The sequence below is a fragment of the Sorangium sp. So ce1153 genome, from assembly GCF_051521595.1.
Taxonomy (GTDB): Bacteria; Myxococcota_A; Polyangia; order Polyangiales; family Polyangiaceae; genus Sorangium.
Genome location: NZ_CP150361.1, coordinates 9,607,851 through 9,837,033, shown reverse-complemented (window position 1 = coordinate 9,837,033; position 229,183 = coordinate 9,607,851). Strand labels below are relative to the sequence as shown.

188 protein-coding genes and 12 tRNA genes (1 of these 200 running past the window's edge) are annotated in these 229,183 nt (G+C 72.2%); 103 read left to right on the top strand and 97 right to left on the bottom strand.

Translation table 11 applies throughout. The features are described from left to right. On the top strand, positions 1-1,539 hold the 3' portion of the coding sequence (locus WME85_RS35425) for a hypothetical protein (protein WP_437827515.1). Its footprint begins 357 nt before the window's first position; 1,539 of the gene's 1,896 nt are visible here — the last part of the coding sequence; its start codon lies beyond the left edge, outside the window; the stop codon is at positions 1,537-1,539. A gap of 79 nt (positions 1,540-1,618) precedes the next feature. Here WME85_RS35425 and WME85_RS35420 read toward each other — a convergent pair whose 3' ends face one another. Both WME85_RS35420 and WME85_RS35415 read right to left on the bottom strand, forming a co-directional pair. Beyond that, complete coding sequence (locus WME85_RS35420) at positions 1,619-2,425, bottom strand: helix-turn-helix domain-containing protein (protein WP_437827514.1); 807 nt, start codon at positions 2,423-2,425, stop codon at positions 1,619-1,621. A 498-nt stretch (positions 2,426-2,923) separates the two neighbouring features. Further along, positions 2,924-4,612 (bottom strand): acyl-CoA dehydrogenase family protein, encoded by a 1,689-nt coding sequence (locus tag WME85_RS35415; protein WP_437827513.1) that lies wholly within the window; start codon positions 4,610-4,612, stop codon positions 2,924-2,926. A 297-nt stretch (positions 4,613-4,909) separates the two neighbouring features. Between WME85_RS35415 and WME85_RS35410 the strand changes: the two genes are divergently transcribed. From WME85_RS35410 to WME85_RS35370, 9 genes are all read left to right on the top strand, one after another. Next, complete coding sequence (locus WME85_RS35410) at positions 4,910-5,389, top strand: RrF2 family transcriptional regulator (protein ID WP_437303466.1); 480 nt, start codon at positions 4,910-4,912, stop codon at positions 5,387-5,389. A 10-nt stretch (positions 5,390-5,399) separates the two neighbouring features. Next, the gene (gene cysK, locus WME85_RS35405; RefSeq protein ID WP_437827512.1) at positions 5,400-6,458 is read left to right on the top strand and encodes a cysteine synthase A; all 1,059 of its coding nucleotides are present in this window, start codon (positions 5,400-5,402) and stop codon (positions 6,456-6,458) included. After that, the gene (locus tag WME85_RS35400) at positions 6,455-7,363 is read left to right on the top strand and encodes a HesA/MoeB/ThiF family protein (protein WP_437827511.1); all 909 of its coding nucleotides are present in this window, start codon (positions 6,455-6,457) and stop codon (positions 7,361-7,363) included. Before cysK ends, WME85_RS35400 begins: the two co-directional genes overlap by 4 nt. After that, positions 7,356-7,634 carry a MoaD/ThiS family protein gene (locus WME85_RS35395; RefSeq protein WP_437303463.1) on the top strand — a complete coding sequence of 93 codons (279 nt, stop codon included), beginning with the start codon at positions 7,356-7,358 and terminating at the stop codon, positions 7,632-7,634. The genes WME85_RS35400 and WME85_RS35395 overlap by 8 nt, the downstream gene beginning before the upstream one ends. 1 nt (position 7,635) lies before the next feature. Continuing rightward, on the top strand, positions 7,636-7,971 hold the full coding sequence (locus WME85_RS35390) for a hypothetical protein (protein WP_437827510.1): 336 nt from the start codon (positions 7,636-7,638) through the stop codon (positions 7,969-7,971). Further along, a complete protein-coding gene (locus WME85_RS35385) occupies positions 7,968-8,918 on the top strand; it encodes a PLP-dependent cysteine synthase family protein (protein ID WP_437827509.1) in 951 nt (316 codons plus the stop codon). The genes WME85_RS35390 and WME85_RS35385 overlap by 4 nt, the downstream gene beginning before the upstream one ends. Next, positions 8,912-9,484: a Mov34/MPN/PAD-1 family protein gene (locus WME85_RS35380; protein ID WP_437827508.1), complete on the top strand. Its 573-nt coding sequence runs from the start codon at positions 8,912-8,914 to the stop codon at positions 9,482-9,484. Before WME85_RS35385 ends, WME85_RS35380 begins: the two co-directional genes overlap by 7 nt. A gap of 127 nt (positions 9,485-9,611) precedes the next feature. Then, positions 9,612-11,354: a sulfate adenylyltransferase gene (sat, locus tag WME85_RS35375; RefSeq protein ID WP_437827507.1), complete on the top strand. Its 1,743-nt coding sequence runs from the start codon at positions 9,612-9,614 to the stop codon at positions 11,352-11,354. A gap of 64 nt (positions 11,355-11,418) precedes the next feature. Then, the gene (locus tag WME85_RS35370) at positions 11,419-12,792 is read left to right on the top strand and encodes a hypothetical protein (protein ID WP_437827506.1); all 1,374 of its coding nucleotides are present in this window, start codon (positions 11,419-11,421) and stop codon (positions 12,790-12,792) included. A gap of 160 nt (positions 12,793-12,952) precedes the next feature. Here WME85_RS35370 and WME85_RS35365 read toward each other — a convergent pair whose 3' ends face one another. The 5 genes from WME85_RS35365 to WME85_RS35345 all read right to left on the bottom strand — a co-directional run bounded on the left by WME85_RS35365 (position 12,953) and on the right by WME85_RS35345 (position 19,793). Continuing rightward, positions 12,953-14,926, bottom strand: a complete 1,974-nt coding sequence (locus tag WME85_RS35365; RefSeq protein ID WP_437827505.1) for a serine/threonine protein kinase — start codon at positions 14,924-14,926, stop codon at positions 12,953-12,955. 465 nt (positions 14,927-15,391) lie between these two features. Beyond that, entirely contained in the window at positions 15,392-15,715 is a 324-nt protein-coding gene (trxA, locus tag WME85_RS35360) for a thioredoxin family protein (RefSeq protein WP_437303456.1), read from the bottom strand. A gap of 166 nt (positions 15,716-15,881) precedes the next feature. After that, positions 15,882-16,322, bottom strand: coding sequence for an Rrf2 family transcriptional regulator (locus WME85_RS35355; protein WP_437827504.1), 441 nt, complete (start codon positions 16,320-16,322; stop codon positions 15,882-15,884). A gap of 127 nt (positions 16,323-16,449) precedes the next feature. Further along, the gene (locus WME85_RS35350) at positions 16,450-18,189 is read right to left on the bottom strand and encodes a hypothetical protein (RefSeq protein ID WP_437827503.1); all 1,740 of its coding nucleotides are present in this window, start codon (positions 18,187-18,189) and stop codon (positions 16,450-16,452) included. 149 nt (positions 18,190-18,338) lie between these two features. Beyond that, positions 18,339-19,793, bottom strand: coding sequence for a PLP-dependent aminotransferase family protein (locus tag WME85_RS35345; protein ID WP_437827502.1), 1,455 nt, complete (start codon positions 19,791-19,793; stop codon positions 18,339-18,341). Positions 19,794-19,947: 154 nt separating this feature from the next. Here WME85_RS35345 and yedA point away from each other — a divergent pair, with 154 nt between their 5' ends. Both yedA and WME85_RS35335 read left to right on the top strand, forming a co-directional pair. After that, positions 19,948-21,144 (top strand): drug/metabolite exporter YedA, encoded by a 1,197-nt coding sequence (yedA, locus tag WME85_RS35340; protein ID WP_437827501.1) that lies wholly within the window; start codon positions 19,948-19,950, stop codon positions 21,142-21,144. A 187-nt stretch (positions 21,145-21,331) separates the two neighbouring features. Next, positions 21,332-22,387, top strand: a complete 1,056-nt coding sequence (locus WME85_RS35335) for an SMP-30/gluconolactonase/LRE family protein (protein ID WP_437827500.1) — start codon at positions 21,332-21,334, stop codon at positions 22,385-22,387. 34 nt (positions 22,388-22,421) lie between these two features. On the opposite strand, the gene WME85_RS35330 is transcribed toward WME85_RS35335, so the two are convergent. Next, positions 22,422-22,709 (bottom strand): hypothetical protein, encoded by a 288-nt coding sequence (locus WME85_RS35330; RefSeq protein ID WP_437303450.1) that lies wholly within the window; start codon positions 22,707-22,709, stop codon positions 22,422-22,424. 414 nt (positions 22,710-23,123) lie between these two features. Here WME85_RS35330 and WME85_RS35325 point away from each other — a divergent pair, with 414 nt between their 5' ends. The 3 genes from WME85_RS35325 to WME85_RS35315 all read left to right on the top strand — a co-directional run bounded on the left by WME85_RS35325 (position 23,124) and on the right by WME85_RS35315 (position 28,635). Then, positions 23,124-25,376 (top strand): hypothetical protein, encoded by a 2,253-nt coding sequence (locus WME85_RS35325; protein WP_437827499.1) that lies wholly within the window; start codon positions 23,124-23,126, stop codon positions 25,374-25,376. A gap of 92 nt (positions 25,377-25,468) precedes the next feature. Further along, positions 25,469-26,218 (top strand): glutathione S-transferase family protein, encoded by a 750-nt coding sequence (locus WME85_RS35320; RefSeq protein ID WP_437827498.1) that lies wholly within the window; start codon positions 25,469-25,471, stop codon positions 26,216-26,218. 71 nt (positions 26,219-26,289) lie between these two features. Continuing rightward, positions 26,290-28,635, top strand: coding sequence for a M20/M25/M40 family metallo-hydrolase (locus tag WME85_RS35315; RefSeq protein WP_437827497.1), 2,346 nt, complete (start codon positions 26,290-26,292; stop codon positions 28,633-28,635). 122 nt (positions 28,636-28,757) lie between these two features. Here WME85_RS35315 and WME85_RS35310 read toward each other — a convergent pair whose 3' ends face one another. The 4 genes from WME85_RS35310 to WME85_RS35295 form a co-directional block, all read right to left on the bottom strand. Continuing rightward, positions 28,758-29,624 (bottom strand): fibro-slime domain-containing protein, encoded by an 867-nt coding sequence (locus WME85_RS35310; protein WP_437827496.1) that lies wholly within the window; start codon positions 29,622-29,624, stop codon positions 28,758-28,760. 189 nt (positions 29,625-29,813) lie between these two features. Continuing rightward, positions 29,814-30,878, bottom strand: a complete 1,065-nt coding sequence (locus tag WME85_RS35305; protein WP_437827495.1) for a 1-aminocyclopropane-1-carboxylate deaminase/D-cysteine desulfhydrase — start codon at positions 30,876-30,878, stop codon at positions 29,814-29,816. Positions 30,879-30,936: 58 nt separating this feature from the next. Continuing rightward, positions 30,937-31,398 (bottom strand): PaaI family thioesterase, encoded by a 462-nt coding sequence (locus WME85_RS35300; RefSeq protein ID WP_437303444.1) that lies wholly within the window; start codon positions 31,396-31,398, stop codon positions 30,937-30,939. Positions 31,399-31,465: 67 nt separating this feature from the next. After that, positions 31,466-33,091 carry a long-chain fatty acid--CoA ligase gene (locus tag WME85_RS35295; protein WP_437827494.1) on the bottom strand — a complete coding sequence of 542 codons (1,626 nt, stop codon included), beginning with the start codon at positions 33,089-33,091 and terminating at the stop codon, positions 31,466-31,468. 341 nt (positions 33,092-33,432) lie between these two features. Between WME85_RS35295 and WME85_RS35290 the strand changes: the two genes are divergently transcribed. Then, positions 33,433-34,344 carry a glutathione S-transferase family protein gene (locus WME85_RS35290; RefSeq protein ID WP_437827493.1) on the top strand — a complete coding sequence of 304 codons (912 nt, stop codon included), beginning with the start codon at positions 33,433-33,435 and terminating at the stop codon, positions 34,342-34,344. Between the two features lie 173 nt (positions 34,345-34,517). Here WME85_RS35290 and WME85_RS35285 read toward each other — a convergent pair whose 3' ends face one another. After that, the gene (locus WME85_RS35285) at positions 34,518-35,204 is read right to left on the bottom strand and encodes a hypothetical protein (RefSeq protein ID WP_437827492.1); all 687 of its coding nucleotides are present in this window, start codon (positions 35,202-35,204) and stop codon (positions 34,518-34,520) included. Between the two features lie 299 nt (positions 35,205-35,503). Here WME85_RS35285 and WME85_RS35280 point away from each other — a divergent pair, with 299 nt between their 5' ends. From WME85_RS35280 to WME85_RS35225, 12 genes are all read left to right on the top strand, one after another. Further along, the gene (locus tag WME85_RS35280; RefSeq protein WP_437827491.1) at positions 35,504-36,202 is read left to right on the top strand and encodes a RibD family protein; all 699 of its coding nucleotides are present in this window, start codon (positions 35,504-35,506) and stop codon (positions 36,200-36,202) included. Beyond that, positions 36,186-37,217, top strand: coding sequence for a zinc-binding dehydrogenase (locus WME85_RS35275; protein WP_437827490.1), 1,032 nt, complete (start codon positions 36,186-36,188; stop codon positions 37,215-37,217). The genes WME85_RS35280 and WME85_RS35275 overlap by 17 nt, the downstream gene beginning before the upstream one ends. A gap of 201 nt (positions 37,218-37,418) precedes the next feature. Next, positions 37,419-37,817 (top strand): 6-pyruvoyl trahydropterin synthase family protein, encoded by a 399-nt coding sequence (locus WME85_RS35270; RefSeq protein ID WP_436622083.1) that lies wholly within the window; start codon positions 37,419-37,421, stop codon positions 37,815-37,817. A 753-nt stretch (positions 37,818-38,570) separates the two neighbouring features. Continuing rightward, positions 38,571-41,120: a nitrite reductase large subunit NirB gene (gene nirB, locus WME85_RS35265; RefSeq protein WP_437827489.1), complete on the top strand. Its 2,550-nt coding sequence runs from the start codon at positions 38,571-38,573 to the stop codon at positions 41,118-41,120. A gap of 103 nt (positions 41,121-41,223) precedes the next feature. Continuing rightward, positions 41,224-41,646, top strand: a complete 423-nt coding sequence (locus tag WME85_RS35260; RefSeq protein ID WP_437827488.1) for a Rieske (2Fe-2S) protein — start codon at positions 41,224-41,226, stop codon at positions 41,644-41,646. Beyond that, the gene (locus tag WME85_RS35255; RefSeq protein ID WP_437827487.1) at positions 41,643-42,407 is read left to right on the top strand and encodes an HPP family protein; all 765 of its coding nucleotides are present in this window, start codon (positions 41,643-41,645) and stop codon (positions 42,405-42,407) included. Before WME85_RS35260 ends, WME85_RS35255 begins: the two co-directional genes overlap by 4 nt. Further along, positions 42,404-43,528 (top strand): MFS transporter, encoded by a 1,125-nt coding sequence (locus WME85_RS35250; RefSeq protein ID WP_437827486.1) that lies wholly within the window; start codon positions 42,404-42,406, stop codon positions 43,526-43,528. Before WME85_RS35255 ends, WME85_RS35250 begins: the two co-directional genes overlap by 4 nt. 25 nt (positions 43,529-43,553) lie before the next feature. Continuing rightward, positions 43,554-45,779 (top strand): molybdopterin oxidoreductase family protein, encoded by a 2,226-nt coding sequence (locus WME85_RS35245; RefSeq protein ID WP_437827485.1) that lies wholly within the window; start codon positions 43,554-43,556, stop codon positions 45,777-45,779. Next, positions 45,776-46,474 (top strand): 4Fe-4S dicluster domain-containing protein, encoded by a 699-nt coding sequence (locus tag WME85_RS35240; RefSeq protein ID WP_437827484.1) that lies wholly within the window; start codon positions 45,776-45,778, stop codon positions 46,472-46,474. Before WME85_RS35245 ends, WME85_RS35240 begins: the two co-directional genes overlap by 4 nt. Beyond that, the gene (locus tag WME85_RS35235; RefSeq protein ID WP_437827483.1) at positions 46,471-46,998 is read left to right on the top strand and encodes a ubiquinol-cytochrome c reductase iron-sulfur subunit; all 528 of its coding nucleotides are present in this window, start codon (positions 46,471-46,473) and stop codon (positions 46,996-46,998) included. The genes WME85_RS35240 and WME85_RS35235 overlap by 4 nt, the downstream gene beginning before the upstream one ends. A gap of 64 nt (positions 46,999-47,062) precedes the next feature. Beyond that, positions 47,063-47,278, top strand: coding sequence for a DUF6755 family protein (locus WME85_RS35230; RefSeq protein WP_437827482.1), 216 nt, complete (start codon positions 47,063-47,065; stop codon positions 47,276-47,278). Positions 47,279-47,371: 93 nt separating this feature from the next. After that, the gene (locus WME85_RS35225; protein WP_437827481.1) at positions 47,372-48,439 is read left to right on the top strand and encodes a glycosyltransferase family 4 protein; all 1,068 of its coding nucleotides are present in this window, start codon (positions 47,372-47,374) and stop codon (positions 48,437-48,439) included. Between the two features lie 4 nt (positions 48,440-48,443). Here WME85_RS35225 and WME85_RS35220 read toward each other — a convergent pair whose 3' ends face one another. Both WME85_RS35220 and WME85_RS35215 read right to left on the bottom strand, forming a co-directional pair. Next, positions 48,444-48,974: a hypothetical protein gene (locus WME85_RS35220; protein ID WP_437827480.1), complete on the bottom strand. Its 531-nt coding sequence runs from the start codon at positions 48,972-48,974 to the stop codon at positions 48,444-48,446. A gap of 347 nt (positions 48,975-49,321) precedes the next feature. Continuing rightward, positions 49,322-50,200 (bottom strand): 1-acyl-sn-glycerol-3-phosphate acyltransferase, encoded by an 879-nt coding sequence (locus tag WME85_RS35215; RefSeq protein WP_437827479.1) that lies wholly within the window; start codon positions 50,198-50,200, stop codon positions 49,322-49,324. Between the two features lie 315 nt (positions 50,201-50,515). Between WME85_RS35215 and WME85_RS35210 the strand changes: the two genes are divergently transcribed. After that, positions 50,516-51,994 (top strand): cytochrome P450, encoded by a 1,479-nt coding sequence (locus WME85_RS35210; RefSeq protein WP_437827478.1) that lies wholly within the window; start codon positions 50,516-50,518, stop codon positions 51,992-51,994. 61 nt (positions 51,995-52,055) lie between these two features. Here WME85_RS35210 and tpx read toward each other — a convergent pair whose 3' ends face one another. The 7 genes from tpx to WME85_RS35175 all read right to left on the bottom strand — a co-directional run bounded on the left by tpx (position 52,056) and on the right by WME85_RS35175 (position 60,394). Beyond that, positions 52,056-52,550, bottom strand: coding sequence for a thiol peroxidase (tpx, locus tag WME85_RS35205; protein WP_437827477.1), 495 nt, complete (start codon positions 52,548-52,550; stop codon positions 52,056-52,058). A 173-nt stretch (positions 52,551-52,723) separates the two neighbouring features. Then, the gene (locus tag WME85_RS35200) at positions 52,724-53,095 is read right to left on the bottom strand and encodes a hypothetical protein (RefSeq protein WP_437827476.1); all 372 of its coding nucleotides are present in this window, start codon (positions 53,093-53,095) and stop codon (positions 52,724-52,726) included. Positions 53,096-53,600: 505 nt separating this feature from the next. Continuing rightward, positions 53,601-54,881, bottom strand: a complete 1,281-nt coding sequence (locus WME85_RS35195) for an SGNH/GDSL hydrolase family protein (protein ID WP_437827475.1) — start codon at positions 54,879-54,881, stop codon at positions 53,601-53,603. Positions 54,882-55,309: 428 nt separating this feature from the next. Further along, complete coding sequence (locus WME85_RS35190; RefSeq protein WP_437827474.1) at positions 55,310-56,908, bottom strand: hypothetical protein; 1,599 nt, start codon at positions 56,906-56,908, stop codon at positions 55,310-55,312. A 332-nt stretch (positions 56,909-57,240) separates the two neighbouring features. Beyond that, positions 57,241-58,575: an endo-1,4-beta-glucanase gene (locus WME85_RS35185; RefSeq protein ID WP_437827473.1), complete on the bottom strand. Its 1,335-nt coding sequence runs from the start codon at positions 58,573-58,575 to the stop codon at positions 57,241-57,243. 157 nt (positions 58,576-58,732) lie between these two features. Beyond that, entirely contained in the window at positions 58,733-59,272 is a 540-nt protein-coding gene (locus tag WME85_RS35180; RefSeq protein ID WP_437827472.1) for a hypothetical protein, read from the bottom strand. Positions 59,273-59,317: 45 nt separating this feature from the next. After that, on the bottom strand, positions 59,318-60,394 hold the full coding sequence (locus WME85_RS35175; RefSeq protein ID WP_437827471.1) for a hypothetical protein: 1,077 nt from the start codon (positions 60,392-60,394) through the stop codon (positions 59,318-59,320). A gap of 500 nt (positions 60,395-60,894) precedes the next feature. Here WME85_RS35175 and WME85_RS35170 point away from each other — a divergent pair, with 500 nt between their 5' ends. After that, complete coding sequence (locus WME85_RS35170) at positions 60,895-62,319, top strand: peptide MFS transporter (protein ID WP_437827470.1); 1,425 nt, start codon at positions 60,895-60,897, stop codon at positions 62,317-62,319. Positions 62,320-62,381: 62 nt separating this feature from the next. On the opposite strand, the gene speD is transcribed toward WME85_RS35170, so the two are convergent. The 4 genes from speD to WME85_RS35150 form a co-directional block, all read right to left on the bottom strand. Continuing rightward, on the bottom strand, positions 62,382-62,741 hold the full coding sequence (gene speD / locus WME85_RS35165; RefSeq protein ID WP_437303415.1) for an S-adenosylmethionine decarboxylase: 360 nt from the start codon (positions 62,739-62,741) through the stop codon (positions 62,382-62,384). Positions 62,742-63,163: 422 nt separating this feature from the next. Beyond that, complete coding sequence (locus WME85_RS35160; protein WP_437827469.1) at positions 63,164-63,880, bottom strand: hypothetical protein; 717 nt, start codon at positions 63,878-63,880, stop codon at positions 63,164-63,166. Between the two features lie 198 nt (positions 63,881-64,078). Further along, positions 64,079-64,543 (bottom strand): PaaI family thioesterase, encoded by a 465-nt coding sequence (locus WME85_RS35155; RefSeq protein WP_436622108.1) that lies wholly within the window; start codon positions 64,541-64,543, stop codon positions 64,079-64,081. Further along, on the bottom strand, positions 64,540-67,470 hold the full coding sequence (locus WME85_RS35150) for a 2-oxoglutarate dehydrogenase E1 component (RefSeq protein WP_437827468.1): 2,931 nt from the start codon (positions 67,468-67,470) through the stop codon (positions 64,540-64,542). The genes WME85_RS35155 and WME85_RS35150 overlap by 4 nt, the downstream gene beginning before the upstream one ends. Before the next feature lie 143 nt (positions 67,471-67,613). On the opposite strand from WME85_RS35150, the gene WME85_RS35145 reads away from it, so the two are divergent. After that, entirely contained in the window at positions 67,614-69,263 is a 1,650-nt protein-coding gene (locus WME85_RS35145; protein ID WP_437827467.1) for a glucose-6-phosphate isomerase, read from the top strand. A gap of 87 nt (positions 69,264-69,350) precedes the next feature. Here WME85_RS35145 and WME85_RS35140 read toward each other — a convergent pair whose 3' ends face one another. The 3 genes from WME85_RS35140 to WME85_RS35130 form a co-directional block, all read right to left on the bottom strand. Then, positions 69,351-70,052, bottom strand: coding sequence for a hypothetical protein (locus WME85_RS35140; RefSeq protein ID WP_437827466.1), 702 nt, complete (start codon positions 70,050-70,052; stop codon positions 69,351-69,353). Between the two features lie 46 nt (positions 70,053-70,098). Beyond that, on the bottom strand, positions 70,099-70,650 hold the full coding sequence (locus WME85_RS35135) for a hypothetical protein (protein ID WP_437827465.1): 552 nt from the start codon (positions 70,648-70,650) through the stop codon (positions 70,099-70,101). 405 nt (positions 70,651-71,055) lie between these two features. Beyond that, entirely contained in the window at positions 71,056-72,438 is a 1,383-nt protein-coding gene (locus WME85_RS35130) for a S41 family peptidase (RefSeq protein WP_437827464.1), read from the bottom strand. Between the two features lie 11 nt (positions 72,439-72,449). Here WME85_RS35130 and WME85_RS35125 point away from each other — a divergent pair, with 11 nt between their 5' ends. Then, positions 72,450-72,647, top strand: a complete 198-nt coding sequence (locus WME85_RS35125; protein ID WP_437827463.1) for a hypothetical protein — start codon at positions 72,450-72,452, stop codon at positions 72,645-72,647. Between the two features lie 58 nt (positions 72,648-72,705). Here the strand turns inward: WME85_RS35125 and WME85_RS35120 are convergent, their stop codons facing one another. The 6 genes from WME85_RS35120 to WME85_RS35095 form a co-directional block, all read right to left on the bottom strand. After that, entirely contained in the window at positions 72,706-74,121 is a 1,416-nt protein-coding gene (locus WME85_RS35120) for a hypothetical protein (protein WP_437827462.1), read from the bottom strand. Between the two features lie 432 nt (positions 74,122-74,553). Next, a complete protein-coding gene (locus WME85_RS35115; protein ID WP_437827461.1) occupies positions 74,554-76,191 on the bottom strand; it encodes a hypothetical protein in 1,638 nt (545 codons plus the stop codon). An 87-nt stretch (positions 76,192-76,278) separates the two neighbouring features. Beyond that, complete coding sequence (locus WME85_RS35110; protein ID WP_437827460.1) at positions 76,279-76,914, bottom strand: hypothetical protein; 636 nt, start codon at positions 76,912-76,914, stop codon at positions 76,279-76,281. Between the two features lie 238 nt (positions 76,915-77,152). Further along, complete coding sequence (locus WME85_RS35105) at positions 77,153-78,775, bottom strand: hypothetical protein (RefSeq protein ID WP_437827459.1); 1,623 nt, start codon at positions 78,773-78,775, stop codon at positions 77,153-77,155. Between the two features lie 324 nt (positions 78,776-79,099). Then, positions 79,100-80,083 (bottom strand): tetratricopeptide repeat protein, encoded by a 984-nt coding sequence (locus WME85_RS35100; protein WP_437827458.1) that lies wholly within the window; start codon positions 80,081-80,083, stop codon positions 79,100-79,102. Between the two features lie 10 nt (positions 80,084-80,093). Then, on the bottom strand, positions 80,094-81,752 hold the full coding sequence (locus tag WME85_RS35095) for a serine/threonine-protein kinase (protein ID WP_437827457.1): 1,659 nt from the start codon (positions 81,750-81,752) through the stop codon (positions 80,094-80,096). A gap of 495 nt (positions 81,753-82,247) precedes the next feature. Between WME85_RS35095 and WME85_RS35090 the strand changes: the two genes are divergently transcribed. Continuing rightward, the gene (locus tag WME85_RS35090) at positions 82,248-82,895 is read left to right on the top strand and encodes an FmdE family protein (RefSeq protein ID WP_437827456.1); all 648 of its coding nucleotides are present in this window, start codon (positions 82,248-82,250) and stop codon (positions 82,893-82,895) included. Between the two features lie 104 nt (positions 82,896-82,999). Here WME85_RS35090 and WME85_RS35085 read toward each other — a convergent pair whose 3' ends face one another. The 4 genes from WME85_RS35085 to WME85_RS35070 form a co-directional block, all read right to left on the bottom strand. Then, positions 83,000-83,983 (bottom strand): ATPase, encoded by a 984-nt coding sequence (locus WME85_RS35085; protein ID WP_437827455.1) that lies wholly within the window; start codon positions 83,981-83,983, stop codon positions 83,000-83,002. 853 nt (positions 83,984-84,836) lie between these two features. Further along, the gene (locus WME85_RS35080) at positions 84,837-86,393 is read right to left on the bottom strand and encodes a hypothetical protein (RefSeq protein ID WP_437827454.1); all 1,557 of its coding nucleotides are present in this window, start codon (positions 86,391-86,393) and stop codon (positions 84,837-84,839) included. A gap of 37 nt (positions 86,394-86,430) precedes the next feature. Next, positions 86,431-88,071 carry a hypothetical protein gene (locus WME85_RS35075; protein ID WP_437827453.1) on the bottom strand — a complete coding sequence of 547 codons (1,641 nt, stop codon included), beginning with the start codon at positions 88,069-88,071 and terminating at the stop codon, positions 86,431-86,433. Positions 88,072-88,091: 20 nt separating this feature from the next. Next, positions 88,092-89,195: a hypothetical protein gene (locus WME85_RS35070; protein WP_437827452.1), complete on the bottom strand. Its 1,104-nt coding sequence runs from the start codon at positions 89,193-89,195 to the stop codon at positions 88,092-88,094. Positions 89,196-89,417: 222 nt separating this feature from the next. Between WME85_RS35070 and WME85_RS35065 the strand changes: the two genes are divergently transcribed. From WME85_RS35065 to WME85_RS35035, 7 genes are all read left to right on the top strand, one after another. Continuing rightward, positions 89,418-90,467, top strand: a complete 1,050-nt coding sequence (locus tag WME85_RS35065) for an RNA polymerase sigma factor (RefSeq protein WP_437827451.1) — start codon at positions 89,418-89,420, stop codon at positions 90,465-90,467. Positions 90,468-90,586: 119 nt separating this feature from the next. Continuing rightward, a complete protein-coding gene (locus WME85_RS35060; RefSeq protein WP_437827450.1) occupies positions 90,587-91,483 on the top strand; it encodes a helix-turn-helix transcriptional regulator in 897 nt (298 codons plus the stop codon). Beyond that, positions 91,476-92,108 (top strand): RNA polymerase sigma factor, encoded by a 633-nt coding sequence (locus WME85_RS35055; protein ID WP_437827449.1) that lies wholly within the window; start codon positions 91,476-91,478, stop codon positions 92,106-92,108. The genes WME85_RS35060 and WME85_RS35055 overlap by 8 nt, the downstream gene beginning before the upstream one ends. A gap of 127 nt (positions 92,109-92,235) precedes the next feature. Further along, positions 92,236-92,778, top strand: coding sequence for a sigma-70 family RNA polymerase sigma factor (locus WME85_RS35050; RefSeq protein ID WP_437827448.1), 543 nt, complete (start codon positions 92,236-92,238; stop codon positions 92,776-92,778). A gap of 1,532 nt (positions 92,779-94,310) precedes the next feature. Further along, a complete protein-coding gene (locus tag WME85_RS35045; RefSeq protein ID WP_437509718.1) occupies positions 94,311-94,712 on the top strand; it encodes a hypothetical protein in 402 nt (133 codons plus the stop codon). Then, positions 94,675-95,130: an HNH endonuclease gene (locus tag WME85_RS35040; RefSeq protein WP_437827447.1), complete on the top strand. Its 456-nt coding sequence runs from the start codon at positions 94,675-94,677 to the stop codon at positions 95,128-95,130. The genes WME85_RS35045 and WME85_RS35040 overlap by 38 nt, the downstream gene beginning before the upstream one ends. Positions 95,131-95,612: 482 nt before the next feature. Further along, positions 95,613-95,753 (top strand): hypothetical protein, encoded by a 141-nt coding sequence (locus WME85_RS35035; protein WP_437827446.1) that lies wholly within the window; start codon positions 95,613-95,615, stop codon positions 95,751-95,753. Between the two features lie 162 nt (positions 95,754-95,915). Here the strand turns inward: WME85_RS35035 and WME85_RS35030 are convergent, their stop codons facing one another. The 8 genes from WME85_RS35030 to WME85_RS34995 all read right to left on the bottom strand — a co-directional run bounded on the left by WME85_RS35030 (position 95,916) and on the right by WME85_RS34995 (position 106,615). Then, positions 95,916-96,251, bottom strand: a complete 336-nt coding sequence (locus WME85_RS35030) for a hypothetical protein (RefSeq protein WP_437827445.1) — start codon at positions 96,249-96,251, stop codon at positions 95,916-95,918. A gap of 162 nt (positions 96,252-96,413) precedes the next feature. Continuing rightward, positions 96,414-96,950 (bottom strand): hypothetical protein, encoded by a 537-nt coding sequence (locus WME85_RS35025; protein ID WP_437827444.1) that lies wholly within the window; start codon positions 96,948-96,950, stop codon positions 96,414-96,416. A 345-nt stretch (positions 96,951-97,295) separates the two neighbouring features. Continuing rightward, positions 97,296-99,329 carry a M13 family metallopeptidase gene (locus WME85_RS35020; protein ID WP_437827443.1) on the bottom strand — a complete coding sequence of 678 codons (2,034 nt, stop codon included), beginning with the start codon at positions 99,327-99,329 and terminating at the stop codon, positions 97,296-97,298. 205 nt (positions 99,330-99,534) lie between these two features. Continuing rightward, on the bottom strand, positions 99,535-99,879 hold the full coding sequence (locus tag WME85_RS35015; protein ID WP_437827442.1) for a hypothetical protein: 345 nt from the start codon (positions 99,877-99,879) through the stop codon (positions 99,535-99,537). Positions 99,880-99,916: 37 nt separating this feature from the next. Then, positions 99,917-101,845, bottom strand: a complete 1,929-nt coding sequence (locus tag WME85_RS35010) for an ABC transporter ATP-binding protein (protein ID WP_437827441.1) — start codon at positions 101,843-101,845, stop codon at positions 99,917-99,919. A 53-nt stretch (positions 101,846-101,898) separates the two neighbouring features. Further along, entirely contained in the window at positions 101,899-103,632 is a 1,734-nt protein-coding gene (locus WME85_RS35005; protein WP_437827440.1) for an ABC transporter ATP-binding protein, read from the bottom strand. Then, entirely contained in the window at positions 103,626-104,240 is a 615-nt protein-coding gene (locus WME85_RS35000; protein WP_437303394.1) for a TetR/AcrR family transcriptional regulator, read from the bottom strand. The genes WME85_RS35005 and WME85_RS35000 overlap by 7 nt, the downstream gene beginning before the upstream one ends. A 92-nt stretch (positions 104,241-104,332) precedes the next feature. Further along, positions 104,333-106,615, bottom strand: coding sequence for a membrane dipeptidase (locus WME85_RS34995; RefSeq protein WP_437827439.1), 2,283 nt, complete (start codon positions 106,613-106,615; stop codon positions 104,333-104,335). Positions 106,616-106,921: 306 nt separating this feature from the next. Between WME85_RS34995 and WME85_RS34990 the strand changes: the two genes are divergently transcribed. Next, positions 106,922-108,007, top strand: a complete 1,086-nt coding sequence (locus WME85_RS34990; protein ID WP_437827438.1) for an AraC family transcriptional regulator ligand-binding domain-containing protein — start codon at positions 106,922-106,924, stop codon at positions 108,005-108,007. Positions 108,008-108,107: 100 nt separating this feature from the next. Then, on the top strand, positions 108,108-109,715 hold the full coding sequence (locus WME85_RS34985) for an ABC-F family ATP-binding cassette domain-containing protein (RefSeq protein WP_437303390.1): 1,608 nt from the start codon (positions 108,108-108,110) through the stop codon (positions 109,713-109,715). A 31-nt stretch (positions 109,716-109,746) separates the two neighbouring features. Here the strand turns inward: WME85_RS34985 and WME85_RS34980 are convergent, their stop codons facing one another. From WME85_RS34980 to WME85_RS34965, 4 genes are all read right to left on the bottom strand, one after another. Next, entirely contained in the window at positions 109,747-110,718 is a 972-nt protein-coding gene (locus WME85_RS34980) for an N-acetyltransferase family protein (RefSeq protein ID WP_437827437.1), read from the bottom strand. Between the two features lie 181 nt (positions 110,719-110,899). Next, the gene (locus tag WME85_RS34975) at positions 110,900-111,613 is read right to left on the bottom strand and encodes an HAD family hydrolase (protein ID WP_437827436.1); all 714 of its coding nucleotides are present in this window, start codon (positions 111,611-111,613) and stop codon (positions 110,900-110,902) included. Positions 111,614-111,653: 40 nt separating this feature from the next. After that, positions 111,654-112,601: an aldo/keto reductase gene (locus WME85_RS34970; protein ID WP_437827435.1), complete on the bottom strand. Its 948-nt coding sequence runs from the start codon at positions 112,599-112,601 to the stop codon at positions 111,654-111,656. Positions 112,602-112,618: 17 nt separating this feature from the next. Further along, on the bottom strand, positions 112,619-113,866 hold the full coding sequence (locus WME85_RS34965) for an MFS transporter (RefSeq protein WP_437827434.1): 1,248 nt from the start codon (positions 113,864-113,866) through the stop codon (positions 112,619-112,621). A gap of 241 nt (positions 113,867-114,107) precedes the next feature. Between WME85_RS34965 and WME85_RS34960 the strand changes: the two genes are divergently transcribed. Next, positions 114,108-114,917 (top strand): class I SAM-dependent methyltransferase, encoded by an 810-nt coding sequence (locus tag WME85_RS34960; protein ID WP_437827433.1) that lies wholly within the window; start codon positions 114,108-114,110, stop codon positions 114,915-114,917. A gap of 86 nt (positions 114,918-115,003) precedes the next feature. Here WME85_RS34960 and WME85_RS34955 read toward each other — a convergent pair whose 3' ends face one another. The 4 genes from WME85_RS34955 to WME85_RS34940 form a co-directional block, all read right to left on the bottom strand. Beyond that, positions 115,004-117,367: a hypothetical protein gene (locus WME85_RS34955; protein WP_437827432.1), complete on the bottom strand. Its 2,364-nt coding sequence runs from the start codon at positions 117,365-117,367 to the stop codon at positions 115,004-115,006. Positions 117,368-117,838: 471 nt separating this feature from the next. Beyond that, complete coding sequence (locus WME85_RS34950; protein ID WP_437303383.1) at positions 117,839-118,015, bottom strand: hypothetical protein; 177 nt, start codon at positions 118,013-118,015, stop codon at positions 117,839-117,841. A 40-nt stretch (positions 118,016-118,055) separates the two neighbouring features. Next, a complete protein-coding gene (locus tag WME85_RS34945) occupies positions 118,056-118,337 on the bottom strand; it encodes a hypothetical protein (RefSeq protein ID WP_437827431.1) in 282 nt (93 codons plus the stop codon). Continuing rightward, on the bottom strand, positions 118,334-118,936 hold the full coding sequence (locus WME85_RS34940; protein ID WP_437827430.1) for a hypothetical protein: 603 nt from the start codon (positions 118,934-118,936) through the stop codon (positions 118,334-118,336). Before WME85_RS34940 ends, WME85_RS34945 begins: the two co-directional genes overlap by 4 nt. Before the next feature lie 41 nt (positions 118,937-118,977). On the opposite strand from WME85_RS34940, the gene WME85_RS34935 reads away from it, so the two are divergent. The 3 genes from WME85_RS34935 (at position 118,978) to WME85_RS34925 (ending at position 123,061) form a co-directional block, all read left to right on the top strand. Further along, positions 118,978-120,636, top strand: coding sequence for a Ppx/GppA phosphatase family protein (locus WME85_RS34935; RefSeq protein WP_437827429.1), 1,659 nt, complete (start codon positions 118,978-118,980; stop codon positions 120,634-120,636). A gap of 251 nt (positions 120,637-120,887) precedes the next feature. Continuing rightward, positions 120,888-122,378, top strand: a complete 1,491-nt coding sequence (locus WME85_RS34930) for a hypothetical protein (RefSeq protein WP_437827428.1) — start codon at positions 120,888-120,890, stop codon at positions 122,376-122,378. Between the two features lie 269 nt (positions 122,379-122,647). Further along, entirely contained in the window at positions 122,648-123,061 is a 414-nt protein-coding gene (locus tag WME85_RS34925) for a hypothetical protein (protein ID WP_437827427.1), read from the top strand. Between the two features lie 84 nt (positions 123,062-123,145). Here the strand turns inward: WME85_RS34925 and WME85_RS34920 are convergent, their stop codons facing one another. Then, a complete protein-coding gene (locus WME85_RS34920; RefSeq protein WP_437827426.1) occupies positions 123,146-124,867 on the bottom strand; it encodes an NAD-dependent malic enzyme in 1,722 nt (573 codons plus the stop codon). Positions 124,868-124,896: 29 nt separating this feature from the next. On the opposite strand from WME85_RS34920, the gene WME85_RS34915 reads away from it, so the two are divergent. The 17 genes from WME85_RS34915 to WME85_RS34835 all read left to right on the top strand — a co-directional run bounded on the left by WME85_RS34915 (position 124,897) and on the right by WME85_RS34835 (position 133,745). After that, a complete protein-coding gene (locus WME85_RS34915) occupies positions 124,897-126,156 on the top strand; it encodes a protoporphyrinogen/coproporphyrinogen oxidase (RefSeq protein WP_437827425.1) in 1,260 nt (419 codons plus the stop codon). Positions 126,157-126,416: 260 nt separating this feature from the next. Next, positions 126,417-126,593: a hypothetical protein gene (locus tag WME85_RS34910; RefSeq protein WP_437827424.1), complete on the top strand. Its 177-nt coding sequence runs from the start codon at positions 126,417-126,419 to the stop codon at positions 126,591-126,593. A 701-nt stretch (positions 126,594-127,294) separates the two neighbouring features. Next, a tRNA-Lys gene (locus tag WME85_RS34905) sits at positions 127,295-127,368 on the top strand. Positions 127,369-127,544: 176 nt separating this feature from the next. Then, a tRNA-Asn gene (locus tag WME85_RS34900) sits at positions 127,545-127,616 on the top strand. A 101-nt stretch (positions 127,617-127,717) separates the two neighbouring features. Beyond that, positions 127,718-127,790 (top strand) — tRNA-Pro (locus WME85_RS34895). A 12-nt stretch (positions 127,791-127,802) separates the two neighbouring features. Further along, a tRNA-His gene (locus tag WME85_RS34890) sits at positions 127,803-127,877 on the top strand. A gap of 103 nt (positions 127,878-127,980) precedes the next feature. Further along, positions 127,981-129,660 carry a TROVE domain-containing protein gene (locus WME85_RS34885; RefSeq protein ID WP_437827423.1) on the top strand — a complete coding sequence of 560 codons (1,680 nt, stop codon included), beginning with the start codon at positions 127,981-127,983 and terminating at the stop codon, positions 129,658-129,660. 66 nt (positions 129,661-129,726) lie between these two features. After that, positions 129,727-129,850 (top strand) — tRNA-OTHER (locus tag WME85_RS34880). A 7-nt stretch (positions 129,851-129,857) separates the two neighbouring features. After that, positions 129,858-129,929: transfer RNA gene (locus tag WME85_RS34875), tRNA-Asp, on the top strand. Between the two features lie 186 nt (positions 129,930-130,115). Beyond that, positions 130,116-130,187: transfer RNA gene (locus WME85_RS34870), tRNA-Ala, on the top strand. Positions 130,188-130,372: 185 nt separating this feature from the next. Further along, positions 130,373-130,443, top strand: a tRNA-Gly gene (locus tag WME85_RS34865). Between the two features lie 22 nt (positions 130,444-130,465). Then, positions 130,466-130,539, top strand: a tRNA-Glu gene (locus WME85_RS34860). A gap of 93 nt (positions 130,540-130,632) precedes the next feature. Next, positions 130,633-130,706 (top strand) — tRNA-Pro (locus tag WME85_RS34855). A gap of 15 nt (positions 130,707-130,721) precedes the next feature. Beyond that, positions 130,722-130,803: transfer RNA gene (locus WME85_RS34850), tRNA-Leu, on the top strand. A gap of 4 nt (positions 130,804-130,807) precedes the next feature. Beyond that, positions 130,808-130,880: transfer RNA gene (locus WME85_RS34845), tRNA-Leu, on the top strand. Between the two features lie 116 nt (positions 130,881-130,996). Beyond that, positions 130,997-131,482: an HNH endonuclease gene (locus WME85_RS34840; protein WP_437303375.1), complete on the top strand. Its 486-nt coding sequence runs from the start codon at positions 130,997-130,999 to the stop codon at positions 131,480-131,482. A 124-nt stretch (positions 131,483-131,606) separates the two neighbouring features. Then, the gene (locus WME85_RS34835; protein ID WP_437827422.1) at positions 131,607-133,745 is read left to right on the top strand and encodes a protein kinase domain-containing protein; all 2,139 of its coding nucleotides are present in this window, start codon (positions 131,607-131,609) and stop codon (positions 133,743-133,745) included. Here WME85_RS34835 and WME85_RS34830 read toward each other — a convergent pair. The 5 genes from WME85_RS34830 to WME85_RS34810 all read right to left on the bottom strand — a co-directional run bounded on the left by WME85_RS34830 (position 133,742) and on the right by WME85_RS34810 (position 139,537). Next, the gene (locus WME85_RS34830) at positions 133,742-134,650 is read right to left on the bottom strand and encodes an IS630 family transposase (protein WP_437842383.1); all 909 of its coding nucleotides are present in this window, start codon (positions 134,648-134,650) and stop codon (positions 133,742-133,744) included. The two genes, WME85_RS34835 and WME85_RS34830, sit on opposite strands and share 4 nt — an antisense overlap. Beyond that, positions 134,545-134,874 carry a helix-turn-helix domain-containing protein gene (locus WME85_RS34825; RefSeq protein WP_437826894.1) on the bottom strand — a complete coding sequence of 110 codons (330 nt, stop codon included), beginning with the start codon at positions 134,872-134,874 and terminating at the stop codon, positions 134,545-134,547. Before WME85_RS34825 ends, WME85_RS34830 begins: the two co-directional genes overlap by 106 nt. A gap of 53 nt (positions 134,875-134,927) precedes the next feature. Continuing rightward, a complete protein-coding gene (locus WME85_RS34820; protein WP_437827421.1) occupies positions 134,928-135,503 on the bottom strand; it encodes an HPF/RaiA family ribosome-associated protein in 576 nt (191 codons plus the stop codon). Between the two features lie 1,234 nt (positions 135,504-136,737). Continuing rightward, positions 136,738-137,784 (bottom strand): hypothetical protein, encoded by a 1,047-nt coding sequence (locus WME85_RS34815; protein WP_437827420.1) that lies wholly within the window; start codon positions 137,782-137,784, stop codon positions 136,738-136,740. Between the two features lie 64 nt (positions 137,785-137,848). Continuing rightward, positions 137,849-139,537, bottom strand: coding sequence for a DUF4215 domain-containing protein (locus tag WME85_RS34810; RefSeq protein WP_437827419.1), 1,689 nt, complete (start codon positions 139,535-139,537; stop codon positions 137,849-137,851). A gap of 262 nt (positions 139,538-139,799) precedes the next feature. Here WME85_RS34810 and WME85_RS34805 point away from each other — a divergent pair, with 262 nt between their 5' ends. After that, the gene (locus tag WME85_RS34805; protein WP_437827418.1) at positions 139,800-140,768 is read left to right on the top strand and encodes an ornithine cyclodeaminase family protein; all 969 of its coding nucleotides are present in this window, start codon (positions 139,800-139,802) and stop codon (positions 140,766-140,768) included. A 21-nt stretch (positions 140,769-140,789) separates the two neighbouring features. Here WME85_RS34805 and WME85_RS34800 read toward each other — a convergent pair whose 3' ends face one another. The 4 genes from WME85_RS34800 to WME85_RS34785 all read right to left on the bottom strand — a co-directional run bounded on the left by WME85_RS34800 (position 140,790) and on the right by WME85_RS34785 (position 146,301). Further along, positions 140,790-142,022: a formylglycine-generating enzyme family protein gene (locus WME85_RS34800; RefSeq protein WP_437827417.1), complete on the bottom strand. Its 1,233-nt coding sequence runs from the start codon at positions 142,020-142,022 to the stop codon at positions 140,790-140,792. Between the two features lie 452 nt (positions 142,023-142,474). After that, positions 142,475-143,356 carry a hypothetical protein gene (locus WME85_RS34795; RefSeq protein ID WP_437827416.1) on the bottom strand — a complete coding sequence of 294 codons (882 nt, stop codon included), beginning with the start codon at positions 143,354-143,356 and terminating at the stop codon, positions 142,475-142,477. Between the two features lie 303 nt (positions 143,357-143,659). After that, positions 143,660-144,742: a hypothetical protein gene (locus WME85_RS34790; RefSeq protein WP_437827415.1), complete on the bottom strand. Its 1,083-nt coding sequence runs from the start codon at positions 144,740-144,742 to the stop codon at positions 143,660-143,662. Further along, complete coding sequence (locus tag WME85_RS34785) at positions 144,739-146,301, bottom strand: protein kinase domain-containing protein (RefSeq protein ID WP_437827414.1); 1,563 nt, start codon at positions 146,299-146,301, stop codon at positions 144,739-144,741. The genes WME85_RS34790 and WME85_RS34785 overlap by 4 nt, the downstream gene beginning before the upstream one ends. A 402-nt stretch (positions 146,302-146,703) precedes the next feature. On the opposite strand from WME85_RS34785, the gene WME85_RS34780 reads away from it, so the two are divergent. Together WME85_RS34780 and WME85_RS34775 are read left to right on the top strand one after the other, a co-directional pair. Beyond that, positions 146,704-146,967 (top strand): hypothetical protein, encoded by a 264-nt coding sequence (locus WME85_RS34780; RefSeq protein ID WP_437827413.1) that lies wholly within the window; start codon positions 146,704-146,706, stop codon positions 146,965-146,967. 132 nt (positions 146,968-147,099) lie between these two features. Further along, complete coding sequence (locus WME85_RS34775; RefSeq protein WP_437827412.1) at positions 147,100-147,513, top strand: hypothetical protein; 414 nt, start codon at positions 147,100-147,102, stop codon at positions 147,511-147,513. Here the strand turns inward: WME85_RS34775 and WME85_RS34770 are convergent. Together WME85_RS34770 and WME85_RS34765 are read right to left on the bottom strand one after the other, a co-directional pair. Beyond that, the gene (locus tag WME85_RS34770; protein WP_437827411.1) at positions 147,497-147,625 is read right to left on the bottom strand and encodes a hypothetical protein; all 129 of its coding nucleotides are present in this window, start codon (positions 147,623-147,625) and stop codon (positions 147,497-147,499) included. The two genes, WME85_RS34775 and WME85_RS34770, sit on opposite strands and share 17 nt — an antisense overlap. Before the next feature lie 168 nt (positions 147,626-147,793). Then, positions 147,794-148,681 carry a formylglycine-generating enzyme family protein gene (locus WME85_RS34765; RefSeq protein WP_437827410.1) on the bottom strand — a complete coding sequence of 296 codons (888 nt, stop codon included), beginning with the start codon at positions 148,679-148,681 and terminating at the stop codon, positions 147,794-147,796. Positions 148,682-149,545: 864 nt separating this feature from the next. Here WME85_RS34765 and WME85_RS34760 point away from each other — a divergent pair. The 4 genes from WME85_RS34760 to WME85_RS34745 all read left to right on the top strand — a co-directional run bounded on the left by WME85_RS34760 (position 149,546) and on the right by WME85_RS34745 (position 152,443). Further along, positions 149,546-150,049, top strand: coding sequence for a hypothetical protein (locus tag WME85_RS34760; RefSeq protein ID WP_437827409.1), 504 nt, complete (start codon positions 149,546-149,548; stop codon positions 150,047-150,049). Positions 150,050-150,103: 54 nt separating this feature from the next. Further along, positions 150,104-150,394, top strand: coding sequence for a DUF4351 domain-containing protein (locus WME85_RS34755; protein WP_437827408.1), 291 nt, complete (start codon positions 150,104-150,106; stop codon positions 150,392-150,394). Positions 150,395-151,214: 820 nt separating this feature from the next. Beyond that, complete coding sequence (locus WME85_RS34750; protein WP_437827407.1) at positions 151,215-151,652, top strand: hypothetical protein; 438 nt, start codon at positions 151,215-151,217, stop codon at positions 151,650-151,652. A 287-nt stretch (positions 151,653-151,939) separates the two neighbouring features. Next, positions 151,940-152,443 carry a hypothetical protein gene (locus WME85_RS34745; protein WP_437827406.1) on the top strand — a complete coding sequence of 168 codons (504 nt, stop codon included), beginning with the start codon at positions 151,940-151,942 and terminating at the stop codon, positions 152,441-152,443. 85 nt (positions 152,444-152,528) lie between these two features. Here WME85_RS34745 and urtE read toward each other — a convergent pair whose 3' ends face one another. From urtE to urtA, 5 genes are all read right to left on the bottom strand, one after another. Then, entirely contained in the window at positions 152,529-153,230 is a 702-nt protein-coding gene (gene urtE, locus WME85_RS34740) for an urea ABC transporter ATP-binding subunit UrtE (RefSeq protein ID WP_437827405.1), read from the bottom strand. 5 nt (positions 153,231-153,235) lie between these two features. After that, positions 153,236-154,093: an urea ABC transporter ATP-binding protein UrtD gene (urtD, locus tag WME85_RS34735; RefSeq protein ID WP_437827404.1), complete on the bottom strand. Its 858-nt coding sequence runs from the start codon at positions 154,091-154,093 to the stop codon at positions 153,236-153,238. A gap of 17 nt (positions 154,094-154,110) precedes the next feature. Next, positions 154,111-155,277, bottom strand: coding sequence for an urea ABC transporter permease subunit UrtC (gene urtC / locus WME85_RS34730; protein ID WP_437827403.1), 1,167 nt, complete (start codon positions 155,275-155,277; stop codon positions 154,111-154,113). Positions 155,278-155,290: 13 nt separating this feature from the next. Beyond that, a complete protein-coding gene (urtB, locus tag WME85_RS34725; protein WP_437660682.1) occupies positions 155,291-156,187 on the bottom strand; it encodes an urea ABC transporter permease subunit UrtB in 897 nt (298 codons plus the stop codon). 216 nt (positions 156,188-156,403) lie between these two features. Further along, entirely contained in the window at positions 156,404-157,714 is a 1,311-nt protein-coding gene (urtA, locus tag WME85_RS34720) for an urea ABC transporter substrate-binding protein (protein WP_437827402.1), read from the bottom strand. An 821-nt stretch (positions 157,715-158,535) separates the two neighbouring features. Between urtA and WME85_RS34715 the strand changes: the two genes are divergently transcribed. After that, the gene (locus WME85_RS34715; RefSeq protein WP_437827401.1) at positions 158,536-159,303 is read left to right on the top strand and encodes a hypothetical protein; all 768 of its coding nucleotides are present in this window, start codon (positions 158,536-158,538) and stop codon (positions 159,301-159,303) included. A gap of 461 nt (positions 159,304-159,764) precedes the next feature. Beyond that, positions 159,765-160,292: a hypothetical protein gene (locus WME85_RS34710; protein ID WP_437827400.1), complete on the top strand. Its 528-nt coding sequence runs from the start codon at positions 159,765-159,767 to the stop codon at positions 160,290-160,292. Positions 160,293-160,425: 133 nt separating this feature from the next. Here WME85_RS34710 and WME85_RS34705 read toward each other — a convergent pair whose 3' ends face one another. Genes WME85_RS34705 through WME85_RS34695 form a run of 3 tightly spaced genes read right to left on the bottom strand, consistent with a single transcriptional unit; the run spans position 160,426 to position 165,135 of the window. Beyond that, positions 160,426-162,228, bottom strand: a complete 1,803-nt coding sequence (locus WME85_RS34705; protein ID WP_437827399.1) for a hypothetical protein — start codon at positions 162,226-162,228, stop codon at positions 160,426-160,428. A gap of 1 nt (position 162,229) precedes the next feature. Further along, entirely contained in the window at positions 162,230-163,384 is a 1,155-nt protein-coding gene (locus tag WME85_RS34700; RefSeq protein WP_437827398.1) for a tetratricopeptide repeat protein, read from the bottom strand. A 29-nt stretch (positions 163,385-163,413) separates the two neighbouring features. Continuing rightward, positions 163,414-165,135, bottom strand: a complete 1,722-nt coding sequence (locus WME85_RS34695; protein WP_437827397.1) for a protein kinase domain-containing protein — start codon at positions 165,133-165,135, stop codon at positions 163,414-163,416. Between the two features lie 397 nt (positions 165,136-165,532). Between WME85_RS34695 and WME85_RS34690 the strand changes: the two genes are divergently transcribed. The 3 genes from WME85_RS34690 to WME85_RS34680 all read left to right on the top strand — a co-directional run bounded on the left by WME85_RS34690 (position 165,533) and on the right by WME85_RS34680 (position 169,129). Then, positions 165,533-166,468, top strand: a complete 936-nt coding sequence (locus WME85_RS34690) for an ATP-binding cassette domain-containing protein (protein WP_437827396.1) — start codon at positions 165,533-165,535, stop codon at positions 166,466-166,468. Further along, positions 166,468-167,520: an ABC transporter permease gene (locus WME85_RS34685; protein ID WP_437827395.1), complete on the top strand. Its 1,053-nt coding sequence runs from the start codon at positions 166,468-166,470 to the stop codon at positions 167,518-167,520. The genes WME85_RS34690 and WME85_RS34685 overlap by 1 nt, the downstream gene beginning before the upstream one ends. A gap of 250 nt (positions 167,521-167,770) precedes the next feature. Beyond that, complete coding sequence (locus WME85_RS34680; protein ID WP_437827394.1) at positions 167,771-169,129, top strand: LLM class flavin-dependent oxidoreductase; 1,359 nt, start codon at positions 167,771-167,773, stop codon at positions 169,127-169,129. 88 nt (positions 169,130-169,217) lie between these two features. On the opposite strand, the gene WME85_RS34675 is transcribed toward WME85_RS34680, so the two are convergent. Beyond that, positions 169,218-169,877 carry a TetR/AcrR family transcriptional regulator gene (locus WME85_RS34675; RefSeq protein WP_437827393.1) on the bottom strand — a complete coding sequence of 220 codons (660 nt, stop codon included), beginning with the start codon at positions 169,875-169,877 and terminating at the stop codon, positions 169,218-169,220. Positions 169,878-169,924: 47 nt separating this feature from the next. Here WME85_RS34675 and WME85_RS34670 point away from each other — a divergent pair, with 47 nt between their 5' ends. Both WME85_RS34670 and WME85_RS34665 read left to right on the top strand, forming a co-directional pair. Then, positions 169,925-170,806, top strand: a complete 882-nt coding sequence (locus WME85_RS34670) for a CPBP family intramembrane glutamic endopeptidase (protein ID WP_437827392.1) — start codon at positions 169,925-169,927, stop codon at positions 170,804-170,806. A 139-nt stretch (positions 170,807-170,945) separates the two neighbouring features. Continuing rightward, a complete protein-coding gene (locus WME85_RS34665) occupies positions 170,946-172,640 on the top strand; it encodes an AAA family ATPase (protein ID WP_437827391.1) in 1,695 nt (564 codons plus the stop codon). A gap of 79 nt (positions 172,641-172,719) precedes the next feature. Here the strand turns inward: WME85_RS34665 and WME85_RS34660 are convergent, their stop codons facing one another. The 4 genes from WME85_RS34660 to WME85_RS34645 form a co-directional block, all read right to left on the bottom strand. Beyond that, positions 172,720-173,088 (bottom strand): VOC family protein, encoded by a 369-nt coding sequence (locus tag WME85_RS34660; protein WP_437827390.1) that lies wholly within the window; start codon positions 173,086-173,088, stop codon positions 172,720-172,722. Positions 173,089-173,108: 20 nt separating this feature from the next. Further along, entirely contained in the window at positions 173,109-174,416 is a 1,308-nt protein-coding gene (gene lysA, locus WME85_RS34655) for a diaminopimelate decarboxylase (RefSeq protein ID WP_437827389.1), read from the bottom strand. Positions 174,417-174,537: 121 nt separating this feature from the next. After that, complete coding sequence (locus tag WME85_RS34650; RefSeq protein WP_437827388.1) at positions 174,538-176,085, bottom strand: phospholipase D-like domain-containing protein; 1,548 nt, start codon at positions 176,083-176,085, stop codon at positions 174,538-174,540. Between the two features lie 238 nt (positions 176,086-176,323). Further along, entirely contained in the window at positions 176,324-176,545 is a 222-nt protein-coding gene (locus WME85_RS34645; RefSeq protein ID WP_437303350.1) for a hypothetical protein, read from the bottom strand. A 930-nt stretch (positions 176,546-177,475) separates the two neighbouring features. Between WME85_RS34645 and WME85_RS34640 the strand changes: the two genes are divergently transcribed. Continuing rightward, a complete protein-coding gene (locus WME85_RS34640; RefSeq protein ID WP_437827387.1) occupies positions 177,476-179,620 on the top strand; it encodes a protein kinase domain-containing protein in 2,145 nt (714 codons plus the stop codon). Positions 179,621-179,634: 14 nt separating this feature from the next. Next, positions 179,635-180,621: a tetratricopeptide repeat protein gene (locus tag WME85_RS34635; RefSeq protein ID WP_437827386.1), complete on the top strand. Its 987-nt coding sequence runs from the start codon at positions 179,635-179,637 to the stop codon at positions 180,619-180,621. 279 nt (positions 180,622-180,900) lie between these two features. On the opposite strand, the gene WME85_RS34630 is transcribed toward WME85_RS34635, so the two are convergent. Beyond that, complete coding sequence (locus WME85_RS34630; RefSeq protein WP_437827385.1) at positions 180,901-181,899, bottom strand: hypothetical protein; 999 nt, start codon at positions 181,897-181,899, stop codon at positions 180,901-180,903. A gap of 530 nt (positions 181,900-182,429) precedes the next feature. On the opposite strand from WME85_RS34630, the gene WME85_RS34625 reads away from it, so the two are divergent. Further along, positions 182,430-183,362, top strand: a complete 933-nt coding sequence (locus WME85_RS34625; protein WP_437827384.1) for a class I SAM-dependent methyltransferase — start codon at positions 182,430-182,432, stop codon at positions 183,360-183,362. Positions 183,363-183,424: 62 nt separating this feature from the next. Here the strand turns inward: WME85_RS34625 and WME85_RS34620 are convergent, their stop codons facing one another. Next, positions 183,425-184,795: a sigma-54 interaction domain-containing protein gene (locus WME85_RS34620; RefSeq protein ID WP_437827383.1), complete on the bottom strand. Its 1,371-nt coding sequence runs from the start codon at positions 184,793-184,795 to the stop codon at positions 183,425-183,427. A 165-nt stretch (positions 184,796-184,960) separates the two neighbouring features. Between WME85_RS34620 and WME85_RS34615 the strand changes: the two genes are divergently transcribed. From WME85_RS34615 to WME85_RS34605, 3 genes are all read left to right on the top strand, one after another. Beyond that, a complete protein-coding gene (locus WME85_RS34615; RefSeq protein ID WP_437827382.1) occupies positions 184,961-185,260 on the top strand; it encodes a 4Fe-4S dicluster domain-containing protein in 300 nt (99 codons plus the stop codon). Positions 185,261-185,410: 150 nt separating this feature from the next. After that, positions 185,411-185,623, top strand: coding sequence for an alpha/beta hydrolase family protein (locus WME85_RS34610; RefSeq protein WP_437827381.1), 213 nt, complete (start codon positions 185,411-185,413; stop codon positions 185,621-185,623). A gap of 43 nt (positions 185,624-185,666) precedes the next feature. After that, positions 185,667-186,344 (top strand): hypothetical protein, encoded by a 678-nt coding sequence (locus WME85_RS34605; protein WP_437827380.1) that lies wholly within the window; start codon positions 185,667-185,669, stop codon positions 186,342-186,344. Between the two features lie 54 nt (positions 186,345-186,398). On the opposite strand, the gene WME85_RS34600 is transcribed toward WME85_RS34605, so the two are convergent. Both WME85_RS34600 and WME85_RS34595 read right to left on the bottom strand, forming a co-directional pair. After that, on the bottom strand, positions 186,399-187,721 hold the full coding sequence (locus WME85_RS34600; RefSeq protein ID WP_437827379.1) for a restriction endonuclease subunit S: 1,323 nt from the start codon (positions 187,719-187,721) through the stop codon (positions 186,399-186,401). Further along, positions 187,718-189,181, bottom strand: a complete 1,464-nt coding sequence (locus tag WME85_RS34595; protein WP_437827378.1) for an N-6 DNA methylase — start codon at positions 189,179-189,181, stop codon at positions 187,718-187,720. Before WME85_RS34595 ends, WME85_RS34600 begins: the two co-directional genes overlap by 4 nt. Positions 189,182-189,345: 164 nt before the next feature. On the opposite strand from WME85_RS34595, the gene WME85_RS34590 reads away from it, so the two are divergent. The 4 genes from WME85_RS34590 to WME85_RS34575 all read left to right on the top strand — a co-directional run bounded on the left by WME85_RS34590 (position 189,346) and on the right by WME85_RS34575 (position 192,644). Beyond that, positions 189,346-189,981, top strand: coding sequence for a hypothetical protein (locus tag WME85_RS34590; RefSeq protein ID WP_437619100.1), 636 nt, complete (start codon positions 189,346-189,348; stop codon positions 189,979-189,981). Continuing rightward, positions 189,978-190,817 carry a DUF4159 domain-containing protein gene (locus WME85_RS34585; RefSeq protein WP_437827377.1) on the top strand — a complete coding sequence of 280 codons (840 nt, stop codon included), beginning with the start codon at positions 189,978-189,980 and terminating at the stop codon, positions 190,815-190,817. Before WME85_RS34590 ends, WME85_RS34585 begins: the two co-directional genes overlap by 4 nt. A gap of 7 nt (positions 190,818-190,824) precedes the next feature. Continuing rightward, the gene (locus WME85_RS34580) at positions 190,825-191,244 is read left to right on the top strand and encodes a hypothetical protein (protein WP_437827376.1); all 420 of its coding nucleotides are present in this window, start codon (positions 190,825-190,827) and stop codon (positions 191,242-191,244) included. A gap of 419 nt (positions 191,245-191,663) precedes the next feature. Then, complete coding sequence (locus WME85_RS34575; protein WP_437827375.1) at positions 191,664-192,644, top strand: hypothetical protein; 981 nt, start codon at positions 191,664-191,666, stop codon at positions 192,642-192,644. 211 nt (positions 192,645-192,855) lie between these two features. On the opposite strand, the gene WME85_RS34570 is transcribed toward WME85_RS34575, so the two are convergent. Then, positions 192,856-194,589 carry a PAS domain-containing protein gene (locus tag WME85_RS34570; RefSeq protein WP_437827374.1) on the bottom strand — a complete coding sequence of 578 codons (1,734 nt, stop codon included), beginning with the start codon at positions 194,587-194,589 and terminating at the stop codon, positions 192,856-192,858. Positions 194,590-194,626: 37 nt separating this feature from the next. On the opposite strand from WME85_RS34570, the gene WME85_RS34565 reads away from it, so the two are divergent. Beyond that, entirely contained in the window at positions 194,627-197,026 is a 2,400-nt protein-coding gene (locus WME85_RS34565; protein WP_437827373.1) for a glutamine amidotransferase, read from the top strand. Between the two features lie 78 nt (positions 197,027-197,104). Here WME85_RS34565 and WME85_RS34560 read toward each other — a convergent pair whose 3' ends face one another. The 6 genes from WME85_RS34560 to WME85_RS34535 form a co-directional block, all read right to left on the bottom strand. Continuing rightward, positions 197,105-198,172, bottom strand: a complete 1,068-nt coding sequence (locus WME85_RS34560; protein WP_437827372.1) for an SMP-30/gluconolactonase/LRE family protein — start codon at positions 198,170-198,172, stop codon at positions 197,105-197,107. Between the two features lie 598 nt (positions 198,173-198,770). Next, a complete protein-coding gene (gene sigJ, locus WME85_RS34555) occupies positions 198,771-199,727 on the bottom strand; it encodes an RNA polymerase sigma factor SigJ (protein ID WP_437827371.1) in 957 nt (318 codons plus the stop codon). A gap of 120 nt (positions 199,728-199,847) precedes the next feature. Then, complete coding sequence (locus WME85_RS34550) at positions 199,848-201,401, bottom strand: hypothetical protein (protein ID WP_437827370.1); 1,554 nt, start codon at positions 201,399-201,401, stop codon at positions 199,848-199,850. Positions 201,402-201,533: 132 nt separating this feature from the next. Further along, on the bottom strand, positions 201,534-202,640 hold the full coding sequence (locus WME85_RS34545) for an ABC transporter substrate-binding protein (RefSeq protein WP_437827369.1): 1,107 nt from the start codon (positions 202,638-202,640) through the stop codon (positions 201,534-201,536). Further along, positions 202,640-203,422 carry an ABC transporter permease gene (locus WME85_RS34540; protein ID WP_437303329.1) on the bottom strand — a complete coding sequence of 261 codons (783 nt, stop codon included), beginning with the start codon at positions 203,420-203,422 and terminating at the stop codon, positions 202,640-202,642. The genes WME85_RS34545 and WME85_RS34540 overlap by 1 nt, the downstream gene beginning before the upstream one ends. Positions 203,423-203,830: 408 nt before the next feature. After that, complete coding sequence (locus WME85_RS34535) at positions 203,831-203,962, bottom strand: hypothetical protein (protein WP_437303328.1); 132 nt, start codon at positions 203,960-203,962, stop codon at positions 203,831-203,833. Positions 203,963-204,555: 593 nt separating this feature from the next. Here WME85_RS34535 and WME85_RS34530 point away from each other — a divergent pair. The 6 genes from WME85_RS34530 (at position 204,556) to WME85_RS34505 (ending at position 209,925) form a co-directional block, all read left to right on the top strand. Next, the gene (locus WME85_RS34530) at positions 204,556-205,221 is read left to right on the top strand and encodes a hypothetical protein (protein ID WP_437827368.1); all 666 of its coding nucleotides are present in this window, start codon (positions 204,556-204,558) and stop codon (positions 205,219-205,221) included. Between the two features lie 65 nt (positions 205,222-205,286). After that, positions 205,287-205,934, top strand: a complete 648-nt coding sequence (locus WME85_RS34525) for an HAD family hydrolase (RefSeq protein WP_437827367.1) — start codon at positions 205,287-205,289, stop codon at positions 205,932-205,934. 154 nt (positions 205,935-206,088) lie between these two features. Next, entirely contained in the window at positions 206,089-207,072 is a 984-nt protein-coding gene (locus WME85_RS34520; RefSeq protein ID WP_437827366.1) for a hypothetical protein, read from the top strand. A gap of 294 nt (positions 207,073-207,366) precedes the next feature. Beyond that, positions 207,367-207,864, top strand: coding sequence for an RNA polymerase sigma factor (locus WME85_RS34515; protein WP_437500107.1), 498 nt, complete (start codon positions 207,367-207,369; stop codon positions 207,862-207,864). Continuing rightward, complete coding sequence (locus WME85_RS34510) at positions 207,861-208,628, top strand: hypothetical protein (protein ID WP_437827365.1); 768 nt, start codon at positions 207,861-207,863, stop codon at positions 208,626-208,628. Before WME85_RS34515 ends, WME85_RS34510 begins: the two co-directional genes overlap by 4 nt. 73 nt (positions 208,629-208,701) lie before the next feature. After that, positions 208,702-209,925, top strand: a complete 1,224-nt coding sequence (locus WME85_RS34505; RefSeq protein ID WP_437827364.1) for a glycosyl hydrolase family 8 — start codon at positions 208,702-208,704, stop codon at positions 209,923-209,925. A gap of 143 nt (positions 209,926-210,068) precedes the next feature. Here WME85_RS34505 and WME85_RS34500 read toward each other — a convergent pair whose 3' ends face one another. Further along, positions 210,069-210,842, bottom strand: a complete 774-nt coding sequence (locus WME85_RS34500) for a class I SAM-dependent methyltransferase (protein ID WP_437827363.1) — start codon at positions 210,840-210,842, stop codon at positions 210,069-210,071. A 62-nt stretch (positions 210,843-210,904) separates the two neighbouring features. Next, positions 210,905-211,348, bottom strand: a complete 444-nt coding sequence (locus WME85_RS34495) for a hypothetical protein (RefSeq protein ID WP_437827362.1) — start codon at positions 211,346-211,348, stop codon at positions 210,905-210,907. Between the two features lie 210 nt (positions 211,349-211,558). Between WME85_RS34495 and WME85_RS34490 the strand changes: the two genes are divergently transcribed. Then, a complete protein-coding gene (locus tag WME85_RS34490; RefSeq protein WP_437827361.1) occupies positions 211,559-212,728 on the top strand; it encodes a metallophosphoesterase in 1,170 nt (389 codons plus the stop codon). Positions 212,729-212,847: 119 nt separating this feature from the next. Here WME85_RS34490 and plsY read toward each other — a convergent pair whose 3' ends face one another. Further along, positions 212,848-213,498, bottom strand: a complete 651-nt coding sequence (gene plsY, locus WME85_RS34485; protein WP_437827360.1) for a glycerol-3-phosphate 1-O-acyltransferase PlsY — start codon at positions 213,496-213,498, stop codon at positions 212,848-212,850. Positions 213,499-213,629: 131 nt separating this feature from the next. On the opposite strand from plsY, the gene WME85_RS34480 reads away from it, so the two are divergent. The 5 genes from WME85_RS34480 (at position 213,630) to WME85_RS34460 (ending at position 220,753) form a co-directional block, all read left to right on the top strand. After that, a complete protein-coding gene (locus WME85_RS34480) occupies positions 213,630-214,907 on the top strand; it encodes a patatin-like phospholipase family protein (protein WP_437827359.1) in 1,278 nt (425 codons plus the stop codon). A 249-nt stretch (positions 214,908-215,156) separates the two neighbouring features. Next, positions 215,157-217,313 carry an SUMF1/EgtB/PvdO family nonheme iron enzyme gene (locus WME85_RS34475; protein WP_437827358.1) on the top strand — a complete coding sequence of 719 codons (2,157 nt, stop codon included), beginning with the start codon at positions 215,157-215,159 and terminating at the stop codon, positions 217,311-217,313. A gap of 368 nt (positions 217,314-217,681) precedes the next feature. Next, positions 217,682-218,398, top strand: coding sequence for an STAS domain-containing protein (locus WME85_RS34470; RefSeq protein ID WP_437303316.1), 717 nt, complete (start codon positions 217,682-217,684; stop codon positions 218,396-218,398). Between the two features lie 135 nt (positions 218,399-218,533). Beyond that, on the top strand, positions 218,534-219,724 hold the full coding sequence (locus tag WME85_RS34465) for an oxygenase MpaB family protein (protein WP_437827357.1): 1,191 nt from the start codon (positions 218,534-218,536) through the stop codon (positions 219,722-219,724). A 126-nt stretch (positions 219,725-219,850) separates the two neighbouring features. Further along, positions 219,851-220,753, top strand: coding sequence for a hypothetical protein (locus tag WME85_RS34460; protein WP_437827356.1), 903 nt, complete (start codon positions 219,851-219,853; stop codon positions 220,751-220,753). A gap of 142 nt (positions 220,754-220,895) precedes the next feature. Here WME85_RS34460 and WME85_RS34455 read toward each other — a convergent pair whose 3' ends face one another. Then, positions 220,896-221,711 (bottom strand): alpha/beta fold hydrolase, encoded by an 816-nt coding sequence (locus WME85_RS34455; protein WP_437827355.1) that lies wholly within the window; start codon positions 221,709-221,711, stop codon positions 220,896-220,898. A gap of 176 nt (positions 221,712-221,887) precedes the next feature. Between WME85_RS34455 and WME85_RS34450 the strand changes: the two genes are divergently transcribed. Further along, positions 221,888-222,397, top strand: a complete 510-nt coding sequence (locus tag WME85_RS34450) for a MarR family winged helix-turn-helix transcriptional regulator (protein WP_437827354.1) — start codon at positions 221,888-221,890, stop codon at positions 222,395-222,397. Positions 222,398-222,556: 159 nt separating this feature from the next. On the opposite strand, the gene WME85_RS34445 is transcribed toward WME85_RS34450, so the two are convergent. Beyond that, on the bottom strand, positions 222,557-223,303 hold the full coding sequence (locus tag WME85_RS34445) for an alpha/beta fold hydrolase (RefSeq protein WP_437827353.1): 747 nt from the start codon (positions 223,301-223,303) through the stop codon (positions 222,557-222,559). A gap of 98 nt (positions 223,304-223,401) precedes the next feature. Between WME85_RS34445 and pgm the strand changes: the two genes are divergently transcribed. Both pgm and WME85_RS34435 read left to right on the top strand, forming a co-directional pair. Next, on the top strand, positions 223,402-225,048 hold the full coding sequence (gene pgm / locus WME85_RS34440; protein ID WP_437827352.1) for a phosphoglucomutase (alpha-D-glucose-1,6-bisphosphate-dependent): 1,647 nt from the start codon (positions 223,402-223,404) through the stop codon (positions 225,046-225,048). Positions 225,049-225,369: 321 nt separating this feature from the next. Further along, positions 225,370-227,763 (top strand): pyridoxal-dependent decarboxylase, encoded by a 2,394-nt coding sequence (locus WME85_RS34435; protein WP_437827351.1) that lies wholly within the window; start codon positions 225,370-225,372, stop codon positions 227,761-227,763. 149 nt (positions 227,764-227,912) lie between these two features. Here WME85_RS34435 and WME85_RS34430 read toward each other — a convergent pair whose 3' ends face one another. Beyond that, positions 227,913-228,899, bottom strand: coding sequence for a hypothetical protein (locus tag WME85_RS34430; RefSeq protein WP_437827350.1), 987 nt, complete (start codon positions 228,897-228,899; stop codon positions 227,913-227,915). Between the last annotated feature and the right edge of the window lie 284 nt (positions 228,900-229,183).

Here is a 229,183-nt window from a genome sequence, read left to right as displayed (position 1 = left end):
GCGGCGGAGGATCCCGTCCGGGTGGGCGACGCGATGGACACGCGCCTCACCTGGACCTTCGGCGACGACGACCTGCTCCACGACACGGGCCAGACAACGCCGATCTCGCCGAACCCGAGCATCGGCGACCGGAAGCAATACCGGCTCTTCTTCGACAACCTGAACTCCCGGTTCAGCGGGCGCGAGAACCTGACGCACCTCGCGCTCTACCGGCGGATGCCGGGGTTCATCCGCGGGCTGGACACCGAGGCCTCGCTCGTCCTGCGGATCGACATCGCGGCGCTGTCCAGGAACACCAACAACGTCAATCAGGCGCTCTACGACGCCGGCTCGTTCATCCGCGCCTTCTATCACACGGACGGCAGGGTCGACGGGAAGACCGGGGTGGGCGTCACGCTCTGGCCCCTCGACACCGATCGCTTCCGCCTCGGCTACCTCTACGACATCTCGTGGGGCGGCACGAACGCGTCGATCAACCAGTCCATCTTCCCGCGCATCATCGGCAGCGCGCCCGGCGCCAAGGTCCAGTACGACACCGAGCGATTCAGCGTGTATGCGGGGCTCAAGATCGCCAGCCTGACCCAGACGCAGCGGGTGCTCCTCTCCGGGACGAGCGAGGTCGACCAGATCAGCATCGCGCAGACGAACTACGGTGTCCTCGTCGGCGGCGGCGCCGAGCTCCACCCCTACGTGCACGCCGACCTCGGCGCCGGCTACTTCCAGCAGGGCAGGTTCGACTGGCCCGACGTCGCGGGCGAGCCGGTCTACACCTACGGCGCCTCGGCCCGCATCGTCGCCCACAAGAAGGGCGAGCCGATCCCGCAGTCGGTCGACTTCCTGCTCTACCGCAACGACCCGAACCGGCCGCAGATCATCTTCAAGCCCGAGACGTACACGCCGGGCAACACGACGTGGGCGGTGAGCCTCGAGGCGTCGAACCTCTTTCAGAACCTCAAGGACTTCGAGTCCGCGGGCGCGACCACCCACCAGGCGGCCCGCGCCGGGGCCGTCCAGGGGGTCATCAAGTCAGGGTACGCGCGCGCGAGCCTCACCGGCATCTACCGCGATCTGCCGTTCGTGCTGCGCAACCAGCCGAGCTTCATCCCGTTCCAGACGATCCCTGACGTCCGCGGCGCCTCGACGGCCGACGAGCTGTTCTTCGCCCTGGCCGCCGACTACTACATCGCTTCCGCGCGGCTCACCCCCGGTATCGGCGCGGGGCTCCAGTTTCCCGCCTCGTTCCGGACGACCTCCTTCGACGCCTACAGCGCGCCGATCGCCCGCACCGTGGTCGTGCGCGAGCAGGGCAACCTCTCGATCCTCCCTTACGACACGTCCGCTGTCCCCATCGTCCAGGCCCGCGTGAGCCTCAAGTGGGATATCAGCAAGATCCTCTCCGCGGTCGCGTGGGCCCAGTACGTGCGCGACAACAACGGCACCTTCATGCAGCGCGACCCGTCCGAAGGCACGGTGGCGCTGCGCACCTTCGTGAACCCGGACTTCTTCGGCCTCGGCACGAGCGTCCAGGCCCGCTTCTGACGCGGCGGCCGCCGCTGCGCCCCCGTACCCGCGCCGTCACGCAGCGCGCCGTCACGCCCTGCGCCGCCGCGCTGCGCGCTCATCGCGGCTGGAACGCCTTGAAGGCCGACACGGCCCGCTGCGTGGTGCTCACCGTCTCGACGATGCGGAAGCCGCCGCGCAGGTAGAAGCCCTCGAAGTGGAGGACGCTCTCCCCCTCGGCGGGCTCGATCTCCCAGTAACGCGAGAGCTCCTTCGACGTGCCGAGCACCGCGATCCGCCGCCACCCGGACGGGATCATGCCAGTCCACTCCGGCCCGCGCTTCTCCGTCAGCTCGAAGTCGTCGCGGCTGTGCTTCACCCGGAAGCTCGCGTCCGGGCCCGAGCCGATGCGCGCGTCGAGCATGCCCCCGGGCGGCCCCTTGGCCTCCTGATCTTGCCGCCGCGGCCCGCGCTTGCTCACGCGGTAGCCCGCGACCGAGTGCGGATCGAGGTAGTAGGTGCCCCCCTCCTTGGTCGCGCGCAGCCGCCCCGCGTAGATCGCCTGGCGCACGGCGCTCTCCGAGATGCCGAGCTGCTGCGCCGCCTCCGGCACCGTCACCGTGTAGCGCGCCCGCGGCGTGGCCGGCGCGGAGTCGGGCGGCAGCCGCTTGCGCGCCACGCAGTCGAGCATCACGTGGAACGCCGGATCGCGGTACACGTCGGCGGTCGCGACGCTCCGGCCCGCGACCGAGGTCCTGTCCAGCAGCGGGTTCTCCGGGCCGAGGACGAGGTCGGTCAGCTCGGCCTCGGACACGGACGGATCCCTGGCCGCGGTCAGCACCCGGCACAGGAACGTCCCGAGCTCGCCGGTCGGCGTCGCGAACTCGACCGTCTCGCCGGACAGCAGCGTGTATTGCGTCTTCATCTCGCCCCTTCGAAGCTCGTCTCGTGCGCTCTCCCGCGCCGCGCGCCGCACGCGTGCCCGGGGCCACGCGAGCCCGATCCGTCCAGAAGCCGGACGAAGTCCCTGGATGGCGCCGCTCCCGGCGCCCGCAGGCGGATCTCACCCCATCGGGGTCGCCGCGCCGGCGGAGCCCGCCTCATGGACAGGACCGCCCGCGCGTCGCCCCTCGGGCACGCGTTCAGCGCCGCAGCTACGTATTACTGTATGCCCGTTCAGTCAGTTTGCGTCTAGTGCCTTCGCGCCCTGGTAGGACAAAACCCGTCCCGCACTGCGGCGGTTCGCTGTCCGCAACTATCTGAAACGACTCATTTATTCTGTGCGCTTAGAACGCGAGGAACCCGCGGAAAAATCGTCGACCCCCGCAAACCGGTGCGATCCAGGGCGCCGGAGCCGGCGCGGTGCCCGGGCTCGCAGGGAGACCCACGAGGGGGCTGTTCAGTGCCCGGGGGCACGGTCTGTTCAGGGGGCGGGCTTCTGCCGCGTCTCGGCGAGGGCCTGGATCGTGTCGGGGTCGTGGTCGCGGATGAGGTCCACGCCGTTGCGCGCGAACTGGACCGCCGCGGCCAGCGCGGTCCGGCTGCGCTCGCGGTCGATGGCCCACGCCGCGTGCCGCACGAGCAGCGCGAGCTGCAGCGCCCGGCCCAGCGTGATCGCCACCCTCCGGGCGCCCGCCTCGAGGCCGTCGCGGTCGGTGGCGGACATCTCCTTGATCCACGCGCGCGCGTGGGACACGGCGCGCGACGCGGCGGTCTCCGCCTCGGCGAGCTTCGGCTCGACCACGCCGGTGAGGAGGCGCGCCACCTCGGCCGCGAGGATGTCGAGCGAGCTGTCCTTCAGGATCACCCGCAGCGCGTCGAGCGAGAGCACGTTCGTCGTGCCCTCCCAGATCGTGAGGACCTGCGCGTCCCGGAGCAGCCGCGGCAGCCCCGTGTCCTCCACGTAGCCGGCCCCGCCGAACGCCTCGAGCACCTCGCTCAGCACCGACACCGCCTGCTTGGCCGTCGTCAGCTTCGTGATCGGGATGATCAGCCGCAGGAGCTTCGCCTCCGACTCGGTGAGCGACCCCGTCTCCTCGCGCCCGAGCAGCTCGATCGCGCGGAAGGTCAGGTGGAAGGCGCCCTCGAACTCGGCCTGGAGCTCGGCGAGCGTGTCCATGTGCAGCGGCTTCTCCGCGAGCGGCGTGCCGAACTGGACCCGGCGCTGGGCGTAGGAGCGCGCCAGCGCGAGCCCCCGCCGCATCCCCGCGATCGCGCTGACGGCGTTCCAGGTGCGGGTGACGTTGAGCATCGGCGCGATCGACCGGACGCCGTTCGACAGGCCCGCGACCGGCGTCGCCAGGGCGCCCTCGAGCGCGATCTCGGCGGTCGGGACCTTGCGGGTGCCGAGCTTGTCCTTCAGCCGGTTGAGCACGATGCCCTCGCGGCGCCCGTCGTCGCCGGCGAGCTCCAGGTAGAACAGCGCGAGCCCGCGGCTGCCCTCCGGGTTGCCCTCGGGGCGCGCGAGCGCGAGCGCCATCTCGGACGTGGCCGACGAGGCGAACCACTTCGTCCCGTAGAGCCGGTAGGCCCCGTCCGGCCCCGGCCGCGCCACGGTCTCGGTCCGCCCCACGTCCGAGCCGCCGGCGCGCTCCGTCATCCACTGGCCCGACGTCCAGGCGGCGGCGGGGTCGCGGCTCGTCAGCCGGGGCACCGCGCGGTCGATGAGCGCGCGGTTGCCGCTCGCGAGGAGCGTCCGCGCGGCGCCGTCGGTCATCGCGAGCGGGCAGGTGTACACGTCGCTCGACGCGTCGAAGAGGTACGCCAGCGCGAACTGGTGGACGCGCGAGAACGCGCCGTGCGCCCGCTCGTACGCCGCGGCGACCACCCCGTGCTCGCAGGCGATGCGGGCCGCCTCCTTCCAGAGCTGCGTCACCTCGACGTGGTCGACGCGCTGGCCCCAGGCGTCCCACGACGTGAGCTTCGGCTCGTTGGGGCGGTCCGCGATCTGCAAGCGGTAGAGGTGGCCGCCGGCGAGCTCGCCCATCTCCCGCAGCGAGGGCGTGATCGACGCGGCCACCTCGCGCGGCAGCGCGCGCGAGAGATAGGACCGCAGCACGCGATCGTCGTCGTACTGGTTCCCGAGCGTGGGGGGGTCTTGATAGAAAGCCACCGGCCGACTCCTAGGTTGTGCGCCGCAGCCCGAACGATGCGACGCGGACGCGCCGATCCGCGCTCCGCGCGCCCCCATGCGGGGGCGCGCGGCGACTCGCAGCCTCGATAAACTCGAAGCTACTGAACCCGTCCCATCCGGTTCAACAGGAAGCCGAAGCTGCGTCGCGGCGACGCAGCGATCGGTGAACCTCTGCTGTCAATTTCAGCGCGATCGCCGCTTTCTGTGCGGTATCCGCGTGCCTTGTCGCACGAAAAGAAGCGCAAGTCGCTCTATGTGCGGTTCTTGACTTCTCCGATGTACCAATGCATATGGCTGCCGGTGAAGCTCTCGAACAAGGGTCGCTACGGTGTGCGCGCATTGTTCGATATCGCCTTCCACAACGACGGGCGGCCGACCCAGATCCGGGAGATCTCGGAGCGCGAGCTCATCCCGGCGCGCTTCCTCGAGCAGATCTTCCAGGATCTGAAGAAGGCCGGGCTCATCAGCTCGAAGCGGGGGCCGCGCGGCGGCTACCACCTCGCGCGGCCCGCGAGCGAGATCAGCCTGGGGGACGTCGTCCGCGCCCTCGAGGGGCCGGTCGCGGTGATCGCGCCCGACGACGAAGGCAATCCGGAGAGCTCGCCGCTCGACCCGCCCACGGCCGTGTTCCACGATCTCGCGAGCGCGATCGAGCGCTGTTTCGACTCGGTGTCGATCGCCGACGTCTGCGAGCGCGGCGTCGAGCTCGGCGTGCGCCGCAAGGGGCGGCCGGAGCGATCGACCTACGTGATCTGAGCCGACAACCATGAGAAGCCCCGACCGAGCCGCCCCGTCCCCCGGCGTCCCCCGCGCAACCGCGGAGGACGCGGTCCAGCTGCCGCCGCTGCCGTCGCACCCGCGCGTCGTCGACAGCGTGCTCGACCTCGTGGGCGACACGCCGCTCTTCGAGATCCGGCGCGTCGACGCGGCGACGCCCCGGGGGCGCGTGTTCGGCAAGGCCGAGCAGCACAACCCGGGCGGCTCGCTGAAGGACCGGATCTGCCTCGCGATGGTCGAGGGCGCCGAGGCGCGCGGGCTGCTTGGCGCGGGCGCGGGCGGCGTCGTCATCGAGCCGACGTCGGGGAACACCGGCATCGGGCTCGCGATCGTGTGCGCGGCCAAGGGGTACCGGTGCATCCTGACGATGCCGGCGAGCATGAGCCTCGAGCGGCGCCAGCTCCTCGAGGCCTACGGCGCGGAGGTCGTGCTGACCGAGCCCGAGCTGCAGATGGAGGGCGCAATCGACAAGGCCCGCGAGCTCGCGGCCGAGATCCCGGGCGCGATCATCCTCAGCCAGTTCGACAACCCCGACAACCCGCGGGTCCACGCGGAGACGACGGCGCGGGAGATCCTCCACGCGATGGCCGGCCTCGACGCGCCCGGGCAGCCCGGCCCCCGGCAGTCGCTGGCGATCGACGCGTTCGTCGCCGGCGTGGGGACGGGCGGCTCGGTGAGCGGGGTCGGGCGCGTGCTCAAGCGGCTGCGCGCCGCGACGCGCGTCATCGCGGTCGAGCCCGAGTCGTGCGCGACGATCTCGCGCGGCGAGCGCGGGCCGACGAAGATCCAGGGGCTCGCCGCCGGCTTCGTCCCCGACAACTACGATCGGCGCGTGGTCGACGAGGTGCGCACGGTCAGCGATCGCGACGCGTACGAGACGAAGGTGGCGCTCGCCCGGCAAGAGGGGCTGCTCGTCGGCATCAGCGCGGGCGCCGCGGTGCGGGTGGCGCTCGACGTCGCCCGCGAGCTCGGCCCGGACGCGAACGTGGTGACCGTCCTCTGCGACACGGGCGAGCGGTACTTCAGCCTGGACGAGTACTTCCGATGAGCGGCGGCGACGGCGAGACGGTCCGCGGGTGCGTGCTCCTCGTCGGCGCGGGGGGGATCGGCGGGCCCGCCGCGCTCGCGCTGGCCGCGGGCGGCGTGCGCGAGCTCCGGGTCGCCGACGACGACGAGGTCGAGCTCACCAACCTGCACCGGCAGATCCTGTTCGACGACGACGACATCGGCCGCCCGAAGCTCGACGCCTTCACCGAGGCGCTGCGCCGCCGTTTCCCGAAGGTCCGCGTCGATCGCCGGTTCGGCCGGTTCACGCCGAGCTCGGCGGCGGCCCTGATGCCGGGCGTCTCGGTCGTCGTCGACGCGACCGACAACTTCGCGTCGCGGTTCCTGATCGCCGACGTGTGCCGCCTCACCATGACGCCGGTCGTGCACGCGGCGGCGGTGCGCTGGCGCGCGACGGTGATGGCGGTCGCGGCGGGCGGGGGGCCTTGCTACCGCTGCCTGTTCGAGGACCTGCCGACCGGCGAGGCGCCGGATTGCGCTACGGCCGGGGTGGCGGGCCCTGTGTGCGGCGTCGCGGGCGCGATCGCGGCGGATCGGGCGCTCGCGATCCTGAAGGGCGACACCTCGATCTTCGGCCGGATCGCGACCTACGACGGCCTCACCGACGCGCTGCGGAGCGTGCCCGTCGCCGCGCGGTCCGCCTGCGCCCTGTGCGGCGCTCGCGCCGCGATCGCGACCATCGACGCATCCCGTTACGTGAACTCGTGTGCTGCACAAGGGGACAGCGAGAGCGGCTCCCCGACCCACGTTGAAGGGGACAGCGAGAGCGGCTCCCCGACCCACGTTGAAGGGGACCGCGCAAGCGGATCCCCGACGTACGTTGATGAACGGAGCCGCGAGAGCGGCTCCCCGATCCACCTCAACACTGGAGAGCAAGACCATGGCTGACACCGCGACCGTCCGCATCCCGACCCCGCTCCGCACCCTCACCGGCGGACAGGACGAGGTCAAAGCCGCCGGCGGCACCGTCGGCGAGCTCATCGAGAACCTCGAGAAGAGCTACCCCGGCATCCGCGACCGACTCCTCGACGACAAGGGGGTGCGGCGCTTCGTGAACATCTTCGTCGGCGACGAGGACATCCGCTTCCTCGACGGGCTGAAGACGCCGGTGAAGGGCGGCGACCAGGTCGCGATCGTCCCCGCGATCGCCGGGGGCTGAGGTGGACGACCCGCGCTATCTCCGCCAGGTGCTGCTCGCGGAGATCGGTCCAGAGGGGCAGGCGAGGCTCGGGGCGGCGACGGCGCGCGTGCTGGGCGACGGCGGCGGCGCCCTGCCGCTCGCGTACGAGGTGGCGGAGCGCTACGCGCGCGGCGCCGGCTTCGGCGCGCTCGCGGCGGGCGCGATCGACCTCGCCGCGCTCGCGCCCGCCGACCTCGTGACCTCGCCGCCGGCGCGGGCGGTGCTCGCCGGCGCGCGCGCGGCGCTCGCCGAGATGCGCGCCGCGCTCGGCCTGGGCGGCGCGCGGCCGGGGCGCGCGGGGGAGGGCGGCCCGTGAGGCACGCGCTCGTCCGCTCCCGCCGGATGGCGTCGGTCGTCGACGCCGTGGGCGACACGCCGCTCGTGCGCCTCTCGCGCATCGGCCGCGAGACGCCGTCGGTCGAGGTCTACGCCAAGCTCGAGTTCACGAACCCCGGCGGCTCCGTGAAGGACCGCGCCGCCCTGCGGATGATGAGCCGCGCGGCCGCGGACGGCCGCCTGACGAGCCAGAAGACGCTCATCGACTCGACGAGCGGCAACACCGGCGTCGCCTACTCCCTCTTCGGCGCGGCGATGGGCTTCAAGGTGGCGCTCGTCATGCCGTCGAACGTGTCCAAGGCGCGCAAGGACATCGCGCGCGCGTTCGGCACGGAGCTCATCTTCAGCGACCCGATGGAGGGCTCCGACGGCGCGATCCGCCTCGTGCGCGAGCTGGTCCAGAAGGACCCGGAGAAGTACTTCTACCCGGACCAGTACTCGAACGAGGACAACCCGCTCGCCCACTACCACGGCACGGCGCGGGAGATCCTCGACGCTGTCGGCGACAGGATCACGCACTTCGTGGCCGGGGTCGGCACGAGCGGCACCATCGTCGGGACGAGCCGGCGGCTCCGGGAGCACCACCGGCCGATCCGCTGCGTCGCGGTGGAGCCCGAGGACGCGCTCCACGGGCTGGAGGGGCTCAAGCACCTGCCGAGCTCCCTGGTCCCCGCCATCCACGACGCGGCCGCCTACCACGAGACGATGCGGATCTCGACGGAGCAGGGCTGGGACATGTCCGATCGCCTCGCGCGCGAGGAGGCGCTGCACGTGGGGCACTCGGGCGGCGCGGCCGTCTTCGCGGCCTTCGAGATCGCGAGGCGCCTGCACAGCGAACAGCAGGGCGGGTGCGTCGTGGCGATTGTCCCGGACCGGGGCGACCGCTATTTTGCGCCCATGAAATGGGAGAAACGTTACGTATGGTGATGTCTTCCCACCCGTGGACCGCCGGCGGGGTCGTCCTCAAGGCGAGCGTGCTCGCGGCGGTCGAGGCCGAGGCGCTCGCGGGCTACGCGCGCGACGAGGAGGCCTGCGGCTACCTGAAGGGGCCCGCGGGCGAGCCGCTGCTCTGCGACGAGCACGTCCGGATGGAGAACATCGCGAACAAGCTCCACGCGGTCGACCCGGAGCGGTATTTCCGGACGGCGCGGACGTTCTTCGACTTCAACGGCAAGCGCTTCTCCGATGCCGTCGACAAGAGCGCGGCGGAGGGGCGCCCGGTGAAGGTGCTCTATCACTCCCACCTCGACGCGGGCGCCTACTTCAGCCCGACCGACGCCGCCATGATGAGCGGCGGCGAGCCGCCGGCCGAGGAAGGGGGCCAGATCGTGATGGGGCCCGGGCCGGCGTTCCCGCTCGCGTTCCTCGTCACGAGCGTGCGCGGCGGCTCGGGCGAGGGGCGCCCCGAGGGGGCGCCGCGCGTCGCCGAGCACCGCCTCTTCGTGTGGGACGGCGCCGCGTTCGTCGCGTCGACGTTCGACGTCGTCGATTGATCTCATCGCGCCGAGGCCCGCGTCGTTCGCCCTCGCGCTGCCCGCGTCCGCTTGCAGGGGTTCCGCACCCGAGGCCCAGAGAGGCCGAATCCGTAGTCGTCACTTGATCATCGAAGGAGTTGCCTAAATGTCAGGTTTTGTTGTCTGGTTCACCGGTCTGAGCGGCGCAGGCAAGAGCACGCTCGCGGCGATGCTCTCGGCCGAGCTCCGCGCCCGCTCCGTCCACGTGGAGGTGCTCGACGGCGACGAGGTGCGCACGAACCTCTCGAAGGGCCTCGGGTTCTCCAAGGAGGACCGCGATACGAACATCCGGCGGATCGGATACGTGGCGAAGCTCATCGCCCGGTCGGGCGCTTGCGCGATGACCGCAGCCATCAGCCCTTACAAGGCGATCCGCGACGAGCAGCGGGCCCAGACGCCCCGCTTCGTCGAGGTGTTCTGCTCCTGCACGATCCCGGTGCTCACCGAGCGCGACGCGAAGGGCCTCTACAAGAAGGCGCTCGCGGGCGAGATCAAGAACTTCACGGGCATCGACGACCCGTACGAGGCGCCCGAGAACCCCGAGGTGGTCGTCCACACCGACAAGGAGACCAAGGAGGAGAGCCTCGCGAAGATCCTCGCGAAGCTCGAGGAGCTCGGGTACGTCCCGCGCCGCGGCGCCGCTGTCGCGGTGTCCGGCGCCGCCGCCGCGGGGGCGGCCGCGGCGGGCCGCGGGCTCATCGCGCCGCACGGCGGCGAGCTCGTGAACCGGTGGGTCGAGGGCGCGGAGAAGGCGTCGCTCGCGGAGCGGGCGAAGGGGCTGCCGGTCATCGAGCTCGACGAGCGCACGGAGAGCGACGTCGAGATGATCGCGGTCGGCGCGTTCTCGCCGCTGCGCGGCTTCATGAACTCGAAGGACTACCTGCGCGTCGTGCGCGAGATGCGGCTCGAGAACGGCCTGCCGTGGTCGATGCCGATCACGCTCGCCGTCTCGGAGCAGGCGGCGGAGGGGCTCCGCGTGGGCGCCGAGGCGGCGCTCCGCACGCGCGACGGCCGCATCGTCGCGGTCATCGAGGTGAGCGACAAGTGGCGGCCGAACAAGGAGCTCGAGGCGCAGGAGGTCTTCCGGACGACCGAGACGAAGCACCCGGGCGTCGCGTACCTGATGAGCACGGGGCCCGTGTACGTCGGCGGCGAGATCCGCGTGCTCGAGCGGCCGGTCGAGTCGCCGTACCCGGCGTACCACCGGGATCCGGCGGTGACGCGGGCGTACTTCGCCGAGAAGGGGTGGCGCCGCATCGTCGGGTTCCAGACGCGCAACCCGATCCACCGGGCGCACGAGTACATCACCAAGACGGCGCTGGAGATCTGCGACGGGCTGATGATCCACCCGCTCGTCGGCGCGACCAAGTCGGACGACATCCCGGCGGACGTCCGGATGCGCTGTTACGAGGAGCTCATCGCGAAGTACTATGTGAAGGACCGCGTGCTCCTCTCGATCTACCCGGCGGCGATGCGCTACGCGGGCCCGCGCGAGGCGATCTTCCACGCGCTCGCGCGCAAGAACTACGGCTGCTCGCACTTCATCGTGGGGCGTGACCACGCCGGCGTCGGCAGCTATTACGGCACGTACGACGCGCAGGAGATCTTCAATGTCTTCAGCCCCGGCGAGCTCGGCATCACCACGCTCAACTTCGAGAACGCGTTCTACTCGACCGTTGTCGGAGCGATGGCGACGGCGAAGACGGCGCCGGGCGACGCGTCGACGCAGGTCAACCTGTCCGGGACGAAGGTGCGCGAGCTGCTCCAGAAGGGCGAGCTGCCGCCGCCGGAGTTCTCCCGCCCGGAGGTCGCGCGCATCCTCATCGACGCGATGCGCGGCTCGTCGTAGCGCTCCCGGCCTGAGGGCAGCGGCGCGCGGGGTCGCCGAGGGGGGCCGCCGCGCGGCTCCAGGCATGGCGCGCCTCGCGCGTACCGCGGCCCTCACGCTGCTGGCCGCGCTCGCCGGGCTCTCCGCTGGGGCGCCGGCGCGCGCGGACCTCAGCGACGACGCCGCGCGCGTGGCGCGGATGTGGTCGCTCTCCGGCGCGCGCGTCGCGCGCCTGCCCCCCCTCTTCATCGAGCACGGACGCACCAGGCTGGTCGCGATCACCCCGCCGCCCGCCGGCACCTCCGGCGCTGCCGGCATACCCGGCGTGGCCGGCATACCCGGCGCTGCCGGCGCAAAGGCCGACGAGTGCCTCACGGCCGCATTTATCGCGCCCCGCATCGTGGAGTTCACGCTGGAGACCTCGCCCCTCGCGGGCGACGTCTCGGCCCTCGAGGGCCTCGTTCAGCGGCTGCGCGGCCGGGATCCCGACGAGGAGCGGCGCGTCCACAGCGTCGGCGGGGCCGCGGTGATCACGCGGTGCGGGCCCGCGCGCGAGGAGCTTGGCCGCGTCGCGGTCGAGGTGCTCTCGCCGCGCGGCGCCTTCGACGTCGTCGTCGCCTCGTCGAGCGCGCCGCCCGAGCGCATCGAGGCGATCCTGCCGGAGCGCGCGTTCGGGCCCGAGGCGCCGCGCGGCGACCCGGGGCGGCCAGCCGAGCCCGGTCCGCTCGATGCCCGGGTCGCGCGGGCAGCGCGCCGCGCGCGGGCGGAAGGGGCGCTCCGCGTCGTGCCGACCGAGATGAGCTCCTCGGTGGTCGGGACGGGGCAGTTCTCGGTCAAGCTCGCCGAGGGGTGTCACCGGATCGATCTGATGGCCGAGGTGCCGAGCGCCACGGTGCGCCGCGCGACCGACCTCGACGCCGAGGCGCGCGAGGCGGGCACGGGGAGGCAGCTCGACCGCGACAGGTCCGACGCGCCCGATGGGCGGCTCGACTTCTGCCTTGGCGAGCCGGGCGTCGTGGAGGTGCCGTTCCTCGGGGCCGCGGGCCCGGTGAAGGTCGTGCTGTCCGACGCGCACTGGCCGCTGCCCCCGTTCGTGCCGGGGCACTTCGGCGCGCGCGCCCGGGGCAACCTGGCCGCGGCGCTGCACCGCCGCCACGCGCCCGCGCCCCGCGCGCAGCCGATCGCCGAGGCGGTCGGCGCGCAGGGCGACACGCTGGTCCCGGTCCAGGTCGAGCCGGGCCGCTGCTACTTCGCCGCCGCGGGGCTGGTCCGGGGCGAGCTGCGCGCGCTGCGGCTCTCCGTCGAGCTGGGCGACCACGCCGGCCGCGACGACGCCGGCGACGGCGGCGAGGGCGCCGGCGTGGCCTTCTGCTCCGACCTCGAGGAGAGCGCCGCGCTCCGCGTCGGCGCGCGGGGCAACTCGGCGGTCTGGGTGCTCGCGGTCTGGCCGATGGACTGACGCCAGCGCGAAGAAGCGAGAGATGTGAACCACAGAGGCACAGAGGGCACAGAGGAGAGAGAAGAAGGGAGCAGAAGTTCTCTCCTCTCTCCCCTCTGTGCCCTCTGTGCCTCTGTGGTTGATTTTCTTTGTTTGCTCGAGTCTCGCCCCGCGCGCTCTCTCACCCCGCGTCGCGCCGCCCTCTCGGCCGGCGCTCGGGGATCGGCTCCGACCTGGGGCCGGGCACGGCGCCCGACTGGGCCCGCTCCGGCAGGAGCTGGCGGAGCTGCCAGGCCTGCAGGCACGCGCGCCGCTCCGCGTCCCGCAGCGCGTGCTGGTGCTGGCCCATCATGAACGCCGGCACGACCAGCATGAACAGGGTCGTCAGCGTCAGCGCCGTCATCGTCGGGATCCTCGAGTGCTCGACGGCCTGGGGCAGGATGATCATCGCCCCGTCCGTGAACTCGTACGAGGGGGGCAGGAGGCCCGAGTACTCGATCCACGCGGCGGCCAGCACCGCGGCGCAGCCGGTCACGACCACGGCGACGCGGTACGCCGTCCGGTACGTGAACGAGTTGCCGTACGTGAAGATGACGAGGAGCATCGGCATGAAGAGCAGCGGCCCGAAGCCGCGCCCGATGCACAGGAAGCTCAGCACGTTGAAGACGAACCCGCCGTAGGCGTACCACTCCGCCGCCGGGCGGTGGACGACGCGCGCGGCGACGCACTTCATCAGCGCCGCCAGGGCGGTGAAGACCAGGATGCAGGCGAAGACCTGCCACTCGCGGATGCCAAGCCACACCGCGGCCACGAGCGTCGCGATCGCCGTCGCGAGCAGCTCGGCGCGGATGCCCGCGTGCAGCTGCAGGCGGTGTCGCGCCGCGGCGGCCGCGTCCAGCTCGGCGAGCACCTCCTGCGGCATCTCGCGCGGCGGCTCGGTCAGGATGCGCCGGAGCGTCTCCAGGGCGCGATCGTTCGACGGGTCGAGGGCGAGCGCCTGGCCGACCTCGCTGAGCAGCGTCTTGCGGGCGCTCTCGGCCTCCTTCCCGCCGTCGAGCGCCTTCGCGATCTTCTCCTCGGCCATGCCCGCGTGCCGCGCGGCGAGGCCGCGGCGCAGCTCGACGTCCTTGTCGCCGTCGAGGAACCGCTCGACCGCCTCGTAGAGCGCGCGCGCCGTCGGGTAGCGCTCGGCCGGCTCGCGCCGCGTCGCCTTCACGCAGATGGCGTCGAGCTCCGGGGGCACCTCCCGCTCGGGCGCGCGCACCGACGCCCGGGCGTCGGCGCCGTGGATGAGCGAGTCGAGCATCTCGTTGCGGTCCTTCTTCGGGTGCAGCGGCTTCAGCGTGAGCAGCTCGAAGAGGATGGCCCCGAGCGAGTAGACGTCGCTGCGCGCGTCGAGCGTGTCGACGCAGCCCTGCGCCTGCTCCGGCGACATGTAGCCGAGGGTCCCGAGCACGTCGCCCGGGATGGTCCTCGTGCTCATCGGATCTTCCCCCATGTCGATGGTCTGGAGCGGCGTGTCGATGAGCTTGGCGACGCCCCAGTCGAGCAGGTACACCTCGCCGAAGTCGCCGAGCATGATGTTGGCGGGCTTGAGGTCGCGGTGCAGCACGCCGCGGGAGTGCGCGAAGTCCACGGCGATGCAGATGGACGAGAACGCGGTGAGCAGCTTGCGGCGCGAGAAGCTCTGGAGCGCCGCCGCGTCGCCCTCGCGCAGCTCGTTCAGGATCCTCGCCAGCGTGAGGCCCCGGAGGCGCTTCATCGTGAAGTAGGCCGAGCCCTTGGCGTCCACGCCGAGGTCGTAGACGGGCACGATCGAGGGGTGCTCGAGCTGGCCCTGCACCCGGGCCTCGCGGAGGAACCGGTGGTGGAGCGTCGTGTCGCCCTGGTGCTCCGCGCGGATGACCTTCATGGCCACGTCGCGGCCGATGCGGCGGTCCCTGCAGAAGTGGACCTCCCCCATCCCGCCGACGCCGAGCAGCGAGCGCACCTCGTAGCGGGGTCCGTCGCTGGCGATGTCGGACAGCTCCGCCCGGGCGCGGCCGGGGTTCACCGGCGTGGGGCTCTGTCCGAGCGAATCTCCGCCCTTTCCGCGAGATTTTCGCATCTCGGGGAGCTGCTCGAGCGTCTCGAAATCGTCGTCGAACAGAGCCATGGCCTTCGGGAAGCCAGGCTCAGTCGCGCCGTGCCAGCAAAACCCCACACCGGCAGGGCTCCGCGGGCGCCCCCCGGACCGTCTACTGACGGTCACGAGCTGCGCTGCGGATCGCTGGGCTTCCTTGAGGGAAGGATCTCGTATCGGGTGGTGATGTCAACGGGGTGCTGCGTCCGTGCATGACAGCGGGCGAGCCGTGCGGCTCGGCGTCCGATCTCGCCCAGCCGGGGTGAAGGCGTGTGAATCGCGTGAAATGAAGGTCGATGTCGGGCGCTCGGCGACGCGCGGCGCACGTGCAGAGGGCTGTGCGGCGCGCCGTCGGTGTGCCTCAGCACAGGGATCATGCATGTCGGGAGATCGCCGCGCGCCGTGCGCCGTTATCGACGAGCCGCGGAGTCGGCGTGGGCGCCGCGCCGCGGGAGAGCTCCGCGAGGCCCCGACGAGGGCGCGGCACGCTCGCCGCGCTCAGCGTCCGACGAGCGCGAGCAGCGTCTTCTTGTTCGTCAGGCCGACGTGCCGCCCGAGCGGCGCGCCGTTCTGGAAGGCGACCACCGTCGGCAGCCCGCGGATCTCGAACTGCTTCGCGGCCGCGGGCGACTCGTCGACGTCGAGCTTGACCACCTTGACCTGGCCCGCCGTCTCCGTCGCGATCTCCTCGACGATCGGCGCGAGCCGCTTGCAGGGGGCGCACCAGGACGCGGAGAAGTCGACGAGCACCGGCGTGTCCGTCTCCAGGACCTCTCGAGCGAAACTCAGATCGTTGACCTCGATGACGTTCTTGCTGCCCATGGCGCTGTCCTTTCAGTGCATCTCGGGGATGAGCGGCGCTGGTCGCGATGCCCCGGCTCGGCGCCGGCCTGCTCTTCACAGCCACGCTCGCATCAACTGTTATAGGTACGGTTTCAGTTTGCGCCAGGGGAGGGGGGCGCCTCCGCCCGGGCCGAGCCCGGCGCGATCAGTCGGCCCTGGAGGGCGCCGGGCGGCCGAGGTGCTGCGCCCGGAGCGCGATGTCCGCGACGGTCTTGTGCGCGAGGCCGCGGAGCAGCCCCTCGTTGGCCGCCTCGGCGACCTCGTCGAACGCCCGCTGGATCCCGGCGCCGATCGGGCACTTCGCGTTCGGCTCGCACGGGCTCGGCGCGATGGCGCCCTCCGGCTCCACGGCGGCGTACACCTCGCTCAGCCGGATCGCCTTCGCGGGCCTGGCCAGGCGGTAGCCGCCGGCGCGGCCCTCCCGCGCCTCGATGAGCCCGGCCTGCGACAGCCGGGCGAGGATGCGCCGCAGGAACGCCGGGTTCGTGTTGATGCTCGCCGAGAGCGCGTCGCTCGCGCAGCTCTCGCCGGTCTGCGCGAGCAGCGCGAGGGCGTGCGTGGCGATGGCGAAGCGACCCGAGGACATCGAAGGGCTCCTCGCGGATATCTGAGTGTTCCGGGGGTTCCCGTGTCAAGGCGCCGGGCGCGGGCCATCGCCGCCGCTGGTGTCTTCCTCGCCGGGCCGGGCGCTCCTCAGGGCGCCCTGGCGCTCCTCAGGGCGCCCTGGCGGACGTCCGGGTCAGCACGAGCGCCTCCCCCTTGCCCGCCGCGAGCCGGAGCTCGATCGAGGCGGGGATGGGCGCCGGGCCGGCGCAGCGGCTGTCGGAGACGACGTGGCGCGCGCGCGCGAGCGAGCTCTCCCCCGTCGAGGTGTCGACCAGCCGCAGGTCGACGCCGGCGCCCTCGGCGTCGAGCGCCGCGATGACCTCGGCGCACGTGTTGGCCGGGATCTGGAGGGGGAGGATCTTCAGGCGCGCCGCGTCGAGCGCCACGGCCTGCGCCCCGGCGGCCGACGCGGCGCCGGTCGCGCCCGTCGCGCTCATGCGACCGAGCAGCCGCGCGGCGGCGAGCGGGTGGGCCACGAGCGCCGGCGGGGCCTCGGGTTCCTTGCGGACCTCGACCGCGAAGGGGCCAGGCTGCGCCATCGACTCGACGTCGACCCGGGCGGGGCCGCCGCTGCCGCAGGTGAAGAGCGTCGCCTGGGCGCCGCCTCGGGCGCGGCCGAGCAGCGCGTGGGCGTCGCTCCAGAGCTCCGCGAGCACGTCGGCGAGCGGCTTGCCGGCGAGCACGTCGATCCGGGCGCAGCCGGCCGGCAGCTCGATCGGCAGCGTCGTCCGGCTGCCGAGCCGCGCGGCCCCGGTCGACACGCGCGGCGCGCCGTAGCCGCGGCTCGCGAGCGCGCGGCCGTGCGCCGCCCTCACCTCGGCGAGATCGCGGCCCTCGGTCACGCGCTCGATCGGCGTGGCCCCGGAGATCTCCGCCTCGGCCCCCGGCTGCGCGCGGCCGACGACCACGGCCACGAGGCCCTGCGTGCCGCGCGAGCGGATCGCGATCGACAGCTCGATCGAGGCCGTCGAGCAGAGGAGCAGGGTGCGATCCTGGCCCCGCTCCCGGGCGCGCGCGACGATCCTGCCGGTCTCGTCCTCGGCGACCACCTCGAGCGAGGCGACCTCGTCGCTCGGCGAGACGAGCACGTCGACGCAGCGGCCGCCGTCGAGGGTGACGCCGATCCGGCTCGCCGTCCGCGAGCCCACGGGGAGCGCGACGCGCCGGACGTCCTCCCAGCGCGCGCCGATCGCGCCGCGGTGCGCCCTGACCTTCGCCTCCAGGCCCGGCCACGACTCGAGCCGGCCGCTCTCGTCGCCGGCCCTGCCGCGGGCGCCGACGGCGCGGGCGACGGCGTCCGCCGCCTTTTCCGGGACGCCCTGCACGCCGACGCTCACCGCCCCGGCGCCCGACATGACGCGCGCCATGACGTAGAGCCGCCGCGGGTGCGGCGGGCAGACGAGGATGGAGGCGCGCGCGTCGGCGGCCTCGTCCGTGGAGAAGGCGCTGCCGTCGTCCTCGAAGGCGAACAGGTCGACGTCGCCGATCGTCGGCGACACGCGCGCCATCGCGAGCATGCACTCGCCCGCGGGCACCTCGACGAAGGCGCCGAGGCGATCGCCCTCGGACAGCATGTCCGCGCCGACGACCCGGAGCGGGCCCGCGCCGGCCTGGGCGGCGCGCCCGGCGTCCCGGCCGAGCAGGGAGCCGCCGTCGATGCGGTCCGGCAGCGGGCGCAGCACCTCGGGCGCCGGCGCGCCCGACGAGGCGGTCGCCCCGGCGCGGCAGGCGGGCGCGGCGGCGAGCAGGGCCGCGAGCGCCCAGCCCGCGCGGGCGGGCGACGGGCGGGGCGCGGAGGGCAGCGGGGGCGCGGGCGAGGGGAGGGACGCGGGGTGTCGGGGACGCAAGGTCGTGGGCTCGTCGGGGCGCTCGCTCGTCGGGGCGCTCTCCAGAGAGACGAGGTTTTACTTCAGCGCGGGTACGGCATCCAGGGCGCGCCCGTCGCCGCCCGTCGCCGCCCGTCGCCGCGCCGCCACGCCGCCGCCCGCCGCCCGCGTCACGCCTCGGTCGCCTCGGCGCAGATCCGCCCGAGCGTCCGGACCGCGTGCTCGATGAGGTCGGTGAACGGGTAGCCGCAGTTCACCCGGATGTAGTTCGAGAACCGGTGCTTGGCCGAGAAGATGGGCCCCGGGGCGACGCTGATGCCGTGCTCGAGCGCGCGCTCGTTCACCTCCAGCGCGCTCGCGCCCGGCGGCAGCTCGACCCAGAGCACGAAGCCGCCCGCGGGGCGCGAGACCCGGGTGCCGGAGGGGAAGTGCTCGGCGATCGCCTCGCTCATGCGCGCGACCTGGGCGGCGAGGCGGCGCCGGAGCGTCCGCAGGTGGTGGTCGTACCCGCCGTTCTCGAGGAACTCGGCGATCGCCATCTGCGGCAGCGTCGCGCACGCGACGCTCTGCCCGAACTTGAGCTGCTCGACCTCGTCGCGGAAGCGGCCGGGGGCCGTCCAGCCGACCCGGTAGCCCGGGGCCATCGTCTTCGAGAACGACGAGCAGAGCATCACGAGGCCCTTGCGATCGAACGCCTTGGCCGGGCGGGGGCGGACGTCGCCGAAGTGCACGTCGCCGTAGATGTCGTCCTCGATGAGCGGGATCTCGCGGCGCGCGAGCATCGCGACGAGCCGCTCCTTCGCCTCGTCGGGCATGGCGCTGCCGAGGGGGTTGTTGAAGTTCGGGATCGCGAGGCACGCCTTGATGCGGTGGCGGCCCAGCATCTCCTCGAGGACGTCGAGGTCCATGCCCGTGCGGGGGTTCGACGGGACCTCGAGCGCCTTGATGCCGAGGCTCTCGATGAGCTGGAGGAGCCCGTAGTACGCCGGCGACTCCAGCGCGACCGTGTCGCCGCGGCGCGCGACCGCGCGCAGGCACAGGTGGAGCGCCTCCATGGCGCCGACGGTGGTCACGATGTCGTCGGCGGAGAGCGCGACGCCCCACTCGACCGAGCGCCGGGAGATCTGCCGCCGCAGCGCCGGCAGGCCGGGCGGCGGGTCGTACGAGACGCCCGCGCCGCCCGCGCTCCGCGCGATCGCGCTGAGGATGCGGTTCAGCTTCTCGGTCGGCAGGAGCTCGGGGCTCGGGCACGCGGCGCCGAACGGGACGATGTGCGGATCGCGCGTGGCCCGGTACACCTTCGTGACCAGGGCCTTCACGCTGACGCGCGTGGCGGTGCTGCAGGCGCGCGCGGCCCGCGGCTCGGGCAGCACCGAGACGCGGCGGGCGCGGACGTAGTGCCCCGACTGCGGGCGCGCCTCGACGAGCCCGCGGTTCTCGAGCTGCAGGTACGCCTGCAGCACCGTCGCGACGCTGACGCCCTGCTGCCGGCTGAGCCGCCGCACCGACGGGATCCGGTCGCCCGGCCGCAGCGTGCCGCGCGCGATCAGGTCGGCGATGTGCGCGGCCACGCGATCGTAGAGGTGGGCATCGTCCTGCGGCTCGAGGGTCGCCTGCGCGTACACGAGGGAGAGTGTACAGCCGGGCGACCGCTGCGGTACCGGTACAGCGGGGGCGCGTGAGGACCAGCACAGTCGCCGATTCCCGCAACTGTACCGGCCTCAATCCGGAAGAGACTGCCTCTGTGCCGGTCGCCCGCCAGGGCGCAAGCTCCGGCACATGAAATTGACCTCACTTGTTCCGGAGGCGCCGTCGCGCTTCCGAGAGGCGGCGCGGATCGAGCTGGGAAAGGGGGGGCTGTGGACGCACCGGCTCCGGGGAGGCCCGCTCCTCCTGAGCTGTACCTCCGGCTCGGTCTGGATCACGCGCGAGGGAGCGCCGGACGACGTGGTGCTGGAGGCGGGGGCCAGCTACGGCGGCGACGGGCGAGGGCTGCTCGTGGTGGAGGCGCTCGAGCCGGCGCAGATCGCGGTGGACGCGGGCGGGGCGGGGAAGGCGCTGCGGGCGGCGCTCGAGAGGGCGCGGGGGAGCTGGCTCGTGCTCCTCTCGCTGGCGGCGCTCTACGTCGTCTGGGGGTCGACGTACCTGGCCGTCTCGGTGGCGCTCGAGACGCTGCCGCCGTTCCTGCTGGCGGGGGTGCGCTTCGTGACCGGGGGCGCGCTGCTCTACGGGGTGCTCCGGCTGCGCGGCGTCCCCCGGCCGACGCTGCGGCAGTGGGGGGCGGCCGCGAAGGTCGGGGTGCTGCTGCTCGTCGGCGGCAACGGGCTGGTCGTTGTCTCGCAGCAGTGGGTGAGCTCGGGCGTCGCCGCCGTCGTCGTGTCCACGATGCCGCTCTGGCTGGCGCTGTTCACCACCGTGCGGGCCGCGCGGGGCGGCGCGAGCGCCGGCGCCCGGGCGCCGGCGCCGGAGGTCTCGCGCGGCGAGTGGGTGGGGCTCCTGGTCGGCTTCGCGGGCGCGGCGCTGCTCCACCTCGGCGGCGCCCTCCACGCGGAGCACGCCGGCGCGCTGCTCATCGTGCTGGCCCCCGTCGCCTGGGCGCTCGGCTCGCTGTACAGCCGCACGGCGTCCCTGCCCGAGGGCCCGATGGCGGTGGCGGCGGAGATGCTGTCCGGCGGCGCGGTGATGCTCGGGATCAGCGCGCTCTCGGGCGAGCAGCTGGCCGCGGCGCCTTCCTCGCGGTCGCTCCTCGCGCTCGCCTATCTCGTCGTGTTCGGCTCGATCGTGGGCCTCAGCGCTTATACATTCCTGCTCAGGAACACGCGCCCGGCGATCGCGACGAGCTACGCCTATGTGAACCCGATCGTCGCCATCGCGCTCGGCGTCGCGCTCGGCGGCGAGCGCGCCTCCGCGGCGACGTGGGCGGCGGCCGCCATCATCGGCGCCGGCGTTGTCATTGTCTCGAAGTCACGCCACTAGAGCGGCGCTCACCCGCACAGGAGACGGGCCCAGATCGGCGTTTTCGGCGCGCAGGCGTACTCCAGTACGCCGAGCACCGAAAACGTCGAGGTGGGCCCGTATCCGAAGCGGGTGATCCTGGCGCGCGCCGTCCACTGTAGGCAATGCGGGGGGCGCCGTGTAGTGTGCGCGGCCAGGAGGCGAGTAGATGAAGAGAGGTTTCCGGCTGCTCGGATGGGCGCTGCTCCTCCCGGGCGCGACCTCGTCGTGCGGCGGCGACATCGGCGGCGACGCGGCCGTCGCCACGGCGTCGTCGGGCGACGGCGGCGGCGGCGCGAGCGCGGTGACGAGCGTGAGCTCGGGCGGCGGCGAGGGCGGCGGCGCGACGGGCGTGGGCAGCGGGGGAGCCGGCGCGGGCCCGACGGGCGAGTGCGCGCAGCTCGCGCCCGGACCCCTCGCGCCGACCCTGGTCACCGACGTGTTCGACGGCAGCGCGGACTTCGCGTTCGATGGCCGGGGCCACCTCGTCGCCAAGCAGGGGCCGAACCTCATTCGCTACGACGCCACGGGACAGACGTCGAACTTCGCGTCTCTGCCGGGCACCGTGCTCGGGCTGAGGTACCGGCCCGACGGGACCCTCGTGGCCGCGCGGCCGGATCAAGGGGCCGTCGCCCAGATCTCGACCACCGGCATCGTCGACGACTACGTGGAAGCCCTCCAGGCGCCGAACGGCCTCTCCGCGGACACGGACGGCAACGTCTGGGCGACCGAGCGCGCCGGCAACCGGGTGATCCGCCTCGCCCCGGACGCGACGGTCGAGGTGATCGCGAGCGGCGAGCCCGAGGTGAGCCAGCCGAGCGGCGTCGTCTTCGACCCGGCGCGGAAGGTCGTCTTCTATACGAACTCCGCCGCCGGCGAGATCCGCAGGATCGATCTCGCGATCGCGGGCGCGCTGCCGGTGCTCGTGAGCACGGTGCCGTCGGCCGTGCTCGACGGGCTCGTCCTCGATACGTGCGGTCACCTCTACACGATCGACAGCAAGGACCGGGGCCTCTACCGCGTGCAGCTCGACGCCGGCGGCGCGGCCCTGGGAGAGCCGGAGCTCCTGGCCACGTTCCCGACCTCGGTCGCCAATGCGCAGTTCGGATCGGGCCCCGGCTTCAATGCAAAGACCCTTTATGTCGGCGGCGCGGCCGGAGCCATCCACGCTGTTGCCCTCGGCATCGTCGGCGCGCCCGTCCCCGCGCCGCCAGAAGCGCCATGATGAGCGCTCCCCGGCGGCGCAGCGGGACGCGGGCTCAGCCGGCGCCCTCGGTCGCGGCGACCTCGCCCTTCTTGAGCTTCCCTTGAAGCTCGCCGAGCTTCCCGGCGGTCCGCTCGAGGGCGCGCGCGGTGTTCTCGAGCGCGGTCCGCCCATACCCGATGGCCACCTCTGCCCAGGAGGTGCCCAGCGCGCGCAGCGTCTCGACGAGCGGCGGCTTGGCCGCCGGCTTCGAGGCGCCCGCGTCGACCTGCTCCGCCGGGGCGGCGCTCCCATTCACGCTGTTCGCGGCCTTCGGCTCGGTGATGCTCTGGGTCTCACTCATGATCTACCTCCCACCTTCGTTATGTCCCCCCGCGATGCACGCGGGCGTACAGAGATGATGAATCGGACGATGAATCGGACGATGGCCCCCCGCGCCCCGCGCGTCGCCCGCTCCCACGGGCTCGCGAGACGCGATGTGCACTGGAGCGCGGAGGCCTCGTGCGCGATCGTGCCAGGGGACGAGGCCGGTTTTGCGGCTTCGTCGGAGGCACAAACGCGTCGCCACGACACTGCGACGCAACGCGTTAACTGTCAAGACCGGATGTCGATTTTGTTGCAGTCGTTTTTCACTCGGTTGTTTGATGAGGACGCTGCGGCGGCCATCGCGTTCGCTCGGCAGGTCAAAGAAGGGAGTTTCCCTATGTCGCTCGCGCGCTCGAACAAGGCGGCGCCTTCAAGGCTCTTCGGGCTTCTCATGGTGCTGTTGCTGCTCGTGGTCCCGTCGCTTTCGCTGGGGCAGCCGGCGGCCGAGCCGACGGGAGCGCCAGCCGCGGGCGCGGCGCCCGCGGCGCCCGCGGCCAAACAGGGCACGACGGCCCCGGCCCGCGGGGCCGCGCTGCCGCCGGACTCGTGGGCCGGCCAGCTGGAGATGCTCTCGCGCTGGGTCGAGGAGCGCGGCGCCGCGGGGGAGTGCGCCGAGCGCTGTTACGCCCTCGACCGGCTGCGCATCACCGGCGCGGTGGGCGAGGGGCCGCTCCAGTTCGAGCTCTCGGGCGGCGTGCTCGCCGACGGCCCGGTGGCCGTGCCGCTCTTCGGGCCGCCGGAGCACGTCCGCATCGAGGCCGTGCTCGACGACGGCAGGCCCGCGTCGCGCCGCGAGGCCGCGCCGATCAGCTTCGAGGAGGGCCATTACTACCTCTGGACCGCGGCGCGCCGCTTCGTGCTCCGGGGCACGCTGTCGCTCGAGGGCGACCTCACGCTCCTCGTGGCGGGCCCGCTCAACTCGTTCGAGGCCGACGTGACCGGCGGCACGGTCGCGGAGGGCGCGCGGCTCTCGGGGCTCTCGGGGGCGACGCTCCACTTCAGCCCCGACGGGGGCGCAGCGGCAGAGAGCGCGGGGCCCACGGTCTTCCAGCTCTCGCGCGCGGTGCGCGTGGGGCGCGAGATCGGCTTCGAGTACCGGCTCATCATGCGGTCGGGCAGCGATCTCGGCGTCGTGCGCCTGCCGCTCGCGTTCGGGGAGAAGGTGCTCGACGTCTCGGGCGCGAGCGGCTTCCGGACCGAGGGCAGCGAGCTCGTGCTGCCCACCTCGGGCCGCAGCGCGGAGATGAAGATCACGGGCACGCTCCCGAAGGTCGGCGCCTTCTCGCCCGATCCGCGCTCCGCCTACGAGTGGTGGCTGTTCGAGTCCGACGCGGAGCACCGGCTCACCGTGAAGGGCGACGCGCGCCAGGTCGACGCGGCCGAGTCGCCGATCCCGCGGACCCAGGCGACGTCGCGGCTCCTGCTCGTGCAGCGGGGCCAGCGCGTCGAGGTCGACGTCGAGCCGCTCGCGGGGGTCGAGGTGCTCGCCGCGGTGGTGCGCGAGCACCGCCGCACCCTGGTCCTGACCGAGCGCGGGGACCTCGTGGCCGACGACTCGCTGAGCTACGAGAACAACGGCATCGATTACCTGACCTACGCGCCCGGCGGGCGGCCGATCTACCTCGCCACCGACGGGAAGGCGCAGCGGATCATGCACCAGGGCGCGGCGGCGGAGGAGGTCCTCGTCCCCCTGCAGACGGGGAGCCACATGATCCAGGTGCAGTCGCTGGCGCAGGCGTCGGTGCGGCCGCTCGGCGGATCGATGGAGCTGCCGATGCCGAGCTACCCGCTCACCGCGAGCCAGCTCCAGCTCACGGTCGGGCTGCCCGAGCGCGTGCTGCCGCTCGCGCTGCTCGGCGGCGACCGGCCGGTGTGGTTCGCGGACAGTGGCGACGCCGTCGCCGTGGTGATCGGCTTCGTGGCGGCGTGGATCGCCGTCCGCCCCGGCGCGGCGACGAGCCGCGGTCGGCGGCGCGCGCTGCGGGTGCTGGGCGGGCTGGTCATGGCGGGCCTGTGGTTCGTGGCGCCCGCGACGTTCGTGGCGCTCCTCGTCGGGATCGCGACGGCGTCGGTGGCGTGGCTCGTGGGGCGGCTCTTCCGGGGCACGAGCCGCGCTGTCGCGATGGTGGTGCTGCTCGGCATGGGCGGCCTGGCGCTGCTGATCGGGCTCTTCGCTGTCTCGGCGGGGCGCTACCAGGGGGAGCGCTGGGACTACGCGGAGAACGCCGCGTCGGCGCCCTCGTCCACGCGCAGGGCCAAGGACGACGACCAGGCCAAGGGAGGCGGCTCCCTCGCCCCCGGCGGCGCCGTGCTGGAGGGGGTGACGCCGGTCGCGCTGGGGCTCCCGAGCTACGCGCGGAACCTGCACGTGAGCCGCGAGCTGGTCACGCGGGACCGCGCGTTCCGCCCCGTGCTCGTCTACACGACGTCCTCGGCGCTCGTGCCGCTCGCGCTCCTGTGGCTGGCGGGGGTGGCGGTCCTCCTCAACGCGCACCGCGCGGCGCTCATGGAGCTCTACCGGCGCGCGGCCACGCGCCTCGCGCGCAGGCCCGAGGACGGCCACGACATCGACCGGCGCGGGGGCGGCGGCAGGTCCCACGGCAGCGGGCGGCCCGCGGCAGAGCCCCAGGGGCCGCTCGGCTGACGCTGGAGCGCGGCGCCGGCCGGCAGGCACGGAGCCCCGGCGCCGCTCAGCTGATTTCTTCCTGACAGAGACGCCGGGACGGAGAGCAACTCATGACCGACAAGAACCCCCCGCTCACGCTGTGCGAGCTCGCCGATCCAGGCGTCCCCGGGCTGGAGAGCTACTCGCCGTTCTGCCTGAAGGTGCACCGCGCCCTGAAGGCGGCCGGGCTGCCGTACGCGCGCCGCCACGGCACGCACCCGGGCGTGTTCAAGCGGTACAACCCCGCCGGGAAGGTGCCGGTGCTGCTCATCGGCGACGAGCCGATCAGCGACTCGACCGAGATCCTGCGGCGCATCGAGGCGATGGCGCCGGGGACGCTCATGAGCGGCGACCGCGCGGCGCAGGCCGAGGCGTGGCTCTGGGAGGAGTTCGCCGACGCGAGCCTCGGCGGCTTCGTGACCGCGGCCCGGTGGGCCGACGAGCGCAACTGGCCGACGTTCAGGAAGGTCTTCTTCGGCGAGCTGCCAGCCCCGGTGCGCGCGGTCCTGCCCGTGGTCGTGCGCCGGCGGCTCATCCGCAGGCTCGTGACGCGCGAGGTCTGGGACGAGGGCGCCGAGCGCTGCTGGTCGCGGCTCGAGGCGCTGCTCGACGAGCTCGAGGTGCGCGCGCCGCGCGACGGGTTCTGGGTCGGCGGCGCGCTCTCGGTCGCGGACCTCTCGCTCTTCGCTCACCTGCGCAGCCTCCGCATCGACCTGACGCCGTGGCAGCAGGGCGCGGTCCGCCGCCGCGCGGCGCTGAGCGCGTACCTCGACCGGGTGGACGCGCGCACGTCCGGCGGGGCCGCCGCGCGCGCGGCGTGAGCGAGCAGGGCGCGCGGCGCGGACGAGCGAGCCGCGCGCTACGCGCCGTCGATCGGTGATACCACCCGGGCATGAGGTGGTCGCCTCGTCTCCTCGTGGCCGTCGCGCTCCTCGCGCTCGTCGCGCTGCGCATCGCCCAGCTGAGCCCTCCCGCCGTCGTACCGGCCAGCGCCCCGCCCGAGGTGTTCTCGGCCGAGCGGGCCAGGGAGCACCTCGCGCGCATCGCCGCGGAGCCGCGCCCGACCGGCTCCGCGGCGCACCGGCGGGCGCGCGACTACCTGCTCGCGGAGCTCTCGAAGCTCGGCGTGGAGCCCGAGATCCAGAGCACCTCGGTGCTCAGCAGGCAGTGGGGCCTGCCGTACGACGCCGCCCACGTCGAGAACATCGTGGCGCGGCTGCCGGGCGCGGACAGCACCCGGGCGGTCGCGCTCGTCGCGCACTACGACTCGGTGCCCGGCAGCCCCGGGGCCGCCGACGACGGCAGCGGGGTGGCGGCGCTGCTGGAGACGCTGCGCGCGCTGCGGAGCGGGGCCCCGCTCCGCAACGACGTGCTGCTCCTGTTCACGGACGCGGAGGAGGGCGGCATCCTCGGGGGCAAGGCGTTCATGGACGAGCACCCGCGGCGCGGCGAGGTGGGGATCGCGCTCAACTTCGACGCCCGCGGGGCCGGCGGCGTGGTCGCGATGTTCGACACCGGGCCCGGGGACGCCTGGCCCGTCCGCGAGCTCGCCCGCGCCGCGCCCTACCCGGTGGCGTCGTCGCTCTTCCCCGAGGTCGCGCGGCGCATGGGCCACAGCACCGATCTCAGCGTGTTCAAGCGGGCCGGGATCCCCGGGCTGAACTTCGCCTTCAGCGACGGCGCCGCGCACTACCACGCGCCGTCCGACACCGTGAGCAACCTCGATCTCCGGAGCGTGCAGCACGCCGGCGACTACGCGCTGTCGCTCGCGCGGCGCTTCGGCGCGCTCGACCTCGGGCGCCGGGGCGGCGAAGACGCCGTGTATTTCAACACCTGGGGCGCCCACCTCGTGTCGCACCCGACCAGCTGGGTGCCCGCGATCGCCGCGCTGATCGCCTGCCTCTTCGCGGGCGTGGCGGCGGCGGCGCGGCGGCGGCAGGAGGCCTCGCTGGGCCGGATCGTCGCGGGATCGCTGGGTTTTCTGGCGCTGCTGCTCGGCGTGTCCGCCGCGGCGGGCGGGCTCGCGTGGGCGCTGCGGCGCGCGCACCCGGTGCTGCGGGCGATGCCGTTCGAGCCGTACAACGCGCCCGCATACAGGCTCGCGATCGCGCTCGTCGCGCTCGCGGCCGCCTCGGCGGGCTACCGGCTGCTCCGCAGGCGCCTCGGGGCCTGTGAGGTCGCGCTCGGCGCGCTGCTCGTCTGGCTGCTGCTCCTGGCGGCGGCGAGCCTCGCCATGCCGGGCGCGAGCTTCTACTTCGCCTGGCCGCTCGCGTCCGCCTTGGTGGGCCTCGCGGCGGTGACGATCCGGCGCGGCGGCGCGCCGCCCACGCAGCTCCCCACGTCGCCGCCCACGCAGCTTCCCACGTCGCCTCCGACGTTGCCTCCCACGTTGACCGACGCCGCGCTCCTCGTGGCCGCCGCGGCGCCGGCGGTCGCGGTGGCCGTGCCCGGCCCATACCTGCTCTTCGTGGCGCTGGGGCTGCCGGCGGCGGCGGCGCCGGCCCTCGCCGTCGCGCTCGTCTTCGGGCTGTTCCTTCCGCACGCCGAGTTCCTCGGGGGCGGCCGCTCGCGGTCGCTCGCGCTCGCCTTCGGGGCGCCGGCGGTCGCGGCGCTCGCCGTCGCCTGCGCGACAGGCGGCTTCACCGAGGCGCGGCCCCGGCCGGCGAGCCTCGCTTATGCGCTCGACGCGGCCGCCGGCGAGGCGCACTGGCTCTCGGCCGACCGGGACCTCGATCCCTGGACCGCCGCGTACTTCCCGGAGGACCGCGTGCAGGCGCCCTCGTTCGCGGTGCCGTACGTGCGCCTGGCCCACCAGAGCGAGGCGCCGGCCCTCGCCCTGCCGCCGCCCTCGCTCACGGTGCTCGGCGACGCGACGGGCGGCGGCGTGCGGTCGCTCCGGCTGCGCCTCGCGTCGGCCCGGGGAGCACCCTGGCTGTTCGCCGAGGTGGCGTCCCCCACGGCGGTGATCCGCGCGGTGGTGGACGGGCGGAGCGTGGAAGAGTCGGCCCGCGGGGCGGGGCGGAACCAGCGCTGGGGTTTCACCTACATGGGCTTGCCGCCGGAAGGCATCGAGTGGTCGCTGGAGGTCGAGGACGCGGGGCCGATCGAGATTCGGCTGATGGACCAGACCTACGAGCTCCCGCGCGAGCTCGCGCCCGGGCCGCGGCCGAGGGAGATCATGGGGGCGCCGTACCGGCTCGCGGATTCGACGTTCGTGAGCGGGTCGTTCTGGCTTTAGCCCCGCGCCGCGGCGTCGTCCTCGGGCTCACGAGCGAGAGAGAGAAAGCACCACAGAGGGCACAGAGGGAGAAAAGTAATCTCTGTGGCTCTGTGCCTCAAATCCTTCCGAGGAGCGCGCGATCAGTCGACGAAGATGGGCTCGCAGTTCGTGAACGCGAGCGTCGACTGGATCGTGAAGTTCGACGCATCCGTGTGCCGCTCGGCGTGGAAGAAGTCGAGCGGATACTCCTGGCCGGGCGCGATCCCGAGCGCGGTGGCCATCGCATCGAGGTCGAGTCGGTCCTCTTGCGGGCTGTGGAGGCCGCCGAGATCGATGGCGAGCCGGTTGTTGATGAACACCCAGAGATCGTCGTCGCCGGAGAACCGGAACACCTCGCCGCCTTTATAAACGAACTTCATGTGGAGCTCGAACGTGAAGTGGAAGTTGTGCTCCCTCCCCTCGTTCCCGAAGCCCTCCCCATCGACGGGGAAGAAGGCCCGGTTGTCGTAGGTGGCAATGCCGTTCCCGTTGACCGTGGGCGTGATGGTGAACTGGATCGGCATGTTCACGCCGTCGACGTCGCGGTACCACTGATCGAACTCGGCCGGCCCGGTCGTGTGCTCGGTGCCGCCCCGGTGCGCATAGACGGGCTTCTGATCCGGGCCCAGCTCGCGCTCGACGATGCCCTTCAGGCCCTGGCCCGTGAACGTCTCGAAGTCGGGGTGCCCATCGCCGCCGTTGTAGGCGCGGAAGTCGCGCACGATCCCCGTGAGGTTCGTGTCGCACCCGCTGCCGCTGCCCGCGCCCGCGCCCGCGCCCGCGCCCGGCCCCCCCGTCACGCCGCTGCCGATGTCGTCGCCGCCCGTCGGCGTGCCCGCGCCAGCCCCGGCGCCGGAGCCGGAGCCGGAGCCGCTCGACTCGCCGTCGCTGCCGCCACAGGCGACCCCGGCCAGGACCAGCATCATTGCGAGCGGAGCACACCAATTCGATTGCAGCGGCTGAAGCATGCGAAGACTCCTTCTGAGCGTGACTGAGCGTGAGTTGCGCGCGCGAGGCGCCAGGGCAGCCAAAGCAAACAGCCGCCGAGGGCGCAAGTGAGAAAGCGATCCTATCCCGTCGCAATGTGGAGGCGACGTACAAATTCATCTCCGTGCGACAGCAGCAGCACGCTATCGACACGGCGATATGTAGGTTTCTTATCGAGAACCGCCGCCGCAGTGGGCGCCCAGGCGCCGCGACAGCTCGGGCGGGAGGCGCTCGCAGAAGCCTTCCGGCCTGGGCAACGGCTCGCGCCGCGCTGTGTGCCAGAACAGCACCGGGCCGAGCCGGCGAGCCCGCGCGTCCTTCATGAGCGCCGCCATGGCCTTGCCGGTATAGACCGGCTCCAGCGAGATGCCCTCGGCCGCGAGCGCCTCGCACGCGGCGAGCGACTCGGGCGTGGGCGAGCCGTAGCCGCGGCCCAGATGGCCGTGGACGACGTCGATCGGCGCGGCGGGCGGCACGGGCGCGACGCCCGCGCGCGCCAGGAACGCGCGGAGCTCGGCCGTGAGGGCGCGCAGACGGAGGCGCGAGGCGAGGAGGCGCTCGACCACGGCGACGGCGACGACCCGCGAGCGCAGGCCGCCGAGCGCGAGGCCGACAGCGAGCCCGACGGCGGTGCCGCCGGAGCCGAGCGCGACATAGACGCGCGAAGGCTCAGGGAGCTCGCCGGCCCGGACCTGCGCGCACAGCTCCAGCGCCGCGCGCACGGCGCCCACCATGCCGAGCGCCGACGTGCCGCCGAGCGGGACGATCGCGGCGCCGTCGCCGTCCCGCGCGCGGAGCGGCAGGAAGAGCGACGGGCGCGCGAGCGCGAGCGCGAGCCGCGAGCGATAGAAGCGGATCGAGGCCGGTCCCGAGGCGATGAACGCGAGGTTGTCGACGACGCTCCGCGAGAGGTCGGTCCAGAACAGGTGCGCGTGCACGCGCCGGCCGAGCCGCTCCGCCGCGACGACGAGCGCCGCCACGTTGCCCGAGCCGATACCGCCCGCCGCGGACCACGCCGCCGCGGTCGACAGGGGGGGCGCGGCGAGCAGGTAGTCGAGCTTCCGCATCTTCATCCCGCCGTGGCGGGGCTCGCACAGGTCGTCGCGCTTGATGCCCAGGAAATCGAGGCCCAGCGCGGCTGCGAGCCGCGGCAGCGACGCGACAGGCGAGGGCCCGACGACCCAGCCGAGGCGGGGGATGCGGTCGATCATCCGGAGGGCGGCGACGTCGTCCAACGAGGCACCTCGCGTAGGCGGCGGTCAGCGGTCAGCGGTCAGCGGTCAGCGCTCGGCGTCAGCCCGGCGCGCCGGGGCGCTGCCCCGCGAGCACCGCGTCCGGCTCCAGCACGAGGAGGCGCACGCGCCCCGTGGCGCAGAGCCGGCCCTCCTCGTCGTGCACCGAGGCCTCCCACACCTGCGTGCGCCGGCCGCGGTCGAGCGGCCGCGCCGTGGCGCGGAGCCGCCCCGACCGGACCGCGCGCAGGAAGCTCGTGTGGTTCTCGAGCCCGACGACCGAGCGGCCCGCCGGCAACGCGTGGAGCGCCGCGCCGATCGACGCCAGCGTCTCGACGATGCCGGCGTGGACGCCGCCGTGCACGACGCCGTAGGCCTGCCGGTGCTGCGGCCCGATGTCGAGCTCGGCCTCCACCTCGTCGCGCGTGGCGCGGATCAGCCGCAGACCCATGGCGTTGATCCAGCCGTCGATGCCGGCGGCGTTGAGCGCGGCGGCGAAGTCCTCGGGGTCCCCTTCGGCCATGGAGGCAGCGTAGTACACGCGCCGCCGGGATCGCCCGGCGATTTCTCCCCCGGCGCGCGCGGGCGCGTCAGCCGGAGGGCTTCCCCGTGAGGAGATCGGCGAACTCCTCGCGCAGCTTCGACTTCAGGAACTTGCCGGTCGAGGTGCGCGGGATCCGCTCGACGAAGAGGTACTCGTCCGGGAGCCAGAACTTCGCGAACCGGGGCTCGAGGTGGGCGCGGAGCTCGTCCTTCGACGCCGTCTGCCCCTGCCGCAGCACGACGGCCGCGAGCGGGCGCTCGCTCCAGACCGGGTGGCGCGCCGCGAACACGGCGGCCTCGAGGACCGCGGGGTGGCTCATCAGCGCGTTCTCGAGCGCCACCGAGCTGATCCACTCGCCGCCCGACTTGATCACGTCCTTCGAGCGATCCGTGATGCGCATGTACCCCTCGCCGTCGATCGTCACGACGTCGCCGGTCTTGAACCAGCCGTCCTTCGTGAAGCGATCCTCGCCCTCGTCGCCGAAGTACGACGAGGCGACCCAGGGGCCCCGCACCTCGAGCTCGCCCATGCTCTGGCCGTCCCAGGGCAGCGGCTCGTCGTCCAGGCCGACGTGGCGCTGGTCGATGAAGGGGACCGGGTAGCCCTGCGACGCGCGCGTGTCGAGCGAGTCGGCGGCCGGGCCGAGGCTCGCCCGGACGTGCGCGATGGTGCCGAGCGGGTTCGTCTCCGTCATGCCCCACGCGTGCGTGACCGTGAGCCCGTGGCGCGCGCGGAAGCCGTCGAGGAGCGACGGGGGCGCCGCCGCGCCGCCGATCACCATCGAGCGCATCGCCGAGAGATCCCAGCGCCCCGGGTGCTCGTCGAGGAGCGCGAGGATGCCGAGCCAGATCGTGGGGACGCCGGCGGCGAACGTGACGCGCTCCCTGGCCATGAGGTCGAGCAGCGACGCGGGGTCGAGGTGCGGGCCGGGGAGGACGATCCTGGCGCCCGCCGCGACCGCCGAGTACGGCATGCCCCAGGCCATCGCGTGGAACATGGGCACGACCGGCAGGACCACGTCGCGCTCGCGGAAGCCGAGCGTGTCGTGCATGCACGAGACGAGCGTGTGGAGGACGATCGAGCGGTGGCTGTAGAGGACGCCCTTCGGGTTGCCCGTCGTGCCGGACGTGTAGCAGAGCATGGCGGCGGCGCGCTCATCGAGCGCCGGGAAGTCGAAGTGATCCGGCTCGGGCGCGAGCAGCGCCTCGTAGTCGAGGCCGTCGCCCTCCACGGGCCCGTCGTCCCCGACGACGATGACGCGCCGGATACAGCGGACCTGCGGCGCGAACTTGCGGTAGAGCGGGAGCAGCGAGCGGTCGACGACGAGGACCTTGTCCTCGGCGTGCGAGGCGATGTACCCGAGCTCGCTCGGGTGGAGGCGCAGGTTGAGGGTGTGGACGACCGCGCCCATCGCGGGCACGCCGAGGTAGAGCTCGAGGTGCCGCGCGTGGTTCCAGCAGAGCGTCGCCACGCGGTCGCCCGCGCCGACGCCGAGCCGCGTGAGCGCGTGCGCGAGCTTCGCGGCGCGGCGGTGCAGATCGGCGTAGGTCGAGCGGGAGGAGGTCCTGTCCGGGTTCTGCGTCACGATCTCGCAGCGACCGTGGTACGTCCTCGCCCGCTCGAGGAAGTGCGTCAGCGTCAGCGGATAATCCATCATGCGGCCGGCGAGCATGGGTGGTGCCTCCTTACTCCCGCGGTGAGCGGGATCGATCCGATCGGTGAGGAGGGCGCTCCGAGGACGCCGCGACGCGCGGCGCTGCCCCCCGGGGGCGTAGGCTAGCGGCTCGCGGGCGGCGCGGCGCGGGGGAACGGAGCGGCGCGCCGGCCGTCGGATCGACCGGGCGCGGCGCTCGACGGGGCGGCGACGCTGGCGCCGCGGTGGGCCGACCGGCCCGGCCGTCGGGCGCTGGTGAGGGACGGCGGCGGGCGATCGCAAGATCCTCCAAGAACGGCGCGGGCGCGCTCCCCAAGATGGCCGTCGACCCGAGGAGGTCACAGCAAGGGAGATCGTCCATGGTCGAGCTCATTCTTCACCACTATCCACTGTCGCTCTTCGCGGAGAAGATCCGCCGGATCTTCGCGTACAAGAAGATGGCGTGGCGTTCGGTCGAGCAGCCGATGATGGCGCCGAAGCCGGATCTGACGCCGCTCACCGGCGGGTACCGGCGGATCCCGGTCCTGCAGATCGGCGCCGACATCTACTGTGACACGGCGTGCATCGCGCGGCGGCTGGAGCAGCTCCAGCCGGACCCCGCCTGCCTCCCGGCGGACCAGGCCGGCGTGGCCGCGCTGATCGAGGACTGGGCGGACCACCGGTTCATGTCGCAGGTCGTGCCGCCGGTGGTCGTCGAGCTGCTCGCCGTCCTGCCGCCCGGCATCCTGATCGACCGCGCGGCGATGTCGCCGGCGATGAGCGAGGACGTGGTCCGCCGGGCGGCGCCGCACGCCCTGGGCCAGGCGCGGCTCTCGCTCGATCGGCTGGAGAGCCAGCTCCACGGCCGGCCCTTCCTGCTGGGCGACGCGTTCTCGATCGCGGACGCGGCGTGCTTTCACCCGGTCTGGTTCCTGAGGCGGAGCGCCCGGCTCTCGGCCGAGATCGAGGCGCGGCCGGCGCTCGCGGCGTGGTTCGCGCGCGTCGAGGGCTTCGGCCCGGGCGACGTTCGGCCGATGACCGCCGCCGAGGCGCTCGCGATCGCCCGCGCGTCCGAGCCGGCGGACGTCGCCGGCGGGGAGAGCGCCGCCGGGGAGGAGCTCCGGCCGGGAGACGCCGTGACGATCACGGCCGACGACTACGGTCCCGAGGAGAGCCGCGGCGTCGTCGCGCGGCTCTCGGCCTCCGAGATCACGGTCCGGCGCCGCGATCCGGCCGTGGGGGAGATCGCGCTGCACTTTCCGCGCGCGGGATATCGCATCAGGAAGCAGTGATCCGCGCGGAGCGGCCACGCCGCGCGCCGGGCCTGCTCGCTGCCCCGGTCGCCCGCCGGGCGTGAGCCCGTCGCGGCGCACCTCCATGTCGACGATGGCGCTGTGCTTCAAGGGTCGAGGCAACGAAACGCGTCCTGATGAGCGGTGAAGCCGCGACCCCGGCAGACCGCCGGCTACTGCGGCTTCGGCGCGGCGCGCCTGAACGCGCGCATGTGGAAGCGCCGCTGTTCCTCGGGATAGATGTGCTCCTGGCCGACAGGACAAGCGCGGCGCGACAGGCACCCTCCGGTCATGCAGGACGCGTCCGGGCCCGCGTCGAGGTGGCGGACGCAGGCGGCGACATCGTAGCTGCCAGGGGAGAACGCGGAGACGGGGCAGGCGCTCAGGCAGGGCCTGTCGGCGCAGGAGGCGCAGGGGCTCGGCGCGTCCTCTCGCGGCGGGAGCGAGAGCCGCTCCGTGAAGACGAGCGCAGCGCGGTAGCCGTGCCACAGGCCGAAGCGCGGGTGGATGAGGATGCCGAGGGGCGACGGATAGACAGGCTCGGCGCGCTGCGCCCAGCGCTGGAATGGCCAGTAGGGAGGGCCGGTGAACGGGAAGAGCGCGGCCGCGCCGAGCTCCGCCGCGAGCGCGGAGACCACGGCGGAGGTCCAGTCGTCGAGCGCGAGATCGGGGGCCTCCTCCCGGGCGCGCGAGAACGCGCGCCACATCGACGGCCCCGCGTTGCCGAGCAACACGAGCGTCCCCGCCGCGAGGTCCCCGGCCGGCGGGACGGCGTCGTCGTCGCGAGGGTGGAACCCGCCGCGCAGCGGGATGCCCGCGCGCTCGCAGCGCGCCGAGAGCTCAGGCCAGTCGAGGGGCATGGCCGCGCGATTAGAGCGCCAGGCGCGGCGCGGCAAGCGAGCGCTGGGCCGGGGGCATCCGGTCTCCCCCGAGCCGCTCCCCATGGGCTGTTCGCGCGGAGCCGTTCGCGTCGGGCCGCTCTCCCCGAGCCATCTGCGCCGAGCCGCTCGCGCGCTCTCCTCCCCTGGCCGGGCGTTCTGATCTAGAGTGCCGGCGTGGCCCGGAGGCTCCGTTGCCGGCTCGGGACGACGACGCAGTCCCCCCTCGCCCGCGCGGCGCGCGCGCCCGTCCGCGCCGCGCCGGCGCACGCGAGCGCGCCATGAGCGCGCCGCGACCGCTCGTCACGCTCCACTTCGCCCAGACGCTCGACGGACGCATCGCGACCCCGGGCGAGCGCGTCGGGCTCAGCACGCCCGCTGGCATCGCGCACGCCCACCGGGCTCGCGCGGACCACGACGCGGTGCTCGTCGGCATCCGCACCGTCGTCATCGACGACCCCCTCCTCACCGTGCGCGCATGCGCAGGGCCCCAGCCCTTGCGCGTGGTCCTGGCGAGCGCCCTCGGCGTGCCCGAGGGGGCGCGCCTGCTGACGTCGCCCGGCCACCCATCGTCAGGCGAGCCGCCAGGCGGGCGCGTGCTCGTCATCGGCGCCGCAGGCCGCGCGCCGGACGCGGCGCGGGCGCGACTCGAGGAGCGCGGCGCGGAGGTCGTCATCGTGCCCGCGAACGACAGCGGCCGCGTCTCGCTGCCGCACGCGCTCGCCGAGCTCCACGCGCGCGGCGTCCGGCGGCTGCTCGTCGAGGGCGGCGGCATGGTGCTCACGTCGTTCCTGCGCGCGCGGCTCGCCGACCGCGCCGAGGTCGAGATCGCGCCGCGCCTCTTCGGCGACACGGCGATCCCCGCGGTCGGCGCGCTGGGCGAGGCGCCGCTCGCGTCGGCGATCGACCTGCGCGAGGCAGCCGTCGAGCTGCTGGGGGGCAACCTGCTGCTGCGAGGAGACATTGGCTACCCCGACTGACGCCGCCGCGCCGCCCGCGAGAGAGCTCTGGTTCGTCCGCCCCGGCGCCGTCGAGGTGCGGCCAGGCGCCCCGCCGCGCGCGCCCGAGGGCGGCGAGATCGTCGCGCGCGCGGTCGCCTCGGGCGTCAGTCAGGGGACGGAGCTCCTGCTGTTCCGCGGCGAGGGGCCGACGCCTTTCGATCCGTCGCTCGACGCGCCAGGCGCGCCAACCTACCCGCGCCGCTACGGCTACGCGTGGGTGGGCGAGGTCGTCGCCCGCGGCGAAGGGGCGGCGCTCGCGCTCGGCGACCGCGTCTTCGCGCTGGCGCCGCACGGCGACGTGCACCTGCTCGGGCCGGGCGCGGCGCGCGCCCTGCCCCGCGCGATCCCGGGCGAGCGCGCGGTGCTGGCCGCGAACCTCGAGACGGCGATCACGTGCGTGTGGGACGCGGGGATCGGGCTCGGAGACGCGGTGGTGGTGCTCGGCGGCGGGATCGTCGGGCTGCTCGTCGTGGCGCTCGCGCGGCGCGCGGGCGCGGAGGTCCGGCTGGTCGAGCCGAGCGAGCGGCGGCGTCAGGCCGGCCTCGCGCTCGGCGCCGCCGCGGCGACCCGGCCGGAGGACGACCGGCCGCGCGGCGACGCGGACGTCGTGATCGCCGCGACGGGCGACCCGAGCGAGCTCGACCGCGCGATCGCGCACGCGGGGCGCGACGCGACGGTGACCGTCGCGTCGTTCTACGGGGCGCGCACGAGCCCGGTCGCGCTCGGCGCGGAGTTCCACCGCCGCCGGCTGCGCCTCCGCGCGAGCCAGGTCTCGACGATCCCGCCCGAGCGCGCGCCCCGCTGGGACCACGCGCGGCGGTTCGCGCTCGTCCGCGCGCTGCTGGAGGACCCCGCGCTCGACGCGCTGCTGGACCCGCCCGTCCCGTTCGACGCGGCGCCGTCGGCCTACGCCGAGCTCGCGGCCGAGCCCGGCGCGCGGCTGCAGACGGTCTTCCAGTACGGATCGGGATCGGCTACGCGAGGGGCGACCTAGCGCGGTGAGCGGCCGCGCCGGGGACAACGAACCGGAACGAGAAAACCGCCAAGACCGCCAAGATCGCCATGCGCGCCATGAGTAGAAAATTTCATTCCTCTTGGCGTCCTTGGACTCCTTGGCGGTTCATCTCCCTGCTCGTCTCAGCACCGCTTGGCGGTTCATCTCCTCCTCGTCTCAGCACCGCTCCAGAGGCCTGACATGTTCCTCCTCGGCGTCAGCGATCACGTGATGATCGCCCACAGCTTCTCCGATCCGTTCTTCGGCCCGGCGACCCGGATGCACGGCGCGACGTACGCCGTCGAGGTCGAGATCCGCGCCAAGGCGCTCGGGCCGCACCACGTGGTCATGGACATCGGCGCGCTGCACGCGTCGCTGCGCCGGGCGCTCGACACGATCGACTACCAGAACCTCGACGAGCACCAGGCATTCCCCGGGCGCACCTCGACGACCGAACGCGTGGCCGAGCACGTGGCCGGGCTCCTCGCCGCGGACATCGCGAAGCTCCCCGAAGATGAGGCGCCCGTCGCCGGCGCGACGCTGAGGGTGCTCGTGCGCGAGTCGCCCACGGCGTACGCGGGCTTCGAGCGCGACCTGTAGCGGCCTCCCGCCGCTCGGGCTCGGCTGTCCCGCCGGCTGCGCGAGCGGCGCGCTGACGCGCGCCCACAAGGAGCACAGTCGGCTCCCGCCTCCACAACAAGGCTGCGCCGCGCCCACAACGAGGCTGCGCCGCGCTCACAACGAGGCTGCGCCGCGCTCACAACGAGGCTGCGCCGCGCTCACAACGAGGCTGCGCCGCGCTCACAACAAGGCTGCGCCGCGCCCACAACAAGGCTGCGCCGCGCTTATTCCTCCGTCACGAAGTCCTCGCAGATGTCGTTCGCTCCGGCTGCGCCGCGCTCACAGCAAGGCTGCGCCGCGCCCACAACAAGGCTGCGCCGCGCTTATTCCTCTGTCACGACGCCGTCGCAGACGTCGTTCGCTCCGGCGCCTGTCGCGCTCGCCAGGCATCCGCGCGGTTTCTCACGGCGCGATCGGGGCTCGCCTGATTCGTCACGACACCCGGAACCAGACGTCTGCCTGATTCCGTCTCCTGGGCCACAAGGACGCTGTGCATGAAGGCTGGCGCACAAAGCTGGAGCGACTGATGCATCCAGGATGCATCTGTAGATCCATGGCGAAAAGCGGCTGAGCGCTCTTTGCCCATGCTCTGGGCAGCGATGGAGCGCTGTCTCCGGGGCGCGGACCGGCGCGCGCGCCTGCCCGGTGGACGACCGGGCTCGGCGGCATGTCGGGCCCGCGCGCGCAGCTGTCCGCAGTCAGTGGCTGTCTGGATAAGGAGGAGTGAGTCTCATGAGGAATGCATCGGGACCTGCCGCGCGCGAGGGCGGCACCACCAGCACGAGCGGGCGAGAGGTCCCACTACAGGAAAGAAAGCGGCTCGTGGTGATCGGCAACGGGATGGCCGGCGCGCGGCTCGTGGAGGAGATCCTGGCGCGCGGGGGCAAGGATCGCTTCGAGATCGTCATGTTCGGCGACGAGCCCTACGGCAATTACAACCGCATCCTGCTGTCGAACGTCCTCGCCGGGACCCAGGACCCGGAGGACATCTTCATCAACCCGCTGTCCTGGTACGAGGAGAACGACATCCGCCTCCACGCCGGCGTCCGGGTCACCTCGATCGACCGCGACAGCAAGGTCGTCCGCGGGGCGTCGGGCGTCGTCGAGGCCTACGACAAGCTCGTCATCGCCACCGGGAGCAGCGCCTTCGTCCCGAGGATCGACGGCCTGCTGCGCGAGGGCGGGGGCTACAAGGAAGGCGCGTTCGTGTTCAGGACGCTCGACGACTGCAGCGGCATCATCGAGCGCGCGGGGCGGTCGCGGCGGGCGGCCGTGATCGGCGGCGGGCTCCTCGGCCTCGAGGCAGCGCGCGGCCTGCTCGGGCTCGGCCTGGAGGTCCACGTGGTGCACCTGATGAAGCACCTCATGGAGGTGCAGCTCGACGCGGCCGGGGGCGCCGTCCTCCAGCGCGCCCTGGAGGGCATGGGGCTCACCATCCATCTGGAGCGGTCCACCCGGGAGATCCTCGGCCAGGAGCGGGTCGAGGGGCTCCGCTTCGAGGACGGGAGCGAGCTCGCGTGCGATCTCGTGGTGATCTCCGCCGGCATCCGGCCGAACGTGCAGCTCGCGCGCGACGCGGGGCTCACCGTCGAGCGGGGGATCGTCGTGGGAGACGACCTCTGCTCGCCCGATGACCCGGACATCCACGCGCTCGGCGAGTGCGTCCAGCACCGCGGGCGCACCTACGGGCTCGTCGCCCCGCTCTGGGAGCAGGCGCAGGTCCTCGCCGATCGCCTCGCCGGGCGCAGGCCCGACGCGGCCTACGTGGGCTCGAAGGTCTCGACCAAGCTCAAGGTGATGGGCGTCGACCTCGTGGTCATGGGGGAGCAGAGCGCCGCGGACGACACGGCGGAGGAGGTCGCCTACGTCGAGCAGGCGCGGGGGATCTACCGGAAGCTCGTGATCCGGGGCGGGACGCTCGCCGGCGCCATCCTGCTCGGCGAGGGGGCGACCGGCGGCGGCCGGCTGCTCCAGATCTTCGAGCGGGGGCTCGAGGTCCCCGACAACCGCGCGGAGCTCCTCTTCCCCGGCTTCGCCGGCGGCGGCGCGGGCGCGGGCGAGCCCAGCATGGCGGACCTGCCGGACGAGGCGCAGGTGTGCAACTGCAACGGCGTCTCGAAAGGCCAGATCGCCGCGGCGGCGCGGGGCGGCTGCCGCACGCTCCGGCAGGCGTGCCAGGCGACGCGCGCCGGCACCGGCTGCGGGGCGTGCAAGCCCCAGGTGCAGGCCGTCCTCGAGCTCGTCCTCGGCGACGGCGCGATGGAGGACCCCTCGGTCCACTACTACGTGCCCGGCGTGCCCCACGCGAAGCCGGAGCTCATCCGGCTCGTGAAGGAGCGCGGCCTGCGCAGCGTCTCGTCGGTGTTCCGGGAGCTCGCGGGCGGGAAAGAGGACATCGCGAGCAAGCCGGGGCTGGCCTCGCTGCTCAAGGGCATCTGGGGGAAGGAGTACGAGGACGAGCGCGACGCGCGCTTCATCAACGACCGCGTGCACGCGAACATCCAGCGAGACGGGACGTTCAGCGTCATCCCGCGCATCTACGGCGGCGTCACGTCGCCGGCCCAGCTCCGGAAGATCGCCGACGTGGCCGAGCGCTACGACGCGAAGATGGTGAAGATCACCGGCGGCCAGCGGATCGACATCCTCGGCATCGCGAAGGACAGGCTGCCGGACGTGTGGCGCGACCTCGGCATGCCGTCCGGTCACGCTTACACGAAGGGATTCCGCACCTGCAAGACGTGCGTCGGCAGCGAGTTCTGCCGGTACGGGGTGGGGGACAGCACGTCGCTCGGCATCGCGATCGAGCGGCGATTCCAGGGCTTCGAGGCGCCCCACAAGCTGAAGCTCGCCACCGCCGGGTGCCCTCGCAACTGCTCGGAGGCGACGACCAAGGACGTGGGCGCCGTCGCCATCGAGGGCGGCAGGTGGGAGATCTACGTGGGAGGCGGGGCGGGCTCGCGCGTGAGGAAGGGAGACCTGCTCTGCGTGGTGGATACGCACGAGGAGGTCATCCGGTACGCGGGCCGCTTCATGCAGTATTACCGCGAGCAGGCCAGGTACATGGAGCGCTCGTATGATTTCGTCGATCGAGTCGGTATCGAAAAGGTGCGGCGGGTGATCGTGGACGACGCCGAGGGGATCGCGGCGCGCCTCGACGCGGAGGTCGAGGCCTCGGTCGAGGCGTATGTCGACCCCTGGAGCGAGGCGGAGAGCCCGATCCACCCGTCCCAGTTCACGACCCTGCTCCCGCCGCCGGGCAGCGCGCCCGCGCAGGTGGAGTAGGGCGGAAGCGATGGAGAGGAGCGCCGGGAACAGGTAGAGCGTCCCGGCGGAGATGAGGAGTTTTCTCCTGCCGGCGCGCGCCGGCAGGAGAGGAGGTTCTGTGATGAGCGACATCGCGCTGGATGAGAAGACTGTCTTCAACCTTGGCCCGCTGACCCAGATCCCCGTGGGCGAGGGGCGGGCATTCCACGTCGGCGGCCGCGAGGTGGCCGTGTTCCGGACGCGCGCTGGCGAGCTGTTCGCCGTGCAGGCGCGCTGCCCCCACAAGGGGGGGCCGCTCGCGGACGGGATCCTCGGGGGGAAGGACATCCAGTGCCCCCTGCACGGGATCGCCTTCGACCTCTCGACCGGCCGCCCGATCGGGGCCGAGTGCAGCGCGCTCGCGCGCTTCCGGGTGGAGCTGAGCGCGTCGGAGGAGGTCCTCCTCCACGCTTCGCGCCCCGGCGTCGACCTGCCGCAGTGGCCCTGCGGGGGGCCACCTCCGCTCCCGCAGCTGCGGAGCGAGCGCGGGGCCCGCGGCGAATGAGGGGCGAGAGCGACAGCCGAGCCGCGCCGCCGCCGGCGGAGCCGTGGGGCGAGGGGCGCGGCTACGGCCCGATCTCGCCGCAGCACCCGATCGGCGGCGAGATGTCGGACGTCGCGCGCGGGATCTTCTCGCGCCTGCGGCTGCCGCGGCTCCTGCAGCGCTACGCCGAGGTGCCGGTGCTCGCGGTTTTCAGCTGCGTGAACGGGTTCGTGAGCATCGGCCTCATGGCGGCCCTCGCCGCGGTGACCAAGGCGCCGCTCGTGTTCCCGTCGCTCGGGCCGACCGCCTTCCTGTTCTTCTACACGCCGAGGGCCGCCTCGGCCGCGCCGCGCAACACCCTCATCGGGCACAGCATCGCCATCGCGGTCGCCTACGTCAGCCTGCTCCTCACGGGGCTGACGGACGCCGGCCCGGCGATCTCCGGCGGCGTGACCCTCCCGCGCGCCCTGGCCGCGGCGCTCTCGCTGGGGCTCACGGCCGGCCTCATGGTGCTCGCCCGCGCGCCCCACCCGCCCGCGGGCGCCACGACGCTCATCGTGTCGCTGGGCATCGTCGACCGGCCGCCGATGCTGCTCGTGCTCCTCGGGGGCGTCGCCCTGCTCACGCTGCAGGCCATCGTCATCAACCGCCTCGCGGGCATCGACTACCCGCTCTGGGCGCCGCGGCAGGCGCGCGCGGCGGCCAGAGCTGCGGATGACGCGCCGCCGCACCTCGCCGAGGAGCAGGCGCGCGCGGCGGCGGCCATGGAGGCGCAGCGATGAGCGCCGAGCTCGCCGGCTCCCGCGCGGCGCCTGCCCGCCCCCGCGAAGGCGCGAGCGCGCCGCTGCGCGCCCCGCTCGTCCACCTGGGCGCGGTCCGCAACGGGGTCGTCGCCACCGCCGCGCTCGCGGGGCTCATCGTCGTGGGCAGCCGCGATCTCGCGGACTTCGACTCCGCGCTCGTGGGCTACACCTTCGCTTGCCTCTTCATGACCTTCGGGGTCGTGTACCGGTACTCCGTCTGGCTCAGCAAGCCGCCGACCCGGATGTACTGGGTCCGCGGCTTCCAGGTGCTCTTCTCGCCGCGCCGCTGGCCGCGGCTCCGCCGCCCGACCCTCATCGTCAAGGCGCTCTGGTCGAAGATCATCGCGCAGGACTTCATCCTGCGGCGCGGCCTGACGCGGTGGATCGCGCACATGCTCATCGCGTGGGGCTGCACGCTGGCCGCGGCCGTGACGTTCCCGCTGGTGTTCGGCTGGCTTCACTTCGAGTCCGGCAGGGCCGGCGCGGGCGCGACCTACCGCGTCGTCGTCTTCGGCTTCCCGGTGTCCGAGATCCCGGTCCATGGAGTCGTGGGGTGGGCGGTCTTCCACGCGCTCATCGTCAGCGGGTTCATGGTCGTCCCCGGGGTGATGCTCGCCATGTTCCGCCGCACGCGGGAGAGCGGCGCGGTGGCGGTCCAGCGCTTCGAGCGCGACCTCCTGCCGCTCCTCCTGCTCTTCGCCGTGAGCGTGAGCGGACTCTTGCTCTGGGTGAGCTACACGTGGCTGCACGGGTATTTCTACGGCGCGCTCGCCCAGCTCCACGCGCTGACGGTGATCGTGACGCTCCTCTACTTGCCCTTCGGCAAGCTCTTCCACGTGTTCCAGCGCCCCGCGTCGGTGGGCGTCACGTTCTACAAGGAGGCCGGCGACAGGGGCGAGAAGGCGACCTGCCCGGTCACGGGCGAGGCGTTCGCGGCGAAGCTCCAGACCGACGACCTCAAGGAGGTGCTCGGGGAGGTGGGGTTCGATTACGCGCCGCGGTCGGGGACCGGCGCCGCGTGGAGCGAGGTCTCGCCGCGCGGGCGGCGGATGCTCATCGGCCGCGCGCACAACCGGGCCCGAGGCGGGCGCTTCTCGTGAGCGACAGGACGGGAGGAGACAGCACATGACGCACCTGAGACTGCCCATCGCCGAGTACATCCGCGAGTACGGACCGCACGTCTCCGACTCGCCCGTGACCGGGTGGGGGCCGAAGCCCGAGCCCGACAGGCTGGTCGAGACACACTGCTGCTTCTGCGGGATGCAGTGCGGCGTGAAGCTGCAAGTCAAGGACAACCGGGTCATCGGCCTGGAGCCGTGGGAGGAGTTCCCGTTCAACGAGGGGCGGCTCTGTCCGAAGGGCGTCAAGCGGTACATGCAGACGCACCACCCCGACCGCCTGACCGATCCGCTGATCCGGCAGGGGAGCGGGTTCCGGAAGGCGAGCTGGGACGAGGCGCTCGATCTCGTGGCGTCGAGGGCGCGCGCGATCCAGGGGAGGGCCGGCAAGGACGCCTTCGCGATGCTGAGCGGGGTGTCGCTCAGCAACGAGAAGAGCTACCTCGCGGGCAAGTTCGCGCGCCTCGCGCTCGGCACCGCCAACATCGATTACAACGGCCGGTTCTGCATGGTCTCCGCGGGCGCGGGGAACAAGAAGGCGTTCGGGATCGATCGCACGGCGAACGGCTGGGACGACATCCCCGACGCGGAGGTCGTGCTGCTCGCGGGCACCAACGTGAGCGAGTGCTTCCCGACGCTGACGCACTACATCTGGAGGGCGCGCGACCGCGGGGCGAAGCTCATCGTCGTCGACCCGCGCGAGACGCCCATCGGCCGCACGGCGGACTACCATGTTCCGCTGCGCCCGGGGACCGACAGCGCGCTCAACCAGGCGCTGCTCCACGAGCTCGTCGAGAACGGCTGGGTCGACCGGGAGTTCGTCGAGCAGCGCTGCGCCGGGTGGGCCGAGCTCCGCGCCTCGGTGGAGCGCTGCACGCCGGAGTGGGCCGCGGAGATCTGCGGCGTCCCGGCGGCGCTCATCCGCGAGGTCGCCGCGGCGTGGGGGCAGGCGAAGACGAGCTTCCTCCTGCACGCGCGCGGCGTGGAGCAGCACACGAAGGGCGTCGAGAACGTCCTCAGCCTGATCAACCTCGTGCTCGCCACCGGCAGGATCGGCCGCAAGGGCTGCGGCTACGGGACCATCACGGGGCAGGGGAACGGGCAGGGCGGGCGCGAGCACGGGCACAAGTGCGATCAGCTCCCCGGCAACCGCGATATCGAGAACCCCGAGCACCGCGAGCACATCTGCCGTGTCTGGGGGATCACCGACGCCGAGCTGCCGCGCAAGGGCAAGACCACGGTCGAGATCTTCGAGGCGATCCACGCGGGCGAGATCCGCGGGCTCCTCAACATCTGCTTCAACCCGATGGTCAGCCACCCCGACACCAACTTCGCGCGCGAGGCGCTCGAGAAGCTCGATTTCTTCTGCGTCATCGATTTCTTCATGAGCGAGACGGCCCGCTACGCGGACGTCGTGCTGCCCGGCTCGCTGCACGAGGAGGAAGAGGGCACCTCGACCACGGCGGAGGCCCGCGTGGTGCGCATCCGCGCCGCGGTGGACCCGCCGGGCAACGCGCGCCGGGACACGTGGATACTCCTCGAGCTCGCGCGGCGGCTCGGGAGGGGGGAGCATTTCGCGTTCTCGAGCAGCGAGGACGTCTTCAACGAGCTGCGCCGCGCGAGCGCGGGGGGGACCGCCGATTACGCCGGCATCACGTACGAGCGCATCGAGCGGGAGATGGGGGTGTTCTGGCCCTGCCCGTCGGAGGGGCACCCGGGGACACCGCGGCTGTTCGAGGACGGCAGGAGCTACCATCCGGACGGCAGGTTCAAGCTGATCCCGACGCCCTACCGCCCGAGCGCGGAGGTGCCCGACGTTGATTACCCGCTGTACATGACGTCGGGCCGGAGCGTGTTTCATTATCTCAGCGGGACGCAGACGCGGCGGATCAAGTTCCTCGTCGAGAAGAGCCCCGGCCCGGTCTGCGAGATGCACCCGGCGCTCGCGGCGGAGCTCCGCCTCGTGGACCGGCAGCTGGTCACGGTCGAGACCCGCCGCGGCGGGATCACGGTGCCGCTGCGGATCGTCGAGACGATCCGCCCGGACACGGTGTTCCTGCCGTACCACTGGCCCGAGGAGCTCGCCGCCAACCAGCTCACGGTCCGGGCGCTCGATCCCGTGAGCAAGATGCCGGAGTTCAAGGTCGCGGCGTGCCGGGTGCGCGCGGCGACCCGCGCGGAAGCCGATCGGGCGCGGTCGCTGTTCGCCGAGCTGCAACTGGAGGCCTCATGAGCGCTGTGGTGCGTGATTTCTTCATCGATTTTCAGCGGTGCATCGGCTGCCAGGCGTGCGCCGCGGCGTGCTCGGAGTGCCACACGCACCGCGGGCTGCCGATGGTGCACGTGGACCTCGTGGCGCCGGGCGTGTCGATGCAGACCGCGCCGATGGTCTGCATGCACTGCGCCGACCCGACGTGCGCGTCGGTCTGTCCGGCCGACGCCATCAAGGTGGATGAGAACGGGATCGTTCACTCGAGCCTGAAGCCCCGGTGCATCTCGTGCGGGAACTGCGAGCTGGCGTGTCCTTTCGGGGTCCCGATCATCAAGGCGGGGATCCAGCAGATGCAGAAATGCGACATGTGCTTCGACCGGACGAGCGCCGGGAAGAAGCCGATGTGCGCGACGGTCTGCCCCACGGGCGCGCTGTTCTACGGGACGCGCGAGGAGATGGCGCGGCAGCGGCCGGCGAGCAAGGCGATCAACCGCTGGCGGTTCGGCGAGCAGCGGATCACGACGCGCGTGCACGTGATGGTGCCGCACGAGGTGGACGAGATGGCGGTCGAGCTGCCCGCCTTCGACGAGGGCGGCGGCCCCGCGGCGCTCGCGACCGCCTTCGCGGCGAGCGCGGCCGGCGCGGCCAGCGCAGGTGGAGGGCGCGCGGCCGAGGCGGGCGGCGCGGGGGCGGGGGAGGAGGCGGAGTTCCTGTGAAGGGCGCGGACGATCTGCCGAAGTGGCGAGAGGACTTCCCTTACGAGTCGGAGGGCGACGACCACGTGACCCGCCGCGATTTCGCGCGCTTCCTCGTGCTGGTGAGCGGCGGGCTCGCGACCGGCAACGCCCTCGTGTACCTGCGCGCGCGCCGGCCGCCCGCGGAGCCGCGCGCGCGCGTGGAGATCGCGCGCGTCGACGACCTCGCGCCCGGGAGCGCCGCGGTCTTCCGCTACCCGGACGAGGCGACGCCGGCGCTGCTGATCCGCCGGGAGGACGGCGAGCTGGTCGCGTTCGAGCAGAAGTGCACCCACCTCGGCTGCCCTGTCGCCTACGAGCGGGGCGGCGGCGAGGGCGGGGAGGAGCACCTCCGGTGCTACTGCCACAACGGCCGCTTCGACGCGGCCTCGGGCGAGGGCACGTCCGGTCCGCCGCGCGACATGCGGCCGCTCGGGCGCATCGCGCTGGAGATAGAGGACGGCAAGGTGTTCGCGGTGGGGCTCTCGCCGCGGCGCGAGGGGTGAGGGGAGGAGAGCGATGCCGATCCCTGGACCGAGACATGATCTTCGCCCGGGCGCGAAGGGCGCCATGAGCGCGAGGCTGCTCGTCGTCGCGATGCTCTGCGCGTTCCAGTACTGGGTCCTCACGTCCACGGTCGAGGCGTACAACGGCGGTGATCGCGACATCCCGCTGCCCGCGCTCGCGACCTCGCTGGTGTGCTTCGCGCTGGGGGCCGGCCTGGTCGCGGCGGGGGAGCTGTCGGCCCCGCGCGCGCGTGGTAGACGATCGCCTCCCGGCGCGTGACGCCCCGGCGCGGCGCGCGCGGCTCCAGGTGCGCGCGCGGGGCCGGGGGGCCGCGCGCGGCTCCGGGCGGGGTCCGTGGTACTGGGCTGACGCATGCGCATCGCCTGGATCGTCTACGGCGCCCTCGACCAGATCACGGGCGGTTACATCTACGATCGGCTCGTCGTCGAGCGGCTGCGCGCGCGGGGCGACGCCGTGGAGGTCGTGTCGCTCGATCCGGCGCCGCTGTCGCGCGCGCTGGCCGGGCTCGCGCTCGCGCGGCGCCTCGCCCGGGTCGACCCCGACGTCGTCGTCGGCGACGAGCTCTGCTTCCCGGAGCTCGGGCCCGCGTTCGCCGCGCTGCCGCGCCGGATCGCGCGCGTGCTCCTCGTGCACCACCTGAGCGCGTGGGAGCTGCCGCCCGGCGGCGCCACGTTGACCCGCGCGGCGCTCGCGCTCCAGGAGACCGCGGCGCTGCGGCTGTGCGACGCGCACCTCGCGACGAGCGCGACGACCGCGGCGCGGCTCCGGCGCGAGCACGGGGTCGAGCGGGTCGACGTGGCGCCGCCGGGCGCGGACCGGCTCCCCCTGCGCCCCCGCGCGGGCGGCGCAGGCCGGCGCGGCGGCGCGCTGCGGCTCACGTTCGTGGGGAGCTTCATCCCGCGCAAGGGCCTGCTCGAGCTCCTCGCCGCGTTCGAGCGGATCGGCAGCCCGCGCGCCACGCTCGCGCTCGTCGGCGACGCGGCGCGCGACCCGGCCTATGCCGGGCGGGTGCGCGCCGCGATCGCCGGCTCCGCCTTCCTGCGGGCGCGCGTCGTGGTCCCCGGCGTGCTCGGCGACGACGCGCTCGCGGACGAGCTCGCGGCGACGGACGCGCTGGTCCTGCCGTCGCTCCTCGAGGGCTACGGCATGGTGCTCACCGAGGCGGTCCGCGCCGGCGTGCCGGTGCTCGCCGCCCGCGCCGGTGCGATCGCCGAGGTGGTCGAGGACGGCGCCGAGGCGCTGCTCTGGGACGACGGCGAGGGCCTCGTGCGGTCGCTCTCCCGCTTCCTCGAGGACGGGGCGCTGCGCGCCAGCATGAGCCGCGCCGCGGTGGCCCGCTCCGCGGCGCTGCCGACGTGGGACGGCGCCGCGACCGCGGTGCGCGCGGCGCTCTCGCGGGCGGCGGGGCCGCGGCGCTGAGCCGTCATTCCTCCCCGCCGGCGGGGGCGCGCAGCACGCAGCGCTTGGCGCGGACGAACGCGTCGAACCGGGCCTCCTGCAGGCCGTCCGCGTCGACCGTCCGGTCCTTCAGGAGGCACGCCTCCACGGAGAGCTCCCCTTCATACGGGTCCTTCTCGCGCGTCGTCTTGTGGTTCAGCTGGCAGACCCCGTTGAGCCCGTCGTCCCCGAGATGGACGGACACATTCCAGGCCTCCTGGGTCACGCCGGGAGATGCGCGGAGGATGATCCCCCAGAAGCCCTTCTTCTCCCGGATGGGGTCGTTGAAGATCATCACCTCGAACTCGTCGTCTTTTATCCCACAATCCGTGTACCAGCTGCGCTGGTGGTCCTCGTCGAAAGCGACCGCTGTCTCCCCGTTATTGCCCGTGTCGAGGAAGAACTGCGTCGCTCCCAGCGTGAGCACGGCTCTGCCAGCGACCAGCGGCGGCTCGAAGTCGCTGCCGCACCCGAGCGATCCGAGCAACAGCGCGGCAGCGAGCGGTGTTCTGAGCATGGGTATCCTCAGTCATGAGGATCCTGCCTGGCCGATCCACAAGTCAATCATCAAATCGACAGCTTTGGCCCTTTTGAAGCGGTAAATAGACCACGTCGGAGGGAATGCTGCAGGCCTGAGGCGGGGTGGAGCTCGCCTCTCGGGTCGTCACGATTTCATGAACCCTCGGAATCGGAGCGAGAATCAGATCAGGGTGTGGCAATTCGATCGCTCTCAAGGGAATGTCTGGTCGCTGCCCATCCATGGAGTTTTCCGGCCCGATGTGCGCTGGACCCATGGCTCCGCCCCTCCACGCCGCCGCCGCCCTCCGGCGCAGCGTCATCCTCCCCACCGCAGGCGGCCGCCGCCTACCTGCCGAGGATCGCCGCCGCCTCGTCCTGGAGCCGCCGCGTGAGCCCCGCGTCGTCGTCCCCCCCGCCCGCGACCGCCGCCGCGTCCCGCGCCTCCCCGAGCCGCACCCGCACCTCGACGTCGTCGAAGCCGGGCAGCGCGATCTGCAGGAGCGGCGCCAGCGTGGTGATCCCGCGGCGCTCGGCCCACCGCGTGATCGGCAGCCGCTTCGCCCGCGCCGAGTGTACCCCCGCGACGACCGCCACCGCGACGCGCCCCCCCGCCGCCGCCGCCGCGCGCAGCAGCGCCCCGGCGCTCGGGTGCCACGCCCCGAGCAGCGCCTCGCCCGCGCCTGCGAACGCCGGATCCGCCTCGATGCGCCCGGCGGGGAAGTGGAGCAGCGCGCCGCCGCCGCGCAGGTGCCGCAGGGCGCGGCGCACGCCGGCGGTCCGCGCCGCGAGCGCGCGCCCGCCGCCGCCCTCGTCGATCGGCACGAAGAGCAGCCGCTGGCTGACCTGGGGCAGCGCGCGCAGGAACCGCCGCTCGGCCGCCACGATCATGAGGTCGCTCCGGCCGAGGGCCGCCATCAGCGCGAGCGCGTCGTAGGCGCCCGGGTGGTTGGACACGACGAGCAGCGCCCCGCGCGGGGGCGGGGCGGCGTCGGCCGTCCAGCGCGCGCCGAACCCGGCGAGCGCCTCCCGCGCCGCCACGTGGATCCCCGCCTCGCCGGTGCGCTGGTCGAAGCGCGCGAGCACGCGCCCGAGCGGCAGCGAGGGGACGGCGAACGCCGCGCGCCCTGCCCGCCGCACCCACGCCGGCGCGCCGCCCAGGCCGAGCGCCGCGACCATCTCCTCGCCGGACAAGCGCGCCAGCTCCCTCTCCAGCGGCCCTGCCATGCCCGCCGTCTCTACCTGCGCCGAGGCCGCCACGCCAGCGCCGTCGCGCGGCCCGGCCGCCCGGTCGCCCGGTCGGCGATGACGCGCGCGGTGGCCATCCGCCCGCGGTCGCGCGCCGTGCGCGCACGGGTCCTCCGCGCGACCGGGCGCGACGTCGCGGCGCCGGTGCCGGACCGCGGCGCAGCGCGGCCCAGCGCGCGGATGCGTGGTTGTTCAGCGAACCTGGCGAGTCCCCTGCTGCGTTGGGGGGTCTGCGTTGGGGGGTCTGCGTTGGGGGGTTTGCGTCGGGGCACGCCGGCTCTGTATGAAGAGAGAATGAAGCCCACCTGCCCAGCTCATGATGAAGCCACCCGCCGCAGCGCCGGGGCTGCGCGTCCGCGGCGGACCTTCGCGGACCTCCCGGGGCCCCGGGGGCTGCCCGTGATCGGCAATCTGCACGAGCTCCACGCCGACCGCTGGCACCTGGAGTTCGAGCGGTGGTGGCGCGCCTTCGGGGACGTGTTCGTCGTGCGGATGGGCCGCCAGCCGATCCTCGTCGTGGCCGAGGGCGAGCTCGTCCGCGACGTGCTTCAGCGCCGCCCCGCGGTGTTCCGGCGGACGCGGGCCATCGAGGACGTGTCGCGCGAGGCGGACATGGTCGGGCTGTTCTCGGCGGACGGCGAGGCGTGGAGGAAGCAGCGGCAGCTCATCAATCCGACGCTCCACGCGCGGCACGTCGAGGGGTTCTTCCCGAGCATCTGCGAGATCACGGGCCGGCTGCGCGATCTGTGGTCGCGCGCGGCCGACGAGCGCGCCGCGCGCGACGTCCTCGGCGATCTCATGCGCTACTCGGTCGACGTCACCTCCACCATCGCGTTCGGCCGCGACCTCAACACGCTCCGCGGCGGGCCCGATGCGCTCCAGGAGCACCTCCAGCGCGTCTTTCTCGGCCTGAACCGAAGGATCCTCGCGCCGCTGCCCTACTGGAGGTACCTCGGCCTGCCCGCCGACCGCGCCTACGATCGCGCCCTGCTCGCGGTGAAGCGGCTCATCCTCGAGCTCGTGGCCGCCGCCCGGCGCGAGCTCGAGGGCGGCGCGGGCGGCGTGGACCGGCCCGCGCGCCCGCGAACGCTGCTGGACCTCATGATCGTGGCGCGCGACGGCGAGAACCCGAGGGCGCACCTCTCGGACGCCGAGGTCTACGCGAACGTCCTCACGATGCTGCTCGCGGGCGAGGACACGACCGCGAACACCCTCGCGTGGATCCTCTATTACCTGGGTTCGCGCCCCGACGTGCAGGCGCGCGCCCGCGAGGAGGCCGACCGCGTGCTCGGCGGCGGGCTGATCCCGACGCTCGAGCAGAGCAAGCGCCTGGAGTACACGGGCGCCGTCACCCAGGAGACGTTGCGCCTGCGCTCCGCGGCGCCGCTGCTCTACCTCGAGGCGAACCACGACACGGTGGTCGGCGACGTGGCGGTGCCCGCCGGCGCCGGCGTCGTGGTGCTCACCCGCGCGACCGGGCGGAAGCCCGAGTACTTCGGCGATCCGGAGTCGTTCCGCCCCGAGCGCTGGCTCGGCGGCGCGCCCCCGACGCTGCCCCACGAGCCGCGGATGGCGCTCGCCTTCGGCAGCGGGCCGCGCGTCTGCCCGGGCCGCTCGTTGGCGCTCCTCGAGTGCGCCGTGACGGTGGGCATGGTGCTCCGGAGCTTCACGGTGCAGCTCGCGGATCACACAGCGCCGGTGCGGGAACGGATGGCGTTCGCGATGCAGCCGGAGGGGCTGCGCATCCGGTTCACGAAGCGCGCGTGCGCGTGAGGCGCGGGCGCCGGCTCACCGCGCGTTCACGCGGGCGCGCGCGCAGGACGTGGGCGCCGGCTCACTGCACCTTGGCGAGGGCCGCGTCGTAGTCGGGCTCCTGCGCGATCTCCGGGACGAGCTCGGCGTGGAGCACCTTGTTCTGCTCGTCGAGCACGAGGACCGAGCGCGCGAGCAGGCCCGCGAGCGGCCCGTCCACCAGCTTGACCCCGTATCTGTCGGCGAAGTCGCCCCGGAACGTCGAGAGGCTCTCCGCGTTCTTGATGCCCTCGGCCCCGCAGAAGCGGGCGTGGGCGAACGGCAGGTCCGCCGAGATGTTGAGCACCGTCACGCCCGGGAGCTTCTCGGCGCGCTCGTGGAACGTGCGCACGGACTTCGCGCAGACCCCGGTATCCACGCTCGGGAAGATGTTGAGGATCTTCTTGCCTGAGTAGGAAGAGAGCTTGCCTTCCGACAGGTCGCTCTTCACGAGCTGGAAATCGGGGGCAGTCGAGCCGACGGCCGGCAGCTCGCCGGCGGTGTGGACGGGGTTTCCCTTGAACTTGGTCTGGGCCATGAACGCATCCTCCTCTGTGAAGCCGCGCTGGTCGTACGCGCGCCGAGGGCGGATGCCAAGCCGATCTGTACAGCGCCGCCGGAGAGAGGCTCGCCTTGGCCGGCCGCGTGGGCGGAGCGCTGTCGGGGGATCTTCCGTGGTCCGCGCGCGAGCGGGGCTCGCGCGCGGGACAATCAGCTCAGGGGCGAGCGGCTCACCAGGGGAAACGGCTCGACCTCGGCGTCGTCGGGGTTCATCGAGTCCCTGCTGTACCCCATCTCCTGTTCGGCCGTCGTGATGATGAAGGGACCCCCGAGCTCCTCGGGATCCACCATGTCTTCATAGTCTTCCGTTGTGTCGCCCTTGCCTGATGTCGCCGAGGCGAGATACTGCTCGGCGATCTGCTCGGCGAACTCGTCCACCACCTCCGTCGGGCCGTCGCCCGGGTCGGGGATGAACGCATCGCGGTCGTCCTTGCGAGACGCGCTCTGGCGCGCTGCCTCCACGAAATCCTGTCCGTGGCTCCTGCTCGTGGCCCGCTGGGAGCCGTCTTGCTTGGTCTGCATCGATGATCTCCTCGCTCGGCGGCGCGCTCCCACGCGTTTTCAGCGTCGCCGCCCGTCCGGTGTTCTGATACCGAGAGATGCACCGCGTGTACCAAGGCTGGATCGCGTGCATGTCACGCGCCCTGGCGAGAGGATCTGATCGGAGTCCGTTCGCCGTGGCGCTTGCGCTGTACCGGACGTGCGTCGGGTGTAGCGCCGTGCCACAGCCGGAGAGACACGCCGGTGCCACGGCGCCCCGGCGCCGCGCCATGATCCCCGGCGCCGCGCGCAGGGCGATGCCGCGGCGCCGCGCCATGATCCCCGGCGCCGCGCGCAGGGCGATGCCGCGGCGCTTCGCCCCGTCGTGCCCCGGACTCGAGCTCCGATGTCGCCGGGCGGCTCTCCGACGGAGCCGTTCGGCACAGGGGTTCGACGGAAGGTCCTCGCAGGAAAACCAGGATGACCTGGGCGCGGGCGCGGGCGGTGCGGCGCAGCAGCGATGCCGCTGCGCCTCGCCGCCGCGCTGCTACCAGCCGAGCTCTTCGCTGATCGCCTCCGAGAGCTGCGCGGCCATCTTCTCGTTCGTCTTCTTGCTCGGGTGGTAGTCGCAGCCGAGCCCATCCTGCTCCCCGTTGTGCTGGGGGAACTCGAGCAAGCGGACCCGATCGTCGCCGCTGGCCGCGCGATCCTCGATCACCTCGCCGATGTAGCTCCGTGCCCTGGTGAGCGCCTCGGCGCCCTCCGGGTACGAGTCGCTGAGCATGGGCCCGATGGTGCAGAAGATGAACGCCTCCGGGTAGTTCTCCCTGACCGTCTCGACGAGGCCCGCGTAGGCGTTCGTGAACGGCGCACGGAACTCGGCGTCGCCCGGGACGTTGATGCTGAAGTCGTTCGTACCCAGGTTGATCACCACGACCTGCGGCACCCAGGACGAGAAGTCCCATGCGGGCTGCGGCTCGTCGGCGATCGTCCGGCCGTAGATCTCCGGCATGGTGTCGGCCACCTCGTCGTCATAGTTCCGGACCACGCCCCTGCCGGACCAGGCGACGATCGTGGTGTCCGCCTCGAGCAGCCTGCCTGTCAGCGCGCTGTAGGCGAGGTAGTTGTTCTCCGTGTCGCTCGTGAAGGGGCAGGTCTCGTCCGCGCCATCGATGCCGTAGCCGGCCGAGATCGAGTCGCCGATCACCTCGATCCGCCGCTCGGGCGCTGCCGGGACGGGCAGGAGCTCCTCGCCTTGCTGCGGCACGAACTCGAGGAACTGCGTCACGCCGACCAGCGCCTCGGTCCGGCGGTGGAGCAGGAGCTCGTGCTCGCCGTCGTCCAGCCCGTCCGCGACCGTGTAGAGCTCCTTCTGGTTGTTGACCTTGAGGACGCCCCTGGGCTCCCCGTCGATCACCACCTGGAAGAAGTTGGACTGCTCCGGGGTCGACGCGTCGTTGAAGCGGGCGCTGAGCGATGTCCCCGAGAAGCGCGTGACGATCGCGCTGCCAGGCCAGGAGAAGCGGGGGCCTTCAGGCTTCGTCGTGTCGAAGCGCCCGATGAAGCGGATGGTGTCGCCCGACGGGTTGCCCCCGCCGGTGCCGCTCGCGGTCGATGTCGTCGCGCCCGCGCCGCCCTCGCCGGCGCCGCCCGCGCCGCCTTCACCAGCGCCGCCGGAGCCCGAGGCGCTGGTCGCGGTCGATGAGCCGCCGCCGGTGCTCGTCGTGGCGCCCGAGTCGTCGTCACCGCAGCCGGTCATCAGCGCCGACGAGGCGATGCAGAGCGCGAAAGCGAGCCTGGGGAGATTGGAATAAGCTTCTGTTCTCATGGCGCGCGAGGATGCTGCAGGTCCGTGGCGCAGACAACGCCAATCTTCGCCTGCGAGCCGGCGAAGACGCCGCGACGCGGGCGTCGGCGTCCGTGCACGCGGCCAAAGCATCTTCCGGGAAACGTCGCTCTCGGACCTTCGGATTCAGCGCATCTTCAACGTGGCACGTGGCACGCGGCGCCCCATTGTCGCTCCGCGGGGCGTGGCCGCGCGCCACGCCGCGCGTCGGGCTCGCCGCTGCGCGAGGCGTCGCCGGTGCTGTGGTCGTCGCTGCAGCGGGAGCGCTCCGGGGGCCGAGGTGGTCGGCGGGGCAGCCGGAGGGTGTGATCGGTGCAGGATGAAAGGGCGCGCGGGGCGGGCGCGTCGCCCCGCGCGGGCTCAGTCGGGAGGCCGTTTCCCGCGCGGCGGCTCGATCGGCGCTGAGCGGTTCAGTTCCAGGTCCGGTTCTGGCGCTGGTGCTCGGAGCGACCGCTGTCGTCTGCCTGGGAGCGATCGCGGTCCTGCGAGGCGCGCACTTCGTCGCGCTCGTGGGTCCGTGTCGAGTACCCCTGCGGCAGCTCATCGCCCATGAAGCGGCCGAACCCCGGCCGTCGCTCCGGCTGGTTGTACAGGTCGTCTCGCCCGGCGCGCTCATGGCCCTGGCCGTGGCCTTCGCGCTCGTCGCTCCGGCCCTGATAGCCGCGGTGCTCGTCCCGACCGCGCTGGTCGCCGCGCTCGTCGCCCCGGCCGTAATGGCCAGGGTTCTGGTGCTCGTCGCCGCCACGATAGCCGTGGTACTGGCTCTCTCCCCGGCCGTAGCCGCGATTCTGGCCCTCGCGGCCCTGGTGCTCGTCCTGCCGCCCGAAGCTGCGGCCCTGGTAGTCCTCGCGTCCCTGCTGGTAGCCGCGGCCCTGGTGCTCGTCCTGCCGCCCGTAGCCGCGGTACTGGCCCTCGCGGCCCTGGTAGTCCTCGCGTCCCTGCTGATAGCCGCGGCCCTGGTGCTCGTCCTGCCGCCCGAAGCTGCGGCCCTGGTAGTCCTCGCGTCCCTGCTGGTAGCCGCGGCCCTGGTGCTCGTCCTGCCGCCCGAAGCTACGGCCCTGGTAGTCCTCGCGGCCCTGCTGGTAGCCGCGGCCCTGGTGCTCGTCCTGCCGTCCGTAGCCGCGGTACTGGCCCTCGCGGCCCTGGTAGTCGTCGCGGCCCTGGTAGCCGCGGCCCTGGCCCTCGTGGCTGCGGCCCGGGTACTCGTCCTGTCGCCCGTAGCCGCGGTACTGGTTCTCGAAGCCCTGGTATTCGTGGCGCCCCTGGCCGCGCTGCTGGCCCTCGTCCTCGCGGCCATAGGTGTCGCGCCCGTAGGAGCCGCGGCCCTGGCCCTCTTCCGGCCCGGTGAACCCGCGGTTCACGTCGCGGCCGTAATAACCGCGGTTCTCTTCGCGTCCTCGCTGCGCCGAGCCGAACCCTCTGCGCTCGTCGTCCGCGCCCCGCCCGGCGAAGTGATTGCCGCGCCCGCCGCTCTGCTCCCAGGAGGGGCTGTCCTGCCCGTAGGCGCGGCTCTCCTCGTGCTCGCGGTAGCCGCGCCCGCCGAAGCCGCCTTGCTCCTGCCCGCGCCCGCCGAAGCCGCCTTGCTCCTGCCCGCGCCCGCCGAAGCCGCCTTGCTCCTGCCCGCGCCCGCCGAAGCCGCCTTGCTCCTGCCCGCGCCCGCCGAAGCCGCCTTGCTCCTGCCCGCGCCCGCCGAAGCTGCCGCGGTAGTCCTGTCCTTGCTGGCCGCCCGCCTGCCACTGGCCCCTGCCTTCGCGCCCCTGCCGGCCAACCTGCGGCTGGCCGTACTGCGGCTCCTGGCCGAGCTCGCCCTGCCGGCTGCCGCCGCTCTGGTTCGCGTAGTTGCCGCGGCTGTACGACCCTCGTTCGAACGCGTCGCGCTCCTCGTCGTGACCGCGGTAGCCGCGCTGGTCGTTGTTCCCGGGAAAGCGCCCGTGCTCTTCCCGGTGACGCGAGTCGTCGCGCGTCCCCTCGTCGCGGAAGTCTCGGTTCTCGTAGCGATCTCTTGCCATGTCGCTCTCCCTCCGGGTGCTGGTGAACAACCCTCGACGGCTCACACAGGCGAGGCACCTCCGTGAGCGGTGGGCTCACTTGCCCAGCAACCGACGTGCCCAGAGGGGACCACAAGGAACCAGAGTGGAAGAGGCGCCCGGCGTCCTGAGCGAGGCCGCCGCCGCGTCAGTCGAGCGCGCCCTCATGGGCCAATGCGCCACACGCTGGGGCAACCTGTCACGCAAGCGCGGCCGATCCCGTCCAGGACGAGATTGCACGCTGAACGACAGATGAGCTCGTGTTGGACGGCAGAATCTGCGGGGCGCCGCGGACAGCGGCGCTCGCCCGGCGGTCAGTACCGCGTCTCGCAGGGGTGCTTGTCGGCGAACGCCTTCACGGCGGTCTTGTTGGACGACCAGCGGAAGTTCGCATCGGTGACCGACCAGGAGAGCGCGCCCGCATACCCGATGTCGTAGAGGTCGCTCACGAACTTGTCGTAGCCCACGTCCATCTCCGACATGTTGACGGGGAACTCGCCCATGACGACCGGCTTGTCCGTGAGGCCGTACTCGGAGAGGGGCTTGTTGTACGGGAAGTAGTCGTTGACCCACCCGTACATGTGGACCTGGTAGAAATCGACGTCGGCGTGGGTCCACGCCTGGCCCCACTTGATCGCGGCGCTGCCGACGCTCACGGGGGCGCCGGTCTCGCCCCTCAGCACGGCGGCCGACTCCTTGGCGAGCGCCTCCATCTGCTGGTGCGTGACGAGATCGAACTTGCTGGCGTCGCCCTCGAACGCCGGGTCGCCGCCGTACAGGCTCGGCCCGGTCATCGCCCACTCGGGCTCGTTGATGACGTCCCAGGCCAGCATGCGGCTCCGGTGCGGGCTCGACGCGACCGCCTGCGCGACGGGCCGGACCACGTTCTCGATCAGCTTGGCGCGCCGGGCCGGGTCCGCGACGAGGGGCCCCATGCTCACGGCCGTCAGGCCGCTCGGCGGATTGTGCGTCGCCTTGTAGAAGCCGTCGAAGGAGAACAGCGTGAACATCACGTTGACCTGCGCCTGATCCGCGAGCTCGAGCGCCGCCAGGATGTCCTGCGTCGAGGTACCCCCGAGCCCGGTCGGATTGCCCTGCCCGTCGAAGGCGATCTGGTCCCCGTAGAAGCGCGGGTAGATCCACCAGCGGATCACGTCCACGCCGCTGGCGCGCATGTCCTGCAGGTCGGCGAGCACCTGGCCCTTCTTGCCCGAGATGCCCGACTGGCTCCACCTGGACTGGCCGCCGAAATCAGCGCCGAAGTCGCGCCAGGCGTAGTTCACGCCGTACATGAAGCGGAGGCGGCAGTCGATCTGGACCCCGCCCTCGAAGGGACAGGCGTCCTCCCCGGCCCCGGCGCAGGTGTCCGGCGTCCCCGTGCCCGTCGTGGCGCCGCTGCCGGCGCCGGTCGTGACGTCGCCGCCGCTGCCGGTCGTCGCGCCGCCGCCGCCGGTGCCGGCGCCGGTCGTGACGCCGCCGCTGCCGGTCGTGACGCCGCCGCTGCCGGCAGGGCCGCCGCTGCTGGCAGAGCCGCCGTCTCCCGTGCCGCCGCCCGCGCCGTCCAGGCCGGCGTCGTCAGACCCGTCGCCACAGCCGATTCCAGCTGCGGAGAGCTGGAGGACCCCGACAAGAAGAAGCCAATTGCGCATGCGCCGAGTATCGCCAGAAACGCGCTGACAGGCCAGCGCGATCTCTTAAGCGGTTCAGTGACTCACCGCGCAACGTTCTGCTCTTGCTACAAGATCCTTGTCAGGGCGGCCTCGAGAGATCAGCTGCTCTCCTCCATGTCTCGCTCCTCACCGTGCCTTACCGGGACGGCCCGCGCGGCCTCGGGTGAATCCCCATGTACGCCGCCGCACTCTTCGCCGCCGGGTCGTCCGGATAGCGCTCGATGAGGTCCTCCGCGAAGCTGCGGGCCTCGCCGATCCGGTCCATGCGCACGAGCGCGCGCACGCGGAGCTGGCCCCGCTCGGCGGCGCGCGGGCTCTCCCCGAGCTCGCGCGACGCCGCGTCGTCGAGCCGGAGCACCTCCGCGGGATCGCTCGTCAGCGCGGCGCGCATACGGTCGATGACGCGGGCTTCGGGATCGTTGTCCGCCGCCGCTTCCGACTCGGGTGCTGCGGCGCTCGCGGGGGCAGGGGTGGGCGGCGGGGTGGGGGGCACCACCGGTGGCTCATCGCGCTCCTGCGGGATGGCCTCTTCGCCCGGCTCCGCGCTCGCGGGCCGAGCCCGCGGGGCGGGGCGCTCGTCGCGACCCAGGACGAGGAAGGCCGCCGCGGCGATCGCGGCGAGGGGCAGGCCGATGATCAGGGCGCGGCGAGTGCCGGACGATCGGTGGGCGTCCACGGCGGCCAACCTAGCGCGCCGGGGCCGCCAGCGGAAGATAGCCCCTCACCGGAAGGCGCCGATGCCGAACGACATGCACGGTTCGCCGTCGCGCGCCGAGAACGCCGCGAACTGCTTCTCCGGCGGGTACATGTACCCGAACAGCGTGCACATCTCGTTGTCCCCGAGGCCGAACGTGAGGGCGTGCCCGGACGTGTTCTTGAACCGGCACGCGTACCGGAGGGAGTCGCCCTCCTCGAGCGCGATCGCCCGCCGGTAGACCTCGATGTCGCTCTCCAGGTCGAACGCGCCGCCCTCGTAGACGCGCGCCTCGCCGCCGCCGTCCGCGCGGACGACGTCCACGTCGAAGGCCTCGGCGTAGCGGTGGGTATGGGGCATCAGAGAGACGATGTTCCCGCCGAACGTCGAGCACGTCGCGCCGACGGTCCGCGTGGCGCGCGGCGGGACGAGGAAGTCATTGACGTTCATGACGAACGGCACGAGCTCCTCGGCGCGCTCCGCGAGCGGCATGGTGAAGAAGTCGTAAGCGAGCTCGACGACCTCGGGCTCGGCCGAGGCGTTGAGCAGGTGGACGCTCGTCGCGATCTCGCGGGACGTATCGAGGGTGAACCCCATCCCCGGCGGGAAGACCAGCGTCTCGTCGCCGACGACCTGGGTGGAGCTCGCGAAGAGCACGTCCGGGATGACCGCCGGCAGCGCGCCAAAGGGGTCGTCGGCGCCCGGGTGGCAATCTGGATACGGGTTCGGACCGAACGCCGGATTGACCGGCTTGGCGATCACGTTGCTGTGGTGCAGCCCGGCCGTCGTGTAGACGCGCGCCGCGTGGACGGTCCTGTTCACGAGGGCAGGGAAGGGCCAGGAGAGGCAGAAGGTCACCTCCTCACCGGGCGAAAGGGTCCGCGGCGGCGCGATGATCCTGAACCCGCTGCGTGGCGGCTCCGGCAGCGCGAGCCGGGTGGGCGGCGCGCCGAAGGCGACGACGTTGTCCCGGTCGATGCGCTCCTCCGGCTCGTACCGGGCGGCGGGATGGACGCACCGCCCGCGATAGAGCTCCTCGCCGGGGGCGCACGCCGCGGGCGGCGAGGGCTCGACTCCGGCGCAGGCGGAGAGGAGCGGAATCAAGACGAGGCACCTCGAACGTGCTCTGTCCCCGAGGACGGAGCGGGTCATTGGATGTTGCATCACAGACCATCTGCGACCGGCGGCGCCTCACCGGAAGCCTCGACTGTCGATCTCCCCATTCCGGGGATGACCTCGCGCGACCAGGGCAGAGCTCGCCATCCCGCCGCGCGCTCGGCACAGCGCGCGGGCCCGGCCCGTCCAGGCGCCGGCGGCGGCCCGCGCCCGCGTCGCCCAGGCGAGCGCCGCGTGGGGCGCGGCGGCGCGAGACGGCGCCGCGCGGCGGGCCTTCTGCCTCGGCGCCGGCCGCCGCGGACGCCGGTGGTCCGCGTGGCCGCCCACGCCGACACCCTGTTCGCCCGGGTCGACGCTGTGCGCAAACAGCGCGTGACGTGAGCGTCGCGGATCGTCTAGCATTGCGCCGACGAGGGGCAGCGTGCCCCACGATCTCCTGCATCGCCCGACGACCACGCAGCGTGGTCCCAGCTCGTGGAGACATAGCATTGAGCGAGCAAGCAACCGAGCCGGCCCTCCCAGTCACCGCTTTCGAGAGGCGCTTCAAGCACCCGCCGGGGCTCGTGATCCTCTTCTTCGCGGAGATGTGGGAGCGCTTTTCCTATTACGGCATGCGCGGCCTCCTCAAGCTGTACATGGCGAACTACCTGTTCGTCGCCGCGCGAGAGGCGTACCAGGGGTGCCGCCAGCACGCGCCGCCGTGCGACCTCGTCCCGGGCAACCCGGACACGGTGTTCGCCTGGGAGTTCATCCGGGGCCTCCTTCCGGCCGCGCCCGCCGAGCAGGCGTCCGTGCTTTACGGCCTTTACACAGGGCTCGTTTACCTCACGCCTTTCTTTGGCGGCATCCTCGCCGACAGGGTGTGGGGCCAGCGCAAGACGGTGGTGATCGGCGGCGCCCTGATGGCCATCGGACACTTCGTCATGGCGTTCGAGAACTCGTTCTTTCTCGCGCTGCTCCTGCTCATCCTCGGCAATGGCGCGTTCAAGCCCAACATCTCGACCCAGGTCGGCAGCCTGTACCCGAAGGGTGATCCGCGCCGCGACGGCGCCTTCACCATCTTCTACATGGGCATCAACCTCGGCGCCTTCATCTGCAACTTCGTCTGCGGCACGCTGGCCGCCGTCTACGGCTGGCACTACGGCTTCGCCGCCGCGGGCGTCGGGATGTGCCTTGGGCTCGTCGTCTACATCATGGGCCAGAAGTACCTCGCCAAGGACAACCTGACCAAGGCGGCGGAGGGCGTCGGCGAGCAGAAGCAGCCGCTCACGAGCGACGAGTGGAAGCGCGTCGGCGCGCTCGTGGCGCTCTGCGCCCTCAACATCGTCTTCTGGGCGGTCTACGAGCAGCAGGGCAACACGATGCAGACCTGGGCCGACGAGAAGACAATGTGGCCGAGCGTCCTCGGGTTCCAGATCCCCTCCACGTGGTTCCAGTCGGTGAACCCGCTCTGCATCATCCTGTTCGCCCCGCTCCTCGACATCTTCTGGCGCTGGCAGGCGAAGCGGGGCTCGGAGCCGACCAGCGTGTCGAAGATGGCGATCGGCTGCACCATCCTCGGGCTCTCGTTCGTCGTGATGATCCTCGGCGCGCAGGCGGTCGGCGACGGCAAGGGCAGCCTGTTCTGGCCGGTCTTCTGCACGCTGCTGCTCACGATCGGCGAGCTCTACCTGTCGCCCATCGGCCTGTCGCTCGTGACCAAGGTCTCGCCGGTGCGGATCGTGTCGATGATGATGGGCATGTGGTTCGTCTCGAGCTTCTTCGGCAACACGCTGAGCGGCTACATCGGCATCTTCTACACGCGCTGGCCGAAGGAGATGTTCTTCCTGCTCCTCACCGTCCTCGGCGTCGGCGCCGGCGCCGCGATGTTCGCGTTCAACAAGCCGCTCCGCCGGGTCATCGGCAGCCACTGAGCCACTGACAGAGACGCGCCGCCCCTCGCGGCGGCGCCCCGGGGAGGGGGCGCGCCGCCGCGTCAGGGCGCCCGCGCGCCGCCGGGGTCGACGATGCGCTCGTCGAGGGTGGCGAGCCGCCCTCCGGGCAGCGCGTCGCCGATGGCGGCCACGGCGCGGCGGACGCTCTCCAGCGTGCTGCACGACGCCACGTCGACGAAGAGCCGCCCCGACTCGGGCCAGGAGTGCAGCGCCACGTGCGACTCGCCCACGACGGCGCACGCGGTGATGCCCTGCGGCGAGAAGGGGACCACCGCCATCTCGAGCAGGGTGAACGGCCCGGCGGCGACGGCCGCCTCGAGCGCCCCGCGGAGCGCGGTGGGGCTGTTCAGGAAGTCGGAGGGACAGCCTTCGAAGAGGGCGAGCGCGATGAACAGCTGCATCGGTGGGCAGGCGCTGGCGGCGATCCGCGCCGCAGGCGGCGGCGTAGGGTAGCCGAGGCCGTGCGTCGCGGGACCGGAATCGGGAGGGCCAGAGGAGGCTGCCCGGGTCCAGGGCGAGGGGCGGCGGTCCGGGGGGATCCGAGCCGAGCGCGCCGGCGGGTGGTTCCGCGCGGCGGGGGCGGGCGGGCGCTCGGCCATCCGCCAAGACGGGGACCGAGAGCTTGCGCATAAGACACCACCCGGCATGTCTCCCTTCGGGCCACGCCAGCTGGGACGTCTCGTCGCGCGCCACACAAGGCGCGCCTGGGACCTCGAGCCTTCTGAAACCTTGTGGCCCCTCGGTCGGTGCTCGCCGCGCCCGCCCGCCCCCGCCGCGCGGAACCACCCGCCGGCGCTCGCGTCTTCTGGAGGGGGGCCCTCGCTCAGCGCCGCGCGACCGGGAAGACCTCGCGCACGCGCTGCCCGCCGACATCGAAGCGCCCCTGGAGCCCCGCGAACACGAAGGTGTTCACGCGCCTCCCTGGCACCTCGCGGGCGCTGATCGACCCCGCGGCGTTCTCCCAGAGGAAGAGGTTGAGCCCGCCGCCGAGCGACGGCCCGAGCGCGACGCTGTCGGACATGCGGACGTCGAGCATCGCCTGGAGGCGCGCGAGCTCGATCCCGTGCGTCACCGTGTCGCTCTCCCGCCCCGGCGCCGCGGTCCACAGGGCCCGGTAACCACCGCCCAGCGAGATCACCGGATCGACGCGCTCGAACGGCGCGAGGTGGAAGCTCGCCTCCGCGCCCACCGTCATGCCGCGCACGTCGGTCCCGCGCTGCTCCGAGCCCCGCGCCATGTACTGCTCGTAGCTCGACGTCAGCCCGAGGCCGACCCCCGGGACCGCACGGTAGCCGAGCGCCACGCCCACGCCCGCGCCAGGGCCCGACAGGTCGCGCAAGCGCCGCTCGCTCCCGATGTCGCCGAACCCCTGCGCGTACCCGACGCTGACCCCGATCTCGAGCGCGTTGCCCGGCGCCCTCAACGGAGAGCGCAGGTAGCTCGGCGGGACCTCGCCCTCGTAGTCCTGCGCGGAGGCGACGCTCGCGCAGAGCACGGCGATCGCCCCCGCGGCGACCGCGACCCCGGTGTTTGCCTTCATTGCGGATTCTCCTCGCTTCGCGGCGTCACGAGGACGGCGGGATCCCGCGATCCACGCCGGGAACGCCGCTCGCCGGGGCGCGAGCATCGCGTGTGCCACGGAGGCGGCGAGCAACGCCTTCCCGGTCGCGGACGGGCCGCCAGCGCCGCGCGCCGGCCAGCATACGCCAGCCGGCGCCTACCAGCGGTGGAACGGCGCCTACCAGCGGTGGAAGGCCGGGTGCCCTTCCTTGACGGCCACGAACGTCCCGCGGCACGTCGCCGTGACCCGGCCACCGGCCTCCAGGGTCGCCTCGACGACGACGCGATCCCCCTCGGTCTCCGCCACCTGCGCCCGCAGGTGAACCGGGCCGAGCGGCGTCGGCTTCTTCAGCTTCACGTGGAAGTCCGCCGTCACCGTGCACGGCGGGGCGTCGGCCCCGCGCGCCTGCATGAGGTGGTAGGCCGCGGTCCAGTTCGAGTGGCAGTCGAGCAGCGCCCCGATGATGCCGCCGTTGAGCATCCCGGGGAACGCCTCGTGGTGCGGCTCCGGCGTGAAGTCGCAGACCACCGCGTCACCCTCGACGCGGCTCTTCAGCCGGAGCCCCCGGTCGTTCGCCGGACCGCACCCGAAGCAGCGATTGTGCGGCGCGTACCTGTCCTGCAGGCTCGCCGCTTCGCTCAAAGCTTGCCCCCGACGAACGCCTCATCCATCAGCATCTTCTGCTCGAGCAGGTGGCTCGCCCGCGAGCCGGTCGCCGGGCTCGAGCTCGGCGCGCGGCTCACGCACGAGAGCGGGAGCCTGTCGCCGATGCGCTGCCGGAGCACCGCGAGGATGTAGTACCAGGACCCGTAGTTGCGCGGCTCCTCCTGCACCCACACGAGCGGCGTGCCGTCCTTGTAGGGCGCGAGCGCCTCGACGATCTCCTCGTTCAGCGGGAACAGCTGCTCGAGCCGCAGGATCGCCACGTCCTTGAGCCCGCGCGTCTCCCGCGCGATCGCGAGGTCGTAGTACACCTTGCCCGAGCAGAGCAGGATCCGCTTCACGTCGGAAGGATCGACCCCGCTCGTGTCGGGCAGCACGCGCTGGAACTTGCCCTCGGCGAGATCCTGGATCGTCGACACGGGCCGGTGCGGCCCCTTCGACGTCGCCGGGACGCGCAGCAGGCTCTTCGGCGTCGCGATGATGAGCGGCTTGCGCCAGGGCCGGTGCACCTGCCGCCTGAGCACGTGGAACAGCTGCGCGGGCGTCGTCAGGTTGCACACCTGGATGTTGTCCTCGGCGCTGTTCTGCAGGCAGCGCTCGATGCGCGCGCTCGAGTGCTCGGGGCCCTGGCCCTCGTAGCCGTGCGGCAGGAAGAGCACGATGCCGCTCAGCCGGTGCCACTTGTCCTCGCTCGACGTGAGGAACTGGTCGACGATGACCTGCGCGCCGTTCAGGAAGTCGCCGAACTGCGCCTCCCAGATGACGAGCCCGTCGGGGTAGTCGAGGCTGTAGCCGAAGTCGAAGCCGAGCACCCCCGCCTCGCTGAGCGGGCTGTTGTACGCCTCGAAGCGCGCCGGCCCCTCGGCCACGCGCGACAGCGGCGCGTAGCGCGCGCCCGTGTCCACGTCGCGCAGCACCGCGTGCCGGTGGCTGAAGGTGCCGCGCTGCACGTCCTGCCCGGAGAGCCGCACCGGCGTCTTCTCCGAGAGCAGCGACGCGTAGGCGAGCATCTCGCCCGTGCCCCAGTCGAACGGCTCGCCGGCGACGAGCCGCTCGTGCCGCTGCTTGAGCGTCGGCAGCACCTTCGGGTGCGCCTTGAAGCCCTCGGGCAGCTCGAGGAGCTTCTCGGACAGCGCGATGAGCTTCTCGGCCGGCACGCTCGTCGGCACGTCGGGCGTCGCCTGGTCGGCGCCGCCGCGGTAGTGCGACCACACGCCGCCCATCGAGTAGAGCACCGGCGCGAAGCCCTTCTGCTTCACCTCGTCGAGCGCGGCGGCGAGCGCCTCGCGGCGCCGCACCACGATCTCCTCGGCCTTCTCCTCGGTGACCTGCCCGAGCTCCATGAGGCGCCGGACGTACACCTGCCGGACCGTCGGCTTCTTGTCGATCGCGGCGTACATCCGCGGCTGCGTGTAGCGCGGCTCGTCGCCCTCGTTGTGGCCGTACCGCCGGTAGCAGTACATGTCGATGACCACGTCCGAGCCGAAGCGCGTGCGGTAGTCGATCGCGAGCTGCGCGACGTGCGCGACCGCCTCCGGGTCCTCGCCGTTCACGTGGAATACGGGGACCTTGAGCATGCGCGTGATGTCGGAGGCGTAGCGGGTCGAGCGCCCCTCCATCGGATCGGTCGTGAACCCGACCTGGTTGTTCACGATGACGTGCACCGTGCCGCTGGTCGTGTAGCCGGGCAGCTTCATCATGTTGAGCGTCTCGGCGACGACGCCCTGCCCGATGAACGCCGCGTCGCCGTGGATGAGCAGCGGCATCACGCGGCGGCGCGCGTCCTCGGTGCCGTCGGCGAGCCGCCGGTCCTGCTTCGCGCGGACGCGCCCCTGCACGACGGGGTTCACGAACTCGAGGTGGCTCGGGTTGAACGTGAGCGTGAGGTGGACGTTGCGCCCGTTCTCGAGCGTCCGATCGGTCGAGTAGCCGAGGTGGTACTTGACGTCGCCGCTGCCGAGGTGGCGCTCCGCGTCCTTGTCCTCGAAGGCCGCGAAGATCTCGCGCAGGCTCTTGTCCATGATGTTCGCGAGGACGTTGAGCCGGCCGCGGTGCGCCATGCCGACCACGATCTCGTCGACCTCGTGCCCGCCCGCGCGCTCGATGATGAGGTCGAGCAGCGGGATGAGGCTCTCGGCGCCCTCGAGCGAGAAGCGCTTCGTCCCCGCCTCGTAGGACTTGTGGATGAACTGCTCGAAGATCTCGGCGTCGGAGAGCTTCGTCAGGATCCGGAGCTGCTTCTGGCGGTCGAGCGTCAGGCGGTTGCGCGTCGACTCCATCTGCTGCTGGAGCCACTGGCGCGCCTCGGGCTCCTCGATGAACGTGAACTCGACGCCGATCGAGCGGCAGTACGTCTCCTCGAGCCGGCGGATGATCTCGCGCAGCGTGAGGACGGGCGGCACGCCGGCGAGGTCGGTCGTCGGGAAGGCCAGGTCGAGGTCCTCGACGCGGAGCCCGAAGTTCGTGAGGTCGAGCTCGGGCGGCGTGGCGGGCGGCAAGCCGAGCGGGTCGACGTGCGCGAAGAGGTGGCCCCGCACGCGGTACGCGTTCACGAGGGCGTAGACGCGCGCCTTGAGCGCCGCCTCCGCGAGCACCTTGAGATCGCGCGACGTCTCGGTCGAGGTCGGGTGCTCGCTCAGCGTCTGGGCGAACGCGGCCTCCAGCGTCTTCGTGGCCTCGCCGTTCGTCTTCTTGCCGTTGCCGTTCCCGGGCGCGGCCGACGGCCGCAGCACCTGGGCCTGCAAGGTCGGCAGCGGGGCCGGAGCGGGCAGCCTGCCGGGCGCGGCGCCGCCGTTCTTGCCCTCGAAGAACGAGCGCCAGCCGGGGTCTACCGACTCCGGGTTCTCGAGGTACTGGGCATAGAGCTCCTCGACGAGCCCTGCATTGATTCCGAAATCAAGCTGCATCGTGGTCGGCGTGCAAATAACGCGTGTCGGGGCGGCACGCTAGAGTCGTTTTCCGATGACTCCGGCGCATGGGGCAGAACATCGCGCGGACAAGGGGTTCGAGCGCCTGGAGAAACGGTAGGGAGAAGCGGTAGAAGGGGGCCATGGATCAAGACCGCGCAACCCGGGGGCCAGGACCGGCGCCCGCCGGCATCCCCTTCGACCGTTTCCGGGACCACCTCTTCCACGACGCAAACCTGGGTCTCTGGCTGGACGTGAGCCGGATCCGCTTCCAGGACGGCTTCTTCGCCGCGATGGAGCCGCGGATGCAGGCCGCGCTCGCCGAGATGGCGGCGCTCGAGGGCGGGAGCATCGCGAACCCCGACGAGGACCGCCGGGTCGGCCATTACTGGCTGCGCGCGCCGGAGCTCGCGCCCGAGGCCGCGCTCCGCGCCGCCATCGAGGCGACGACAGCGCGCATCCTCAGCTTCGCCGCGGACGTCCACGCGGCGCGGGTGCGGCCGGAGCGGGCTGCCCGCTTCCGCAAGGTGCTCGTTGTCGGGATCGGCGGCTCGGCGCTCGGGCCTCAGTTCGTCGCCTCGGCGCTCGGAACGCCGGCTGATCGAATGCAGCCGTATTTCTTCGACAACACGGATCCCGACGGGATCGATCGCACGCTGGACGCGATCGGCGACGACCTCGGCGCGACGCTCGCGGTGATCATCTCCAAGTCGGGCGGAACGAAGGAGACGCGCAACGGGATGCTCGAGCTCGAGGCGGCGTACAGGCGGCTCGGGCTCTCGCTCGGCGCGCACGCTGTCGCGGTGACGGGGGAGGGGAGCGAGCTCGACAAGTTCGCGGTGAAGCACGGCTTCCTGGCCCGCTTTCCGATGTGGGACTGGGTCGGCGGGCGGACGAGCGAGCTCTCGGCGGTCGGCCTGCTGCCGGCGGCGCTCCAGGGGCTGTCGATCACGGAGATGCTGCAGGGGGCGCGCGAGATCGACGAGGTCACGCGCTCGAAGGAGGTGCTCCGGAACCCGGCGGCGCTGCTCGCGCTCGCCTGGTACTCGGCGACGGGCGGCGCGGGCCGGAAGGACATGGTGCTGCTGCCGTACAAGGACCGGCTCGAGCTCTTCTCCCGCTACCTCCAGCAGCTCGTGATGGAGTCGCTCGGCAAGCGGCTCGATCTCCAGGGCAAGGAGGTCTTCCAGGGGATCGCCGTCTACGGCAACAAGGGCTCGACCGATCAGCACGCGTACGTGCAGCAGCTCCGCGACGGGCTCGACAACTTCTTCGTCACGTTCATCGAGGTGCTCCGCGATCGCGCGCCGTCGCGCGGCGCGATCGAGGTCGACCCCGGCGTCACGACGGGCGACTACCTCTCTGGCTTCCTCCAGGGGACGCGCAAGGCGCTGACCGAGAGCGGGCGCGAGTCGATCTCGATCACGATCGAGACGGTCGACGCGCGCGCCGTCGGCATGCTGATCGCGCTCTACGAGCGCGCGGTCGGCCTGTACGCGTCGCTCGTCGGCATCAACGCGTACCACCAGCCCGGGGTCGAGGCCGGCAAGAAGGCGGCGCAGCAGGTGCTGGACCTCCAGGCCCGCGTGCTCGCGGCGCTCGGCGCGGGGCGGCAGTCCGCGGCGCGGGCGCTGTCGCTCGACGAGATCGCGCGCGCGGCGGGCACGGACGACGTCGAGACGGTCTTCTGGATCCTGCGCCACCTCGCGGCGAACCCGGATCGCGGCGTCGTCCGGGAGGTGCCGCAGGGCGGCTCGCCGTTCGACGCGACGTACCGGTCCACGAGGAAGTGAGCCGCACGGCCACCACCGCACGGCGGCGCGGTGGTGGCCATGAGGTGAGGTCGCGGGGTGGGCCCTGCGATCGCGGTCCGCTTCTGCTCAGAAGCGGACGCGGAGGGCCCCGCCCGTCGGGCCCACGACGATCTCGGGGTCGTGGAGCGACGCCGTGCGCGGGATGTCGTCGCGCACCCAGACCTTCTGGTTGGCGACGAGGCCCGCGACGAGCAGCGCGAACCCCGTGACCTGCGTGAGCCCGTCGAGGAGCACGAAGGTGCCGGCCACCTGACCGTCGTCGTCGGAGAAGTCGACGTCCTCGCCCGTGGCGAGCGTGATGAACGGGCCGCCCACGGGCACGAGCAGCGGCGAGTAGCTGACGCTCCCGCTCTCTCCCTCGCTGAGGATGGTCCCGGCCGTCAGCGCCGAGAGCGCCCACGCGCTGCCGAGGACGATGGACCCCGCGACGATCAGCCGGCGGCTCATCTGCGTCTCCAGGCGGTAGCCGTCCGGCCGCTCGCCCTCTTCCTTGAACGGCAGCGTCCGCGGCATGCCGTAGATGACGGCCGGCACATACGGCGCGTAGCCCGGCGGCGGCGCGTAACCCGGCGGCGGCGCGGCGTGACCTGGTGGCGGCGCGTAGCCCGGCGGCGCGGCGTAGCCTGGCGGCGGCGCGTAGCCCGGCGGCGGCGCGGCGTGAGCTGGTGGCGGCGCGGGCGAAGGGGCGCTCTCCGCGGCCGCCGGCGCCGCGAGCGCGAGCGCGCCGAGGAGCGCGGCCATCGAATGGACAGTGCGGATCGCGGTCACGTGCGTCTCCCTTCGGGGTGAGCGCTCCCGGCGCGGGCGCGCCGGCTCAGAATCGCCATCGGAGCTCGGCGGACGACGCGCCGATCGAGAGGGTGGGCGCGCGCAGCGAGGCGGCTTCAGCGTCGCGCGCGCTACGCGCGCCGACCGGGAACTGACGCTGCAGGTAGACCTCCTCGTGGGCGAAGCCGGCGACGTACAGGAGGAGCCCGCCGACCTGGGCCACCGCGTCCATCGTGAGCCAGAACAGGGCCGAGCCCTCGGCGCCTTCCAGCGTCGTCGCCGCGAGCATCGGGCCGACGAACGGGATGAACAGCGGCCCGAACTGGTCGAAGTCCTCGTCCCCGAGGGTCGCGATGCTCGCCACCGTGAACGAGAGCGCATACGGGACGCCGAACGTGACGAGCCCCGCCCCGACGAGCGTGCGGTCCGCCCTGGTCTTGAACCCGTAGCCGCGCGGGACCGGATCCCCCTCCACGTACTCGATGGTCCGCGGGTTGGCCCACGGCGGGAGCGGCGGCGGCAGGTAATAGCCGTGCGGAAAGGGCATCTGCGCGCCGCCCGGCGGCGTCTGGGACGCGTCCGGAGGCGTCTGGGACAAGCCCGGAGGCGTCGCGGGATCGCCGGGAGGCGCCGGGGACGCGCCGGGAGGCGCCTGGGACGCGCCAGGAGGCGCCGGGGACGCGCCAGGAGGCGCCTGGGGCGCGCCAGGAGGCGCCGGGGACGGGCCCGGCGCCGCAGGAGGCGCAACCTGGTTGCCGGATGCAGCCTTCGGTCGGACGGCCGGCGCCTGCGCGGCCGCGGGCGCGGCCATCCCGAGCAGCACGGCGATCGACGCGACGGCCGGCGCGCGGCGGGCGCGCGGCGAGGCGGCGCGGCGAGGCGGCGCGGTACTCCCTTCCAATTGCCTGTGCGGCATGCTGGCTCCCGTCGCGCTCACGGCGACTCCAAGGAACTGCGGGTGCTTCGGTGCAGCGAGGCCAGGATACGCGGACCGTTCACGAACTCAACGCCGCGCGCACGATGCCCGCGCGCCGCGGCGAGGCGCGCTCGCGGGCCAGCCGCGCCGCGCCAGCGCGGCCGCGTCGCCCGCAGGGTCGGCGCCGTCGAGCCGCACGTCGGGCTCGAACCCGCGCAGCTCGGCGAAGTCGCCGAGCGGGTCGCGAAACGCCCGGGTGCCGAGCGAGACCGTGACGCCAGAGCGCGGGAGCCGGAAGAGCGCGACCTCGCCGACGCTCATGCCGCCGCGGGTGTTCTGCCCGACCACGAGCGCGCCGGGGATCTGGCGGACCAGCGCGAGCAGCATCTCGCACGCCGACGCACAGCCGCGGTCGACCAGGAACACGGCGCGGCCCTCGAGCGGCCCCGCCGCCTGCCCGCGCACCACGGCGCCGCGGGTCGTGAGCTCGGCGCGCGGCGCTGCGGAGCCCGGGCGCGCCCGCAGCGCCCCGGCGAGGCGCTCCAGCGCGGCGAGGTGCTCGACGAAGCGCGGCCGCGCCGCCTCCGGGACGTCGCCGCGGGCGAGCCGCCGCCGGACGCTGTTCGCGCGCCCCTCCGCCGCGGCGACGGAGATGACCTCGCGCTCGTCGAGCGCGCAGAGGGGCGCGTCGGTCAGCGCGAGCGCGAAGCGCTCGGCGAAGCGGTAGTCGCCGCCGGCGTTGCCGCGCAGGTCCACGACGAAGGCGGGCGCGCGCCGGAGCTCGGCCGCGAGCGCGGGCAGGGCCGCGAGCGCCGCGGCGGCGGCGCTGTCGAAGGTGCGGATGGCGAGCACCGGGACGCCGTCGCGGCCGCGCGTGAGCTCGACGGGCGGGCCGTGGCCAGGGCGGCGCGGCGGCGCGGTCCATCGCGGGAGGCCTGGCAGAGCCGCCACCGCCACGGCGGCCGCGCGCGGGGAGGCGAGCGGGCGCTCGCCGTCGCCCTCGCCGCGCGCGAAGCGGCGCCGCGAGGGGGCGGTCAACCGGAGCGGGACGCGACCGCCGTGGCCGAACGCGAGGTGGCCGTCGGGCGCCCCGAACAGCTCGCGGAGGAGCCGCGCGAGCTCCTCGGGCCGCCACGCCGCGCGGCCGCGGAGCGCGCCCTCGGCCCGGGCGATCGCGCGCGGCGAGGGCGACGGCGAGCGCCCGTCGAGTCCCGCGTACGCTTGCTCGAAGGCGTAGCGCGCGACGTGGAGATCGCGGAGCGCCTCGGCCGCGGACACGGTCCGCGGCCCGCGATCGAGGTCGGTGTCCGGGATGCGCAGGCTCCGCAGCGGCGCGGGGTCGTGCGCGGGGGCGCGCGCTGGCGCCGGCGCGCACGCGAGCGAGGCGAAGGAGAGCGCCGCGATGAGCGGCGCGGCGACCGCGCCGGCCGGGGCGCGGCGCCGCCGATCGGGCGAGCTTCTGGCGAGCATCGCGCGCGAGGGTGCGATGGCGCGCGCCGCCCGCGCAAGCGGCGCCGCCCGGGCTGGTGAAGGCGGCCACCGCATCGCACCGAGATCCAGGGCAGCGATACCCCGACCTGAACGACGTCATCGGCGTGACGATCCGTTACCTCGGCACGCTGGAGCGCAGGCGCGACCAGGCCCTCACCGCGGCGATCGCCGCCGAGGCGCTGCGCTGACGCGCGGCGCCCGCGCTCCTGCTGCTGGCTCGCGTCCCGGCGGCGGGCGCGATCGCGATCAGGGCGCGTCCGCGAGTCGCGAGACGAACCCGCGCGGCCCTGCGCCCGCGTCGCCGCCGAGCAGGTCGCCGAGGTGCAGATCGAGCGTCCCCGTCACGTTCCCCGCGACGACCAGGGGGCCGCCGGCGGCCCCGGCGGTCGCGGCGACCTGCAGGTCGGCGGTGTCCCCTTCGAGCTTGGACGCCGAGACGAGGTGGCCGGCCGCGTCGAGCTTCATCAAGAACCCTGCCTGCTTCCCTGCCGGGGCCGCGAGCTTCATGGCGCTCCCCAGGTCGAGCTCGCCCGAGAACAGCCCGGTGACGTGGATCGAGCCCGCCCCGTCCACCGTCACGCTGGAGGCCCTCTGGGCCGTCGACGCGTCGCCGAACCCGCGGCTCCACACCGCCCCGTGCTCCGAGACGCGCGCGACGAAGACGTTGTCCGTGTTGCCCGCGTCGGGCATCCGCGGGCAGGCCTCGCCGAGATCGAGGGGCCCGGCATAGTTGCCGACGAGGACGAGATCGCCGTCCGGGAGCTGCGCGACCCCGCGGGGCTCGACGCGCTGGTCTCCCTCGACCCGCAACGTCGTGACCTGCTGCGGAGCGCCGTCGTCCAGCGCGTAGCGCGCGACGAAGAGCCCGTGCCCCTCCGCGGTGCGGGACGGGTCCTCTCCGACCGCGACGGCTCCGTTCGCGGCGTTGTAGCTGCCCACGACGGTCAGGGACCCCGCCGTCGCGCTGGCGACGAGCGCCCTGACGGACACGGCCGCCGGGGCGCCGAGGTTGAGGTCCCACTTGCACGCGCCGCTCTCCGGATCGAGCGCGGCGATCAGCGAGGCTCCCTCCGCGACCGTGCGCCGGATGACGCACGGGCCGTAGCTCCTGCCCTTGCCCGCCGATTCGACGGCGAGGACGACCGCGCCGGAGGTCGCCGCGAGGCCGCGCGGGGTGGTGCCCCCATCGAAATCGACGCTCCACGCCCAGGTGCATTGACCCGCTGAATCCAGCGCTGCCACGAAGCTGGGACGGTGGCTGACCCCGCCCTGAGGGCCGACATGGCACTCTGCCCCGGAGAGCCGCACGCTGGCGGTCGACTCCCCCGCCACGAACGCGACTCCCGGACTGACAGCCAGGTGCGTGCCCCGGACGCCGGACGCCGAGGCCGGGAGCTCGCTCTCGCGCGCCCCGCTCGCGCTCCACCTCGCGACGGTGAACGAGGATGTCGCGGTGAGCGAGGCTGTGTCGTTGACGAGGGCCGTCACCCCATCATCCAGCGCCGCTATGCCGCCCACGCTCGCGCCGACCGTGTCGCCCCAGAGGCCCGACGGCTCGACGAGCGCTGCCCCCTCTGCCTCGTTGCAGGACGGATTCCCCCCTCCCGCGCCCGAGCTGACCGCGCTGACCGCGGACGCGCCGCCCGCGGATGAGCCGCTCAAGGGCGAGCCGCCCGAGGACGAGGACGCGCCAGCATCCGCCTCTATCGGATCTTCCTGACCGACCTCGAGGCCAATGAGGTCGTTGCAACCTCCGGCGGCGGCGCACAGCCCAGCGCAGCACACGGTTAGGACCTTCGTGAGAGGGGGATTCATGGCGGCGCCGTCTCCGCCGTCTCTATTGCACGGAGTGGTCCTGCCCGCCATGAGGCCAGCGCCAGCGCAATGGCTGGTCCTCCTCGACACGCAACGCAGGGGGCCCGAGCTCGATCCCGAGAGCGCGGCGGGCGCCCCGAGCACGACTCCGTTGCTGCAGACGACGTCTGTAGGAAACACGGTGGTTGCGTCCCGACAACCCGATCCACCCTTGAAGTCGACTGCGGGGCTCAGGCGAGCGGCCTCAGGGGTCCGGCGGCTCCGGGGCGCGAACGCGGTTCAGCGCACGCCCGAGAGCCTCACGATGAAGCCGTGCGACCCCCGAGCGCCGTCGTCGCCGCCGCCGAGCGGCTCGTCGAGCCCGAGGTCGAGCGTCCCCGTCACCTCGCCGGCGACGTAGAGCGGCGCGCCGGGAGCCCTGCCGGTCGCGACGCCCCTCAGGGCGACGGCGCCGTTGCCCTGGAACCTCGCCGCCGAGACGAGGTTGCCTCGCGAGTCCAGCCTCATCAGGAAGCCCGCCCTGCGCTCCGCCACGAGCGTGCCGGCGCTCCCCAGCGCGATCGCCCCCTCGAAGTGTCCCGTGACGTAGATGGAGCCAGCGTCGTCCACCGCCACGGCGGTCGCGGTCTGGTCGGCGCTCGCGTCGCCGAACCCGCGGCTCCACACCACGCCGGACTCCGAGACCCGCGCGATGAAGAAATTCTCCGTGTCGCCCGCGTCGGGCAGCCCGGGGCATCCTTCCCCGAAGCCGAGGGTCTCGCGGTACATGCCGGCGATGACGACATCGCCGCCCGGGAGCAGCGCGGCCCCGTGCGTCGGCACGTACTGGTCTCCCTTGGCGCTCAGCGTCGTGACCTCCTGCCTCGCGCCGTCGCTCGACACGAAGCGCGCGATGAAGACGTCGCGTCCCTGCGAGGCGAAGGGGGTGTCCCCGCCGAACGAGACCTCGCCGCTGCGCGCGTCATAGTCGCCCACCACGGCCGTCAGCCTCGATCCTGGCCTCGAGTCCGCGGCGAGCGCCTTGACCGTCACGGACTCTCGCGGCCCGAGGATATGCTTCCACTTGCACGCGCCGTCCTCCGGGAAGACCGCGGCGACGAGCGTCGAGCTCGTCGGGAGATCGTCGAGCTTGCAGGGGCCGAAGGTCGTGCTCTTTTCCGTGGAGTCGAAATCGACGGCGAAGATGACCGCCTCGGACGTCGTCGCGAGATCGCGCGCCGTGATGCCGTGGTCGGAATCGAGGCCCCACGCCCACGCGCAGCGGCCGCTCGCGTCGAGCGCGGCCACGAAGCCGAGCGTGTTGCTGGTGCCCAGCAAGGGCGGGCCGACGCGGCACCCCAGCACCCCGCCAGGCAGATCGACGGCCCCCTGGGCCTCGCCGGCCACGTAGGTGAAGTCCTTTCCGACAGCCAGGTGCGAGCCCCAGACGTTGTTCGCCGACAGGCCGTATCCGCTGTCGCGCGTCCCACCTTCGCTCCACTTCGCGACGGAGAAGCGATAGCGCCCGTCGTCGAGGGTGTCGGTGAAGACGGCCGCCACCGCGTCGTCCAGCGACGCGAGGTCGCCCACGTCGAAGCCGACGGTCTCGCCCCAGGCGCCGGACGGCGTGACGATGGCTCCGCCAGCCTCGCTGCACAACGGACCCCCGCCGCCGCTGCCCCCGCCGCCGTCGCCCCCGGCGCCCTCACCGCCGGCGCCCGAGCCTCCTGCGCCCGCGCCGCCGACGCCCGACGCCGAGGCCGCATCCGCGCCGCCGGAGCCCCCCGCGCCGGCGTCGCCCGAGGAGGAGGTCGCGCCCGACGCCGAGGCCGCGCCCGCGCCCGCGCCCGTCTGCGATGGATCCAGCTCGCCGACCTCGAGCCCGATGATCGCGTTGCAGCCTCCCGCGGCGGCGGCGAACAGGCCGGCGCAGGACACGGCGGACCGAATCTTACCGAGCTCGCGTTTCATCACGTCGACTCTCCGTTGCGTGGCACTCTCGAGGCCGCCATCGAGCGCGCGGGCTCAGTGGCACTTCCTGAGGTACTCAGGATAGAGGACGATGAACTGGCAGGTGGTGGTGCAGCTGCCGAACGAGGTCCGGCGCCCGCAATCGACGTCGGCCTGGAACACATTGGACGCGGCGCTGCAGAGAGGGAGAATGTTGGAGCAGGTGACCGCCGGGAATTCCCTCTCCTCCGCGCCGCTGCAGTCGTAATCGAAGCCGCCCCCCGGCGAGATCGGCGTGCCGTAGAACGTGCTGGCCTGGCCGGGGTGGACCAGGGGATTGTCGTCGTTGCAATCGTTGCCGCCCTCGCACGCCTTCGACCGATAGCCGTCGTCGTCGGCGTCGCAGTCGACGGGACCGCCGCCGCCGGAGCCGGAGGCCGACGAGCTGGCGCTGGAGCTCGCCGCCGCGCCGCCGTCGCCGCCGGTGCTGGCGCTGGAGCTCGCCGCCGCGCCGCCTTCGCCGCCGGTGCTGGCGCTGGAGCTCGCCGCCGCGCCGCCTTCGCCACCGCCGCCAGCGCTGGCGGTAGAGCCCGCCTCGCCGCCGCCCGAGCTCGCCGCGTCCGACGACGAAGCGGCGCTCGCCGAGGACGCGCTGGAGCTCGCGGTGCCCCCGCCAGCGCTCGATGCGCTCGCCTCTCCGGTGAAGGTCACGTCGGGGAATCCGCACCCGGCGCCGGCGCTCAGGGCGGCCGCCACCGCGGGGAGAGCCAGGCAGAAAACGGGATGAAGCGATCGCATCGTTGGATGGAATGCCACCGTTCTCACCGGCGTCAACCGGCGGCTCGCGCCGCGGCGCGGCGAACAGGTCGCAGCGCCTGCGGCGTCGTATGGAAATGTCGTGGGATCCTGGCCAGGCACGCCGGATCGCGGCGAGGGCCGAGCGCCGCGGTCACTGCATGCCGGCGACGCGCGCGATGAACCCTTCTCCCGTGTCCTCGGTGGAGTGATCGCTGGGCACGAGATAGAAGGTCTGCGTCAGCTCACCTGCGACGTAGAGCGGATCGCGGAGGGTCGGCCCCGGCGCGATCGCCCACGCCCAGACCATCCCCTCGCCGACGAGCTCGGAGGCCGAGAGGACGTTGCCGCGGTCGCTGAGCACGAGCAGAAAGCTCGCGATCTCGTCCTCCGGGGCGCTGAGCTTCATGCGGCCCCCCAGGTCGATCGTGCCCTCGAGCGTCCCTGTCGCGTAGATCGAGCCCTCCTCATCCACCGCCACGCTGATGACCAGCTGATCATCCACGTCGTCGCCGAAGCCTCGGCTCCAGACCAGGCCGCCCCTGTCGACGCGCAGGAGGAAGGTGTTCCCCGTCCCCAGCGTCCCGGATGCGGGCGGCGTCCCTGCCGACGGCAGCGACGGGCATTCATCCTCGAAATCCAGGGACGGCCCCAGGTAGGTCCCGCCGATCACGACGTCGCCGCCCGGGAGCAACGCCGCCCCGCGCCGCGCCGCCGCCTGGAACCCCGGCGCGTTGATCGTGATGACGTCGCTCAGGTTCCCGTCGGCCAGCCGGACGCGCGCGATGAAGAGATCGCTCTCCTGGGAGGTGGGGAGCGGCCTCCCCTGCATCAGGATGGGGCCGCTCGGCGCCTTGTAATCGCCGATCACCAGCGCCTCCCTCGACTCGGTATCGATGAGGACCGACGCGATGTGCACGGCGTCCAGCGTCCCGAGCGAGCGGCTCCACTGGCACCTCCCGGCCGTGTTGAACGCGATGAGCTCCGCGGAGGTCTTCGCGTTGTCGGTGCCGAACGCGCAGTCGTCGGTGCTCGCGACGGTCCGCCCGGACAGCGCCGCAGCGAAGACGATCTGCTCGGGGGTCGCCGCCAGGCCGAGCGGGGAGCTGTTGGACTCGGTGTCGACGCTCCACGCCCACGCGCACGCGCCCTTCTCGTCGAGCGCCATCAGGAAGGTCGGCGTGGGGGAGCTGTCGGCCCTCGCGGTGATCGCGCACTCGTCGGCCAGCACGGGCACCTCGACGCCTGGCACGCCCGCGCCGGTGACGTAGGTCATCTCTGACGTGATGGCCACGTGCTCGCCGTGAAACCTGCCCGCCAGCTCGCTCGTCTCCATCGAAGACTCCCTGTCGAGGGTCCCGGAGTCGCTCCACCGCACGACGGAGAAAGTCTTCTCCTTGTTGACGAGGGCCGTCACCGCGCCCGCCCGCGTCTTGATGTCGATGACCTGCTGGCCGGCCAGCGCGCCCCACTCGCTCGAAGGGGCGCGGGCGGCCCCTTCGCGCACGTAGCTGCAGAGGGCCTCCTCGCCACCGCCGCCGCCGGCGCCCCCGCCTCCCGTATGGCCGCCCGCGGTGCCCGTGCCCCCTGTGCCCGCGCCGCCCTCGCCGCCCGCCGAGATGCTCGACACGCTCGACACGGTCGCGCCCCCGCCCCCGGTCGATTCATCGAGCTCGCCGATCTCGAGCCCGATGATCGTCGTGCAGCCTCCCGCGGAAGCGGCGGCGAGCAGCGCGGCGCCGCAGAGGGCCCGAGCGCTCCCGAGATCGCGCTTCATCACTTCGGCTCCCCGCCGCGCGGCGACCCCGCGGCCGCCACCCAAAGATCGCTCCCACCGGACCTGCGGTGTCCACTCATGTCGTCGCTCCGGGGGCCGAAGAGGTCTGGGCGCATCCGTCGATGAAACCCGCCGCTCTCCCCGGCGTCAACGGCCCGCCGGAGCGCGCGGCGCGCGCGCTGGTCAATCTGTGAGGCGCCGTGGTCGCGTGTCGTGAGCTCTGTGCGCCGGGGCGGTGAGCTCGTGCCGCTCGCCGAGATCGAGCTCGGCCTCGATCGTCCGCGTCGAGCGCCGCGGAGCCCTCCGTCGGGCGCCGCGGAGCCCTCAGAAGACCAGCGTGGCCACGGCGCCGCCCGGCACCACGCCGAGCGTCGCCCGCGGGGCCGAGGACGCCGGCGCCGACGAGGGCGCCGTGAAGACGAGCACCGCGCCGGCGCCCAGCGCCGCCGCCCCGACGACGAACGCGACCGTCGAGATCGTCCCCGCGGTCGCGCCCTGCTCCTGCAGCCGGATCCCCTCCGCCGAGCAGACGTTGGCCTCGTTGCAGTGGTCGTCCGCGTCGCCCATCTTGCCGATCGCGCGCAGCCCGAACACGGCGCCGACGCCGATCCCGACCGCGCCGACGCCGGCGCTGATCCAGCCGGCCGTGCGCCACCCGGAGCTCCCCGCCTCGCGCGGGCCCTCCTTCGGCGGGAGCCCAGGCCCCGCGCTCCCGCCGGCCGCGGGCGCCTCCGGCGCGACGAGCAGCTCGGCCTGCGCGCCCTCGGCGAGCTGCAGCGTGAACGTCTTCTGCTTGCGGCCCGGCGCCGACGCCGTCACCTGGACCTCGCCCGGGTCCACGGGCAGCGGCGAGCCCAGCGAGCCCGCGCCGACCGGGATCCCCGCGCGCTGCACGGCCGTGTCCGGCGGCGCGCCGGGCGCGAGCCGGATGGTGAGCCTCGGGACGCGGCCCTCCAGCGCCGTCGCGCGCGCCTGCGCGATCGGCCGCCGGTCGTCGCTCGCCGGCAGATCGCGCGCGAGCTGCCGGAAGATCGACCACGAGGTCGCGACCCTGCCGCGCTTCTCCTCGCAGTCGGCGAGGTTGAGCAGCGCCCCGGGCGCCGGATCGAGCTCGTAGCTCTCCCGGAACTTCGGGCACGCGGTCTCGTAGTCCTTCGCCTGGAGCGCCGCCCTGCCTGCGTCGAAGAGCGCCTCCGCGGCCGCAGGGTCGCGCGCCTGCGCGGAGGCGTCGGGGCAGGCGAGGAGCACGGCTCCCCCCAGGGCGAGCACCTCGGCCGGGAATCGTCTACGCGAGCTCGATCTACGCATCCGTGCGACCTCAACGTCTCCTGTTGAACGGGTCCTCCGCGGGCGGCGGCGGGGTCGCCGGCGGCGTCGCGGTCGGCGCCTTCGCCGGCGGCGCGCTCGCGGGCGGCCGCGCCCTGGTCACCACGGCCGGCCTCGAGGTGGGCGCGGACGCGCTCGCGGGCGCGGAGGGCGGCGAAGGCGTGGACGGCGCGGAAGCGCTCGCCGGCGGCGCGCTCGCGGGCGCGGACGGCGCGATCGCCGGGACCGCATCGCCGGACGGCGCCCCGGCCCCGGGCGAGGCCGCGTGGCCGGGCGGCTCCGGCGTCGCGGCGGCGATCGAGGGGGCGATCGAGGGGGCGTGCGGCTCGGCCTCGACCGTGGCGGCGTGCGTCGCGTCCTCGGAGCCCGCGGCGCCGTCGTGCCCGCGCTGCCACCACACGAGCGCGACCAGCGCACCCACGGCCAGCGCGCCGGCGGCGGCGAGGAGCGCGCCCGTCATCGTCGAGCGCGGCACGGCGCGCTCCCCGCCGGTCGAGCGCTCCACGACCGGCGAGACCGTGCCGGCGCTGGCGGCGCCGCCGCCGGACGCGCCGCTGCCGGGCGCGCTGCCGATGGCGGTGCCCGCCGTGGTGAACTCCGTGCCGCCCGGCCCGCTCCCGGGGCCTCGGACCTGCACCGACACGCGCCCGGACTCCGACTGCGCGGACTGGCGCCCGGGCGGCTCCGAGGACGCGGAGACGCGCCCGGGATCGCTGAACGTGAACGCGCGCCCGGCCTCCGAGGACGAGCCCGGGGGCGCGTCGAGCCCGGCGCCGCCCCGCGCCTGGCGGAGCGCGCGCTGCATCGCGCGGGCGTTCGGCCAGCGCCTGTCGGGCTCGAACGCGAGGGCCACGTCGATGACGCCGGCGACCGGGGGCGGCAGGGAGGGCAGGACGCTCCCCACGGGGGGCGCGGGCTGGGTCATGGCCGCGAGCAGGAGCAGCGGGAGCGTCTCGGCCTCGTGCACGTAGCGCCCCGAGAGGAGCTGGAACATCGTGCTCCCGACGGCCCAGAGGTCGGTGCGCGCGTCGACCCTGTCCCACTGCCCTCTCGCCTGCTCCGGCGGCATGAACTGCGGCGTGCCCATCAGGCTGCCGGCGCGCGTGGACGCGTTCGTCGGGCCGGAGAGCTCGCGCAGCCGCGCGATGCCGAAGTCGAGCACCTTGAGCTGGCCCTGGCGCGTGAGGAACAGGTTGTCGGGCTTGAGGTCGCGGTGGACGATCCCGCGCTCGTGCGCCACGGCGAGCACGTCGAGCAGGTCGTCCACGATGCCGAGCACCTCGCCGACGCCGAGCATGCCGGCCGGCTCGCGCGCGCGGCGCGCCTCGACCGTCTCGCCCTCGAGCAGCTCCATCACCAGGAACACCGAGCCGTCGTCGGTGACGTCGTCGTCGAGCACGCGGACGATGCCCGGGTGATCCACCCGGTTGGCGACGTAGCCCTCGCGCAGGAAGCGCGAGCGCGCTTCTTCGTCCCCGGACAGCTCGCGGCGGAGCATCTTCACCGCGCCGCGCATCCCGTTGCGGTGCGTGCCGGCGTAGACCACCGCCATCCCGCCGAAGCCGAGCAGGCGGTCCAGGCGCCATTTGCCGCGCAGGACCTGGCCCACCAGCGCCTCTGGCCGGAAGCCCTCAGGGTCGACTCGGGTCATCGGCGAGGACCATTCCCTGGACTGGCCACATGGGGCATCGCCTCGCCAGCGGGGCCCGCGGAGCCGGCGAGGCCAGCGCGGCTCGAGGGGCAGGGATGGCTGACGGGAGCGCAAGGCATGACGGGCGCATGTTACCGCGGTCTGGCGCGGCGGGGCGTGAAACCGTCCAAGGTCGGCGCAAGGCACGCGCGTGCCCGCGCCGGGATCCGGCGGTGCGGGGCGCGGAGCGTGGTGAGGGGAGCGCGGTGCGGGGCGCGGGGCGCGGTGCGGGGAGCGCGGTGCGGGGCGCGGGGCGCGGTGCGGGGCGTGGTGCGGGGAACGGCGCGGCGCGCGGTGCGGGGAACGGGCGGTGCGCGGCACGGAACGCGGTGCGGGGATCGGGCGGCGCGGGGAACGGCGCGCGGTGCGGGGAACGGCGCGGCGCGCGGGCCGAACGCTCTTGACGTCGCGCGCGAACGGGGACACTCCGCCTGCTTCCCGGAGCATCGAGCGAGCATGCGCAAGACGGTGAGCCACGCGGCGTTGATCCTCCTCGCCGCCATCTCTTCGGCCCGGTGCGGCGGGGCGAGCCCCGGCGAGGGCGCCCCTCACCCCGCGGGGCCCTCGGGTCACGCGCAGGGGGCCGCGCAGCACGCGCACGGGCCCGCTAGGCACGACCACGGGCGCGCGCCGGGCCCGCCGTCCGCGGACGCTCAGGACGAGGAGCTGCGCGCGGTCGCCGCGATCCACGGCGGGGCGGGGCCGTGGGCGGTCGCCGGCTACCGCATGGGGCGGTATGCGCTCGCGAAGCTCGGGCTGCCGGCGAGGAGCTTCGACCTCGAGGTGGTGCACCACAGCCCGCGGAGCGTGCAGTTCTCCTGCATCGCGGACGGCGCCGCCGCGGCCACGGGGGCCAGCCTCGGGAAGCTCAACCTCAGCCTTGTCGAGGCGAGCGAGGCCGGCATCGAGACCACGTACCGCCGCAGGTCGACCGGGCAGGCCGTGACCCTGCGCCCGTCGGCGGTCTTCCGCGCGCGCTTCCGCGACGTGCCGAGAGAGCGGCTGGCGGAGGCTGGCAAAGAGGTCCTCTCCTTGCCAGACGCCGAGGTGTTCGAGGAAGTGCCGGCGCGCGTCGCCAGCCCGCCGCCCGGCTCGACGGAGTGACGCGCCCCTCCCGCGGGCGGGAGGGGGCGCTCGATGGGCGATCTCGACGCTTCGGGACGAGCCAATCGCCCCCTCCTTGACGCGCCCGCTGCGGCCTGGGGCGATTACTCCTCGTCCTCGTCCTCGTCCTCGTCCTCGCCCTCGCCCTCGTTCGGCTCGCCTTCTTCCGCTGCGCCCTCCTCCGACGCGTCGCCTTCCGGCGCGCCGTCCTCCGCGGCGGCCTCGCTGTCCTCCTCATCCCCATCTCCGGTGGACGCGGCGCCGCGGGAGACGGGGAAGGGCGCATAGTCCTTCATCTTGTCGGTGCCAGCGTACCAGTACTCCGCGGCGGCGCGCAGCCTCCGCTCGGCGTGCACGACGAGCGTGTACGCGGCGTCGCGGAGTTTGCGCGAGCGCTGCGCCTCGGGAGAGAGCGTCTTGTCGGCGAGCATGCGCGCGAGCAGCGGCGAGAGCTCGCGGAGGCGGGCCGCCGCGTCGGCCTCGCCGCGAGGCGCCTTGTGGAGGGCCTCCGCGTGCTCTGAGCAGAGCAAGAGGAGGTCGGAGACGTCCTGAACCAGATCCGCGTCGCCGCTGCCTGCGCGGATCGCCATGAGCCGCTTTTGCGCTTCGGGGCTCTTCTTGAAGCGGAGATCGAAGAAGCGGAGGAGCGTTTGCCTGTGCAGGGCGGCCTCGGCGGCCGGCCCCTTGAACATCGCGACGGCCTGTTCTTGACGCTGCTGCGCGGCTTGCCAGCGCGATTGCGTGGCGCGCAGGAGCTCGATCTTGTCGCGGAGCGCGTGGATCTCCTCGCGTGTGAGCGCGGGCTCGTCCTCGGGGAACGGGGTGCGGACGAGATCGGCCGCGTCGCGCTCGGCGGCGAGCTGGATGCGGCTCGACCAGATGACGCGTCGAGCGAGCTTGCCTGGAAAAACCACGGTGTTGTCGCCGAGCGACTCGGCCTCTCGGAGGAGCTCGGCCTCGCGGGCAGCGCTCAGCGCGTACGCTGCTGCTCTCGTCGAGGAGCGAGGCGCGCCCTGTGTCTCGCGCGCGGCGCGCTTGCTTGCGGCCTTGTTGGTCCTGGACGACGTGGTGGTGGATGCCTTTGCCATGGTAAAAATACGCCTCCTTGTCGGGGCCAGTGCCCCTCGGAATGAGGGGCCTGAGGATCGGCGAGGGTATCGGCGCACAAGGCATTGGCCAGAGGAGAGCACGAGTCGGTCACGTCGCGAGGGAGGCGCTGGCGCCGAGGGTTGGGAGAGGCGGTGTCCCGCGGCATCGAGGGGAGCGGTGTGGCGGCGCCGCGGGCAGCGGGCCGCGGAGCTGGCGGAGGGGGCGCACGAGGGAGGAAGAGCTGCGCAGCCACCATGAAAGGCGCGCGAGACGACGCTGAGGCGACGCAGGAGACCCACCGGGGCTGCGCAGGAGCCGGACGATGGCGACGAAGGACACCGACAGGGGTGCGCAGGAGGGGCGCGGGGGCCGCGCAGGACTGGGCCGAGTGTAGCGTAGGACACCAACGGGATGGCGCAGGAGGGCCGAGAGGGCCGCGCAGGAGGCGCCAGGGCTTGCGCAGGAGGCCGTCGGGGCTTGCGCAGGAGGCCGTCGGGGCTTGCGTAGCAGGACCGATGGGCTGCGCAGGAGGGCCGACGGCCCGGCCGATGGGCTGCGCAGGAGGGCCGACGGCGCTGAACAGGAGGCCGGGTCGGGCGCCGTTCGCCCCCTCGGAGGTGAGTGCCCCGGCCGTGCGGAGCGGTCCGCGCACCAGCCTCGGGGTAGTGGTCAAATTTGAACATGAAGGCGGGAAGGCGGGAAGAAAACTTTAATAACCTTCCCGCCTTCCCGCCTTCATGTGGACTCTCTCCGGGCAAAGTTGACCACTACCAGCCTCGGCACCGGCGTCACCAAGCCAGTCGGTGCGCGCATCGACTGGGCGAGCCTGCTCCGTAGCGTTCTGCGTCGACCCTATTCAGGGAACCGAAGCGTCTCGACGGCGATGCCGTCCTCCCCCGTGATCGCGTCGCCAGTCCATTCCCAGCTCGTGCCGCCCGGGCCCGGCTGCCCGATCTCGAAGGTGACCCCCTCCAGCGTGAGCTGGTCCTCGTCGAGGTAGGCGATGCCGATCGAGTCCCCGCCGCGCCCGGGGCCGCCGTAGCCGCCGTCGCCTCCGGGGCCGCCGCTGCCACCCTGGCAGGACCACATGCCGTCCTCCGAGGCGCCTCCTGGAGCGCCTCGGCCGGCTTTGCCGCCTTCCTCCGGCTCCCCGCCGTCGCCGCCGTAGCCCCCGTCGTTGCTGATGATGAAGCTGTCGCGCACCGTCACCTTCGCGTGGAGCGCCAGGATCCCGATGCTCGGCTGGGCGTTCCCGCCCGCTCGGCCGCCCCGCCCCCCGCAACCGCCCGCGCCTCCGGAGCCGCCGCCGGCGCCGCCCTGGGTGGCCACGCCGCACACCGCGAGCCAACCGCGACGCCCGCCGCCCCCGCCGCCGCCTTGGCCCGGCATCCCCGGGGCGCCGTCGCCGGCCCAATCGCCGTGCCATCCGCTCTCATCGACCCGCCCGCGGCCCTTGCCCGGTGCGCCGACGGCGCCCCACATGCCGCTGCTGCCGGTGGTGCCGCTGCTGCAACCCCCGTCTGCCCGGCTGCCACGTCCTCCTTTCCCCTCGTGCTGTGGGTTCGGCTCGGGTACGGGCTCGCCGTCCTCCCCATCTCCGGCGCCGTCGGCGAGCCCGTCACCTCCCTTGCCACCGACGCTCGGGATCCCTCCCTCGCAGGAGTTCACCGCCCGAGCCCCACCCGGGACCGTCGCTGCGGAGCACGCGTCTCCCCCATACTGCCCATCCGGTCCTTCCGCTGCCCGGCCCGGCCAGTTGTCCCCATCGTGGCCCCCCAGTCCGTAGTCCGATTCGATCCAGCTTCCGACGATCTCCACCGCGGTGCCCGACCGAGCGATCATCCCGATATGAATTTGGCTGCGGATGAACATGTGATCGATGACCGAGACCCCGTCCGCTGCCCCCGTGTCGCCGGCGCGGGCCGGCTCGACGATCAGCGCGATCTGCCCGGCCGAGTGGGGAATGAGCTTGCTCATGCCCTGCGACACGGTTTGAATCTCCGTCACCCGTTCCCATTCCAACGTGCTGAAGCCTCCGTAAATATCCACCCCGGAGGGCAGCGTGAGGGACTCGTCGAAAGCATCGTTGTTGGCGAACACGCGACCGCGTCCGGTGCGCGCAAGCTCGATGCCGCGCTGGATGGAACGAACCGGCCTGTCCTTCGTGCCGGGGTTCGCGTCGTCGCCTCCGAAGAACGGATTGTGGACGAACACGCCGCAGCCATCGACCGCCTTGCCGTTCGCAAGGTGCTCCAGGCAGACGGACTCGGGGATCGGATCGCCTTCACACGTCGAGCGGCCGTCACACGGCGGCGCGCCGTTCGGGTCCTCCACCCCCGGTGCGGTCCCGCAGCCGGCCGAGGCGAGTGGCAGAGCAACGACGAGGAGGATCGCGGAATTCAGGTTCATGGGCATCCCTCGATGGCCGCGTGTCGCGCGGCGCGATTCAATGGATCGGCTCGCCTGCCGCGGGGAAGGCGACCAGCTGACCTTGTGGACCGGTTTCGCCTTTGCCCACCTCGTCCTCCGGGCCGGCGTTACCCGCGAGGCCGCCTGCACCGGCGTCTCCGGGAACAATCGTGGTTCCGGGCCTGAGGGCGAAGTTGGGCACGACGTAGGCGATGCCGACGGAGGCGCCTCCCAGCCCGCCGCCCGCGTCGCCTCCGCGACCCCCATTACCTCCCCAGCCGCCATCGCACGCTTTCCACATACCCTCATGACCATAACCCAAGCCCCCGTGCGCGCCGGACTGCCCAGCACCGCCTAGTTGGCCCGTTCCGCCGACGCCGCCCTGGCCGCCTTTGCCTGTGAGCACGTCGGTGTTGGCGACGGTCAGGTCCGTGCCCTCCAGCGCGACGATACCGATGCTCGCGCCGCCATAGCCGCCGCCATAGCCTCCCTTGCCGCCGCAGCCCCCGCTTCCCCCCGAGCCGCCGGCTGCACCACTTTGGGGGCGGCTTGCCGGACACGCAAAATTGAGCCCGCGCGACTTGCTGCCGCCACCGCCGCCGCCGCCATAGCCGACGCCGCCCTTCGTCCCGTCCTTACCACGGACACCGGTCCAGCCATCGTCGCTGAGGAAGCCTGGACCCAGGGCGCCATCCGCACGACCACCGTCGGCGCCGTTCGCGCCATCGCCCCCGTCCTCGCATCGCGTTTGATCCGCGCCGAGCCCCGCGTGGCTGTCGCGATCGGGATCCTCCGCGAGCGCCGGCTGTCCCGGTGCGCCATCGCTGCCCACGTCGAGTCCGCCGTCACCGCCGTAGCCGCCCGTCGACTCGATGCCGTCGCCGCACCTGGTGACCACCGGACGGGCGCCCTCGGCAGCGTCCACTGTACATGCGTTCGCGCCGTTGTTACCTACGACGCCGTCCGTCGCCCGGTCGGCGTCCGCGTCCTCTCCCGGCTCCCCGTCCTTGCCGTCGCCCGCGACGATCACGCTGTCCTGCACGATCGCCGTGGCCCCCGTGCTCAAAATCACCGCGATCGACGACTTGCCATCGGGCGCCGAGGCGTCCGCCGCCACGACGTGCACGCCGGCGATCACCGACGCCGCGTTGTGCCCCGCGAGCGCCGTATCCTCCACCCCGAGGACCCGCAGCGGGATCCCCCCCGGCGGAGCGATGACCGTCGGGTGATCCGGCCCGCCGAATGACCCGTCGTACGGCCAATCCCCGCCGTCACACTGGCGCCCGCCCCAGAGGTCCACGCCCGAGTGCAGCGTGATCTCCTCCTCGAACAACGCGCCGCACGCGTACACGCGCCGGGTCGGCTCCTCGCCGTGGCTTCTCCCGTGCGCGGCGAGCCCGATCGCGTGTTGCAAGGTCTTCACCGGCGCGTCCTTCGTGCCGGGGCTGTTATCGTCACCCGACAATGGGTTGACGAACACCCCGCACTCGTCGAGCGCCGGCGCCGTGCCAGGCTCTCCCTCGCACGGACCGGGCGGAGGCACCGGATCGGGTTCGCACGCCTCCACCTCCCAGCAAGGGTCGGAGTACGGGCACCCTGTCAGCGTGCTCGCGCCGCACAGGCAGATCGCAAGCGCGACGACATACCTCGCGACGTGCCGGCCTTTCTTCGAACGCATCGTCTCGGCCCCCGATGTCCTCACCACAGCCCCTCGATCATCACGCCGATCTCTCGCCCGGTCGCCACGGGCGAGGCGTGGATCCGATCCTGAGCGGGCGTGAGCCCCAGGAAGGAGAAGTCCGTGAAGAACGACGCGGCGGTTGCCGCCCCGATGACACCGCCGGCGATGAGCATGGCCGTGCCCACGCCCGCGGACAGGTTCCGCTCGTCTCGGAGGTGGAGCAGGTCAGCGCACGCCGGGCGGTCCGCCGCTTGCCAGCACCTGGACCCGCTCGCCGCCGCACCGCCGTTGAGCCCGTCGCGCCGTTCGCTCAGATCGCCGTCAAGACTGGTGGCCCGGATCATGAGCAGGCTGCCCGCGGACAGGGTGGCCGTCGTGACGGCGATCCCGGCGATTCGCAGCGTCGTCGGCCACGACGCCGGCTGCCCGGGAGCCTGCGGGCGCAAAGCGGGCGATGCGCTCGCGGTTTTCGGTACCGCGGGCGCGCCCTCCTTGGCGCTGCTCACGGACGCGTTCGGCAACTGTATCGTCATGGTCGGCTCCGTCGCCGCCTGCGCGTCCAGCGTCTGGGATCCTTCCTCACGGCCCGGTGCTCGGGCCCGCACCATGTGCTTCCCAGGCTCGAAGAACAGCGTGTAGGTCCGCCTGGGATGGCCGATGGGCTTGCCGTCGATGAGCACCTCGGCATCCGGCGGATCCACCGACAGATAGAGCGTCGCGACGAAGGGAACGGCCTTGGCCAGTCCGTCCGCGAATCCTTTTTGCTGTTCAGGAGAAAGGGCCTTGCGCCGCTCAAGGCTCCAAGCCAGGTGCTCCGCTGCGTCACGAAACTTGCGTAACTTGAGCTCGCAAAGGCCCAGCTCTCCAGCGACCTCAGCAGATTCTCTCTCTGTAACCGATGTCGAGTCGATCGCCTCGAAAGCCGCCTTGTAGACCGCGTGTGCCTCGGTCCATTTTCCCGATGCCCGAGCTCGTCGGGCGCGGCGAAGATGGTCCTTTACGATCGAGTCGTCATTTCGTGCGGGGACCGGATTGCGGTCCTCCGCACGAACCGGATTCGTGGTGCCGATCGCGACGCCAAGCGTCAGGCAACTCCAGAGTGATTGCGCAACGAAACGCATGCACGACAGTACTTACGCCAGCCGTGGCGCGTCAACGGCGCTGAAACCGGCATGACCTGGACGATGGGATGAGAAAAACCCCGCCCGAACAGGGAATGCGGCCATCGCTGCTCGTGCAGTCGCGCACCTCGCGGGCCCACATGTCGCACTTTTTCCGACCGACCCTGGAGCCGCCCTGCATTTTCTTGAAGCCCTGCAGACGGCTCAGGTGTTCTACCGGGTATGGGCGAGCCAGGCAGCACCCCGACCGGCTTCGAGTTCTTCCGGCGCCTCGCGCGGCGTTTCGGGGTCCCTGCGCGGCACGCGGAGGACCTCGCGCAGGACGCCTTGCTGCGTGGACTCGAAGCGGATCTGCGGGTCGAGGCCCGAGCGTCCTACGGTGCCACCATCGTCCTGAACCAGGCGCGGAACCACGTCCGGAACGAACGCCGTCGGGGGGAAGTCCTTACCTCGTTCGACGACCACGACTTTCGGGCGGAGTGCCCGACTCCGGAAGAGATGCTCCGCAGGCAGCAGCGGGAGGAGCTCATCCGCGACCTGATCAACCAGGTCGACCCCAGGTACCGCGACGTCTTGATCAAGCACGCGATCGAGGAGGTGCCGCTCGTCGAGATCGCCTCCGAGCTGGGGCTCAAACCGAAGACGCTGAGGACACGCTACCGCCGAGCGCTCGAGGACCTCGCCGCGGCCGTGGAACGCTGGAGGGCGCGGCAACGCTCGCACGGATGGGACGACGCTGCATGCGTCCCGTTCGCCTTCGATCTGCGCGGCCGCGAGGGGTGGCTGAGCAAGATCGGCCGCCTGGGCATCAAGATCGTGGTGCAGGGGGCAGTCGTCGTGCTGACCGGCGCCGTCATCGCGACGTTGCCGGACTCGTTCACCCCGGAGTCGTGGTTGCGGGCGGCGGTGGTGCGCGCTCCTGCGCCCGCACCGGCCGTGGCGGAGATCGTGCAGCCACCGGCCCAACTCCCGATGCGCGCGGCGGCCGCGACGGACGCGCAGGAGACCGCGCAGCCGGCGCAGGACCGAGACGCCCGAGTGCCTGTTCCGTCAGCCGCGCCGGTTCGTCGTACCTCGCTCCCCGTCCGCGCCGTGGTCCCAGCCGTCAGCGAGCGCGAGCAGAGCCTCATCGGCGAGGCCCGAAGGGCCATCGAGGCCCATAGCGCAGTCGCAGATGCGGAGGCGCGACGATTGCTCGAGACGCATGCACGGGAGTTCCCGCAAGGGCAGCTCGCTGCGGAGCGTGAAGCGCTCCTGATACAAATTCGCTGAGTCGTCGGCTGTCCATCGACCGCCAAGCAAGCGGTGAGGACGGCGCTGTCGTCGGGCGGCACAAGGCCGAGATCCGCCTTGCGCCGGACAGGATTGCTCACGTCGAGGAGGAGAAACTCATGGAGGACATGCTAGCCGCGATGTGGCTCGTCTCGCCGCTCGGGCTCGCGATGATATCCTGCGTCGCGCTCGGTTACGCGATCACGGCGCGCGAAGCGCTGGGACGCGAACGCGGGCTTCGCGAGGCGCGCGAGCACGCGCATGATGACGAGACGTCGGCCCTCACCGATGCGAAGGAGCAGGCAGCGGAGGAGCGGGACCGATACCGGCGCCTTCTGGATTGTCATGTCGACGCCGCCCTCGCAGAGCTGACCGACGCTCGCGCGCGCCCGGTCCCCTGGCCAGGCAGGGTCCTCGAGTCGTTCTGCGCGACGATTCCTTCGTGGAAGCGAAAACTGGCCGAGAGCACGGGGCTGGAGCCGAGGGAGGTGGAGCGGCTGCTGCGGAGCGACCTGTCGATCACGACCGGCCTCGCGCGGCAGCTGGAAGCCTTCACGGGCGCGCCGGCGCGGTACTGGGAGCGCCTGTGGCGGTTGCACGACGACTACCGGGCGGACGCAGAGGAGACCGTGGTGATCCAGCTCGGCGAGCCCGTCACCAAGCGCGAGAGCTCGGCGCGTCCCGCGTCGTCACCGGCGCCGAGCCCGATGTCGCCGACTCCGCCCACGATACCTCCTCGCGCGCTCGACGTTCCTCCGCCCGTGGTCACGTCTCCCGAGCTTGCGGCCAAGAGCCCCCGGGCGAAGCTCCCGCCGCCTCCACAGCCGCGGCTGCGGTCGCCGCTGCCTGCTCGCGCCGAGGCGGGCGCCCAACTCGCGCGTCGCGCTGCCACGCTGACGAGCTTCCCGCTACGGCGCGACGAAGGTGGGTCCAGTCCGGGACGCGGATCGGATTGGGAGGACGTTGAGCGCTCGTCGCTGAACACGACACTTCCAGGAGTAGGGAGCCATGGGTGAGCGCGGCCGCCCCTCGCGTTCAGAGGAGATGGGCAAGCGATCGGGGACACGCGTCTCATTCGAAGCCATCGTGCGAAACAGTTCCATCATCAGGGACAACCTGCGCCGGCTCAAGGTTCCAGAGTGCGATCGTTCAGACGTGATGCAGGAGATTCTTCTCTCTGCTTGGCGAACCGTCGAGGCTGGCGGGTTTTATGTGAGCGAGCGCCTGTCGGCAACGAAGGCGGTGAGGCACTGGCTGTTCGTCGTCACATTGCACCACACGACGCACTACAGGGAACACCAGCACCAGTGGGAGAAAGGCCGCGCCTCGTACAAGCATCCGGCGATGGATGGCTACATGCCGCCGCCATCCGAACAGGTGGAGGCGCGGCTGAGCCTCCGCGGCTTGGAGCGGCTCGATCCGTGTCTGCGCGACGCTGTGGCGGATTCCGCTTTGGGGTACACTGCTGAGGAGATAGCGGCGGAGTATGGCCAGAACCCCAACACGATTCAGCATCGCTTGGAGCGTGGAAGAAAGCAACTGCGAAGAGCGCTCCGCTTGAAGGATGCTCCGACGCTGCTCGCCCTCAGGAGCATGCTGGCGAGGATCGCACCGCTCCGGCCGCTGAACAGCTACGGCTGACGCCTCCGTTTGGTAGCGGACCATCTGCGGGGAAGACCGCTGACCGGTGCCGCACAGGTGCGCCGGCGAGCCATCATCATAGGACGGGAGACTGCCCCGGGGGGTGAAGTTATGTGTCAACCGCCGGATGAAGACGAGCGCGCTGCCGCGTATGCGCGCCTGTTTTGCCCGACGCTGGTTCGTGCCGCTGCGCTGGCTGGGGAGGCTGGGGGTACCACTGTGCCATCGTGGCGACGTCGCAGGTCAAGTCTGGCTCCACGCCTGGGAGAGCTGGCCCAGGTTCGATCCGAAGCGCGGCAGGCCGGAACGCTGGTTGAACGCGATCACTGTACACGCTGCCTCGCACTACCACGAGCGGGCGAAGCGCCGCAGGGAGGAGTTGGTCGATTTGATCGAAGTGCTCGATCCAGCGCCGGACGCTGCTGTTTTGATGGAGTGCGACAACACCAGGACCAGCACCATCGACGCAGTGGACGAGCTCGATCCGGAGCTGCGCTTTGTGCTCGTAGCACACGACCTGAACGGAGTCTCTATGGCCAAGATAGCCGAAGACGCAGGGCTCCCTCTCTCTACGCTCTACAAGCGACGTACAAAGGCCATCGATGTGCTACGTGACGCCATTAGGCTTCGGGAAGCCAGGGAAATGTCCACGTACGGAGTGACGTGTTAATGAGCGTCAAAGGCCTGGTGGTGCACTTCCGGCACGACCTGGACGACCGTGAGGCAGAGCGAATGACTGATCCTCTCGTGATGCTCAAAGGGGTCACCAAGGTGTCGCCTATCGGAGCAGGCACCGCCGGCGGGTCAAGCGAGAGCTGCTCGACAACGTCCTCGCGCTTCTGGGCGAAGAATAGGCGCCGAGCTCGGCGCGTGCGCCACTGAGCTCGCGTCGGAGCAGCGGGCCGGGCCATGACGGAACCCGCCGACCTGTGCGATCGGCCCCCACGTCTCTGCCGTAGTAGGCGTCGAACTCGCGCTCGAGTGCTGCGCCCGCCAGCGCGACGCGCCCGTGCTCCGCCCGTGGCCAGCGCTCTGCCTCGGGCGCGTCGATTCCTTCGAGCACGCGGACGGTCGAAAGGGGGCAGGACAGGTGTGCTTGCCCGCCTGCCTGGCTGGTTGCCCGTTCGGCGTTATCCCCGAGTGAACCGAGCCGCTCCGGCGGGGGGGAGGTCTCCCATCGGTGCGGGCTCGATCTCGTCGCCGGCCGCCGGCGGCAGGACGAGCAGCCGACCGATCGCCTCCTAAATGACGTCTGCGCCTACCTCATCCTCAAGGGAGACGGCGCGGCTCAGGATGCTGGCGAGTGAGACGAGTGGCGCGGAGCTCGCCCAGGCACTGACCAAGATCGACGACCGCGACATGATGTCGCTCCAGTGGAGAGCCTCCTACCGTGCGGTAGCGGTCCCAGAACCCACGTACGCCTGCCTCGGGACAACCTGGGACTCGCTTGCCGATAGCACGGCTAGAACGGGCCGGCCGGTCCCCCTTCCGGTGCGGGAGGCATCCCCTGCAGGAAGTCCCGGCGGTACACGCTCTTGACACGGTACGCGATTTCAGATGGCGTCGCAGATCCGGGGAGCCATGGAGGTAGCCGACGGTGATGCAATGACCGGAGCGATGCCGGATGTATGGCACGGGCTGGTCCAGCAAAGGCTTGGCGGCGATGAATGGAACGTCAATGAAACGGTCGTCATGTTGTCAATCTTCGCGGACGTCCTCGACTCCAAGCATGACGACGCCGCCCGTACCCTCCACAGAACGGCCCAACGGGAAACGATCGCGCTTGGCGACCCTGGAGAGCCTCGACCGCGACGCCGCCCTCGGCCCACCAGGCAGTAGGATCCGAGGGGTTGCCGATGCCCCGCCCCCGCCGGGTCTCCGCAGCGGCGGCCTATCTTCGGAGATGCGCAGATAGGTCGCGGAAGTCGCTGCCTATTCACGGGAATACGTGGATATGCTGCGGAGCGTCGCGACCTATTCGCGGGAATACGGAGTTTGGCCGCGGCGCCTCGCCGCCTACATTCTATAACCCGCCGCTAGGCCCTGCGACGCAACTGATTGCGACGTTGGGCAGACGATGGTACCGATCATGGCACGGCAGAGGAGACTGGCCGGCTGCGCGTCGGCGCTGCCTTGCACCGCCGAGCTTGCTTGCCTCGACGGCTCATCGTAAACTAGGACATGGCCGTTCAAGCCGTTACCGTGAACCTGCCCGAGCCGCTGTACGAGCGCCTGGCTCGCCGCGCGCAAACGACGCAACGAACCGTCGAGGCCGAGCTCGTCGATGCGGTGGCAACCTCCCTCCCTGACGAGCCCGATGGGCTGCCGGCCGACATGGCGGAGGCCATCGCCGCGCTGCACTTGCTAGGTGACGAGGATCTATGGCGGGCCGCCAGGCAGAGCCTCGCCCCGGAGAAGGCCGCGGATCTCGAGGAGCTGCACATCAAGCGCCAGAGTGAAGGGCTCTCCGCGTCGGACATCGAGGCGCTCGCGACGCTCATGAAGGAGTACAGGCGGATCATGCTGGTTCGTTCCCGATCTGCCGCGCTGCTCAAACAGCGAGGTCATGACGTCTCGGGGCTTCACCAAGGACATGAGCCGTAGCTACATCGGGAGGGCGCTGCGTGAGCAGGTCGCCAGTGAGGCGCGCCATCGCTGCGGCTACTGCCTGACCTCGGCGCGTATCGTCGGCACGCCGATGGAGATCGACCACATTATCCCTGAGTCGCTGGGCGGAGCTACGGCCAGGGAAAACCTCTGGCTCGCATGCTCGATGTGCAACGATCACAAGGGCAATCGAATCGCTGCTCCCGACCCGTACACCGGGGAAGTCGTGCGTCTCTTCAACCCACGACAGCAGACCTGGCTGGATCATTCCAGCTGGAGCACGGAGGGATCTCTGATCATCGGCAAGACGCCAACTGGCCGAGCCACGATCGCTGCGGTTCGCCTGAACCGCGCCGAGGTCGTGGAAGCCCGGCGAGGCTGGGTCATTGTGGGTTGGCATCCGCCCGATGATTGAACCATGAAGCTGCCCAACCAGCCGCTGCTGCCGGCAGCGCTGCGCGCCGCGGCAGACCGGCAGGGCGTTAGGCCGCTTACGCCCCGGAGTGCTCGACCTCCTTGTCTCTGCTGCAGCGAGCAGCCGCCCGATGGTCTCGTGGGCGATGCGAGCCGCCTCGACGTCGCCCGCGGCTAGCGCCGCCCGCATGCCTTCCGCGAGCTGGCTGAGCAGCACCGTCCGCGGGTCCGCCGGTTTCGTCCGCGATTCGTCCGGCTCACGAGGCTTCGCGCACTTAGCCGCCATCGACGGCATCGTTGCCTCTCCCGACTCATGCGGAAACCTACGCGATCCATGCGGATCCCCACCCTCGGCGGGCGTTTCGATTCCCGGCGCCTCGGATCGACGACGGCGACCTCCCGGCGGCGGTAGGCCTTCTCGTGGTACTTCCTCGCCTGGTGGACGGCGATGCCGATCAGCCAGCGCTGAAGGATGCGTCTCGGATGCAGCCCGGGCTCCGGCCGGTACCGTCCCTCGCGGTCGGCTACGGGCACGCCGCACCGGGCCAGCAGCTCGCGCGGGACGGGTACCCCTACGTCACCATCCGCCTGGTGAGCGACGCCGCGACGTGGGTCGTGATCTGACGAGCTCATCAACCAGGAGTGAGCAGGGGCCACGACGAGAAGGTGCCCGCGTGAGAGCCAGTTATCAGGATAGCTGCGGAGCAGCAGGCAGATGGATCGGGCGCGGTGGCGGCCTTCGGCGAGGGGCGCCACCGAAAGCACGATCGCTGCGGCACGGGAGCGTCAACGATCGAGGTTCGCGAGCACGGCCGGCGTGGCCCACGCGAGGAGATGGCCAGCCTGGTCGCGGTAGCTCGGCGACCCAGACGCGGAGGACGACGGCGCGGGAAACACGCCGAAGCGCGCGTCGAAGCGCGTATCGCCGGTGAACGCCGGGTGCGGCGGGAACGCCCCGAACACCGGCTGCGCGAGGGCGCGATCGCAGACGACCTGATCGGGCACCGCGAGCGGAGCGCTCACGACGACGGCACGAAAGAACGTCGGGGCGGTGAGGAGCGTGGTGCCGCCGATGGCGAGATCAACCGGCGTCTGCGCGGACACGCCGTCGGAGCGTGTCAAGGAGAGCGCGACGAGGTGATTCTGCAGCGGCGGCAAATCGATAGTGGATCCGTACTTTGTACGTTATGTCGACTGCCGGTCGTTGGCGGATAATCCTTGACAGGTCGGAATGGCTTTGCGCGGGCTATCCTCGACGTGCCGTTCGTCAAAGGCGAGTGAGGCTCACCGGCACGGGAAGTCGTCGAAGTGGCCGCAAACGGATAGGTTGGTGCGGCCAGCGCCTACGGATAGATCCCACGCGATCGCCGAAGGCCTACCGACGTATGGCTCGATCGTGAGCGTGCCGGTGAGGGGATCGAGCTCGAAGCCCATGCCGGCCTGCGCCATGCCGTGCGGCGTCTCGACACCGAGCGTAAACGTTCCCGGTTGCCCGTCCCACCTCAGGAGCCCGAGCACGAGCACACCGTCCGCGTTGGCCGGCGGGTCCCCACAGCCGGAGCCCTCCGGCCAGATCTCCACGAAGAGCGTCGAGCTGGCGGGCTCGTCGTCGCAATCGATGCGGCTGTAGGTCCGATCCGGCGGCACCGTCCGACCGGGTGATGAGGACGAGCTGCTGGTGTCGCTGCTTCCGGCGCCTGATGCTGACGTTCCGCCGTCGCCGCCGCCGTCGCTCGCGCCATGGCCCTCTTCGGGAACGATGACGCTGCTGTCGCAAGCGCTCGCGAAGAGGAGCGCACCCAGGAGGACCACCCACACCATGCGGGCGATGCTAACACGCGCGAACGATCTCAGCGAGCGTCGCCCCACAGGCTGTGGCTGTGGAGTGAAGGCGGCGCCATTGATGCGTGGATAAATCCGGAGGCGGTGGATCGCATTAGAAAATGTTCTGTCACCTACAGCATGGCTGTACGAGACGCGAGCAGCAGTGAGCGCAGCCGCAGCGCGGCCGGCAGGCGTCGCAGGCGTCGTAGCCGGGGTCGAGAGGGAGCAGGTCGGAGACTTGGCGGCGAGCAACTGGACGTCCGTCGATTACGCGCCCATCGGTGAACTTGCTCGGGCCCTCTACGAGGCAACGCTGCGTCTTGGGTACCTGGCTCCGGCGTCTCACCAGATCTTCACGCGGCTCTCCGGCGCCAGGTACAGCTTGTCGCCTTCCTTGACCCCGAATGCGGTGTAGAACTCCGGCACGTTGGAGACGATGCCATTGCAGCGGTACTCGCTGGGCGAGTGCGGATCCGTCTTCAGACGGTTCAGCAGCTCCTCGTCGCGGTACTTGCGCGCCCACACCTGCGCCCAGCCCATGAAGAAGCGCTGGTCGCCGGTCAGGCCGTCGATTTCCACGGCCGGCTCGCCGCCCTGCGTGAGCTGCCAGGCCTTGTATGCGATCGACAGGCCGCCGAGGTCGCCGATGTTCTCGCCGATGGTCAGCGCACCCTGCACGCACTGGTCGGGCAGGGGGCAGAACTTGTCGTACTGCGCGATCAGCGCCTGGGTGCGGTCCTCGAAGGCCTTGCGATCGGCGTCCGTCCACCATGACAGCAGGTTCCCGTCGCCGTTGTACTTGGAGCCCTGATCGTCGAAGCCGTGGCCGATCTCGTGGCCGATCACGCCGCCGATGCCGCCGTAGTTCACCGCGTCGTCCGCCGCCATGTTGAAGAACGGCGGCCGCAGGATCGCGGCGGGGAACACGATCTCGTTCAGGCTCGCGTTGTAGTAGGCATTGACCGTCTGCGGCGTCATCATCCACTCCTCGCGGTCCACCGGCTTGCCGAGCTTCTCGGCTTGGCGCTCGTACTCGACCTCGTTGGAGCGCATGACATTGCCGACCAGGTCGTCGCCCTTGACGGTAAGCTTCGAGTAGTCCTTCCACTTTCTCGGATAGCCGATCTTGGCCGTGAACTTGGACAGCTTCTCCAGCGCCTTGGCCTTCGTGTCCTCGCTCATCCAGTCGAGGCTCTTGATGCTCGTCTCGTAGGCCTTCAGCAGGTTCTTGACCAGCACCTCCATGCGCGCCTTGGCTTCCGGCGGGAAGTGCTTGGCGACATAGATCTTCCCCACCACCTCGCCGAGCGCGCCTTCCGTGCTCTCGACCGCGCGCTTCCAGCGCGGACGGTCTTCCGGGATTCCGCGAAGGGTCCTGGAATAGAAAGCGAAGTTCTCGTCGACGTAGGCTTTGGACAGGTACGGCGCAAACGACGATACCAGGCCGAACTTCAGGTAAGCCTTGATCGTGTCCAGGCTCTGGCCCTTCAGCTGCTCCGCCATCGCGGTGAAGGCGCTGGGCTGCATCACGATCACGGCCCTCGTGGTGACGCCGGCCTCCCTGGCGAAGGCGGCGAAGTCGAAGCCGGGGGTCAGCTCGTTGAGCCTCGCCACTTCGTACTTGTTGTAGGTCTTGTCGTCGTCGCGCGACTCGACTCGTGTCCAGTGCTTCTGCGCCAGCTGGGTCTCCATCGCCAGGATTGCCTCGGCGTTGGCGGCGGCCCTCTCGTCGCCGATCATACCCAGCATCTTCTCGACGTACGCGCGGTAGGCGGCGCGCAGCTTGGAGAAATTCTCATCCTGGGACAGGTAGTAATCGCGGTCCGGCAAGCCGATCTGCGCGGACTGAAAGAAGTACACCGTGTACTGCGTCGAGTCCTTGGCGTCTTGGGCGATGTAGCCGGAGAACGGGTGGCGCGCGCCGATCTTGCCCAGGTGCGCGAGAAGCGCCGGCAACTCGGCCGTGTCCTTGACGGCATCGATGCGGGCGAGCTCCGCCTCCAGCGGCTTCAAGCCCAGCTCCTCGGCCTTGGCCTCATCCATGAAGGCCGTGTAGAAATCGCCGATCTTCTGCTCGTCCGAGCCGTCCGCCTTGTTCTTCTTGGCGGCCGATTCCTCGATGATCGCCTTGAGCTCCGCTTCAGCGTCGTCGTCGAGCTTGGTGAAGGCGCCGTAGCTCGACTTGTCGGCCGGGATCTCGGTCCTGGCCAGCCAGCTGCCGTTGACGTGTCGGAACAGGTCGTCCTGCGGGCGCACCGCCGGGTCGAAGTTCTCCTTGATAATGCCGGAAACCAGCGGCTCGGGCGGCTCGGCCTGCGTGCTGTCGCAGCCGACGAGCGTGAGGACGCAAACCGCGCCCGCGATGAGCTTCTTCATGAATCGGACTCCCTGCGCATGAATGAGTGCAATCAGGGTACCGCGAACCGGCCCAGCTTAGCTGGTCATAACAACGCGAGGGCAGCGGGAAATTCAACCAGTACAGGTTCTGAAACCACCCGCATGGGTCACTATGGACGAAAGCGAAGTATGGACTGAATGAATTTTCAAGATGCTCTGGCTTTCGGGTGGAGAGCGCCCGGACTCAGCGGTAGGCGGTAGCTTCGAGCGGCGCGAGCGTCAGCCCGGTGACCACGTGATTGCTTTCACCGATCCCCTTGGTCGACACCTGGCAAGCCACCACGCGTCCGAGCGTCGGCGCGACGTTCGGCCTGCGTCGTCGATGGTCACCGAGGTGATGGCTGTGAAAGTTCTCCCGCGTCAGTCCCATCGGAATCCCCCACGGCGACCAGACGATGCCGGTCGTCCGATCGAGCACGATCCAATCCGACTCTTCCCAGCCGCCGAAGAACGTCGGTCGTTCGAGCGACTGAACGACGACTTCGTTTCCGACCGGGATCGGTGCGAGGAACGGTAGCTCGATGTACATGGCCCGACTCTACCGCAGTCTGAACGCCGAGAGCCACTTAGCCCTCGAGCTTCGCGCCGCTCTCGGTGAGCTGGGTCCGGTACAACGCGTGGTAGGCGCCACCCGCGGCGAGGAGCTCCGCGTGCGTGCCGCGCTCGACGATGCGCCCTGCGTTCATCACGAGGATCATGTCGGCGTCGCGGATCGTCGAGAGGCGATGCGCGATCACGAAGCTCGTGCGCTGGGCGCGCAGCGCGGCCATCGCGCGCTGGACGAGCACCTCGGTCCGGGTGTCGACCGAGGAGGTCGCCTCGTCGAGGATCAGGATGGCCGGGTTCGCGAGGAACGCGCGCGCGATCGTGATGAGCTGCTTCTCACCGGCGCTCAGGTTGCCCGACTCCTCGTTGATGACCGTGTCGTAACCGGCGGGCAGGGCGCGCACGAAGCGGTCGACGTGCGCCGCGCGCGCTGCCTCCTGGATGTCGGCCTCGGTCGCGGCCGCGTTGCCGAACGCGATGTTGTCGCGGATCGTGCCCGAGAACAGCCATGTATCCTGCAGCACCATACCGAGCTTCGCGCGCAGCTCGTGGCGAGGCAAGCGCGCGATATCGACGCCGTCGATCAGGATCCGACCGCCTTCGAGCTCGTAAAACCGCATCAAGAGGTTCACGAGCGTGGTCTTGCCGGCGCCGGTCGGGCCGACGATCGCGACCGTCTGGCCTGGCGTGATCGTGAGGTCGAGGTCCTCGATCAGGGGCTCGTCGGGCTTGTAGCGGAAGGTGACGTGCTCGAACCGGACCTCGCCGGTGACCTTCGGCAGGGCCGCGGGCGGGGTGGCGTCGGGCGACTGGCCCTGTTCGTCGAGCAGCTCGAACACCCGCTCCGCGGAGGCAACACCCGATTGGAGGACGTTCGTTACGGACGCGAGCTGGCCGAGCTGCTGAGAGAACTGGCGCGAGTACTGGATGAACGCTTGCACGCTGCCGAGCAGCATCGCGCCCGACGCGACGCGCAGGCCGCCGACGACGGCGATCGCGACGTAGGTCAGGTTCCCGACGAAATTGACCGCCGGCATGATGGTGCTGGACATGAACTGCGCGCGGAAGCTGGTCTCGAACAGCTCCTGGTTCGTGGACTGGAAGCGCGCCTCGACGTCGCGGCGTCGCCCGAGCACGTTGACGAGCGAGTGGCCGGTGAACGCCTCCTCGATCTGGCCGTTGAGCACGCCGACATGCGCCCACTGCGCGACGAACTTCGCCTGCGCGCGCTTCGCGACCGCCGCGGTCGTGAGCACCGAGAGCGGCACGGTGAAGAGCGTGATCACCGCGAGCACCGGCGAGATCACGACGAGCATGACGACGATGCCGACGAGCGTCAGCGCGCCGTTCATGATCTGCGTCAGCGTCTGCTGCAGGCCCTGCGCGATGTTGTCGATGTCGTTGGTGACGCGGCTCAAGAGCTCGCCGTGCGGGCGGCCGTCGAAGTAGGCGAGCGGCAAGCGGGCGAGCTTGTCCTGCGCCTCGGTGCGGAGCTGCCGCACGGTGCGCTGCACGACCTCGTTGAGCAGGTAGCCCTGCAGCCAGGCGAACAGCGACGCGCCGGTGTACAGCGCCATCACGAACAGGAGCAGCTCGGCGAGCTCGCGGAGCTGGATTCCGCGCCCGGGGACGACGTCCATGTGGCCCACGAGCTCGGCGAGCCGCGCCTCTCCGGAGCGCTGGAGCTCCGCGACGGCCTCGGCCTTCGTGGCGGCCGCCGGGAGGCGAGCGCCGATCACGCCGGAGAAGATGATGTCGGTCGCATGGCCGAGCAGCTTCGGGCCGGCCAGGCCGAGGCCGACGCTGAGCAGCGAGCACGCGATCACGACCGCGAGGCGCGCGCGCTCGGGGGCGAGGCGGCCGAGGAGGCGCCGCGCGGAAGGCGCGAACTGCTTCGCCTTCTGCGGCGGCGCCGCCCCCATGCCGCCGAAGGGGCGGCGCTGCATCATCGGGGAGCGCGCCCCCTCGGGGGCGGCGGGCCGGGGACCAGCAGGGCGCGCGCTCACGCGGCCACCGCCGCGTCGCGCTGCGAGGCCACGATCTCCGCGTACGTCGGGCACGACGCGAGCAGCTCGCCGTGCTTGCCCTGGCCGACGATCTCGCCGCCGTCGAGCACCAGGATCTGGTCCGCGTCGACGATGCTCGACACGCGCTGCGCGACGATGATCACCGTAGCATCGCGCGTGCGCTCGGCGAGCGCCGCCCGCAGCCGCGCCTCGGTCGCGACGTCGAGCGCGGAGAAGGCGTCGTCGAACAGGAACACGCGCGGCCGGCGCAGCAGGGCGCGGGCGATCGACAGCCGCTGGCGCTGGCCGCCGGAGACGTTCGTGCCGCCCTGCCCGATCGGCGTGTCGAGCTTCTGCGGCATCGCCTCGACGAAGTCGCGCGCCTGCGCGGCGGCGAGCGCTGCCCAGAGCTGCTCGTCGGTCGCGGCGGGGTCGCCGTAGCGCAGGTTCGAGGCCACCGTGCCGGAGAACAGGAACGGCCGCTGCGGCACGAGCCCGATGCACGACCACACCGCGTCGAGGGCGAGCATGCGCGCGTCGACGCCGTCGAGCCGGACCTCGCCCCGCGTCGGATCGATGAGCCGCGCGATCAGGTCGAGCAGCGTGGTCTTGCCCGAGCCGGTGCTGCCGATGATCGCGGTGACCTGCCCGGGGCGCGCGACGAACGAGATGCCGCGCAGGACGGGCAGCTCAGCGCCCGGATAGCGGTACTCGACGTCCCGCAGCTCGACCGTGCCGGCCGGCTCGACGAGCGTCACTGGCTGGTCGGGCGCGCGCACGGACGGCTCGGTGTTCAGCACCTCGACGATGCGCTCCGAGCACGCGGCCGCGCGCGGCAGCATGACGGCCATGAACGTCACCATCATCACCGCCATCAGGATCTGCACCAGGTAGGCGAGGAACGCCGTCATCGAGCCGATCGCGAGCCTGCCGTCCGCGATCCGGTGCGCGCCGAACCACAGGACGGCGACGCTCGAAGCGTTGAACACGAACATCACGGTCGGGAACATCATCGCTTGCAGGCGCCCGATGCGCAGCGCGGTCTCGGTGAGGTCGCCGTTCGCGCGATCGAAGCGCGCCGCCTCGGCGCGCTCGCGCACGAAGGCGCGGATCACGCGCACGCCGGTGATCTGCTCGCGCAGCACGCGGTTCACCGCGTCGATGAGGGGCTGCATCAGCCGGAACTGCGGCACCATCCGCGACATGATCGCGACGACGGCGCCCGCGAGCAGCGGCACCGCGATCGCGAGCAGCCAGGCGAGCGACCAGTCCTCGCGCAGCGCCATCACGACGCCGCCGACGCACATGATCGGCGAGAGGACGAGCGTCGTACAGCCCATCATCACCACCATCTGCACCTGCTGGACGTCGTTGGTCGTGCGCGTGATGAGCGACGGCGCCCCGAACCGCGACAGCTCGCGCGCGGAGAACTCGCCGACGCGGTGGAACACCGCCGCGCGCAGGTCGCGGCCGAAGCTCATCGCGGCGCGCGCGCCGGCGTAGTTCGCGGCGACCGAGCAGACGATCTGGACGCCGGTGACCACGAGCATGATCGCGCCGAGCTTCAAGATCCGCGACGTGTCACCGGCGGCGATGCCCTGATCGATGATGTCGGCGTTCAGGCTCGGCAGGTACAGCGAAGCGAGCGTCGCCACGAGCTGGAGCGCGACGACGACGGCGAGCAACCGCGCCTGCGGGCGCAAGAAGCGGCGCAATAGCTGCCTCAGCAAGGCTCCTCCTCTTCGGAGCGGCGGCGGATACCGTCGAGCAGGATCGCCACGACCTCCGCGGCGGTCAGGGGCATGCCGTCGGTGATCCGCGGGTGCGTGCCCGCGAACGACATCATGCGAAAGAGCCGCGCTGCATACGCCGGATCGCAGCGCAGCTCGTCGCGCGACGGCTCGAACAGGCGCTCGAGCTGCTCGCAGAGCTGGCCATCCTGGCGCGGCGTCTGAGCGCACCCGGGCTCGGGGCGCGCTGGCGCCGGCATCGTCATGCCGAGCATCGAGATGAGCTGCCAGATGCCCTCGACGCGGCGCTGCAGGACCTCGACCGCCTGGATCAAGCGCTCGCGCAGCGGCGCGGCGAGGTCGATGCGCTCCAGCTCTCGCAACGTCGGCGTCGGATCGAACAGGGTCGCGATCGCGGCCTGGATCAGCGACTCCTTGTCGGGGAACACGCGGAACAGCGTCCCCTCCGCGGTGCCGGCGGCCATCGCGATCTGCGCCGTCGTCACGCTGCGGCCGTGCAAGCGCAGCAGCGGGATCGTCGCCGCGATGATGCTCGCGCGACGCGCCTCGGGGGGCAGGGGAGGAGCTCGCCGGCTTGGTGGTGCCATGCGTCCTCCTGTAACTGAGTGAGCGCTCACTCGTCAAGAGTGAGCGCTCACTCACTCCGTCTGGGGACGGAGCTCGCGGTGCGCTTTCGGGGTCAGCGGCAGAAGAGGAACCTGCAGTTCCCGGACTGGCACTGGTTGTCCTTCGTGCACGCCGCGCCTCGGCTGCGCTTGTTGACGCACTCGCCTTCGTTGGCGCCCCAGCCGCAGAACTGGTTCGCGCCGCAGTGCGAGTCCTGGCGGCAGAGGCAGGTCTGGGTGAGGTCGCCACAGCGGTTGCTCGGGCACTCCTCGTTGACCCGGCACCCCTGGCCGATGGCCTTCGACCCGGGCGTGTAGCACCAGCCCGCGCCGGCGATGAGGCCGCCGCAGCGGTCCGAGGCGCACTGGCCGTCGCGCGTGCAGGTCGCATGATCGCCCTTGTCCGGCACGCACGCGTTGTCGCCCCCGACCCCCGGCGTCTTCATCGCGCAATAGGAGCGGCTATCGCCGCAATCGGCGTCATCGTTGCAGACGCAGCGGCCCGGGATCGCGTTGCAGGCGACGGCGGTGCACTGGCCGCTCTCGCACTCCTCGTTGAACCTGCAGCTGCCGCCCAGCTCCTGGAAGCCCGGGCAGTAGGCGGCGCCGCACTTCGTCGGGTAGGCGAGCTCTCGCTCCTCCGCGGTGGCGAAGGGCGCGATCCCGCTCTCATCCATGTCGGTGGCGGGGTCGGCCATGCCGGCGCGCGGGCCCTGGGCGCGCTCCCACATCCGGAGGAACGACTCGGCCGAGGACCTCAGGGCCGACGTGTCCACGCCGAGCCGATCGAGATCGGCCAGCAGATCGGGCAGCATCCCCATGTGCGCCAGGCCCTTCTCGTCGAAGCCGGTGCCCAGGGGGCCAGGCCCTTGCTCGCGCTCGTCGCGCGCCTGGCAGTCGGCCTCGGCCCTGAACGCCGCGGAGCAGGCGCCGTCCTCGCCGAAGCGCGGGCGGGTCTGCTGGATGAAGCCGTTGAGATCGGCCCCGAACGCCATCGGGACCTTGAGGCCGAGCCGGCCGTAGTCATAGGCCTGCGCGAAGGAGCGCGACGAGCCCTGGCATGTGTTCTCGACCGCGCTGCGGGTGTACTGCCTGGTCTCGTCGTGCGCGGTGCGCAGGCCGAAGATGCCCCCCGTCTGCCGGAGCATGCGGATCACCCGCGCCGGCGTGGACTTCTCGGTCTCCGCCACGCTCGGGCCCATGATCTCGCGGAAGTGTCCGTGAGAGATGTAGATCGGGTAATAGCTGCGCGCCTGCGCCAGCTCGAAGACCCGGTTGACGCCCCGCTCGGCCATGTGGGCGACGTCGATCAGCATGCCCCGGTTCATCATCTCGCCGATCAGCTGCTCGCCGAGCGGCGTGAGCCCGCGCGTGTTGTTGCACTCCGCGTCGACATCCATGCCCAGGGTGACCCCCGCCAGGGTGGCGCCGCAGTCGGTGTCGATGAAGCAGGTCTCGGTATACTGGGCGAACTGCAAGATCGGGTTGTGCAGCGCCGCCCCGCCAAAGGGGTTGTCGACCTGGTGCACCGGCTGCAAGGTCCGGACCCCCAGGGCGTGGTACTTGTCGAGCTGCGCGCGCATCCTGGCCGCGTCGACGTCGAGGCCGAACAGGTGGCTGGCCTCGATGGACAGCACGATGGCCAGCTTGCCCGCACCGATGATCTGGCGGGCGTGCGCGGGGGAGAGCGCGATCTCCATCCAGCCGGCGTTCCGCGCGACGAGCGCGTGGGTCATCTGGAACTGGAGGTCGACGTCGGCCATCTCATCGCACGGCCGCTCGCGGTTCTGCTCCGGCAAGATGGAGCAGAGCCAGTCGAAGCTCACCGCCGACATGACCATGAGATTGAGGCCGCGCTCATGCGCGCTGCGCAGCCAGTCGACATGACCTTGCTGGTGAGCGATGGTGTCCCAGCGAGGCCACCCGTCGCCGAGCTCGCTCCGGCCCAGGTGCAGCCCTGTGTCGCCCTGGGTGCCCTCGATCTTGCCCATCGCCTCGGAGCCGACGACGCCGCCCCCGAGGCCCACGAGCGCCGAGATTGCGCCGTTGCTGGCAAAATCCAGCATGGTTGATTGCGGGCACCTGTCGAGCAGCTCGCTGAGGTTCTGTCGGAGGCGCGCGTGGTCGCTCTCGGGAATGCCGCCGTCGCAGTCATCCAGGGCGCCGGGGCCGTCGTGCTTGCCGTGCAGCCATCCGCCGCCGAAGGCCTCCTCGGACATCATGTGGAAGTGCAGATCCGCGAAGCCGCTCACCGGGGCTGCGCCGGGCGCTGCCGCGGCGGGGAGCGAGGTTGACGCGGCGGACGCGGCCATCCCGGCGGAGAGGTCGCTCCGGGCAGAGAGGGTGAGCTCGTCCATGGCGTCTCGCCCGCCGTCAGAGGGTTCGATCGCGGCGTCGCACCCGAAGGTCGACAGGGCGAAGGCGGCCAGGGCCGCGGCCGCGAACGGGCCCCAGCGGCGCGGGCGAGGCGCTGTGCTGGGGAGGGCTGAGGGGAGGGCTGATGAACTGAGGCGTGATGGGTGGTTGGCGCTGATCATCGCTAGTGCAGCCGGGGGGGTCGATTGATATGTCCGCGGCTCGCAGAACCCATCGTAGCTACCCGGTCATCGCGTGGAGGGCGCCATGGATTTACATTTCGCGCCACGCTCACATAATGTGACACCGTGCCAGCTCACGGGTCGGGATCGACGGAGTTCTTGCGAGTCCTGGCGACCGCCGCGGAAAGAGACGGGCTCGAGATCGAGGATGTCCGGCGCCTGATGGCCGTCCCCGGCGATCTCCTGGAGAAGCGGGGCGCCCGCGTCCCCATCGCCGTGGTCCGCCGCGCCTGGAGCGGGCTGACGGACGGGGCTGCAGGCCCCCTCCTGAGCCTCCGCGCTGCGCGCAAGCTCCCGCCGGGCAGCCTCGACATCCTCGACTACCTGGCGCAGACCAGCACGACCGGGGCCGAGGCGTTCGAGCAGCTGACGCGGTACCTCCCGCTGCTCGCGGATGCCGGGCGCGTCTGGACCGAGGCTGACCGGAAGACCTTCCGGTTCCGTCACGCCGCGCCCGGCGGCCTGCCCTCGCTGGCGGAGCTGCTGCTCGGGCTGATCGTCGAGCGCTCCCGGACGATGTTCGGGCCGGCGTTCGCGCCGCGGCTGATCCAGTTCGCGCACGCGCCCTCGGCCACCGCGAGCGCGTACGAGGAGGTCCTGGGCGTCCCGGTGCGGTTCGGGGGCGACCACGACGAGCTCATCTTCGAGCGCGAGATCGTCCGGGCGCCGATCGCCAGCCACGACCCGGCGCTCCGGAGCATCCTCATCGCGCAGGCGGAGGCGGCGCTCTCCCGCCTGGACCTGCGCGGCACGGTCTCGCACGACGAGGCGTTCGTGCCGGCCTTCCGGCACGCCCTGGCGCTGGCGCTCGATTCGGGCGACCCGAGCCTGGTGCGCGTCGGCGAGAGCTTCGGGATGAGCGCGCGGACGCTGCAGCGGCGTCTGGCGGCGGTCGGCGTCAGCCACCGGGCGCTCCTCCAGGAGCTGCGGCTGGAGCGGGCGCGGCAGGCGCTGGGGAGCGCCCAGCTCAAGGAGGTCTCCCTCGATCTCGGCTATTCGAGCCCCAGCGCGTTCCATCGCGCGTTCAAGCGGTGGACGGGGCTGACCCCGGGCGCCGCGACCACGGCCGGCGGCACCTCGCCGCCGCCGGTCAGGCGGCGGGGTCGCCCGCGGCCGAGGGCGGGGGAGCCGTCCGCGCGGCGCTTGTCCTAGCCAGCGCGCGCCACGTCCGTCGTCGCCGGCTGGGGCGGGCGCTTCCGCAGGAATTCACCGGAAACGCAGGCGCACACGTGCTACGCCCCGCGCCGCTGAGATGATCACGCTCGAAAAGCTCACCAAGCGGTACGGTCCAAAAATTCTCTTCGAGAACGTCTCGATGCGCTTCGACCCCGGCAAGCGCTACGTGCTCGTCGGCGCGAACGGCGCGGGGAAGTCGACGCTCCTCAAGGTCATCTCCGGCGAGGAGGAGTCGGATCAGGGCTCGGTCGAGATCCCGAGGCAGCTCCGGGTCGGGGTGCTCAAGCAGGACCACTTCGCCTACGAGTCCAGCCGCATCATCGACACGGTCCTGATGGGGAACCGGGCCCTCTGGGAGGCGATGCACGAGCGCGACCGCCTGTACGAGGGCGAGATGACCGACGAGGTCGGCATGCGGCTGGCCGAGCTCGAGGGCACGATCGGCGAGGAGGACGGCTACACCGCCGAGGCGCGCGCGGCCGAGATCCTCGAAGGGCTCGGGATCGCGACCGCCCGGCACACGAGCACGGTGAGCACGCTGGCGGGCGGGTACAAGCTCCGCGTCCTCATCGCCCAGACGCTCTTCGCCGGCGCCGACGTCCTGCTCCTCGACGAGCCGACGAACCACCTGGATCTCGACTCGATCCGCTGGCTGGAGTCGTACCTCACCGACACCTTCCGCGGGACGCTGCTCGTCGTGAGCCACGACCGGCACTTCATGAACGCGATCGCGACGCACGTCGCCGACGTCGATTACCAGACGGTCACGGTGTACACGGGCGATTACGACGACTTCATCGAGCAGAAGACGACGGGCAAGCGCCAGTCGGACGCCGACGCCGCGCAGAAGAAGAAGAAGATCGCCGAGCTCAAGGACTTCGTGGCCCGCTTCGGCGCGAGCGCGAGCCGGTCGAGCCAGGCCCAGTCGCGCGTGAAGGAGATCGAGAAGCTCGAGGCAGGCATCACGGTGCGGCGTTCGAGCGTCGTCCGGCCGTACATCAAGTTCGAGATCGATAAGCCCTCCGGCCGCGACGTGCTGCGCGTCGAGGCCCTCGCCAAGAGCTTCGGCGACCTGCGCGTCCTCAAGAAGCTCGACATGAACCTGAACCGCGGCGACAAGCTCGTCGTGATCGGGCCGAGCGGCATCGGCAAGTCGACGCTGCTCAAGCTCCTCGTGGGCGAGCTCACGCCCGACGCCGGGACGGTCACGTGGGGCCACGACACGAACGTGGGCTACTTCGCCCAGGACCATCACGAGGCGATCGAGCCGGGGTTCACGGCCTACGAGTGGCTGTACCGCTTCGACCCGAGCGCGCCGAAGGAGCACGTCCGCTCGGTGCTGGGCAAGCTGCTCTTCAGCGGCGACGCCGGGCTCAAGAAGACGGAGAACCTCTCCGGCGGCGAGGCGGCGCGCCTGTTCCTCGCGAAGCTCATCCTGGTGAAGAACAACGTGGTGGTGCTCGACGAGCCGACGAACCACCTCGACGTGGAGAGCATCGACGCGCTCCTCCAGGCGCTCATCGAGTACAAGGGGACGGTCATCGTGACGAGCCACGACCGGCACTTCGTGGGCAAGCTCGGCACGCGCGTGCTCGAGCTGTCACCGAAGGGGCCGCAGCTCTACAACGGCACGTACGACGACTACCTCGAGGGGCCGGGAAAGCCGGACGCCAAGGCGTCGTAGCCCTCGCGCTCGGCGGCGGGGGTGCGGCGCTTCAGGGCTGCCGGCCCCCTTCGGCGTGGGGGAGCGCCCGCTGCATGAGCACCACGTCGAGCCAGCGGTCGAACTTGTACCCGACGTCGCGGAGCCGGCCGGCGTCCTCGAACCCGAGCGCGCGGTGCAGCGCGAGGCTCGGCGCCTGGTCGCCCACGACCTGCGCGAGGATGGTGCGGTGGCCGAGCGCGATCGCGCGGCTCACCAGGTCGGCGAGGATGCGGCGCCCGAGCCCGCGCCGGTGGCGGCCCTCGCGCACGTAGATCGAGCTCTCGACGGAGCGGGCGTAAGCCTCGCGCGGGTTCCACCGGGAGAGCGAGCCCCAGCCGACCACGGTCCCGTCGCCGTCGACGGCCACGGTGACCGGGTGGCGGGGCCCGTGCGCGGCGAGCCAGGCGCGCCGCTCGGCCACCGTCGGGACCGTGGTGGCGAAGGTGCAGGTCGAGCGCTCGACGTAGAACGCGTAGATCTCCTCGATCGCCGCGAGATCGGCCTCGGTCGCCAGGCGGATGCGCACGCCGTCGCCGGGCGCCGGGAGCGGCGCGAGGTCGGGCGCGACGAACGCGGCGCGGGCCTCGTCCGAGAGCAGCCGCGCGCGCGAGTAGTGCGCGTAGAGCGCCTGGCTGCTGCTGTAGCGGCGGAGGAGGCCGTCCGCGATCTCGTGCACGCCGGCGCCGGCGTGCTCGGCGGCGTGGCTGGCGACGAGCCCGAGCCAGGCGGCCGTGATCGTCTCGTGGTAGCCGAACCTCGGGGGGTGGCGCGCGTTGAAGGCCTGCAGCGCCGAGCGCATGCGCGCGAGCGCCGCCTCGGGCCCGTGGGCGCGCACGTAGTGCAGGGCGAGGAGCATGTGGCGCGCGTGCGAGAAGTCGGCCTGCTGGAACGCGGCGCCCTCCACCGCGGCCGCGAGCGCCGCGAGGTCGGCCTCGGCGATCGGGCGGTCGGCGAACGGCGGCAGGCCGGCCACCGGGGTCACGGCGCGGCCCCCTCGGCCCCTTTGCAAGCGCGGTCTCCGCCGCCCTCTCTGGCGCTCATGGATTCCACCGTTCGAGGCGCGGGAGGATGCCTGTCCTGCTCCGGGATCGCAACGCCGGAGCCGTCATCGGTCATCGGTCATCGGTCATCGGTTATCGCGCGCGCGCCTCGCCCGGACCGCGTCAGACGAGCGCGAGGAGCTCGCTCAGGCCGTCGATCGCGGTGTGGGCGAGCTCCGGGGCCGGGAAGTGCGGCGTGCGGAGCCAGACGGCGTGGAGCCCGGCGTCGCGGGCGCCCAGCACGTCCTTCACCGGGTGATCGCCGACGTAGCAGGCCTGTCCTGCGCGCAGGCCGAGCCGCTCGACCGCCCGGTGGAAGATCGCTGGGTCCGGCTTCCGGAGCTGCTCGCGCTCGGAGATGAGCACCACGTCGAGGTACGGGAGGAGGTCGAGGGCGCGCAGCTTCGCCTCCTGCACGCGCACCCTGCCGTTCGTGACGACCCCGAGCCGATGGCCGCGGGCGCGCAGCGCGGCGAGGGTCGCGCGCGCGCCGGGGAGCGCCGGCGCCACCGTGGCGTAGGTGTCCCAGAAGTGCGCGTGGAGGCGGGCGGCGAGGGGCTCGGGCAGCCCGAGCTCCTGGACGAGGCGCGGGTAGAGCTCCGACTTGTCGCCGTAGCCGTGCGCGTCGAGCTCCAGCATGCGGCCGACGAACCGCTCCCGCGTCGCCCCGGCGAGCTCGGACGAGAAGGCCGCGTACTGGCTCGCGACGACCTCGCGCACCGCTGTCTCGCGGTCGAACAGCGTGCCGTCGAGATCGAACAGGACGGCCTGGATGTCCCGGAGCGGCGTCGAGATCAAGGGCGAGCTCCCGGGCGAGGGGCCTGCATCGTCGCGCATCGCTGCCAGCGCGGCGACGCGAGGCCGGGCAGATCATCCATCAGCGCGCGGGCGGCGGCGCGAGGCGGTCGATCTCCTGGAGGTCGTCGGCGGTCAGCCGCCAGCCCACGGCCGCGGCGTTGGCGCGCACCTGCTCCGGCGACGTCGCGCCGGCGATCACGGAGGCGACCGTCGGCCGGCCGGCGAGCCACGAGAAGGCCAGCTCCAGCAGCGAGTGGCCCCGGGACGACGCGAACGCGGCGAGCGCCTCGGCGGCGCCGCGGTTCTGCTCGGTCAGGAAGCGGGCGGTCAGCCGGTCGCCGGGCGTCGAGAGCCGGGCGCCCTCGGGGGTGGGGCGGCCGGCGAGGTACTTCCCGGAGAGCAGCCCGCTCGCGAGCGGGAAGTACGGCAGGAAGGCGAGCCCGAGGCGCTCGCTCTCCGCCAGCACCTCCAGCTCGGGCTCGCGCTGGAGCAGGCTGTACTCGTTCTGGACGCTCACGAAGCGCGCCGAGCCCTTTCGGGTAGCCTCCTCGGCGCCGCGCAGCTGGGAGGCGGAGAAGTTCGAGTTGCCGATCTCGCGCACCTTGCCGGCGCGGACCAGCGCGTCGAGCGCCTCCAGGGTGTCGCCGATCGGCGTCTCGGGGTCCGGGCGGTGGATCTGGTAGAGGTCGATCCAGTCGGTGCCCAGCCGCCGCAGGCTGTCCTCCACGGCGCGCTGGATGTACGCCGGCTTCGCGCCGCCCTTGCGCTCGTCGTCGAGCGGGAGGCCGAACTTGGTCGCGATGATCACCTGGCCGCGCCGGCCGCCGAGCGCCCGGCCGAGCAGCTCCTCGCTGCGCGTGCCGCCGTAGAAGTCGGCCGTGTCGAAGAAGTTGATGCCCGCGTCGAGCGCCGCGTCGACCACCGCCGCCGTCCGCTGCTCGTCGATGCGGCCGCCGAAGTTGTTGCACCCGATGCCGACGACCGACACCTCGAGCGATCCGATCCGTCTCTTTTCCATCTGAATCATCCCTTCCACACGAGAGATCACGCCGGGTCCGGCGCCGCCGGGGCAGCCGGCGCGGGCGCCGCGGCGATCCGGCGCCGGAGCGCCCGCGCCGCCACGGCGGTGTAGACCCCGAGCAGCGCGCCCGCGGCCCCGAAGACGGCCGCGTAGCCGAAGCGGTCGATGGCGCCGGCGTAGAGGAGCGCGCCCGCGCCGCTGCCGGCGAAGAGCGAGAAGGCGAACAGCGACACGGCGGTGCCGCGCGCCTGCGGGAAGGCCTCGGTGGCGCGGGTCTGCAGCGTGCTGTGGCACAGCGTGAACCCGAGGCCGGTCATCAGGCACGCGGCGCCGACGAGCGCCCAGACGGGCGCCAGCGCGGCGAGGAGGTACCCGCCGGCCATCAGGCTGCCGCCGGAGACGAGCAGCGCTCCCTCGCCCGCGCGGCGCACGAGCAGGGGCAGCATCCGGGCGCCTGCCAGCTGGGCCACGCCCGAGAGGCTCAGCACGAGGCCGCTGGCCAGGACGCCGAGGCCGAACCGCGTCTCGAGCAATCCGCTCAGGAACGAGAGGCCGCCGATGTAGAGCAGTCCCTCGACGCTGACGAGCACCAGCAGGGTGCGCAGCCCGGGCGCCCGCAGCGCGTCGAGGGCGCTGGCGCGGCGGCCCGGCGGGGCGGCGGGGGCGGGGGGCTGGCGGCGCTCGAGCAGGAACAGGGCCAGGGCCGCTGTCCCGCCCAGCGCGCCGATGACGGGGAAGACGGTCCGCCACGAGACCACGGCGGCGAGGAGACCTCCGGCGCCAGCCCCGAAGGCCTGCGCGGCGCCGGCGCTCGCCATGAGCAGGGCGATGGTCGCCTGGCGCCGCGCGTAGGGCACCGTGTCCCCGATGAAGGCCAGCGCCAGCGGGAACAGCGCCGCGCCGGTGGCTCCGGTGAGGACGCGGAAGGCCACCATGGCGGTGAACGAGCTGCCCACGCCGCACAGCGCCGTGCCCGCGCTGAAGATGAGCAGGGCATGGGCGGAGACCCGGAGCTTGCCGTAGCGATCGGCGAGCGGGCCGTACGCGAGCTGGAACAGCCCGTACGGCAGCAGGTAGGACGAGACAAGGAGCCCCACGCGGCCGATCGACAGGCCGAGCTCGCTGGCGATCGCCGGCAGGAGGGGCGCCACCGCGCGGGAGTCGAGGTTCACGATGAACACCGCTGCTCCCAGGGAGAGGAGCAGCGCTCGAAGCGCCGGGTCGCTGCGGTCCGAGGCGGCCGGCGACGGCGTGGCTGGCGCTGCGGGCATCGCCGGCATCTCATGGCATGACTGCACGGCCTGTGCCGCTGCCCGCCGGCTCCGGGGTAGCCCGGCCCCGGCCGCTGCCGGGGGCGCGAGGTCCGGGCTGCTCGCGGCTCAGCAGCCGTGCAGCAACGCTGCTGGCCCAGGAGCAGCGTTGCTGCACGGCTGCGGCTCGCTCGCGGGGGGGCGGCGGCGCGGCTGGCCACCGCCGCCCCGGCGCGGCACGGCCCCTGCTCGGCGGCCCCGCATGACGACCATCAGCCTCTCTCTCGACACCCCGGAGCTCGCCCAGGCCTACGAGCGCGGCAGCGACCGGCAGTTCAACCACGGCAAGCTCCTCATCGAATCGCTGGGCGTGCGGCGCGGCCAGCGCGTGCTCGACGTGGGCGCGGGCACCGGCCGGCTCGCCGCGCACGTGGCGGAGATCGTCGGCGCCGAGGGCAGCGTGGTGGCGATCGATCCGCTGCCCCTGCGCGTCGACATCGCCCGGCAGAAGACCCGCGACAACCTCGCGACCGCGGTCGGGCGCGCCGAGGACCTCTCCGCCTTCGCCGCGAGCAGCTTCGACGTCGTGTACCTGAACAGCGTCCTTCACTGGCTGGACGCGGCCCAGAAGCAGCGCGCCATCTCCGAGGCGGCGCGCGTGCTGAGGCCCGGCGGCAAGCTCGGGTTCAGCACCGGATCGCAGGAGAAGCCGCACCAGCTCGAGTCGGTCCAGCGCAAGGTGCTGGCCGAGCTCGGGAAGGAGCCGCCGGGCGCCGCGCCCTACAACCACAAGGTGACGGTCGACGAGGCGCGGGCGCTGCTCCAGGGCGCCGGGTTCATCGTGGACGCGCTGGAGATCCGCACCTTCGTCGACCACGCCGCCGACATCGACGAGATCTTGCGGCAGAGCCGATCGGGATCGTTCGGCAATCACCTCTCGCACCTGAGCGTCGAGGAGAAGCGCGAGGTGCGCGATCGGCTGGCGAGGGAGCTCGAGACGTGGCGCACGCCGCAGGGGATCCGGCTCGAGCGGAACCTCATCTTCGCGATCGCCCACACCGCGGCCAACTAGCTCCGCTTCGACGGTGACATCCCCGCCCCCGGCGCCTGTCCGGGGCGCGACCGCGCGCGCGCCCCGGGAGGGGCGCTCTCGCCGCGCTACTGTTGCTTGGCTGTGTCGCCGGCGCAGATGACGAACTGCGTCGCGCCGTCCAGGGCTTCCCCCTCGCCGGTGAACCGGATTTGCCGGCGCTCGGTGGACGGGCACTGGGCGACGACCTCGTCCCGGCCGAAGCCGAGCCGCGGGTCGACATAGCACCAGCCGTGCACCTTCTCGCCTCCTACCTCGACTGGCGCCGGCGGCAGCGTGGTCTGGCAGGCCTCGAGCTCCTCGGGCTTGCTGAGCTGCTCGACCTCGCAGACGCAGTTCCAGCCGCTCGCCTTCGCCACCGGATCGTCGAGCACCACCCGCTGCGCGCCGAGGTGCTCCGGGGGCACCTGCCGCCGCGCCGCGCGCCCCTCGCAGCTGCACTGGCCCTCGGGCACGCTGCGCGCCTCGACGACGACGCAGCTGACCTCTCCGGTCTCGCTGGGCTGGAGGGCGCGGGGCAGGCACTGCCCGCCGAGCCGCGTCTTCAGGCGATCCACGATCGCGCCGACCGCCGGCCGGTAGCCGAAGTCGGTGTCGCCCGGCCCCGATTTCTCGGTCTGCGCCGGGCACACCGAGCCGACGATGCCCTGCTCCCCGAGGTCCCGGATGAGCTCGAGCTGCCGCAGGCCCGGGTAGGCCTTCGCCTTGACCTGGACGTTGCTGTCGGTGCCATCGGGGTTGTCCACGCACAGAGGGCTGTTCCGGTCCTCCTTGTCGGTCCTCTTGTCGCAATCCCCGTTCATCACGCTCGTGCGCAGCGGGAACACACAGGCGAACTGGAGGTCTCCGAAGTCCGGCTTGGGGTTCCACTCGTGGCCGTTGATGAGGTTTTCGTCGTCCGGCGAGTCCGGGCTAGCGATGCGCGTCCCGGTGATCGGGTTCTCGCCCTCCCGGGGGGTCGGCGACTCGACCATGTGGGGATCCGCGGGAGCGCGTCGCGCCCTGGGATCCCCGAGGATGATGTCCCACGTGCTCGAGAGGCCGGCGATCTGGGCGCCCAGCTCCTCGGCGCTCTTGAAGCCGCCGACGGGGTTGCCTTCCTTGTCCTTGCCGCCCTTGAGATCGGGCTGGCCCGCGTCGTTCTGGCGCGCGATGTCCTGCCAGGGGACGCCGACGAGCCCCGCGAAGAACACGAGCTCCGGCGGCCGGACCGTCGCGTTCCCGTCGGTCGGGTCGAGATCCGAGAAGATGGGATTGTCGACGACGTTGCCCTCGTGATCCTGGATCTGCGGCTCCGTGAGCGCCTTCGTGTAGCGGTCGATCGGGTAGAGCAGGTTGGCCCCGAACCGCCGCTTCTGGTCGAAGCAGCGCAGGTTGGGCGGGTCCTCGACGTCCGAGAGCACCTCGAACGGGCCACCGGGCACGCCGCACGTCTCGTCGATCGGGCACTCGCCCCGGTCCACCGAGCAGGACTTGCAGCACGGATCGTCCGGGCCTTTCTCCGAGCACTCCTTGCGCGGCCGAGGGAGCCGTCCCGCCTGCGCTACCTTGTAGGCCGTCCCGCCCTCGCGGATGGAACAGTCGTTCTCGTCCGACAGCATGATGATCGCGAGGAGCGAGTCTGGCCTCAGGAACGCCTGGCGCTGCTCCAGGAGCCTCGTGTCCAGGCCTTTGCGGACCGCCTCGTTGCCCACCCGCTCGATGGTGTCATAGGGCGCAGGGTCCACGAGGAACCGGTACCAGCTCTCCAGCTGCGACTCGAAGCCACACCCGGCGTCACCCACGCCCTTCACCATGTTCGTCAAGGTCGGCACGAGGCCGCGGCCCTGGCCGTCGTCGAGGATCGACTCACCGGCGGGGCTCAGCTTCTGCTCCGGATCCCAGGCGAGGAACCCCTTGTTCTCGTAGGTCGGCGGGTTATTGTCCTCGTAATTCTTGTCGTCCTCGTCGCTCCGGGCGATGAGGTGCCCCCGGTCGTCGTTGGAGAAGTGCTTGTCCGTCGGCGAGCACGCCGACCCCGCGCCGTGGTCGCCGAGGCTCGTGCTGATGATGCCGATATGGATGTCGGTGACAGGGGCGAACTCGCGCTCCTTGCCGCTCCGGCAGCGGCCGTCCTCCGCCTCCTCCGAGTCGAGCGGGTTCAGCGGGTCGATGCATCTGGGGTTGACCAGGCGCTCGACGAGATCGGGCACGGCCAGCGCGAGGATATCCTGCTTGTCCTTCATCGACGACGAGTTGTCGATCGTCAGGAGGAGGTCGATCTTGTCGACGCGCTTCGGGATCCGCTCGACGACTGTCCCTGTCGTGCGCGTATCCTGACGTGCGATGGGGCGGCTCAGGCACCCTGAGATGAGCGATGTCCCGCCCACGACGAGGGTGCAGACGAGCGGCGCGGCTGCGCGAGCAGCGCGGGATGGACGACGAGCGGCCATGGAACCTTCCTTGCGCGAGAGATGGAGTGGGCCCCTTCGCGCGTCGCGCGCGACGCGCGCTGCGCCGGCGCGCCTGTCTCGCGCGGGGTGGATGACAGGCCGCCTGGCGATCGCATGTCAGACGCCGAGAGGGCGTGTTCTCTTGGCTACGTGGCGCGATCGGCGCGGCGCCATCACGAAAACGCACGAGCGACGGAAAGGGCGGCGCGCCGACCGCTTCGCGCCGGGCGGCGCGGCGGCGGCTCCGGGCGGAGGCGACGCGGATCAGAGCAGAGGCGGCGCGCGCCGGCGGCTCACGGCGGGGGCGGCGCGGGCGCCATCTCGAGCAGCCGCGGCGCGGGCGTCGTCTCGAGCGGAGACGGCTCGCGCCGGCTTGCTACGTCATTGTAAAATTGAAAGAAAAGCGAAAAAGTCGCGTACAACCAGGGGGAGGGCCGGACGCTGGGGGCGCCATCGGCCGGAGGTGTTCGCTCAGCTCTCGGCGGGGGCGGCCGCCTCGGCGCCGGCGATGAGCGGCGCGTACTGCGTGAGGAACTTGCTCCAGCGCTTGGTCTTGCGGCCGGGCTTGCGGGAGCTCTGGGTGCTCCGCTCCTGCTTCTGGGTGACTTTGAGGGTGAGGTGCTGGTGCTGGCGCGTGGGGCGATTCATGGCGGCGGATGCTGCTCGAAGCCGCCGCGCTCCGCAAGCCTCAAGGCGACGGCGCCCGCGCCCGCTCGTCCCGCTCCGGCCCCAGCCGGCCGAAGCTGTGGATGCCGTAGATGAGCAAGGCCAGCGCGAGCAGCGTGAGCGCCATGCCCGCGTCCGACGGCCCGACGCCGACCAGCGCGAGCCCGGCCACGAGGAGCAGGCCCCCGCCGCCGAGCGCGCGGCGCGCGCGGAGCTCGGCCTCGCTCCGGGCCTCCCGGCGGCGCATCGGGCGTCCCGAGCGCCGCGCGCCCTCGCGCTCCTCCCCTGCGTCGCGCGCGCTCACTGGAACTTCTGCGTCCGCGCGTAGGTGATGAAGTCCTGCACGTCGCGCGTCAGCTGGCGCTCGGCGCTGATCGTCGTGCGCTCGTGCGACTCGCCGATGAGGTCGTCATAGCGGTAGTTGTTCTGGTAGAGGAGCACGATGCGGATGGCCCCGTCCGGCCCGCCGCGGACGATCCGGAGCTTCTCGTCCTGGCCGTTCGCCGGCGGGATCGCGGCGCCGAGCGCCTGGGCGTCCTCCTCGGTCACGTAGACGACGCCGTACGTGCGGTTCTGCACGCCGACGTCGATGCGCACCTTGCGCCCGCTGACGAGATCGACCTCGCGCCCGGGCACCGGCTGCGCGCCCTCCTGCACCATCGCCCGGCGGATCACCTCGATCGCCCTGCGCTCGTCAAGGGCGCGCGTCGGGTTCGGCGCGCGCGCCTCGCCGCCGCTGCAACCGCCGAGCGCGAGCGCCGTGGCCGCGACCCCGAGCACGAAGCGCGCCGCCGCGAGCGCGCCGCCGGGCGGCCGGCGCGCGTCTGGCGAGGGTCGACGATGAAGGGGACCACGAAGGTGGGGCCCCGACCCGCGATGAAGCTTCCTCCACATGAGCGGCATGAGAGTAGCCAACTGCCCGGAGCTTCGCTACTTCTGCCGACATGGCGCGGCTCGCTGCGATCGACATCGGATCCAACGCGATACGGCTTCGCATCGTCGACGTCGATCCTCCGGCGCTCGGGGCGTTCGGCGCGGGCTGGGATCCGGCGCTCGCCGGGTCGTCGAGCGGCGCGCCCGACGCGCCGCGCTTCCACCCCTTCCGCGACGTCCACGCGGACCGCGCGTCGGTGCGTCTCGGGCATGACGTGTTCACGAAGGGCCGGCTCGAGCCCGGGGTCATCGGCGCCGCCTGCGAGGCGCTCCGGCGCTTCCGCACCGCGATGGATGCGGCCAAGGTCGACCGCTACCGCGCCGTGGCGACGAGCGCGGCGCGCGAGGCGCAGAACGGCGACCTCTTCGTCGAGCGCGCGGCCCGCGAGGCCGGGGTCCACATCGAGGTCATCGAGGGCGTCGAGGAGGCGCGCCTTGTCCAGCTCGCCGTCCGCGAGCGAGTCCCGCTCGGCGAGCGGACCGCGCTGCTCGTCGACATCGGCGGCGGCTCCACCGAGCTCACGCTGCTCCGGGGCCGCGGCGCGCTCTTCTCGCGCTCGCTCCCCGTGGGCACGGTGCGGATGGTCGAGACCTTCCTCGAGGATCGCCGCCCCGTCAACGCGGGGCACCGGCGGCTCGTCGAGGAGTACGTGGACCGCGTCATGGTCGAGGCCACGCGCGAGATCGTGGAGCTGCTCGGCCCGGGCTCGGGGGTCGATCTGCTCGTCGGTACGGGCGGCAACATCGAGACGCTCGCGGACCTGTGCCCGGCGCCGGGCGGGGCCGCGGAGGGGCGGGCGATCGACGTGGCGGCGATGTCGCGCCTGCTCGACGAGATGGCCCCGAAGACGCCGGAGGAGCGCGCGCAGATCTACGGCCTGCGCCCGGACCGCGCGGACACGATCGTGCCGGCCGCGACGATCCTGAGCCGCCTCGCCCGGGCGTTCGCGCAGCCGCTCATCGTCGCGCCCGGGGTCGGGCTCAAGGAGGGCGTGCTCGTCGACCTCGCCCACGTCCACTTCCTCGGGCCCGATTTCCGCGGCGAGGCGGCCGCCGTGAGCGACGCCTGCACCCGGCTCGGCCGCCGCTACCACTTCGACGAGCAGCACGGCGCGCTCGTGGCCCGCTTCGCCGAGCGGCTCTTCGACGACCTCGCGCCGCGCCACCGCCTCGGCCAGCGCGACCGGATCCTCCTGCGCGCGGCGGCCCTGCTCCACGACGTCGGCGACTTCGTCCGCTACGAGGGGCACCACAAGCACAGCTACTACATCATCATCAACAGCGACCTCATGGGCCTCACCCAGGAGGAGCGCACGATCGTCGCGAACATCGCGCGCTACCACAGGAAGTCGCCGCCGAGCATGGAGCACGACAACTTCCGCGCGCTCTCGCGCGACGCGCGCTCGAAGGTCAAGGCGATGGCGTCGATCCTCCGCATCGCCGACGCGCTCGATCGCGAGCACCGGGCCAAGGTCGCGGAGGTGAGCGGCCGCATCGAGGCGGACACGCTGGTGCTCGAGGTGCAGGGCGGTGAGGACCGGGCGCTCGAGGAGTGGACGGTCGTCGCGAAGGCCGGGATGCTGCGCGACGCCCTCGGCCTGGAGGTGCGGATGGTCGACGTCACGCCGCGATCGCACCCGCCCCCCGCCGCTGCGGCGGCGAGCGGCTGACGCGCCAGGAGCCGCCGCGGCGGCGGGCGGCGGACACGTCAGGAGCCGCGCGACAGGCGACACACGATAACTGCCCGCCGGCGCGTCAAAAAATGGCCGCGGCCTTTGCGCGGAGCCCTGCGCGCCACCATGAAGCTCAGCACGGGGGCAGCTGCGCCTCCGCGGACGAGCGCGGCGATGCCGTGCCAGCGAGCGCGGCCGTGCCGCGAGCGAGGCCGGCAGCGCCGCCGTGAAACAGGGGCGAGCGACCGTTGACGCTGAAATCTCCGAAGCTGATGGAGGCCCGCCGCGCCGCCGGCATCCTGGAGTCCGCCCTGCGCGGGCACACCGGCGACCTGACCCTCGCCGACGCCGCGGCGAAGAGCGGCCTGCCGCTGCGCGACGCCGAGAGCGGGCTGCACCTGCTCGTCAGCGAGTACCGCGGGCACCTCAAGGCGACCTCCGAGGGAGAGCTGCTCTTCCGCTTCCCGCACGGCTTCACCAGGCCGTGGGAGACCCGCACGCGGCTCCAGCGCGCGCTCGGGGCGGTCCTCCGCGGCGCCGCCGGCGTGGCCCGCTTCGTCGTGCGGGCGTGGATCGCGATCGTGCTGATCGCGTACGTCGTGATCTTCGTGGGCATCCTGATCGCCCAGATGTTCGCGCGCTCGAGCAGCGACTCGCGCGACCACAACGGCTTCTCCGGATCGTTCGCGGGCTATTTCCTGTTCCGCATGGTCTTCGACGCCATCTTCTGGACCTTCCATCCCTTCTCGCCGTTCGTGTGGACGGCCGATCCGCCGTGGTCGTCGTCGTACGACCGCCGCGGGGCGTTCGGGCAAGCGCACGGGCGCTCGAGAGACGAGACGCCGTTTTACGAGAAGGTGAACCGCTTCTTCTTCGGACCGACGCCGGCGCCGCGCGATCCGCTGGAGGACGAGAAGCTCATCCTGGCCGAGATCCGCGCGCAGCGGGGCCGGATCGGGCTCGCCGACGTGATGCGCGTGACGGGGCTGCCGCGCGACGAGGCGGATCCGCTGATGGCGCGGCTGATGCTCGACTATGACGGCACGGTCGACGTGTCGGAGGAGGGGGGCATCGTGTACCGGTTCGAGGCGATCCGGCGGACGACGGCGGAGGCGCCGCCGCGGCCGCCGGCGCCGGTCTGGGCGAAGCGCGAGGAGCTGCCGCCGCTCACCGGGAACGGCGCGGGGGCGAACGCGCTCATCGTGGTGCTCAACGGGTTCAACCTGCTGATGAGCCTCTACGCGCTCGGCGCGCACCTCACGCTGGACAACCTGGGGCTCCTGGCGCGCGGGGTGCCGATGGCGAAGCTGCCCCCCACGGGCACGGCGGTCGCGCTCGGCGTGGTGCCGCTCGTCTTCTCGCTCGCGCTCTTCGCGTTGCCGCTCGGCCGCGCGCTCCTGCGCCCGCTGAAGCAGCGGCGGCTCGCCCGGCGAAACGCCAGGCGGGCCGTGCTGCGCGCGATCCTCACCCGCATCGGGGCGAGGCAGGGCCGGGAGCCGATCACGGAGGCGGTGCTCCAGCGGGCCTGGCAGGACGCGGCCGGGGAGGCGCCGCGCTCGGAGGAGATCACCCGCGAGGTGGTCGCGCTCGGGGGCGACGTCGACCTCGAGGCAGGCGAGGGGATCCGGTACCGCTTTCCCGATCTGGAGACCGAGGCCAAGGCCCTCGAGGCAGAGCGGGAGGCGGCCTCCGAGGAAGAGGCGCGCGCCGGGAAGGTGATCTTCTCCTCCGACGCGTGAGCAACGTCACGGGCGGCCGTGCGCTCCCTCACGCGCTCGCCGGCTAGCGTCGTGAACGTTGCGAATGTCGCGAACGTCACGCCTGCAAAACGCCGGGCCTGCAAAACGTCACGCCTGCAAAACGCCGGGCCTGCAAAACGTCACGCCTGCAAAACGCCGGGCCTGCAAAGCGCCGCTGATCTGTGTGGACGCACGGGACCGCACCGCACAGTTCCGCCGTTGATTGACGCGCTCTGGCTCAAACGTCTACGGTAGGGTTAATTTCGCTCATGTACTCCGTTGACAACAAAGCCGGTCGCCTGATCGAGGTGAGGCTTGCATCACCGCTCCCGGCTGGCGAGGTCGACGCGTGCATCGCTAGGGTTCAGGGCATCGTGACCCAGAACCGGCACGGGGCTGTCGTCTGTATCGAGCTCCTCCAGGTCGACGTGCTCGCGCCCGAGAGCGCGGAGAAGTTCCTGGAGATGATGCGCGTGCAGAACGCGACGGTGCACCGGACGGCGTACCTGCTGCCGGTGGCGAACGCGATCCTGGGTCTCCAGGTCGAGCGTCTCATCCGCGACGCGCACAACTCGAGCCGAAAGGCGTTTCGCGACACCACCTCGCTCGAGGCCTGGCTCGTCCCGGTGATGACGATGGTGGAGGCGCAGCAGCTCAGGAAGTTCCTGTCTCAGCTCGGCTGAGCCGGCGCTCACCGCGGCTCGGCTGGCGGCGCTCGCGCGGCGCGCCGGCACGCGGAGGGGCGCGGCGGGGTCGCTCCCCGGGGGCTAGCCGCGGACGACGGGCAGGTACCTTGGCTGCCAGAGCCGCGCCTTCACGTGATCCTCGGCCCTCGCCGGGTCGAGCTTCGCGCTGGTCGCGACCCCCTCCGCGAACGCCGCCCGGACGACCGCGATCGCGACGCGCGTGGAGACCTCCCGGAGCTCCTCGACGGGCGGGTAGATGAGCCCCGCGTCGAGGTGCTTCTCGGCCGTGTAGTCGACGAGCGCGTACGCCGCGGCGAGCACCATGCCGTCCGTGATCTCGCGCGCGTCGGACAGGATGGTGCCGAACCCGAGCCCCGGGAAGATGAAGGCGTTGTTGCCCTGCCCGACAGGGATGGTCTTCCCGTCGAGCTCCACGGGCGCGAACGGGCTGCCGGTCGCGACGAGCGCGCGGCCGCCCGTCCAGGTGAGGATGTCTCCGGGGAGCGCCTCGCTGGCGCTCGTCGGGTTCGAGAGCGGGAAGACGACCGGCCGCGCGGTGTTCGCGGCCATGGCCTTGATCACCCGCTCGCCGAACGCGCCCGGCTGCCCGGACAGGCCGAGGAGCACCGTCGCGCGCGCGCCCTCGACGGTCTCGAGCAGCGACGGCGCCGCGCCCGATCGGGTCCACGAGGCGATCCGCTCCGGCGCCTGCGCGAACCTGCGCTTGTACTCCTCCATCGGGCGGTCCTTCGCGAGCAGGCCCTTCGAGTCGAGGACGAAGACCCGGGCGAGCGCCTCCTCCTCGGTGAGCCCGTCACGGATCATCCCCTGGCAGATCGCCCACGCGACGCCGATCCCGCCGGCGCCGGCGCCGTGGATCACCACCGACTGGTCCTTGATCGACTCGCCGCGCAGCCTGCACGCGGCCACCACGCCGGCAAGCGCGACGGCGCCTGTCCCCTGGATATCGTCGTTGAAGGACGGGATCACCTTCCGGTACCGCTCCAGCACGGAGAAGGCAGACTCCTTGGAGAGGTCCTCCCACTGGACGACGGCGCGGGGACAGCTGTTCTTCACCGCGTCCACGAACCTGTCGAGGAAGTCGAAATAAGCCCCGTCGCGCAGGCGGCGCTGGCGGACGCCGAGGTAGAACGGGTCGTCGAGGAGCTCGGCCCGGTCGGTCCCCACGTCGAGCACCACGGGCATCGTGTGGAACGGGCTCACGCCGCCGCCCGCGGTGTAGAGCGCGAGCTTGCCGATCGGGATGGCGAGCCCGCCGTAGCCCTGGTCGCCGATCCCGAGGATCGCGGAGGAGTCGGTCGCGACGATCATGCGCACGTCCTCCCAGGGGAAGCTCGCGAGCACGCGCCGGGCACGACCGATGTTGTCGGGAGAGAGCGAGACGCCGCGCGCGCTCTGGTAGAGGAAGTTGAACTGCCGCACCGCCTCGCCCACGGTCGGCGTGTAGACGATGGGCAGCATCTCTCCGAGGTGACGGGTGAGCAGCGCGTAAAAGAGGACCTCGTTGCGCTCCTGGAGCGCCCGGAGATACTGATATCTGGCGATCGGCGTCGGCTCGCGGCAGAAACCGCCGTAGACGCGGGCGAGCTGCTGCTCCAGGGTGTTGACCTGCGGCGGGAGCAGGCCGTCGAGCCCGAGCCTCACGCGCTCGTCGAGCGTGAAGGCCGTCCCCTTGTTGGTCATGACGAGCCTGAGGAGCGCGATGCCGTCGACGTAGACCTCCATGTACTCCCGGCCGAGCGCGTCTCTCTTGACGTCGAAGTACTTCGATATCCTCGCCATCGAGGGAGCCTAGGCTCGAGCGACACAGGATGCCAGTTCGGCCGACCTCACCGCGCGGGCCGGCGGCGCCGGACACGCCACGACCTGATCACCTCGGCTGTCGGGCGCGGCGCTCTCTACTGTCGGGCGCGGCGCTCTGTACCCGGCGGCGCCGGCGTCCGCCCCGGACGCGGGCAGACTCCTCGGGTGATCGGGGCTCGTGGTATAGAAGCGCGATGAGACGCATTGCCATCGTCGGGGGCGGTCTGGCCGGGTGCATCGTCGCGTTCCGGCGGGCGGCGGCGGGCGACGAGGTGACGCTCGTCGAGGCGGCGCCGCGGCTCGGCGGGCAGCTCTGGACCGAGCGGGCCTCTGGCTTCGTGGTGGAGCACGGCGCCGAGGGGTTCATCGCGCGGAGCGAGGCGGTCCCCGCGCTCGCCGGCGCGCTCGGCATCGCGGGGGATCTCGTCGGCCAGGAGACGCAGCGGTCGTTCGGCTTCGACGGCGCCGCGCTGCGGGAGCTCGCGCCGGGCGAGGCGGCTGCGTTCCTCGGCTTCCAGGTGCCGCGCGACGAGCTCGGCCGCGGGATCCGGACCTTCCGTCTCGGGATGGCGCAGCTGACCGACACGCTGGCAGCCGCGCTCGCGGCCGGCGGGCGCGCCGACGTGCGCGTGTCCGCCGCGGTCACCTCGCTCGCGCGGGAGGCTGGCGGTCTCCGGCTCTCGCTCGCCGACGGGGGCGAGGTCGCGGCCGACGCGGTGGTGATCGCCACGGGCGCCGCGGGCGCGGCCGCGCTGCTCGGCGAGCCGGCGCGGGCGATCCACGGCGCCGAGACGCTCTCCAGCGTGACCGTCTCGCTGGCGTACCCGCGCGCTGCGATCGAGCACCCGCTCGACGGCACCGGCTTCGTCGTCGCCGCGGGGCACCAGGCGCACGGGTTCCGCGCGTGCACGTTCACGACCTCGAAGTTCGCCGCGCGCGCCCCCGCCAGCCATGTCGCGCTGCGCCTCTTCTTCCGTCCCGAGCCGGGGGACCTCGAGCAGCTCGACGACGCCGCCTGGACCGCGCGCGCCGAGGCCTCCCTCGCGCGCGTGCTCTCCGTGCGCGGCGCCGCGGAGCGCGCGTGGGTCTCGCGCTGGTCGAGCGCGCTGCCGGTCTCCACCCCCGCGCACGCGGCGCGCGTCCGGGAGGTCGAGCAGGCGCTCGCCGGCAGCGGGGTGCTGCTCGCCGGCTCAGCGTTCCACGGCTCGGGCATCGACGCCGCCGTGCGCTCCGCCGAGGCGGCCGCGGAGCGCGCCGGCGCGCTGTAGTACCCTGTCGCGCGCTGTCGCAATGCGACGTGCGTCGATGTCCCATGATGCCTGGTCACGGGCCTGCCGCCGCCCGCGTCATATCGCGTCAAGTCGCCGGAAAGCCGCGGGATTCCTCGATTGCGCTGGCCCGCGCGGGGACCCCATGAGTCCCGGCCATTGAGTCGGCGATGAACGCGGAGAAAAAAGAATCGACTCGAGGAACTTTTCTGTTGCGCAGGTCATCGAAGGGGAGTACTCATTCCGCACAAGGATTCGTTATGTTCAGCCGCCTCGACAACATGCAGCTCATCGCCATCCAGCCCAAGGCGGGTACGCCTGAAGCGGCCGTGGCATGGGGGCATCTGCTGGGTGGCGATTCCTTGGCGCACAACCCCGGACATTCCTGCGGTCTCCGCCTGTCGCGGAAGCTCGGTAACCCGGAGAATAGCGCCTAGAGGCAGCTAAGCACGCGTCGATCGACGACGTTCGCGAAGGCCGCCTCGGGAAACCCAGGCGGCCTTCGGCGTTCTGGGGGTCGTAGCTGGTCGTCCGTTGCGGGCTGTTGACCACGCTGGTGGGCCGTAGGCTCGTTGTGAGCTGCAGCCAGGCCATGGTTGACAGGCCACGCTGTGATTGTGAGTGGGGGCTTGTTCGAGGAGAGGGGTTGTGTTGCTTGCCGCGCGGGCGACGTCGTCGTGCGTTGTGGCGCGGGATAGTTGCGCCCGGTGAAAGGAGGCGCCGTGGCGCATGCACTGGAAGCATTCGAATCGAAAATGAATGATCGCGGCGTGCATTCTCGGCGCCGGGCAACGCTCCGCACTGGCCGGCATGCATTGCTCCCGCCGAGCGCCGCGGAGCGCTCCCGCGCGCGCGCTGATGTCGCTCCGCATTCGCGGAGACCAGGCGATCTTGCGCTGGAGCAGCGACCCTAGGCTTCCTCTCACGCGTCCATGGTGACGTGCGAGGGCTGCCCGGGGAATCGGGCGGCCCTGGCTGTTTCAGGGGCAGGGTGCGCGCTCGTCGGGGCGCGATCGGGATTCGTGTGCGTGGGGCCGGACGGCCATGGTTGTCCGCTCCTTCGATGTGGAGGCTCGAGCTTCTCAGATCATCACGGCCTGCCGATGCGGCAGGCGAGGCGGAGGTACGCCCTCCGCGGGGACCCGTAGCTCAACTGGATAGAGCAGCCGCCTCTTGAGCGGACGGCTGGAGGTTCGATTCCTCTCGGGTCCACCTGGCGCGCCGGTCTGCCTGCAACGCCGCCCCTCCACCTGGAGCGGGCGCGCGGGGAGGGTACGCCTGTGCCGATCCCCTGCCGACGCCGCAGCGCCGGCAGAGGGAACACTCGATCTGTGACAACCTGCCATGTGCAATGTAAATGTAAATGGAGGCGCCCTGCGCCTCCGTGTTCCGGCGTAGCTCAAGGGTAGAGCGTCCGCTTGTTAAGCGGGTGGTTGGAGGTTCGATTCCTCCCGCCGGAGCCGCGCCCCTGGCGCTCGGAGGGCGGAGCCCGCCTCGTTCTGCGAGGCGCCAGCTCGCCTCCCGCCGGGGGGCTGACGGCGCTTGCCACGAGCAGGCGCTGCGGGATGTAGCCTAGTGGTAAGGCGCCTCATCTGGGGTGAGGAGATCCGCCGGTTCGATTCCGGCCGTCCCGACGATAGCTTGTGTGGGTGTTACTCATCTGGTGAAGAGGGCAGGTTGTGACCCTGCGAAGGCGGGTTCGATTCCCGTACGCCCACCCAGGACGGGTCGTGTGCGCTCGGTTATCTTTGGTGGATCAACCCGAGCGCGAGCTGCTTATCCGTCCTCTTTTTTTGCCCGGATCACCGGGCCGGAGGTGGTGTCATGGCCAATTATCTGAAGCACTTCGCCGCGCTGCTCACCCCGCAGCGCCAGAAGGCCCGCGCCGACCAGGCGAAGAACAGCGCCGGCGGCTTCGTCTTCGCCCTCGACGACTGGGCCAGGCTCGACCGCTGGCTCATCCTCGGCGCCGAGGGGGGGACGTACTACGCGACCGAGCGGAAGCTCACCGTGGAGAACGCCCGCGCCGTCGGGGACTGTCTCGCCGCGGACGGTCCCCGCGCCGTGCAGCGCATCGTCGATGTCAGCGGCTCGGGGCGAGCGCCGAAGAGCGCGCCTGCGATCTTCGCCCTCGCGATGGCCGCCGCCGACGCCAAGGTCGAGACCCGGAAGGCCGCCCTCGGGGCCTTGCCCGAGGTATGCCGCACAGGGACGGATCTCTTCCACTTCGCCCGCGATGTGCAGGGGTTCCGGAGGTGGGGGCGCGGGCTCCGGTCCGCGGTCGCCGCGTGGTACAACGGCAAGCCCATCGACAGGCTCGCGTACCAGGCGATCAAGTACCGCCAGCGCGACGGCTTCAGCCACCGCGATCTCCTGCGGCTCGCGCATCCGGTCGCGCCGAGCCCGCAGCACGACGCCCTGTACCGCTGGATCGTCGGCGGCGTCGAGGCGCTCGGCAAGGCGTCGGCGCGCGGCAACGCGCTGCGCCCGGAGGAGCTGCCGGACGCGGTGCGCGCGTTCGAGTCGCTCCGCGCGGCGACGAACCGGAAGCAGGTCACCGCGCTGATCCGGCAGCACCGCTTCACGCACGAGATGCTCCAGACCGAGTGGAAGAACGACCCCGCGGTCTGGGAGGCGCTGCTCGAGCACATGCCCCAGACGGCGCTCATCCGCAATCTGGGCAAGATGACCGCGGTCGGCCTGCTCTCGCCGATGAGTGACGCGTCCCGCAAGGCGGCGCGACAGCTCACCGACGCCGCGCGCCTCCGCGCGGCCAGGGTCCACCCGGTCGCCGTGCTCTCGGCCCTCAAGGTCTACGAGCAGGGCCACGGCGAGCGCGCTCGCCGGCGCGAGGGCGCGCTCTCGTGGACCCCGGTCCGCGAGATCGTCGACGCGCTGAACGAGGCGTTCTATCTCGCGTTCGAGGCCGTCGAGCCGACCAGGAAGAAGCACCTCCTGGCGCTCGACGTCTCCGGCTCGATGACGAGCGGCCAGATCGCCGGCGTGCCCGGCCTGACGCCGCGCGTGGCGAGCGCGGCCATGGCCATGGCGACGGCGAGGATCGAGCGCGAGGTCGCCGTGGTCGGCTTCACGTCGGCCTCGGGCGGCTACGGCGGCAAGTGGGGCGGGGGAGCGCCCGGCCTCACGCCGCTGTCCATCTCGCCGAAGCAGCGGCTCGACGACGTGCTGCGCGCGGTGAACGGCCTGCCCTTCGGCGGCACGGACTGCGCTCTGCCGATGATCTGGGCGAAGCGGAGCCGGGTAGAGGTCGACACGTTCGTCATCTACACGGACAACGAGACCTGGGCGGGGGACGTGCACCCGTTTCAGGCGCTCAGGGACTACCGGCAGGCGATGGGCCGGCCGGCGAGGCTGATCGTCGTCGGCATGACGTCGACCGGCTTCTCGATCGCCGACCCGACGGACCCCGGCATGCTCGACGTCGTGGGGTTCGACGGGGCGGCCCCTCAGGTGATGGCGGACTTCACCCGGGGTGCTTCGTGACAGGCGCGACGTACGGGCTCCGCCAGCCCGTACGTCGCCGGGGGCGCCGCGCGGGCGCCCTGGTTTGTCGCTGTAGCTCAGCCTGGTAGAGCACCTGACATGCCGTCCTCCGATCCCTTGCCCGATCCGGGCCGCAGGAGGACGGTTACCATTAATTAGGATGTCGCGGGTTCGAATCCCGCCAGCGGCGCTGCGTTGCCCTCGTATGCATCTGGTGAGGCAGCCTGATTGTCGATCAGGTGAGGGGAGTTCGATCCTCCTCGGGGGCGCCTCGTGGTGTGGTGTCATGGCGACCGCAGAGCCTCCAGCGCTCCTGCGGGGGAGGTCCGGCTCTTCGCGCGATTAGAGGAGAAAAAAGCAGAGAATGGATCCAACGAAATCGAGCGATGGTCGTCCAATGGACGGAAGGAGATAGGGAGGTGGCGATGAAGATCTGATGTGAGATTCCTTGTTTCGGGGTGATGGTTCAACCGGGAGAACACTGCCCTCGCACGGCAGGGATCGAGGTTCGAGCCCTCGTCGCTCCACCGAACGGGCCGAAGCTCGTGGGTTACCAATACCCATGGACTCCCCACGGCAACCCCTTGTCCGTTCGTTCGTTTCGCTGCCGAGGCGGGCCGCCGGCCGGCGAGCCGCACGTCGTGCGGTCGCGCGGCGCCCGGCGGCCCGCCTCCTTTTTCTCTCGATGCCTCATTTTTCTCTCGATGAAGACGCGGTGGTAGCTCAACGGTAGAGCGCGGGCTTGCCAGGCTCGCGACGGGAGTTCGATTCTCCTCCACCGCTCCGCTCCTGCACACGTGCTTGTGTCCCCATCTCGCTAGAGGCTCAGGCGGCCGGATTTTCGCTCCGGAGACGCGGGTTCGAATCCCGCTGGGGACGCCGGGCCGCTCCGCTCGCCTGCGTGCTACTTCGGGAGCCCGCGCCCGAGCGAGCGAGCCTGCCATTTCGAATCGACAGATCGACGACAGAATCCTGGGTGTGGCTCAACCTGGCAGAGCACCGGCTTCGGGAGCCGGGGATTGGGGGTTCGAATCCCCCCACCCAGACCGCGGCGCGCGGACGTCACCGTGACGGAACGGCATACGTGGCAGGCTGAGATCCTGCGCCCTTCGGGGTATGTGGGTTCGAGTCCCACCGGTGACACCCTGCCCGGGTGGCGAAACGGCAAACGCTGCTGGCTTAGAACCAGCCGACTGGGGGTTCGAATCCCTCCCCGGGCACCCGTCGTGCGTATCGATTGCACGTGAGATTGCACGTGACCTGGAGTGACATCATGAAGAGGAAGAGACGGTAGAGGTGAGCCATGACCGCGCTGACGCTGCTTTTGACGCCATGGATGGTGCCCCATAAGGTCATCCCGTGGCAGACCGCTGTCACGATGAGCTTCCTGGGCAAGGTGGAGGTGATCGAGGAGTACGACGACGAGATCCGGTCCCCGTCGCTCTCGATCAAGGCGCCGGCGGTGGTGCGGCTGAAGCGGCCGACGCTGCAGATGAAGCGCGGCGTGCGGTTCTCGAGGACCAACGTCCTCTTGCGCGACGGCTTCCGTTGCCAGTACTGCGGCGTGAAGAAGGAGGCCCGCGAGCTCAACTACGATCACGTCATCCCGCGCGTGCAGGGCGGAAAGACGGTGTGGGACAACATCGTCGCTTCCTGCTACGCGTGCAACTCGACGAAGCGGGGACGGACGCCGGAGCAGGCCGGCATGAAGCTGCTCCGCGCCCCGGTGAAGCCGAAGTGGCTGCCGCCGGCGCCCGTCATGGGCCTGAGCGAGCGGCGGATTCCGGAGGCGTGGGCGGGCTACTGCGCGAGCTCGGGATGAGCTGAGCCCCCGCGCGCGGTGCCGTGCGGCCGATGTGCCGACGGCCCGCGCGCGGGGCGGGCCGGGCGCGCCGGCGCGGGTCGGGGCTTCCGCCGGCCGACGGGCGGGTGCAGGATGGCCGGGCATGGAGATGCCTCCGGCCATCGACCTCGTCGAGGACGAGCCCGCGCCGTTCCCTGCGGTCCTGCGCGGGTGGCTCATCGAGGGCGAGCTCGGGCGCGGCGGGATGGGGCGGGTGTTCCGGGCGCGGCACCCGAAGACGCGGGCGCGGGCGGCGATCAAGGTGCTGCTCGGCGACTACGCCCGCCGGCCGGATGTGGTGGCCCGCTTCCGGCAGGAGGCGATCGCCGTCAACATCATCAACCACCCGGGCATCGTCCGCGTCTTCGACTCCGGCGAGCTCGAGGACGGCTCTCCGTACATCGTGATGGAGTACCTCGATGGGCGCGGCCTGCGCGACTGGGTGCAGGCGGTGCCCGCCGCGGATCGGCCGCGGCAGGTCGTGCGGCTCGGCTACCAGATCGCCTCCGCCATGGCCGCGGCCCACGCGTCGAAGGTCGTCCACCGCGATCTCAAGCCGGAGAACATCATGGTGGTCGACGACGAGCTCGCGCCCGGGGGCAGCCGCGTCAAGATCCTCGATTTCGGCATCGCGAAGGTCCTCTGGGGCGGGCTCCCCGAGGTGCTGGAGCTGGACGGGAACGGCCCTGTCACGCGCGCGTCCGCGCCCGTGATCCGCACCGAGCTCTCGGCGCAGCCGGCGCTGACGCTGGGGGCCGCGACCGGCGCCGCGGACTCGACGGCGGACGGCGGCGCGCGCGAGGAGGAGGCGCTCCGCAGCCTCCCTCTCGTGAGCGTCGGGCGGCTCGCGATGAACCCCGCGCCCGTGGAGATCCCGCTCGTGGCGGCGTCCTACGCGGCGGCGCGCGTGTCGATCGAGCCTGGCGCGCCCGCGCCGCACAGCGAGGGCGCGGGGCAGCCCACGATGCCGTTCACGCAGGAGGGCGCGTGGGGCCTCGGGACGAGGAGCTACATGGCGCCGGAGCAGGAGCGCCACTCCGGCAGCGTCGACGTCAAGGCGGACGTCTACTCCCTCGGCGTCATCCTCTACGAGCTGCTCGAGGGCCAGACGCCCGACGCGTCGAGCGGGGCGTGGCCGCCCCCGATGAGCGCGGCGACGCCGCCCGATCTCGTCGCGCTCGTGCACGCGGTGCTCTCGTTCGACCCCGAGGCGCGGCCGCGCATGGCCGAGGTGGCGGTCGCGCTGCACCGGCTCGGCCGGGCGAAGAAGGAGTTCGACGAGGCGCTCTCGAGGTGGGCCGCGGGCGGCAAGGCGCCGAGGCTCCTGCCTCGCGGCAAGGCGCTGCACGAGCTGTCCGCGTGGGCCCGGGACATCGACGATCTCTCCGCCCTGGAGCGGAGCTTCCTCGACGCGGCCGCCACGGCGGAGGCGCGTCGCGAGCGCCTCACGCGCGCGCTGCTCGTCCTCGGGGTGGTCGTCTTGATGGGCATGGTCGCGACGACCACCGTGTTCTGGGTGCACGCGACGCGGGCGCGGCGGACGGCCGAGGCCGCGGAGCGCGCCGCGCGGGAGCACAGCCGGCTCGAGGCGGCCGCGAACGCGTCGGCGCAGGAGGCGCTCGCGAAGATGAGCGAGGCGCAGAGCGCCACCGAGGAGGCGCTCGCCCTCGCGATGAAGGCGAGCGACGACGCGCGCAGCGCCAACTCCGCCAGGGACGCGATGACCGAGGCGAAGCGCCTGGCCGAGAGCGCCGAGCAGCGCGCCCGGCGCGCGGCCCAGGCCGCCGCCGCCGCGAAGGCGGAAGCCGACGCGCGCTACGAGCAGTCGAAGAGCGCCATGGAGCGCGAGATCGCCGGCCTCGAGGTCGACCGCGAGCGCCTGTCGGCGCGGCTCGAGCGCGCCGAGCACGACGGCGAGCGGGTGAGGGCCGCCCTCCGCTCGCGCGAGCACGAGCTCAGGGCCGCGCTCTCCGAGCTGAGGCGCGAGTCCGCGCGCGCGGGGGCGCTCGACCGCAGGCTCGACGAGGCCTCCGAGCGGGTCGACGAGCTGGAGAGGAAGCTGGAGGAGTGCGCCGCGAGGCAGCCCAAGGCGCCGCCGCAGCCCGAGCCTCCGGCGGACGGGGACTCGGTCCCTCCGCGGGGAGAGGAGCAGGAGAGCGCGACGCCGCCGGCCGAGCCCCCGATGGACTGGAGACCGCCGCCGTCGCCTCTCCCGCCGTTGCCGCGCGGTACGACGATCTAGTTCCGCCCGCCTGAAGTTCTGCCGCGGTTCGTGGACCAGGACGCCGGCCGGTAGGTCCAGTGAAAGGGCTGGTCGGTCTGGTTATGCCAGAGCATGTAGGCGTAGAGCGCCTCACGAAGCTCGTCCTTGGAAACGAAGGAACCACGAGCAAGAACGCGCGCGTGCAGGATCGAGAAGGCGCACTCGATCTGGTTCAGCCACGAGGCGTGCTTGGGCGTGAAGTGGCGCTTCCACCGAGGGTGTTCGTCGAACCAGTCGAGCACGTCGTCCGTGTCATGCGCGGACAGGTTGTCGCAGATAATGTGGCCGTCGCCTTCGGGGTAGCAGGCATCGACGACGTTGAGCAGGTCCACGAACGTCAGGCTGTTGTGGTCTTCGGAGACGAAGCCGAACAGCTTGCCCCGACGGACGTCGAACGCGCCCATCAAGGTCAGCGTGCCGTGGCGGATGTACTCGAACTCCCGACGCACCGGCTGCCCTGGTCGCATCGGCAGATCGGCGTAACGGCGTTCGAGGGCTTGCATGCCGGTCTTTTCATCGAGGCAGATGATGTGCTCATCGGTCGGCGTGTCGTAGTAGACGTGCAGCACGTCGTCGCGCTTGTCGCGGAACTCGTCGTCCTGCGACGTTAGCCACATTTTTTGCCGGTGGGGCTGCAGGGCCGCCCGGCGCAAGATGCGCCGGACCGACGACTCGCTCGCCTCGATCCCGTTGCGCAGCACCTGCGCGCTCAGCAGAGCGCAGGACCATTGCGTGACGGGAACCCCCGCGTCCTTTGGTGGACGACAGGCCTCGGCTTCTACCCGCGCACAGTCGGCGGCCGAGAGAGAGAGGGCGGACGCCCTGACCGCGGGGCATCCGCAAGCTTGCTCTCCGGAGCCGGACCGCGAAACCGCGCACGCCAGCGCTGAACGGTCCGGGGATGGACGCCGAGAATCTTGGCGACATCGCCCGGCGTTACGCCGTCGGCCATCAGCAGCAACGCCTCGCCCCGCCGCACGATGCGCTTTTCCGTCTTGTCCGGACGCAGGGCCGCCTCCACCGTCGTGCGCTGGTCTTCCGACAGCGCGAGCGGCACGGTGCGCGGCCCCGGGTGCGATCGGCCTGCCCAGGGTGCGGGATTGATCATGCTCCCGGGCTAGCGGAGCCCGGCATCTACGGCCAAATTTCTGGCGGCCGGAACTAGCTGAGGGTGGGGATCTCCTCGCGGCCACGGTTGCCGCCGCGCGCGTCGACGATCCGGACCGTGCTCGCCTGAGGACCCTTGTCGCCGTCCTCCTCGGTGTAGGCGACCCCCATCCCGATCTTCAGGTCGGAGAACGGACCCGACAGGATGCTCCGCTCGTGGAAATAGATCTCCCGGCCATCGGTGGTCGTGATGAACCCGTAATCGCTGAACAGCTTGGTGATCACGCCGGCCGTGTCCTGCGCCGGGTGCGCCTTCACCTCGCTGCGCTGCTCGCTCGCGAGCTTCTTCAGCTGGCGACCCGCCCGCTGGAACACGTCGCGCACCGCCGTCGGCAGCAGGTTCTTGGCGGCCCGCTCCTCGCTCACGATCTCGTGCTTGCCGGCCACGTGGAGGTCGACGCGCACGCGGAACTCTCCCCCCGTGCCCTGGCTCGCGTGGTCGAGCTCGACCACGACAGCGCAGCTGTTGATGTGGTCGTTGAAGCGCTGAATCTTGTTTGCTTGCTCCCGGATCAGCTCCTCGAGCGAGGGGCTTTTGTCGATATGTCGGAACGTGAGCTCCAGTTGCATTCTGGCTCCTTTCATCCCGCGTCGCTGGGACGCATCACGGAAGTCGCTGGGGGTCGCTGACTCGTACCAGCCGATTCCAGTCCATGTGAGGTGCACCCGGGTTGGTGCACCAGGTACTGTCCCGACCTCGCGACCTTCTGCGCGGTGACCCGGAGCGCGCGCCGCTCCGAGCCTGCCAGGTCGACGTAGACGGCATCTTGCAGCGGCCGGGCACGCTCAGGCAGGCGCGGGCCCTCCCGGCGTCCGTCGACGTGGAGCCCTGAAGCTGGCGCGTCGGATCGTCGATTTCCAACGCTGGCTCCACGCTCGGACCCAGGGCAGCGGGGCCGCCCTCGATGTTCTGCCCGGCCATGTGGTTCGGGTTCAAATCACGCTGTAGCTCATCGTGGGATTTCTGGTTCGCCTGCCGCGCAGGTTCCGGGTGGTTGAGCGTCGCGACCATGAACCCCTCGTGTGTGCTCAAAGAAAACCGTAGCAAGTTCGCTGCCACCGCCGCCCAGCAGCACGGCAGACACGAGCGCCCGCTTCTGCGGTCGAGCGGCGCCGTGCCTGGGTGGGGAACACGGGCGCCCGTGGAGGAGCAGGAGCTTCCGTCCCTCGTCGTTCTCCAGGCCGGACGACCACGTGGTGGGGCGGAAGGGGGCGTCCCCGTCCCCGTGTGGGGCAGTTTGCGACACGCGGGGCGTCTCGCGTCATCCGCAGGGGCCCCGCGAGCTTCTGGCCCGTGGAAATGGCGCGGACCGCTCCTGGCGGGCGCTGCCGCGAGCGGCGCCGCGAGAGCCGGCGGTCGAGGGCGGGTCTGCGCGTCGCGCCGGGCGGCGCGAGCTGGCCGCTCGCCGTGCCGATCGGGATCAGGTGCGCAGGGCGGGCCGCCGTCGCTCGCGGGGACGGCGAGCACGACGGCGGAGCCCCGGCAGCGCGAGCTCCGCCCCGCGCGTCCTCTGCTCGGCCCGCTTCATCGCCTTGCAACGCGCCGATGAGCCTGCTCTCTCGCCGTCGCGGGTGCGTGCTTCCGGGCGCGCCGTGGGGCCCCGCCGGGCGCCACACCCCTGCGGCTGCGGCAGCGCTCGGCACCGAGCATGAGCGGCCGATGGGGCAGAGCGCCCCGATGTAAGGCTGTTCCCCGAGCTGCTGCCTGAACGCTGAACACGCTGACGCGAAGCGCCGGGTGTCACCTGGCGCGCACGACCGGCGCGCGGCGCCGTCGGGCCGCCCGGGCGCCCCGGGCGACGCCTCAGCGAAGATCGAAGACGTAATCCGTGTCGTAGGTGCGGACGAAGAGCTTGCCTTCCTTCTCGACGAGAAACTCAGGCCCGCTCTTCATCGGGAGCTTCGAGACGACCTTGCCGGTGGCGCGCTCGAGGACATAGAGAAAATCCGGCTCCGCGGTGAAGCCATATCCGCAGAGGAGATGATCTCCGCGCAGCACGAAGTTCTCCGCGTTGCAGACGAGCGGCGCGCTCTGCCAGAGGAGCTGCCCCGTGGCGAGATCGAGGGCCGAGAGGTAGGCGTTCTTGCCCTTCGAGGAGGCCGCGTACGTCCTGTGGCCTGACGAGACGTAGAGCACGCCGTCCTTGGCCACGGCCCAGCCGACATGGCCCCGCACGAACTCCGCCTCCTTGGGAGCGAACGCGGGCGGCACGAGGAAGCTCTCGAAATCGAAGAAGGCGACGACCCTGTGCGCGGCGTCGAGGATCGCGACGAAGCGCGCGTCGGCGAAGCTCGGGCCGTAGAACAGCGCCAGGTGGTCTCCGTGATCGATGGCCTTGACGAGCTCTTGATCTCCGTAGCGGGTGGGGACGAAGGAGGGGAGGGGGCGGGCGCCGCTCCGGGGGCCGGTCGGTACCTGCAGGACCGGCAGCGAGAGGCCGTTCCTGGCGAACCACTCCGCCTCGTCCGTGATCGTGTTCTTCTGCTCGGTGACCTTCACGAGGCGCGGCGCGGCGGAGCTTCCGGCCGGCGCGGGCCGGACGAGCGTCTGCGCGAACGGCGGCGCCGCGAGCTTCACGGGGGACCTGCTGTCGAGCGCTGCGCTCGCCGCGCCGTCGCCTGCGGTCGCCTGCACCAGCGGGGCGGCGCCGTCGCGGGGGGGCGGCGCGGGCGTGGCGGCGTCGTGAGGCGACGGCGCCGTCGCAGGACCGGCCGCGCCGGAGGGCGCAGGCGACGGCGCGGCGCGGGCCGACGGCGTGGGCGCCGGCTGGCAGGCGCACACGGCGAGCGCCGCGGCGGCGAACAGGAGCTTGCGGGTGGACGACTGCGCTGAAGGAGGGGTGGAGGGCACACGCGCAGCGTAGCTCATCCGCCCCGGCGGGAGGGCGGACGGGCGCGCCGGACTGCGCCGGCGCTCAGGGGGCGGGCGTGAAGGCGAGGTTGAGCGTGTAAGGCCCTGCGTCTGTCACAAAGTACGTGTCGACGAAGATGAACAGGGGCACTCCGCCGTCGACGTCGATCTCCAGCACCTCCTCGCTGTCGTCGCCGACATTGTCCATGCACTCGACCTGGGAGTCGTCGTCAACACAGCTCGTCCGCACGTACATACCCAGGTCGGTATCCGAGGACAGCCTCAGCAACAGCGTGCCGTCGCTCGGCGGCGTGAACGTGTGGATCTTCTCCGGCCTCAGGTAACCGAGGCAGCTGCCCTCGAACAGCGACGTGCCGGTCGTCGTGTCCCCCTCGTTGTCGCCGAGGACGGCGACGAGCGCGTCGCCGCAGACCGCGTCGAGCTCCAGGGTGCACTCGGCGGAGCAACCGTCGCCGCTGGTCGTGTTGCCGTCGTCGCACTCCTCGGGCGGGTCGACGGTCCTGTCGCCGCAGAGGGTCGGAGAGAACAAGAAATCGAGCGTGTAGGGCCCTGCGTCTTCCTGCGCGTAGGCGTCGACGAAGATGGGAACCGTCTGGCCCCTGCGCAGGACGATCTCGATCTTCTCCTCCTCGGGCCCGCCCCCCGTGGCGACGCTTTCATCCTGGCAATCGAGCTCGCTGAGGCCGTCCGCGCACGCCGTGCGGGCATAGAGGACGTGATCGCTGTCCGAGTGGAGCTCGACGCGGAGCGTGCCCGACTGGCCGGCGGGCGGCGTGAACAGGTGGACCTCCTCTGGCCCGCTGCCCATGCAGCTGCCTTCGAACACGCGCGTGCCCCGCGATGTGTCGCCCTCGACGGTCGTCGTCGCCACGGGCGCGGCGTCCGCGCAGGCCGCGTCGACGAGCGGACCGCAGGTAGAGTCGCAGTCGTCGTCCTCGCAATCGACCAGGTCGTCGCCCTCGTTGTCCACGCCGTCGGTGCACTCCGTCTCGCCGAGCACGCAGCGGCCATCGAGCGTGTCGCACATGCCGAGCGCCGGGCACTGCGCGTTCTCGGTGCACGCCGGGACGCAGGCCGTGATGCCACCGACGACGTCGCTGCACTTGTAGCCGTCGCGGCACTCGTCCGACCGGCTGCACGCGAAGACGCACAGGCCCAGGCCTTCGCCGAAGTCGATGCAGACACCATCTTCGGAGCAGGCGCCCACGGCGGGATCGCAGAGGCCTGCACAGGAGCCAGACGGCCATCCCCAGTCCGCCTCCGTGATGCAGTAGTCCTCGGGGCAAGTCGCATCGCTGGTGCAGGCAGCCCCATAGACGTGGGAGGAGGCTCCACCGGAGCCGCCGGTGCCTCCGGTGGGCTCGGCGCCGCCGGTCCCCGTGGGCTCGGCGCCGCCGGTCCCCGTGGGCTCGGCGCCGCCGGTCCCCGTGGGCTCGGCGCCGCCGGTCCCCGTGGGCTCGGCGCCCCCGGTCCCCGTGGGCTCGGCGCCCCCGGTCCCCGCGGGCTCTGCGCCCCCAGTGCCCGTGGGCTCGGCGCCGCCGGTCCCCGTGGGCTCGGCGCCGCCGTTGCTGCCCGTGCTGGTCGCGCCGGATCCACCGGTGCCGCTGCCCGTCACGCCGATGCCACCGGCGCCGCCGGACCCGCCATGGCCACCTTCGCCTCCATCGTCGCCGCACCCGGCGGTCGTCGAGAGCGCGAGCACGAAGAGACCTGCAACGATTCGTATGTTCATCCACCCGCTCCACCAAGAGGGATTCTCGAGACGCGAGGTGGACCCCACCCCACGGCGCAGCGCTCTGCCATCTTCAGCGCAACAGCATCGCCTGCCAACCCCTCTTTCATGTCCGCCGCGCGCCCAGGCGCGCCGCGCGGCGGCAAGTGCCGAGCAGGGGCGCGGCCACTCGTGGAGAGACGCCCCGCCGAGCGCGCGAGCACAGCCGTCCGGCGTTGGAACGCGTGCGTCCAGCGGCGGCGTGGCGTACGGTTCGCGCTCGATGACGCCCGAGAAAACATTGCTCCTCTCCCAGTCCGATGTGGCCTCCCTCCTCGCCATGGATGCGGCCATTGCCGCCGTGGAGGCGGCGTTCGCGGCGCACGGCCGCGGCGAGGCTGCGATGCCGCCGAAGGTGTATCTGGGGCTCCCGGCCCACGACGGCGATCTCCGTGCGATGCCGGCCTACGTCGACGGAGCAGCGGGGGTGAAGTGGGTCAATTCGCACCCGAAGAACCCCGCGCGTTTTGGCCTGCCGTGCGTCAGGGGGCTCTACATCCTCAGCGACCCGGCCACGGCGTCGCCCCTCGCCGTGATGGACGCGACCCGCCTCACGGCCGTTCGGACAGGGGCGGCGGCGGCGATCGCGTCGAAGCACCTCGCGCGGCCGCACCCCCGGACCCTAGGCTTCGTCGGCTGCGGCGTGCAGGCGCGCTTCCTGCTCGACGCCCACCGGGCCGTCTACGGCGATCGGCTGGAGGTCCTCACCGCCGACGTGTCGCGCGAGGCGAGCGAGCAGTTCGCGGCCGAGGCGAGGGGGCGCGCCGTCTCGGTGGAGGAGGCCTCGGGTTGCGACATCGTCTGCGCGGCGACGACCGCGCGCGCGCCCGTCGTGCAGCGCGCGTGGGTCCGCGCGGGGGCGCACATCAACGCGATGGGCGCCGACGCGCCCGGCAAGCAGGAGCTCGAACCGCAGATCCTCCTGGACGCGCGCGTGATCATCGACGACTGGGCGCAGGCGACCGAGAGCGGTGAGGTCAACGTGCCGCTGCACGCGGGCGCCCTGCACCGCGAGCACATCCAGGGGACGCTCGGCGAGGTCGTCGCGGGCAAGCTGACCGGGCGCGGGGACGCGGCCATCACCGTGTTCGACTCGACCGGGCTCGCGATCCAGGACGTCGCGCTCGCCCGCGTCCTCTACGCCGCCGCGCGCAGCAAGGGCGCCGGTACGGCGTTCGACTTCTTCAGCTGATCGACCGCCGAGCGCGGCCTCCTAGAGTGTCCTCGCGCACCGGACGCCGAGGCTGTAGTAGGGGGCCGCGGGCGAGACCTTGACACGCTCGGACGACAGCAGGTAGCGCGGGGTGCCGAAGCTGCTCCCGCCGCGGACCGTCCGCTCGGCGGTGTCCGTCAAGTTCGCACAATCGACGCATTCGGCCGGGTAGGCCCCGTATCCATCCAGCATCCACTCCCGCATGCTCCCGCCGAGATCCGCCTGCGTCCACCGCCCGTCGCCCTTCGGCGACCGGGACCCGACAGGCACGATGTCTCCGAAGTCGCTCTGGAACGTGCAGCCCGGGGCTGCGCTTTCCCTGCAATCGTAGGAGGCATAGCTCGCGTCGATCTCCGTCGACTCCGGCGGGTTCGACCACGGGTACTGCCGCTGCTCGTCCCCTCCGGCCGCTGCGTAGTTCCACTCGGCCTCCGTCGGCAGGCGGCCACCGTCCCACGCGCAGAACGCGAAGGCCACGTACCAGCTCACGCAGTTGATCGGGAGGTGTTCCTGGGCGCCGGCCTCATCGGTCCACGTCGGCATGTCCGGGCTGTCCGGCTGGCATGACACAGCGGCTCGCAGCGCCGCCGCGTCCGGAGGAAGCTCGCTGTTCCACGCCGGGTTCCACCCGCTCCCCTGGATGCCCCGGTGCGCTCCCGCTTCCGCGGCTGGCTGGCTCCCTGGATACGCCTCCACGAACCTCCGGAACCTCCCCACGGTCACCTCGAAGCGCTCCAGCAAGAAGCCGCTCACCGTCGCGGGAAACGCTGGATCGTTGCCGCGGTTGAAGCTCCCCCCGGGCACCATCGCGGTCGCGCAGCAGCTCTCGTCGCCCGCGGGCCCGCACGTGGACGGCAGTCCGTCGCAGCTCGGCGGCGTCGCGCACGCCCCGTCGCTGCACACGGGCGCATCCGCCGCGCACGGCGCCGGGGCGTCCCACTGTCCCCCATCGTCGCACCGTTGCACCTGGTTGTCCGAGCACTGCGCGACGCCAGGCGTGCACTGCCCGCCGCCGGCGCTGCCGCCATGGCCGACGCTGCCGCCGCCCGGGCCCGCGCCGCTGCCCGAGCCCGTGTCGCCGCCGCCCGGGCCCGTGTCGCCGCCGCCGGTGCCCGTGTCGCCGACCGCGCCATCCAGCGGGTGATAGTCCTTGTCGAGTCCCAGGAGCGCCGTGCAGCCGCCGGCCATGAGGGCCGGGGCTGTCCACCACCACCTGGCGCGCTTGCTCTTCATGTCTCCTCGTTGACTGACTGATATCAGAGATCGGCGGGCGACTTCGCCCAGAGGTGGCGTCGCGGCGGGAGGTGGAATGGGTGCTCTCCAGGGCACAGCACGCGCGACGGCTGCGTGGACGTGAGGAGCGCCCCGCGCGGCCGACGCCGCCGGCCGGGCGTCTCCCTGCACAGGACGTGGCACAGCGTGGGATCTGCGGAGAGCGGCCCGTGCCGACGCTCGTCAGCCACGGGATGGAGCGCTTGCGCGATCGACGAGGGGTCATGGTCGCGGCGACCCGCGGGTGCGCCGTCGTGCCGCCGTCGGTGCGAAGACGCATCCGCGGATCCGGTCTGGCACGAGCGCCGGTGCGGTCCTCCATCCCGCGACCGCCGAACGGTCCACGGCTGGCTCAGGTTGGCATCCTGGGATCGTCGGCGGCACACCTCGTGGTCAGCGGCGAGGGACGCGGATCAGAAGGGCGCCGGGCTGTCGCTGTCCGGCGTTGCCGGGGTCGCGGGGGTCGCCGGCTTTGCGGGGGGCGCTGACGTTGACGAGGCCTCGGGCTTCGCGGGGGGCGACGTAGCGGCCGGAGCGGCTGGAGCGGGCGCGGTCTGAGGCGCGGCGGCGCTGCGCTCGGCGGCGACGGCGGGGAAGCGCTCGGCGGCGGCGGGATCGTGCCGCTGGAGGTAGCGGCCGAGGTGGAAGACCTCGAGGTAGGCGGCGAGCCAGTGGGTGTACGCGCGCTGGCGGAGATCCCGCGGGGAGCCGAGGGCCGAGGTCTCGCCGACGTCGAGCAGGCCGAGCAACTCGGTGGCGTCGGCCTCGGCTTCGTCCAGGTAACTCTCCTTGATCGGGGTCTGTCCCTTGACCGCCGGCCAGTGCTTGCGGAACAGGGCGACGAGTCGGACCGTGTCCTCGGCGTCGTCGCGCGTGCCCTTGCCCCGCTGGATGTCAGCGACGGCTGCGCTCGCCTCCTCGTCCTTGCGGAAGAGCGGCACGGCCCACGCCGAGAGGAGCTCGTCGTGCTCGCGGACCTTGCGCGCGAGCGCCGCCCGGCGCTCTTTCTGGACCGAGGTCCACGGCGCGTCGACCGCGAGATCCGCGGCGTAGAACACGAGCGCGCGCGGCTCGAGCGCCTCGAAGTCGGCCTTTCGCTTCCTGGCCTTCGCCGGGGAGAGCTCCTCGGCGAGCCGCGGCATGAGCGACGCGAACTCCTGCCGCAGCGCGGCGGTGAGCTGGAGCGCGCGCTCGCGCGAGACGCGCGGCCGCTCCAGCGAGTCCGAGGGGAGCTCGAGCAGGGTCGGCTTCGCCTCGGCGAAGAGGTCATTCATTCTCTTGGGTTCAGGGCTCATCTCTGCTCCTGTGGAGGTAGGGTGATGCGCAACCGGAGGAGGGTAGTGAGTGGACAGCTGTGCCGTCAAACCGCCCGCAAGATACCGGCGGTGGCCGGGCCCGATGGCCCTCGCGCCCTGCTCGGCTCCGCGATGCCGTCTCAGCGCCGCTCTCCGTCTCACAGCTCCGGCGCGCTACGCCCCGGCTCCGTCTCACCAATCGAGCGGGGGCACCGTCATGCCGTGCTCTGTCTTCACGAGGCGCCGCTGGCCGAGTCAGAGAGTCCTTCTCGTGCCGAGTCAGAGAGTCCCTCTCGTGCCGAGTCAGAAAGTCCCTCTCGCGCCGAGGACTGCGCCCGCCGGCCCTGCCTCCAGCACCCCCGCGCTGACCCACCTCGGGCTCGCGCCGGCCGCCGCGCCGGCGGGCTTCGGCTCGGTCCAGTACAGCACCGCCGCCGCGCCGAGCCCGGCCAGCGCCACCCCGAAGGCGATGGTGCTCACGCGGGCCATCGCGTTCCCGCTGCCCGCGGCGTCGTAGCCTTCGTCATCGCAGGCCTTGGACGGGGCCTGAATGGCCTCGCCGCAGTGCTCGTCGATGACACCCTTCTTGCCGATCACGAGCGCGCCGAGGACCCCGCCCAGCACGAGCCCCGCCGCGCTGACCCCGCCCGCCACGTAGACGGCCGTCCGGTGACCCGCGGAGGGCGACGGCGCGTCCGGCTCGACGGGCGCGGGCGCCGGGCTGATCTCCGGCGCAGGTGGTCTCGGAGGAGCCGGAGACGGCGCGGGCGGTGCTGCGGGCGCAGGCGCTTCCTTCACCGGCAGGTCGAGCGCCAGCTCCTTCGTCTCCCCCTCGGCGATCGTGATGCGCTGTTCCCGAGCGGGCCGTCCCGGCACCTGGACGGACACCAGGTGCTCTCCCGGATCCACCGGCAAGGCGATGCCCAGCGCGGCGTCGCCCAGCTCGTGACCGTCGCGCTTCACCATGGTCCCGGCCGGCGCTCCCGGCGGCAAGGAGAGCGCGAGCCTCGGGACCCGCGGCGAGAGCCTGTCGCGCTCCTGCATCGCGACTTTCGGCCGCTGGCCTTGACGGGCCTTCTCCGCCGGCGTCATGCGGTCGAGCACGGCCAGGTAGTCCTTGAAGCGCGTCACCGCGGTGGCGACTCGGCCCCATTGCGCCTCGCACGACGCGAGCGTGAAGAGCGTCCCGGGCTGCGGGTCGAGGCGCTGGCTCTCGGCGAGGGCCTTGCAGCCCGTCTCGTAGCGGCCCGCCTGCATGTCGGCGAGCCCTCGTTCGAAGAGCGCCTCGGCGGCCGCGATGTCCTGCGCCGCCGCGGGCGCGGAGAGCGCGAGCAGGCCAAGAACGGCGAGGAGAGGGGTGGATCGGGGGAACCAGGAAGGAGTCATTGTCGCCCGTACAAGGAAGTCGATGAGGTCCGAGGCGGCGCTGGCTTCTTGTCGGGTGGAGGCGGCTTCGTCCCGGCGGAGACGGGTTTGCTCGCAGGTACCGGCGGCGGTGCGCTCGGGCGGGGCGCAGCCGAGGGGGAAGGCGCCGCTCCCGGCGACGCCGGCGGCTGAGGCGCGGCGGTCGCGGCGGCGGGCCCGGGCGGCACGGCGGCGGGCTCGGGCGGCGTGGCGATCGGATCGGGCGTTACCGCGCGCGATTCCTGTGCTGTCGCACCCGGCTCGCGCGCCGCCGCGGTCGGGCCGGTTGTCGCCACGGCCGGCCCGGGCGCGGCCGCGTTCTCGGAGACGGCGTCCTGGGTCGCTGCCGCCGGCTCGCCTCCGCTAGCGGCGCGCAGCCCGAGCCAGATGCCCGTGCCCAGCAAGCCGAGGCCCAGCACGGCGACTCCGGCAAGGAGCGGCGCGCGGCTCGGCTTCGCCGACCTGGATGACATGGCGGAGACCGCGGCGCCGGTCGATGTCCCCGCGAGCGTCAGGACCGGCGAGCGCGCGTCGCGCTCCGGGTTCCTCGGCGGCGCGGGCTCCGTCGTTACCAGCGCGGAGGGCAGCGCCGTGGGGGCGGGGACGACCCCGGGCCAGGACGGCGCGCTCGGGAACGTCCCCCGGCCGCCGCCCAACGGTACGCCGAGCGCCTCGCCGAGGGCCTGCACCGCCTCCATGGCCCGGCGGAACCGGACCGCCGGATCGGGCGCCGCGGCCCGGGCGAACCACGCGTCGAAGCTCGGCGGCAACACCACGCCTTGCGAGCGCGCGCGCTGCACCGGCGGCTCCTCGGGGCCGCGGGCCGCCACCATCGCGAACGCGAACACGCCGTCGGCGCTGCTCGCCTCGGGCTGCCAGTAGGGAATGCCCACGAGCAGCGTGTAGGCCATCATGCCGAGCGCGAAGATGTCCGCGGCGGCGGTGAGCTTCGTGCCGCCGAGGAACTGCTCGGGGGGCATGTAGATCGGCGTGCCGAGGCTGCTCGTGGCGCCCGCGGCGGTCGCGCCCTCGGCGACGAGCTTGGCGATGCCGAAGTCGAGGATCTTCACGCGGACCGAGCCGTCCTCGCGCTGCGTCAGGAAGAGGTTCGCGGGCTTGAGGTCGCGGTGCACGATCGACGCGGCGTGCGTGCGCTCGAGGGCGAGCGCGGTCTGGTAGAGGTAGGTCATCGCCTCGGCGGGCGGGAGGCGGCCGGCGCGCCTGAGGCGTTCGCCGAGCTCCTCGCCGCGGAGCAGCTCCATGACCAGGAAGGGCATCGCGGTCGCCTCGTCGACGCCCGCGTCGAACACGTCGACGATGTACTCGCTCTCCACCTTCGCCGCGATGCGCGCCTCGCGCTTGAAGCGCTCGCGCATCTCCTCACTCTGGAAGAGGTGCGGGTGCATAACCTTGAGCGCCCGGTGGCGCTCGGTCTCGAGGTGCACCACCTCGTGGACAGCCCCCATCGCGCCGGCGGCAATGAGGCGCACGACGCGATAGCGGCGCGCGAAGACGGTCCCCTCCACAAGTATGACCGACACGGCGGGAGGCTCGCGCGACGGGCGGGCGGCGTCAAGAATCGAGGGGCGTGGGAGCTGCATCCGCTGCTGGCGAGCGCCGCCATGACCTTATTGATTCCGCCCGCACCCTCCGCCTCGCGCTCGCCGCCGCGCGCGGGAAGCGCCGCTCGGCGGACGTCGCGGCCTTCCTGATCGACCGGGAGGCCGCTTGCCTCGCGCTCGTCGAGGAACTCCGGGAGGACGCTGGCGCCCCAGCGCGCCGCGGGCGTTCGTCCTCCGAGAGCCGAAGCCGCGCCTCATCTGGGAGCTGCCGTTCCGCGACCGGATCGTGCAGCACGCGCTGATCGAGGCGACCCTGCCGGGGCTGGAGCGCTCGTTCGCGCCGCAGTCCTACGCCTGCCGGATGGGCTTCGGTACGCACCGGTGCTTGCGGAGGGCGCGGTGGCGGTGCGGCTGCGGGAGGAGAACCTGCGGCGCTTCCGGGCGCGGATGAGGGAAGTGCGGCTGCTTTATGAGCTCGGCGCGATCGATGCGGGCGAGGTCGCGTCGCGGGTGCGGGCCTGGCTCGCACCCGCGCGGCACGGGCACACGCGGGCGCTGTGCCGGCGCGTGCTGGACGAGCTGGCCTTCGGCGGCGGCGAGGGGCCGGAGGCGGGGAAAGGGGAGGAAGGGGGAGAGGGCGGCTGAGAAAAAAACCGGGGCCGGCCGGCACGCCTGCTCGGCCCGGGGAGCCCGCGGCGCGCGCCGCGGGCGCTCTTCGCGCCCCGGGAGGCACGGCGCCGCGAGGGTGGACTGTGGAGCATCGCGCTCGGCGCGACCGTGATCGCGCTGACTCTGGATGTCCTCGCGGGGAGGAAGGTCACTGTCTTCGCGCACCGGGTCCCGATGTTGTTGTTGCGGTTCGACGGGTCGTCGTTGTTGCGGCGGGAAGAGAGCAGGTCCGACGCATTGTTGTTCCAGCTCCCGCCCCGGATCACCCCGTTGGAGGCGTCCTTCGCGACGCCATCCGGCCCGTGCGGGCGCCCGCGCACGTCAGCGCGGGTGGGCCGAGCGGATCCAGCCGTCGAGCATCCTGCCGATCTCGTCGCTCTCGCGGGCGAAGTGAAGGCGCTGGGCCTCGGCGACGCAGCGGAGGGCGTGGGCGAGCCGCATGAGGACGCGCGCGCGGACGAGGCCGCGCGAGGCGGCGGCGAGGTCGGCGCGCTTGTCGCGACGGTTAGGAGGCCTCGATGAGGTTCTCGGTGACGCCGAGGCAGGCGTGGGGGAGGCGGTCGCCGACGGTGAAGCGGTGGTCACGTGGGAACTTGGTGACGCGTTCCGCCACCCAGGCGAGGAGCGTCTCCATGCGGACGGCGATCACCGGCGCTGCAGCCGGTCCGGGGGCGGAGCCCCCGGACCCCGGCTCCCTGTGTTCCGGCTGCTGTCGCGCGACATCGACGGGGATCCTTGCTTGATCAAGGGTTCAAGGATCAAGTTTCAAGCAAAGTGTCATGTAAGCAACAAATGTGCCAATTTACTGCGGTGTCCTCGCGCACCGGGCCCCGACGAAGTCGCCGCGGTTCGACGGGCCGTTGTTGCTGCGGCCGGAAGAGAGCAGGGCCGATGCACTGAAGCCCCAGCCCCCGCCCCGGAGCACCCGGCCAGAGGTAGCGGTTAGATTGGCACAATTACTGCATTTATTCGGATAAGCTTCGTACCAGTCCAGGACCCACTCCCACAGATTCCCGGCCAGGTCCGCCTGCCTCCACTTCCCATCTCCCCTCCTTGATCGGGAGCCAACTGGCTGGATATCGCTGAATGCGCACGACCGTGGCATGCTCGCATCCCCCATGCAGTCGTACACGGCGTACGTGCCATCGATCGTGGTCGAGCTCGCCGGAGCCGACCATGGATACTCCCGCTGATCGTCTCCACCCGCAGCCGCATAGTTCCACTCCGCCTCTGTCGCCAAACGACCACCATCCCACGCGCAGAAGGCGAACGCCACGTACCAGCTCAGGCAGTTCATCGGCAGGTTCTCATGCTCCGCCGCGTCGTCCGTCCATGTCTGGTAGCTGGAGCTGCACTTCACCTCTGCCTTCAGCTCCGCCTTACCCGCAGGAAGGCGATTTTCGTTGGTCCAGGCCGCATTCCACCCGCTTCCCTCGATCAGCGGGTGCCTCCCCGCTCCCTCTGCCGGCTTGCTCGCAGGATACGCCTCCACGAACTTCCGGAACCGCCCCACCGTCACCTCGAACCGGTCCAGCAGGAACCCGCTCACCGTCGCTGGATACCTCGTATCGTTGTCCCGGTTGAACCTTCTTCCCTCGGACTCCACCTCCGCGCTCGCGCAGCAGCTCTCATCGCCCTCAGGCTCAGGGCCGCACGTCGCCGCCAGCCCGACACAGCTCGGCGGCGTCATGCACGTCCCTTTGCTGCACACCGGCGCTTCCGCAGGGCACGGCTCCGCGTCCTGCCACGCCCCGCGCTCATCGCATCGCTGCGGGCGGTTCTCCCAGCAGCGCACGTCCTCAGGGCCGCACTCCCCAACACACTTGCCCTCCACACACGTCTGCCCGACGCATTCCGTTCCGCCTGGCGTGCACTCGGCGCTGCCTCCGGCGCCCCCGGTACCTGTCCCGCCGCCAGCAGCCCCCCCGGTAGCGGTTCCGTCAGGCTCCCCTTCCCAGAGCTCGTAGCCGTCGTCCAGCCCCACCAGCGCCGCGCACCCGCTTGCCGCCATCATCCACGCCGCCCAAAGCCCTGCCGCGCGCATCGTCTTCCCCATGCCTCCTCCTACAGCCCCGCCGCCAGCACTGTCTACCGCCGCGCGTGGCCGGGGTCACCCCCCTGCTGCGCGCGCCGGCTGCGCAAGTTCCGCTGCACGTGCTCCCAGGTCCCCGCGGCATTGCCGGCTCTCCGGGCGCCCAGCAGGTGGGTGGGCTCGACGGCGACGGCTCTGCCGCAGCCGGCGATCGCGCGGCTGCTCCCTCGGCTCAAGCGAGCGAGGGCCGACATGGATCCCGTCACGCAGCCCTGGGAGCCCGCAGGTGCGGCGAGCCGCTCGACGAGCGGCGCGCGGCCTGCGCCATTACGCACGAGCTGTCGCAATGGTGTCTCTATTTCTGCCATGAAGAGTCGATATCTCGAATGCGTTCCCCCCGGAGCGCTGATATCTCCTCCGCCGTGGAGCAACCTCGACGGGGGCGCGAAGCGGTCCTTCGCCGAGGAGACCCCGCGCGCTTCCTGGACTTCACCGCCTGCGAGCAACCTCACGATGCCATCCATGGCCCACGAGATCCTCGTGGATCTCTTCAAGAACCGCCCGTCGCTGGCCGCCGAGATCCTCGTCGAGGTGCTGGGTGTGCCGCTTCCACCGTACACCGGAGCGCGCCTGACCTCGTTCGATCTGACCCAGATCCAGCCTGCCGAGTACCGCGCCGACCTCGTCGTCGTCCTGCTCGAGGGCGATGTGCCGGTCGGGGTGCTGATCGTCGAGGTCCAACTCGGCATCGATCCGCGGAAGCGTTTCAGCTGGCCTGAGTACACGATGGGGGCGCGCGCCGCGCACCGCTACCAGGTGGGGTTGCTCGTCGTTGCGCCCGACCCCGACGTCGCCGCGTGGTGCGCAGCGCCGATCGAGACCGGCATCCCTGGCTTTATCCTGCGTCCGCCGGTGCTGGGGCGTGAGGCGATTCCCATCGTGACGGACCCCGCGGAGGCGGTCCGCCGGCCCGAGCTGGCCGTGCTGTCCGCCCTGGCGCACGGCGACAGCGAGCAGGGCGCGTAGATCGCCGCCGCGGCGCTGCCCGCGGTCCGGGGGCTCGATGAGGAGAGGGCCAGGTTGTACGGCGATCTCGTGCTAAATTCCCTGAACGAGGCGGCCCGCCGGGCGCTGGAGGCGATCATGAAGGGCTACGAGTACCAGAGCGATTTCGCCAAGAAGTACGTCGCGCAGGGACGCCAAGAAGGAGAGCGCACCATTCTGCTGCGACAGCTGCGCGCTCGTTTTGGCGAGCTACCCGAAGCCGCCGTGGTCCGCATCGAGGCGGCCGAGACCGCGAGCCTCGAGCAGTGGGCAGAGCGCGTGCTTAGCGCGAAGACCCTGGCCGACGTGCTGGACGAGGCGAGCTGAGGGTAGACGCTGGGCGAGCCGGCGCGTCGCCTTGGCCCGGCGGAGATCCTTGCTTGATGAAGGGGGTCAAGGATCAAAGTTCAAGCGAAGTACTGCGTTGAGCAATCATCATGGCAACGTGCTACGGCGTCCTCGCGCACCGGGCCCCGACGTCGCAGTTGCGGCCCGACGGGTTGTTGCCGCGGCGGGAAGAGAGTCGGTCCGACGCACTGAGGCGCCAGCTCCCGCCCCAGACCACCCGGATCGCTAAGTGATCATATTGGAACAATCATTCTGTTGAGTTAGATAGTCTGCGTACCAGCCCAGAGCCCACTTCCACATCCTCCCGGCCAGGTCCGCATGCCCCTACTTTTCATGTCCCGCCGTCGACCCGACAGGCTGGATATCGCTGAACGCACACGACCGCGGCATGACGCTATCCGCCGTACAATCATACACTGCGTGGCTCGGGTCGATGGTGGTGTCGCTGTCGGAAGCCGACAGCTCTCATTACCCGCTGGCCCGCATGGTGCCGGCAATCCAACACAGCTCGGAGGAAGCACGCACCTGCCTGCGCGGCACACCGCTTCCGCAGCACACGGCTCCGCGTTCTCCCATTGCCCGCCCGCGTTGCATCGCTGCGGACCGTTGAGCGCACGTCCTCCGGCTCGCTCTCTCGGCAGGGCGCGCAGACTCACACCATTACGCGCGAGCTGCCGTAATGGTGTCTCTATTTCTGCTGCTCAGCGTCGGTTTTTCGAATGCACTCCTCCAGGAGCGCTGATATCACCTCCGCCGCGGGCCACCCGCCATCCGGGGGCTCGATGAGGAGAGGGCCAGGTTGTACGGCGATCTCGTGCTAAATCCCCTGAACGAGGCGGCCCGCCGGGCGCTGGAGGCGATCATGAAGGGCTACGAGTACCAGAGCGATTTCGCCAAGAAGTACGTCGCGCAGGGACGCGAACTGGGTCGCCGAAAAGGAGAGCGCGCCATCCTGCTGCGGCAGCTGCGCGCTCGTTTCGGCGAGCTGCCAGAGGCCGCCGTAGCCCGAGTCGACGGGGCCGATCGGCTGCACATCCTCCGCAAGCGCGCGCTCGCAGCGGCCCGCGGCGATGCCTTCCTCTGGCGCGCAGCAGGTTGGCCGGCTCCACGGCGCCGGCTCCGCCGCGGCCAAATGTCGCGCGGCTCCGGGGCGCTCCGCCGCCGCTTCTCTCCCGGTCGCCTCGGGGCGCGTCATTACGAGCATGTCACCGGAATCGTGTCTCTGTATCTGCCATAAAAATCGTTTATTGTACGTGCATCGCCGTTTGCGAGCTAATACCAGAGCGGCATGCGAAGACTCGATGGGTCCGCGAGGCAGACGTTCGCGGCGGGGACGGCGCACGTCGAAGCCGGACCGGCCGCCCGACAGCGGTCGACCGAGTCATGGCGTGAGCGCCTACAGGCCGACGGCTATCTGCGGGTGTTGCGGCCAGAGGGCCCGGCGCACCTGCCGGCACCTTGGCCGGAGGCTCGGGACCACGAGGAACTGCTGGTCGAGCTGAAAGTCGCCGAGACCACCTCGGCGTGGTGGAGGTCAAGCGGGCCCTGCTCCGGCGGCAGGCGCGCGAGGTCGAGCGCGTCGAGGAGCGCTCGCCGCACTGGATTGGCGAGGAGCCGCTATGGTTCGTCGCTCCCGACGTGCCGCCGTGGCTGCATGGCGTGCGGGTGCTGGAGCGCTTCGCACCCGGCTGCTACCGCGTCGGACCCTCGTCGTTTCCGTTTCTGTGGATCGCCGCGAACGAGCTGCCCTTGTGCGACGAATTGGTGCCCTTTCTAACAGCGCGCTCGGGACAGGCCCTCGACGACTTCGCCCGGTGGGTCGCACCGCGGCGAGAGATGGAATGGGTGCTCAGCATGGTACAGCACATGCCGTTGTCACCGAAGGTACGTGAGGAGTTGATGCGCAAGCTCGGCCGCTCCGGCGAGCCGGAGATCGAGGCGCGCAGGCAGTACGCCGTGACCGCCGCGACCACCGACGAAGCGCTGGTATGGGCGCCACAGGCGCCCTGCGCCGCCGGCAAGCCGTGACGTGGTCCGTGGACTGGCAAGAGGAGCCGCTCGGTCCGAGTGCTCCTCCAGCTCCAGCGCGCGTCCTGTCTGGCACTCCCCTTCCTCACACCGCCAGAAACTCCCTCGCGATCTCGTCATCGAACTCCGCCACGCTCCCCCTCCGCACGATCCCCCCGTTATCCATGATGAAGTACTCGCTCGCCGTCGAGAGCGCGAAATCCAGGAACTGCTCCACGAGCAGGATCGCCATATCCCCCCTCTTCCCGAGCCCTTTGATCACCTCCCCGATCTCCTGCATGATCGACGGCTGGATCCCCTCCGTCGGCTCGTCGAGCAAGAGGAGCTTCGGCTTCCTCAGCAGCACGCGCGCCAGGGAGAGCTGCTGCTGCTGCCCGCCGCTCAGCGTCCCCGCCGCCCGCGCCTGAAACCTCTCGAGGATGGGGAACATCTCCATCATCTCTCTCAGCGCCGCCTCGCTCGGCGTCGCATCGCTCTTCGCCTCGAAGCCCATCAGCAGGTTCTCTCGCACCGTGAGGTACGGGAAGATCCCCCGCCCCTGCGGCACATAGCCGATCCCCGCGCGCGCCCTGTCGCTCGGCGACCTCGACGTGATGTCCGCCCCGTCGAGCGCCACCTTCCCGCGCCGCGGCTTCAGCACGCCCATGATCGCCTTGAGCAGCGTCGTCTTGCCGACCCCGTTGCGCCCCAGGAGGCACGACACCCGGCCGGGCGAGACGTCCAGGCTGACCTGCGACAGGATGCAGCTCTCCTCGTAATAGACCGCGAGATCCTCGACAACCAGCATGCTCTCTACCGCTCCTCCGCCGCAGCCACAGCGCCGCCTCGCGCGCGCCCCGCGTCGTGCGCCCGCCCGAGGTACACCTCGATCACCTTCGCGTCGCCCTGGACCTCCTCGACCGGCCCCTCGCACAGCCTCCTGCCGGCGTGCAGCACCGTCACGGTGCTGGCGTAGCGCCGCACGAACTCCATGTCGTGCTCCACCACCAGCACCGACCGGTGCCTCGCGATCTCCTGCACGAGCTCCCCCGTGCGGTCCCGCTCGCGCCGCGTCATCCCCGCCACCGGCTCGTCGAGCAGGAGCAGCTTCGGCTGCTGCACGAGCAGCATCCCGATCTCCAGCCACTGCCGCTCCCCGTGCGCGAGCACCGCGGCCCGCACGTCCGCGCGCCGCCGGAGCCCGATCCGGTCGAGCGTCTCCGAGATCTCCTTTTCCTGCTGCGCGGACAGCCCGCGGAGCAGCCCCGGCGCGCTCTCCCTGAACCCCATCGCCGCCTCGAGGTTCTCGAGCACCGTGAGGCTGCCGAACACCGCCGGCGTCTGGAACTTCCGCCCGACCCCGAGCCGGACCAGCGCGTGCTCCGGCAGCCGCTGCGCCTCCACGGCCTCTCGCCCGGACTCCCCACCTCCATAGAACACCACCCGTCCGCTCGACGGCCGCGTCCTGCCGGTGAGGATGTCGAGCAGCGTCGTCTTCCCCGCGCCGTTCGGCCCGATCAGGAACCTCAGCTCCCCGCGCCCGATGGAGAAGTCGAGCCCGTCGAGCACCTTGAAGCCGTCGAAGCTCACCGTCACCTGCTGGACCTCGACGATGTTGCCGCGGCTCATCACGTCGCTCCTCTGCTGATTCCCTGTGTCGTGCCCGCTCATCTCCGCTCCTCCCCAGCTCAGCGCCCTGACGTCGCCGGCGCCTCCGCGCCCGCCGCGTCGACCTCGCCCGCGCGCGCCGCCTCGGCCGCCGCGGCGTCGCCCCGCGCGCCAGCCGCGCCCGCCCCGCCCGGCGCGTCCCGGCGCGCCACCTTCGCGAGGTGGCTCCGCAGGAAGCCGGCGACGCCCGTCGGGAGCAGCATGACCGACGCCGCGAAGAGCGCGCCGAAGCCGAGCTGCCACACCTCCGGATACGACTCGCTCAGGGCGCTCTTGCCGAGGCTCACCAGGATCGCCCCGACCACCGCGCCGATCAGCGTGCCGCGCCCGCCGACCGCGACCCACGTCACCATCTCGACCGACGGCATCACCCCCATCGAGGAGGGCGAGATCAGCCCGACCTGACAGACGAACAGCGCCCCGGCGATGCCGGCCATGCCCGCCGACAGCGCGAACACCAGCGTCTTCAGCGTGACCGGGTTGTAGCCGAGGAAGCGCACCCGGTTCTCGTCGTCGCGCATCGCCACGAGCAGGCGCCCGAAGCGCGACTGCGTGAGCCGCCGGCAAAGGAGGTAGAGCGCCCCCAGGCAGAAGAGCGTCACGAAGTAGAGCACCGTCTGCGTCCCGGCCGCCCCGCGAGAGAAGCCGAAGATCGTCTTCAGGTTCGTGATCCCGTTCGTGCCGCCGGTGATCGCCTGCTGGCCGATGAAGAGGATCGACGCGATCAGCGTGAGCGCCTGGGTGATCAGCGAGAAATACACCCCCTGGACGCGGCTGCGGAACACGAGGTAGCCCACCGCGCTGGCGATCGCCATCGGCACGACCACCACGGCGCAGAGCGCCACGGCCGGCGAGCGGAACGGCTCCCAGAAGAGCGGCAGCGCCTCGAGGCCGCTCCAGCTCATGAAGTCGGGCAGGCGCCGGCCGGACGTCTCCAGCTTGAGGTACATCGCCATCGCGTAGCCGCCGAGGCCGAAGAAGAGCCCCTGCCCGAGGCTCAGCATGCCGCCGTAGCCCCAGATGAGGTCGAGCCCGAGCGCGACGATGGCGTACGTGAGGAACTTGCCGAGCAGGTTCAGGCGGAAGTCGGAGAGCACGAGCGGCGCGGCGAGCAGCGGCAGCGCCAGGGCGAGCGGCGCTCCCCAGGTCCAGACGAAGTTGCGAAGGGCAGAGTCTCGAGGGGCCATGTCCGTGTCCTCTCTATCGAGTGCGCAGCGCGAGCAGGCCAGTCGGCCGCCACTGCAGGAAGGCGATCACCAGCGCGAAGACGAGCGCCTTGCCGAGCGACGCCGTGGTCGACAGCTCGAGCAGCGTGTTCGCCACGCCGATCACGAGCGCCGCCACCGCCGTGCCGGGCAGCCGCCCGAGGCCGCCGAGGATGACCACCATGAAAGCGTCGACGATGTAGTTCGTCCCGAGCGACGGCCCGATCGAGCCGAGCTGCGTCAGCGCGCACCCCGCGACCCCCGCGAGCCCGGCGCCGAGCGCGAACGTCGCGGCGTCGACCCGGCGCGTGCGCACGCCGAGGCACGCGGCCATCTGCCGGTTCTGCATCACGGCCCTGAGCCGCCTGCCGCTCGGGGAGCGGTGCAGGTACGTGTAGACGGCGGCGATGCAGGCGACCACGAGGGCGATGAGGAAGACGCGCTTGTAGGGCAGCTGCACCCCGCCCGCGAGCGCGACGCCGCCGCTCAGCCACGACGGGCTCGACACCTGCACGTTCGACGCGCCGAACAGGCTCCGCGCCGCCTGCTGCAGCACGAGGCCGACCCCCCAGGTGGCCAGCAGCGTGTCGAGCGGCCTGCCGTAGAGGAAGCGCACGATCGAGAGCTCGAGCGCGAGCCCGAGCAAGCCGGCCACGAGGAACGAGGCCGGCAGCGCGAGCAGGAACCACACCCCGGCCTCGGTCCCGCCGACGAGCGGCGCGAGGTGGTGCCCGACGACATACGTCGTGTAGGCCCCCGCCATGATGAACTCGCCGTGAGCCATGTTGATCACGTTCATCAGCCCGAACGAGAACGCGAGGCCCATCGAGATGAGCAGGAGGATCGATCCCAGGCTCAGACCGTTGAAGGCGTGGAGGAGAACTTCGTTCATCTGGTGCACCGAACAGGCTGAAACGCCGCGCAAGAGGGGGTTGTGGCCGGAGAGGACAGCGCGAGCCGTGACGACGACCTGCGCTCTCCGTGCCTCCGTGGTCTGGTCTCCGGGCTTCTCGAGCGGACCGTCAGCGCGAGAGGAGGAAGAGAGCGACCTCCCGGCGGTGCTCCCGCCCTGACGGTCCGGCGACCGGCCTCCCTGGCCGGCGCGCCGCTACTTCGCGACCAGCTCCTTCGCCCAGGTGTACGCCGTGAGGTACGGATCCGGCTGGATCGGCTTGCCCGAGCTCCAGACCTCGTCGATGAGGCCGTCCTTGCGGACCGCTCCGATGCGCACCGTCTTCCAGGTGTGCTGGTTCTTGCCGTCGAGCCGGACCAGGCCCTCGGGCGCGGCGTACTCGATGCCCCCGGACTGGACGGCCTCCTTCACCTTCGCGACGTCCGTCGACTTCGCCTTCTCGGCGGCGAGCTTCCACAGGAAGACCCCGAAATAGCCCGCTTCGATGGGGTCGTCGGTCACGCGCGCGGCGCCGTACTTCGCCTTGTACGCGTCGACGAACTTCTTGTTCTCGGGGGTGTCGGTGGTCTGGTAGTAGTTCCACGAGACGAGGTGTCCGGCGATGTTGTCGGCGCCGATGCCGCGCACCTCCTCCTCGGCGACGCTCACCGAGAGGACCGGCACCTTGTCGGCGGTGTAGCCCGCGTCCTTGAACTGCTTGAAGAACGCGACGTTGCTGTCGCCGTTCAGCGTGTTGAAGATCGCGTCCGGCTTGGCCGCCGCGATCTTGCTGATGATCGTGCTGACCTCGGTCCCGCCGAGCGGCAGGTACTCCTCGCCGGCGAGCTCGCCGCCCTTGGCCGCGAGCTGGGCCTTGATGATCTTGTTGGCCGTGCGTGGAAAGACGTAGTCGGAGCCGAGCAGGTAGATGCGCTTCTTGCCCTTCTCGAGCAGGTAGTCGACCGCGGGGACGATCTGCTGGCTGGGCTCGGCGCCGGTGTAGAAGATGTTGGGCGACTGCTCCAGGCCCTCGTACTGGACCGGGTAGAAGAGGAGGCCGTTCAGCTCCTCGAACGAGGGCAGCATCGCCTTGCGGCTGGCGCTGGTCCAACCGCCGAACACGACCGCCACGCCGTCCTGCTGGATGAGCTTCCTGGCCTTCTCGTTGAACGTCGGCCAGTCGCTGGCGCCGTCCTCGATCACGGGCGTGAGCTGCTTGCCGAGCACGCCGCCCGCCTTGTTGATCTCCTCGATCGCGAGGAGCGTCGCGTCCTTGACCGCCACCTCGCTGATCGACATGGTGCCGCTCAGCGAGTGGAGCACGCCGACCTTGATCGTGGCGCCGTCCGCCGCGGCCGGCGCGGGCGCCCCGGGCGACGCCCCCGGCGCCGCCGTCTCCTCGCCTTCCTTGGCGCACGCGGAGAGCAGGGCCGCGCCAGCGAGGGCCGCCGCCGCGACGCAGAGCGCCCGCCGCCTCGAGGGGACCGCCGCCGGCCGCTCCTCAACGCCCAACCCAGACGTGAACATATTCAACGCATCCTCCTTGAGTGCCGGGAGCCCGTTCAATGCCCTGCATCGACGCGGCGCGGCGAACCGACTGCACAAGAGCCGTTGGGAAGCTCGGGAGTCAGCGACTGCGCTGTGAGGCTCCCGGCTGGACACCGGAGGACCGCCCTGCGCAGCAGGGACCGGCCCTCGGAGAGGGGCCAGCGACACGACGTCGTGGTGAAATGTCTTATGCACAGCGCGATGTTTCCTCGAGGTTTCGTCGAGATGAAATGTCGGCCGGCCGGGCAGGGGCTGCGCGCTTTCCGCAGACCTTTGGGATTCCCGATCACAAAGCGCGCTCCTCGCTCCGCCTCGGGCGCGACCGCGCGCGGGCGGAGCCCGGCGCGGCGCGCGCGGCCAGGCGAGAACACCGATCACGTTGAAACCCGGAGAATTTTCACAGGGAGGCGGGGAGGCGGGGAGGAAGAAAAAATGAATTTTCTCCCTCTTGCCGTCTCTTGCTCCCCGCCTCCCCGCCTCCCCGCCTCCCTGTGAAATCCCTGCTTTTTCTCGTGGTTTCAGCCCGTTTGTCGCTCTGGGCCAGGCTGTACGCGCGGCTCGACAGGCCCGGCGGAGCACCGGTGTCGCTCGTCGCGACACGGTGTGGGGAGCTCTGGCCGGCGCGCGCACGAGCGCTGAGCCCCCCGGCGCTGTCGTGAGCTATCACGAGCTAGAGCGACGAGGTGCGCTCTCCAGTGCGGAGAAAAAACTGTATCAAGAGCGGTAGATGCCGAGTACACTGGTGGATGCTGTCTGCGCCCTGTGCTCGGTCGACACGGAGGGCAGGCGGGGTGGAGCGTATGAGAAGCACAGAGCACTTGCCCGGTGAGGCGGATCGGCGATCTTCGGTCGGCGGCGCGGCGCCGACGAGCGTCGCGGCAGGGCCGCGCGACGAGAACTCGGTGGTGATCTCCCTGAGCGCGCTGCTCGCGGTGGAGGAGGCCGCCGCCGACAAGGCGGCCAGCGCGCGGGCCGCTCAAGGCGCGAAGAGCTCCGGGATGGTGGATATCCACGGGATGGCCGACGGCGACGAACAGCAGCGCAGCAGCTATCTGGATCTCTTCCCTTTCGGCTCGCCCGAGCTGCCGGCGTTCAGGCCGCCTGAGCTCACGCCGGTGCCTTCCGAGGTCCCGATCGACCTGCGCCCGCCGCGCGCGCGGCGGGCAGCGGTCGCGCGGTATGGAGCCATGGGCCTCGTCGGGGCCGCCGTCGTCGCCAGCGCGGTGTGGCTCGGCGCCCCCCGCGAGACGCTCCGCGCCGCGGCGCAGCCCGGCGTGCGGTACGCGGCGGGCGCCGCGCTGACGCGCCTGCCGAAGGTGGAGCCGAAGGCCGCGACCGCGGCGGCTCCGGTCGGGCAGGGCGACAAGCCGCGCGAGCGCGCCGCCCGCGGCGCGAAGGCGCGGCCCGCCGCGGCGTCAGGCGGGGAGAGGGCGGCGGCGAAGCGCGCCGTCGAGAGCCGCGCCCCGGCGGCCGCCGCGCCGCCGAGCCCGGGCGCCGCGCGCGCGGCGAGCGACCCCTGCAAGGGCGACCTCGACTGCGCCATGCGGCGCGCGGCCGGCGGCTCCTAGCCGGAAGGCGAAGGCTCGCCTCGTCTGGCCGATAGTCGACCAGCGGACTCTGCCGCTCGACTCCATCGTTGACTCCGGCTGTCGCTCGCGCCTGAGCTCGCCACGTTCCTCCTCGCCACCTCCCCAGAAGAGCAGGTTATCCGCGCGGCGGGGCTCGATCCCGCGCGTCGCTGCCGTGCTAGTGTCTGCTCCTGCTGCAAAAAGCTGTTGACGGTCGAATTTGCTCACGCGCGCCCACCTCACGCACAGCTTGCGTGAACGTGCGCTCTTCGCGTGTCGCGAGCGACGCGTGGGCGCAGCGGTGAGCACGCAGCAGATACCCTCACGAAAATTTCTGGTGTAGGAACAGAACCCGGCGCCCACGGCGGCGCGGAAGTGCAGAGGAAGGGCTGCCGGGCGGCGTCGCGCGACATCCCCTTCATCACGAGCAGCGCAACCTTTGTTGGTCGGAGGATGGAATTATGAAAGCTTTCGGTTTTGCGGCGATCCTGGTCAGCGTGTGTGCGATGGCGGCGTGCAAGGTCGGCGACGGCACCGGCTCCGGGGGCGCGGGCGGTGACGGCGACGGCGGCTCTGGCGCCTCGGATACGACCAGCACCACGAGCGGCACCGGCGGCGAGGGCGGTGAGGACAGCGGCACTGGCGGCGAGGGCGGGGGCGATGAGTGCTCCGGCCTGGAAGCGGAGGCGTGCACGACGTGCTGTTCGGAGGCCCACTCCAGCGAGGTGGAGGTGTTCACCGAGCTGACCTACGTGTATTGCGGCTGCTCCGCGACCTCCCGGTGCGCCGCGGAGTGCGACACCACGGATCCCACGACCGACGTCTGCGGGGACGACGGCTCGGTGAACCTGGCCGTGGACAACCCCAACTGCGAGACGTGCGTCGCCGAGGAGTCGAGTACGGGCACGTGCTACGACGACGCCTACACGGCCTGCGGAGAGGAAGCGGACTGCCAGGCGCTCACCGACTGCTCTGACAAGTGCGAGTGATCTCCCGCTCTCCGGCCTGACCGGGCAGGACAGGCGGCCTCTCGCAGGCCGCCTGTCGTGTTTTGTGGGCGCGACCCGAGGGCGGCTCCGGGCTCGGCCGCCCTCTTGCGCGACGACCCGGCGCTCCTGGGCCCTACGGCGCCAGCCGGACCAGCAGGATGTCGGCGGCGGTCGACCGCGCGGCGGCGCCGTCGAGGTCCACGCTCCCCTCCACGGTGCCCGCGAGCAGGACGTGGCCGCGATCCACGAACGCCGCCACGCCGGCCGCGGACCGGCTCCCGCCGCTCTCCGCCCGGCCGGGGCCGAGCCGCTTGCTCCACACGTGGCGCCCCTCGGCGTCGAGCCGCGCCACGACGATGTCGCTGCTGGCGCCGTCGAGGGGCCCGCCGCCGAGGTCGGTCGGCCCGCTGGCGTCGCCTGCCAGGACGAGCCCGCCGTCCGCCTCGATCGCGAGGCGCGGCGGCCGCTCCGCCCGGTAAGCCCGGCTGAAGCGGTGCTCCCTCGCGACCCCGAGCTCGACCACGAACGCCGAGACCCCGTCCGAGAACAGGGTGCTGCTCCCGAGATCGAGCAGCCCCTCGAACGTCCCGCTCAGCGCGATCTCGCCGCCCGGCCCGATCTCGATGTCGCCCCCGCGCTGCTGGCGGCCGTCGCCGAAGGCCAGCGACGCGATGTGATCGCCGCGCTCGTCGAGCTTGGCCAGGAACACGTCGCTCATCCCCGCCGACGAGAGCCGGGGCGCCTCCTCGCCGAACTGCACCTCGGCCTCGAAGCTCCCGGTCAGGACCACGTCCCCGCGCCCGTCCACCGCCACGCCCGTCGGCTCCTGCGTCCCCTCGCCCCCGAACGCCCGGGTCCAGAGCAGCACGCCCGCCGCGTTGAGCCGGGACACCGCCACGTCGCTCCCGCCGGGCTCCGCCACCGCCGAGGCGACGACGACCTCGCCCGCCGCCGAGACAGCGATGTCCTGGGGCCTGCCCGGGGGGAGCATCGTCCCCCAGCGCACCGCGCCGGCCGCGTCCAGCTTGACCACGAACCCGCGCGGCGCGGCCGCGGTGAGCCCGGCCGCGCCCATGACCCCCGCGAGCTCGCCCGTGACAGCGACCTCGCCCTCGGGGTCCACCGCGAGCGCCTGCAGCGAGCCTTGCCCCTCGTCGATGAGCCGCCGCGCCCACGCCACGGCGCCGTCCGCCTCGATCCGCGCCACGAAGATGTCCTGCTCGGCGCCGGTCGCGACCTGCCCGGCGCCGAGGTCGAGGGAGCCCTGGAACTCGCCGCCCAGGATCGCGAAGCCCCCGCCGCCGGCCGCGAGCGCCCGCGCCCGCTCCTGGCCGGCGCCGCCGAGGAGCCCGCCGGGAGGCCCGCCGGGGAGCACCGCGCCGCAGTCCCCTCCGCCGCTGCAGTCGTCGTCCTCCGGCGTCGCGCAGTCCTCGGCGCGGGGCGTGACCTCGCCGGCGCACGCGCCCCAGCGGCCGTCGGCCCCGCACGTCCGCTGGCCGGCGCTGCACGCGCCGACGCCGACCGTGCCCGGCGGCCCGCCGTAGGGGCACGGCTCGATCGTCCCGGGCTCGCAGGCGCAGACCTCGCCGTCGGCCGCGGGGCCGCCTCGCCCGGCTGCGATCTCGTCCACCTCGTCGACAGCGCCGTCGCAGTCGTCGTCGGCCGCGTTGCCGCAGCGCTCCGGCGCGGGCGTCACCTCGCCCTCGCAGGGGCCGTAGCCGTCGCCGGCGGCGTTGCACCGCTTGAGGCCGATCATGCAGGCGCCGACGCCCTCGGTCGCCGGCGGCCCGCTGTAGCAGGCGACGGCGGAGAGCGGCTCGCAGCGGTCCTCCACGAGGATGCCGTCCTCCAGCCCGAGCAGCGCGTTGCACCCGGCGCAGCCGAGCGCCACGAGCGAGAGCCGCGTGCCGATCCCGATCGAGCCGCGCGCGCCCACGTCAGTAGCTCCCGCCCACGACGAGCGAAAAGGCGCCGGGGCCGGCCGCGGCCGCGGCGGTCGTCGCGGCGCGGCGCGCGGGCGCGCCGGCGGCGCTGGAGGGCGCGGTCCAGAACAGCAGGCCGGCCGCGAGCAGCGCGGCCGTGCCGGCCGAGAACGCGACCGTCGAGGCGGTGCCGGCCGCCTGCGCGTCCTGCCGCAGCGCGACCCCGGCGGCGTCGCAGCGGCTCCGCGCGTCGCAGTGGCCGCGGTTCGAGGCGTCCCGGCGGGCGAGCGCCTCGGCGCCGAACACAGCGCCGAGGCCGAGCCCCACGAGGCCAGCGCCGCCGCTCGCGAGCGCGATCACCCGCTGCGCGGGCCAGCCGCCGCCGCCGTCGCCCTGGCCGGCGATCGTCAGGACCGCGGGCGCCTGCCGCCGGGGGCCTGGCGCCGCCGCGGCGCGCGCGGGGGCGGGCGGCTCCCGTGGTTCCAGCTCCAGGAAGGGCACGTCGACGACGACGCGCGCGCCGTCCGGCGGCACGGCGCGCACGAGCGACCAGCGCTTCCTGCCGGGCGCCCGCGCCTCGATCGTGTGCGTCCCCGGATCGACAGGGAGCGCCTGGCCCCACTGCGCGGGCGCGACCGGCGCGCCGTCCCGCCGGATCTCCAGCCCCGGCGCCGCGCCCGCCGCGGGCACCGCGATCGCCATCCGCGAGAGCCGCGGCTCGAGCGCCGCCGCGAGCGCGGCCGCGCGCGCCGCGCGGGGGTCGCCGGAGCTCTTCGCGATCGCCGCGGCCTCGCTGAAGACGTTCCAGGCGCCCGCGGTCCTGCCCGCGCGCGCGAGGCACTCGCCGAGCCGCAGGAGGAGGTTGATCGCCGTCGGATCGAGCGTCCTGCCCTGCTCGAGCACGGCGCACGCCTCGGCGATGCGCCCTTCCTCGAGCAGCTGCCGCGCGACCTGGTAGAGCGCGAGCACCTGCTCCTTGTGTCTTGCGCCGGGCTGGGCTGCGCCGGGCTGGGCTGCGCCGGGCTGGGCTGCGCCGGGCTGGGCTGCGCCGGGCTGGGCTGCGCTGGGCTGGCCCGCGCTGGGCTCGCCGGCGGCGCCGCTCGCCGGGGCGAGCGCCAGCGACAGCGCCGCGATGGCGCAACCGAGCCTCCGTGGGAGCGAGCTGCCCATCGTCGTCCGAGCTCCGCGGCGCATGGCGATCACCAGGGGCTCTCCGACGCGCCTGCCGGCGCGGTCTCGGCGCCGCGGACCGGCGCTTCCACGGCGGCCGGGACGCTGCCCGGCCGCGACACCGGCGCCGCGAGGGCCGCCGCCGGGACGGCAGCCACGGGGGCGGGGGCCGTCGAGGGCGCGTCCGGCGGCGCGGGCCGCTGCGGAGGCCCACGGCGCGCCGCGGAGGCCGTCGAGGGCGCCTCGCAGGCGGCCGCCGCGGGCGCCGGCTGCCCCGGCCGCCCCTGCGGCTCCTGCGGCTCCTGCGGCGCCGCCAGGTCCGCCGCGGCCCCGGACGCCAGCGCCGCGCGGGCCGGCGCGCGCGGCCGCCCGGAGCTCGCCCGCGCTGGCGCTGCGACCCTCGCCGGCAGGACGATGCCGGCCGCGTCGCACGCGGCCAGGGGCGCCTCGCCGGGATCGGCCGGGGACGCGCCGCCCGGGCTGCCGGGGCCGCGCAGCGCGCCGTCGGCCGGGTCGCCGGGCGCCTGTGGCCCGGAGGCCAAGGCGGTCGCCTGCGGCTCCTCGGCGAGCCCCTGCGGCACCCCCGCGAGGCGCTGCGCCACGGCGCCGTCGGCCCAGGTGGACCCCGCCGCGCGCGGCCACCCGGACGGGAGGACCGCCGCGGCCAGCGCGGCGCTCGCGGCGAAGGCGCCGGCCGCGGCCGCGAGCCACGGCCGCCTCGGTCGGCGGACCTCGGGCCTCTGCGTCGTCTCGGGCGGCCGGACGGCGGTCGTGGGCGGGCTCTCGTCCAGCCACGTGAACGTCGGCTGGCTCCGGTGGACCGCCGTGGGCAGCGTCGCGTCGGGCGGCCCGCTCAGCGCGAAAGGCGCGAGCGCGGCGGCGAGCTCGCGGGCCGAGCCCGGGCGGCGGGCCCGGTTCTTCTCGAGGCAGCGCATCACGATCTCCTCGAACCCCTCGGGCAGATCGGCGCGCGCGCTCCGGAGCGGCCGGGGCGCCTGCTCCGACACGACCAGCACGAGCTGCTCCAGCGTCTCCGCGCCGAACGGCAGCGTGCCGCTCACGAGCTGGTAGAGCACGACCCCGAGCGCCCACAGATCCGCGCGCAGATCGACGTCCTTGGGCGTGAGCATCTGCTCGGGCGCCATGTAGCGGCGCGAGCCCATGACCGACCGCGCCGTCGTCATCTCGAGCCCGTCGTCCTCGGGCTTCGCGCACGTGAACTTCGCGACGCCGAAGTCGAGCACCTTGACGAGCGGCGTGCCGTCGGTCCGGTACGTCAGGAACAGGTTCGCGGGCTTGAGGTCCCGGTGCACCATCCCGAGCGCGTGCGCCTCGATCAGGGCGACGCAGGCCTGACGGACGTACTCGGCCGCCTCGTCGATCGGGAGCCGCCCGCGGCGCTCCACGATCGAGCGGAGGTCGTTGCCCGAGAGGTGCTCCATCACGATGAACGGCACGGGCAGCCCGCCCCCCGGCCGCGGCGCGAGCGTGCCCAGGTCGTAGACCCGCGGCACGTGCTCGGTCTTCAGCCGGAACATCCCGCGCGCCTCGCGCTGGAACCGCCTCAGGAGCGCCGCGTTGCCGCAGTACTCCGCCCGCATGAACTTGATGGCCACGAGCTCGCCCAGCGCCAGGTGCCGCGCCGCGACGACAGCCCCCATCCCGCCGATCCCGAGCAGCCGCTCGACCCGGTAGCGGTCCGCGATGACCTCGCCGCAGTGCACCGGCACCACTCCCTCTTCATCGCTCACCACGCGCCCCCCAACTCCGTCGCTCTGAGCTTGCAGAACGGCCAGCCACGATCCCGGACCGGGTTCCTTGCAGGGCCACGCTCGACGCGCTTGCCGCAGGTGTCTGGCGAGATTCGATTCTCCTGGGAGGCAAGGCGTCGCGTCGCCTGTCGAATTTTCCGGCGCGCCTGTGGGCGCGTGGAGGTGCGCTCCGTTCGTCGCGGGCGCCCCGGAGGCCGTCTCCGCCCCGCGCGCCGTCGCGCCTCCGCCCCGCGCGCCGTCGCGCCTCCGCCCCGCGCGCCGTCGCACCTACGGCCACGCCGCGCCGCGCGCGCCAGCGGCGCGCCGCGATCGAGGGGCGCGGTTCCTTTTCGGCGTGGCGGTTCCTTTTCGGCGTGCATTGCGTTAGAGGCGTGCCGTGTCCGCCTCTCCCGCCCTGGTCTGCCGCGGCCTGGTCAAGCGCTACGGCGACGTCGTGGCCGTGAACGGGCTCGACCTCGAGGTGCGGCGCGGCGAGTGCTTCGGCCTGCTCGGCCCGAACGGCGCGGGCAAGACGACCACGGTGGAGATCCTCGAGGGGCTGACCCGCCCCGACGCCGGCGAGGTCGAGGTGCTGGGCGAGCGCTGGGTCGGGGACGGGATCGCGCTGCGCGCGCGGCTCGGCATCCAGCTCCAGGAGACGCGCTTCCCGGACAAGCTCCGGGTCGGCGAGGTGATCGCGCTCTTCCGCAGCTTCTACCCGCGCGGGCTCGACCCGGCGGAGGCGCTGCGCCGCGTGTCCTTGCAGGAGAAGGCGGGCGCGTTCGTGCGCGGGCTCTCGGGCGGGCAGAAGCAGCGGCTGTCGCTCGCCTGCGCGCTCGCGGGCGACCCGGAGGTGCTCTTCCTCGACGAGCCGAGCACCGGCCTCGACCCGGCGTCGCGCCGCGAGATCTGGGACGTCGTCGAGGACCTGAAGGCGCGCGGCCGCACCATCCTCCTGACCACGCACTACATGGAAGAGGCCGCGCGCCTCTGCGACCGCGTGGCGATCGTCGACCGCGGGCGGGTGCTCTCGCTCGGCACGCCGGCGGCGCTCGTCGCCTCGCTGGGCGCCGAGCACGTCGTGGAGATCGACGTGAGCAAGGACATCGCCGAGGAGGAGCTCCAGGCGCTGCCCGAGGTGGAGGCCGTGCGCGTCGGGCAAGGGACGCTCCGGTTGACGGTGCGCGACGTGGCGCGCGCGCTGCCGCCGTTGCTCGCGCTCTGCGCGGCGCGCGGGGTCGAGGTGCGGCGGCTCACGACGCACCACGCGAGCCTGGAGGACGTGTTCATGGCGCTCGCCGGGCGGAAGCTCGCGGGCGAGGAGGCGGCGTGATGGCGGGGTGGCTCCGTTCCCTCCGCGCGGCGCCGCTCGCGCTCCTCATCCGGGCGCGGGTGGTGGAGTTCCTGCGCGAGCCCGAGGCGCTCTTCTGGATGTTCGTGTTCCCGATCCTGCTCTCGTCGGCGCTGGCGGTCGCGTTCAGGAACCAGCCCGCCGAGCCGGTGCTGGTGAGCGTCGAGGAGGGCGCCGGGGCCGAGCTGCGGCGGGCGGCGCTCGACGCGTCGGGGCAGGTCACCCCCAGGGTGGTCCCGCGCGAGCAGGCGCGGCAGGAGCTCCGGACCGGCAAGGTCTCGCTCGTCGTGCTCGCCACCGATCCGCCGACGTACTGGTTCGATCCGACGCGGCCGGAGAGCCGCATCGCCCGGCTCGAGGTGGACGAGGCGCTCCAGCGCGCGGCGGGGCGCGCCGACGCCTTCCGCCCGGCGGCGCTGGAGATGACCGAGAAGGGCTCGCGCTACATCGACTTCCTTGTGCCCGGGCTGCTCGGCATGAACGTGATGGCGACCGGGATCTGGGCGATCGGCTTCTCGATCGTGCAGCAGCGCATCGGCAAGCTCCTGAAGCTGTTCGTCGCGGCGCCGATGCGGCGCTGGCACCTGCTCGCGGCGCACCTCGGGGCGCGGCTCGTGTTCCTGGCGCTCGAGGTCGTGGCCCTGCTCCTCTTCGCGGTCCTCGCGCTCGGCGTGCCGATCGCCGGCTCGCTCGCCGCGCTGGCGCTGGTCGTCATGATCGGCGCGCTGTCGTTCGTCGGCATCGGCCTGCTGATCGCGGCGCGGCCGCGGACCCTCGAGGGCGTCTCGGGCCTGACCAACCTGGCGACGTTCCCGATGTGGATCTTCTCCGGCGTCTTCTTCTCGACCGAGCGCTTCCCCGGCGCGCTCCAGCCGTTCATCCAGGCCCTGCCCCTCACCGCGCTGAACGACGCGCTCCGCGGCGTGATGCTCGAGGGCGCGCCGCTCGCCGCGCTCGCGCCCGAGCTCGCGCTCCTGGCCGGCTGGGGCGTCGTCTCCTTCGCCCTCGCCCTGAAGCTCTTCCGCTGGGAGTAGCCCGGGCTGGCTCGCGGCGGCGGGCCGGCTCGCGGCGGGTGTTTCCCTGCCAGCAACGCTTCCGCAGCGCCGGCGGCTCCGCTGCTGCCCTCGCAGCACGCCGTCGTCGCGGGGGAGGTGAGGCGCCTCGCCCTTGCCGCCGCGCCGGTGGCTCCGCCTCCGGGCACGGCGCTTGCGGTGCGCGCGGCGGCGAGCGGCGGCACGCCCGCGCGTCCGCGCGCGAACGCGAGGAACGAGACCGAGGACACCCATGAGCGACAATCAGCGGAAGATCCGTCTGGGCGCCTTTCTGCCTGGCGCCGGGCACCACGTGGCGGCCTGGCGGCACCCGGACGCGCAGGCGGACGGCGGCATCAACCTGGAACATTACAAGCGCATCACCCAGGCGGCGGAGCGGGCGAAGTTCGACGCCGTGTTCCTCGCGGACGGGCTCGCGCTGCAGAACCGGCCTGGCGCGAAGGGCCGCACGGCTTATGGCGCGAGCTTCGAGCCGGTCACGCTCTTCTCCGCGCTCGCGGCCGTCACCGAACGCATCGGCTTCATCGCCACGGCGTCCACCACGTACGAGGAGCCGTACCTGCTGGCCCGCAAGTTCGCCTCGCTGGACCACATCAGCCAGGGGCGGGCAGGCTGGAACGTGGTCACCACCGGCGGGGGCGAGGCCGCGGGGAACTTCGGGCTCGAGGCGCACCCCGACCATGCGCAGCGCTACGCTCGGGCGCGCGAGTTCGTCGATGTCGTCACCGGCCTCTGGGACAGCTGGGAAGACGACGCCTTCCTCCGCGACAAGGCGTCCGGGGCCTACTACGACCCGGACAAGCTGCACACGCTCGATCACAAGGGGAAGTTCTTCTCCGTCCGCGGGCCGCTCAACATCCCGCGTCCGCCCCAGGGTCACCCGGTGATCGTGCAGGCGGGGTCGTCCGAGGCGGGCAGGGAGCTCGCGGCGGAGACCGCGGAGGTGATCTTCACGGCGCAGCAGACGCTGGAGGACGCGCAGGCCTTCTACGCCGACGTCAAGGGCCGGATGGCCAGGTACGGGCGCTACCCGGACCAGCTGAAGATCATGCCGGGGGTGTTCCCCGTGGTCGCCAGGACGGAGTCGGAGGCCAAGGCGAAGTACCAGCAGCTGCAGGACCTCATCCTGCCGGAGGTCGGGCTGTCGTTGCTCTCGGGGCTCTCGGGCGGGGTCGACCTGTCGGCGTATCCGGTGGACGGGCCGCTGCCGGAGCTGCCGGAGACCAACAACAACAAGAGCCGGCAAGCGCTGATGTTCGACATCGCCCGCAAGCGCAACTTGACGATCCGGGAGCTTTACCTCTGGGTAGCGGGGGCGCGCGGGCACTGGACGATCGTGGGCTCGGTGGAGCAGATCGCGGATCAGCTGGAGGCGTGGTTCACGCAGGGCGGCGCCGACGGGTTCAACGTGATGCCGCCGTGGCTCCCGGGCGGGCTGACCGACTTCGTGGACCTGGTGATCCCGGAGCTGCGGCGACGGGGCCTGTTCCGGACCGAGTACGAGGGCCGCACGCTCCGGGAGAACCTCGGGCTGGCCCGGCCGGCGAACCGCCACGCGGACAGAGCGAGGCCGCGGGCGTCGGCAGCCTGAAGCGGCAGCTCGCGAGCGAGGGGCGCCCTACCGCGAGCCAGGCTCAGTCTCTAGATTCCCAGCCAGCAGAAGGTCGCGCCTCATCGCGTCACGCGCTCTTCCCCAGCAGGTCCGTTGACTCGATGTACGGCGCGAGGTAGCGACAGACCGCCTTCTTCGCCTCCTCGACGTAGAGCGCGCCCTGCTGCTCGTCCTGCTGTGCGGCGAGGGCGAGCAGCGTCGAGGCCAGATACAGCGTGGTCTGCGCGACGACGCGCCGCTCGGCGGGCGGGAGCGCCGGCGTCAGCGGCGAGAGGAGCGCCTCGATCCGTGCCGAGAACTCATCCCCCCACGCCGCGGCCGTCGAGAGCATCGCGCCGGACAGCTGCACGCCGAACCAGAGCTCCCGGTAGCCGGGCTCCGTCCGGTAGAACGCCGCGAGCGCGTCGATCCAGCGCTCGGTCAGCGCGCGCCACGAGCCCTGCGGCGTCTCCGCGACCGCCGCCTCGGTCCGCACCCGCAGCCGCTCCAGGTAACGCCCCGTCAGCGCGTGGAGCACGGCCTCCTTGTTCGGGAAGAACTCGTAGACCGAGCCGATGGACGTCCGCGCTCGCGCCGCGATGGCGTTCGTGGTGACCGCGTCGAGCCCGCGCGACGCGAGCAGCGCCGCCGTCGCGTCGAGGATCCGCTCCTTGCGCCGCTGGCTCCGCGCCTGCAGCGGCACCCGGCGGGGCGCGGTCGGCGGCGGCTTCTTGCGCTTCGTGGCCATGCGCCGAGCGTACTTGACAACCTGAGCAAAAGCTCGACTATATCCGAGTGAAAGCTCATCTTTGGGAGCGGCTCGGGCAGATGGGGCAGGTCGAGCCGTCAGGCGCGGCGCCCGCCGGTGTTACGCCGGTCGGCGAAACCGCCGGGCGAGCGGGCTTGCCTCGACTTGGCTGGCCGGGGCTCGCCGCGGTCTCCGCGGCGACGCTCGCCTACGCCGCGTACCCGCTTGCCGCGGCGGATCGCGCCCTCGGCCTCGCCAGCTTCGGCGTCGCGCTCGTCTCCCTGCTCGCCGTGGCGCGTGCGCCGGAGCGGGCGGCGCTGCTCGCGCCGCTCCTCGCGGTGCTCACGCTCGCGCCCGTGGGGGTGGGGCTCGCCGCGCCCTGGCCGCTCTCCCTGGCCGCGCCGCTCGTCGTGCTCGCGCTGCTCGCGCGCGCCGTGCCGGCGCTGCGGTCGTCGGTGCCGCCCCTGCGGCGCGGGGCGTTCGGGCCCGCGGTCCTCGGCTGGATCGCGGCGGTCGTCCTCGTCTCCGCGCTCGCGCTCGTGCTCTGGGTCCGGCTGATGCGGCCCGATCTGTCGCAGATGCGGGCCCTGCTCCCGCCCGTCTCGCTGCCGCTGTTGCTCCTCGGCGGCCTGGGGTTCGCGCTCTTCAACGCGCTCCTCGAGGAGGCGGTCTTCCGCCTGGTGTTCCTCGGATCGCTGGACGCCGTGACGACCTCCGGCTGGACCGCGGTGCTCGTCCAGGCGGCCGCGTTCGGGCTCCTCCACCTGAACGGCATCCCGAGCGGGGCCGTCGGCGTCGGCCTGGCGGCCATCTACGCGGTGATGCTCGGCGTGCTCCGGCGCCGCGCGGGCGGCCTCCTCGCGCCGTACGTGGCGCACGTCGCCGCCGATCTCACCATCTTCGCGCTGCTGCTGACCTGGACGAGGTGACCCGCGGCTCCGCCGCTTCGCCGGCGTGTTCGGCGGAGAAGGAGGACGTAGGGCTGCCTGCTCAGGCCGTTCGGAGCCCTTGCCGCTGACGGGCGGCGGAGTAGCGTCCGTGAGGGCACGCCACCCCGCCCGAAGCACCATGAGCATCCAGGTCCCCATCGGCATCGACGACTTCCGCCGGCTCCGCGAGCTGGGGCTCGAATACGTCGACAAGTCGCACCTGATCCAGGAGCTCGTCGACAGGCCGGGCACCGAGGTCGTCCTGCTCCCGCGCCCGCGGCGCTTCGGCAAGACGCTCAACCTCTCCATGCTGCGCTGTTTCTTCGAGCGGCACGCGCAGGATCTCTCACCGCTGTTTCGTGATCTTCGGATCTGGCAGGCCGGCGAGCAGTACCGCACGCACTTCCAGCGCTACCCGGTGCTCCACCTGACCTTCAAGGGTGTGAAGGCCGAGAGCTTCGATGCGTTCTGGGAAGTGGTGCAAGACAGGGTCGCGCGCCTCTTCGACGAGCACCGTGACCTGCTCGGCAGCGGCGCGCTGAGCGAGCGTGAGTCCCGGCGGTATCGCGAAGTCCTCGACGGCACGGCCGGCAGGATCGCGTACGAGACAGCGCTGCTCGACCTGTCGAGCTATCTCCACCGCTTCCACGGTGAGCGCGTGGTCATCCTCCTCGACGAGTACGACGAGCCCCTCCACGCCGGGTATCTCCACGGCTACGCTGCGCAGGTCATCGGCTTCTTCCGCGCGTTCCTCACCGAGGGACTCAAGGGCAATCCACACCTGTTCAAGGCCGTGCTCACGGGCGTCCTGCGCGTGGCCCGGGAGAGCATCTTTTCAGGTCTCAACAACGTGGCTGTTTACTCGCTGCTCGCGCCGGAGTTCGACACCTGCTTCGGGTTCACGGAGCCCGAGGTCGAGTCGTTGCTCACGAGGTTTGACCGGCTTGAGCGGCTCCCGTCGCTGCGCGCCTGGTACAACGGGTATCTCTTCGGCGGCACCGTCGTCTACAACCCCTGGAGCGTCCTGAACTTCCTCTCCCGCGAAGACGGCGCGCCGCAGCCCTACTGGGTGAACACGAGCTCGAACGATCTGGTGCGCGAGCAGCTCGAGCGGCGCGCGCTCGCGCTCGAGCCGGCCTTCGCGGCGATGCTCGACGGGGGGAGCATCGAGCGGGTGCTGGACGAGAGCGTGCCGCTCGGGGAGCTCGACCGGAGCGACGAGGTGCTGTGGAGCCTCCTCGTCTTCACGGGCTACCTCAGGGCCGAGAAGCGCTCGCGCGGGTCGATGGAGCAGCCGTCCCACCTGCTCTCGATCCCGAACCGCGAGGTGCGCGGCGTGTACACGACGACCTTCCGGCGGTGGCTCGGCGCGCGCCTCGAGCGGCAGAGCGGCGGGCTCGACCGGATCCTCGCCGCCCTGCTCGCCGGCGACGCCGAGCGCATCCAGGCGCAGCTCCAGGCCTTCGCGACCGACGTGCTGTCGTACCACGACACGGGCCGGCCCGATCCCGAGCAGGTCATGCAGGGCTTCGTGCTGGGTCTCCTCGCGGCGCTGGAGCCGGACTACCAGGTGCGATCGAACCGCGAGTCGGGGCGCGGCCGGCCGGACGTGATCATCCGGCCTTCGCAGCCCGGGAGACCCGGCGTGGTGCTGGAGCTGAAGGTCGCGCGAGGGGGCAAGACGCTGGAGCAGGCCCTCGAGGAGGGGATCGAGCAGATCCGGCGGAACGACTACACGGCAGAGCTGCGGGCGGCGGGGGCGGCGCCGATTCATGCGCTGGCCGTCGCGTTCGACGGGAAGCTGGTACGGGCGGCGCGCGTCCCTGGCGAGTGACGGATGGCAGCGTGTCGGGCGAGCGCAGCTCGCCGGTCATGCGACGGAGGCCCCGGCGAGCACCCCGGCCCGCGGCGCGTCAGCCGCCGTCGATGATCTCGAGGCGGTTCCCGAACGGATCGTCCGTGTGAAACCGCCTCACCTCGGGCAGCTCGTCGCTCCAGCGCACGTCGTGGCCCGCGGCCCTGAGCGCGGCCGCGATGTCGTCGATGCCCTTCACCACGAGGCCAGGGTGGGCCTTGCGCGCCGGCTGGAAGTCGTGCTCCACGCCGAGGTGCACCGCCACGGCGCCCGCGCGGAACCACGCGCCGCCGCGCGACGCGAGCGGCTCGGGCTTCGGGAGGTGCTCCATCCCGAGCACGTCCCGGTAGAACGCCACCGCGCGCGGCTCTTGCCCGGGCGGCATCGCGAGCTGCACGTGGTCGATGCTGACGAACGTGAACGGCATCTGTCTTCAGCCTCAGCCTTTCACCCCCGGCCGGCCGGGCCCGCCGGCTCCGCGGCGGCCGCGCGCAGGCGCTCCTGGATCTCGTCGGAGAGGCACATCCGCGAGACCATGTCCTCGAACGTGTCGCGCCGCCGGATCAGCCGGCTCCGGCCGCCGTCGACGAGCACCTCGGCCGGCCGCAGCCGGCCGTTGTAGTCGTAGCTCATCACGTGGCCATACGCGCCGGCGTCCATCAGGACGACCACATCCCCCTCGGCCACGTCCGCGGGGAACTCGCGCTCGCTGATCCACATATCGGTGTTCTCGCAGACCTGGCCGGTCATCGCCATCGGCGCGGTCCGGCCGCGGCGGCCGTTGATCCGCACCTCGTGGAAAGCGCCGTACATCACCGGGCGCGCCATCGTGTTCATCGAGATGTCCGTGCCGATGATCGTCCTGTATCCCTGCTTGATCGAGATCACCCGCCCGAGCACGTACCCGGCGTCGCCCACGAAGTAGCGCCCCGGCTCCATGACCAGGCGGGGCATCTTCAGGCCGTGCTCGGCGCACTTCTTCTGGACCACCGCCGTGATCTCGCGGGCCACGGCCTCGACGTCGAGCGCCGGCTGCTCCCTCCGGTAGGGGATGCCGAGCCCGCCGCCGATGTCCAGGAACGCGAGGTCGAAGCCGAGCTTCCGCGCGACCGGGCCGATCAGGTCGAGCAGCTTGCCGGTCACGTGCGCGAAGCTCTCCGGCTTGTTCGCCTGCGAGTGAGGCATCATGTGCACCCCGAGCCGCTCGACCCCGTTCTCGAGCGCGGTGCGGTAAGCCTCCTCCACGTAGCGCGGGTGGATCCCGAACTTCGCGGACGGGCCGGCGAACGGCTTCAGATCGGGCGTCGCGATGTCCTCGCCGCTCGGGTTGATCCGGAAGGACATGCAGCGCGGGCGCCCGAGCGCGAAGAGGCGCCGCAAGATCCCGTGATCATCCACGTTGAAGATGACCCCGGCCCGCAGCCCCGCGGCCAGATCCTCGTCCGAGAGGCTGTTGCCTGTATAGATGATCTGCTCGCCCGAGAGCCCGAGCGCCTGCGCCAGGCGGATCTCGTTCGGGCTGGCGGCGTCCACCCCCGAGCCCTGCTCGACCAGGAGCTTCGCTATCTCCAGGTTGTTGCACGCCTTGATGGCGTAGAAGACGGACACCTCCGGATAACAGCTGCGGAGAGCCCGCGTGAGTCGACGGAAGTTCTCCCGGATGCGCTCGGCATCGTAGGCATAGAGCGGCGTCCCGTACTGCTCCGCGAGCTCGCGGACCGAAATGCCCCCGATCGTGATCTCTGCCTCTTGCATACTCCTCGTCGCTTCAACGCTCCAGCGTGCGAGCCGACCTCGAGAAACCGTCCTCGATCGTCCTCGGTCGTCCTTAATACACCAGCATACCATGTACCACCGACGGCCGGCAACGGCGCGCCTACTTCTCGGCGGTCAGGCTGCTGACGAGGTGGCGCCAGAGCACGCCGAGCCCGCCGACGAACAGCGAGCCGTGGCGCTTGTCGATGTCCTCCGCCGCGGCGGGGTCGAACGGCAGCTGTTGCGGGTCGATGACCTCGAGCAGCACGCGCTCGTCCGGCGTGGGCGAGGGGTGGAGCCGCAGGCGGCACGAGCTGCCGGGCGTGCGCGGGCCGGTCGGCGGGCTCGCCAGCCCGTCGAGGTACGCGACGAGGTCGTCAGCACGATCGAACTCGAGGTCCCCGAGGTGCTCGCCGATGAGCGACGCGCGCACCCGGCGGATCGAGCGGCCCAGGGCGTCGTCGGGGTCGTCCGCCTCGACCGAGGCGTTGATCTCCGTGTCGATCGAGAGGCTGCGGTTCGTCAGGTTGGCAGAGCCCACCGTCAGGAAGCGGTCGTCCACGATCATCACCTTCGAGTGGATGTACGTGGCGCGCTCGGCCGTCTCGTCCTCGCCGCACGACGGAAGGGTGTAGTAGACGCCGAGGCGGTGGCCGGTCTCGGCCGCGGCCGCGCGCAGCTTGCCGAGCATCTTGGCCTGGGAGAGGCCGACGGCGATCTGCTCCTTCATGGTCTCTGCCTCCATGTTCAGCATGAGCACCACGTCGAGCGGCGGACGGCCCTCGGCGCGCATCCGCCGCTCGATCCCGTCGGTGATGACCTGAGCGCTGAAGTACTGCGTCTCGATGTAGATGAAGCGCTCGGCGGCGTCGATGGCGTCGAGGTAGATGTCGCGGATCTCGGTGCAGTGCTCGGCGCCGGTGGGCGAGCCGTGCGGGTCGGTGCGGCTCAGCGTGACGTGCCCGGTCTCGAGGGGGATGCCGCCCTCGGGGCGGTAGTCGGAGAACGTCGGCTCGGTCCCCTCGAGGTCCGGCAGGGTCATGGCCACGCCGCCGGCGCGCCGCCAGCGATCCGTGAAGATCTCGGTGAGCGCCCGGGCGACCGCGCGGCTGCGCAGATAGGCCTGCACGTCGTGAAACGGCTTGTGCGGCTCGCCGCGGCTGACGCGGAACGGGTTCTTGTTCGCGTGGCTGCGGTCGTCCCAGCGGTGGTCGCACAGGTCGAGGCCGCCGAGGAACGAGAGCTCGCCGTCCGCGACCACGAACTTCTGGTGATGGGAGGCGCGCTCGACGTGGGTGGAGTCGAAGAGGAAGTGCAGGCGGTGATTCGTCCACTCGAAGACGAGCTGCTGGAGCCACTCGCGCTCGAGCGCGAACACGAGGTGGAAGTCCCAGGCGAGGATGTAAACCTGGAGCTCGGGGTTGATCTCGCAGAGGTGGCTCAGGAACTTCAGCAGCGTGATCGGGCTCGATACCTGCTCCTCCCGCCCGCCGCGGAGCAGGGCGACGTCGCTGTCGAACTGCCAGCCGGCGAGGAGGAGGTACCGCCGCGCCCTGGAGGCGACCCGGTAGAACTCGGGGTAATACTCGTCGGCGTCGACCAGCAGGCCGATGCTGTCCACCGGGGTGTCGCACCACGTGTGGCGCCGAGGGTCGATGATCTTCGACATCGCCCCCTCCTTAGCGGCACGCGAGGCGCCCTGCCAGGGCATCGCCCTCGCGCCGGGCTGGATCTGCCGCCGTCGCGCGGTGAAACCGGTGGAAAGGGGGCGGCGCAAGGCGCGGTGGCGCCATCAAGAGTCGCACGTCAGACACATGACACCAGGTCGTCACGGGTTCGCTCCGCGGCCAGCCTCGTTGGTCCTTCTCGGTTGCGTCGGTTGCGTCGGTCTTCGCGTCAGGCGGCGCCTACGGCCTCGCGTGCTCTTCGATGAGCCGCTTCAGGCTGACCACATCCGGTCGGAGGTCGCTCGCTTCCCCGATCGCGGCGAGCCGCTCCGCCTCATCGGGCGAGAGATCAGGGCATATCCACTCCAGCAACGCCGCCAGGTCCGGCGCGCCGTCGCAGCTATAGCAGTCGTCTGGGATGGGTGTATTGTCGGGGAAATCCCGGAAAACAAGGTCCGGCATGGTATCTACCTTCGCGCCGTCATCACGGTCAGGCCGTCAGTACGGCTCCTCGTTCCTCTGCGGCTCACGGCTCACGGCTGACAGTACGGTTCGCGCCGGGGGGCGCGGCGCCCACGCCCGCGGCGCGCTGGCCACCTCGGCCATGGCGCCGGTATGGCGCCGGCGCCGCGACACGGCAAGCGCGCTCGTCGCCGCCGCCGCGCGCGCTCGCCGTGCGCTCGCCGTGTCCGAAGCGCGGCGGCGGAGCGGGCCCGTCGAGCTGGCGCCCGCGCCGCCCTCGAAGGCACCGCCGCGCGCGGGCGCGCTTGCCGTGTCGCGGCGCCGGCGGGGGCGTGTCGCGCGTCATGAAATGCGATGTCGAGGGCTGGCGCGACCGTCCCGTGCTGCTCGACACGCTGAAGCCCCCGCCGTGCGAGCGCGACGATCCGTGCAACGGCGCTGTCCTGGTCTGCATGGGGCCGTATGCGTGCGAGGTCATCTTCGATGGCGGCGGCTGCCGGGACCTTGTCTTGCGTTGGCCAAGACGGCATTTTCTTGCTGAAGTGCAACGACATGGGGAGGGCTCGGGCAACGTGATGGTTGCGTGTGGGACGAATTTTGCGCTGTGGCTTGCGGCGTCCTCAGCGGCTCGATCCACAAGGAATGCGGGACCTCCCGTTCGTGCCCGACGATCGGCTGCGATCGATCCGCGCGGGCGCCGCGGCGCTCCGGAACAGCGAGGCGGCGAGGTGACGGGGCGGCGAGCCGGCGCGACGGGAGGCGCCCGGGATCGGGGTAGCCAGGACCACGCGACCTCGATACGCTGGGGCTTGCATCACCACTTGCCCCCGCGTGGGGCAGCCAGGACCACGCGACCCCTAGCTTCCATGGCTCAGTATGGCGACGTGCCCCAAGTGCGCTGCGGTGTACGATGAGAGCGTTACATCGTGTGTGGCGGACGGCAGTCCGCTCCTGCCTGCGGAGCTGTGCCTTCCCGCCGAGCCGCTCCTCGCCGCGGACACGATGGTCGGCGAGTACCGCGTCTCGCGGAAGCTCGGCGCGGGCACGTTTGGAGAGGTGTATGCCGGCGAGCACCCGCTGATCGGCAAGAAGGTCGCGATCAAGGTCCTGAACCGGCGGTTCGCCGCGCAGCCTCAGGCCGTCGCCAGGTTCGTCGCCGAGGCCCGCGCGGTGAACACGATCCGCCAGCGCAACATCATCGATATCTTCTCATTCGGCGTGCTCCCGGGGCTGCAGCGGCACTACTTCGTCATGGAGCTGCTCGACGGCATGACGCTGGGCGAGCTGTGCCGGCGCCGGCGGCGGCTGCCGTTTCCGACCATCGTCCCCATCGTGCGCGGCATCGCCGACGCGCTCGACGCCGTCCACGAGGCCGGCATCACGCACCGGGATCTGAAGCCCGACAACGTCTTCCTCGCGGCGGAGCGCGACGGGACCTGGTTCCCGAAGCTGCTCGACTTCGGGATCGCGAAGCTCGCGTACGGCGAGGACCCGGAGCAGACGAGCACGGGGGTCGTGCTGGGCACGCCGCAGTACATGGCGCCGGAGCAGGCGCGCGGCCAGAAGACAGGGCCCGCCGCGGACATCTACGCGCTGGGCGTGATGATCCACAAGATGCTGACGGGGAGGTCCCTGTTCACCGGGGCGTCCGCGGTGGATCTGATGTGCAAGCACGCGTCCGACCCGCCGCCGCGGATGTCGAGCGTCTGCGCCGACCTGCCGCGCGAGCTCGACCTGCCGGTGCTCGCGATGCTCGAGAAGCGCGCGTGCGACAGGCCCCCGAGCGCGAGCAAGGCGGTGGCCGACCTGCTGGAGGTCGCGCGGAAGATCGGGCTCGGGCGGGACCGCGCGCCGGAGGAGCCGGCGGCGTCCGCGAGCGCGAGGAGCGCGACGAGGACCATGAAGGAGACGGCGGCCTCGGTGATCGGCAGCGAGGCCAGCGAGAGCCCGACGTGGACCTCGGAGGGGACGCTGGCCTCGGTGATCGGCAGCGAGGCCAGCGAGAGCCCGACGTGGACCTCGGAGGGGACGGCGGCCTCGGCCACGGAGGGCGCGAGCGCCCCGACGACGGGCTCCATCGTCGCGACGGGGCCCGCGGCGACCGCCGAGCGCTGGGCAGCGGGCAGCTCGGATGCCGGTACGTTCCCCACGTCGGAGCTCTCGGGCACGCTGCCGAGCTCCACCCTCCCGGCCACGGAGAACGTGCCCGTGCCGCCGGCGAGCGCTGGAGACACGTCCACCCGGCTGTCGGGGCACACCGCGGTCGGCGCTGACCCGGCGCACGCAGCGGACCCGGCGCACGCAGCGGACCCGGCGCACGCAGCGGACCCGGCGCATGCAGCGGACCCGGCGCACGCAGCGGACCCGGCGCACGCAGCGGACCCGGCGCATGCAGCGGACCCGGCGCACGCAGCGGACCCGGCGCACGCAGCGGACCCGGCGCACGCAGCGAATGCGGACGGCCGGTCGTCGACGCGCGAGGTGGCCGCGATCGAGGCGCCGTCCTCCGCTCCAGTCGCGCGGGGCGCGGCGGCGAGGCGCCGGAAGCTCGTGATCGGGGCCGCCGCGGGGCTCCTCGCGGCGGTGTCGGCGTGGGCGGTCGGGCACCCGTCGGGGCTCCCGCCGCTGGACGCGCCGAGCGCCATGGCGCTCGCCCCCGCCTCCGCCGCGCCGCCGGCGCCCGTGAGCGCCGCGCCGCCGGCGCCCGTGAGCGCCGCGCCGCTGGCGCCCGTGAGCGCCGCCGCGCCGCTGGCGCCGTTGCCCGCCTCGCCGGTAGAGACGGTCGCGGTACGGCTGTCGACGCGGCCCGCGGACGCCGGCGTCTGGATCGGCGACAGGAGGGTCGGGAGCTCCAGCGCGCCGCTCGCGCTGCCGCGCGGGAGCGAGCCTGTCGAGCTGGTCCTGCGGAAGCCAGGGTTCAAGGACGCGAGGGTGAAGCTCAGTCCCGACCGAGACCGCGAGCTGGACGTGACCCTGTCGCCGCTGCCGACGCCGCGGCGGGGCGCCAGCGCCGCGCGCGGCACGTCGCTGAGCCATGGCGGCGGCCTCGACACGCTCCTCGACCAACGTGAGTGACCCGGCGAGATGAGATGAAGAGAGGGCTCTCGTTCCTCGGCTCCGGCGTGCTGCTCGGGGCCGTCACGCTCTCCGGCGCGGCGTCCGCGGAGCGCGCGGTCAAGCCGATGGCAGAGGCGCTCTTCCGGCAGGGGCGCGACCTCTTCAAGAGAGGTCAGTACCCCGAGGCGTGCGCCAAGTTCGAGGAGAGCCAGCGCCTCGAGCCGAAGCCAGGGACCCTGCTCAACCTCGCCGTGTGCCACGAGAAGGTGGGCAAGCTCGCGACGGCCTGGGCCGAGCTGAGCTCGGTGGAGGAGGTCGCGCGGCGCGAGGGCCCGCCCGAGCGCGAGGCGTTCGCGCGCGCGCAGCGCGCGGCGCTGGAGGGGCGGCTCGCGCGGCTCGAGCTCAGGATGGAGGCGCCGCCCGCGAGCTTGCGCCTCACCCTGGACGGCGAGCCGCTGAACGGCGCCGCGCTGAACGCGCCGTTCCCCATCGATCCGGGCCGACACCGCGTCGGCGCCGCGGCGCCGGGGAAGAAGGAGTGGTCGACGGCGGTCGAGGTGCCGTCCGAGCAGGCCTCGATCGTCGTCACCATCCCGGCGCTGGCTGACGAGCCGCCGCCCGGCGCGCTCGCGCCGCGCGCCGCGGCGGCGCCCCGGCCGCAGGAGCCGAAGCCGCCGGCGGACAGCACCGGGACGACGCTGATGGCGATCGGGTTCAGCGTGGGCGCGGTCGGCCTGGTGGTCGGAGCGGTCGCGGGCGCCCTCACGCTCTCGAAGTCCGACGCGCTCGCCGAGGTGTGCACGGACGACCGCTGCCCTCCGAGCTGGGGCGGCGAGCTCAGCACCGCGAAGACGCTGGCCAACGTCTCGAACGCCGGCTTCGCGGCCCTCGCGGTCGGCGCGGGCGTCGGCGTCGCCGGCCTGCTGATGCAGCCCTCGCGCAGCGCGACGGCGGGCGCGAGCGCGGCGCTGACACCGGTGCTCGGACCGGGAGCCCTCGGACTACGCATCCGCTTCTGAGAGCGGGGCTCACCCGCGTCGGATACGGGCCTCGAGCGGGGCTCACCCGCGTCGGATACGGGCCCACCTCGACGTTTTCGGTGCTCGGCGTGCTGGAGCACGCCTGTGCGCCGAAAACGCCGATCTGGGCCCGTCTCCTGTGCGGGTGAGCCCCGCTCGGTACGCCGAGGAGCGTGGATCAGGAGGGAGAGTGAGAAGGGGAGGACAGCGGGGGGCAGGGCGCGGTCGGTGCGCTGGCGCGCGGAGACGCCAACAGACTTCAGGCGACGTCAAGAGATTTCAGGGGGCGCAGCCGATCCGCTCCGGCGCGACCGCCACGTCGTCGTACCACATCGACCGCGCGGGGCCGTGGAAGCCGAGGTAACCGAAGCTGAACGTCTTGAAGTCGAGCTTGTCCCAGCCGGCCTTGTCGATGATCTTGGTGCCGTTGGCGTAGACCTGGACGTCGCCCTTGGTGCCGTCGAAATAGGCCTCCATGCAATGCCAGGTGTTCGCGGGGAGCTTCGTGCCGCTCCCGCACATCGAGGTGGCACCCTCCTGGAGGACCAGGGCGTCGTGCAGGTTCAAGAGGATCTGGCAGAACTGCTCGGCGACCTCCACGTTGTGACCCTCGTTCGGATCGCCGTTGCCCGTCATGGCCTGGAAGAAGGCGTTGTGCTCGGCCTGACCGATATCCACGCTGCTGCGCACGTAGAGCCGGGCCCAGAACTTCGGCCCAGGCGCCGGGACGGAGAGCATCCTCCAGTCATAGCCGCTGCCCCCGGGCTTCACGTGCAGCGAGTGCGCGCCAGCGTGGAAGGTCGACGCGTCGATCTCCATGTTGTTCAACGCGTCTGCCGCCTGGTACGAGGGACGGTACGTCGCGCCCTCGGGGAGCCCCGCGGCCTCGAAATCGGAGCAGAACGTCGCACTCGCCGGGCACGCGCCGCTCGGCGTCCCCGCGCCGGTGCTCGCGGTGGTCGTGCCGGGATCGCCGGTGCCGGTGGTGGTGGTGGTGCTGGGGTTGCCCGCGCCACTGGTGGTGGTGGTGCTGGGGTTGCCCGCGCCACTGGTGGTGGTGGTGGTGGTGGTGGGAGTGCCAGCTCCGCTGGTGGTGGCGCTGGGGGTGCCCGTGCCCGAGCTCACGCTCGAGGCGCCGCCGGTCCCCGCGCCGCTGCCGCCGGCGCCCCCCGTGTCCGAGCCGTCCGAGCTACCCGTGCAGCCCGCCACCGCAGCGGCGAGGGCCAGACAGGAGATCCCAACCAAGGTGAAGCGTGCAGTCTCGCGATGAAAAGTCATGTTGACGCTCGATGGGTATCGGCCCGTTCACCGGAGCTGCGCGCTGCGCAGCGCGGCACGTTCGCCGTTAATTCTAAGGACTTGCTGCTCGCGCCGAGGCGCGACAAGCGCTCGACGCGGCCAACAGCTTTTAGCAGAACTCGCCGCGCCCCGGGAGCCGTTCTTCCGTGTCCAGAGCCGCTGTAAAGTTGCCAGCTGGCTGCGCGCGGAGCGGTGTCTCGTCTCGCCTGCTCCCGCGGGGGCATCGCGATTGGCGCGCATCGCGCCGTCGCGATGCGCTGTTCTCTCGAGTCGAGCGCGCCGCTCGCCAAGGGCTCGACCTCGCTCACGGAGCGCGAGCGTGGGAGTGGCGACGACCTCGGCTCACTGCACGATCGCGCTCGGCCGCCCGCGCGCGGCGCTCCACCGGATCCGCGCGGGGCGTGCTCGCCTGCGGTCGAGGAGGCGACGGGCGCCAGGGCGGCGCGGCATGTACGCTGGGCGCCGCCGCGGGAGCTCCCTTTCGGCACACAGCGAACCAAGGCCTCGTCGTGCGATCTCACCGCCCAAGCCTCACCGCCTCGATCGTCGCCGCCCTGCGGGCGCTCTACACCGAGATGCCCGAGCCCTACCGCCTGGCGCCGGACCCGCTCGCGGCGCGCCTCGTCCCGTGGCCGCTCGCGCTCCCGGCGCGCGCGCTGGCGCTGTCGGCGGGCTCGCCCGCAGCCAACGCGAGCGCCCGCGCCGTTCACCGCGGGCTCGGCCTCGCCCTGCTCGGCGTGAGCTACCACGTCGCGCTCCGCACCCGCGCGATCGACGACGCCCTCCGCGAGGCCGTCGCGCGGGGCGCGTCCCAGCTCGTCGTCCTCGGCGCCGGCCTGGACAGCCGCGCGATGCGCCTCCCCGAGCTCGCCGGCGTCCAGGTCTTCGAGGTCGATCACCCGAGCACGCAGCGCTACAAGGCCGATCGGCTCGCCTCGCTCGGCCGCGCGGGCGCCGGCGCGGAAGGCCCGGGGAGCGCCGTGTCCGCGGCGGAGCTCAAGGCGGCCGGGCTCGCGCGCGTCGCGGTGGACTTCGAACGAGACCGGCTCGACGAGGCGCTGCGGGCGGCCGGCTTCCGCCCCGCCGAGCCGGCGTTCTGGATCTGGGAGGGCGTGACCCCGTACCTGACGCCCGAGGCCGTCGAGGGCACCTTGCGCCTCGCAGCGGCCCTCTCGGCGCCCGGGAGCCGCATCGCGCTGACCTACGGAATGCTGCCCGACGACGATCTCCCCGCCTGGTCGCGGCGCCTGATCAAGGGCGTGTTTCGCTCGATGGGCGAGCCCATCCGGGCGCCGCTCACCCGCGACGCCATGCACGCGCTCCTCGCGCGCGCCGGCCTCCGCGTGCTCTCCGACGAGTCGGCGGTGGACTGGGCCGCGCGCTACTGGCCCCCGCAGCGCGGCATTCGCGCCGTCGAGCGGCTCGCCGTCGCGGAGCGTTGACCGTCGCAGCGCGGCGCTGACGGCCAGCGCTGACGGCGGACCAGCCGAGGGCTCGCTCGGAGTCAGCCCTCCTCGCCGCCTTCTCTCCGGATACCGAGCTTCCGCATCTTGCTTTGCAGCGTCGTCGGCTTGAGCCCCAGCGCCGCCGCGGCCCCGCCCTCTCCGTAGATCTTCCCGCCCGAGGCCCGGAGCGCCTCCTCGATGCACCGCTGCGTCGCCTCTCGATAGGTCATGACGCGCCCCTTCGCCCGGGGCGCCGGGGTGAACGGCGCTGACAGGACGAGCTCGTCCCCGGTCGACATCACCATCGACCGCTCGATCACGTTCTCCAGCTCCCGCACGTTGCCGGGCCAGTCGTGCGCCCGCAGGCGCGCCACCACCTCGGCGCTCACCCGCGGCGGCGTCCGGCCGAAGCTCGCGGCGACCTTCTCCACGATGACGCGCGTGAGCGGCTCCAGGTCCTCCGGCCGCTCCCGCAGCGGGGGGACGACGATCGGAAACACCTGCAGCCGGTAATACAGGTCGTCGCGGAACGCGGTGCTCGCCACCATGGCTTCGAGCGGCCGGTGCGTCGCGGCGATGACCCGCACCGAGACGCGCACCGGGCCCTCGCCGCCGACGCGCTCGATCTCGCCCTCCTGGAGCACGCGCAGGAGCTTCGCCTGCGCCGCCCTCGGCAGCTCGCCGACCTCGTCGAGCAGCAGCGTCCCGCCGCTCGCGCGCTCGAACAACCCGAGGTGCCGCCCGGCGGCGCCCGTGAACGCGCCGCGCTCGTGGCCGAAGAGCGCGCTCTCGACGAGCCCCTCGGGCAGCGCGCCGCAGTTCACCGCGAGGAACGGCCGCTCCGCGCGGCGCGAGAGCGCGTGGATGCGGCGCGCGATCACCTCCTTGCCCGTGCCCGTCTCGCCGCGCACCAGCACGGTCGTGTCTTGCCGGGCGACCAGCGGCACCATCTCCTGAAAGATCGCCCGCATCGCCGGGCTTGCCGCGACCACCTCCCTCGGCAGCGCGACGCGATCGAGCTCCTCCCGGAGCGCCCGCTTCTCGCCCTGCGCGCGGCGCGCGATCGCCGCGACGCGCCCGAGGACCTGCACCTGCCGGAGCGCCACGGCGAGCAGGCGGCCGACGGCGTCGAGCAGGGCGGGGGAGAGGTCGAGCGCCGCGCTCTCGGCGAGCGCCATCGTGGCGCAGCCGACGGCGCCCTCCGCGTCGCGGAGCGCGAAGACGGCGACGGTCTCGCCGCCGGCCCCGCGCCGGACCTCCGGCGCGCCCGGCGCGCCGGCGCCGCGGCGGAGCTCGAGCCGCAGCAGCGGGAAATGCCGCGCGAGCACGGCGCTCGCCGCAGGGACGAGCGTCGCTTCCGTGTGCGCGCGCGCCGCGGCCTCGCCGAGGTCGGCGAGCAGGCGGAGGGCGCGATCGGCGGAGGCGGTCATCGGGCGCGGCGGGACGCCACCGAAATGGCGTTGCGCGGCACCGTAGGAGCGTTGCCCGGGCCGCACAAGGCCCGCGCAAGCCCGGGAAAAGCCGCTCCGACCGCGGGCACGCGCCGTGCGGAAGAGGCGGGCGCGCGGACGACCGTTCCGCGGAGAGGAGTCCCCATGGCCTACGTCATCGCCGAGCCCTGCATCGCCACCTGCGACACCGCCTGCGTCCCCGTCTGCCCCGTGGAGTGCATCCACGGGCCGCTCCCGGCCGGCGAGATCGCACGCATCCCGGAGGGAGAGCGGAAGACGCGCCTCGCGCGCCTCCAGCTCTATATCGATCCGGAGTCGTGCATCTGCTGCGGGGCCTGCGAGAACGAGTGCCCGGTGGATGCCATCTTCGATGAAGAGGAGCTGCCGGCCGACTGGCAGCACTACCGTGAGATCAACGCCCGCTTCTTCGCGCAGCGCGGCTGACGCTCCGGGCGAGCTCCTCGGGAGAGGGCGCGCCACGTCCGCTCGGCCGCGAACGACGCGGCCGAGCGGACGTGGCGCGCGAAGCGAGGTTGTCCTGCAGTCGTGTCCGGGTCTTGGCGGACAGCGTGCCGTCATGACGCCAGACACGCTGTGCGCGAGGAGGACCACCGCTGCCCGATCGGCCAGTCGGAAAAGCTCTTTGCGGCGCTCGTGCGCTCGGGCAAGGCGCCGGTGGAGTTCATCCGCTTCCCCGGCGGCGACCACCACCTCGCGGAGCACGGCAAGCCGAGCCACCGGGTGTTCTACAACCACCGCCTCATCGAGTGGGTCGAGCGCTACTGCGCGAAGGAACGGAGAGGCTGAGCCGCGCGGTGGTAGGATGCCCCCCGACCGGGAGGAGGCATCCATGAAGGCCGCGGCCGCGCTGGTGAAGGACATTCGCGAGGAGCTCCGTAGCATCGACGATCAGCTGCGGGCCCACCCCTATCCGGACGCCCTCGAGCGGGGCGAGGTCACGCTCGAGGGGCTGAAGGCCTTTCCGGGTCACCAGCACCACGTGGCGCTCAGCGATCTGCGCTCGATGGCGATGATGCTCCAGCGCTTCGCGGACACGCCCTGGCGCGATTTCTGGAGCGGCGTCCTCCAGGGCGAGCTCGCGGCGCCCGGCGGGATCGCCGCCATGGGCCAGAAGCTCGGCATGACCAGGGACGACCTGGATCGCTACGAGGTCACCCCGGAGGGGTTCGCCTACGCCACCCAGATGGCCTGGGCGGCGGCCAACGCCTCCGCGGCCGAGATCGCGTGCGCCCTGCTGATCAACTTCCCCGCCTGGGGGTTCAACTGCGGCAGGATGGGCAAGGCGCTCCGCGAGCGGTACGGCTTCGGCCCGGAGCACACCGCCTTCCTGGACGCGTTCGCGGGGCTGCCGTCGTTCGAGGACACCGCGGTGGCGATCGTGCAGGACGGGCTGGACCGCGGCGTGGAGCCCCGGGCGATCCGCCGCACGACGAGGCTCTTCCAGGCCTACGAGAAGCTGTTCTGGGACGCGATGATGACGCTCGGCGCGCAGCGGGCCCGCGGCTGACGCGGGCCTCACGGCGCGCGGCCGGCGCCGGGTCGCGCCCCGGACCCCGGCCGCTCACCCCCCCCGGAGCCGGCGCAGGAGCACCTCCGCCGGCTCGTAGTCCCGGCCCTCCGCCCGGGCCAGCTCCGCCTCGGTGGGGACCAGCTCGCCCGAGAACGCCCTGGCGAGGATCGTCTGCGGGAGCCTGTCGGCGCGGGCGGCGGCGGCGGCCACGCGCTCCTCGATCGCGCAGGCGAGCGCGAACAGCGCCTGCGCGCGGCGGACGATCTCCGCCTGCTCCTCCGTCGGAGGCACCGGCGCAGGGATGCCGTTGAGCGCCGCCTGCGTGAGCTTCGGCTGCGCGGAGCCGGTCACGTGGTGCTGGAGATCCAGCGAGTTCAGGAGCAGCTCGAGGTACCCGAGCAGCACGCCGGCCTTCGGCTGGACGACGTGCGCGTGGTTGTTCACCCAGAACCTCCCGCTCGCGGGGAAAGCCACCGCGGTGCTCCTGGACAGGAGGTTCGCCCCGTCCTCGGCGATGAGCAGGTAGTCTCCATCGAACAGGTAGCCATCGATCGCGTCGATGACCCCCGACGCGCCGTAATAGGGGTAAGGCCCCCGGCGCGCCTCGCGCGCCGTCGAGCTCACGGGGACGCGGCGGCCGTCGTGGTTGTCCACCAGCGCGCCGAACGGGCGCAGGGCCCACGACGCCGGCAGGCGCGTCGCGCCGGCGTCGCCGTGGCCGCCCGGCCCCGGCGCCGCGGGCGGCGTGCGCAGCGGGGCCTCCGCCAGCCCGTCGGCCGACGGAGCGGCGCGCGATGCGCGGGCGCGGAACTCCTCCGTCAGCCGCCCCGAGCACGCCGACGACAGCACGGCCTGGCGGAGCCGCCGGAGGATGAGCGACGCCGTGGCCAGCCGGGTCTTCGCCGCGTTCACCTCGGCGAGCAGCGCCTCGACCTTCGCGACGATGCGGCGCTGCTCGGGGAGGGGAGGCAGCGCGAAGGGGCGCTCCAGCGTCTCGCGCACCTTCACGAACGGCTGCGCCGAGCCGCCCTTCACCCAGAAAGCCTCGTTGTTGAGGTGGAGGAACAGGTAGTCGAGGTCGACGGCCCCGAGGTCCGGCCAGACCACGTGGGTGTTCGCGATCGCCGACCACCGCCCGCGGGCCCTGAACGCCTTCCCGCACCGCGTCCCCACCGCCGAGACGACGAGCGCCTCGCCCTCGTGCTCCCAGCCGTCGCACCACACGTCGGGGCCGGACGCGCTGAACCCCTGGTAGAGCCCGGGTCGCCCCTCGGCGTGGAGCTTCCCCTTGATGAGCTTCGAGCTCCCGCTCCGGTGCGCGCAGATCGACGCGAGCGTCGTCTCGGCCCACCCCTCGGGCAGGTACCCGCTCACCCCTCCGCCGCCTTCGCCCCGCCCTCGAGCAGCGCGAGCACGCGGCCCAGCGCGGCGACCGCCTCCTCCAGCTCCTGGATCGCGTCGGTCGCCAGCTCCTCGGGCTCGGGCAGCTCGCCGGCGTCGTCGGGCGACTCCTCCCTGAGCCACTTGAACCCGTCGAGCTTGAACTCCCGCTCCTCGACCTCGCGGCGCTCGAGGCTCCGGAAGCGGCCCTCCCGGGAGCTCCCCGCCTCGCGCCGCGCCCGCCCGTCGGGATCGTCGCCGTAGCACCGCTCGAACTCGGCGAAGTGCGCCGGCGAGAGCGGCCGGCTCTTCTTGGTGATCGAGGGGACGCTCGTGCGCGCGTCGTAGATCCAGACCTTCTCCGTCGGCCGGCCCTTCGTGAAGAAGACGACGTTGGCCTTCACGCCCGGGCTGTACGGCGTGAACGTGCCGCGCGGCAGGCGGAGCACCGTGTGCAGGTCGCAGCCCTCGGCGAGGACCTCGAACACCTCGCCCGCCTGGTCGGCGAACAGGCAGCTGTCCGGCAGGACCATCGCCGCCCGGCCGCCCGGCCTGAGGATCGTCAGCACGTGCTGGATGAAGTTGAGCTGCTTGTTCGCGGTCGCGATCGCGAAGTCCTCGCGGCCCGGCGTCTCGTGCGCCCCCTTCGTGCCGAACGGCGGGTTCGTCAGGACCACGTCGAACCGCTCGCGCGGCGGTGGGGCGTCGAGCGAGTCGCCGAGCGCGATCCTCGGCTCGATCCCGTGGAGGTACAGGTTCATGAGGGCGAGCCGGCGGGGCCGCGCGACGAGCTCGTGGCCGAAGAACGCCTCGGCCTTGACCCGCTCCGCCGTCTCCCGATCGAGCGCCCCGCGCGCCTCGGCCTCGAGCCACTCCCAGGCGGCGACGAGGAACCCCCCGGTGCCGCACGCCGGATCGCAGACGGCGAAGCCCGGCTTGCCCCGCGGATCCGGCCGCATGCACCGCACGATCGACTGGATCAGCGCGCGCGGGGTGAAGTACTGCCCCGCGCCCTTCTTGCCCTCGGCGGCGGCCTTCTCCAGCAGGCCCTCGTACGCCGCGGCCTTGATGTCCACGCCGAGGCGCGTCCACTCGACCTCGTCGATGAGGTCGACGAGCCTCCTGAGGCTCGCGGGGCTCTTGAAGCGCGGCTGCGAGCCCGCGTAGATCTCCCCGAGGACGCCGGGCGCCGCGTCGAGGGCCCGGAGGACCTCGGCGTAGCGGTCGAGCAGCGCTTGCCCGCTCCACGCGCGCAGCGCGGGCCAGGAGCAGTCCATCGCCTCGGGGGCGCCGCCGGGCGCCCTGCGCTCGACGCGCGAGAGATCGAGGCCCCGCTCGGCGGCCATCTTCAGGAAGAGCAGGTACGTGATCTGCTCGATGTAGTCCCCGTAATCGATGCCGTCGTGGCGGAGCGTGTGGCAGAACCCCCAGAGCTTTCCAACAACGTCGGTCATGCGGCGATCGCTTCGGTCGGGTCGTGGTGGAGGCACGTCGGTGCGCGGCGCGGGGAGCGCCGCCTCGTGGCGGAGCCGCCTTACCACGGCCAGGTCCCCACGGCGGCCGCTGCGCTCCTGCACGGCGCCGGGACGCGCCGCCGCCGATGTACTAGGCTCCGGCCGTGCCGCGCGCCCCCACCTCGCTGCTCGCGCTCCTCCTGCCGCTCTCCGGCCTCGCCTGCGCGTCCTCCTCGCTCCCGGACCCGAAGGAGGCGGTGCAGGCCTACGCCGACGCGGCCGCGCGCGGCGACGCCGACGCCATCTACGGCATGCTGAGCGACCGGAGCCGCACGGCGATGTCGCGCGAGGAGGTGCGGCGGCGGGTGGCCGAGGCGCGCGCCGAGCTCGCCGAGCAGGCCAGGAGCGTCACGGCGCCCGGGGTCGTGGTCAAGACCCGCGCCCGCGTCCGCTACCCGGACGGCGAGATCGCCACGCTGGAGCTCGACGACCGCGAGCGCGCCTTCCGGATCTCGGCTGCCGACGCGCTGCCCGCGGGCGGCCGCACCCCCGAGCAGGCGCTCGAGCAGCTCCGCCGCGTCCTCGCGCGCCGCAGCTACGCCGGCCTGCTGCGGGTCCTGACGCCGGCGACGCGCAGCGCCATCGAGAGCGACCTCCGCTCGCTGGTCGAGGGGCTCGCCCAGCCCGAGGGCCTCGAGGTCAAGATTGCCGGCGACTCCGCGACGGTTCAGATCCCTGGCGGGCACGAGGTGAAGCTCCGGCGCGAGGCGGGCGTATGGCGGGTCGAGGACTTCGATTGAGGCGATGGATCGGGCCGGCTGGCTCCCTCCGGCCGCGCCGCCTCGGCGCCGCGGCGCTGGTGCTCGTCGCGACGCTGCTCCTCTCGGCGATCCCGCGCCCCGTGCGCGCCTTCGGCGAGGAGGGGGCGTGGAACCCGCGGCCGCTGCTCACGGGCAACGCGCGCTGGGAGGGCGTCCGCGCCAGCGCGCCGGCGCGCTGGTCGTTCGAGCTGGAGCGCCGGACGAGCGCGCCCGCGCGCCGCAACCCGACCACGGTGCGCGCCGATGACCCGGCGCTCCTCGCCGAGCCGTTCGCGCTCTGGGGTGGCGAGGGCGACATCCCGGCGCTCACCGAGCGCGAGGTCTTCGGCTTGCGCCGGTTCCTCGCGCTCGGCGGCGTCCTCCTCGTCGACGACTTCGCCCCGGGGAGCGGCGCGTTCGGCCGCGCCGCGCGGCGCGAGCTCGCGCGCGTCCTGCCGGAGGGCTCGCCCATCCCGATCGGCACGGAGAACGTCGTCTTCCGCTCGTTCTACCTGCTCCCTCGCGCGGTCGGCCGCGTCGAGGGCCCGCAGAAGCTCTCGGCGATCGTGCGCGGCGGCATGCCGCAGGTGATCTTCTCCGACCACGACCTCTCCGGCGCCCTGGCCCGCTCCGACGGCGGCGGCCCGAGCGTCGAGGTCACGCCCGGCGGCGAGGCGCAGCGCGAGCGCGCGTTCCGCCTCGCCGTGAACATCGCCATGTACGTGCTCTGCTCGAACTACAAGGACGACCAGGTCCACGCGCCCTTCCTGATGCGCCGCCGCGCCATCGACGACGCGCACCCCCGCTCCGCGCCCGCGCTCCCCGGGCCGCCCTGAGCCAGCGATGTCGGAGCGCCTCGTCCCCGCGCCGAAGCTGATCTGGCAGAACGACCACTACACGGTGCTGCTCGACGCGACGCTGGGCATCGTCTGGAACGTGCGCAGCGGCAGGCCGTTCGCCTCGCTCGAGGAGCTCGAGGCCGTTAAGGCAGCGCTCTGCCACTGCCTCGATGGTCTCGGCCGCTCGCGGTATGCCCTGCTCGTCGACGTGCGCGCGGCTCCAGGCCGCAACGACCCCTCGTTCGAGGCCGCCATGGACCGCATCCGGCCGCGCTGGCTGCGTGGCTTTCGCAGGGTCGGCGTGCTCGTGCAGAGCGTCGTCGGCGCGATGCAGATCCAGCGCTATGCGAGGCAGGACGGCATCGAGCGGCTGGTCACGGCCGACGAGTCCGCCCTCCTCCGGTACCTCACCGAAGAGGGCTGAGCGGCGCTCAGCTGCGTTATCTCGCACCGTGCTTGTCCGGGGAGGACACGGTCTTTTGAATCGCTCCGGGGGCGCTGCGCCGGCGAGGGGCAGTCACGTGACCGGGAGGCGGACGCCAGGGCGCGTGCGGGCGAGGAATGTTCCGTGATGGGGCTGGCCTCGTTGATCGCTGCCTGGCGATATCGCGCCACCGTCGCGCTCATGGACCCTCGAGCTCATCAGCACAGGGGTGACCAGGGCCCGCTTTTCGTGTGCGCAGAGGCCCAGTGGGGACGGTGACGCGCGTCAGCTCCGCCCTGGGTTGAACCGCTGGAGCCAGCGCTGCGCGCGTGATATGATGGACATCCCGGCGATCGGTGTCGCACGGGACTTGCTACGAATGGGTAGGGCACGGCGCCCCGAAGAAGAAGGAGTGCGGGATGGATCTCAGGGCATGCTGCGCGGCGCTCTGCGCAGGGATGGTGGGTCTCATGGGGTGCGGCGGGGACTCGGGCACAAACGGGAGCAGCGGTTCGCCGGGCGGCCCGGGCGCGAGCGGCGCGGGGGCCGGCCAGGGGCAGGGAGGTGACCCCTTCGGCGTCGGGGGTGACCCCTTCGGCGGCGGGGGTGACCCCTTCGGCAACGGCTCCAACGGAGCGAACGGTGGCACGGGGGGCGGCGCGAACAGGTCGGGTTGCGAGCACGTCGATGTCGTGTTCGCGCTCGACAACTCCTCGAGCATGGAAGAGGAAAAGGAGTCGATGCGCGAGGTCGTATTTCCGGCGTTCGCGCAGGCGCTGCTCGATATCAGCGGCATCAAAGATTTCCGCGCGGCCGTGCTGGACGCCTGCCCCAGCCCCGCGAATTTCCACACGCGCGGCGCCGCGGGCGAGTGCTCGTTCCAGAGCGGAAAGCCGTGGATGGAGAGCTCGAGCGCCGACCTCACGGGCGAGTTCCAGTGCGCCGCGGATATCTACTCAGGCGATGTCCAGTGCAGCGGTGACAGCGACGACGAGCAGCCCGCGTCGTCCATCGCCGCCGCGCTGGAGCCGCCGTTCTCGACCGGTGAAAACGCGGGGTTCCTCCGCGACGACGCGCTGCTCGTTGTGGTGGCGATCACCGACGAGGACGAGCAGCCCGTCCCGCGCCAGCAGATGCAAGCGATCCACGACCGGCTCGTCGCCACGAAGGGCGAGGCGAAGAACGTCGTGTTCCTCGGCATCGCCGGGAGGACCGATTGCGAGGGTGCTTATGGGAGCGCGGATGAAGCCGAGGACATGCAGCAGCTCGTGGATACGTTCACATCTGACAACCGTGGCTTCTTCTGGGACCTGTGCGAGGGGCACCTCGAGGACGGGCTCACGAACGCCCTCACGGCGATCGAGGAGGCGTGCACCGAGTTCGTGCCAGTCGTGAATTGACGGAGGGCGGCCCTGCTGCCGCCGCGCGCCGCGAGGCGCGCGGCAGGTCGGACCGGCGGGCCTGCGAAATCGACAAGAAGGTGAGCGCGGCAGAGCCTCGCCTTGGCCGAGCGACTACCTTGCTTCTCTGACATGAGACGACGCGCTGTTCGGGCTCGCTCCGGGCCTGTCTGCGGCGAGAACCCGGGTGGAGCGGCGCTCACCTCGCGCGTCAGGAACCCCTGGCGGGGTCTCTGACACGCGAGCTGCCGCCGGGCGCATGGCGGAGCGCGTGGGCGATGCCGCTCTGCAAGGTGCTCAGCGTCGTGATGCCGGAGAGGTCCACGCCGAGCGTGACCAGCGTCTGCGCCACCTCCGGGCGGACGCCCGTGAGCACCACGCGCGTACCGAGCAGCTGGGCGGCGCGCGCGGTCCGCGTCAGCGCATCGGCGACGAGCGTGTCGACGGCGCGCACGCCGGTGATGTCCAGGATCGCGGTGTGGGCGCTCTGGCTGCTGATACCGGCCAGCAGCGTCTCCATGATCAGCTCCGCGCGCGCGCTGTCGATCGCCCCGACCAGCGGCATGGCCACGACCTTGTCAGCGAGCGGGATGAGCGGCGTGGACAGCTCCCGGAGCGCGGCCTGCTGCGAGGCGATGATCTTCTCCTGGAGCGCGGACCGATCGGCCTCTGCGTGCTTCAAGGATGTGATCTCGGTCACGATTCCTCCCATGCCGATGGGCTCGCCGTGGTCGCCGTGGATCGGGAATTTGACCGTGAAGAAATGACGTTGAGAGTCGCCGGCCGGCAGGGCCTCTTCGAATTGCATGACCTGTCCGCCGACGATCACCTCTCGCTCCTTGGCCATGAGCAACTCGGTGACCTCGGGGATCATGGGGTTCAGCTCGGCCTCATTGCTGCCGATGAGCTCGATGATGTGCCGCTGCATTGCCTGCGCATGAGCGCGGTTGGCGAAGACGTAGCGTCCCGCGATGTCCTTGATGAAGATGCTGCTGCGCGCGTTGTCCACCAGCTGCAGGAGCAGCTGATAACGTCCGTGCACCGTCCGCTCTCTCCGCCGCGGGTCGACGGTGTCATCGACGATCGACGCGATCTCGTGCACGTCGTCTCGGTCGTCGCGCAGCACGGCATAGGTCCACCGGCAGAGGAGCGCGCGCCCCTCCTTCGTGGTGGCCCCGCTCGTCGCGGTGGCGAACCGGCTCTCCATGCGGGGAAAGCCGAACGCCCGCACCGCCTCCGGCGACACGGGCTCTGCTGCCACGAGGTCGGCGAGCCTGCGGCCGACGGCCTCATCCGCCCGCCATCCGAAGATGCGCTCGGCGCCATCGTTCCAGCGCGTCACCGTGCCTTCCGGGCGCCAGTGGATCAGCGCCGGCACCGCCGTGGGCAGCAGCCACTCGGGGGCAGCGTGAGCGCCCGAGCGGAGCGCCGCGCCGTCGAGAGCGCCTCGCGACGCCGCGCTGTCCGCGGCCCACAGCGCCGAGCCGTCGAGGCCGCCTCGCGACGCCGCGCCGTCGAGCGCGTCCAGCAGCGCCGCGCCATCGAGCGCGCCCCGCAGCGCCGCGCCGTCCGGCTCCGCCGTGCGGCCATCGGCCCGCTCCGCCAGCGCCTCCTCCAGCACCTCGATGCGAGCCCGCAGCGCCGCGTTCTCTGCCCTGAGTCGCCCTGTCTCCGTCTCCCCCAGCTCTTCGCGCACCATTGGCCAGCTACCAGAGCGTATGCGCAGCGTGCTCGGCATTTCAAGGTTGCCGACCGGCCTGTTCAAGGTTGCCCCGCAGGTCGCAGACGAGGCGCTGAGCGGTGATACCCGGCGCTGATGTGCTGAGCGCCAGGCTGGGACACCCCGCCCCGATGTACTAGGCTCCGCCCGTGCCGCGCGTCCTCGACCCGCTGCTCGCCCCGCCGCGCTCCCGCGCCGGCGCGGCCAGCGGGCCTTCCTCTTCACCGTCGTTCTCTCCCGCTCCTGCGCTCCTGGAGCGGCCGTGACCCGGAGCCTCGCGCCCTCGGGCGACCTCTCCTCGCCGGTCGTCGCCGTCGCCTGCGTCGTCGCCGCGCTGAGCCTCGTGTTGCTCGTGCTCGAGCTCTTCCGGGCGCGCGGGCGCTCGGGCGGCGCGCCCGTGCGCGCGGCGCTCGGAACGATCCTCACCGGCGCCCTCGCCGTGCTCGGCCTGCTCGCCGCCATCCTCCGCCCGGTCGCGGTCACGTCGCGCGGGAGCCTCGTGGGACCGAAGGTCGTGGTGCTTGTCGACGGCTCCCGGTCGATGGACCTGCCGGGCCTCGCCGGGACCCGCCGCGACGCCGCCGACCGGGCGCTCGCCGAGCTCGGCAAGCGCGCCGACGTCCGGCTCTCGCGCTACGTGTTCGGCGAGGGCGCGCCGGCGCCGGCGGAGCCGGCCGGCGCAGCCGCGGCGGCGGGCGAGGGCGCCGGCGCGACGCCCGCGCCGGGCGGGAGCGCCGCCGCGGCGCCCGCGGAGGGAGACGCAGGGGCGCAGGCGTCCGCCGGCGCGGCCGCGCCCTTCGTGTCCGCCCGGCCGCATCGCCGCTCGGACCTCAGCGCCGCGCTCGAGGCGCTCGCCCGCGCCGCCGACGAGCGCCCGTCGGCGTTCGTCGTCGTCTCGGATGGACGCCTCGACCGCCCCGGCCCGGACGACACCGCCGCGGCGACGCGGGCCGCGCTCGAGGGGCTCGACGTCCCGGTGCACACGGTCGCCGTCGCGACCGAGGCCGTGCGCGACGCCGGGGTGCGCGCGGTCCGGACCTCCGGCGCCGCGGTCGCCCACCAGCCGCTCTCGCTCCGCATCGACATCGGCTGCAGCGGCGGCCTCGCGTGCGACGCGGTCCCGGTCGTCGCCCGCGAGCTGCGCGAGCAGGGCGCGCCGACGACGCTCGCGACGGGCACGGCGCACGTCGACGAGGGCGGCGTCGGCACGGTCGAGCTCGGCGTGACGCTCGATCGCGCCGGCACGCGCATCCTGGAGGTGGCGATCCAGTCGCCCCAGGGCGACGAGCTCCCCGAGAACGACGTCCGGTACATCACGCTCGACGTCGCGCGCGACCGCATCCGGGTGCTCCACGTGGCGGGCCGGCCGACCTACGACGTGCGCGCGCTCCGGATGTGGCTCAAGGCCGACGCCTCGGTCGACGTCGTGGCGTTCTTCATCCTGCGCACGCCGGGCGACGAGGTGAACGCGGCCTCCGACGAGCTCGCGCTGATCCCTTTCCCGGTGGACGAGCTGTTCAGCGTGCACCTGTCGAGCTTCGATGCGGTCGTCCTGCAGGACTTCGACGCCGCGCCGTACGGCCTGACCAAGCACCTCCCGGCGCTGGCCCAGTACGTCGACAAGGGCGGCGGGCTCATCATGGTCGGCGGCCCGAACGCCTTCGTGCAGGGCAACTACGCGCGCACGCGGCTCGCCCGCGTGCTGCCGGTGGACCTCGACATCGGCCGCGCGCCCGCGGTGGACCTCGGCGCCTTCGTGCCGCGCATCACCGCCGCGGGCCGCGCGGCGCCGGTGCTCGCGCCGCTGCTCGCGCTGATCGGCGACGAGATGCCGGAGATGCCGGGCACCAACGTGGTCGGCGATCCGCTCCCCGGGGCGACGGTGCTGATGACGCACCCGACGCGCACGACGGCCTCGGGCGCGCCGATGCCGGTGCTCTCGCTGGGCGAGCACGAGAGCGGCCGGACGATCGCGCTGACGCTCGACGGCAGCCACCGCCTGCTCTTCAGCGCGTTCGCCTCGAGCTCCGCGGGCCGCGCGCACGGCGCGTTCTGGGACGCCCTGCTCGGCTGGCTCATGCGCGACCCCCGCTTCGAGCCCGCCGCGATCGAGCCGCGCGGCGGCTGCCTCGCGGGCGAGGAGACGACGCTCGTGCTGCGCCCGCTCGCGGGGCAGGGGGGCGAGGCCAGGGTGACGATCGCGCGCCTCGGCAGCGGCGCGGTCGTGCGCACGCTGAGGGCCCGGGTCGGCGACGGCGGCGAGCCGGTCGAGCTCGCGGCCGGCCGCTTCGAGCCCGGCGGCTACGCGGCCACGGTGGAGATCCTCCCGGCGGACGGCGCCGTCGCGGCCGTCGGCGCCGACGACCGCGGCGGCGGCGATCAGAAGCGGGCGACGACGCGGCGCGATTTCGCGTGCGAGCGCGGCGGCGACGAGTGGGCCGATCCGCGCCCCGACGTCGCCCGCCTCGAGGAGATCGCCCGCGCGACGGGCGGCGCGTCGGTGCTGCCGCCGGGCGCCGGCTCGCTGCCGCTCCCGGCGGCGACGCAGGTGGCGGCCGAGCGCCACGTCGCGCCGCTCCTGCCCCCGTGGGCGTGGACGCTCGCGGCGGCCGTGGCGCTCGGCGCGCACTGGATCGTGCGCCGGCGCGGAGGGCTCGCGTGAGGTGGCGGGCCATCGCCCGCCCGGAGTGCGCGCGCACGCCCGCGCGCGCCTAGGCTGCTCTCGGCTGCTCGTCTCGGCTCAGGGGAGCCACGGCTTCTCCAGCGGATCAGCCTTGTCGCCGACCCAGACCCTCAGCACCGCGAAGTGCTCCGGGTTCCCGCTGAGGAGCGCGTGGTTCACGATGAGCAGCGTCTTCGCCGAGTCGTCGAACGCGACGTTGGCCGGCGAGTCGAGGGGTATGTCGTCGCAGCGGGAGCTCTCGATGCGCGACTCCTCGTCCCCGTCCTCGTCGAGCACCGAGATCGCGTTGGCCCCGGCGAGCGTGACATAGAGCTTCCCCGACCTGCCGAACGCGAATCCATCGGGCGCCTCACCGGCGGTGTAGTCGTGGACCAGCTCGAGGTCGGCCTCCTCGGGCTCGTGGACGAGGGGGATGCGGTAGATCGAGCCCAGGGTCGGATCCGAGAGGGAGAAGGTCACCGAGACGTAGACATACTCGCGCGACGGATCGAGCCGGATCCCGTTCACGCCGAACGGCTGGGGGCCACCCCCCGCGAACGCCGCGCTCTGAAACCAGATCTCCGGCGCGCCGCCCCCGGGCGGATAGCGGAAGATCGTCGCCTGGAGCGAGTCGGTCACGTAGGCGTGGCCGCCGTCGTCGAAGACGATGTCGTTCGGGATCGGCGGCAAGTCGACGGGCGTCGGCGAGCACGCCTCTCCGGGCGCGGCCGCCGCGCACGTCGGCAGGTCCGGCAGCGGAGAACCGTAGCCCTCCTGGACATATCCATGTCCAGTCTTCGTGAAGCGCAGCAGTCCGAGCTGCGTGCTGAGCGCGTAGACCCGGCCCTCGCCGTCGATCGCGATGCAGCTCAGCGCGTGCTCGGCGCCCAGCGCCTCGCCCGCCACCGTGATCGTGCTCTTCAGGACCTTGCTGTCCCTGTCGTACACGAAGATCTTCGACGGGCCCCGGCCCGCAGTGCCGAACGTCGCCGGGCCAGACACGTAGACCCGATTGCCATGGACAGCGATCCCCTCGGGGAACCCGGGATCTGCGGGGGTCCTGGCGAAGGTCTTGATCTCGCCGTGCCAGCCCCTATCTGCCCGAGCCGGAGCCGCGATCAGCATCGAGACGGCGGAAAGAAGCATCAGGGCGCCATGGACAAGCCGCTTTCCGCTGGAGCGCGATAGTTTTGACAGCACAGAATACGACATAGATCCCTCCTGTATCCGTGATCCACGGACCGGGGTTGTCGGAATGACCGGTATCGAGAGGCCAAGGTGGATCTGTATGGCCTCATCAACCCGAAGAGGCGTTGATGATGACAGCAGTATATGCAGATGCGCCAATCGACTGTCGAGCCAAATTTCCCTGGCTCATAAAACACGGCGAGGCGGACGCGCGCGCCGTCGTCGCTCCTGACTTTGCTCCTGAGTGTCGCTCCTGATTTCACGTGCGATTCTGCGTGGTTGCGCGGTTGCGTCCCTGTCGGCTCGCGCGCTGGTGCGCTTGTCGACGTACATGATCGCGCGCTGTTGGCCGCCTGTTGGCGTAACTATTGCTCGCCTGTTGACAGTCGCATGTCCCAGGTGCGTGTCGCCATGTTATCGATTCTCATTGAAGCGCGCGCCGAGCAGTGCGTAGTCGCTCGCTCGCGCGCTCGGCGCGGCGCACCGTCGTGTCGCGCCGGGCAGCGCGCAGTCATCGTGCGCTCGCGCGCTCGGCGCGGCGCGCCGGCGCGCGAGATCACGCGCTCGCGTCGGGCGGGAGCAGCGGGAGCGCCGCCCCGAGCCTGGCGAGCTTGTCGGGATTGCGCATGATCCAGATCGCGTCGATTCCGGCTGGCGAGACGTCCAGGCCCAGCGCGGTCACGACCCGCGTCCCCTCGTAGACGAGGAGGGCGGGCCCGCCGTTGACCGACGCGATCCGGGTGACCGGGCCGACGCTCTTCCGCAAAAGACCGATGAAGTAACGCGTGATGCGATCGCGACCGCTGAGCACCCGGCGCGCCGAGCTGGCCTTGCCGCCCGAGTCGGGGGTCGCGCTCGCGCCCTCGGCCAGCATCGCGGCGAGCGCGCCGGCGTCGCCGCGCGCCGCCGCGTCGAGGAACGCCCCGAACAGACGCCGTCGCTCGGCCTCGGTCGCGCGGAACCGGGGCTGGCGCGCGGCCACGTGCTCGCGCGCCCGGTGCACGAGCTGCCGGCAGGCGGCGGGCGAGCGGCCGAGCGCCGCGGCGACGGCGCTGAACTCCCAGTCGAACACGTCGCGCAGGATCAGCGCGGCCCGCTCGAGGGGCGACAGGCTCTCGAGCACCACGAGGAACGCCATCGAGATCGACTCGACCCTGTCCATGCGCGCGGCCGGGCTCTCGGCGGTGCCGCGCTCGTCCTGGCAGCCCGCCGCGGCCACCTCGCCGTCGAGCAGATCGCCCGTCGCCACGGGCTCGGGCAGCCACGGCCCGACGTACGCCTCGCGCCGCGCGCGCGCCGACTTCAGCACGTCGAGGCAGAGGCGCGTCACGATCGTCGCGAGGTACGCCCCCGGCGACTCGGGCGCCTCCTCGACGGACCGCGCGCGCAGGTAGGCCTCCTGGACCACGTCCTCGGCCTCGGCGGCGCTGCCGAGCATCCGGTAGGCGAGCCCGAACAGCGAGCGCCGGTGCGCCGTGAAGCACTCGGCGCTCACCCCCGCCGCGGCGCTCATGTCGCGGCACCGGACGGAAGCCGCCCGCCGTCCGCGACGCCGCGGCCGCCGGCGACGATCTCCGGCGCGGCGGCGCTGCCGGGCGCGTACACGAGCGCGTCGTCGTCGAGCATGACGCGCCTAGGGCCGCGCCGGCCAGGCGACGGGCGTCGGCACGAGCCGCGGCTCGAGCGTCCCGTCGCCCAGCTCGCCGTTCCTGTTGTCGCCCCAGCAGAGCATCTCGCCGGTGCGTTTCAGCGCGCAGCTGTGGTCGCTGCCGAGGGCCAGCTCGACGACGTCGGTCAGCCCGAGCGCGTCCGGCGTGAACCCTGGATCCTGCGTGCCGTTCCCGAGCTGCCCCTTCGCGTTGTCGCCCCACAGGAGCACCTCGCCGCTCGCCAGCACCGCGCCGGAGTGCCTCGCGCCGAGCGAGAGCCGGAGCACGTCCACGAGCTCCGGGATCTCCCGGGGCGCCGCCTCGGTGTTCACGGTGCCTGTCCCGAGGCGGTACTGCTCTCCGAGGCCCCAGCAGGCGGCGACGCCGCGCTCGGGCGCGGCGCACGTGTGCAAGGCGCCCGCGGCCGTGAGCGCGACGGTCGTGAGCCCCGGAATGGCGACCGGGACGGGCTGCTGCTCGAAGTTGCCAAGCCCGAGCTGGCCATACCGGTTGTGGCCCCAGCAGAGCATCGAGCGCTCGCCCATCCGCTCGATCATGCTCGCGCAGGTGTGCGAGAGGCCGGCGCTCACCGATTCCACGTCGTCCAGGACCACGGTGGGCACGAACAGGTCGCTCTCGTCGCCGTACCCGAGCTGGCCGAAGCTGCCCTCGCCCCAGCACCAGAGGTCGTGCGAGCTCGTCACCGCGCAGGTGTGGGTCCCGCCGACGGCGACCTGGGTCGCGCCCGCGAGGTCCTTCGCGCGCACGGCCGTGGGGAAGTTCGTCGCTTCGCCGTCGCCGAGCTGCCCGCTGTTGCCGGCGCCCCAGCACGCCACGCCGCCGTCCTTCAGCACCGCGCAGGTGTGCGTGCGCGCCGACGAGATGCTCGCCGCGACCGTGGCGGCGGGGCCTTCGAGGCCGACGACCTGCCGGGGGATCGGACGATCTTGCTGGAGCGTGCGGTCGCCGAGGTTGCCCCAGGTGTTCCTGCCCCAGCACCAGACCGTGCCGTCGCTGAGCACCGCGCACGTGTAATCCGTGCCGGCCGCGATGTGCGTGGGCACGACGCAGCCGCCCTGCACGCACTGGCCGCTGCACGGCGCGTCGCAGCCGCCGCAGTGCGCGGTGCTCGTGAGCAGATCCGCCTCGCAGCCGTTCTCGGGATCCCCGTCGCAGTCGCCGCGGTCCGCCTCGCACGCCAGCGGCTCGCAGACGCCGTCGAGGCAGCGGGGCGCGCCGCCGAAGGCCGAGCAGGCGACGTCGCACGCGCCGCAGTGCTCGATGTCCGTCCTCGGATCGACGCACGCCTCGCCGCACGCGAGCTCGCCTTCCGGGCACCCGCCGCCGCTCCCGCCGCTCCCGCCGCTCCCGCCGCCGGTGCTCGAGCTCGTCGACGCGTCCGGCGGGCGGACCTTGAACTCCTCGCCGCACGCGCCGGAGGCGAGGGCGCCGGCGACGGCAACGAGCACGTACGCCGCCGCGAAGGGCAGCGAGGCGAGCGGGAGCCGGCGGGCCCGGGGTCGATGCGTGAAAGCCATGGAGGGCGCTTTTCCCTTGCGTTGTGGCGCGGCGGCGCCGTGGTCGCGCGACGGCGCGAGCCGCATTCTAGACGAATTCGCGCGCCGGGATCCCTCGCCCGCGCGCGCCGAGCGGTCCGCGGGGCGCGTCGATCAGAGCGCCGCGACGAGCAGGTCGTCGAGCGTCGGCGTCTTCTGGAGCACGCCGAGGTCCACGAGCTGCTTCGCGAGCGTCTCCCAGCGCTCGCGGGTCATCGCGCCGAGGCCCTTCTCCTTCGCCTCGGGGGTCTCGATGAGCGGCCGCTGCGCCTCCGCCGCGGCGACGAAGGTCTCCGCGTCCATCGAGGTGTTGAGCTTGGCCATGACGGCGTTGGCCCGGGTCGGGTCGTGAAGGTAAGCGCGCCAGCCCTCCCGCGTGGCGCGGGCGAACGCGCGGACGCGCTCCGGGTTCTCCTTCCAGAGCGCCGCGCGCGTGATCACGACCACCACGTACGGGTTGAACCCCTCGCTGGCGACGAGGAACGTGGCGGGATCGCTCCCCTTGCGCCTGGCCGCGATCGGCTCGGCCGTGATGAAGCACTGCTGCGAGAAGTCCTTGTCGGCGACGAAGCGGGCGACGCCGCCGTCGTACGGCACGACCTTCACCTTGTCGAACCCGTACTTCTTCTTGAGGTACGCGGCGTAGGGCAGCCCCGGCTCGATGGCGAGCGTGCCCGACTTGAGGACGTCGGCGATGCCCTTCGCGCCGCGGCCCTCGTGGGTCATGATGGCCTGCGGCGAGGTCTGGAACACGGCGAGGAGGGGGAGCACGTCCGCCCCGCGGGCGCGGGCCGTGAGCACCTCGTCGGCGCCGGAGATGCCGAAATCGACCTGCCCGCCGGCCACCATCTGGACGACCGGCACGCCGGCGCCGCCGCCGAGGATCTCGACGTCGAGCCCCTCCTTCGCGAACGCGCCCGACTCGCGCGCCTCGTAGAACCCGCCGAACTCGGGCTCCGGGACCCAGTTGAGGGCGAGCTTCACCTTCGCGGCCGGCGCGGCGGGCGTGCCCTGCGCGGGCGCGGCGGGCGTGCCCGGCGCGGGCGCGGCGGACGCGCCCTGCGCAGGCGCGGCGGGCGCGCTCCCTGCAGGCGAGGCGGCCGAGGAGCGCCCGTCGCCCTCGGGCGACGACGAGCGCGAGCAGGCCGGGGCGAGGACGGGGACGGCGACGAGCGAGGCGAGAGCCTGGAGGAACAGCCGGCGGCTGTCGGTGGAGTGCATCAGCGATTGATCTCCGAAGGATGCCAGCGCCGCAAGAGCCGCTTGCCGGCGAGGTCGACGGCGCCGAAGAGCGCGAGGCCGAGCCCGGAGGCGAGCAGGACGGCGGCGAAGAGCAGATCGGTGCGCAGCTGGCGGTAGGCGGAGAGGACGAGGATGCCGAGGCCGGCGGCGTCTTCCGAGAAGCCGGCGACGAACTCCCCGACGATCGCGCCGATGACGGCGAGGCCCGCCGCGATCCGGAGCCCTGTCACGATGTGGGGGAGCGCCGAGGGGAGCTCGAGCTTGCGGAGCGTGGCGAAGCGGCGGGCGCCGTAGAGCCGGAAGAGGTCGCGCAGCGCGGGCTCGACGGAGCGCAGCCCGGTGAGCGTGTTCGCGATGACCGGGAACACGGAGACGATGAACGCCGAGACCGCGACCGCGCGCAGGCCGGGGCCGCACCAGAGCACGAGCAGCGGGGCGATGGCGACGATCGGGACGGTCTGCAGGAAGACGGTATAGGGGTAGAGCGCCCTCTCGAGGGGGCGCGACGAGGCGAGCGCGATCGCGGCGAGCACGCCGACGGCCGCGCTGAGGCAGAAGCCGGCGAGCGCGGCCTTGGCCGTGGTGACGGCGCCGGCGAGCAGGGTGACGGCGTCCGCCGCGCCCGCGCGCGCGACGTCCGAGGGGGGCGGGAGCAGGTACGCGGGGATGCCGAGGGCGCGGGCGAGCACCTCCCAGAGCGCGAGCAAGAGCACGAGCGCGGCGAGGGGCGGCGCGACGACATGGAGCAGGGTGGGTCGCACTGCTTTGCCTCTCTAGCGCGCCGCCGCCGCGCCAGGAAGAGGGCGCGGCGCGAGAACCCCGGCCGAGGCGGGCGCGTGCGCCTCGGGCTCGCCGGCACGCGGGTACATCAGAAACGCGCGCCCTCGCGCGCTCCTCGGTCCGTCGCGCGCCGTGCTGTCAGAGATCCCGCCGCCGTGTCGCGACGCCGCCGTGTCGCGACGCCGCCGTGTCGCGACGGCGAGGCGACAGGCACGATGCGTCCGGTGAACACGACTCGCCCGGGCTGCGCGACATGGTGGTCTGCGACTCCGGCTCTCATCGCCGGCTCGCGCGACGGAGCTCGTCGTCTGCCTGGAACGCCCGCGACGGCGGGCGGAGCGTGGATCTGTCCGGGGAGGGGAGGCGCGGGGCGCGGCGCCTCGAGGAGGTTACTTGCCCTTCTTGGCGGGCGCCGCCGGAGCAGGCGACGCCTTGGCTACCGCGGCTGCCTTCTTCTGGTTCTTCTCCGCCGTGTCCTGCTTCTTCTGTCGATCTTTGGCCTTCGGAGATTTGTCACCCATGGGAGCACCGCCTCGGTGGAATGCGTTGGTAAAATCCACCTTGCGCGAGGCTAGCACCATCCTTCGCGGCGAAGTCACGAACTTTGTACTTCGCGGTGGACAGCATCTCGCGTCTCGCCCGCGGTCGCCCACCGACGGACCCAGGCCGCGGGAGGCCGTCGCGTTCCGCGCTTGGCCGCTCGGCCGCTCGGCCGCTTGCTGGCGTCTGCCGGTGCGCGGCGCGCGACCCGCCGGTGGGTGTCCACGGCGTGGACAGCCGCCGTCCACCGGCTGGGCGCGGGCGGGGGCCGCGGCGCGCGGAACGCCTCGAAAACAAGGAGGTTCGATGCGGCACCTGGCTTGCTGAACAGGTCGACCGACGGGCACCGGGAACAGCCGCTGTCCGCCGGCGTTCACCGACCCAGAGGGAGCCTCTCATGAGAGCCACGTACCGAAATGACGAGGACGTCGCCCGTTTACACATCGAGTCGCTGCTCGCGCGCCACCGCAGGCAGGTCGAGGCCCTCCCGGAGCACCTCCCTCGCCTGTACCGTCGGCGCGTCGCCCGGTCCCTCGCCGGGCAGGTCGCCCTCGGCGGCACGATCCCCGTCCTCGTGACCGCGGCCGCGCCGTACTTGCCCGGCCTCGGCGACCTCCTCCCCGGCGCCGTCACGGCCGCGCTCCTCGCCCCAGGCGCGGTCGCCGCGTGCGCATACCTCGCCGGCTTGCACCTCGCGGACGTCAGGCTTCGGCGCGCGCTCTCCCTCGAGGTCGAGCGGAGCGGCAATGTGCACGCAGACCGCGCGAGGCTCGAGGCCGCCGCGCCCGAGGCGCGCGTGCGCAGCATGGTCGACGCGGAGGAGCGCCGCAGCGTCGCGCTCCCGCTCGCCGGTTTCGTGGTGCTCGCGCCGCTCCTGCTGCACCTCGTCGTCTACCGCCTCCTCGGCTGGTCCCTCGCGTGGAGCGAGCTGTTCGTCGGCTTCGACTGGTGGATCCGCATCAGCGTGGCCATCGTGGGCCACGTGCACGCCGTCGCCGCGTACCTGGCCTTCGGCTACGCGCGGACGCTCCACCAGACGTCGACGCGCGACCTCGCCGACGATCCACCCCCGGGCGCCCTCCGCGCGCTCGGCTACGCGGTGCTCGCGAGCGCGATCCCGGGCTTGGCCTTCTTTCTCCTCCCGACGCTCGTCGTCGCCCTGACGGGCGCCTTCGTCATGCCCGCGTTCGCCTTCGCCCGCGATCGCCTCCTCGAGGAGCGGCGACAGCTCGGGGCGTAGCGTCCGCTCTGCCGCACGCGCCGCGCGCTTGCCGGCATGGAGGGGCGGCGCTAGGAACGCCCGGCGTGTTCAAGGCGATCCTCTGGGACAACGATGGAGTCCTCGTCGACACCGAGGGGCTCTACTTCCAGGCGACGCGCGAGACGATGGCGTCGGTCGGCGTCGAGCTGACCGTCGAGGACTACCGCCAGCTGTTCCTCGTCGAGGCGCGCGGCGCCTGGCACCTCGCCAGCGCTCGCGGGGTCGATGAAGCGGCGGTGCGGTCGCTGGCCGACCAGCGAGACCGCCGGTACCTCGAGCTCATCGCGCGCGGAGACACCCTGCTGCCGGGCGCGCGCGAGGTCGTCTCGGCGCTCGCCGCGCGCTTCCGCATGGCCATCGTCACGAGCAGCAAGCCCGAGCCGTTTCATCGAGCGCACGCGGCGACGGGCCTCCTCCAGTGGTTCGAGTTCGCGCTCACGCGCGAGCAGTACGCCCGCGCCAAGCCGGATCCCGAGCCGTACCTGGTCGCGCGCGAGCGGCTGGGGCTCGCCGCGCCGGAGGTCCTCGTCATCGAGGACTCCGAGCGGGGGCTCCGCGCGGCCAAGGCGGCGGGCCTGACATGCTGGGTCGTCCCGTCGCCGCTCACCGCGCCCTCGGACTTCACCGGCGCGGACGAGAGGCTCGGCTCCCTGCGCGAGGTGCTCGCCCGGCTGGAGGAGCCCCGGGCGTGACGTCGCCGCGGGCGCGGACGCCGAGGTAGCTCACAGAGCGCACCCCCGCGCACAACGACGTCGTCGCGTCGCCGCGCGACTATTTGCACCGCCCGGACGGGATGATGCAGGTGCGTATGGCGGCGCGCGGACGGTTCGTGGCACCTTCGGGCCCGTGGCTTCCGGTGGCGGCATCTCGTTCATCGAGCTCGTCGTCCTCGGTTGGTCTTCAGCCGCCGCGGCGCCGGCTCCGATCCCCATTCGCGTCGACTTCGACGCCCCGCCCGGCTGTTCCACGGCGGATGTGCTCTACGAGGGCATCCGCGCCCGCACGGACCGCGTGCGTCTGGCGGAACAGGGAGAGGACGGCTGGGAGGTCCGCGTCCGGCTGACGCGCGTCGGGCCCAAGGTCCACGGCGAGCTGCGCGTGATCCACGAGCGCGGCGAGACGGACACCCGGACCGTCGATGGCAGCTCGTGCGATGTCGTGGTCCAGGCCCTCTCGCTCACCGCGGCGCTCGCGGTCGACGAGGTGGTCGAGGAGACCGCGGCGGCCCCGCCGCCGGTCCCGCCGCCGCCGGTCGCCCCGCCGCCGAAGCCGCCGCCGCCGAAGCCGATCGCCCCGGACGCGGTCGCGCCGTTTCGCCTGGAGCTCGGCGCCGAGGTCCTCTTGACCCAGGTCGTCACGCCCTACGTGAGCCTCGGCGGCGCGCTCGTCGCGCGCATGACCCAGCGCACCGGCAGCGCGCTGAGCCCTTCCTTCGGCCTGGCGCTGATCCACGCGCGGAACGACCTCCTCCAAGGCGCAGACCGAGCATCTGTCCAGTGGACAGCCGCCACGCTCTCCGGTTGCCCGCTGCGCTGGGAGATCGCCGGCACCTTCAGCGCCGCTCCGTGCGTGACGGCGACCGGCGGCTGGCTCGCGGCGACGGGAGAAGGGATCGCGAGCCCGGAGTCCGCGGTGCGCTCGTGGTGGAGCGTCGGGGCCGCCGTGCGCGCCGCCGTGTCGCTCGGCGGGAGCACGGCCATCGAGATCGGGGCGGGCGCCGATGCGCCGCTCGTGCGACGAAGCTTCACAATCGCATCTCCGGCGGAGACGGTCGGCGAGACGCCTGTGATCTCGCCGAGGGCCAGCGTCGGAATCATGCACAGCTTCTAGGCCGGGGTTTTGTGATCACTTCGACGATGACCGGGAATCATAGCGCATGGACGGCACCCCGAAACAGGGTCGCAAGCGCGCTGGCTCTCTCGACCCGCGGCACCCGCTCCGTTCCGGTTTTCAAGGGTTTTTTTCTTCTGAGGTCTCCTGTTTCCCGGTATCATGCTTCCTCTCGCGGTGAGCGGAAGCATGGGCGTCGGGGTGATGACGGCGGTTGCTTTGCCTGACACGGACCCGGCCAAGAGGGCGCCATCGACCGCGCGCGTGAGCGAGCGAGATGCACGCCTGCGGCGGATGGTCGACGCTCATCTGGACTTCATCGGCCGGGTGCTCCGCAACGCGGGGACCCCGGCCGCCGAGATCGACGATGCGGTGCAGCGCACGTTCATCGCCGCCGCCCAGCGGCTCGATGACGTCCGACCGGGCGCTGAGAAGAGTTTTCTGCTCCAGACGGCGCTGCACGTGGCCGCCCACGCGCGCCGCAGCGCGGCGCGCCGGCGAGAGGTCCCGGCGGCCGAGCCGCCGGAGGTCGTGGACGCTGCGACACCCGAGCAGCTCACGAGCCAGAAGCGCGCCCGGCAGATGCTCGACCAGGTCCTCGATCAGATGGAGCCGGATCTGCGGACGGTGTTCGTGCTGTACGAGTTCGAGGAGATGAGCATGGTGGAGATCGCCGGCGTGATCGGGATCCCACAGGGCACCGTGGCCTCGCGGCTGCGGAGGGCCAGGGCAGATTTTCGTGAGCGCGTCCGCGCGCTCGAGCTCGTCACGACGAGCGAGGTGAGACGATGACCGAACCACGTCGCCTGCTAGAAGAGAGCGACAGCCCGCTCGAGCGCGCGCTGCTGAGCGCCGGCGCGTCGTATTCCCCGTCCCAGGAGACGCGCGCCAAGACGCTGGCCGCCCTCGGCCTCGCCGGCGCGGCTGCGCTGTCGAGCGCCGCGGCGCCCGCGGCGCTCTCCGCGGCGGGGACGGCCGCTGCGTCCTCGTCGCTCGTGGCGAAGCTCGGCTGGACCAAGATCCTCGTCGCGCTCTCGACCGTCGGCGCGCTCGCCGGCATCCCGGCCGGCTACCTCGCCTGGCGCGGGTACCACCAGCCGCCGACCTCCGAGCTCGGCCGCTTCGCCGGCTCCTTTCCGGGTCCGATCGCGAGGGCCATGCCGTCCTCGCCGCCGTCGTCCGTCGGGGCTGGCGCAGCGCCGGTCGAGGCTGGCGCGGAGGAGGTCGCCGCCCCGGCGCCGGCGCGCAGCCAGAGCGTGAGCGCGGCAGCGAAGTCGTCCGCGGAGAAGGCTGCCCTCCAGGCGGAGCTCGACACCCTCGACGCGGCGCGCGCGGCGCTCTCGAGCGGGAACGCTCAGGGCGCGCTCTCGCTCCTGGACGCGTACACGCGCGAGCACCCGCGCGGCCGGCTCAGGCTCGAGGCCGAGGTCCTGCGGATCGACGCGCTCGCGAAGAGCGGCCGGACCGACGCCGCAGCGCAGCGCGCCGAGGCATTTCTTCGCCGGCACCCGAACAGCGTGCTTGCATCCCGGGTTCGACGCTATGTAAACAATTAATCTTCGGGTCATGCGCTGCCCCGCTCTCCTCCGCTCGCTCCTCGGAATTTCTCGCATCGCGTGTGCGATTGGGGTGTTCTGCGCGCTGCCGGCGTGCGGAACGACGGTGGACTGGCTCGGCGACGACCGGCCGAACAGCGACGATCTCAATCCGCTGAGCGGCCCGGAGACGTATCCCAACGCGCTCCGCGACGTGCTCGGCAAGACGGATGAGGAGATCGCGACCAAGATCGAGGAGCGCTTCAATCAGCTCTTCTACGGCGATCCCTGGAACGAGGCGATCTACTACCCGGCCGGCACCGAGCAGTCCTACGTGTGGGACGTCCTGCACAGCGACGTGCGCACCGAGGGCATGGGCTTCGCGATGATCATCACGGTCCAGATGGACAAACGTGATGAGTTCGATCGCCTCTGGCGGTACGCCAAGGACGTGCTCGAGCACGAGTCCGGGCCCAACCGGGGCTACCTCCAGTCGGTGTGCGACAGCCCGGCGGCCCCGTCGGGCAAGGTGTTCTGTATCGACCCCTTCGGCCAGCAGCAGGCCGCGATGGCGCTGCTGTTCGCTCACGGGCGCTGGGGGAGCCACACCGGGAGCATCGATTACGGGGCGGACGCGCTCGCCCTGCTCGAGGTGATGCGGCACAAGGAGGAGGAGAACGGGGGCGTCGTCTCCGGCGTGACGAACACCTTCGACGACGAGACGAAGCTCGTCTTCGACGTCCCGCACGTCACGGCGGCGGACACCACCCGCCCCTCCATCGAGATGCCCGCGTATTACGAGCTCTGGGCGCAGGCCACGGGGGACCCGTTCTGGTCCGAGGCTGCGGCGAGCGCGCGCGCGTACTGGCAGCAGGTCGCGCACCCGCGCACCGGGCTCATGCCGGTGCGCGCCCGCTTCGACGCCACGCCGGTGCCCGGCTCTGACTACTTCGGGTCGGAGGCCTACCGCACGCCGCTGAACATGGCGCTCGACCACGTCTGGTTCGGCGTCGATGCGTGGCAGGTGGAGGAGGCGGACCGGCTGCTGGCGTTCTTCTCGGAGCAGGGCATCGACAAGTACGGCGGGGCGTACGCGCTCGACGGCGCGCCGCCCGATCCGCCTGTGCCGTACAACCGGGAGGCGGCGCTCATCCTCATGAACGGCGTCACGGGCCTGGTCGCGGAGACCGAGGATCGCGCCGCGTACATCGAGGCGGCGTGGACGCTGGAGCCGACGACCGGGATGCCGCGCTACTACGCGGGGCTGCTGCACATCCTCTCGCTGCTGACGCTGAGCGGGCAGTTCCGCGTGTACTGACGCGCGCTGGGCGCCTGCGTCGGGCTGCTCTGGCGCCGAGCGCCGAGGGCGACCTGCTGGCCGTGGACATCGCACGCCTCCCGGCGGAGGGCCGCCGCCTTCACGATCGGCGCCGAGCGCCGCGCGCGCGCTCGCCGCGGCGCTCATTCGAAGCGCAGGTGGAGGACGGACGCCGCGCGCGCCCCCCGGAGCAGGCGAGACGCCCTGCTCACCCTCCGCAGCGCCTGCTCCAGCGCCGGCGTGACCTCGCCCTCGCCGATCGGTCGGAGCCGCGGGTAGCGCGCCACGGCGCCGTCCGCCGCCGGGACCTCCAGGCACGCGCGCAGCCGCGGCGGGGTCCGCAGCGGCGGGTGCGCTTCGTGGTCGACGATGAGCTCGGTCCCCTTCGGGAGGCGCGCGGAGACGCGCGTGAAGAAGGCGTCGACCAGCTCGGGGGGCTGACGCTCCAGGGCGCCCTCGGCGATGAGGAGCGTGGGCACGTCGCCCGCGCCCTGGAGGGCATCCATCCAGCCGGTGCACGCGATCGAGCAGCACCTCGCGATGGCGTGGCGGTCCGACGTCTGCCAGAGGCGGTGCGCGCACTTGAACTCGGCCACGTGCGGCGGATCGAGGTCCACCCAGCGGAGCCTCCCGTTGTCGACGCGCGAGAACCGCGTGCAGAGCCCGGCGTTGAGCGCGATGGCGAGGCCGTCCGGGTTCCGCTCGAAGTAGTGCCGGACGAGCCCGTCGACGACCATGGCGCGCACCGCCGAGGCCCGCAGCGCGCGGTCGTCGAAGCCCGCCGGATCCACGTCGAGCGTGGCCAGCATCGCCTCTGCCCACGGATCGGCGAACCCGAGCTCCGGAAAGCGCGCGCGTGCCTCGGCGCGCCCGACGAGCGAGAGCACGGCTTCCCAGGGGACGGCCACGGAGCTCACGCGCGCTCCTTGCGTCGCGGGAGGCGAGGCCTCGAGGGCGCGCATCCCCGGCGGCGGGCGCGTCACGACAGCACCCCGCCGCCGCCGCGGACGACCTCGGCGACGAGCGCGCGCTCGAGGCGCAGCACCGCCGACGCCTCCGGGAGCTCCGCCGCGAACAGCCCGCCGAGCAGCGCCGCGAGCTTCTCGTAGTCTGGCGCCTGCGCCTTCCAGTTCGCGATCGGGTACGCCTCGTAGAGCCCGCGCGTGAGCCGCGACGGTGTCAGCACCGAGACGCGCGCTGCGGGGTGCCAGAGCTGCAGGTGCCAGAAGCCGCGCGTGACGAAGTACTCGAACTTCCGCCCGCCGAAGAGGCGCACCTCCCAGCCCGCGACGACGAGCGCGAGCTCGCGCTCGCGAGGATCGTGCGGCGGCGGAGGCCAGCCCTCGCCGTGCGCGGGGGCCGTGCGGCGCGCGGGGTCGGACCGGAGCGGGCGATCGACGGAGAGCGGTGTGCGCGAGCTCACGAGGCCGCTTCCTTCTGCGCGTCGGACCAGGGGGAGGCTGCGCGCGCTGCGCGGCAGGACGGGCTCGGGGCGGGGGGCATTTCTCGGCTCACGTTGGCTCCGTTGTTGATATTGAAAATGATGTTCAATTTCGATACGTGAGCCTCCAGGCAGAGTCAAGAGAAAACGGCGCCGGGGGTGGGTGGGGATGGGGTGGTAGAATGCGCGCCGATGAAGCCGCTCCGCGCAGTACGTCCTCTGGCCATGGCCCGGGCTTCCCTTGCTGCCCTGCTGCTCGTGTTGCCGGCCGCGAGCGGTGGAGCGGGCTGCGGCGGGGCGGAGTTCACGACCGGGGCCGGAGGCGCGACGGGGGGCGGAGACGGAACGCAGGCCGGATCAGGCGGTGACCGGAGCGGAGCGGGCCAGGACGAGGGCCATGGCACCGGCGCCGCGACCAGCGGCGGGAGCGTCGCCTGGGGCGGGGCGAGCGTCGCCGGAGCGGGGGCGGCCGAGGGCGGCGTGGTCGGCGCCGTCGACGCGGATATCCGCGGGGTCAGGATCATCGCCATCGGGGACACCGGAGAGGGCAACCTGGCGCAGAACCAGGTCGCCGATCGGATGAGCGAGAAGTGCATCCAGGTCGGGGGCTGTCACGCCGTGATCATGAACGGCGACAACTTCTATGATCACGGCGTGGCCGACACCGGCGATGCGCAATGGGGGCCGAAGTTCGAGCAGCCCTACGACAGACCGGGCCTGAACGGCCTCCCGTTCTACGCGGTGCTCGGCAACCACGACTTCGGCCCCAGCAGCAGCGGCGTGCGGCAGGCGCAGATCGATTACTCGCGGCTGCCCGTGGGCGCGGGGCCGGGCAAGCGGACGACCGACAAGTGGCACATGCCCTCTTCGTATTACGACGTTCGCATCCGCAATGTTCATCTCTTCGGGATCGATACGGTCGACTTCACCTCTGACGAGCAAGCGGTCGACATGCGCGCGCGGGTCGCCGCCTCGAACGCGCGCTGGAAGATCGTCTTCGGCCATCACCCCCGCTACACGTCGGGAGCTCACTTCTCCGACAACGAGCAGATCGGGATGAGCGGGATGTTCAACATGCAGCGGGCGATCTACTGCGGGGCCGACATGTACATGAGCGGCCACGATCACAATCTCGAGCTCATCGACAAGGGGCGGGACGCGCTGTGCCCGAACACGTACTTCGCCATCAGCGGCGCCGGCTCGAAGCTCCGGGCGTCCGGCGCCCCGAGCGACGCGCGGCAGCTCTTCTACACGGACCGGGTCGAGGGCTTCGCGTACCTGCAGTTCGAGGGCGACACGCTGCTCTTCCAGTTCATCGACAAGGAGGGCGCGGTGCTCTATGTGAAGGCGATCTCCAAGTGAGCGAGCGCCGCAGGTGAGCGAGCGCCGCAAGTGAGCGAGCGCCGCAGGTGAGCGAGCGCCGCAAGTGAGCGAGCGCCGCAGGTGAGCGAGCGCCGCGCGCGGACCACCCGGCCCGCGCGTCAGGACCGCCCGCGGTCGTCCGGCGCGCGGGCGCTCGCTTCCTCGTCGGGGCGCCGGCCGAACGAGATCGTGCGCTCGGTGCCCGCGAGTATCCGCCGGATGTTCGGGGTGTGCTTCAGCCAGATGAACGCGCAGAGGAGGAGCGAGAGGCAGAGGACCGGGGCCTGCCGCTCGCCGAGGAGCCAGAGGAAGAGCGGCAGGGCGAGCGCGCCGGCGAGGGAGCCCGCGGAGACCATGCGCGTCGCCCGCACGACGACCGCGAAGACGGCCATCGTGGCGAGCGTGGACCGCGGCGCCAGCACGAGCAGCACACCGCAGGACGTGGCGACGCCCTTGCCGCCCCGCATCCCGAGGAACACCGTGTAGTCGTGGCCCAGCACCGCGGTGAGGCCGCCCGCCGCCGCGACCCACCCCCCGGGCGCGGCGGCGAGCCACGACGCGAGGGGCCCGGCGACGAGCGCGCCCTTCGCCATGTCGGCCGCCAGGACGGCGAGGCCGGGCTTCCAGCCGAAGGCGCGCAGGATGTTCGTGGCGCCGATGTTCCCCGAGCCCACGGTCCGGATATCGACCCCTCTGGCGAAGCGCGCAAAGAGGTAGCCTGTCGGGATCGCTCCGAGGAGGTAGGCGAGGACCAGGTAGATTGCCGTCATCGGGCGCCTCCGTGCCCGCGAGCACGGTGGATGTAGCATGGGGGCGCGCGACGTTGGGGCGCGCGACGCGGCGAGCGCGCTGGCGTGCTTCAGGGCCGCGTTCGCGATCGCGACCATGGTACTCTGCGAGCATGGCCAACCGTTCGCCCGTTTCGACCCGGAACGGCCGCGCCCCCAAGATCGCGCTCGTGCTCGCCGGCGGGGCTGCACGAGGCGCCTACGAGGTCGGCGTCGTGCAGCACATCCTCGAGGAGGTCTCTCGCGATCTCGGCCGCGAGGTGCCGCTCGACATCCTGTGCGGCACCTCGGTCGGCGCCATCAACGTCTGCGGCCTCGCCGCGTTCGCGGACGAGGCGCGGAGCCGCGCCCGCCGGCTCGCCGGCGTGTGGACGCGCCTGCGCATCGACGATCTCGTGCGGCTCGACGTGCGCGGCGTGCTCGCGGTCGGGCACGATCTGCTCCGCGGCGGCGGCGCGGGCGCGCCCGCGAGCGGCGGCCACGCCGCGCTGCTCGACACGTCGGGCCTGGAGCGGCAGATCGCCGACGCCGTGCCCTTCGAGCGGATCGACGAGCACCTCGGGAGAGGGCTCCTGTCGGCGGTGACCGTGTCGACGACCCTGGTCAAGTCCGGGCGCACCGTCGTGTTCGTCCACCGGGGCGAGCCGGGCTTGCCGCCCTGGAGCCACGACCCGACGATCTCCCCGCGCGCCACCGCGCTCCGCGCCCAGCACGCGCTCGCGTCGTCCGCGGTCCCGATCCTGTTCCGCCCGGTGAGCATCGACGGCGAGCTCTACTGCGACGGCGGGCTGCGCCAGAACGTCCCGCTGTCGCCGGCGCGGCGGCTCGGGGCCGACGCGGTGATCGTCGTCAACCCGAAGTACATCGAGCCCGCTTCGTCGACGGCCGAGCGCGAGTCGCCGGGCTTCCCGGGGCCCCTCTTCTTGCTGGGAAAGACGCTGAACGCGCTGATGCTCGATCGGATCGACAACGATCTGGCGCGCCTCGAGAGCATCAACGGGATCCTCGAGGCGGGGCGGCGGCGCTATGGCGAGGGCTTCATCGGCGAGCTCAACGACGAGCTCGGGCTGCCGCCGGGGCGCTCGCTGCGGCCGCTCCGGTCGCTGCTCATCCGCGCCTCCAAGGACATCGGCAGCCTGGCGGCGGAGTTCGTGCGCTCCCCGACGTTCCGCGCGCGGACCACCGGCGTGCTCGGCCGGGTGATGCGGCGCCTGGCCGACGGGGACGAGCAGCGAGAGGCGGACTTCCTGTCCTATTTACTGTTCGACGGGGAGTTCGCCGGAGCGCTCATCGAGATAGGCCGCGCCGACGCGCGCGCGCGGCACGAGGAGCTGTGCGCGTTCTTCGAGAGGGCGCTGAGCGCGGGGGGGTTCGAGGAGCGGGCGGGGTGAGGGCGTCAAGGACCTCATCTGTCCTTTTATCTATCCTTCCGCGGCGCGCGCGACCTGAACTGCGCGGCTCCGAGGACCGGGACAGCCGGGCTTTCAAGACGACGCGCTCACGATGGATGGCGGCCAAGGGCGCGGCGGCGGCAGGGCGTGAGCACGCAGCAGGTGAGTGGCGGCGCGCCGGCCGGATCGCGCGCTGATCTCGGCGAGATCTCCGGGCGGCGGCCGACGGTGTAGACTCGCGCCGCGAGCATGGCACCTTCGGATCCCTTCGGCTGGGTGGGCGCGACGATCGGCGGCAAATACCGGCTCGACGCCGTCATCGGCGAGGGCGGGTTCGGCGTCGTCTACCGCGGCCATCACCTCGGCCTCGACGAGCCGGTCGCGGTCAAGTGCCTGAAGATGCTCGGATCCCTGGCCCCGGCCGAGCGCGAGTCGTTCCAGCGGATGCTCCTCAACGAGGGGAGGCTCCTCCACCGCCTCTCGCGGGCGAGCGCCGGGATCGTCCAGGCCCTCGACGCCGGCGCCGCCGTCTCGCCGTCGGGCGAGTGGACGCCTTATCTCGTGCTCGAGTGGCTCGACGGCGCGCCGCTCGACCGCGACATCGCCGAGCGGCGCGCCCGCGGCGAGGCGGCGCGGCCGCTCGCCGAGGCGGTCGCCCTGCTCGCGCCCGCGGCGCACGCGCTCGAGGCCGCGCACGCGCAGGGCGTCGCCCACCGCGACATCAAGCCGGCCAACCTGTTCCTCGCGGAGATCGGCGGCCGGCGCACGATGAAGGTCCTCGACTTCGGCATCGCCAAGGTGCTCAGCGAGCTCTCGAGCATGACGCAGGCGATGGCCGAGACGGGGAGCACGCTCCGCGCCTTCACGGTCCATTACGGCGCGCCGGAGCAGTTCCACCAGCGCTTCGGCGCGACCGGGCCGTGGACCGATGTCTTCGCGCTCGCCCTCGTGCTCATCGAGGTCGCGTCGGGCAGCCGCGCCCTCCTCGGGAGCGACGTCACGCAGCTCTACATCGCCGCGACCGATCCGGCGTTCCGCCCGAGCCTGCGCGGCGCGGGCGTGAGCGCGCCCGACGCCGTCGAGGCGGTGGTGCGCCGGGCGCTCGCGGTCGAGCCGCGCGAGCGCTACCGCACGGCGGGCGAGCTCTGGGGGGCGCTCGAGGAGGCGATGGCGGCGTCAGGCTCGCCGCTCCACGCTGCCACGCCCGCGCCGCGGCCGCCGTCGTCGCCGGCGCTGCTCGCGGCGGGCGCCGCCATGCCGACGCAGGACTTCCTTGCGCAGCACGACCCGCGCGCGCCGTCCGTCGCGGGCCCGAGCGCTGTCGCGGCGGCCGACGTCGCGGCGCTGGGCCTGGCGGGGACCGCGCGGGCGCCGTCAGCGCTGCCTGCCGCAACCCCAGGCGCGCCGCCCCTCACCACCATGCGCGGCCTTGCCACGAGCGCGGCGTCCCTCGCCGCGCCGCACCAGGGCTCGCTCCCGGCCGCCCCCGCGCCCCCCTCGGCGGCGCCGCGGCGGCGCCTGCTGCTCGCGCTCGGGTCGGCGGCCGCGCTCGCCGCCGCTGCCGGCGCCGTCGCGCTCGTCCAGCTGCGGGCCCCGGCGTCCGCGCTGCCGGCGCGCGCGCACGGCGGCCTCTCCGTGCCGCCGGTGAAGGCGGCGCCCGCGGCCGACATGGTCCGGATCCCCGCGGGCCGGTTCACGATGGGCAGCGCGAAGGGCGGCAAATCCGAGCGGCCGCCGCACGAGGTGACGCTGACCCGCGCGTTCGACCTCGATCGCACCGAGGTGACGGTCGCCGCGTACCAGCGCTGCGTCGAGGCGGGCCGGTGTACGCCGAGCGGCCTGCACGGCCCCCGCGCCACCGACGCGGACGTCGAGCAGCGCGGCGCGCTCTGCACCGCGGCGGACACGGCGAAGTCGCAGCACCCGATCTCGTGCGTCGATCAGGCGCAGGCCGCGGCGTACTGCGCCTTCGTCGGCAAGCGGCTCCCGACCGAGGCCGAGTGGGAGTACGCCGCGCGCGGCACCGACGGCCGCGAGTACCCGTGGGGCAACGAGCCGCCGGGGTGCGCGCACGCCGTCGTGTCGCGATCCCCCGGGCAGGGCTGCGGCGGGCGCGGAAGGGGCACGCAGGACGTCGGCTCGGCGAAGGCCGGGGCGAGCCCGTCCGGCGCGCTCGACATGGCCGGCAACGTCTGGGAGTGGGTGGCCGACGGCTGGGACCCAGGCGTGTACGCGAAAGGCGCCCGGACCGACCCGGTGGTCCCAGCGACCGGCAGCAAGGGCGTGCTCCGGGGCGGGTCGTGGGATTTCTCGGCGAGCTCCGCCAGGTCGACGTTCCGCCTCGCGTACGACCGTGAGGCAGGCGACGTCTCGACCGGATTCCGCTGCGCTCGCACCGTCGACTGACCGCGAACGCTCAGGGACACAGGGAGGACGGGAAGGGAACGCGAAGGGAACGGGAGAGCTCGCCAGGCTGGCGCCAGGGCCAGCACACGCGTGCAGCGGCTCAGCCGGCCACGCGAGCAGGTTCCTTCCAGCCGCGCCGGGGATAGGATATCTGTTTGACCTTGATCGACGATCGAACGAAGGTTCACACGGCTGGCTGTCAGGTAGGATATCAAGGAGAAGTGTAGTCGCTCGCCCCCGCGCGCGAGGTCGGATCCGCACGAGCACGTCGCCGGCGTGCAGGCCACCGGCGACGCCGATACCGCGTCTGGACTCAGCGACAGAGCACCGAGCTCTGCCGAGCAACCCCGCTGAGCGCATAGGAGCCCATGCAAGAATCCGAGAATGTGGTCTCTTTCGAGGAGCGCCGGATGCAGCGCGTCATCAACGCGGTCGCGCTCGCGTCCACGGGAGAGATCGAGCTCGCCCTGCAGCACCTCGAGAATGTCGAGGAAGACGCCTTCGGGATGGTCGAGGAGGCGCTGCGCATCTTTCTCTCCGAGCTCTCCGCGACCACGCAGCAGAACACGCAGGCGCTCGGCGCGCTCGCCGCGTCCAAGCGCGAGCTCGAGAGCCAGCTGGAGACGATCCAGCGCCAGGAGCGCGCGATCCGGGAGCTCTCGGTGCCGATCATCGACATCTGGCACGGCATCCTCACGCTGCCGCTCGTCGGGCTGTTCGACTCGGTGCGGGCCGTCGAGGTGACCGAGCGGCTGCTCGCGCGCGTGGCGGACGACAGCGACGTCGAGTGGGTGATCCTCGACCTCACCGGCGTGACGGTCGTCGACACGATGACCGCGCAGCACCTCATCAAGCTGGCCCAGGCGGTGCAGCTCCTCGGCGCGCGCTGCATCCTCACCGGGCTCGGCGGTCACGTCGCGGGGACGCTCGTCACGATCGGCGTCTCGCTCGACGAGCTGAGCCCGATGCGCAGCCTCCGCGAGGGGCTCAGCTTCTGCCTGGCGCAACGCAAGACGTACAACCTCGCCGAGGCGATCCGCCGGAGCGCGGCGCTGGCCGAGGCGTCGGACGAGGCAGAGACCTGAGCGCTGGCGACGCGCGGCGGCCAGAGACCGCCGCTCCAGCTCGCCAGCCGCCAGCTCGCCAGCCGCCAGCTCGCTGGCGTGAGACCTCGTCTTTGCGGAATTTCACCGATATGCCAAGGCATTCGGCACCACCGCATGACGAACGCGACGATCCCTGCTCGCTTCCAGGACACCGCGGATGCCCGCCGTCGCTTCGGCGACCAGCTCGACCGCCTCGCGCCCTTCCTGCTCCGCGTCGATCCCGTCGCGGACGCTGTCGTGGAGGCGTTCGCGTCGATGCCCTCGGGCCAGGGCTTCCGCCTCCTCGAGGCCGCCCTCGCGCGCGGCGCGGGCGGCGACGACGGCGCGCTGGCCCAGGCGCCCGCCGAGCTGCGCGCGCTCTTCGCGGCGGTCGATCACGTGCCCCTCTGGGTCGACTGGGAGGCGGTCAACCGCGGCGGGACGACGTTCCTGCGCACGGGGATGCTCGGCGGCATCCTGCTCGCGATGCAGTCGCTCATCCTCGGGTACGCCTCGCCCGGCGGGAACAAACCGCTCGTCTTCTCGGGGAGGCTCCGCGAGCAGGCCCCGCGCCGCCTCGGCGAGACGAGCCGGTTCGTTCACGCCGTGAGCCAGGTGAACGGCATGCGCCGCTCCGGCGAGGGCTTCGCGATCACCGTCAAGGTGCGCATCATGCACGCCCAGGTGCGGCGCCTCGTCCGCGCGAGCGGCCGGTGGCAGACAGCGCTCTGGGGCGAGCCGGTCAACCAGCACGACATGGTCGCGACCGCGCTGCTCTTCTCCGTCGCCGTGCTCGACGGCTTCGACAAGCTCGGCTACCACATCCCGCTCGCCCAGAAAGAGGACCTCGTCCACCTCTGGCGCTACGTCGCTTACGTCATCGGCGTCGAGCAGGAGCTCATCCCCGGGTCGTACGCCGAGGCGAGGCGCCTGGCCGAGATGATCTTCGCGACGCAGGGCGCCCCGGACAACGACTCGCGCCTGCTCGTGGAAGCGCTGATCTCCAGCGGCATCGGCAGCGCGTGGAACGAGAGCCAGCGCCGGCGCGCCGAGCAGCTCAGGTCGATCTTCTGCACCATCTCCCGCGCCGTGCTGGGCGAGGAGCTCGCCGATCAGCTCGGCGTGCCGAGGCAGAGCTCGATCCTCGCCGTCCCGCTGCTCCGCGCCGTCGCCGTGGCCTCGAGCCGCGCGCACGCGATGCCGTCCTTGCAGGACTTCGCGCTCGATCTCGGCGACCGCTACTGGCAGCGCTCCGTCGCCATCGCCCTGGGCGGGCGTCCAGCCGACTTCGCCCCTCCGGAGCGCTTCGTCGGGCGCCAGACGTGAGCGACGTGAGCGCGCGCCCCCCGCGCGGCGAGCGCGCCGCGGGCGGATCGCGCCAGGCCCGTCCCGGCGGCGCGCCAGGCGGTCGGGGTTGAACCGCGCTCCGGTTCTGCGGTACGAGCCTCGGTCATGGAGATCATCCCTTACGGCGGTTGGAAGCGCGCTGCGCGTCTCGTCTGCGGCGATACGGAGCTCGTGGTCACGCTCGACATCGGCCCGCGGATCATCCGGTACGGCGTCATCGGCGGCCCGAACGAGCTCTCCGAGATCCCCGAGGACCTGGGCGCGACCGGCGGGACCAAGTACAGGTTCTATGGCGGCCACCGGCTCTGGATCGGCCCGGAGGACGAGCAGAGGACGCTCCAGCCCGACAACGAGCCGGTGGAGCACCGCGAGGAGAACGGCGCGCACGTGTTCCGGCCTGCGCCGGACAAGTATGGGATGCAGAAGGAGCTCCGCATCACGGCGGACGCGGCGGCGGGCAGGTTCGTCCTCGATCACGCGATCGAGAACCACGGCGCCTACGCGGTCGAGTTCACGCCGTGGGCGCTCACCGTGATGGCGGCCGGCGGCGAGTGCCTGTTCCCGCACGCGCCGTTCGTCCCGCACCCCGTGGGCCTCTTGCCCGCGCGGCCGCTCGTGCTGTGGCCGTACGTCGACATGAGCGACCCCCGGTGGACCTGGGGCAAGCGCGTGCTCCGCCTGCGGCAGGTGGCCGGCAAGGGCCCGCAGAAGGTGGGAACGCTCCTGAGCCAGGGCTACGCCGCATACGCGAACCACGGGAACGTGTTCCTGAAGCGGTTCCCGTTCGTCGAGGGCGCCACCTACCCGGACATGGGGGTCAATTTCGAGACCTTCACGAACGCGGACATGCTCGAGGTGGAGTCGCTCGGGCCGCTCCAGCGCGTGGAGCCGGGCGCCTGCGCGCAGCACCGGGAGACGTGGTATCTCATCAAGGGCGCGCAGCCGCCGGCCGACGACGCCGCGTGCGCGGCGTGGCTCGAGTCGATCGCGGCGCAGCGGCCGCTGTGAACCGCCGATCCTGAGATCGCCTCTCCTCGTCGCCGCCGTCCGTGCCGCCGTCATCGGCTCCCCCCGTGCCTCCGCTTCCGTCAGCGCCTGACCGCGGGGACCGCGCTCGAGCTGATCGCAGCCTGTCGGGCGGCGGCCCCCGTCATTCGCTGGACCTCGCCGGGCTCGACGTGATGGGCGCTGAGCGAGCGAACGCGGTCAACAACTGGATGACCTCGTCCGCGCGTTCGATCTGCGGAAAGTGCCCCGCCCCGCTCACGGGCTTGAACACGGAGCCGGGCATGCTCGCGGCGTAACGCCGGCCGTACTCGAGATCCACGATGCGGTCGCTCTCGCCCCAGACGACCAGCGAGGCGACGGAGAGCTGTCCGAGCCTCGCGTGCAACGTCGGGTCGTGCATGAACGGCTCCCCCGCGTAGACGCGGAGGGCCCGCTGGTTGTCCGGCATGTGCTTCGCGGATTCCGGGCTCGCGAGCCGGGCAGCGAACCGCGCTGGATCGTGGAACGAGAGCGCCATCCGGCCCTCCGGCGGCACCGCCATCGGGTCGACGATGGCGCGCGCCTGCGATCCTGTGTCGATGCCGACCGCGTTGAGCAGCGCGACCGAGGCGACGCGCCGCGAGCCGCGCAGCGCCATCTCCGCCGCGAGCCAGCCGCCGAAGGAGTTGCCGACGAGGACGACGTCGGAGACGTCGAGGATGTCGAGGAGGGCCAGATACGTGAGCACGAGATCGTCAACCCGCGCGATGCGCTCTGGCCTGACGGTGCCCGCAAAGCCCGGGTGCGTCGGCACGAGGACGCGCGCAGCCTTCGCCAGGCCTTCGGCCAGCCCGGCCATCGAGCTCGGTCCGGCGCCGCCGTGCAGCAGCAAGAAGGTAGGCCCGCCTTCACCGCGATCCTCGAGCGCGATCGGCAGCGTGCCGGAGAAAAGCGACACCTGTAGTGCGTGATTTCGCATGCTGTACGCCTCCACGTCACGGCCAGTCTATATAAACATGTTTATTTGTCAAGCGCCCCGGGGAAAATGCTTCGTGGCTCTCGGCCCGCCGGGGCTCGATCCGTCCTCGGGATCCGGCGTCGGTCTGGGCCGTTCACCGGATCGACACAACAAACGCGGCGCGTTAGCATCCGGCCATGGCGGTGAAGCTTCGAGACCTCGGCCTGGCGATCAAGCGGCTACAGATGCGGCACCACCGCTCGGTCGACGCCAGCCTGGCGCCGCTCGGCATCACGCTGGTGCAGTGGGATGCGCTGCGCCATATCGCAAACAACCCCGGGGCGTCATCTCATCAGCTGGCCGAGCTGACTTTCCAGACGGATCAGGCTTTCGGCACGCTGTCGAGCCGGCTGCTCGAGCGCGGCTTGATCGAGCGACAGGTCGGCCCGGGACGCGCGATACGTCACCACCTCAGCCCGACGGGTGCAGACCTCATGAAGAAAGGAGCTGCCATTGTCGACGAGGTCCTTCGAGCGTCGTTCGCGTCGCTCACGCAGGCGGACGTGGAGCTCCTCTATCGCCTCGTCGTGCGCGTGCTCGAGTCGCCCCTGGCGGTCGATACGAGACCGCCTGCGCAGCACGAAGAGCGTCCGAGCGGTCGACCGGCTCGACCCGCGCGCAGGTCGAGCCAGCACCGCAAAGGCTGACGTCCGTAAGCGCTCCGGGGACGAGCGCGGTCTCCTCGGGCCGGGCAGCCCGTTAAGGCCTCCTCCCACCGGCGGCGATCTTCACGTCACCGAACATCACGTTCCGGGTCAGCGCGGCGAGGCGCGGATCGGCCCTGCCCGCGGGGGCGCCGCGACGCGCTACGGCTCGCCCGGATCGCCGGGCGCCGCGCCCCTGGGCAGCGCGGCCGCGCGCCTCAGGAAGCCCTCGATCGCCCGCGCTGACGCCTCCGGCGCGAGCTGCAGCACGAGGTGCGGCGCGTCGACCGTGGCGCACTCGAGGTCGGGCCGCAGGCGGCGGAGCTCGCGGAGCACGCGCGGCGGCACAAGCGCGTCGCCCGCGGCGCCCAGGTAGAGCAGGGGCGCCGCGCAGCGCTGGAGCGGCGCGCGCGCGTCCACGGTCAGCACCTCGCGCACGCGCGCCGCCATCACCGCGGGATCGACGGTCTCCGCGTTCGCGGCGAAGCGCTCGAGCCACGCGGCGGAGGCGCCCGCGCCGACGAGGTAGCGGCGCGCGACGAACGCCGGCGGGCGCCGGCGGAAGAGCCAGGCGCCGACGAGGTGCCGCGCCAGCGACGGGACGAGCCACACAGGGTTCGTGACGAAGGTGGCCACGAGGACCACGCCGACGAGCCCGCCGGGGCGCCGGCAGGCCAGGCGGAGCGCGAGCGGCCCCGAGAACGACTCGCCGAGCAGCGCGTAGGGACCTTCCGCAGGCAGGCGCTCCGCGACGAGCGCCTCCAGCGCGTCATAATCGAGCGCCCTGTCCGCAGGGTAGGAGACCACCTCGGGCGCCATGTCGGCCGACAGCGCCTCGAGGAACGGCGCGAAGAGCGCGCCGGTGCCGTCGAGACCCGGGAGGAGCAGCAGCCGGAGCGGCGCGGTCATGGGCGCGAGCATCCCCGAGCGTCGCCCGGGCGGCAAGCCAGCCGCGGCGCCGCGCGGAGGGCTTTGCTCGTCCCGCGCGCTCGGCTATGCGGAGGCCCATGCCGCTCCACCCCCTCGCAGGCCGTAAAGCCCCGCCCGACGTGCTGATCGATCCGGACAAGCTGCGCGCGCAGTACTACAGCGAGAGCCCCGACCCGGGCGACCCGCAGCAGCGCGTCGCCTTCGGCACCTCCGGCCACCGCGGGTCCGCGGCGCGGCGCAGCTTCAACGAGGCGCACGTCCTCGCCGTCGCCCAGGCCATCTGCGAGTACCGCGCGAAGCAGGGCACGACCGGCTCCCTCTACCTCGGCATGGACACGCACGCGCTCTCCGAGCCGGCGCAGCGCACCGTCATCGAGGTCTTCGCCGCCAACGGCGTCGACGTGATCTTCGCCGAGCACAACGGCGTCACGCCGACGCCGGTCATCTCGCACGCGATCCTCACCCAGAACCGCGGGCGCGCCCAGCGGCTCGCGGACGGCGTCGTGATCACGCCCTCGCACAACCCGCCCGACGACGGCGGCATCAAGTACAACCCGCCGAACGGCGGCCCCGCGGACACCGCCGTCACCGGCTGGATCGAGGACCGCGCCAACGAGCTGCTCCGCGGCGGAAACGCCGGCGTGAAGCGCGTCCCGTACGAGGCCGCGCTGCACGCGCCGACGACGCACCCGTACGATTACATCGGGTCCTACGTCGCCGACCTCGGCAACGTCGTGGACCTCGAGGCCGTGCGCGGCGCGAAGCTGCGCATCGGCGTCGACCCGCTCGGCGGCTCGAACATCGCGTACTGGGGGCCGATCGCCGAGAAGTTCGGGCTGGATCTGACGGTCGTGAACAAGGCCGTCGACCCCACCTTCAGCTTCATGCCCCTCGATCACGACGGCAAGATCCGCATGGACTGCTCGTCGCCGTACGCGATGGCGAACCTCATCGCGCTCAAGGACGACTACGACCTCGCGTTCGGCAACGACGCCGACTCGGACCGCCACGGCATCGTCACGCGCAGCGCCGGGCTGATGAACCCGAACCATTACCTCGCGGTCGCGATCTCCTATCTGTACCAGAACCGCCCGCACTGGCGGCCGGACGCCGCGGTGGGCAAGACGCTCGTCTCGAGCAGCATGATCGACCGGGTGGCGAAGGACCTCGGCCGGCCGCTCCGCGAGGTGCCGGTCGGCTTCAAGTGGTTCGTGGACGGGCTGCTCGACGGCTCGCTCGGCTTCGGCGGCGAGGAGAGCGCGGGGGCCTCGTTCCTGCGGCGCAACGGGCAGGTGTGGTCGACGGACAAGGACGGCATCATCCTCGACCTGCTCGCCGCCGAGATCCTCGCCCGCACGGGCCGCGACCCCGCCGAGCACTACCGCGACCTGACCGCGCGCTTCGGCGCGCCGCTCTACACGCGCATCGACGCGCCGGCGACGCCGCAGGAGAAGAGCGTGCTCAAGAAGCTCTCCCCCGAGGCGGTGCGCGCCACGACCCTCGCGGGCGAGCCCATCGCCGCGAAGCTCACGCGCGCGCCCGGCAACGGCGGCGAGATCGGCGGGCTCAAGGTCGTCGCGGAGAACGGCTGGTTCGCCGCGCGGCCCTCGGGCACCGAGGACGTCTACAAGATCTACGCGGAGAGCTTCAAGGACCAGGCGCACCTCGATCGCGTGCTCGACGAGGCGCGCGCGATGGTCGCCGACGCGCTGTCCGCGAAGTAATCGCGCGAAGTGAGCCCGGCGCGGCCGCGCCACGTTGCGCAGACGTGGCGCCGCGCAGCGGCGCTGATCGCGCCAGCTCGAGCGAGCACCTGATGCATAGCCGCGGTGGAGCGCTCTGCTCCGGCAGCGGATCACGGACGGCATCATCGCGGCTGCCGGACGCCTCTCTCTCTCTCTCTCTCAGGAGATGTGACGAAGAGGCTGCTCGTGTGCTCCGTGGCGAGCGGTCGCGTCACTTGATCTCGCCGGACGTGCTCCTGTAGCCTCGGTCAGCTTTGGCGGAACCTTCATCCGAAGGTGGTGCCGAAACGGGAGGAAATCATGAGCGGTAGGGGTGCGCGAGGCGACGGCTCCGGCGTGAACCGTTACTTCCAGTTCGGCGACAGGCCGTTCCTCAAGGGCGTCGGCACCACGTCGCCAGAGGCGTGGTTTCTGGGCTCGAAGGCCGAGAACGCGGACGAGCTCGAGAAGCTCATCGTGGAGGCCATCCGGGATCACGCGTTCTGGCGGCGGAACTTCCACCCCCAGGACCCCACGCACATCACCGAGCAGTCCAAGCGGCACCCGTCCTATCTCCACGCGATGGACACGCTGAAGGACAACCTCCGATCACTCATGTCGTTCCTCAAGAAATCGGTGCCCTTCTTCAGCGCCCGATACCAGGGGCACATGAACTGGGACACCTCGCTCCCCAGCGTGCTCGGCTACTTCGCGGCGATGCTGTACAACCCCAACAACGTCGCTTTCGAAGGGTCCACGGCGACCACGATCCTGGAGATGCTCGTGGGCGACGATCTCTGCCGGATGCTCGGCTACACGGTGCCAGAGGAAGGCGCGGTCGACGAGAAGGCCATACGCCCATGGGGGCACATCACCTGCGGCGGCACGGTCGCGAACATCGAGGCGATCTGGTCCTCCAGGAACTTGAAGTTCTACCCGTTGTCGCTCCGCGACGCGCTGAAGTCCGAGCCGAGCCTCTCGGCGGCGCGTGAGCTCGTCGTGACCACGTGCGACGGCAAGCGCGCGCCGCTCGGCGCGCTCGACGCCTGGTCGCTCCTGAACCTCAAGGTGGACGAGATTCTCGCGCTGCCCGCGCGCATGACGCAGGAGTACGGCATCCCGAGCGATACGATCACGGCGGCGATGGCGGGCCACTCCCTCCAGCACCTCGGGATCCAGGAGCTCTACCGGCGATGTGGGGCGGACCTGCCGTGCTCGCCTGTGTTTCTCGTCCCCGCCACGAAGCATTACTCGTTCCCCAAGGCAGCGGCGGTGCTGGGCATCGGCTCGGCGAACGTGCTCGACATCCCCGTGGACTGCGACGCGCGGATGAGCCTCTCCGCGCTGGAGGCGACGCTGAAGCGTTGCCTCGACGAGCGGCGGGCGGTCTACACCGTGGTGAGCGTCGTCGGGAGCACGGAGGAGAGCGCGGTCGATCCGCTGAAGGCGATCCTCGAGCTGCGCCATCGATTTCAGAAGGCGGGGCTCTCGTTCACGGTTCACGCAGACGCCGCATGGGGCGGCTATTTCGCCGCGATCCTCCGCCCCGACGAGGGGCCGCGCGCGAAGGACGCGCCCTCGAGGCCTGCGGCCGAGATCGGAATGAGCAGGTACGTGACGTCGCAGCTCTCGGCGCTCGGCCGGGCGGACTCGATCACGGTGGACCCGCACAAGTCGGGCTATGTCCCTTACCCGGCCGGGGCGCTCTGCTACCGGAACTCGGCGATGCGCGACATGGTGACGTTCAAGGCCCCCTACATCGTGCACGGGGACGCGGAGCCGACGGTGGGGATCTACGGGCTGGAAGGGTCGAAGCCGGGGGCCGCGGTGGCGGCGGTCTACCTGAGCCACAAGGTCATCCGACCCACCCGGAGCGGGTACGGACAGATCCACCGCAGGGCCCTGTTCAACTGCAAGAGGTTCTACGCGCGGCTCCTCTGCATGGCCCACCCCGAGGATCGCTTCGTGATCGTCCCGGTGCCGCGGCTGCCGGCGGAGGTCGGCGGCGGCGACGCGGAGGCCGAGCGCGAGTTCATCCGCGAGCGCATCGACCGACGGAGCATCGAGGAGCTCCTGGCCGACCCCGAGGCGATGGCGCTGCTGCCAGAGCTCGGGCCCGATCAGAACATCCTCACCTACGCCGTGAACTTCAAGCACCCGGACGGCTCGCTGAACACGAACCTCGACATGATGAACCGATTGAACGCGGCCATCTACGAGCTCTTGAGCATCGACCCCGGGGACGACATCTATCGCTATCGGATGATCGTGAGCACGACGGACTTCAGCGAGGAGCAGTACGGCAATGTCTTCATCGAGGACTACAAGCGGCGCCTCGGGGTCTCGGGGTCGCCGGGGTCCACGGTGACGGTGCTCCGGTCCACGACGATGGCGCCCTGGTTCCTGGAGTCCCCGGAGGGGTCCACCCTGGACGTGCTGGAGCACGAGCTCCGCGACGCCATACACAAATCGATGATGCGGGATTCGATGTTCCAGATCTTCGAGGAGATCGACGCGAACGGGGATGGCGTGCTGGACGTGCCCGAGATCATGGCGAAATTCCGCGAGAAGGGCTTCCGCGACGGCGAGATCGACGAGTTTCTGCGGGTGTGCGACATCGACAGGGACGGCACCGTGTCGCTGAAGGAGTTCCTCGGCGCGATCTCTCATTTTCTCGCCAAGGCGAAGCTCTCGGGCAGAGAAGCGAAGGTCTAGTTCCGCACTTCAGAAATCCTGCCAGGGATCTGCCTCGCGAGCGAAGAGAGATTTAGCGCAAAGACGCCAAGAGCGCGAAGACACAAGGTCCCCGGCAGGCGCGAGGACGCTCACGCGAGCATCGGCCTCCGGCCCAGGAGGCGCCCGTCTCAGGGCCAGGTCTCGAGCACCGCGGCGATCCAGTTGTCTGGATCCCGGAAGTCGGGATCCTGCTCGACGCTGAGGAAGCGTCCGGTGTAGCTCGCGGCCGGGGTACGACAGACCCGGCTCGCCGGCACACCGTTGAGGAACCTGCCCTGGACATTGGTCGTCGCGTTGAGCGAGCACACGCCGGCGCCCGGGACCCCGACCTGCCATGTGGGATGATGGGCGCGCAATCGGTCCCTGAGCTCCAGCGCCCTGTCTCCTTCCACGGGAGCGACATCCATTCCGTGGGAGAGGTATACATCCACGTCAGAGCAGGTGTTCTCCGCCATGCCGTGCCATTGAATGAGCCACCACGGACGCGATCCATAGAAGTTCGCGAGCTCCAGGTGCGTCGCATGGAACACGTTCGCCACGTTGTGGGCGCTGTCGGAGATCGTCATTGAGCTCTGGCAGGTGCTGGTGATGGTGCTCGCCCTGCGATGAGCGCCGGCCACGAGGAAGCTGCGGGATCTCGTCTCCTTGAAGATGGTGATCGCCTCGGTCTCCGTTGCCATGTCCGAGATGGGGTGCGCTGTCGTGTGGATGAGCTCCCGCTCGGCGGCCGCGTCCACGACGAAGGCGCCGAAGCCGCGATCGACGATCCCGTCCTCGTCCCCGTCGCCGCTCTCCATGAGCAGACAGTACCTGCGCCCGTTGCCGGCGTCGCGAAAGGACCGGATCCGCATGAACGAGGACAGGCTCGACGGGAGCGAGAAGCTGCATGCGCCGCGCATCATCGTGCGAGCGACGCTCCGCCAGGCGTCGATCTGCGTGGCGCTGGGGACGACGAAGATATCCGAGTCTTCGCCTGGCATCTGGTCGCGGATGCACGCCGCGAGCTCCTCGAGGGTCGCGCTCGACGAGCAGGTGAGCTGCGCCGCGAGCGTCGTTCGCGGCGCGACCAGGACACTGGCGCCGAGCAGGAGCAACATCGATCGTTTGGACTGCATGATGGATACACCTCCAGACCGGGGTTCATGGGCGATATGGACCGGCGCTCCCGCGAGGCGCGCTCTCCGCACGTCGGCACCTGAACGAGGCGCTCCGGGCGTCCCCGGAGCGGCGCTCAGCGCGTCACAGACGCTTCAGGTGCGCGGTCGCTCGTCGCTTTCTTCGCGGTCAGCGTGATGGTCGCCAAGCAACGTCATCAATCGCGGGGCGACGAGTGCAAGGCCGGGGCCTCCGGGGAGACGAGCGAACTGTGCGGCCTGTTCGCGGTCGCTGCGGCTACGAC

What these genes read in the sequence shown, in the direction of transcription:
- WME85_RS35420 (WP_437827514.1), bottom strand. Translation starts at nt 2,425, where the DNA reads ATGAAGACGCAATACACGCTGCTGTCCGGCGAGACGGTCGAGTTCGCG.
- WME85_RS35410 (WP_437303466.1), top strand. Translation starts at nt 4,910, where the DNA reads ATGTACCAATGCATATGGCTGCCGGTGAAGCTCTCGAACAAGGGTCGC.
- cysK (WP_437827512.1), top strand. Translation starts at nt 5,400, where the DNA reads ATGAGAAGCCCCGACCGAGCCGCCCCGTCCCCCGGCGTCCCCCGCGCA.
- WME85_RS35400 (WP_437827511.1), top strand. Translation starts at nt 6,455, where the DNA reads ATGAGCGGCGGCGACGGCGAGACGGTCCGCGGGTGCGTGCTCCTCGTC.
- WME85_RS35395 (WP_437303463.1), top strand. Translation starts at nt 7,356, where the DNA reads ATGGCTGACACCGCGACCGTCCGCATCCCGACCCCGCTCCGCACCCTC.
- WME85_RS35380 (WP_437827508.1), top strand. Translation starts at nt 8,912, where the DNA reads ATGGTGATGTCTTCCCACCCGTGGACCGCCGGCGGGGTCGTCCTCAAG.
- sat (WP_437827507.1), top strand. Translation starts at nt 9,612, where the DNA reads ATGTCAGGTTTTGTTGTCTGGTTCACCGGTCTGAGCGGCGCAGGCAAG.
- WME85_RS35370 (WP_437827506.1), top strand. Translation starts at nt 11,419, where the DNA reads ATGGCGCGCCTCGCGCGTACCGCGGCCCTCACGCTGCTGGCCGCGCTC.
- WME85_RS35365 (WP_437827505.1), bottom strand. Translation starts at nt 14,926, where the DNA reads ATGGCTCTGTTCGACGACGATTTCGAGACGCTCGAGCAGCTCCCCGAG.
- trxA (WP_437303456.1), bottom strand. Translation starts at nt 15,715, where the DNA reads ATGGGCAGCAAGAACGTCATCGAGGTCAACGATCTGAGTTTCGCTCGA.
- WME85_RS35355 (WP_437827504.1), bottom strand. Translation starts at nt 16,322, where the DNA reads ATGTCCTCGGGTCGCTTCGCCATCGCCACGCACGCCCTCGCGCTGCTC.
- yedA (WP_437827501.1), top strand. Translation starts at nt 19,948, where the DNA reads ATGAAATTGACCTCACTTGTTCCGGAGGCGCCGTCGCGCTTCCGAGAG.
- WME85_RS35335 (WP_437827500.1), top strand. Translation starts at nt 21,332, where the DNA reads ATGAAGAGAGGTTTCCGGCTGCTCGGATGGGCGCTGCTCCTCCCGGGC.
- WME85_RS35330 (WP_437303450.1), bottom strand. Translation starts at nt 22,709, where the DNA reads ATGAGTGAGACCCAGAGCATCACCGAGCCGAAGGCCGCGAACAGCGTG.
- WME85_RS35325 (WP_437827499.1), top strand. Translation starts at nt 23,124, where the DNA reads ATGGTGCTGTTGCTGCTCGTGGTCCCGTCGCTTTCGCTGGGGCAGCCG.
- WME85_RS35320 (WP_437827498.1), top strand. Translation starts at nt 25,469, where the DNA reads ATGACCGACAAGAACCCCCCGCTCACGCTGTGCGAGCTCGCCGATCCA.
- WME85_RS35315 (WP_437827497.1), top strand. Translation starts at nt 26,290, where the DNA reads ATGAGGTGGTCGCCTCGTCTCCTCGTGGCCGTCGCGCTCCTCGCGCTC.
- WME85_RS35310 (WP_437827496.1), bottom strand. Translation starts at nt 29,624, where the DNA reads ATGCTTCAGCCGCTGCAATCGAATTGGTGTGCTCCGCTCGCAATGATG.
- WME85_RS35300 (WP_437303444.1), bottom strand. Translation starts at nt 31,398, where the DNA reads ATGGCCGAAGGGGACCCCGAGGACTTCGCCGCCGCGCTCAACGCCGCC.
- WME85_RS35295 (WP_437827494.1), bottom strand. Translation starts at nt 33,091, where the DNA reads ATGCTCGCCGGCCGCATGATGGATTATCCGCTGACGCTGACGCACTTC.
- WME85_RS35290 (WP_437827493.1), top strand. Translation starts at nt 33,433, where the DNA reads ATGGTCGAGCTCATTCTTCACCACTATCCACTGTCGCTCTTCGCGGAG.
- WME85_RS35285 (WP_437827492.1), bottom strand. Translation starts at nt 35,204, where the DNA reads ATGCCCCTCGACTGGCCTGAGCTCTCGGCGCGCTGCGAGCGCGCGGGC.
- WME85_RS35280 (WP_437827491.1), top strand. Translation starts at nt 35,504, where the DNA reads ATGAGCGCGCCGCGACCGCTCGTCACGCTCCACTTCGCCCAGACGCTC.
- WME85_RS35270 (WP_436622083.1), top strand. Translation starts at nt 37,419, where the DNA reads ATGTTCCTCCTCGGCGTCAGCGATCACGTGATGATCGCCCACAGCTTC.
- nirB (WP_437827489.1), top strand. Translation starts at nt 38,571, where the DNA reads ATGAGGAATGCATCGGGACCTGCCGCGCGCGAGGGCGGCACCACCAGC.
- WME85_RS35260 (WP_437827488.1), top strand. Translation starts at nt 41,224, where the DNA reads ATGAGCGACATCGCGCTGGATGAGAAGACTGTCTTCAACCTTGGCCCG.
- WME85_RS35255 (WP_437827487.1), top strand. Translation starts at nt 41,643, where the DNA reads ATGAGGGGCGAGAGCGACAGCCGAGCCGCGCCGCCGCCGGCGGAGCCG.
- WME85_RS35250 (WP_437827486.1), top strand. Translation starts at nt 42,404, where the DNA reads ATGAGCGCCGAGCTCGCCGGCTCCCGCGCGGCGCCTGCCCGCCCCCGC.
- WME85_RS35245 (WP_437827485.1), top strand. Translation starts at nt 43,554, where the DNA reads ATGACGCACCTGAGACTGCCCATCGCCGAGTACATCCGCGAGTACGGA.
- WME85_RS35240 (WP_437827484.1), top strand. Translation starts at nt 45,776, where the DNA reads ATGAGCGCTGTGGTGCGTGATTTCTTCATCGATTTTCAGCGGTGCATC.
- WME85_RS35230 (WP_437827482.1), top strand. Translation starts at nt 47,063, where the DNA reads ATGAGCGCGAGGCTGCTCGTCGTCGCGATGCTCTGCGCGTTCCAGTAC.
- WME85_RS35225 (WP_437827481.1), top strand. Translation starts at nt 47,372, where the DNA reads ATGCGCATCGCCTGGATCGTCTACGGCGCCCTCGACCAGATCACGGGC.
- WME85_RS35220 (WP_437827480.1), bottom strand. Translation starts at nt 48,974, where the DNA reads ATGCTCAGAACACCGCTCGCTGCCGCGCTGTTGCTCGGATCGCTCGGG.
- WME85_RS35215 (WP_437827479.1), bottom strand. Translation starts at nt 50,200, where the DNA reads ATGGCAGGGCCGCTGGAGAGGGAGCTGGCGCGCTTGTCCGGCGAGGAG.
- WME85_RS35210 (WP_437827478.1), top strand. Translation starts at nt 50,516, where the DNA reads ATGAAGCCCACCTGCCCAGCTCATGATGAAGCCACCCGCCGCAGCGCC.
- tpx (WP_437827477.1), bottom strand. Translation starts at nt 52,550, where the DNA reads ATGGCCCAGACCAAGTTCAAGGGAAACCCCGTCCACACCGCCGGCGAG.
- WME85_RS35200 (WP_437827476.1), bottom strand. Translation starts at nt 53,095, where the DNA reads ATGCAGACCAAGCAAGACGGCTCCCAGCGGGCCACGAGCAGGAGCCAC.
- WME85_RS35195 (WP_437827475.1), bottom strand. Translation starts at nt 54,881, where the DNA reads ATGAGAACAGAAGCTTATTCCAATCTCCCCAGGCTCGCTTTCGCGCTC.
- WME85_RS35190 (WP_437827474.1), bottom strand. Translation starts at nt 56,908, where the DNA reads ATGGCAAGAGATCGCTACGAGAACCGAGACTTCCGCGACGAGGGGACG.
- WME85_RS35185 (WP_437827473.1), bottom strand. Translation starts at nt 58,575, where the DNA reads ATGCGCAATTGGCTTCTTCTTGTCGGGGTCCTCCAGCTCTCCGCAGCT.
- speD (WP_437303415.1), bottom strand. Translation starts at nt 62,741, where the DNA reads ATGCAGCTGTTCATCGCGCTCGCCCTCTTCGAAGGCTGTCCCTCCGAC.
- WME85_RS35160 (WP_437827469.1), bottom strand. Translation starts at nt 63,880, where the DNA reads ATGAAGGCAAACACCGGGGTCGCGGTCGCCGCGGGGGCGATCGCCGTG.
- WME85_RS35150 (WP_437827468.1), bottom strand. Translation starts at nt 67,470, where the DNA reads ATGCAGCTTGATTTCGGAATCAATGCAGGGCTCGTCGAGGAGCTCTAT.
- WME85_RS35145 (WP_437827467.1), top strand. Translation starts at nt 67,614, where the DNA reads ATGGATCAAGACCGCGCAACCCGGGGGCCAGGACCGGCGCCCGCCGGC.
- WME85_RS35130 (WP_437827464.1), bottom strand. Translation starts at nt 72,438, where the DNA reads ATGCTCGCCAGAAGCTCGCCCGATCGGCGGCGCCGCGCCCCGGCCGGC.
- WME85_RS35105 (WP_437827459.1), bottom strand. Translation starts at nt 78,775, where the DNA reads ATGAAGCGCGATCTCGGGAGCGCTCGGGCCCTCTGCGGCGCCGCGCTG.
- WME85_RS35100 (WP_437827458.1), bottom strand. Translation starts at nt 80,083, where the DNA reads ATGCGTAGATCGAGCTCGCGTAGACGATTCCCGGCCGAGGTGCTCGCC.
- WME85_RS35095 (WP_437827457.1), bottom strand. Translation starts at nt 81,752, where the DNA reads ATGACCCGAGTCGACCCTGAGGGCTTCCGGCCAGAGGCGCTGGTGGGC.
- WME85_RS35090 (WP_437827456.1), top strand. Translation starts at nt 82,248, where the DNA reads ATGCGCAAGACGGTGAGCCACGCGGCGTTGATCCTCCTCGCCGCCATC.
- WME85_RS35085 (WP_437827455.1), bottom strand. Translation starts at nt 83,983, where the DNA reads ATGGCAAAGGCATCCACCACCACGTCGTCCAGGACCAACAAGGCCGCA.
- WME85_RS35080 (WP_437827454.1), bottom strand. Translation starts at nt 86,393, where the DNA reads ATGAACCTGAATTCCGCGATCCTCCTCGTCGTTGCTCTGCCACTCGCC.
- WME85_RS35075 (WP_437827453.1), bottom strand. Translation starts at nt 88,071, where the DNA reads ATGCGTTCGAAGAAAGGCCGGCACGTCGCGAGGTATGTCGTCGCGCTT.
- WME85_RS35070 (WP_437827452.1), bottom strand. Translation starts at nt 89,195, where the DNA reads ATGCGTTTCGTTGCGCAATCACTCTGGAGTTGCCTGACGCTTGGCGTC.
- WME85_RS35065 (WP_437827451.1), top strand. Translation starts at nt 89,418, where the DNA reads ATGGGCGAGCCAGGCAGCACCCCGACCGGCTTCGAGTTCTTCCGGCGC.
- WME85_RS35060 (WP_437827450.1), top strand. Translation starts at nt 90,587, where the DNA reads ATGGAGGACATGCTAGCCGCGATGTGGCTCGTCTCGCCGCTCGGGCTC.
- WME85_RS35055 (WP_437827449.1), top strand. Translation starts at nt 91,476, where the DNA reads ATGGGTGAGCGCGGCCGCCCCTCGCGTTCAGAGGAGATGGGCAAGCGA.
- WME85_RS35050 (WP_437827448.1), top strand. Translation starts at nt 92,236, where the DNA reads ATGAAGACGAGCGCGCTGCCGCGTATGCGCGCCTGTTTTGCCCGACGC.
- WME85_RS35040 (WP_437827447.1), top strand. Translation starts at nt 94,675, where the DNA reads ATGACGTCTCGGGGCTTCACCAAGGACATGAGCCGTAGCTACATCGGG.
- WME85_RS35035 (WP_437827446.1), top strand. Translation starts at nt 95,613, where the DNA reads ATGCAGCCCGGGCTCCGGCCGGTACCGTCCCTCGCGGTCGGCTACGGG.
- WME85_RS35025 (WP_437827444.1), bottom strand. Translation starts at nt 96,950, where the DNA reads ATGGTGTGGGTGGTCCTCCTGGGTGCGCTCCTCTTCGCGAGCGCTTGC.
- WME85_RS35020 (WP_437827443.1), bottom strand. Translation starts at nt 99,329, where the DNA reads ATGAAGAAGCTCATCGCGGGCGCGGTTTGCGTCCTCACGCTCGTCGGC.
- WME85_RS35015 (WP_437827442.1), bottom strand. Translation starts at nt 99,879, where the DNA reads ATGTACATCGAGCTACCGTTCCTCGCACCGATCCCGGTCGGAAACGAA.
- WME85_RS35010 (WP_437827441.1), bottom strand. Translation starts at nt 101,845, where the DNA reads ATGATGCAGCGCCGCCCCTTCGGCGGCATGGGGGCGGCGCCGCCGCAG.
- WME85_RS35000 (WP_437303394.1), bottom strand. Translation starts at nt 104,240, where the DNA reads ATGGCACCACCAAGCCGGCGAGCTCCTCCCCTGCCCCCCGAGGCGCGT.
- WME85_RS34995 (WP_437827439.1), bottom strand. Translation starts at nt 106,615, where the DNA reads ATGGACGAGCTCACCCTCTCTGCCCGGAGCGACCTCTCCGCCGGGATG.
- WME85_RS34985 (WP_437303390.1), top strand. Translation starts at nt 108,108, where the DNA reads ATGATCACGCTCGAAAAGCTCACCAAGCGGTACGGTCCAAAAATTCTC.
- WME85_RS34975 (WP_437827436.1), bottom strand. Translation starts at nt 111,613, where the DNA reads ATGCGCGACGATGCAGGCCCCTCGCCCGGGAGCTCGCCCTTGATCTCG.
- WME85_RS34970 (WP_437827435.1), bottom strand. Translation starts at nt 112,601, where the DNA reads ATGATTCAGATGGAAAAGAGACGGATCGGATCGCTCGAGGTGTCGGTC.
- WME85_RS34965 (WP_437827434.1), bottom strand. Translation starts at nt 113,866, where the DNA reads ATGCCCGCAGCGCCAGCCACGCCGTCGCCGGCCGCCTCGGACCGCAGC.
- WME85_RS34960 (WP_437827433.1), top strand. Translation starts at nt 114,108, where the DNA reads ATGACGACCATCAGCCTCTCTCTCGACACCCCGGAGCTCGCCCAGGCC.
- WME85_RS34955 (WP_437827432.1), bottom strand. Translation starts at nt 117,367, where the DNA reads ATGGCCGCTCGTCGTCCATCCCGCGCTGCTCGCGCAGCCGCGCCGCTC.
- WME85_RS34950 (WP_437303383.1), bottom strand. Translation starts at nt 118,015, where the DNA reads ATGAATCGCCCCACGCGCCAGCACCAGCACCTCACCCTCAAAGTCACC.
- WME85_RS34940 (WP_437827430.1), bottom strand. Translation starts at nt 118,936, where the DNA reads ATGCCGCTCATGTGGAGGAAGCTTCATCGCGGGTCGGGGCCCCACCTT.
- WME85_RS34935 (WP_437827429.1), top strand. Translation starts at nt 118,978, where the DNA reads ATGGCGCGGCTCGCTGCGATCGACATCGGATCCAACGCGATACGGCTT.
- WME85_RS34925 (WP_437827427.1), top strand. Translation starts at nt 122,648, where the DNA reads ATGTACTCCGTTGACAACAAAGCCGGTCGCCTGATCGAGGTGAGGCTT.
- WME85_RS34920 (WP_437827426.1), bottom strand. Translation starts at nt 124,867, where the DNA reads ATGGCGAGGATATCGAAGTACTTCGACGTCAAGAGAGACGCGCTCGGC.
- WME85_RS34915 (WP_437827425.1), top strand. Translation starts at nt 124,897, where the DNA reads ATGCCAGTTCGGCCGACCTCACCGCGCGGGCCGGCGGCGCCGGACACG.
- WME85_RS34910 (WP_437827424.1), top strand. Translation starts at nt 126,417, where the DNA reads ATGTTCAGCCGCCTCGACAACATGCAGCTCATCGCCATCCAGCCCAAG.
- WME85_RS34885 (WP_437827423.1), top strand. Translation starts at nt 127,981, where the DNA reads ATGGCCAATTATCTGAAGCACTTCGCCGCGCTGCTCACCCCGCAGCGC.
- WME85_RS34840 (WP_437303375.1), top strand. Translation starts at nt 130,997, where the DNA reads ATGGTGCCCCATAAGGTCATCCCGTGGCAGACCGCTGTCACGATGAGC.
- WME85_RS34835 (WP_437827422.1), top strand. Translation starts at nt 131,607, where the DNA reads ATGGAGATGCCTCCGGCCATCGACCTCGTCGAGGACGAGCCCGCGCCG.
- WME85_RS34825 (WP_437826894.1), bottom strand. Translation starts at nt 134,874, where the DNA reads ATGATCAATCCCGCACCCTGGGCAGGCCGATCGCACCCGGGGCCGCGC.
- WME85_RS34820 (WP_437827421.1), bottom strand. Translation starts at nt 135,503, where the DNA reads ATGCAACTGGAGCTCACGTTCCGACATATCGACAAAAGCCCCTCGCTC.
- WME85_RS34810 (WP_437827419.1), bottom strand. Translation starts at nt 139,537, where the DNA reads ATGAACATACGAATCGTTGCAGGTCTCTTCGTGCTCGCGCTCTCGACG.
- WME85_RS34805 (WP_437827418.1), top strand. Translation starts at nt 139,800, where the DNA reads ATGACGCCCGAGAAAACATTGCTCCTCTCCCAGTCCGATGTGGCCTCC.
- WME85_RS34800 (WP_437827417.1), bottom strand. Translation starts at nt 142,022, where the DNA reads ATGAAGAGCAAGCGCGCCAGGTGGTGGTGGACAGCCCCGGCCCTCATG.
- WME85_RS34795 (WP_437827416.1), bottom strand. Translation starts at nt 143,356, where the DNA reads ATGAGCCCTGAACCCAAGAGAATGAATGACCTCTTCGCCGAGGCGAAG.
- WME85_RS34790 (WP_437827415.1), bottom strand. Translation starts at nt 144,742, where the DNA reads ATGACTCCTTCCTGGTTCCCCCGATCCACCCCTCTCCTCGCCGTTCTT.
- WME85_RS34770 (WP_437827411.1), bottom strand. Translation starts at nt 147,625, where the DNA reads ATGGAGACGCTCCTCGCCTGGGTGGCGGAACGCGTCACCAAGTTCCCA.
- WME85_RS34765 (WP_437827410.1), bottom strand. Translation starts at nt 148,681, where the DNA reads ATGACGCCGCCGAGCTGTGTCGGGCTGGCGGCGACGTGCGGCCCTGAG.
- WME85_RS34760 (WP_437827409.1), top strand. Translation starts at nt 149,546, where the DNA reads ATGGCCCACGAGATCCTCGTGGATCTCTTCAAGAACCGCCCGTCGCTG.
- urtE (WP_437827405.1), bottom strand. Translation starts at nt 153,230, where the DNA reads ATGCTGGTTGTCGAGGATCTCGCGGTCTATTACGAGGAGAGCTGCATC.
- urtD (WP_437827404.1), bottom strand. Translation starts at nt 154,093, where the DNA reads ATGAGCGGGCACGACACAGGGAATCAGCAGAGGAGCGACGTGATGAGC.
- urtC (WP_437827403.1), bottom strand. Translation starts at nt 155,277, where the DNA reads ATGGCCCCTCGAGACTCTGCCCTTCGCAACTTCGTCTGGACCTGGGGA.
- urtB (WP_437660682.1), bottom strand. Translation starts at nt 156,187, where the DNA reads ATGAACGAAGTTCTCCTCCACGCCTTCAACGGTCTGAGCCTGGGATCG.
- urtA (WP_437827402.1), bottom strand. Translation starts at nt 157,714, where the DNA reads ATGTTCACGTCTGGGTTGGGCGTTGAGGAGCGGCCGGCGGCGGTCCCC.
- WME85_RS34715 (WP_437827401.1), top strand. Translation starts at nt 158,536, where the DNA reads ATGAGAAGCACAGAGCACTTGCCCGGTGAGGCGGATCGGCGATCTTCG.
- WME85_RS34710 (WP_437827400.1), top strand. Translation starts at nt 159,765, where the DNA reads ATGAAAGCTTTCGGTTTTGCGGCGATCCTGGTCAGCGTGTGTGCGATG.
- WME85_RS34700 (WP_437827398.1), bottom strand. Translation starts at nt 163,384, where the DNA reads ATGGGCAGCTCGCTCCCACGGAGGCTCGGTTGCGCCATCGCGGCGCTG.
- WME85_RS34685 (WP_437827395.1), top strand. Translation starts at nt 166,468, where the DNA reads ATGGCGGGGTGGCTCCGTTCCCTCCGCGCGGCGCCGCTCGCGCTCCTC.
- WME85_RS34680 (WP_437827394.1), top strand. Translation starts at nt 167,771, where the DNA reads ATGAGCGACAATCAGCGGAAGATCCGTCTGGGCGCCTTTCTGCCTGGC.
- WME85_RS34675 (WP_437827393.1), bottom strand. Translation starts at nt 169,877, where the DNA reads ATGGCCACGAAGCGCAAGAAGCCGCCGCCGACCGCGCCCCGCCGGGTG.
- WME85_RS34665 (WP_437827391.1), top strand. Translation starts at nt 170,946, where the DNA reads ATGAGCATCCAGGTCCCCATCGGCATCGACGACTTCCGCCGGCTCCGC.
- WME85_RS34660 (WP_437827390.1), bottom strand. Translation starts at nt 173,088, where the DNA reads ATGCCGTTCACGTTCGTCAGCATCGACCACGTGCAGCTCGCGATGCCG.
- lysA (WP_437827389.1), bottom strand. Translation starts at nt 174,416, where the DNA reads ATGCAAGAGGCAGAGATCACGATCGGGGGCATTTCGGTCCGCGAGCTC.
- WME85_RS34650 (WP_437827388.1), bottom strand. Translation starts at nt 176,085, where the DNA reads ATGTCGAAGATCATCGACCCTCGGCGCCACACGTGGTGCGACACCCCG.
- WME85_RS34645 (WP_437303350.1), bottom strand. Translation starts at nt 176,545, where the DNA reads ATGCCGGACCTTGTTTTCCGGGATTTCCCCGACAATACACCCATCCCA.
- WME85_RS34635 (WP_437827386.1), top strand. Translation starts at nt 179,635, where the DNA reads ATGAAGAGAGGGCTCTCGTTCCTCGGCTCCGGCGTGCTGCTCGGGGCC.
- WME85_RS34630 (WP_437827385.1), bottom strand. Translation starts at nt 181,899, where the DNA reads ATGACTTTTCATCGCGAGACTGCACGCTTCACCTTGGTTGGGATCTCC.
- WME85_RS34620 (WP_437827383.1), bottom strand. Translation starts at nt 184,795, where the DNA reads ATGACCGCCTCCGCCGATCGCGCCCTCCGCCTGCTCGCCGACCTCGGC.
- WME85_RS34615 (WP_437827382.1), top strand. Translation starts at nt 184,961, where the DNA reads ATGGCCTACGTCATCGCCGAGCCCTGCATCGCCACCTGCGACACCGCC.
- WME85_RS34605 (WP_437827380.1), top strand. Translation starts at nt 185,667, where the DNA reads ATGAAGGCCGCGGCCGCGCTGGTGAAGGACATTCGCGAGGAGCTCCGT.
- WME85_RS34595 (WP_437827378.1), bottom strand. Translation starts at nt 189,181, where the DNA reads ATGACCGACGTTGTTGGAAAGCTCTGGGGGTTCTGCCACACGCTCCGC.
- WME85_RS34580 (WP_437827376.1), top strand. Translation starts at nt 190,825, where the DNA reads ATGTCGGAGCGCCTCGTCCCCGCGCCGAAGCTGATCTGGCAGAACGAC.
- WME85_RS34575 (WP_437827375.1), top strand. Translation starts at nt 191,664, where the DNA reads ATGGATCTCAGGGCATGCTGCGCGGCGCTCTGCGCAGGGATGGTGGGT.
- WME85_RS34560 (WP_437827372.1), bottom strand. Translation starts at nt 198,172, where the DNA reads ATGCTTCTTTCCGCCGTCTCGATGCTGATCGCGGCTCCGGCTCGGGCA.
- sigJ (WP_437827371.1), bottom strand. Translation starts at nt 199,727, where the DNA reads ATGAGCGCCGCGGCGGGGGTGAGCGCCGAGTGCTTCACGGCGCACCGG.
- WME85_RS34550 (WP_437827370.1), bottom strand. Translation starts at nt 201,401, where the DNA reads ATGGCTTTCACGCATCGACCCCGGGCCCGCCGGCTCCCGCTCGCCTCG.
- WME85_RS34545 (WP_437827369.1), bottom strand. Translation starts at nt 202,640, where the DNA reads ATGCACTCCACCGACAGCCGCCGGCTGTTCCTCCAGGCTCTCGCCTCG.
- WME85_RS34535 (WP_437303328.1), bottom strand. Translation starts at nt 203,962, where the DNA reads ATGGGTGACAAATCTCCGAAGGCCAAAGATCGACAGAAGAAGCAGGAC.
- WME85_RS34515 (WP_437500107.1), top strand. Translation starts at nt 207,367, where the DNA reads ATGGTCGACGCTCATCTGGACTTCATCGGCCGGGTGCTCCGCAACGCG.
- WME85_RS34510 (WP_437827365.1), top strand. Translation starts at nt 207,861, where the DNA reads ATGACCGAACCACGTCGCCTGCTAGAAGAGAGCGACAGCCCGCTCGAG.
- WME85_RS34490 (WP_437827361.1), top strand. Translation starts at nt 211,559, where the DNA reads ATGAAGCCGCTCCGCGCAGTACGTCCTCTGGCCATGGCCCGGGCTTCC.
- plsY (WP_437827360.1), bottom strand. Translation starts at nt 213,498, where the DNA reads ATGACGGCAATCTACCTGGTCCTCGCCTACCTCCTCGGAGCGATCCCG.
- WME85_RS34480 (WP_437827359.1), top strand. Translation starts at nt 213,630, where the DNA reads ATGGCCAACCGTTCGCCCGTTTCGACCCGGAACGGCCGCGCCCCCAAG.
- WME85_RS34475 (WP_437827358.1), top strand. Translation starts at nt 215,157, where the DNA reads ATGGCACCTTCGGATCCCTTCGGCTGGGTGGGCGCGACGATCGGCGGC.
- WME85_RS34470 (WP_437303316.1), top strand. Translation starts at nt 217,682, where the DNA reads ATGCAAGAATCCGAGAATGTGGTCTCTTTCGAGGAGCGCCGGATGCAG.
- WME85_RS34465 (WP_437827357.1), top strand. Translation starts at nt 218,534, where the DNA reads ATGACGAACGCGACGATCCCTGCTCGCTTCCAGGACACCGCGGATGCC.
- WME85_RS34460 (WP_437827356.1), top strand. Translation starts at nt 219,851, where the DNA reads ATGGAGATCATCCCTTACGGCGGTTGGAAGCGCGCTGCGCGTCTCGTC.
- WME85_RS34455 (WP_437827355.1), bottom strand. Translation starts at nt 221,711, where the DNA reads ATGCGAAATCACGCACTACAGGTGTCGCTTTTCTCCGGCACGCTGCCG.
- WME85_RS34450 (WP_437827354.1), top strand. Translation starts at nt 221,888, where the DNA reads ATGGCGGTGAAGCTTCGAGACCTCGGCCTGGCGATCAAGCGGCTACAG.
- WME85_RS34445 (WP_437827353.1), bottom strand. Translation starts at nt 223,303, where the DNA reads ATGACCGCGCCGCTCCGGCTGCTGCTCCTCCCGGGTCTCGACGGCACC.
- pgm (WP_437827352.1), top strand. Translation starts at nt 223,402, where the DNA reads ATGCCGCTCCACCCCCTCGCAGGCCGTAAAGCCCCGCCCGACGTGCTG.
- WME85_RS34435 (WP_437827351.1), top strand. Translation starts at nt 225,370, where the DNA reads ATGAGCGGTAGGGGTGCGCGAGGCGACGGCTCCGGCGTGAACCGTTAC.
- WME85_RS34430 (WP_437827350.1), bottom strand. Translation starts at nt 228,899, where the DNA reads ATGCAGTCCAAACGATCGATGTTGCTCCTGCTCGGCGCCAGTGTCCTG.